At 71.7% G+C, this 221,937-nt stretch carries 222 protein-coding genes, 1 tRNA gene, 3 pseudogenes and 1 riboswitch (2 of these 227 running past the window's edge); of the genes and pseudogenes, 133 read left to right on the forward strand and 93 right to left on the reverse strand.

Annotated features, from left to right (window positions below; genetic code table 11):
• From ACZ63E_RS07545 to ACZ63E_RS07555, 3 genes are all read left to right on the forward strand, one after another.
• On the forward strand, positions 1-668 hold the 3' portion of the coding sequence (locus tag ACZ63E_RS07545; protein ID WP_465335183.1) for a class I SAM-dependent methyltransferase. It extends 562 nt beyond the left edge of the window; the window shows 668 of its 1,230 coding nt (coding positions 563-1,230); the start codon falls outside the window, past its left edge; the stop codon is at positions 666-668.
• A 505-nt stretch (positions 669-1,173) separates the two neighbouring features.
• Positions 1,174-2,586: a nucleotide sugar dehydrogenase gene (locus ACZ63E_RS07550; RefSeq protein WP_465335185.1), complete on the forward strand. Its 1,413-nt coding sequence runs from the start codon at positions 1,174-1,176 to the stop codon at positions 2,584-2,586.
• Positions 2,583-3,587, forward strand: a complete 1,005-nt coding sequence (locus ACZ63E_RS07555; protein WP_465309837.1) for an NAD-dependent epimerase/dehydratase family protein — start codon at positions 2,583-2,585, stop codon at positions 3,585-3,587. The genes ACZ63E_RS07550 and ACZ63E_RS07555 overlap by 4 nt, the downstream gene beginning before the upstream one ends.
• Positions 3,588-3,591: 4 nt before the next feature.
• Here the strand turns inward: ACZ63E_RS07555 and ACZ63E_RS07560 are convergent.
• The 4 genes and pseudogenes from ACZ63E_RS07560 to ACZ63E_RS07575 form a co-directional block, all read right to left on the reverse strand.
• A pseudogene (locus ACZ63E_RS07560) lies at positions 3,592-4,927 on the reverse strand (amino acid permease).
• Between the two features lie 95 nt (positions 4,928-5,022).
• Positions 5,023-5,970, reverse strand: a complete 948-nt coding sequence (locus tag ACZ63E_RS07565) for an EamA family transporter (protein WP_465335187.1) — start codon at positions 5,968-5,970, stop codon at positions 5,023-5,025.
• Between the two features lie 50 nt (positions 5,971-6,020).
• Positions 6,021-6,635: an NAD(P)H:quinone oxidoreductase gene (gene wrbA, locus ACZ63E_RS07570; protein WP_465335189.1), complete on the reverse strand. Its 615-nt coding sequence runs from the start codon at positions 6,633-6,635 to the stop codon at positions 6,021-6,023.
• 33 nt (positions 6,636-6,668) lie between these two features.
• On the reverse strand, positions 6,669-7,493 hold the full coding sequence (locus ACZ63E_RS07575; protein WP_465335191.1) for a lysophospholipid acyltransferase family protein: 825 nt from the start codon (positions 7,491-7,493) through the stop codon (positions 6,669-6,671).
• A gap of 627 nt (positions 7,494-8,120) precedes the next feature.
• On the opposite strand from ACZ63E_RS07575, the gene ACZ63E_RS07580 reads away from it, so the two are divergent.
• The 4 genes from ACZ63E_RS07580 (at position 8,121) to ACZ63E_RS07595 (ending at position 12,940) form a co-directional block, all read left to right on the forward strand.
• Complete coding sequence (locus ACZ63E_RS07580; RefSeq protein WP_465335193.1) at positions 8,121-10,604, forward strand: DNA translocase FtsK; 2,484 nt, start codon at positions 8,121-8,123, stop codon at positions 10,602-10,604.
• An 82-nt stretch (positions 10,605-10,686) separates the two neighbouring features.
• On the forward strand, positions 10,687-11,904 hold the full coding sequence (locus ACZ63E_RS07585; protein WP_465335195.1) for an AAA family ATPase: 1,218 nt from the start codon (positions 10,687-10,689) through the stop codon (positions 11,902-11,904).
• Positions 11,901-12,464 (forward strand): RloB family protein, encoded by a 564-nt coding sequence (locus ACZ63E_RS07590; RefSeq protein ID WP_465335197.1) that lies wholly within the window; start codon positions 11,901-11,903, stop codon positions 12,462-12,464. Before ACZ63E_RS07585 ends, ACZ63E_RS07590 begins: the two co-directional genes overlap by 4 nt.
• Positions 12,465-12,505: 41 nt before the next feature.
• Positions 12,506-12,940, forward strand: a complete 435-nt coding sequence (locus tag ACZ63E_RS07595) for a hypothetical protein (protein ID WP_465309842.1) — start codon at positions 12,506-12,508, stop codon at positions 12,938-12,940.
• Here ACZ63E_RS07595 and ACZ63E_RS07600 read toward each other — a convergent pair.
• The 3 genes from ACZ63E_RS07600 to ACZ63E_RS07610 all read right to left on the reverse strand — a co-directional run bounded on the left by ACZ63E_RS07600 (position 12,933) and on the right by ACZ63E_RS07610 (position 14,645).
• Positions 12,933-13,544 carry a nitroreductase family protein gene (locus ACZ63E_RS07600; protein WP_465335199.1) on the reverse strand — a complete coding sequence of 204 codons (612 nt, stop codon included), beginning with the start codon at positions 13,542-13,544 and terminating at the stop codon, positions 12,933-12,935. The two genes, ACZ63E_RS07595 and ACZ63E_RS07600, sit on opposite strands and share 8 nt — an antisense overlap.
• 46 nt (positions 13,545-13,590) lie before the next feature.
• Positions 13,591-14,025 carry a phospholipase gene (locus ACZ63E_RS07605; RefSeq protein ID WP_465309844.1) on the reverse strand — a complete coding sequence of 145 codons (435 nt, stop codon included), beginning with the start codon at positions 14,023-14,025 and terminating at the stop codon, positions 13,591-13,593.
• 101 nt (positions 14,026-14,126) lie between these two features.
• Positions 14,127-14,645, reverse strand: coding sequence for an amino-acid N-acetyltransferase (locus ACZ63E_RS07610; RefSeq protein WP_465309845.1), 519 nt, complete (start codon positions 14,643-14,645; stop codon positions 14,127-14,129).
• 87 nt (positions 14,646-14,732) lie between these two features.
• Between ACZ63E_RS07610 and rimO the strand changes: the two genes are divergently transcribed.
• The 7 genes from rimO (at position 14,733) to ACZ63E_RS07645 (ending at position 22,164) form a co-directional block, all read left to right on the forward strand.
• Complete coding sequence (gene rimO, locus ACZ63E_RS07615; RefSeq protein WP_465309846.1) at positions 14,733-16,169, forward strand: 30S ribosomal protein S12 methylthiotransferase RimO; 1,437 nt, start codon at positions 14,733-14,735, stop codon at positions 16,167-16,169.
• Positions 16,166-16,813: a CDP-diacylglycerol--glycerol-3-phosphate 3-phosphatidyltransferase gene (gene pgsA / locus ACZ63E_RS07620; protein WP_465309847.1), complete on the forward strand. Its 648-nt coding sequence runs from the start codon at positions 16,166-16,168 to the stop codon at positions 16,811-16,813. Before rimO ends, pgsA begins: the two co-directional genes overlap by 4 nt.
• Before the next feature lie 3 nt (positions 16,814-16,816).
• Positions 16,817-17,287 carry a CinA family protein gene (locus ACZ63E_RS07625; protein WP_465335201.1) on the forward strand — a complete coding sequence of 157 codons (471 nt, stop codon included), beginning with the start codon at positions 16,817-16,819 and terminating at the stop codon, positions 17,285-17,287.
• Between the two features lie 99 nt (positions 17,288-17,386).
• Positions 17,387-17,854, forward strand: a complete 468-nt coding sequence (locus tag ACZ63E_RS07630; RefSeq protein WP_465309849.1) for a helix-turn-helix domain-containing protein — start codon at positions 17,387-17,389, stop codon at positions 17,852-17,854.
• Positions 17,855-18,450: 596 nt separating this feature from the next.
• Positions 18,451-19,296, forward strand: coding sequence for a PspA/IM30 family protein (locus tag ACZ63E_RS07635; protein ID WP_465309850.1), 846 nt, complete (start codon positions 18,451-18,453; stop codon positions 19,294-19,296).
• 31 nt (positions 19,297-19,327) lie between these two features.
• Positions 19,328-20,314 carry a phage shock envelope stress response protein PspM gene (pspM, locus tag ACZ63E_RS07640; RefSeq protein WP_465335203.1) on the forward strand — a complete coding sequence of 329 codons (987 nt, stop codon included), beginning with the start codon at positions 19,328-19,330 and terminating at the stop codon, positions 20,312-20,314.
• Positions 20,315-20,781: 467 nt separating this feature from the next.
• Positions 20,782-22,164, forward strand: coding sequence for an allophanate hydrolase-related protein (locus tag ACZ63E_RS07645; RefSeq protein WP_465335205.1), 1,383 nt, complete (start codon positions 20,782-20,784; stop codon positions 22,162-22,164).
• Here the strand turns inward: ACZ63E_RS07645 and ACZ63E_RS07650 are convergent.
• The 5 genes from ACZ63E_RS07650 to ACZ63E_RS07670 form a co-directional block, all read right to left on the reverse strand.
• On the reverse strand, positions 22,136-23,173 hold the full coding sequence (locus ACZ63E_RS07650) for a quinone-dependent dihydroorotate dehydrogenase (RefSeq protein WP_465335207.1): 1,038 nt from the start codon (positions 23,171-23,173) through the stop codon (positions 22,136-22,138). The genes ACZ63E_RS07645 and ACZ63E_RS07650 overlap by 29 nt on opposite strands.
• Positions 23,174-23,238: 65 nt before the next feature.
• On the reverse strand, positions 23,239-23,808 hold the full coding sequence (locus ACZ63E_RS07655; protein ID WP_465335209.1) for a GNAT family N-acetyltransferase: 570 nt from the start codon (positions 23,806-23,808) through the stop codon (positions 23,239-23,241).
• A gap of 393 nt (positions 23,809-24,201) precedes the next feature.
• Positions 24,202-25,248 carry an adenosine deaminase gene (add, locus tag ACZ63E_RS07660; RefSeq protein ID WP_465335211.1) on the reverse strand — a complete coding sequence of 349 codons (1,047 nt, stop codon included), beginning with the start codon at positions 25,246-25,248 and terminating at the stop codon, positions 24,202-24,204.
• A 122-nt stretch (positions 25,249-25,370) separates the two neighbouring features.
• On the reverse strand, positions 25,371-26,180 hold the full coding sequence (locus ACZ63E_RS07665) for a DNA-formamidopyrimidine glycosylase family protein (protein WP_465335212.1): 810 nt from the start codon (positions 26,178-26,180) through the stop codon (positions 25,371-25,373).
• Positions 26,181-26,183: 3 nt separating this feature from the next.
• Entirely contained in the window at positions 26,184-27,077 is an 894-nt protein-coding gene (locus ACZ63E_RS07670; protein WP_465335214.1) for a ParA family protein, read from the reverse strand.
• A gap of 106 nt (positions 27,078-27,183) precedes the next feature.
• Between ACZ63E_RS07670 and ACZ63E_RS07675 the strand changes: the two genes are divergently transcribed.
• The 3 genes from ACZ63E_RS07675 to ACZ63E_RS07685 all read left to right on the forward strand — a co-directional run bounded on the left by ACZ63E_RS07675 (position 27,184) and on the right by ACZ63E_RS07685 (position 29,833).
• Complete coding sequence (locus ACZ63E_RS07675) at positions 27,184-27,912, forward strand: class I SAM-dependent methyltransferase (protein WP_465335216.1); 729 nt, start codon at positions 27,184-27,186, stop codon at positions 27,910-27,912.
• A gap of 106 nt (positions 27,913-28,018) precedes the next feature.
• Positions 28,019-29,233, forward strand: coding sequence for a DNA polymerase IV (gene dinB, locus ACZ63E_RS07680; protein ID WP_465335514.1), 1,215 nt, complete (start codon positions 28,019-28,021; stop codon positions 29,231-29,233).
• Positions 29,234-29,428: 195 nt separating this feature from the next.
• Positions 29,429-29,833: a DUF3040 domain-containing protein gene (locus ACZ63E_RS07685; protein ID WP_465309859.1), complete on the forward strand. Its 405-nt coding sequence runs from the start codon at positions 29,429-29,431 to the stop codon at positions 29,831-29,833.
• A gap of 405 nt (positions 29,834-30,238) precedes the next feature.
• Here the strand turns inward: ACZ63E_RS07685 and ACZ63E_RS07690 are convergent, their stop codons facing one another.
• The 3 genes from ACZ63E_RS07690 to ACZ63E_RS07700 are packed head-to-tail and all read right to left on the reverse strand — an operon-like array spanning position 30,239 to position 35,153.
• Positions 30,239-32,797: a transglutaminase TgpA family protein gene (locus ACZ63E_RS07690; protein ID WP_465335218.1), complete on the reverse strand. Its 2,559-nt coding sequence runs from the start codon at positions 32,795-32,797 to the stop codon at positions 30,239-30,241.
• Complete coding sequence (locus tag ACZ63E_RS07695) at positions 32,794-34,068, reverse strand: DUF58 domain-containing protein (protein ID WP_465309861.1); 1,275 nt, start codon at positions 34,066-34,068, stop codon at positions 32,794-32,796. Before ACZ63E_RS07695 ends, ACZ63E_RS07690 begins: the two co-directional genes overlap by 4 nt.
• Positions 34,069-34,094: 26 nt before the next feature.
• Positions 34,095-35,153, reverse strand: coding sequence for an AAA family ATPase (locus tag ACZ63E_RS07700; protein ID WP_465335220.1), 1,059 nt, complete (start codon positions 35,151-35,153; stop codon positions 34,095-34,097).
• A gap of 305 nt (positions 35,154-35,458) precedes the next feature.
• Between ACZ63E_RS07700 and ACZ63E_RS07705 the strand changes: the two genes are divergently transcribed.
• Genes ACZ63E_RS07705 through ACZ63E_RS07720 form a run of 4 tightly spaced genes read left to right on the forward strand, consistent with a single transcriptional unit; the run spans position 35,459 to position 37,665 of the window.
• Positions 35,459-35,809, forward strand: a complete 351-nt coding sequence (locus ACZ63E_RS07705) for a hypothetical protein (RefSeq protein WP_465309863.1) — start codon at positions 35,459-35,461, stop codon at positions 35,807-35,809.
• Positions 35,802-36,377 (forward strand): DUF3558 domain-containing protein, encoded by a 576-nt coding sequence (locus ACZ63E_RS07710; RefSeq protein WP_465335222.1) that lies wholly within the window; start codon positions 35,802-35,804, stop codon positions 36,375-36,377. The genes ACZ63E_RS07705 and ACZ63E_RS07710 overlap by 8 nt, the downstream gene beginning before the upstream one ends.
• 14 nt (positions 36,378-36,391) lie before the next feature.
• Positions 36,392-36,949: a PPE domain-containing protein gene (locus ACZ63E_RS07715; RefSeq protein ID WP_465335224.1), complete on the forward strand. Its 558-nt coding sequence runs from the start codon at positions 36,392-36,394 to the stop codon at positions 36,947-36,949.
• Positions 36,946-37,665, forward strand: coding sequence for an ESX secretion-associated protein EspG (locus ACZ63E_RS07720; protein WP_465335226.1), 720 nt, complete (start codon positions 36,946-36,948; stop codon positions 37,663-37,665). The genes ACZ63E_RS07715 and ACZ63E_RS07720 overlap by 4 nt, the downstream gene beginning before the upstream one ends.
• Positions 37,666-37,721: 56 nt before the next feature.
• Here ACZ63E_RS07720 and ACZ63E_RS07725 read toward each other — a convergent pair whose 3' ends face one another.
• Entirely contained in the window at positions 37,722-38,687 is a 966-nt protein-coding gene (locus ACZ63E_RS07725) for a hypothetical protein (RefSeq protein WP_465335228.1), read from the reverse strand.
• A 654-nt stretch (positions 38,688-39,341) separates the two neighbouring features.
• Here ACZ63E_RS07725 and mraZ point away from each other — a divergent pair.
• The 13 genes from mraZ to ACZ63E_RS07790 all read left to right on the forward strand — a co-directional run bounded on the left by mraZ (position 39,342) and on the right by ACZ63E_RS07790 (position 55,075).
• Entirely contained in the window at positions 39,342-39,773 is a 432-nt protein-coding gene (gene mraZ, locus ACZ63E_RS07730) for a division/cell wall cluster transcriptional repressor MraZ (protein WP_329044731.1), read from the forward strand.
• Between the two features lie 211 nt (positions 39,774-39,984).
• Positions 39,985-40,938 carry a 16S rRNA (cytosine(1402)-N(4))-methyltransferase RsmH gene (gene rsmH, locus ACZ63E_RS07735; protein WP_465335230.1) on the forward strand — a complete coding sequence of 318 codons (954 nt, stop codon included), beginning with the start codon at positions 39,985-39,987 and terminating at the stop codon, positions 40,936-40,938.
• Positions 40,935-41,657, forward strand: coding sequence for a cell division protein FtsL (gene ftsL, locus ACZ63E_RS07740; RefSeq protein ID WP_465335232.1), 723 nt, complete (start codon positions 40,935-40,937; stop codon positions 41,655-41,657). The genes rsmH and ftsL overlap by 4 nt, the downstream gene beginning before the upstream one ends.
• Complete coding sequence (locus tag ACZ63E_RS07745) at positions 41,657-43,582, forward strand: peptidoglycan D,D-transpeptidase FtsI family protein (RefSeq protein WP_465335234.1); 1,926 nt, start codon at positions 41,657-41,659, stop codon at positions 43,580-43,582. Before ftsL ends, ACZ63E_RS07745 begins: the two co-directional genes overlap by 1 nt.
• Before the next feature lie 237 nt (positions 43,583-43,819).
• Positions 43,820-45,364, forward strand: coding sequence for a UDP-N-acetylmuramoyl-L-alanyl-D-glutamate--2,6-diaminopimelate ligase (locus ACZ63E_RS07750; protein ID WP_465335515.1), 1,545 nt, complete (start codon positions 43,820-43,822; stop codon positions 45,362-45,364).
• Entirely contained in the window at positions 45,361-46,863 is a 1,503-nt protein-coding gene (locus ACZ63E_RS07755; protein WP_465335236.1) for a UDP-N-acetylmuramoyl-tripeptide--D-alanyl-D-alanine ligase, read from the forward strand. Before ACZ63E_RS07750 ends, ACZ63E_RS07755 begins: the two co-directional genes overlap by 4 nt.
• The gene (gene mraY / locus ACZ63E_RS07760) at positions 46,860-47,936 is read left to right on the forward strand and encodes a phospho-N-acetylmuramoyl-pentapeptide-transferase (protein WP_465309871.1); all 1,077 of its coding nucleotides are present in this window, start codon (positions 46,860-46,862) and stop codon (positions 47,934-47,936) included. The genes ACZ63E_RS07755 and mraY overlap by 4 nt, the downstream gene beginning before the upstream one ends.
• Position 47,937: 1 nt before the next feature.
• On the forward strand, positions 47,938-49,344 hold the full coding sequence (murD, locus tag ACZ63E_RS07765) for a UDP-N-acetylmuramoyl-L-alanine--D-glutamate ligase (protein WP_465335238.1): 1,407 nt from the start codon (positions 47,938-47,940) through the stop codon (positions 49,342-49,344).
• Entirely contained in the window at positions 49,331-50,827 is a 1,497-nt protein-coding gene (gene ftsW / locus ACZ63E_RS07770) for a putative lipid II flippase FtsW (RefSeq protein ID WP_465309873.1), read from the forward strand. Before murD ends, ftsW begins: the two co-directional genes overlap by 14 nt.
• Entirely contained in the window at positions 50,824-51,948 is a 1,125-nt protein-coding gene (gene murG, locus ACZ63E_RS07775; RefSeq protein WP_465335240.1) for an undecaprenyldiphospho-muramoylpentapeptide beta-N-acetylglucosaminyltransferase, read from the forward strand. Before ftsW ends, murG begins: the two co-directional genes overlap by 4 nt.
• Positions 51,941-53,338, forward strand: a complete 1,398-nt coding sequence (gene murC, locus ACZ63E_RS07780; RefSeq protein WP_465335242.1) for a UDP-N-acetylmuramate--L-alanine ligase — start codon at positions 51,941-51,943, stop codon at positions 53,336-53,338. The genes murG and murC overlap by 8 nt, the downstream gene beginning before the upstream one ends.
• Before the next feature lie 4 nt (positions 53,339-53,342).
• Complete coding sequence (locus tag ACZ63E_RS07785; protein ID WP_465335244.1) at positions 53,343-54,176, forward strand: cell division protein FtsQ/DivIB; 834 nt, start codon at positions 53,343-53,345, stop codon at positions 54,174-54,176.
• Between the two features lie 74 nt (positions 54,177-54,250).
• Complete coding sequence (locus ACZ63E_RS07790; protein ID WP_465335246.1) at positions 54,251-55,075, forward strand: NAD(P)H-binding protein; 825 nt, start codon at positions 54,251-54,253, stop codon at positions 55,073-55,075.
• On the opposite strand, the gene ACZ63E_RS07795 is transcribed toward ACZ63E_RS07790, so the two are convergent.
• Positions 55,072-56,241, reverse strand: coding sequence for an MFS transporter (locus tag ACZ63E_RS07795; protein ID WP_465335248.1), 1,170 nt, complete (start codon positions 56,239-56,241; stop codon positions 55,072-55,074). The two genes, ACZ63E_RS07790 and ACZ63E_RS07795, sit on opposite strands and share 4 nt — an antisense overlap.
• A gap of 78 nt (positions 56,242-56,319) precedes the next feature.
• Here ACZ63E_RS07795 and ACZ63E_RS07800 point away from each other — a divergent pair, with 78 nt between their 5' ends.
• The 6 genes and pseudogenes from ACZ63E_RS07800 to ACZ63E_RS07825 all read left to right on the forward strand — a co-directional run bounded on the left by ACZ63E_RS07800 (position 56,320) and on the right by ACZ63E_RS07825 (position 58,970).
• Entirely contained in the window at positions 56,320-56,853 is a 534-nt protein-coding gene (locus ACZ63E_RS07800; RefSeq protein WP_465335250.1) for a CGNR zinc finger domain-containing protein, read from the forward strand.
• Positions 56,854-56,928: 75 nt separating this feature from the next.
• Positions 56,929-57,123, forward strand: coding sequence for a hypothetical protein (locus ACZ63E_RS07805; protein ID WP_465335252.1), 195 nt, complete (start codon positions 56,929-56,931; stop codon positions 57,121-57,123).
• On the forward strand, positions 57,107-57,622 hold the full coding sequence (locus tag ACZ63E_RS07810; RefSeq protein WP_465335254.1) for a DUF6879 family protein: 516 nt from the start codon (positions 57,107-57,109) through the stop codon (positions 57,620-57,622). Before ACZ63E_RS07805 ends, ACZ63E_RS07810 begins: the two co-directional genes overlap by 17 nt.
• A pseudogene (locus ACZ63E_RS07815) lies at positions 57,609-57,770 on the forward strand (helix-turn-helix domain-containing protein); the annotation flags it as partial. The gene ACZ63E_RS07810 and the pseudogene ACZ63E_RS07815, both read left to right, overlap by 14 nt.
• A gap of 62 nt (positions 57,771-57,832) precedes the next feature.
• Entirely contained in the window at positions 57,833-58,462 is a 630-nt protein-coding gene (locus ACZ63E_RS07820) for a DUF5753 domain-containing protein (RefSeq protein ID WP_465335256.1), read from the forward strand.
• 136 nt (positions 58,463-58,598) lie between these two features.
• Complete coding sequence (locus ACZ63E_RS07825; RefSeq protein ID WP_465335258.1) at positions 58,599-58,970, forward strand: hypothetical protein; 372 nt, start codon at positions 58,599-58,601, stop codon at positions 58,968-58,970.
• On the opposite strand, the gene ACZ63E_RS07830 is transcribed toward ACZ63E_RS07825, so the two are convergent.
• Both ACZ63E_RS07830 and ACZ63E_RS07835 read right to left on the reverse strand, forming a co-directional pair.
• Complete coding sequence (locus ACZ63E_RS07830; RefSeq protein WP_465309883.1) at positions 58,963-59,397, reverse strand: OsmC family peroxiredoxin; 435 nt, start codon at positions 59,395-59,397, stop codon at positions 58,963-58,965. The two genes, ACZ63E_RS07825 and ACZ63E_RS07830, sit on opposite strands and share 8 nt — an antisense overlap.
• Entirely contained in the window at positions 59,384-59,842 is a 459-nt protein-coding gene (locus tag ACZ63E_RS07835) for a MarR family winged helix-turn-helix transcriptional regulator (RefSeq protein ID WP_465335260.1), read from the reverse strand. Before ACZ63E_RS07835 ends, ACZ63E_RS07830 begins: the two co-directional genes overlap by 14 nt.
• Positions 59,843-59,923: 81 nt before the next feature.
• Here ACZ63E_RS07835 and ACZ63E_RS07840 point away from each other — a divergent pair, with 81 nt between their 5' ends.
• On the forward strand, positions 59,924-60,427 hold the full coding sequence (locus ACZ63E_RS07840; protein ID WP_465335262.1) for a DinB family protein: 504 nt from the start codon (positions 59,924-59,926) through the stop codon (positions 60,425-60,427).
• Here the strand turns inward: ACZ63E_RS07840 and ACZ63E_RS07845 are convergent.
• Together ACZ63E_RS07845 and ACZ63E_RS07850 are read right to left on the reverse strand one after the other, a co-directional pair.
• Positions 60,414-61,184 (reverse strand): DUF1295 domain-containing protein, encoded by a 771-nt coding sequence (locus ACZ63E_RS07845; RefSeq protein WP_465335264.1) that lies wholly within the window; start codon positions 61,182-61,184, stop codon positions 60,414-60,416. The genes ACZ63E_RS07840 and ACZ63E_RS07845 overlap by 14 nt on opposite strands.
• On the reverse strand, positions 61,184-62,449 hold the full coding sequence (locus tag ACZ63E_RS07850) for a class I SAM-dependent methyltransferase (protein ID WP_465335266.1): 1,266 nt from the start codon (positions 62,447-62,449) through the stop codon (positions 61,184-61,186). The genes ACZ63E_RS07845 and ACZ63E_RS07850 overlap by 1 nt, the downstream gene beginning before the upstream one ends.
• 82 nt (positions 62,450-62,531) lie before the next feature.
• Between ACZ63E_RS07850 and ACZ63E_RS07855 the strand changes: the two genes are divergently transcribed.
• From ACZ63E_RS07855 to ACZ63E_RS07905, 11 genes are all read left to right on the forward strand, one after another.
• Positions 62,532-63,800 (forward strand): NAD(P)/FAD-dependent oxidoreductase, encoded by a 1,269-nt coding sequence (locus tag ACZ63E_RS07855; RefSeq protein ID WP_465335268.1) that lies wholly within the window; start codon positions 62,532-62,534, stop codon positions 63,798-63,800.
• Entirely contained in the window at positions 63,794-64,528 is a 735-nt protein-coding gene (locus ACZ63E_RS07860) for a DUF1365 domain-containing protein (protein ID WP_465335270.1), read from the forward strand. The genes ACZ63E_RS07855 and ACZ63E_RS07860 overlap by 7 nt, the downstream gene beginning before the upstream one ends.
• Complete coding sequence (gene sigK, locus ACZ63E_RS07865; protein WP_465335272.1) at positions 64,521-65,126, forward strand: ECF RNA polymerase sigma factor SigK; 606 nt, start codon at positions 64,521-64,523, stop codon at positions 65,124-65,126. The genes ACZ63E_RS07860 and sigK overlap by 8 nt, the downstream gene beginning before the upstream one ends.
• Positions 65,123-65,890 carry an anti-sigma factor gene (locus tag ACZ63E_RS07870; RefSeq protein WP_465335274.1) on the forward strand — a complete coding sequence of 256 codons (768 nt, stop codon included), beginning with the start codon at positions 65,123-65,125 and terminating at the stop codon, positions 65,888-65,890. The genes sigK and ACZ63E_RS07870 overlap by 4 nt, the downstream gene beginning before the upstream one ends.
• 242 nt (positions 65,891-66,132) lie before the next feature.
• Positions 66,133-67,431, forward strand: coding sequence for a cell division protein FtsZ (gene ftsZ, locus ACZ63E_RS07875; RefSeq protein ID WP_465335276.1), 1,299 nt, complete (start codon positions 66,133-66,135; stop codon positions 67,429-67,431).
• A 72-nt stretch (positions 67,432-67,503) separates the two neighbouring features.
• A complete protein-coding gene (pgeF, locus tag ACZ63E_RS07880) occupies positions 67,504-68,208 on the forward strand; it encodes a peptidoglycan editing factor PgeF (RefSeq protein WP_465335278.1) in 705 nt (234 codons plus the stop codon).
• Positions 68,205-68,933: a YggS family pyridoxal phosphate-dependent enzyme gene (locus tag ACZ63E_RS07885; RefSeq protein WP_465335280.1), complete on the forward strand. Its 729-nt coding sequence runs from the start codon at positions 68,205-68,207 to the stop codon at positions 68,931-68,933. Before pgeF ends, ACZ63E_RS07885 begins: the two co-directional genes overlap by 4 nt.
• A 98-nt stretch (positions 68,934-69,031) precedes the next feature.
• Positions 69,032-69,628 (forward strand): cell division protein SepF, encoded by a 597-nt coding sequence (locus ACZ63E_RS07890; RefSeq protein WP_465309895.1) that lies wholly within the window; start codon positions 69,032-69,034, stop codon positions 69,626-69,628.
• A 115-nt stretch (positions 69,629-69,743) separates the two neighbouring features.
• A complete protein-coding gene (locus ACZ63E_RS07895; protein ID WP_072477845.1) occupies positions 69,744-70,019 on the forward strand; it encodes a YggT family protein in 276 nt (91 codons plus the stop codon).
• Positions 70,020-70,072: 53 nt separating this feature from the next.
• Positions 70,073-70,918 (forward strand): DivIVA-like cell division protein Wag31, encoded by an 846-nt coding sequence (gene wag31 / locus ACZ63E_RS07900; RefSeq protein WP_465309896.1) that lies wholly within the window; start codon positions 70,073-70,075, stop codon positions 70,916-70,918.
• A 122-nt stretch (positions 70,919-71,040) separates the two neighbouring features.
• The gene (locus ACZ63E_RS07905) at positions 71,041-71,625 is read left to right on the forward strand and encodes a hypothetical protein (RefSeq protein ID WP_465335282.1); all 585 of its coding nucleotides are present in this window, start codon (positions 71,041-71,043) and stop codon (positions 71,623-71,625) included.
• Between the two features lie 182 nt (positions 71,626-71,807).
• Here the strand turns inward: ACZ63E_RS07905 and ACZ63E_RS07910 are convergent, their stop codons facing one another.
• Positions 71,808-72,233, reverse strand: a complete 426-nt coding sequence (locus tag ACZ63E_RS07910) for an ArsR/SmtB family transcription factor (RefSeq protein ID WP_465335284.1) — start codon at positions 72,231-72,233, stop codon at positions 71,808-71,810.
• Between the two features lie 90 nt (positions 72,234-72,323).
• On the opposite strand from ACZ63E_RS07910, the pseudogene ACZ63E_RS07915 reads away from it, so the two are divergent.
• The 12 genes and pseudogenes from ACZ63E_RS07915 to ACZ63E_RS07970 all read left to right on the forward strand — a co-directional run.
• Positions 72,324-72,579 (forward strand): annotated as a pseudogene (locus ACZ63E_RS07915) (MFS transporter); the annotation flags it as partial.
• Positions 72,466-73,212 carry an MFS transporter gene (locus tag ACZ63E_RS07920; protein ID WP_465335286.1) on the forward strand — a complete coding sequence of 249 codons (747 nt, stop codon included), beginning with the start codon at positions 72,466-72,468 and terminating at the stop codon, positions 73,210-73,212. The pseudogene ACZ63E_RS07915 and the gene ACZ63E_RS07920, both read left to right, overlap by 114 nt.
• Before the next feature lie 320 nt (positions 73,213-73,532).
• Complete coding sequence (gene ileS, locus ACZ63E_RS07925; RefSeq protein WP_465335288.1) at positions 73,533-76,691, forward strand: isoleucine--tRNA ligase; 3,159 nt, start codon at positions 73,533-73,535, stop codon at positions 76,689-76,691.
• 76 nt (positions 76,692-76,767) lie between these two features.
• Positions 76,768-78,393: a penicillin-binding transpeptidase domain-containing protein gene (locus ACZ63E_RS07930; RefSeq protein ID WP_465335290.1), complete on the forward strand. Its 1,626-nt coding sequence runs from the start codon at positions 76,768-76,770 to the stop codon at positions 78,391-78,393.
• A gap of 84 nt (positions 78,394-78,477) precedes the next feature.
• Positions 78,478-79,161: an ArsR/SmtB family transcription factor gene (locus ACZ63E_RS07935; RefSeq protein ID WP_465335292.1), complete on the forward strand. Its 684-nt coding sequence runs from the start codon at positions 78,478-78,480 to the stop codon at positions 79,159-79,161.
• Positions 79,162-79,256: 95 nt separating this feature from the next.
• Positions 79,257-80,735, forward strand: coding sequence for a potassium/proton antiporter (locus ACZ63E_RS07940; protein ID WP_465335294.1), 1,479 nt, complete (start codon positions 79,257-79,259; stop codon positions 80,733-80,735).
• 234 nt (positions 80,736-80,969) lie between these two features.
• Positions 80,970-81,626, forward strand: a complete 657-nt coding sequence (locus ACZ63E_RS07945) for a M23 family metallopeptidase (RefSeq protein WP_465335296.1) — start codon at positions 80,970-80,972, stop codon at positions 81,624-81,626.
• Positions 81,627-81,719: 93 nt separating this feature from the next.
• Positions 81,720-81,834, forward strand: a riboswitch (SAM riboswitch).
• A 37-nt stretch (positions 81,835-81,871) separates the two neighbouring features.
• Positions 81,872-83,227, forward strand: coding sequence for an aminotransferase class V-fold PLP-dependent enzyme (locus ACZ63E_RS07950; RefSeq protein ID WP_465335298.1), 1,356 nt, complete (start codon positions 81,872-81,874; stop codon positions 83,225-83,227).
• 16 nt (positions 83,228-83,243) lie between these two features.
• Complete coding sequence (locus tag ACZ63E_RS07955; RefSeq protein WP_465335300.1) at positions 83,244-83,867, forward strand: hypothetical protein; 624 nt, start codon at positions 83,244-83,246, stop codon at positions 83,865-83,867.
• A complete protein-coding gene (locus ACZ63E_RS07960) occupies positions 83,807-84,439 on the forward strand; it encodes a hypothetical protein (RefSeq protein ID WP_465335302.1) in 633 nt (210 codons plus the stop codon). Before ACZ63E_RS07955 ends, ACZ63E_RS07960 begins: the two co-directional genes overlap by 61 nt.
• A gap of 87 nt (positions 84,440-84,526) precedes the next feature.
• A complete protein-coding gene (gene lspA, locus ACZ63E_RS07965) occupies positions 84,527-85,108 on the forward strand; it encodes a signal peptidase II (protein WP_465335516.1) in 582 nt (193 codons plus the stop codon).
• Positions 85,105-86,034 (forward strand): RluA family pseudouridine synthase, encoded by a 930-nt coding sequence (locus ACZ63E_RS07970; protein ID WP_465309907.1) that lies wholly within the window; start codon positions 85,105-85,107, stop codon positions 86,032-86,034. Before lspA ends, ACZ63E_RS07970 begins: the two co-directional genes overlap by 4 nt.
• Here the strand turns inward: ACZ63E_RS07970 and ACZ63E_RS07975 are convergent.
• Positions 86,031-87,035 (reverse strand): AsnC family protein, encoded by a 1,005-nt coding sequence (locus tag ACZ63E_RS07975; RefSeq protein WP_465335304.1) that lies wholly within the window; start codon positions 87,033-87,035, stop codon positions 86,031-86,033. The genes ACZ63E_RS07970 and ACZ63E_RS07975 overlap by 4 nt on opposite strands.
• A 133-nt stretch (positions 87,036-87,168) precedes the next feature.
• On the opposite strand from ACZ63E_RS07975, the gene ACZ63E_RS07980 reads away from it, so the two are divergent.
• From ACZ63E_RS07980 to ACZ63E_RS07995, 4 genes are all read left to right on the forward strand, one after another.
• Positions 87,169-93,798 (forward strand): DUF885 domain-containing protein, encoded by a 6,630-nt coding sequence (locus ACZ63E_RS07980; protein ID WP_465335305.1) that lies wholly within the window; start codon positions 87,169-87,171, stop codon positions 93,796-93,798.
• Positions 93,795-95,006 (forward strand): fumarylacetoacetase, encoded by a 1,212-nt coding sequence (fahA, locus tag ACZ63E_RS07985; protein ID WP_465335306.1) that lies wholly within the window; start codon positions 93,795-93,797, stop codon positions 95,004-95,006. The genes ACZ63E_RS07980 and fahA overlap by 4 nt, the downstream gene beginning before the upstream one ends.
• 83 nt (positions 95,007-95,089) lie before the next feature.
• Positions 95,090-96,019, forward strand: coding sequence for a YihY/virulence factor BrkB family protein (locus ACZ63E_RS07990; protein ID WP_465335307.1), 930 nt, complete (start codon positions 95,090-95,092; stop codon positions 96,017-96,019).
• Positions 96,020-96,103: 84 nt separating this feature from the next.
• Positions 96,104-97,144, forward strand: a complete 1,041-nt coding sequence (locus tag ACZ63E_RS07995; protein WP_465309912.1) for an LLM class F420-dependent oxidoreductase — start codon at positions 96,104-96,106, stop codon at positions 97,142-97,144.
• Positions 97,145-97,283: 139 nt separating this feature from the next.
• Here ACZ63E_RS07995 and ACZ63E_RS08000 read toward each other — a convergent pair whose 3' ends face one another.
• Positions 97,284-97,895: a class F sortase gene (locus ACZ63E_RS08000; RefSeq protein ID WP_465335308.1), complete on the reverse strand. Its 612-nt coding sequence runs from the start codon at positions 97,893-97,895 to the stop codon at positions 97,284-97,286.
• Between the two features lie 254 nt (positions 97,896-98,149).
• Here ACZ63E_RS08000 and ACZ63E_RS08005 point away from each other — a divergent pair, with 254 nt between their 5' ends.
• Together ACZ63E_RS08005 and ACZ63E_RS08010 are read left to right on the forward strand one after the other, a co-directional pair.
• Positions 98,150-99,094, forward strand: a complete 945-nt coding sequence (locus tag ACZ63E_RS08005; RefSeq protein ID WP_465335309.1) for a Ppx/GppA phosphatase family protein — start codon at positions 98,150-98,152, stop codon at positions 99,092-99,094.
• Between the two features lie 39 nt (positions 99,095-99,133).
• A complete protein-coding gene (locus ACZ63E_RS08010; protein ID WP_465335310.1) occupies positions 99,134-99,316 on the forward strand; it encodes a hypothetical protein in 183 nt (60 codons plus the stop codon).
• On the opposite strand, the gene ACZ63E_RS08015 is transcribed toward ACZ63E_RS08010, so the two are convergent.
• From ACZ63E_RS08015 to ACZ63E_RS08025, 3 genes are read right to left on the reverse strand one after another with little or no spacing between them, the layout of a single operon-like run.
• Positions 99,297-101,702 carry a glycoside hydrolase family 65 protein gene (locus tag ACZ63E_RS08015; RefSeq protein ID WP_465335311.1) on the reverse strand — a complete coding sequence of 802 codons (2,406 nt, stop codon included), beginning with the start codon at positions 101,700-101,702 and terminating at the stop codon, positions 99,297-99,299. The two genes, ACZ63E_RS08010 and ACZ63E_RS08015, sit on opposite strands and share 20 nt — an antisense overlap.
• Positions 101,699-102,430 carry an HAD family hydrolase gene (locus ACZ63E_RS08020; RefSeq protein WP_465335312.1) on the reverse strand — a complete coding sequence of 244 codons (732 nt, stop codon included), beginning with the start codon at positions 102,428-102,430 and terminating at the stop codon, positions 101,699-101,701. The genes ACZ63E_RS08015 and ACZ63E_RS08020 overlap by 4 nt, the downstream gene beginning before the upstream one ends.
• A gap of 9 nt (positions 102,431-102,439) precedes the next feature.
• Complete coding sequence (locus ACZ63E_RS08025) at positions 102,440-102,808, reverse strand: ArsR/SmtB family transcription factor (RefSeq protein WP_465335517.1); 369 nt, start codon at positions 102,806-102,808, stop codon at positions 102,440-102,442.
• A 129-nt stretch (positions 102,809-102,937) separates the two neighbouring features.
• Here ACZ63E_RS08025 and ACZ63E_RS08030 point away from each other — a divergent pair, with 129 nt between their 5' ends.
• Complete coding sequence (locus tag ACZ63E_RS08030; protein WP_465309918.1) at positions 102,938-103,444, forward strand: PaaI family thioesterase; 507 nt, start codon at positions 102,938-102,940, stop codon at positions 103,442-103,444.
• Here the strand turns inward: ACZ63E_RS08030 and ACZ63E_RS08035 are convergent.
• A complete protein-coding gene (locus ACZ63E_RS08035; protein ID WP_465335313.1) occupies positions 103,434-103,754 on the reverse strand; it encodes a nuclear transport factor 2 family protein in 321 nt (106 codons plus the stop codon). The genes ACZ63E_RS08030 and ACZ63E_RS08035 overlap by 11 nt on opposite strands.
• A 51-nt stretch (positions 103,755-103,805) precedes the next feature.
• Positions 103,806-104,288, reverse strand: coding sequence for a MarR family winged helix-turn-helix transcriptional regulator (locus tag ACZ63E_RS08040; protein ID WP_465335314.1), 483 nt, complete (start codon positions 104,286-104,288; stop codon positions 103,806-103,808).
• On the opposite strand from ACZ63E_RS08040, the gene ACZ63E_RS08045 reads away from it, so the two are divergent.
• Positions 104,287-104,748, forward strand: coding sequence for a pyridoxamine 5'-phosphate oxidase family protein (locus ACZ63E_RS08045; RefSeq protein WP_465335315.1), 462 nt, complete (start codon positions 104,287-104,289; stop codon positions 104,746-104,748). The two genes, ACZ63E_RS08040 and ACZ63E_RS08045, sit on opposite strands and share 2 nt — an antisense overlap.
• An 87-nt stretch (positions 104,749-104,835) precedes the next feature.
• Here the strand turns inward: ACZ63E_RS08045 and ACZ63E_RS08050 are convergent, their stop codons facing one another.
• Positions 104,836-106,035, reverse strand: coding sequence for an ROK family protein (locus ACZ63E_RS08050; RefSeq protein ID WP_465309922.1), 1,200 nt, complete (start codon positions 106,033-106,035; stop codon positions 104,836-104,838).
• Positions 106,036-106,137: 102 nt separating this feature from the next.
• Here ACZ63E_RS08050 and ACZ63E_RS08055 point away from each other — a divergent pair, with 102 nt between their 5' ends.
• Entirely contained in the window at positions 106,138-106,878 is a 741-nt protein-coding gene (locus tag ACZ63E_RS08055) for a DUF427 domain-containing protein (protein WP_465335316.1), read from the forward strand.
• A 4-nt stretch (positions 106,879-106,882) separates the two neighbouring features.
• Here the strand turns inward: ACZ63E_RS08055 and ACZ63E_RS08060 are convergent, their stop codons facing one another.
• Both ACZ63E_RS08060 and ACZ63E_RS08065 read right to left on the reverse strand, forming a co-directional pair.
• Positions 106,883-108,163: a carotenoid oxygenase family protein gene (locus ACZ63E_RS08060; RefSeq protein ID WP_465335317.1), complete on the reverse strand. Its 1,281-nt coding sequence runs from the start codon at positions 108,161-108,163 to the stop codon at positions 106,883-106,885.
• Position 108,164: 1 nt separating this feature from the next.
• A complete protein-coding gene (locus ACZ63E_RS08065) occupies positions 108,165-108,725 on the reverse strand; it encodes a hypothetical protein (RefSeq protein ID WP_465335318.1) in 561 nt (186 codons plus the stop codon).
• Positions 108,726-108,816: 91 nt separating this feature from the next.
• Between ACZ63E_RS08065 and ACZ63E_RS08070 the strand changes: the two genes are divergently transcribed.
• Together ACZ63E_RS08070 and ACZ63E_RS08075 are read left to right on the forward strand one after the other, a co-directional pair.
• Positions 108,817-109,329 (forward strand): PadR family transcriptional regulator, encoded by a 513-nt coding sequence (locus ACZ63E_RS08070; RefSeq protein ID WP_465335319.1) that lies wholly within the window; start codon positions 108,817-108,819, stop codon positions 109,327-109,329.
• Between the two features lie 142 nt (positions 109,330-109,471).
• Positions 109,472-109,939 (forward strand): hypothetical protein, encoded by a 468-nt coding sequence (locus ACZ63E_RS08075; protein WP_465335320.1) that lies wholly within the window; start codon positions 109,472-109,474, stop codon positions 109,937-109,939.
• 7 nt (positions 109,940-109,946) lie between these two features.
• Here ACZ63E_RS08075 and ACZ63E_RS08080 read toward each other — a convergent pair whose 3' ends face one another.
• A complete protein-coding gene (locus ACZ63E_RS08080; protein ID WP_465335321.1) occupies positions 109,947-110,702 on the reverse strand; it encodes a zf-HC2 domain-containing protein in 756 nt (251 codons plus the stop codon).
• 16 nt (positions 110,703-110,718) lie between these two features.
• On the opposite strand from ACZ63E_RS08080, the gene ACZ63E_RS08085 reads away from it, so the two are divergent.
• The 6 genes from ACZ63E_RS08085 (at position 110,719) to ACZ63E_RS08110 (ending at position 117,431) form a co-directional block, all read left to right on the forward strand.
• Positions 110,719-111,276: a sigma-70 family RNA polymerase sigma factor gene (locus tag ACZ63E_RS08085; RefSeq protein ID WP_465335322.1), complete on the forward strand. Its 558-nt coding sequence runs from the start codon at positions 110,719-110,721 to the stop codon at positions 111,274-111,276.
• Positions 111,277-111,440: 164 nt separating this feature from the next.
• Positions 111,441-113,684, forward strand: coding sequence for a xanthine dehydrogenase family protein molybdopterin-binding subunit (locus ACZ63E_RS08090; protein WP_465335323.1), 2,244 nt, complete (start codon positions 111,441-111,443; stop codon positions 113,682-113,684).
• Positions 113,685-113,692: 8 nt separating this feature from the next.
• Positions 113,693-114,148 (forward strand): (2Fe-2S)-binding protein, encoded by a 456-nt coding sequence (locus ACZ63E_RS08095; protein ID WP_465335324.1) that lies wholly within the window; start codon positions 113,693-113,695, stop codon positions 114,146-114,148.
• A gap of 139 nt (positions 114,149-114,287) precedes the next feature.
• Positions 114,288-115,517: a PucR family transcriptional regulator gene (locus tag ACZ63E_RS08100; RefSeq protein ID WP_465335518.1), complete on the forward strand. Its 1,230-nt coding sequence runs from the start codon at positions 114,288-114,290 to the stop codon at positions 115,515-115,517.
• A 280-nt stretch (positions 115,518-115,797) separates the two neighbouring features.
• Complete coding sequence (locus ACZ63E_RS08105; RefSeq protein ID WP_465335325.1) at positions 115,798-116,649, forward strand: helix-turn-helix domain-containing protein; 852 nt, start codon at positions 115,798-115,800, stop codon at positions 116,647-116,649.
• On the forward strand, positions 116,646-117,431 hold the full coding sequence (locus ACZ63E_RS08110; protein ID WP_465335326.1) for an SDR family NAD(P)-dependent oxidoreductase: 786 nt from the start codon (positions 116,646-116,648) through the stop codon (positions 117,429-117,431). The genes ACZ63E_RS08105 and ACZ63E_RS08110 overlap by 4 nt, the downstream gene beginning before the upstream one ends.
• On the opposite strand, the gene ACZ63E_RS08115 is transcribed toward ACZ63E_RS08110, so the two are convergent.
• The 4 genes from ACZ63E_RS08115 to mgrA all read right to left on the reverse strand — a co-directional run bounded on the left by ACZ63E_RS08115 (position 117,410) and on the right by mgrA (position 120,353).
• Complete coding sequence (locus ACZ63E_RS08115) at positions 117,410-117,685, reverse strand: cyclic-phosphate processing receiver domain-containing protein (protein WP_465335327.1); 276 nt, start codon at positions 117,683-117,685, stop codon at positions 117,410-117,412. The two genes, ACZ63E_RS08110 and ACZ63E_RS08115, sit on opposite strands and share 22 nt — an antisense overlap.
• A complete protein-coding gene (locus tag ACZ63E_RS08120) occupies positions 117,682-118,551 on the reverse strand; it encodes a TIGR03564 family F420-dependent LLM class oxidoreductase (protein ID WP_465335328.1) in 870 nt (289 codons plus the stop codon). Before ACZ63E_RS08120 ends, ACZ63E_RS08115 begins: the two co-directional genes overlap by 4 nt.
• Positions 118,552-118,567: 16 nt before the next feature.
• Positions 118,568-119,233: a TetR/AcrR family transcriptional regulator gene (locus ACZ63E_RS08125; RefSeq protein ID WP_465335329.1), complete on the reverse strand. Its 666-nt coding sequence runs from the start codon at positions 119,231-119,233 to the stop codon at positions 118,568-118,570.
• A 91-nt stretch (positions 119,234-119,324) separates the two neighbouring features.
• Complete coding sequence (mgrA, locus tag ACZ63E_RS08130) at positions 119,325-120,353, reverse strand: L-glyceraldehyde 3-phosphate reductase (RefSeq protein WP_465335330.1); 1,029 nt, start codon at positions 120,351-120,353, stop codon at positions 119,325-119,327.
• 77 nt (positions 120,354-120,430) lie between these two features.
• Between mgrA and ACZ63E_RS08135 the strand changes: the two genes are divergently transcribed.
• Together ACZ63E_RS08135 and ACZ63E_RS08140 are read left to right on the forward strand one after the other, a co-directional pair.
• Positions 120,431-121,312 (forward strand): AAA family ATPase, encoded by an 882-nt coding sequence (locus ACZ63E_RS08135; protein WP_465335331.1) that lies wholly within the window; start codon positions 120,431-120,433, stop codon positions 121,310-121,312.
• Positions 121,309-122,676, forward strand: coding sequence for a vWA domain-containing protein (locus tag ACZ63E_RS08140; RefSeq protein ID WP_465335332.1), 1,368 nt, complete (start codon positions 121,309-121,311; stop codon positions 122,674-122,676). The genes ACZ63E_RS08135 and ACZ63E_RS08140 overlap by 4 nt, the downstream gene beginning before the upstream one ends.
• Here ACZ63E_RS08140 and add (ACZ63E_RS08145) read toward each other — a convergent pair.
• A complete protein-coding gene (gene add, locus ACZ63E_RS08145; RefSeq protein ID WP_465335333.1) occupies positions 122,654-123,619 on the reverse strand; it encodes an adenosine deaminase in 966 nt (321 codons plus the stop codon). The genes ACZ63E_RS08140 and add (ACZ63E_RS08145) overlap by 23 nt on opposite strands.
• Before the next feature lie 152 nt (positions 123,620-123,771).
• On the opposite strand from add (ACZ63E_RS08145), the gene ACZ63E_RS08150 reads away from it, so the two are divergent.
• The gene (locus ACZ63E_RS08150; RefSeq protein ID WP_465309940.1) at positions 123,772-124,011 is read left to right on the forward strand and encodes an antitoxin; all 240 of its coding nucleotides are present in this window, start codon (positions 123,772-123,774) and stop codon (positions 124,009-124,011) included.
• A 1-nt stretch (position 124,012) separates the two neighbouring features.
• Here ACZ63E_RS08150 and recQ read toward each other — a convergent pair whose 3' ends face one another.
• On the reverse strand, positions 124,013-125,848 hold the full coding sequence (recQ, locus tag ACZ63E_RS08155; RefSeq protein ID WP_465335334.1) for a DNA helicase RecQ: 1,836 nt from the start codon (positions 125,846-125,848) through the stop codon (positions 124,013-124,015).
• An 85-nt stretch (positions 125,849-125,933) separates the two neighbouring features.
• Here recQ and ACZ63E_RS08160 point away from each other — a divergent pair, with 85 nt between their 5' ends.
• On the forward strand, positions 125,934-126,374 hold the full coding sequence (locus ACZ63E_RS08160; RefSeq protein ID WP_465335335.1) for a DUF6314 family protein: 441 nt from the start codon (positions 125,934-125,936) through the stop codon (positions 126,372-126,374).
• On the opposite strand, the gene ACZ63E_RS08165 is transcribed toward ACZ63E_RS08160, so the two are convergent.
• Positions 126,355-127,242: an SDR family oxidoreductase gene (locus ACZ63E_RS08165; protein WP_465335336.1), complete on the reverse strand. Its 888-nt coding sequence runs from the start codon at positions 127,240-127,242 to the stop codon at positions 126,355-126,357. The two genes, ACZ63E_RS08160 and ACZ63E_RS08165, sit on opposite strands and share 20 nt — an antisense overlap.
• Before the next feature lie 30 nt (positions 127,243-127,272).
• Positions 127,273-128,013, reverse strand: a complete 741-nt coding sequence (locus ACZ63E_RS08170) for an SDR family oxidoreductase (RefSeq protein WP_465335337.1) — start codon at positions 128,011-128,013, stop codon at positions 127,273-127,275.
• Between the two features lie 246 nt (positions 128,014-128,259).
• Here ACZ63E_RS08170 and ACZ63E_RS08175 point away from each other — a divergent pair, with 246 nt between their 5' ends.
• The 3 genes from ACZ63E_RS08175 to ACZ63E_RS08185 all read left to right on the forward strand — a co-directional run bounded on the left by ACZ63E_RS08175 (position 128,260) and on the right by ACZ63E_RS08185 (position 130,132).
• Complete coding sequence (locus ACZ63E_RS08175) at positions 128,260-128,961, forward strand: hypothetical protein (RefSeq protein WP_465335338.1); 702 nt, start codon at positions 128,260-128,262, stop codon at positions 128,959-128,961.
• A gap of 2 nt (positions 128,962-128,963) precedes the next feature.
• Positions 128,964-129,548, forward strand: coding sequence for a hypothetical protein (locus ACZ63E_RS08180; RefSeq protein ID WP_465335339.1), 585 nt, complete (start codon positions 128,964-128,966; stop codon positions 129,546-129,548).
• A 74-nt stretch (positions 129,549-129,622) separates the two neighbouring features.
• The gene (locus ACZ63E_RS08185; protein WP_465335340.1) at positions 129,623-130,132 is read left to right on the forward strand and encodes a mycothiol transferase; all 510 of its coding nucleotides are present in this window, start codon (positions 129,623-129,625) and stop codon (positions 130,130-130,132) included.
• Here the strand turns inward: ACZ63E_RS08185 and soxR are convergent.
• Positions 130,129-130,608 (reverse strand): redox-sensitive transcriptional activator SoxR, encoded by a 480-nt coding sequence (gene soxR / locus ACZ63E_RS08190; RefSeq protein WP_465335341.1) that lies wholly within the window; start codon positions 130,606-130,608, stop codon positions 130,129-130,131. The genes ACZ63E_RS08185 and soxR overlap by 4 nt on opposite strands.
• Positions 130,609-130,705: 97 nt before the next feature.
• Between soxR and ACZ63E_RS08195 the strand changes: the two genes are divergently transcribed.
• Together ACZ63E_RS08195 and ACZ63E_RS08200 are read left to right on the forward strand one after the other, a co-directional pair.
• Positions 130,706-131,296, forward strand: a complete 591-nt coding sequence (locus ACZ63E_RS08195) for an NADPH-dependent FMN reductase (protein ID WP_465335342.1) — start codon at positions 130,706-130,708, stop codon at positions 131,294-131,296.
• A gap of 45 nt (positions 131,297-131,341) precedes the next feature.
• On the forward strand, positions 131,342-132,094 hold the full coding sequence (locus ACZ63E_RS08200) for a methyltransferase domain-containing protein (RefSeq protein ID WP_465335343.1): 753 nt from the start codon (positions 131,342-131,344) through the stop codon (positions 132,092-132,094).
• Here ACZ63E_RS08200 and ACZ63E_RS08205 read toward each other — a convergent pair.
• From ACZ63E_RS08205 to ACZ63E_RS08215, 3 genes are all read right to left on the reverse strand, one after another.
• Positions 132,082-132,570 (reverse strand): hypothetical protein, encoded by a 489-nt coding sequence (locus tag ACZ63E_RS08205; protein WP_465335344.1) that lies wholly within the window; start codon positions 132,568-132,570, stop codon positions 132,082-132,084. The two genes, ACZ63E_RS08200 and ACZ63E_RS08205, sit on opposite strands and share 13 nt — an antisense overlap.
• Entirely contained in the window at positions 132,567-133,904 is a 1,338-nt protein-coding gene (locus ACZ63E_RS08210; protein WP_465335519.1) for an ATP-binding protein, read from the reverse strand. Before ACZ63E_RS08210 ends, ACZ63E_RS08205 begins: the two co-directional genes overlap by 4 nt.
• Positions 133,905-133,966: 62 nt before the next feature.
• Positions 133,967-134,656 (reverse strand): response regulator, encoded by a 690-nt coding sequence (locus ACZ63E_RS08215; RefSeq protein WP_465309952.1) that lies wholly within the window; start codon positions 134,654-134,656, stop codon positions 133,967-133,969.
• Between the two features lie 110 nt (positions 134,657-134,766).
• Here ACZ63E_RS08215 and ACZ63E_RS08220 point away from each other — a divergent pair, with 110 nt between their 5' ends.
• On the forward strand, positions 134,767-135,678 hold the full coding sequence (locus ACZ63E_RS08220) for a phosphatase PAP2 family protein (protein ID WP_465335345.1): 912 nt from the start codon (positions 134,767-134,769) through the stop codon (positions 135,676-135,678).
• Between the two features lie 218 nt (positions 135,679-135,896).
• On the opposite strand, the gene ACZ63E_RS08225 is transcribed toward ACZ63E_RS08220, so the two are convergent.
• Entirely contained in the window at positions 135,897-136,778 is an 882-nt protein-coding gene (locus tag ACZ63E_RS08225) for an IS3 family transposase (RefSeq protein ID WP_465335346.1), read from the reverse strand.
• Positions 136,775-137,062, reverse strand: a complete 288-nt coding sequence (locus tag ACZ63E_RS08230) for a transposase (RefSeq protein WP_465335347.1) — start codon at positions 137,060-137,062, stop codon at positions 136,775-136,777. Before ACZ63E_RS08230 ends, ACZ63E_RS08225 begins: the two co-directional genes overlap by 4 nt.
• A 296-nt stretch (positions 137,063-137,358) precedes the next feature.
• Between ACZ63E_RS08230 and ACZ63E_RS08235 the strand changes: the two genes are divergently transcribed.
• On the forward strand, positions 137,359-138,744 hold the full coding sequence (locus ACZ63E_RS08235) for a pyridoxal phosphate-dependent decarboxylase family protein (RefSeq protein WP_465335348.1): 1,386 nt from the start codon (positions 137,359-137,361) through the stop codon (positions 138,742-138,744).
• Here ACZ63E_RS08235 and ACZ63E_RS08240 read toward each other — a convergent pair.
• The gene (locus ACZ63E_RS08240; RefSeq protein ID WP_465335349.1) at positions 138,741-140,372 is read right to left on the reverse strand and encodes a thiamine pyrophosphate-dependent enzyme; all 1,632 of its coding nucleotides are present in this window, start codon (positions 140,370-140,372) and stop codon (positions 138,741-138,743) included. The genes ACZ63E_RS08235 and ACZ63E_RS08240 overlap by 4 nt on opposite strands.
• A 41-nt stretch (positions 140,373-140,413) precedes the next feature.
• On the opposite strand from ACZ63E_RS08240, the gene ACZ63E_RS08245 reads away from it, so the two are divergent.
• The gene (locus ACZ63E_RS08245) at positions 140,414-141,091 is read left to right on the forward strand and encodes a GntR family transcriptional regulator (protein WP_465335350.1); all 678 of its coding nucleotides are present in this window, start codon (positions 140,414-140,416) and stop codon (positions 141,089-141,091) included.
• Positions 141,092-141,141: 50 nt separating this feature from the next.
• Positions 141,142-141,987: an alpha/beta fold hydrolase gene (locus ACZ63E_RS08250; RefSeq protein ID WP_465335351.1), complete on the forward strand. Its 846-nt coding sequence runs from the start codon at positions 141,142-141,144 to the stop codon at positions 141,985-141,987.
• Here ACZ63E_RS08250 and ACZ63E_RS08255 read toward each other — a convergent pair.
• From ACZ63E_RS08255 to ACZ63E_RS08265, 3 genes are all read right to left on the reverse strand, one after another.
• Positions 141,961-142,971, reverse strand: a complete 1,011-nt coding sequence (locus ACZ63E_RS08255; protein ID WP_465335352.1) for a pirin family protein — start codon at positions 142,969-142,971, stop codon at positions 141,961-141,963. The genes ACZ63E_RS08250 and ACZ63E_RS08255 overlap by 27 nt on opposite strands.
• Before the next feature lie 678 nt (positions 142,972-143,649).
• Positions 143,650-143,940, reverse strand: a complete 291-nt coding sequence (locus tag ACZ63E_RS08260; RefSeq protein ID WP_465309959.1) for a hypothetical protein — start codon at positions 143,938-143,940, stop codon at positions 143,650-143,652.
• Between the two features lie 185 nt (positions 143,941-144,125).
• Entirely contained in the window at positions 144,126-144,557 is a 432-nt protein-coding gene (locus ACZ63E_RS08265; protein ID WP_465335353.1) for a single-stranded DNA-binding protein, read from the reverse strand.
• A 125-nt stretch (positions 144,558-144,682) separates the two neighbouring features.
• Here ACZ63E_RS08265 and ACZ63E_RS08270 point away from each other — a divergent pair, with 125 nt between their 5' ends.
• Complete coding sequence (locus tag ACZ63E_RS08270) at positions 144,683-145,285, forward strand: PhoU domain-containing protein (RefSeq protein ID WP_465335354.1); 603 nt, start codon at positions 144,683-144,685, stop codon at positions 145,283-145,285.
• A 193-nt stretch (positions 145,286-145,478) separates the two neighbouring features.
• Here ACZ63E_RS08270 and ACZ63E_RS08275 read toward each other — a convergent pair whose 3' ends face one another.
• Positions 145,479-145,955, reverse strand: a complete 477-nt coding sequence (locus ACZ63E_RS08275; protein ID WP_465335355.1) for a zinc ribbon domain-containing protein — start codon at positions 145,953-145,955, stop codon at positions 145,479-145,481.
• 156 nt (positions 145,956-146,111) lie between these two features.
• Between ACZ63E_RS08275 and ACZ63E_RS08280 the strand changes: the two genes are divergently transcribed.
• Complete coding sequence (locus tag ACZ63E_RS08280) at positions 146,112-146,537, forward strand: nitroreductase/quinone reductase family protein (RefSeq protein ID WP_465335356.1); 426 nt, start codon at positions 146,112-146,114, stop codon at positions 146,535-146,537.
• Here the strand turns inward: ACZ63E_RS08280 and ACZ63E_RS08285 are convergent.
• From ACZ63E_RS08285 to ACZ63E_RS08305, 5 genes are all read right to left on the reverse strand, one after another.
• Complete coding sequence (locus ACZ63E_RS08285) at positions 146,534-148,654, reverse strand: transglycosylase domain-containing protein (protein WP_465335357.1); 2,121 nt, start codon at positions 148,652-148,654, stop codon at positions 146,534-146,536. The genes ACZ63E_RS08280 and ACZ63E_RS08285 overlap by 4 nt on opposite strands.
• A 36-nt stretch (positions 148,655-148,690) precedes the next feature.
• Positions 148,691-149,512 (reverse strand): ABC transporter permease, encoded by an 822-nt coding sequence (locus ACZ63E_RS08290; RefSeq protein WP_465335358.1) that lies wholly within the window; start codon positions 149,510-149,512, stop codon positions 148,691-148,693.
• Positions 149,472-150,275, reverse strand: coding sequence for an ABC transporter ATP-binding protein (locus ACZ63E_RS08295; protein ID WP_465335359.1), 804 nt, complete (start codon positions 150,273-150,275; stop codon positions 149,472-149,474). Before ACZ63E_RS08295 ends, ACZ63E_RS08290 begins: the two co-directional genes overlap by 41 nt.
• Positions 150,272-150,712: a MarR family winged helix-turn-helix transcriptional regulator gene (locus ACZ63E_RS08300; RefSeq protein ID WP_465335360.1), complete on the reverse strand. Its 441-nt coding sequence runs from the start codon at positions 150,710-150,712 to the stop codon at positions 150,272-150,274. Before ACZ63E_RS08300 ends, ACZ63E_RS08295 begins: the two co-directional genes overlap by 4 nt.
• A gap of 79 nt (positions 150,713-150,791) precedes the next feature.
• Positions 150,792-151,115: an ArsR/SmtB family transcription factor gene (locus ACZ63E_RS08305; RefSeq protein ID WP_465335361.1), complete on the reverse strand. Its 324-nt coding sequence runs from the start codon at positions 151,113-151,115 to the stop codon at positions 150,792-150,794.
• Positions 151,116-151,200: 85 nt separating this feature from the next.
• On the opposite strand from ACZ63E_RS08305, the gene ACZ63E_RS08310 reads away from it, so the two are divergent.
• From ACZ63E_RS08310 to ACZ63E_RS08325, 4 genes are all read left to right on the forward strand, one after another.
• A complete protein-coding gene (locus tag ACZ63E_RS08310) occupies positions 151,201-152,190 on the forward strand; it encodes a zinc-dependent alcohol dehydrogenase family protein (RefSeq protein ID WP_465335362.1) in 990 nt (329 codons plus the stop codon).
• A gap of 223 nt (positions 152,191-152,413) precedes the next feature.
• Positions 152,414-152,971, forward strand: coding sequence for a PspA-associated protein PspAB (gene pspAB / locus ACZ63E_RS08315; RefSeq protein ID WP_465335363.1), 558 nt, complete (start codon positions 152,414-152,416; stop codon positions 152,969-152,971).
• A 69-nt stretch (positions 152,972-153,040) separates the two neighbouring features.
• Complete coding sequence (locus ACZ63E_RS08320) at positions 153,041-153,451, forward strand: VOC family protein (protein ID WP_465335364.1); 411 nt, start codon at positions 153,041-153,043, stop codon at positions 153,449-153,451.
• 78 nt (positions 153,452-153,529) lie between these two features.
• Positions 153,530-154,165, forward strand: a complete 636-nt coding sequence (locus tag ACZ63E_RS08325) for a zinc finger Ran-binding domain-containing protein (protein WP_465335365.1) — start codon at positions 153,530-153,532, stop codon at positions 154,163-154,165.
• On the opposite strand, the gene ACZ63E_RS08330 is transcribed toward ACZ63E_RS08325, so the two are convergent.
• On the reverse strand, positions 154,087-154,713 hold the full coding sequence (locus tag ACZ63E_RS08330) for a hypothetical protein (protein ID WP_465335366.1): 627 nt from the start codon (positions 154,711-154,713) through the stop codon (positions 154,087-154,089). The two genes, ACZ63E_RS08325 and ACZ63E_RS08330, sit on opposite strands and share 79 nt — an antisense overlap.
• 75 nt (positions 154,714-154,788) lie before the next feature.
• Here ACZ63E_RS08330 and ACZ63E_RS08335 point away from each other — a divergent pair, with 75 nt between their 5' ends.
• Positions 154,789-155,466 carry a GNAT family N-acetyltransferase gene (locus tag ACZ63E_RS08335; RefSeq protein WP_465335367.1) on the forward strand — a complete coding sequence of 226 codons (678 nt, stop codon included), beginning with the start codon at positions 154,789-154,791 and terminating at the stop codon, positions 155,464-155,466.
• Here the strand turns inward: ACZ63E_RS08335 and ACZ63E_RS08340 are convergent.
• The gene (locus ACZ63E_RS08340; protein ID WP_465335368.1) at positions 155,463-155,888 is read right to left on the reverse strand and encodes a hypothetical protein; all 426 of its coding nucleotides are present in this window, start codon (positions 155,886-155,888) and stop codon (positions 155,463-155,465) included. The genes ACZ63E_RS08335 and ACZ63E_RS08340 overlap by 4 nt on opposite strands.
• Before the next feature lie 129 nt (positions 155,889-156,017).
• Between ACZ63E_RS08340 and ACZ63E_RS08345 the strand changes: the two genes are divergently transcribed.
• The gene (locus ACZ63E_RS08345; protein WP_465335369.1) at positions 156,018-156,377 is read left to right on the forward strand and encodes a hypothetical protein; all 360 of its coding nucleotides are present in this window, start codon (positions 156,018-156,020) and stop codon (positions 156,375-156,377) included.
• A 1-nt stretch (position 156,378) separates the two neighbouring features.
• Here the strand turns inward: ACZ63E_RS08345 and ACZ63E_RS08350 are convergent, their stop codons facing one another.
• Positions 156,379-157,815 carry an APC family permease gene (locus ACZ63E_RS08350; RefSeq protein WP_465335370.1) on the reverse strand — a complete coding sequence of 479 codons (1,437 nt, stop codon included), beginning with the start codon at positions 157,813-157,815 and terminating at the stop codon, positions 156,379-156,381.
• 193 nt (positions 157,816-158,008) lie between these two features.
• On the opposite strand from ACZ63E_RS08350, the gene ACZ63E_RS08355 reads away from it, so the two are divergent.
• Positions 158,009-158,458, forward strand: a complete 450-nt coding sequence (locus ACZ63E_RS08355) for an alpha/beta fold hydrolase (protein ID WP_465335371.1) — start codon at positions 158,009-158,011, stop codon at positions 158,456-158,458.
• Here ACZ63E_RS08355 and ACZ63E_RS08360 read toward each other — a convergent pair.
• From ACZ63E_RS08360 to ACZ63E_RS08380, 5 genes are all read right to left on the reverse strand, one after another.
• Complete coding sequence (locus ACZ63E_RS08360; protein ID WP_465335372.1) at positions 158,436-159,713, reverse strand: sensor histidine kinase; 1,278 nt, start codon at positions 159,711-159,713, stop codon at positions 158,436-158,438. The two genes, ACZ63E_RS08355 and ACZ63E_RS08360, sit on opposite strands and share 23 nt — an antisense overlap.
• A 103-nt stretch (positions 159,714-159,816) precedes the next feature.
• On the reverse strand, positions 159,817-161,247 hold the full coding sequence (locus ACZ63E_RS08365; protein WP_465335373.1) for a carboxylesterase/lipase family protein: 1,431 nt from the start codon (positions 161,245-161,247) through the stop codon (positions 159,817-159,819).
• A 161-nt stretch (positions 161,248-161,408) separates the two neighbouring features.
• Positions 161,409-163,583, reverse strand: coding sequence for a xanthine dehydrogenase family protein molybdopterin-binding subunit (locus ACZ63E_RS08370; RefSeq protein ID WP_465335374.1), 2,175 nt, complete (start codon positions 163,581-163,583; stop codon positions 161,409-161,411).
• Entirely contained in the window at positions 163,580-164,542 is a 963-nt protein-coding gene (locus tag ACZ63E_RS08375) for an FAD binding domain-containing protein (RefSeq protein ID WP_465335375.1), read from the reverse strand. The genes ACZ63E_RS08370 and ACZ63E_RS08375 overlap by 4 nt, the downstream gene beginning before the upstream one ends.
• Complete coding sequence (locus ACZ63E_RS08380) at positions 164,529-164,981, reverse strand: (2Fe-2S)-binding protein (RefSeq protein ID WP_465335376.1); 453 nt, start codon at positions 164,979-164,981, stop codon at positions 164,529-164,531. Before ACZ63E_RS08380 ends, ACZ63E_RS08375 begins: the two co-directional genes overlap by 14 nt.
• A gap of 204 nt (positions 164,982-165,185) precedes the next feature.
• Between ACZ63E_RS08380 and ACZ63E_RS08385 the strand changes: the two genes are divergently transcribed.
• Positions 165,186-165,752: a TetR/AcrR family transcriptional regulator gene (locus ACZ63E_RS08385; RefSeq protein WP_465335377.1), complete on the forward strand. Its 567-nt coding sequence runs from the start codon at positions 165,186-165,188 to the stop codon at positions 165,750-165,752.
• On the opposite strand, the gene ACZ63E_RS08390 is transcribed toward ACZ63E_RS08385, so the two are convergent.
• From ACZ63E_RS08390 to ACZ63E_RS08410, 5 genes are all read right to left on the reverse strand, one after another.
• A complete protein-coding gene (locus tag ACZ63E_RS08390) occupies positions 165,749-166,231 on the reverse strand; it encodes a hypothetical protein (protein WP_465335378.1) in 483 nt (160 codons plus the stop codon). The genes ACZ63E_RS08385 and ACZ63E_RS08390 overlap by 4 nt on opposite strands.
• Before the next feature lie 81 nt (positions 166,232-166,312).
• On the reverse strand, positions 166,313-167,473 hold the full coding sequence (locus tag ACZ63E_RS08395) for an epoxide hydrolase family protein (RefSeq protein WP_465335379.1): 1,161 nt from the start codon (positions 167,471-167,473) through the stop codon (positions 166,313-166,315).
• 79 nt (positions 167,474-167,552) lie between these two features.
• On the reverse strand, positions 167,553-167,987 hold the full coding sequence (locus ACZ63E_RS08400) for a hypothetical protein (protein WP_465335380.1): 435 nt from the start codon (positions 167,985-167,987) through the stop codon (positions 167,553-167,555).
• A gap of 40 nt (positions 167,988-168,027) precedes the next feature.
• A complete protein-coding gene (locus tag ACZ63E_RS08405) occupies positions 168,028-168,189 on the reverse strand; it encodes a hypothetical protein (protein ID WP_465335381.1) in 162 nt (53 codons plus the stop codon).
• Between the two features lie 92 nt (positions 168,190-168,281).
• Entirely contained in the window at positions 168,282-168,800 is a 519-nt protein-coding gene (locus ACZ63E_RS08410; RefSeq protein ID WP_465335382.1) for a winged helix-turn-helix transcriptional regulator, read from the reverse strand.
• A gap of 95 nt (positions 168,801-168,895) precedes the next feature.
• Between ACZ63E_RS08410 and ACZ63E_RS08415 the strand changes: the two genes are divergently transcribed.
• The 3 genes from ACZ63E_RS08415 to ACZ63E_RS08425 all read left to right on the forward strand — a co-directional run bounded on the left by ACZ63E_RS08415 (position 168,896) and on the right by ACZ63E_RS08425 (position 172,171).
• Positions 168,896-170,266: an MFS transporter gene (locus ACZ63E_RS08415; protein WP_465335383.1), complete on the forward strand. Its 1,371-nt coding sequence runs from the start codon at positions 168,896-168,898 to the stop codon at positions 170,264-170,266.
• A 73-nt stretch (positions 170,267-170,339) separates the two neighbouring features.
• The gene (locus ACZ63E_RS08420; RefSeq protein ID WP_465335384.1) at positions 170,340-171,542 is read left to right on the forward strand and encodes a cytochrome P450; all 1,203 of its coding nucleotides are present in this window, start codon (positions 170,340-170,342) and stop codon (positions 171,540-171,542) included.
• A gap of 14 nt (positions 171,543-171,556) precedes the next feature.
• Positions 171,557-172,171, forward strand: a complete 615-nt coding sequence (locus ACZ63E_RS08425) for a TetR/AcrR family transcriptional regulator (RefSeq protein WP_465335385.1) — start codon at positions 171,557-171,559, stop codon at positions 172,169-172,171.
• Here ACZ63E_RS08425 and ACZ63E_RS08430 read toward each other — a convergent pair.
• Complete coding sequence (locus ACZ63E_RS08430) at positions 172,089-172,685, reverse strand: TetR family transcriptional regulator (RefSeq protein WP_465335386.1); 597 nt, start codon at positions 172,683-172,685, stop codon at positions 172,089-172,091. The genes ACZ63E_RS08425 and ACZ63E_RS08430 overlap by 83 nt on opposite strands.
• Positions 172,686-172,745: 60 nt before the next feature.
• On the opposite strand from ACZ63E_RS08430, the gene bioB reads away from it, so the two are divergent.
• Genes bioB through ACZ63E_RS08445 form a run of 3 tightly spaced genes read left to right on the forward strand, consistent with a single transcriptional unit; the run spans position 172,746 to position 175,735 of the window.
• Positions 172,746-173,798 (forward strand): biotin synthase BioB, encoded by a 1,053-nt coding sequence (bioB, locus tag ACZ63E_RS08435; protein WP_465309990.1) that lies wholly within the window; start codon positions 172,746-172,748, stop codon positions 173,796-173,798.
• Positions 173,795-174,949, forward strand: a complete 1,155-nt coding sequence (locus tag ACZ63E_RS08440) for an 8-amino-7-oxononanoate synthase (RefSeq protein ID WP_465335387.1) — start codon at positions 173,795-173,797, stop codon at positions 174,947-174,949. Before bioB ends, ACZ63E_RS08440 begins: the two co-directional genes overlap by 4 nt.
• 12 nt (positions 174,950-174,961) lie before the next feature.
• Complete coding sequence (locus ACZ63E_RS08445) at positions 174,962-175,735, forward strand: maleylpyruvate isomerase family mycothiol-dependent enzyme (protein WP_465335388.1); 774 nt, start codon at positions 174,962-174,964, stop codon at positions 175,733-175,735.
• Between the two features lie 7 nt (positions 175,736-175,742).
• Here the strand turns inward: ACZ63E_RS08445 and ACZ63E_RS08450 are convergent, their stop codons facing one another.
• Positions 175,743-176,180 (reverse strand): SRPBCC family protein, encoded by a 438-nt coding sequence (locus ACZ63E_RS08450; protein WP_465335389.1) that lies wholly within the window; start codon positions 176,178-176,180, stop codon positions 175,743-175,745.
• A gap of 67 nt (positions 176,181-176,247) precedes the next feature.
• Here ACZ63E_RS08450 and ACZ63E_RS08455 point away from each other — a divergent pair, with 67 nt between their 5' ends.
• The gene (locus tag ACZ63E_RS08455) at positions 176,248-176,856 is read left to right on the forward strand and encodes a TetR/AcrR family transcriptional regulator (RefSeq protein WP_465335390.1); all 609 of its coding nucleotides are present in this window, start codon (positions 176,248-176,250) and stop codon (positions 176,854-176,856) included.
• Between the two features lie 566 nt (positions 176,857-177,422).
• Here ACZ63E_RS08455 and ACZ63E_RS08460 read toward each other — a convergent pair.
• Both ACZ63E_RS08460 and ACZ63E_RS08465 read right to left on the reverse strand, forming a co-directional pair.
• Positions 177,423-179,669 (reverse strand): nSTAND3 domain-containing NTPase, encoded by a 2,247-nt coding sequence (locus tag ACZ63E_RS08460; RefSeq protein ID WP_465335391.1) that lies wholly within the window; start codon positions 179,667-179,669, stop codon positions 177,423-177,425.
• Positions 179,670-179,732: 63 nt separating this feature from the next.
• Entirely contained in the window at positions 179,733-180,110 is a 378-nt protein-coding gene (locus ACZ63E_RS08465) for a hypothetical protein (RefSeq protein ID WP_465335392.1), read from the reverse strand.
• Positions 180,111-180,597: 487 nt separating this feature from the next.
• On the opposite strand from ACZ63E_RS08465, the gene ACZ63E_RS08470 reads away from it, so the two are divergent.
• A complete protein-coding gene (locus ACZ63E_RS08470) occupies positions 180,598-182,358 on the forward strand; it encodes a DUF6119 family protein (RefSeq protein ID WP_465335393.1) in 1,761 nt (586 codons plus the stop codon).
• Positions 182,359-182,370: 12 nt separating this feature from the next.
• Here the strand turns inward: ACZ63E_RS08470 and ACZ63E_RS08475 are convergent, their stop codons facing one another.
• Positions 182,371-182,607 (reverse strand): hypothetical protein, encoded by a 237-nt coding sequence (locus ACZ63E_RS08475; RefSeq protein ID WP_465335394.1) that lies wholly within the window; start codon positions 182,605-182,607, stop codon positions 182,371-182,373.
• Between the two features lie 48 nt (positions 182,608-182,655).
• Here ACZ63E_RS08475 and ACZ63E_RS08480 point away from each other — a divergent pair, with 48 nt between their 5' ends.
• Positions 182,656-182,931, forward strand: coding sequence for a hypothetical protein (locus tag ACZ63E_RS08480; RefSeq protein ID WP_465335395.1), 276 nt, complete (start codon positions 182,656-182,658; stop codon positions 182,929-182,931).
• Positions 182,932-183,227: 296 nt separating this feature from the next.
• On the opposite strand, the gene ACZ63E_RS08485 is transcribed toward ACZ63E_RS08480, so the two are convergent.
• Positions 183,228-183,301: transfer RNA gene (locus ACZ63E_RS08485), tRNA-Leu, on the reverse strand.
• 174 nt (positions 183,302-183,475) lie between these two features.
• On the opposite strand from ACZ63E_RS08485, the gene ACZ63E_RS08490 reads away from it, so the two are divergent.
• The 7 genes from ACZ63E_RS08490 to ACZ63E_RS08520 all read left to right on the forward strand — a co-directional run bounded on the left by ACZ63E_RS08490 (position 183,476) and on the right by ACZ63E_RS08520 (position 190,490).
• Entirely contained in the window at positions 183,476-184,090 is a 615-nt protein-coding gene (locus ACZ63E_RS08490) for an ANTAR domain-containing response regulator (protein ID WP_020646628.1), read from the forward strand.
• Between the two features lie 430 nt (positions 184,091-184,520).
• On the forward strand, positions 184,521-185,702 hold the full coding sequence (locus ACZ63E_RS08495; protein ID WP_465335520.1) for a branched-chain amino acid ABC transporter substrate-binding protein: 1,182 nt from the start codon (positions 184,521-184,523) through the stop codon (positions 185,700-185,702).
• A 106-nt stretch (positions 185,703-185,808) separates the two neighbouring features.
• A complete protein-coding gene (locus ACZ63E_RS08500) occupies positions 185,809-186,807 on the forward strand; it encodes a branched-chain amino acid ABC transporter permease (protein ID WP_465309999.1) in 999 nt (332 codons plus the stop codon).
• Positions 186,804-187,949 carry a branched-chain amino acid ABC transporter permease gene (locus ACZ63E_RS08505; RefSeq protein ID WP_465335396.1) on the forward strand — a complete coding sequence of 382 codons (1,146 nt, stop codon included), beginning with the start codon at positions 186,804-186,806 and terminating at the stop codon, positions 187,947-187,949. Before ACZ63E_RS08500 ends, ACZ63E_RS08505 begins: the two co-directional genes overlap by 4 nt.
• Entirely contained in the window at positions 187,946-188,872 is a 927-nt protein-coding gene (locus ACZ63E_RS08510; RefSeq protein ID WP_465335397.1) for an ABC transporter ATP-binding protein, read from the forward strand. Before ACZ63E_RS08505 ends, ACZ63E_RS08510 begins: the two co-directional genes overlap by 4 nt.
• Positions 188,859-189,572 carry an ABC transporter ATP-binding protein gene (locus ACZ63E_RS08515; protein WP_465310002.1) on the forward strand — a complete coding sequence of 238 codons (714 nt, stop codon included), beginning with the start codon at positions 188,859-188,861 and terminating at the stop codon, positions 189,570-189,572. Before ACZ63E_RS08510 ends, ACZ63E_RS08515 begins: the two co-directional genes overlap by 14 nt.
• Before the next feature lie 156 nt (positions 189,573-189,728).
• Complete coding sequence (locus ACZ63E_RS08520) at positions 189,729-190,490, forward strand: alpha/beta hydrolase family protein (protein ID WP_465335398.1); 762 nt, start codon at positions 189,729-189,731, stop codon at positions 190,488-190,490.
• On the opposite strand, the gene ACZ63E_RS08525 is transcribed toward ACZ63E_RS08520, so the two are convergent.
• Together ACZ63E_RS08525 and ACZ63E_RS08530 are read right to left on the reverse strand one after the other, a co-directional pair.
• The gene (locus tag ACZ63E_RS08525; protein WP_465335399.1) at positions 190,456-191,427 is read right to left on the reverse strand and encodes a LysR family transcriptional regulator; all 972 of its coding nucleotides are present in this window, start codon (positions 191,425-191,427) and stop codon (positions 190,456-190,458) included. The two genes, ACZ63E_RS08520 and ACZ63E_RS08525, sit on opposite strands and share 35 nt — an antisense overlap.
• A gap of 4 nt (positions 191,428-191,431) precedes the next feature.
• A complete protein-coding gene (locus tag ACZ63E_RS08530) occupies positions 191,432-191,872 on the reverse strand; it encodes a hotdog fold thioesterase (RefSeq protein WP_410672442.1) in 441 nt (146 codons plus the stop codon).
• A 62-nt stretch (positions 191,873-191,934) separates the two neighbouring features.
• Here ACZ63E_RS08530 and polA point away from each other — a divergent pair, with 62 nt between their 5' ends.
• From polA to ACZ63E_RS08545, 3 genes are all read left to right on the forward strand, one after another.
• Positions 191,935-194,685, forward strand: coding sequence for a DNA polymerase I (gene polA, locus ACZ63E_RS08535; RefSeq protein ID WP_465335400.1), 2,751 nt, complete (start codon positions 191,935-191,937; stop codon positions 194,683-194,685).
• A 152-nt stretch (positions 194,686-194,837) separates the two neighbouring features.
• Positions 194,838-195,371, forward strand: a complete 534-nt coding sequence (locus ACZ63E_RS08540; RefSeq protein ID WP_465335401.1) for an EF-hand domain-containing protein — start codon at positions 194,838-194,840, stop codon at positions 195,369-195,371.
• A 127-nt stretch (positions 195,372-195,498) separates the two neighbouring features.
• A complete protein-coding gene (locus ACZ63E_RS08545) occupies positions 195,499-197,100 on the forward strand; it encodes a S1 family peptidase (RefSeq protein WP_465335402.1) in 1,602 nt (533 codons plus the stop codon).
• A gap of 126 nt (positions 197,101-197,226) precedes the next feature.
• Here the strand turns inward: ACZ63E_RS08545 and ACZ63E_RS08550 are convergent, their stop codons facing one another.
• From ACZ63E_RS08550 to ACZ63E_RS08575, 6 genes are all read right to left on the reverse strand, one after another.
• A complete protein-coding gene (locus ACZ63E_RS08550) occupies positions 197,227-197,799 on the reverse strand; it encodes a TetR/AcrR family transcriptional regulator (protein ID WP_465335403.1) in 573 nt (190 codons plus the stop codon).
• Complete coding sequence (locus ACZ63E_RS08555; RefSeq protein ID WP_465335404.1) at positions 197,796-199,691, reverse strand: YhgE/Pip family protein; 1,896 nt, start codon at positions 199,689-199,691, stop codon at positions 197,796-197,798. Before ACZ63E_RS08555 ends, ACZ63E_RS08550 begins: the two co-directional genes overlap by 4 nt.
• On the reverse strand, positions 199,688-200,389 hold the full coding sequence (locus tag ACZ63E_RS08560) for an ABC transporter ATP-binding protein (RefSeq protein WP_465335521.1): 702 nt from the start codon (positions 200,387-200,389) through the stop codon (positions 199,688-199,690). Before ACZ63E_RS08560 ends, ACZ63E_RS08555 begins: the two co-directional genes overlap by 4 nt.
• Before the next feature lie 102 nt (positions 200,390-200,491).
• A complete protein-coding gene (locus tag ACZ63E_RS08565) occupies positions 200,492-201,418 on the reverse strand; it encodes a GNAT family N-acetyltransferase (RefSeq protein ID WP_465335405.1) in 927 nt (308 codons plus the stop codon).
• Between the two features lie 20 nt (positions 201,419-201,438).
• Entirely contained in the window at positions 201,439-202,350 is a 912-nt protein-coding gene (locus ACZ63E_RS08570) for a GNAT family N-acetyltransferase (protein ID WP_465335406.1), read from the reverse strand.
• Complete coding sequence (locus ACZ63E_RS08575) at positions 202,347-203,198, reverse strand: class I SAM-dependent methyltransferase (protein ID WP_465335522.1); 852 nt, start codon at positions 203,196-203,198, stop codon at positions 202,347-202,349. Before ACZ63E_RS08575 ends, ACZ63E_RS08570 begins: the two co-directional genes overlap by 4 nt.
• Positions 203,199-203,520: 322 nt before the next feature.
• Between ACZ63E_RS08575 and rpsA the strand changes: the two genes are divergently transcribed.
• Positions 203,521-205,020, forward strand: coding sequence for a 30S ribosomal protein S1 (gene rpsA, locus ACZ63E_RS08580; protein WP_465310013.1), 1,500 nt, complete (start codon positions 203,521-203,523; stop codon positions 205,018-205,020).
• A gap of 321 nt (positions 205,021-205,341) precedes the next feature.
• On the opposite strand, the gene ACZ63E_RS08585 is transcribed toward rpsA, so the two are convergent.
• Complete coding sequence (locus tag ACZ63E_RS08585) at positions 205,342-205,956, reverse strand: TetR/AcrR family transcriptional regulator (protein ID WP_465335523.1); 615 nt, start codon at positions 205,954-205,956, stop codon at positions 205,342-205,344.
• 181 nt (positions 205,957-206,137) lie between these two features.
• On the opposite strand from ACZ63E_RS08585, the gene ACZ63E_RS08590 reads away from it, so the two are divergent.
• Together ACZ63E_RS08590 and ACZ63E_RS08595 are read left to right on the forward strand one after the other, a co-directional pair.
• Complete coding sequence (locus ACZ63E_RS08590) at positions 206,138-206,758, forward strand: HD domain-containing protein (RefSeq protein ID WP_465335407.1); 621 nt, start codon at positions 206,138-206,140, stop codon at positions 206,756-206,758.
• A gap of 5 nt (positions 206,759-206,763) precedes the next feature.
• On the forward strand, positions 206,764-207,210 hold the full coding sequence (locus ACZ63E_RS08595; protein ID WP_465310015.1) for an OsmC family protein: 447 nt from the start codon (positions 206,764-206,766) through the stop codon (positions 207,208-207,210).
• Positions 207,211-207,219: 9 nt separating this feature from the next.
• Here the strand turns inward: ACZ63E_RS08595 and ACZ63E_RS08600 are convergent, their stop codons facing one another.
• Both ACZ63E_RS08600 and ACZ63E_RS08605 read right to left on the reverse strand, forming a co-directional pair.
• Positions 207,220-207,471, reverse strand: a complete 252-nt coding sequence (locus ACZ63E_RS08600) for a hypothetical protein (protein ID WP_465335408.1) — start codon at positions 207,469-207,471, stop codon at positions 207,220-207,222.
• A 149-nt stretch (positions 207,472-207,620) separates the two neighbouring features.
• A complete protein-coding gene (locus ACZ63E_RS08605) occupies positions 207,621-207,854 on the reverse strand; it encodes a hypothetical protein (protein WP_465335409.1) in 234 nt (77 codons plus the stop codon).
• 144 nt (positions 207,855-207,998) lie between these two features.
• Here ACZ63E_RS08605 and coaE point away from each other — a divergent pair, with 144 nt between their 5' ends.
• Positions 207,999-209,183: a dephospho-CoA kinase gene (gene coaE / locus ACZ63E_RS08610; protein WP_465335410.1), complete on the forward strand. Its 1,185-nt coding sequence runs from the start codon at positions 207,999-208,001 to the stop codon at positions 209,181-209,183.
• On the opposite strand, the gene ACZ63E_RS08615 is transcribed toward coaE, so the two are convergent.
• The 5 genes from ACZ63E_RS08615 to ACZ63E_RS08635 form a co-directional block, all read right to left on the reverse strand.
• Positions 209,180-209,803, reverse strand: coding sequence for a response regulator (locus ACZ63E_RS08615; RefSeq protein WP_465335411.1), 624 nt, complete (start codon positions 209,801-209,803; stop codon positions 209,180-209,182). The two genes, coaE and ACZ63E_RS08615, sit on opposite strands and share 4 nt — an antisense overlap.
• A complete protein-coding gene (locus ACZ63E_RS08620) occupies positions 209,800-211,068 on the reverse strand; it encodes a sensor histidine kinase (RefSeq protein ID WP_465335412.1) in 1,269 nt (422 codons plus the stop codon). The genes ACZ63E_RS08615 and ACZ63E_RS08620 overlap by 4 nt, the downstream gene beginning before the upstream one ends.
• On the reverse strand, positions 211,065-212,573 hold the full coding sequence (locus ACZ63E_RS08625; protein WP_465335413.1) for an ArnT family glycosyltransferase: 1,509 nt from the start codon (positions 212,571-212,573) through the stop codon (positions 211,065-211,067). The genes ACZ63E_RS08620 and ACZ63E_RS08625 overlap by 4 nt, the downstream gene beginning before the upstream one ends.
• Before the next feature lie 61 nt (positions 212,574-212,634).
• Entirely contained in the window at positions 212,635-214,170 is a 1,536-nt protein-coding gene (locus tag ACZ63E_RS08630) for an ArnT family glycosyltransferase (RefSeq protein WP_465335414.1), read from the reverse strand.
• Positions 214,171-214,239: 69 nt separating this feature from the next.
• Complete coding sequence (locus ACZ63E_RS08635; protein ID WP_465335415.1) at positions 214,240-215,667, reverse strand: MFS transporter; 1,428 nt, start codon at positions 215,665-215,667, stop codon at positions 214,240-214,242.
• Positions 215,668-215,783: 116 nt separating this feature from the next.
• On the opposite strand from ACZ63E_RS08635, the gene ACZ63E_RS08640 reads away from it, so the two are divergent.
• Positions 215,784-216,419 (forward strand): TetR/AcrR family transcriptional regulator, encoded by a 636-nt coding sequence (locus ACZ63E_RS08640; protein ID WP_465335416.1) that lies wholly within the window; start codon positions 215,784-215,786, stop codon positions 216,417-216,419.
• Here the strand turns inward: ACZ63E_RS08640 and ACZ63E_RS08645 are convergent.
• Entirely contained in the window at positions 216,416-216,934 is a 519-nt protein-coding gene (locus ACZ63E_RS08645; RefSeq protein ID WP_465335417.1) for a ribonuclease FAU-1 family protein, read from the reverse strand. The genes ACZ63E_RS08640 and ACZ63E_RS08645 overlap by 4 nt on opposite strands.
• Positions 216,935-217,038: 104 nt before the next feature.
• Here ACZ63E_RS08645 and ACZ63E_RS08650 point away from each other — a divergent pair, with 104 nt between their 5' ends.
• The 5 genes from ACZ63E_RS08650 to ACZ63E_RS08670 form a co-directional block, all read left to right on the forward strand.
• Complete coding sequence (locus ACZ63E_RS08650) at positions 217,039-218,466, forward strand: DUF5685 family protein (RefSeq protein WP_465335418.1); 1,428 nt, start codon at positions 217,039-217,041, stop codon at positions 218,464-218,466.
• Between the two features lie 11 nt (positions 218,467-218,477).
• Positions 218,478-219,089, forward strand: coding sequence for a carboxymuconolactone decarboxylase family protein (locus tag ACZ63E_RS08655; RefSeq protein WP_465335419.1), 612 nt, complete (start codon positions 218,478-218,480; stop codon positions 219,087-219,089).
• 46 nt (positions 219,090-219,135) lie between these two features.
• Entirely contained in the window at positions 219,136-221,292 is a 2,157-nt protein-coding gene (gene uvrB / locus ACZ63E_RS08660; RefSeq protein WP_465310029.1) for an excinuclease ABC subunit UvrB, read from the forward strand.
• 92 nt (positions 221,293-221,384) lie between these two features.
• Positions 221,385-221,660 (forward strand): type II toxin-antitoxin system VapB family antitoxin, encoded by a 276-nt coding sequence (locus ACZ63E_RS08665; RefSeq protein ID WP_465335420.1) that lies wholly within the window; start codon positions 221,385-221,387, stop codon positions 221,658-221,660.
• Positions 221,657-221,937: the 5' portion of a type II toxin-antitoxin system VapC family toxin gene (locus tag ACZ63E_RS08670; protein ID WP_465335421.1), read on the forward strand. It continues 118 nt past the right edge of the window; only the first 281 of its 399 coding nucleotides appear in the window; the start codon lies at positions 221,657-221,659; its stop codon lies beyond the right edge, outside the window. The genes ACZ63E_RS08665 and ACZ63E_RS08670 overlap by 4 nt, the downstream gene beginning before the upstream one ends.

Genomic DNA, 221,937 nt, shown 5'->3' on the forward strand with positions numbered 1-221,937 from the left:
TGCTCGCCGGCGACGGGCTGTTCGTCACCGAGTCGCACTACCTGCCGGACCTGCTCGAGGACCTGCAGTACGACTTCGCCTACCACGAGCACTCGCGGTACTACTCGCTCACGGCGTTGGACGCGGTGTTCAAGCTCCACGGTCTCGAGGTCGTCCGGGTCGAGCGCATCCCGACCCACGGCGGGTCGATCCGGGTCTACGCCGGGTTCGAGGGCGCCCACGAGATCCACGAGTCGGTCACGCAGCTGCGCGAGTTCGAGAACGGCCTGAAGCTCACGGACTCGATGATCTACACCAGGTTCGCCGACCGGGTGAAGGACCACCGCGACCGCCTGGTCGGGCTGATCCAGGAGCTGAAGAGCACCGGCGCCCGGGTCGCCGCGGTGTCCGCGCCGGCGCGGGCGATCACGATGTTCAACTACTGCGAGCTGGGGCCCGACAAGATCGACGTGGTCTCCGAAATCAGCCCGCGCAAGGTCGGCAAGCTGTTCCCCGGCACCCACACCCCGATCATCAGCCAGGAGGAGCTGTGCGGGGACGGGCAGCCGGAGTACGCGCTGCTGATGTCCTGGCACATCGCGGACGAGGTCATCGCCAACCTGCGGAAGTCCGGCTTCCGCGGCGCGCTGATCCAGCCGTTCCCCGAACTGAAGATCATCGACGGCTGAGTCCCGCGGTTGCCGCCCGGCCGCGTCCCGGCGGCGGCATCGACCCCGGTCCTCCGGACGGTTCAGGCATCACCCGGTCGAGCTTCGGCGGCGCCCCCGCCGGACTCGGCCGTGCCGTCCGGAGGCCGGCCGGGTGCTCCGCCGGCGGCGCCTGGCCGGCTGAGTGTGTTCCACCATCGGTCGATCGCCCGCCTCGTGTCGGAAACCAACATCACCACCCACTGATTGTTAGTGTCTGACTACACGCGGAAAAAGTCAACCGTCTCACCGGCGAAAAAATCACGACTTTGGGACAGGGCCTGGGGGGCTCGGACCTGGTGGTCGCTTCTCCTCCTTTGCCCGGTCGTCGTACTACCGAAAAAATGTGCCCGGCAAGTCGAAAGATGGACCGCACCACGCTCGGGCCGACAATTGTTCGACCGTTTTGCCCGGCATCCACGGTGTGACGACTTGACCGGCTGCCAAACGATTGTCAGACCGAGCTTTTTCTCTCGATGGAGACGAGATGCGAGCTGTATCCGACTACAAGGATCCCTCGGTGGCCGTCCTGGGCTTCGGCTACGTGGGGTCGTGCATCGCGGCCACGCTGGCCGACCTCGGGTTCGACGTCGTCGGCGTGGACGCCAACCCGGAGCTGGTCGAGGAGTTCGACCGGGGCCACTGCCGCTTCCAGGAGGCGGGCCTGGCCGAGGCGATCTCCCGCGCCCGTGCGGCCGGCAAGCTGCGGATCACCACCGACACCAGCGCGCTCGGCACCACCGACGTCGTGCTGATCACGGTGGGCACCCCGGTGCTCGAGGACGGGTCCCTGGCCGACGAACAGCTTCGCGGCGCCTGCGTCGAGGTCGGCAAGCACCTGCGCGAGGGCCAGCTGGTGGTGCTCAAGAGCACCGTCCCGCCGGGCACCACCCGGGGCGTGGTCCGGCCGATGCTGGAGGAGCAGAGCGGGCTGACCGCGGGCGCCGACTTCGGCCTCGCGTTCACCCCGGAGCGGCTCGCCGAGGGCACCGCCATGCGCGAGGTCCGGACGCTCCCGATCGTGGCGGGCGGCCTGGACGCGGACAGCACCCTCGCGGTCACCCGGTTCTGGCGCGAGACCCTGGGGGTCGAGGTCATCCCGCTGGACAGCATGGAGGCGGCCGAGGTCGTCAAGCTGGCCAACAACTGGTGGATCGACCTGAACATCGCGCTGGCCAACGAGCTGGCCAAGTTCTGCGCGCTCTACGGCGTGGACGTGCTCGACGTGGTCCGGGGGGCCAACACGATCACGAAGGGCAACGGGCGCGTCAACATCCTGCTGCCCAGCGTCGGCGTGGGCGGCTCGTGCCTGACCAAGGACCCGTGGATGGTCTGGGCGTCGGCCCGCCGGCACGGCGTCGACATCCGCACGGCCGCCGCGGGCCGGGACGTCAACGCCGGGATGCCCGAGTACACCGCACAGCTGGCCATCGACACGCTCGCCGAGCTCGGCAAGGACCCGACGCAGGCCACGGTGGCCGTGCTCGGCCTCGCGTTCAAGAACAACACCGGCGACCTGCGGGCCACACCCACGCAGGGGATGATCGAGGTGCTGCGCAAGACCGGCGCCACGGTGCGGATCCACGACCCGCTGGTCGACCCCCGCCTGGCCGAGGACCTGTTCGGCTTCGCGCTCACCGAGAACCTCGACGACGCCGTGCGCGACGCCGACTGCATCGCCGTGCTGGCGCTGCACCGGGACTTCGAGGACATCGACTTCGCGGCGCTGCCGGTCGCGGAGTCCTGCCTGGTGCTGGACGGCCGGGCCTACTACGGCAAGGACAAGATCGACGCGCTCAAGGACCTGGGGTACGTCTACCGGGGGATCGGCCGGGGCACCACGCCGGCCGTCGCCGGCAGTGCCCCGGGTGCGGCCGAAGAAGGGGAGTTGGCGGCATGACCAACGTCGTCGAGTTCTCGACCGGCCGCCGGGCCGTGGTCACCGGGGGCAACGGGTTCATCGGGGGCCACCTGGTGAAGCGGCTGGTCGAACGGGGTGACCGGGTCACCGTCTTCGACGGGGCGCCGCCCGCGCGGCCGGTCGCCGGCGGCCGGGTCCAGTACGTCCAGGGCGACATCCGCGACGCGGCCGCGATCTCCGCGGTCATCTCCGACGACGTCGACGTCGTCTACCACCTGGCCGCGGTGGTCGGCGTGGACCAGTACCTGGCCCGCCCGCTGGACGTCATCGACATCAACGTCATCGGCACCCGCAACGTGCTGGAGGCGGCCCACCGCGCCGGCGCGAAGCTGATCCTGGCCAGCACCAGCGAGGTGTTCGGCAAGAACCCGGCCGTGCCGTGGCGCGAGGACGACGACCGGGTGCTCGGCTCCACCTCCTCGACGCGGTGGGTCTACTCCTCCACCAAGTCGGTGACCGAGCACCTGACCTTCGCGTTCGTCCGCCAGCTCGGGCTGGACGCGACGATTGTGCGCTTCTTCAACGCGTACGGCCCCGGCCAGCGGCCCGCCTACATCGTCAGCCGGTCGGTCCACCGGGCGCTCAACGGCGAGTCGATGGTGGTCTACGACGAGGGCACGCAGACGCGGTGCTTCACCTTCGTCGAGGACGCGGTGGAGGGCACGATCCTCGCCGCGACGCACCCGGACTCCCGGGGCGAGGCGTTCAACATCGGCAGCATGGTGGAGACCACGGTCGGGGAGGTCGTCGGCCTGATCGGCGAGCTGACCGGGGCCCGGACCGAGGTCATCGACGTCGACACGACGAAGAAGCTGGCCTCCTACGAGGACCTGCCGCGCCGGATCCCGGACACCACCAAGGCCCGCGAGATCCTGGGCTGGGAGTGCCGCACGTCGCTGCGGGACGGCCTGGCCGCCACGATCGCGTGGGCCCGGGAGAACGACTGGTGGCTGCAGCAGCCCGACAGCGGGGCGGCCTGAGCGCTCATTCCCGCGTGATGCCCGCCGGACCGCGGGCATCACGCGGGGACCGCCGCCGGAGCACGGCGTAGACAGCCAGGATCACCGCCAGGCTGACCAGGCTCAGGTACAGCTGGGCGCGGGTGTCCGCGTCCACGAACAGCATCGAGGCGACCACGACGAGCGTCAGCGCCAACGTCAGCCAGCTGAGCCACGGGTAGCCCCACATCCGCAGCTTCAGCTTCTCCGGCGCCGTTTCCTCCAGGCTGCGCCGCATCCGCAGCTGCGAGCCGCAGATGATCGCGTACACGAACAGCGCCACCGCGCCCGCCGAGTTGATGATGAAGTAGAAGATCTTGTCGGGGGAGATGTAACTCATCACCACGGCGACGTAACCGACCGAAGTGGACACCAGGATCGCCTTCCAGGGCACACCGCGGCGGTTCGTGTCCGCGATCCAGGACGGCGCCCAGCCGTGGCGGTGCAACGCGAACAGCATCCGGGATGCCGTGTACAGCCCCGAGTTCAACACCGACAGCGCGGCCGTCAGGACGACCGCCGACACGATCGTCGCCGCCGCGGGGACGCCGAAGCGGCCGAACGCGGCTGCGAACGGGCTCGTCTCGCTCGGCACCTCGCGCCACGGCGTGATCATCACCAGCAGCGCCACCGAGCCGACGTAGAACACGATCACGCGCCAGACGATCGTCGACGTCGCCTTGCGCACGGCCGTCTCCGGCTGGTCCGACTCGGCCGCGGCGATCGTCACGATCTCCGCGCCGAAGTAGGAGAAGATCACGATCACCACGCCGTGGACGACGGAAAACCCGCCGTTCGGGACGAAGCCGTCGAGCCCGATGTTGCCCACCGAGAAGTGCGCGCCCGGCCAGAGCCCGAGCACGAACAGCAGGCCCAGCACCAGGAACACGACGATGGTGGCGACCTTGATCGAGGCCAGCCAGAACTCCGTCTCGCCCGAACGAGCGCGCCGACGCCAGGTTCGTCGCCGTCAGCAGCAGCATCAGCGCCAGCGAGAACACCCATTGCGGCACACCGGGAACCCAGCCCTGCAGGATCTTCGCGCCGGCGACCGCTTCGAACGCGACCACGCCGACCCAGAAGTACCAGTACAGCCAGCCGATCGTGAAGCCCGCCCAGCCGCCGAGCGAGTCGCGCGCGTACTCCATGAACGAGCCCAAGGACGGCGCCGCGGTCGCCATCTCGCCGAGCATCCGCATGACGAGCACCACGAGCAGCCCGCCGAGCGCGTAGGAGAGCACGGCGGCCGGGCCGACGGTGTGGATCACCGCGCCGCTGCCGATGAACAGGCTCGCGCCGATGATGCCGCCGAGGGCGATCATCCGGACGTGCCGCTGCCGGAGCTCGGGCTTGAGGCCCTGGGTCTTCGCCGTCACGGTGGGGAATTCTCGCACCCGAGCGCAACCCCGTGAAGAGATCAGCTCGTCAGGATCTCCGACTTGCGCTGCACCAGGTACGCGCCGCCGAGCAGGATCGCCGAGCCGAGCAGCTGGACCCAGGTCAGCTCCTCGCCGATCAACGCCCAGGCCGCGACGGTGGTGATCACCGGCTCGACCAGGCCGAGCACACTCGCCACCGACGCGGGCAGGTGCCGCAGCGACGAGATCCCGAAGACGTAGGCGAGCACCGTCGCGACCAGGATCAGCAGGACCATCAGCAGCCACACGGGCGGCTGCCAGGACCCGAACTCGACGTCCACGGCGAGCAGCTCGACCGGCCACGTCCACGGCGGCGCGACGAGGCTGATCAGCACCGCGCCGATCACCATGCCCCAGGTGACCAGGCCCAGCGGGTCGATGTCGGCGACCGCGCGTTCGCCCAGCAGGAAGTACCCGGCCGAGCACACCGCCGCGCCGAGGCCCGCGAGCAGCCCGACGCCGTTCAGCGTCACGCCCTGCCAGACCTGCGCGACCAGCGACAGGCCCACCATGGCCAGCGCGATGCCGCCCCAGACCGAGCGGGGCAGCCGGTGCCGCCGCACGAACCGCACCCACAGCGCGATGAGCACCGGCGAGATGAACTCCAGCAGGATCGCGATGCCGACCGGGATCCGGCCCGCGGCGACGAAGTAGAGCAGCTGCACCCCGGCGACGCCGAGCAGGCCGTAGCCGGCCAGGACCGGCAGCTCGGCCCGGCGCACCCGCAGCTTCCGCGGCGCGACCAGCGCCACGCCGATGAGCAGGACGACGCCGGCCAGGCCGATTCGCATCGCGGCCACCTGCTCCGGGGTGAACCCGGCGGACATCGCGGACTTGCCCAGCGTGCCCGACGTGCTGAAGAACAGCGCCGCGAGCAGGACGAGCGTGGTCCCGCGGCCGCGGTGGGCGACCCGGGGTGGCGCGAGGACGGGGAGCTCGGTGGTCACCACCGCGACTGTAGGGGCCGATCAGGTGACTGCCAAAGTGGTTTTTCCGGTTATTCCGCCTGCTTCAGCCCGGTCGCGACGTGCGTGGTGATCGTCGCGAGCCGGCGCCCCTGGACCCGCAGCGCGCCGAGGGCGAGCTCGTCCGGCGCGGCGGACTTGCGGGAGACGAACGAGCCGCCGTACGGGTTGCCGGACTCCATCAGGTGCGGGTCGGTGTAGCCGAGCGGGACGACGATCGCGCCCCAGTGGTAGAAGACGTTGTTGATCGCCAGCAGCGTCGACTCCAGGCCGCCGTGGCGGGTGGACGCCGTGGTGAACGACGTCGCGACCTTGTCGGCCAGCTTTCCCTTCGCCCACAGGCCACCCGTGCTGTCCAAAAAGGACTTCAGCTGGGCGGCCGGGCCGCCGAACCGGGTCGGGCTGCCGACGGCGAGGCCGTCGGCCCAGACGAGGTCGTCGAGCGTGGCCAGGGCGTGGTGCGGGCCCGAGTCGATCCAGGCCTGCCACCGCGGGTTCTGCGCGATCGCCTCGGCGGGCACGGTCTCTCGCACGGTCCGCACCCGGACGTCGGCCCCGGCCTCCCGCGCACCGGCGGCGAGCGCCTCGGCGAGGGCGGCGGTGTTCCCGGTCGAGCTGTAGTAGACGACGAGTATCCGTGTGCTCACGTCCGCCGACTCTAGGGGTTTGAAGCAGGTGTCTCAGGATCCGGACGGCGGCCGCTGCGGCTTCCACGGGCTGACGGTGTCGGTCGGCCGCGTGGGGTCGTGGAAGCGCGGCCGGTCGAACTCGCCGGCACGCAGCGGGACGAGGCCGTCGGCGATCGCCTGCATGATCTTCGCGTGCGCGCGCACCCCGGCGCCGGGCCGCGCCGGCTCGACGTCCGAGAGGTCGACGGGCTCGCCGAAGTGGACGCGGAACTTCGGCCGGCGCAGGGGAGCGCTGAGCCCGGAGCGGGCCAGCGGGACCAGGTCGGCCGGGCCGTTGACGGTCTCGGTGCCCCAATAGACGGCTTCGTGCGCGCCCCACTGGCTGATCGGGATTACGGGCACGTCCGCGGCGAGCGCGAGCCGGGCGGCGCCGGTCTTGCCGCGCTCCGGCCACAGGCCCGGATCGTGGCTGATCCGGCCCTCGGGGTAGACGATGAGCGGCTCCCAGGTGGTCTTGAGCGCCTCGACGGCCTCGGCGAACTGCCCGACGGCGGTGCTCGCCTGCTTCCGGTCGACCCGCAGGTGGCCGCTGACCCGCAGCGCCGGCCCGATGACGGGGGCGTCCAGGATGCCGCCGGCCAGCATGAACCGCGGGTTGATCCCGATCCGCTTGCAGGCGGCCATCAGCACGAAGGCATCAAAAACGCCGATGTGGTTCGCGGCCATCAGCAGCGGCTTGCCCCGCAGCCGGGCGGGGATCCGCCCGCTGACGGTGAGCCGCCCGACGAGGTTCACCAGCCCCCGGTCGATGTTCAGCATGGTCCGCCAGATGGCCGGGGCACGGCGGGACGAGTCGTCGGTGCGCAGCGCGAACATGCGCAGAGTTTGGCAGACGCCGATTTCACCCGGATGCGCACTGGCTGGTGGGGTGGGTGGTCGGTTCGCGCGGGACGGGTAGAGCGCGAGTGGCCCTTTTGTGCGGTGCGGCGGGTGCGAGTGGCCCTTTCGTGCGGTGCGGCGGGTGCGAGTGGCCCTTTCGCGCTCTGCTGGCGGGCGCGAGTGGCCTGTTCGTGCGGTCCGGCGGGCGCGAATGGCCCCTTCGCGCGGTTGGGCTCGGGTGCGAACGGCCCGTTCGTGCTCTGGTGGCGTCGCGAGTGGCCCGTTCGTGCTCTGAGGGGCGGTGCGAGTGGCCCTTTCGTGCGGTGTGGCTGGTGCGAGTGGTCCCTTCGCGAGGCCCCCGGCGGGCGCGAGTGGCCCTTTCGCGCGGTCCGGCAGGTGCGAGTGGCCCGTTCGCGCGGCCCAAGCGGGCGCGAGTGGCCCGTTCGTGCTCCGGCTGCGGCGCGACCGGCCCGTTCGCACCCCCCCCACCGGCGCGAACGGCCCTTTCGCGCAGCCCACCCCTTCACCCGGATGGCCGCTCAACCCCCACCGTGAGGCAGAAGTTCACCCTGCGCTGAGAGTGGCGCATGGGACGAAAGGCAACGGCCGGTTACCGTTGAAGGCATGGCTGGGTCGGCGACGAGGAAGCGAAGCACGGGAAGCGGCACGAAGGGGGCAGCGGCGCATAAGCCGCGTACACCCGCGAAGCCACGTACCTCCGCAACCCGCAAGCCGGCTCCCCGAGCGCGCCGCAAGACGCCCGGGATCTTCGGCAAAGGGGTCCGCGGAACCTGGAACCTGCTGGCCAAGGGCATCGGCACGCTGGCCAGGACGGTCGGCCGCACCCGGGAGCTCGAACCCGAACACCGCCGGGACGGTCTCGCACTCGGGCTGATGGCGCTGGCCATCGTCGCCGCCGTCGGGGTCTGGTGGCGGGCGGCCGGCCCGATCGGCGCCGGGGTCGAGATCGCGACCCGGACCGTGCTCGGCGCCGGGGCCGTGACTCTCCCGCTGGTGCTGGTCGTCGTCGCCGTTGCGCTCATGCGGTCCGAACCGCATCCCGAAACACGGCCGCGGATGGTGATCGGCACGATCATGGTCGTGCTGTCCGTGCTCGGGATGCTGCACATCTTCACCTCGCTCCCGGCCACCAACGACGGCCGGATGTACGCCGGCGGCATCATCGGCGCCTTCTCCGGCGGGCTGCTGACCATGGGCGTCACCACCTGGGTCGCGGTGCCGATCCTGATCCTCGCGCTGGCCTTCGGTGTGCTCGTCTTCACCGGCACGCCGGTGCGCGAGATCCCGCACCGCCTGCGCAACTGGGGCCTCGACGAGGACGAGATCGCCGAGGCGGACCCGAAGTCCGGCTTCGCGACCGACGAGGACGCCGTCACCGAGGCCGACCCGAAGTCCGCGCGGCTGCGCAAGCCGTCGCGCCGCCGTCAGGCCGCCGACGCCAACGCCGAGCAGCTGGACATCGACGCGATGCTGGCCGAGGCGCCGACGCCGATCAAGCCGCCGAAGGCCGCACCCAAGCCGGTCGAGGTGCCCGAGAAGAAGCCGAAGAAGGCTCCGGAACCGCCGCTGGCCGTCACGCGGACCGTCGAGGGCGACTACCAGCTCCCGCCGCCCGACCTGCTGAAGCTCGGCGACGCGCCGAAGTCCCGCAGCAAGGCCAACGACGCCATGATCGAGGCGATCACCGGCGTGCTGGAGCAGTTCAGCATCGACGCCCAGGTCACCGGCTTCACCCGTGGCCCGACGGTGACGCGCTACGAGGTCGAGCTCGGCCCGGGCGTCAAGGTCGAGAAGATCACCGCGCTGACCAAGAACATCGCCTACGCCGTCGCGACCGACAACGTCCGGCTGCTGGCGCCGATCCCCGGCAAGTCCGCGGTCGGCATCGAGGTGCCGAACTCCGACCGCGAGATGGTCCGCCTGGGTGACGTCCTGCGCGCGCCGTCCACGGTCAAGGACAACCACCCGATGGTGATCGGCCTCGGCAAGGACATCGAGGGCCACTTCGTCACCGCGAACCTGACGAAGATGCCCCACCTCCTGGTCGCCGGCTCCACCGGTTCCGGTAAGTCGAGCTTCGTCAACTCGATGCTGGTCTCGCTGCTGGCGCGGGCGACGCCGGACGAGTGCCGGATGATCCTGATCGACCCGAAGATGGTCGAGCTGACGCCCTACGAGGGCATCCCGCACCTGATCACGCCCATCATCACCCAGCCGAAGAAGGCCGCCGCCGCGCTGGCCTGGCTGGTGGAGGAGATGGAGCAGCGCTACCAGGACATGCAGGTCAACAAGGTCCGGCACATCGACGACTACAACAAGAAGGTCAAGTCCGGCGAGATCACCGCGCCGCCGGGGTCCGAGCGCGAGTACCGGCCGTACCCGTACATCATGGCGATCGTCGACGAGCTCGCCGACCTGATGATGACCGCCCCGCGCGACGTCGAGGACGCGATCGTCCGCATCACCCAGAAGGCCCGCGCGGCCGGCATCCACCTGGTCCTGGCGACGCAGCGGCCGTCGGTCGACGTCGTCACCGGCCTGATCAAGACCAACGTGCCCTCGCGGCTGGCGTTCGCGACGTCGTCGCTGACCGACTCGCGGGTCATCCTCGACCAGCCGGGCGCGGAGAAACTGATCGGCATGGGCGACGCGCTCTACCTGCCGATGGGCGCCGGCAAGCCGGTCCGCATCCAGGGCGCGTTCGTCGGCGACGAGGAGATCTCCTCGGTCGTCAACTACGCCAAGGAGCAGGCACAGCCGGACTACCAGGACGGCGTCACCGCGCAGAAGGCCGGCGAGAAGAAGGAGATCGACCCGGACATCGGGGACGACCTGGACGTGCTGCTCCAGGCGGCGGAGCTGATCGTGACGTCCCAGTTCGGCTCGACGTCGATGCTGCAGCGCAAGCTCCGGGTCGGCTTCGCCAAGGCCGGGCGGCTGATGGACCTGCTGGAAAGCCGGGGGATCGTGGGCCCGTCGGAGGGCTCGAAGGCCCGCGACGTGCTGATCAAGCCGGAGGAGCTGGAGTCGGTCCTGTTCATGATCCGCGGCGGCGACCCCGTGCCCTCGGATCCGGACGACGAGTAGCGGCCCTGGCTGATGCTTCGAGCCGTTCTGTGCGGTTTACTGGTACAGAACGGCTCGGAGTTTCGCCAGGGAGGTGATTAGAGTGCTGCGTAGCTTCCGGTTGGGCAACCATCGCTCGTTCAGGGACGAGCAGGAGCTGCTGCTCATGCCAGCCTTGCCGGGTGATGAGCGACCCGCGGTGCCGGTGGCCGCTGTGTACGGCGCCAACGCCTCCGGTAAGTCGAACCTCTTCAAGGCCATGACCCTGGTGATGGGTGCCGTGATGAACCGGCATGTCCCGAACCCTTACGGTGGTCACGACGTAGTGGCCGTCCAGGACCCGTTCCGGCCGAATCCCGATGTGGCGCCGCAGCCGTCGACGTTCGTCTTCGAGCTGATCGCCGAAGGTGTCCCGTACACCTACGGCTTCCTCCTGAGCGGAGACGAAATCCTTGAAGAGTGGCTCTACTCGTACCCGGAGAAGCGGAAGCGAGTTGTTTTCGAGCGCGACCGGGAAGGCATCAAGTTCGGCACGACGGTGGCTGATCTCAAACCGAAGCTGGATGTCCTGGAAGAACTTATCCGGCCGACGGCGCTGTTCCTGAGCGTGTGCGACCGGCTCGAACTCGGCCCACTGATGCCGGTCTACCGATGGTTCTGTTCCGGGCTCCTGGTCAACGGCCTGGGCCGTGGGTGGTTCGACTCGGGATTCGTGCAGCGGGTTGTCGGCGACTACCTGCTCGGGAATCCGGAGAAGTGGCAGCGCATGGTCACGCTCCTCAACTTAGCCGATGTCGGCATTGTGGACGTCGTCGTTGAGCAGCGACACGATTCGCCTCATCAGCGCCACGGAGCGTTCAACATGGAGCTCAAACTGCTCCATGGACCCAGGCGCGAGAGGTTCGACTTCGACGACGAGTCTTCGGGGACGCGCAACTGGATCGGCCTTCTGCCGCAGGTGCTGTCGGCGCTGGACGAAGGACTCGTCCTCCTGGTCGACGAGATCGACGCGAGCCTGCACCCGCTGCTGACGGCGAAACTGGTGGGCTTGTTCCAAGACCCCGAGCTGAACACCCGCGGTGCTCAGCTGATCTTCACCACGCATGACACCAGCCTGCTCGGGACCATGCTCGGCGAGCAGGTGCTCGACCGGGACCAGATCTGGTTCGTCGACCGGGACGCGGAAGGAGCGAGCAGTCTTTATCCGCTCTCGGACTTCAAGCCACGCAAGGACCAGAACACCGAACGGCGCTACCTCGCGGGCAGCTACGGTGCTGTGCCGGTGCTGGGTGATTTCGCGGGGGCGCTGCGCAGCCGATGAATCGTCGCGAAAACAGCGGTCGGCGCCGAGCGTCGTTCCGTGAGCCCCTCCGGTCGATACTCGTCGTCTGCGGTGCGAAGGCGACTGAGCCCGCTTATTTCGACGGGCTGAAGCGGTCACGGCGAAACCCGGCCGTCACGATCAAGATCAAGGCGAAATCGGCGGATCCCTTGGCCGTCGTGAAGTACGCGGCCGACCTCGGAAGCCGCACCGGGGCGGAGTACGACGAAATCTGGTGTGTCGTCGACGTCGACGAATTCGACCTCGACAGGGCAGTCACAGTGGCTCGGCAGCTCGACGTGAACCTGGCGATCTCGAACCCGTGCTTCGAGTACTGGCTGCTGCTCCATTTCGAGGCGTGCGCGGCTCCGCTCACCTGCTACGGCGACGTCGAGAAGCGGCTGCTGCGACATGTCCCCGGCTACCGGAAGTCGGCGCTCAAGTTCGACGACTACGTCCACGGCGTCGCCGCTGCGGTCGAGCGAGCCCGGCACCCGGAAGCGGGTCACGTCCGCAACCCCTCCACGCAGGTCGGGCTCCTGGTCGAGAAGATCGGCTGAGTCGGTGCAACCCGTCCGCGGACCCGTTCCGTCCTGAGCACATGGACCTGCAGCGCATCGCAGCCGGACTGTTCGCCTTCGCCGTCGTGGCGGCCGGCGCCGGGAGCGCCGTCGCCTCCGGGCAGGCTCCGGCCCTGCCCGGCCGGCCGCCGGCGTCGTCGACCGTGAGCACCGCCCCTGCCGGGGACGTCACTCTGCGCCTCGGCCAGGAGGCCGCCGTGCAGGGGAAGGACCTGAGCATCCGGTACACGCGCGTCGTCAGCGACTCGCGGTGCCGGCCGAACATGACCTGCGTCTGGCAGGGTGAGGCCACCCTGGCCTTCCTGCTCAGCGAGCCCGGCCGTGGCGAGAGCACCACGGCCGAGCTGCACAGCGGGCCGCGCACCGGCCCGCAGGCCACCACCTTCGCCGCCAGCCACGTCGAGCTGGTCTCGGTCAGCGAAGACGGCGGAGAGGCCACCGTCCGGATCAGCTGAGCGGCGTGCCCCAGTGGTCGAGGTAGGCCACCTCCGCCAGCGGGACCCGCGGGGCCGGCTTGAAGTCGGGCACCGTCGTGTACGCCACCGGCAGCAGCCCGGCCTGCGTGTACCCCTCGGGCACCCCGAGGATCTCCGCCGCCTCGGCCTCGCGGGAGAGGTGGTACGTCGTGAGCGTCGAACCCAGGCCGCGCGAGCGCAGTGCCAGCTGGAAGTTCCAGACCGCCGGGAAGATGCCGCCGTAGAAGGCCGCGTCCACCGCGTTCTCCCCGGCCGGCCGCCCCTGCAGGCACGGGATCACGAACACCGGCACCCGCTCGATCACGTCGACCAGGTGCCGCCCGGACGCCAGCGCCCGGGACTCGCCTTCACCCGCCCGCTCGGCCAGGTACGCCTCGCCGACCTCGCGGAAGAGCACGCCCAGCCGGTTCTTGACACCCTGGTCGCGCACCACCAGCCAGCGCCACGCCTGGACGTTGCCGGGGGTCGGGGCCTGCAAGGCCAGGTTGAGGCACGCATCGAGGACCTCGGGCTCGACGGGCCGGTCGAGGTCGAGCTTGCGGCGCACCGCGCGGGTCGTGCTGAGCAGGTGATCGATCTCCATGCCCCCATCCTGGCCCGGCCCGCGCCGGCCCGGGCCAGGGGAGGACTCAGCCGCCGAACTTGCGGACCGCCTGGTAGTACGTCCAGGCCGCGCCCTTGCACGCCACGTTGGACCCGCAGACGCTCTTCAGGTCGGAGTACAGGTTGTCGTCGATCTTCAGCCGGTTCGCCTCGCTGAACCGGCCCTGCTTCTTGTAGTTGCGGTAGCCGAAGTCGTGCCGGTGGCAGCCGGGCAGGAACTGCCAGCCGAACGGCGTGTCCGGCGACCAGGAGCAGCCGTCCGACGACCAGTCGAGCTGGCCGTTGTAGGGCGCCTGGTTCCGGATCGACTCGAAGCCGGACAGGGAGGTGGAGAAGAGGTACTGGTCGGTGACCGTCGGAATGTCGACGGCCGCGGCGGTGCCGGTGCCCAGCAGGGCGCCCGCGCCGACAGAAACGGCCACCGTCAAGGTGGCCCCCAGGTTCCGCAGTGTCGTGCGCATCGTGTGTTCCCTCGCCGATCAGGTGGACGATTGCCTGATCAGCTTCGGGCCTCGGGTGGCGCTCGTCACCGCCCGAAAGAAGGTTGTTCGGAAAATTTCCCTCAGAGTTCGAGCAGCATGCGTGAATTGCCCAGGGTGTTGGGCTTGACGTAGGGCAGGTCGAGGAACTCGGCGACGCCGGTGTCGTGCGAGCGCCGCATCTCCTCGAAGACCTCGTGCGACACCGGGGCGCCGTCGATCTCCACGAAGCCGTGGCCGGCGAAGAAGCTGGTCTCGAAGGTCAGCACGAACAGCCGCCGGAGACCGAGCTCACGCGCCTCGTCGACCAGCCGGCCCACCAGCACCCGGCCGATCCCCTGGCCGCGGGCGGCCTTGTCGACCACGACCGTGCGCAGCTCGGCGATGTCCTCCCAGAGCACGTGCAGCGCGGCCGCGCCGACGACCTCGCCCGCGGTCTCGGCCACCCAGAACTCCTGGACCGCCTCGTACAGCGTGACCAGGTCCTTCTCCAGCAGGACGCGGCCCGCGTCCGAGTCGACGAGGTCCTTGATCTTGCGGACGTCGGCGATCCGCGCGCGGCGGACGGTCGGGCGGGGCGAGTCGGACGGCACGATCGTCAACACTGCCACATTGCCCGGCGGCCGCGCCGACACGACCGGGCTACGCCGTCGTCGGCGCGCCGGGACCCGGCGGCTACCCTGAACGTCGTGCCTTCTCCCACCACGGATCCCAGTGCCACCCGACGCGTCTCCCTGCTGACCCTGGGCTGCGCCCGCAACGAGGTCGACTCGGAGGAGCTGGCGGGCCGGCTGGCGGCCGGCGGCTGGGAGCTGGCGGCCGATCCCGAGGACTCCGACGTCGTGGTGGTCAACACCTGCGGCTTCGTCGAGTCGGCCAAGAAGGACTCGGTCGACACGCTGCTGGCGGCCTCCGACACCGGCAAGAAGGTCGTCGCCGTCGGCTGCATGGCCGAGCGGTACGGCCACGAGCTGGCCGACAGCCTGCCGGAGGCGGACGCCGTCCTCGGCTTCGACCACTACGCCGCCCTCTCCGACCGCCTCGACGACGTCGTCGCCGGGCGCAAGGTCGAGTCGCACACGCCGGGCGACCGCCGCAAGCTGCTGCCGATCAGCCCGGTGCAGCGGCCCGCCGCGGCCGAGACCGTCGAGGTCCCCGGCCACGCGCAGCACGGCTGGGGCCCGCGGGTGCTGCGCACGCGTCTGGACGACTCGCCGGTGGCCGCGCTGAAGATCGCGTCCGGCTGCGACCGGCGCTGCTCGTTCTGCGCCATCCCGTCGTTCCGCGGCTCGTTCGTGTCCCGGCAGCCGGACGAGATCGTCGCCGAGGCGATGTGGCTGGCCGAGCACGGTGTCAAGGAGCTGTTCCTGGTCAGCGAGAACTCGACGTCCTACGGCAAGGACTTCGGCCGCGACGGCGCCACCGCGCTCGAGCGGCTGCTGCCGCGGCTGGCGGAGATCGACGGGATCGAGCGCGTCCGCGTCTCGTACCTGCAGCCGGCCGAGACGCGCCCGCAGCTGGTCAAGGCCATCGCGACCACGCCGGGCGTCGCCGAGTACTTCGACCTGTCGTTCCAGCACTCCAGTGAGCAGGTGCTGCGCCGGATGCGCCGGTTCGGCTCGACCGACTCCTTCCTCGCGCTGACCGAGCAGATCCGCGAGTACGCGCCCGAGGCCGGCATCCGCACCAACGTGATCGTCGGGTTCCCCGGCGAGACCGAGCACGACCTGAGCGAGCTGGAACGCTTCCTGACCGGCGCGCGCCTCGACGCGGTCGGCGTCTTCGGCTACTCCGACGAGGACGGCACCGAGGCCGAGACCTTCGACGGCAAGCTCGACCCCGAAGAGGTCGCCCGGCGCGTCACGCGGATCTCTGCGCTGGTCGAGGAGCTGACCGCGCAGCGCGCCGAGGACCGCGTCGGCACCTTCGTCGACGTGCTCGTCGAGCTGGACGACGACGGCGAGCTCACCGGCCGCGCCGCGCACCAGGCCCCCGAGGTCGACGGCGAGTGCGTCATCCTCGACGCGCCGGAGAAGACCGAGGTGGGTGACTTCCTCCGCTGCGAGGTCGTCGACTCGGCGGGTGTCGACCTGGTCGTCCGCGCGGTGCCGGACGCCGACCGGTGAGTGCGCTCCCCAGCGACGCCGCCGACGAGGGCCTGAGCCCGGACGCCCCGGCGCCCGCCCAGGTCCCCGAGCCGACCCCGGTCCCGACCCTGAACATCGCGAACCTCCTGACGCTCTCGCGCCTGGTGCTGGTGCCGCTGTTCGTCGTCGCGCTGTTCACCGGCGACGGCGTCGACACCACCTGGCGCGCGATCGCCACCGGGCTGTTCGCCGTCGCCTCCGCTACCGACCAGCTCGACGGCTGGGTGGCCCGCAAGTACGGCCTGATCACCGACTTCGGCAAGATCGCCGACCCGATCGCGGACAAGGCGCTCACCGGCGCCGCGCTGGTGGGCCTGAGCATCCTCGGCATGCTCGGCTGGTGGGTCACGATCGTCATCGCGGTCCGCGAGATCGGCGTCACGCTGCTGCGGTTCTGGGTGATCCGCCACGGCGTGATCCCGGCCAGCCGCGGCGGCAAGGCCAAGACGATGGCCCAGATCGCCGCGATCACCGCCTACCTGCTGCCGCTGCCCGCCGGGGCCGACCCGGTCCGCTGGGCGCTGATGGGTCTCGCGCTGGTGCTGACCGTCGTCACCGGCGTCGACTACCTGGTCCGGGCGCTGCGGCTGCGGGCGGCCGGCCGCCGGGTCACCGGGAGCTGAGCGGTGGCCGACGAGCAGGCCGCGGCGCTGGTCAAGGCCCTCGTCGCGCGCGGGGAGACGGTCGCCGCCGCCGAGTCGCTGACCGCGGGGCTGGTCTGCGCCACCCTGGCCCAGGTGCCGGGGGCGAGCGCGGCACTGCGCGGCGGCCTGGTGGTCTACGCCACCGAGCTGAAGACGCGGCTGGCCGGGGTGGACCCCGAGCTGCTCGCCGAACACGGCGCCGTGCACCCCGAGGTGGCGGCCCAGCTCGCCGAGGGCGCCCGCGACCGCTGCGGCGCGACGTGGGGCCTCGGGCTCACCGGCGTGGCCGGGCCGTCGCCCCAGGACGGCGTCGGGCCGGGGACCGTGCACGTCGGTCTCGCGGGGCTGGGAACACGCACAGTCCGTACGCTGGCCTTGAGCGGTGATCGCGACTTGATCAGGACCCGATCGGTCCAGGCGGCGTTTGCCCTGCTCGGGGAACATCTGGCGTGAACCGGGCGTTCGCCCTTGGCGTACGGGGTCACCAACTCCTGCGCCCGGGGGGCCGCTCTGGGTAACGTAGGGGGTACTTGTACGGAAGGGAGGCGCGTGATGACCGTGCTGTTGCGTGAGGCGATCGGTGATCGGCTCCGTCATGCCCGCACCAACCAGCGTCGTACGCTGCGCGACATCTCCCGCGCCGCCAGGGTCAGCCTCGGCTACCTCTCGGAGGTGGAACGGGGCCAGAAGGAGGCGTCGAGCGAGCTGCTCGCGTCCATCTGCCAGGCTCTGGACCTTCCGCTCGGCGAACTGCTGCACAAGGTGGCGGCGGACGTTTCGGCCCTCGACAACGTCGAGGTCGCACCGGTCGACGAGCGGATCGTGGAGGGCGCGCCCCGGGAGAAGGTGCCCGAGCGCGGCGCCAAGGCTTCCGCGGCGGGCATCGAAGGCGGCCGCCTGATGTCGGAGCTGATCGGCAACGACCTCGCCGACCTGCGGGTGTCCCCGCCGCCGCGGATGAACACCACCCTGCGCACGACGATCGGCCAGCCGAAGCTGGCCTCGACGATCGCCGCATAGTCACGAATCGGACACGACGGACGGCCTCGGGCAGTGTGCCCGGGGCCGTTTCGCGTGGGTTCGGTGAGGCGCCGAGGGTGGGTTCGGCGGGTCCGGGGGCGGGTGGGTGCTCGTGGGCCGCTGCGACGGCTTTCGGCTGCGCGGCCTGGTCCGGGGCATCGCCTCGGCCGACCGCGGCCCGTTTTCGCCGGATTTCCACGCGCCCGCCCCGCCAACCCGCCGGGCCCAGGCACGTCGCGCAGGGCGGTTTGGGCCGGTCCGGGGCCGGGCGGGCGCTCGTGGGGCCGCCCGGTGAGCCTGCCGGGAGGATTTCGGCCGCCCGACCTGGCCCGGGGCATCCTCCGGCAGCCCACGGCCCCTTTTCCGCCGGATTTCCACTCCCCACCCCGGGCAACCCGTCCGGGGCCGGGCGCGTTACCTACCGGGGTGATCAGGGGGCGAACCCTGAAATCCTCCGGGGTCGCCTGGAATGGACGTGGCCGACCTGACACGATGGAACCCGACGCCGGGGTCGGTGCGTTGCTAGTGCAGGGGAGTGACGCCCCACCCCGAGGACTACTCAAGGCCCGTGGGACGCAAGAAGGCAGGCGGAGGAGATGGCCAACCCGTTCGTGAAGTTCTGGAAGTACCTGATGGCGTCGTTCTCGTCGAAGATCGACGAGCACGCCGACCCCAAGGTGCAGATCCAGCAGGCCATCGAGGAGGCACAGCGCAACCACCAGGCGCTGACGCAGCAGGCCGCCTCCGTGATCGGCAACCAGCGCCAGCTGGAGATGAAGCTCAACCGGCAGCTCGGCGACGTCGAAAAGCTGCAGGCGTCCACCCGGCAGGCGCTCGTCCTCGCGGACGAGGCGCGCGCGAAGGGTGACGAGCAGAAGGCGACCGAGTTCGAGACCGCCGCGGAGAGCTTCGCGACGCAGCTCGTCACGGCCGAGCAGAACATCGAGGACCTCAAGACGCTGCACGACCAGTCGCTGCAGGCGGCGGCCCAGGCCAAGAAGGCCGTGGAGCGCAACTCGCAGATGCTGCAGCAGAAGCTGGCCGAGCGCACGAAGCTGCTCTCGCAGCTGGAGCAGGCGAAGATGCAGGAGCAGGTCTCCGCTTCGCTGAACCAGATGAGCCAGCTGGCCGCGCCGGGCAACACGCCGTCGCTGGAAGAGGTCCGCGACAAGATCGAGAAGCGCTACACCACGGCGCTGGGGCAGGCGGAGCTCGCCCAGAACTCGGTCCAGGGGCGCATGATGGAGGTCCAGGCCTCCACCACGCAGTTCGCCGGGCAGTCGCGGCTGGAGCAGATCCGCGCGTCCATGCGCGGTGACTCGGTCGCCCAGGTGACCGACGGCGGTGCGGCGGCGGCCGCGAAGCCGGCGAGCAGCTCGGCCGACATCCAGCGTGAGATCCAGGCGCGCGTGCAGGCGGAGCAGGGCAAGAACCCGGCCTGACCGCGGGCCACGGAGTTCGAAGGGGGCGAGCATGGGGCAGCAGGGCAGGCGACGCGACTTCAGCGAGTTCAGTGCGAAGCTGGAGAAGCACATCGAGAAGCTGCCCGACTACGCCGTGCGCGCCCAGGAGAAGCTCCAGAAGGTGCAGCGGTACTTCCCGCCGGCCGACCAGGCCGGCGGGAAGCCCGCCGCTCCGCCCCCGAACCCTCTGCGCCGGCCGCCGGTGCGGCGGCCCGACATGGCGACCTCGCTTACGTCGATGGCGAGCCAGGTGCCGGCGTTCGCCGAGGCGCGGGCCAAGTGGGACCGCTGGAACCACCCCGCCGCGAAGCTCGAGCGCCGCAAACGCCGGACATCGCGCGCGATGACGTTGTGGATCCTGCTGACGATCCTGTGCGGCGTGCTCACCGTGGCCGCCGGGCTGGGCTGGATGAGCGCCACCGGCGCCGCGATGATGCCGCAGGCGATCATGGCGTTCGCCGGGGCCGTCGTGTTCGGCACGTTCGGCGTCCGGTCCGGTTTCAAGCTGCGTGAGCTGAAGCGCACCCCGATCCCGGCCGCGCCGGCCGGGCCACCGCCGCTGCCGGCGGCCGGATCCGCCGCGCGCGAGCCGATGGAACGGCTCGCCGAGTGCGAGGCCTCGCTGACGGAGCTGCTGCGTCAGCTCTCGGTGCCGTCTTCGGTCGGCACGGTGCCGGTGTCCGAAGTGTCCGTCGCGGACGCCCGGCAGACGGCCGTCGAAGCCGCCGCGGCCCTGCGCGGCCTGGCGGCCCGCATCCAGGCGATCGAACGCGGCCGCAACTCCGCGCCCGCCCGCGAACAGGCGGCCCTGGACGCGGCGGTCGGCAAGCTCCGCGAACAGCTCGACGACGGCCTCGAGGGCTACCGCGGCCTGGTCGCCGCGGCCGGCCACACGGTCGCCGCCTCCAGCGACGGCCTGGTCACGTCCAAACAGGCCCTCACCGACGCGACGGACCACCTGGCCGGCCTGGCCATGGCCCTGCGCGAACTCTCCTGACCCGATCCCCGCGTGATCAAAGGGTCAACACGCGTGTCTGAGGGGTCGACACACGTGATTGAAGGGTCGACACGGCAAACCGGGCCGAGCCGCGGTGTGTCGACCGTCCAATCACGCGTGTCGACCTCCTGATCACGCGTGTTGACCCCGCCATCACGCGGATTCGGGCGTTCTTGCGCCGTTCGGATTTGAAACTCGGCCGTTCGGGTGCGGGTATCCGGGTGTCCTGGGCCTTGGTCACCCGGCGTGCGTGATCGTGCGTTTCACCCCGGCGTCGCCCCCTGTTCACCTCTTGGTGCCGAAACACGGGCGTAATCGGAAACTGATGGCTACGGAAACGTGGGCGATCTAACGTTTCTGTCATGCATGCAGAGGTGTCACTCGCCGGGAGGCCCGCCGTGCTTTGAGGATCGCCGGCGCCGACCGTACACAGTGGACTTTCTCGACCGCCGAGGAAAGGACGCCCCGTGAACACGCTCCCGCCGGACCCGGATCCCGTCCCCGTCACCCCGCCCACCGCCTCCGAGCGCGTCATCGCGGCCTTCGAACGCATCAGCGCCGTCGGCCGTCCCGAACTCTGGTCCACCCTCCGCGCCGTCGAAGACGTCCTGGTCGACGCCAAGGCCGTCGACGAGCGGGTCAAGTCGGGGGAGGACCTGCCGCTGGCCGGCAGCGTCTTCGCCGTGCCGGAGCTGATCGACGTCGCCGGGCAGCCGTCCGGCCGGACCGTCCCGGAGACCAGCGCCACGGTCGTTTCGCGGCTCACCGCCGCCGGCGCCGTGGTGCTCGGCAAGACCGGCGCCGCGCCCGTGGCCTCGGCCTGGGACCGGACCAAGGCCGGCGGCCGCGGGGCGGCGGTCGTCGTCGCGCTGGGCGTCGTCGACCTGGCGCTGAGCACGGCGGGCGCGGTTCCGGCCGCGCTGAACGCCGTCGTCGCGCTGAAACCGACCCGTGGCCTGCTGCCGATGACGGGCGTCCGGGCCGCCGAACCCCTGTCCGTGTACACGAAGGGCCTGGTCGCCGGCCGCCGCGCGCTCGCGCTGATGACCGGACCCGACGGCGTCTCCCCGACGCGCACCTGGCCCGAAGACGTCCGTCTCGGCGCGGGGGAGCACCCGCGCATCGCGTACCCGCACGACCTGTCCCTGAGCCCCGCCGCGGCGATGGCGTTCGAGGGGGTCGTCCAGCGGCTGACGGCGGCCGGCGCCGTCCTCGAGCCGGTCTCGCTCGATGAGCACACCTTCGGCGACGCGCTCCTCCTGCCCACTGTCACGGACAGCCCCGGCGGCACGGCGAACCTCCTGGACGTCGCGGCGGTCACCGTCCCGGTCGAGCCGGGCGACACGCGCCCCTTCGGGGTCACCTTCCTGACGCGGGCGTTCGAAGACCAGATCGGCCTCGACCTCGCGACCGTCTGCACCGACGAACCCATGACGCCCTACCCGGAGCCCGGCGAGGACGTCGTGGTGTTCGGCGCCCACCTGCGAGGCCAGCCGCTCAACCCCGATCTCACCGGCCTCGGCGCCCGCTTCACCGCGCCGGTCCGGACCACCGGGAGCTACCGGATGGTGTTGCTGGACACCGAACCGCCGCAGCCGGGCGTCCTGGACGCCGCCGAGGGCGCGACGCTCGACGGGGAGCGCTGGCGGCTGTCCCCGGCCGCGTTCGACCGCTTCGCCGCCACGCTGAAGCCGCCGTTCGTGCTGGACCGCGTCGAGCTCGAGGACGGCTCCCAGCCGCTCGCGGTGCGGTGCGACCCGGCCGTGGAAGGAAAGGGTCTGGACCGCTACGAATCCTGGCGCGGTTACGTGCGCTTCACGTCTACCGCCGGGCCGCGAGACCCCGGCTGACCCGGCGCACCAGGCCCGGCCCGTGCAGCGCGAACCCCGTGTAGAGCTGCACGAGCGACGCTCCGGCGTCCACCAGCCGGACCGCGTCGTCCGGGCCCAGGATCCCGCCGACGCCGATGATCGGCAGGCTCCCGCCGGTGTGGTCGTGCACGAACCGCACGACCTCGGCCGCGCGGGTGGTCAGCGGCCGGCCGGACAGGCCTCCCCCCTGCCCGGCCAGGCTGCTCTCCGCGGGCGCGATGCCGTCGCGGGCGAGCGTGGTGTTCGTGGCGATGATCCCGGCGACGCCGTGGTCGAGCGCGACCTCCAGCAGCTCGGCGAGGGCGTCGTCGGTCAGGTCCGGCGCGACCTTCACCAGGACCGGCGTCGGGGTGCGCCCGCCGGCCAGCTCGGCGGACGTCGAACGCAGCTCGCCGAGCAGCTCGGCCAGCGCGGTGCGGTCCTGCAGCTGCCGCAGCCCCGGTGTGTTGGGGGAGCTGACGTTGACCGCGAAGTAGTCGGCGTACGGGTACAGCGCGCGCAGCGAGAACCGGTAGTCCTCGACGGCTTCTTCGAGCGGCGTGACCTTCGACTTGCCGATGCTGACCCCGAGCGGGACACCGGGTTTGCCGTCCCGGGCGAGCTTGGCCGCGAGGGCCTGGGCGCCGTTGTTGTTGAACCCCATGCGGTTGATCACCGCGTCACTCACGGGGAGGCTGAACAGCCGGGGTTTCGGGTTGCCCGGCTGCGCCAGCCGCGTCACTGTGCCGACCTCGACAAAACCGAAGCCCAGCGCGGCCCACGCGGGCAGTGCGCGGCCGTTCTTGTCCATCCCGGCGGCGAGGCCGACACGGTTGGGGAACCGCAGGCCGAGCACGGTCACCGGGTCGTCGACGCGGTAGACGCCGCCCAGGGCGGGCGCGACCTTGCCGAGCCGGGACAGGACGCCGATCGTGCGCTCGTGCACCAGCTCGGGATCGTGGTAGGACAGCCGGTACAGCGCCGGGCGGACGATCTTGTCGAAGAACACGCCCCCATGCTGCCAAACCGCCCGGAAGCCGCGACCGGAGCGTCACCCGGGCGTGAAGGCGCCCACTATTCGGTGGCTTCGCGGGCCTTCCACTCGTCCTCGAGCATCGCGTAGACCAGCTCGTCGGTCCACTCGCCCTTGACGATCTCGTTCTCCCGCAGGTGCGCTTCCTCGCGCATCCCGAGCCGCTCCATGAGCGAGGCGGACGCGGTGTTGCGGCCGTCGCACCGGCCGATCACGCGGTGCAGCCCCAGGTCCTCGAACGCCAGCCGCAGCAGCTCGGTCGCCGCTTCGGCGGCCAGGCCCTTGCCGTGGTGGTCGGGGTGGAAGACGAACCCGATCTCGCCCTGCCGGTGTTCGCTGCTGAGCCACTCGAGGTTCAGGTCGCCGATCAGCTGCCCGGTCGAAGCCAGCTCGACCGCGACCGCCAGGAACTGCCCTTCCTTCGTCAACGTCGAGCTGTGCACCCGCTTCGCGAGGGCCGCGGCCGATTCGGCGCGGCTGCGCGGGCCCCAGTACAGGTAGCGGGCGACGTCGGCACGGGACTGGAAGGAGTTCAGCGCGTCGAGGTCGTCGGGCGTGAACGGGCGCAGGAGCAGGCGAGCCGTGGTGATCGGGTAGTCGGGCCTGAGCATGCCATCAGGCTAGCGACGCGTGACCCGTCCGGGGGATGGAACGGCAAAAAGCAATCGGCGAAACCGGAGGTTTGGTCGCCGGACGGTCGTCCGCCGCGGACGGGCGGTCTGACCTGCACAAATGAGCGGTTTGAAGGGGTGCCCCCAGGGTGCCTCTCGAGCGCCGTCAAACGCTCGAGCCCGGGCCGGACCGGTGCCCGGGAACCCTGGAGGCCCGGTGACTGCCTGGTATTCGCTCTCAGGCAAACACGTGAAGCAGGCGATGAGCCGAAGGTGGCTCGTGTTGTATCGCTGCTCAAAGTCCCATCACGTGCCATCCGCTAGCGGACAGTCACCTCACGAGTCCTGTTGGAATACAACTTAGGACCACCTCCTCTCTCGTGTACTTCCACGCTAGGCGAAGATCCCGCCGTCCGGCAACGTCATTTCGTCCATCTCACGCCGTAGCACGGCTTTGCGCGCTTCGACCAGGAACGACGCGTCGACCGCGTGCTCGGCCAGCCGGACGAGCTCGGCCGCGGTGAGCCCCAGTGTTTCGGCGACGGCGACGTACTCGCCGGTCAGCGTGGCGCCGAACATCGGCGGGTCGTCGGTGTTGAGCGTGACGACGACGCCGTGGTCGAGCATCCGCCGCACCGGGTGCGCGGCGATCGACGGCACCTGGCCCGTGCGCACGTTCGACGTCGGGCAGACTTCGAGCGGGATCCGGTGTGCCGCAAGGTGTTCCAGCAGGGCCGGGTCGCCGGCGCAGCTGGTGCCGTGGCCGATCCGCTCGGCGCCGAGGTCGTGCAGCGCGGACCAGATCGTGGCCGGGCCGGTGGTTTCGCCGGCGTGCGGGACGCTGTGCAGCCCGGCTTCCCGCGCCCGCGTGAAGAACGGCTCGAACTGCGCCCGCCCGACCCCGAGCTCCGGTCCGGCGAGCCCGAAGGACACCAGGCCTTCGGGGCGTTCGCGGAGCGCGAACACGAGGGTTTCCCGCCCGGCTTTCGTGCCCTTTTCGCCGGGAATGTCGAAACACCAGGCCAGGTCCACGCCCAGCTCGGCCGCGTGCGCCCGGCCGGTTTCCAGCCCGCTCAGCAGTTCGTCGCCGGGCACGCCGTCGAGCAGGTGGTTGTACGGCGTCACGGTGACTTCGGCGTAGCGGCAGTTCTGCGCGGCGAGATCGGCGGCGAGGCCGGTGACGAGGGTGTGGATGTCGTGGCGGTCGCGCACCAGCGACGTGACCGCGAGGTAGACGGTGAGGAAGTGGGCGAAGTCGCGGAAGGTGAAGAACTCCGCGAGCTCGCGCTCGTCGGTGGGGACGCCGGCGGCCGGGCGCCGCCGGGCCAGTTCGAGGACGGTCGGCAGGCTCGCCGAGCCGACCAGGTGGACGTGCAGCTCGACCTTGGGCAGGGCGTGCGCGAAGGCGCGCAACGCCGGCCCGGTCAGGATTTCGGGCATGACGAAGCTCCCTGGATGGGCGAAAGGGTGACGGAGAGCGCGCGGACGGCTCAGGGAGCGAGGTCGCCGCGTTCGGTGTCGGCCCCGTAGAGCGGGAGCTTGAACGTCGTCACGGGGTCAGCCTACTGCGATGGGTACGGGCCTGTCTGGTCCTTCGGGCAGAACCACGTCGGCCGCCGCTGGACGTCGTGGCCCTGCGTGCGCACGAGGAGCTTGCCGCCGCAGCGGAAGCAGCCTTGGCGGGCGCGTCCGTAGACCCAGTTCTTCCGGCTGCGGTCGGAGTGGCCGGTGGTGACGTGATCGGCGCGGCCGGCGCCGACGTTGCTCACCAGCAGCTTCCGCGCGAGCGCGACCGTGGTCCGTGGGTCCACTTCGGACACAGGTGTCCATGGGGTGACCCCCAGCAGGAAAGCGATTTCGCACTTGTAGACATTCCCGATCCCGGCCAGCACGCGCTGATCGAGCAGGGCGAGCCCCAGTTCGCGGGCGGGATCGGCGGTCAGGCCGGCGGCCGCGCGGTCCGCGTGCTCGTCAGTCCATTGTGGATCGAGTAGATCCGGGCCGAGGTGAGCGACGAGGTCGTGCTCCTTTTCCGTGGCCACGATCTTGAGGTCGTGCACGCGGAAGCCGATCACCTGAGTGCCGGCCGCGGTGAAGACCACGCGGGCGTGGTGTCCGGGGCGGCGCCACCTCGCGCCGGCCGGGTAGACGTCCCACATGCCGTCCATCATCAGGTGCGAGTGCAGGCTCAGGTCGCCGGAGAAGCGCGTGAAGAGGTGCTTGCCGACCGTGCGGACACCGAGCACGTCGCGCCCGGCGAGGTCCACAGTGGCCAGTTGCGGCACGCGGAACTCCCCGCGCAGCAAGGTCTTCCCGGCCAGGGCCTGATCGACACGCTTCCCGACCAGGTACACGGTGTCACCTTCGGGCACGGCTCACCCCGTGGTCTCGGACACCTCGGCGGGCGCCTCCGGGGTCTCCGGCGCCGGGCCTTCGGGCCAGTCCGGGCCCTCGGGCTCCGCGCCCTGGACGCGGTGCCGGCCCGCGCGGTTGGAGCGCAGGATCTTCGCCAGCACCATGTTGAACGTCAGCGCGATCTCCTGCGCGCCCGGGGAGTGCCACTCGTGGATCGGGCTGCACGCGCCCTGGGCCTGCTGCACCGCCAGCCGGTCGGTGATCGCCGTCGGCATCACCAGCGAGCCGAAGTTCTCGCGCAGCTCGGCGATCCGGAACTGGTGTTCGTAGGAGCGCACCCGCAGCTTGTTCACCAGCACGCCGATCGGGCGCAGGTCCGGGTTGAGCTCCTTGCGGATCTTCTCGATCGCTTCCAGGGCCCGGTTCGCGCCGGCGACCGCGTAGATCGTCGGCTCGGTCACGATCAGCGCGCTGTCCGCGGCGACCAGCGCCGACTTCGTCAGCCGGCCCAGCGACGGCGGGCAGTCGAGGACGACCAGCTCGTACGGCGTTTCGCGCAGCGGCTCGCGGTGCAGCTCGTCCAGCGCGCGGGAGAAGTTCGCCAGCCGTGCGGGGTCGGCGTCCGGGTCGTTGAGCAGCTCCAGCTCTTCGGCGCCGACGAGGACGTCGACGTCCTCGCTCCAGACGCTCGGTGCGATCGCGCGCTCCAGGGTCTCCCGGGTGGGGGTCTCGAGCACGTCCGCGAGGGTGGCGTCGGTGTAGGGCGGGTCGAGCGAGGTGGTGGCGTTGCCCTGCGGGTCGAGGTCGACCACCAGCGTCCGCGTGCCCCTACGCAAGGCGGCGGACGCGATACCGAGAGCGACCGTCGTCTTGCCGACGCCTCCCTTGAGGCTGAGTACGGCGACCGTGTGCACGTTCACCAGCCTACGGGTGCGGGCGAGGGGCGCCGCCGGGCAAGGGGCGTTCACTCGAAGGGAGGAGCCCGGGAGGTGGCGCGGGGTGGGCACTACCCTGTGCGGCATGAAGACGGAGACCGTGGCCGCCCGGGGTTCGGGCGCCGTCCGCCGGGTGCTCGAGGCCGAACTGAAGGCCGCCCGCGCCCGGGGCGCCGAGCACCCCCTCGTCGTCGACGTGGGTGGCGGCAGCGGCGGCTGGGCGGTGCCGTTCGCGGCGGCGGGCTGCCGGGTGACCGTCGTGGAGCCGAGCCCGAACGCGCTGGCGACGTTGCAGCGCCGGGCCGAAGAAGAAGGCGTCGCCGAGCGGATCACGGTCGTCGCGGACGACTCCGACGCGCTCGGCCGGCACGTCGAGGCCGGCTCGGCCGACCTGGTGCTGGCGCACGGCCTGCTGGAGATCGTCGACGACCCGGCCGCGGTGCTCGCCGCGCTGGCGACGGCGGTCGCCCCCGGCGGCGCGGTGTCGGTGCTGGTCGCGAACCGCCACGCTTCGGTGCTCTACCGCGCTTTGTCCGGCCGGGTCGCCGAGGCGCGCCGGCTGCTCGAGAGCGCCGACGGCGTCGTCGCCGACGACACGGTGCTGCGCCGGTACGACGCCGAAGGCCTGCGCGCGCAGCTGGAGGCCGCCGGGCTCGAGGTCACCCTGCTGCAGGGCGACCGGGTGATCGCCGACCTCGTCGGCGGCGACGTCCGCGAAGACGAGCTGGCCGAGTTCGAGCTCGCGGCGGCGGGGACACCGGCCCTGCGCGACGTCGCGAGCCGCCTGCACGCCGTGGCGCGGCCGCCGGCCTGACCCCTTCCGGCGGGTTTCGGCCGTCGTGGTCCTGTGCGCGCCGAAACTGTCGGACCCGGCCGGTAGCGTCCCCGGCGTGGGGCGAAATGCTGAGCTGCCGGGCGGGCTGCGCCGGTTCCGCGTCCGGCCGGGGGAACCGGCGCCGGACGACACCGGGTGCGGGATGCTGCACGTCGACATGGACGCGTTCTTCGTGTCGGTCGAGCTGCGCACCCGGCCCGAGCTGGCGGACAAGCCGGTCGTCGTGTCCGGCGGCGGGCCGCGCGCGGTCGTGGCCGCCGCGAACTACCCGGCGCGCAAGTTCGGCGTGCGCTCGGCGATGCCGTTCTCGACGGCGAAGCGGCTCTGCCCGCACCTGATCAACATCCCGCCGACCGCCGGGCTCTACGGCGAGGTTTCCCGCGGGGTGATGGGCATCTTCCGGGAGCTCACACCGCTGGTCGAACCGCTGAGCCTGGACGAGGCCTTCCTGGACGTCGGCGGGGCCCTGCGCCGCCTCGGCGCGACCCCGGCGGAGCTGGCCGCGCGGATCCGGGAGCGGGTCGCGGCCGAACACGGGATCACCTGCTCGGTCGGCATCGCGAAGGTCAAGTTCGTCGCGAAGCTGGCTTCGGGCATGGCGAAGCCGGACGGCATGGTCGTCGTGCCGGCGGCGGAGACTCTGGCGTTCCTGCACCCGCTGCCGGTGTCGGCGCTGTGGGGCGTCGGCGCGAAGACCGAGGAGCATCTGCGGCGGCTCGGCCTGGACACGATCGCCGACGTCGCCGCGTTCCCGCCGGAGCGGCTGAAGAAGTCGCTGGGCGCCGCCGTCGGCGAGCACCTGTACCGGCTCGCACACGGGGTCGACGAGCGGTCGGTGGTCGTCGACTCGCCGGACAAGTCGATCGGCGCCGAGCACACGTTCGACGTCGACCGGCACGACCGGGCCGAGCTGGGCCTGGAGCTGCTGCGGCTGGCCGAGCGCGTCGGCGCCACGCTGCGGGCCCGGGGCGTGCGCGGCCGGACCGTCTCGATCAAGGTGCGCTTCGCGGACTTCCGGACGATCACCCGGGCCCGCACGCTCGTCTCGGCCACCGACGTCGCCCGGCAGATCCACGCGGTGGCCGTGGCGTTGCTCACCGAGCACGCGCCGACCGGGGCCGTCCGGCTGATCGGCGTCCGGGTCGAAGGCCTCGACACCGGGGAGGCGGGGGAGCAGCTGGTGTTCGACTCGCCGGCGCCGCGCTGGCGGGATGCCGAGGTCGCGGCGGACGTCGCACGGTCGAAGTTCGGGTCCGCGGCCGTGCGACCGGCGTCGTTGCTGGCGCCGCGGGAGCCCTGAACGGGTGGTGGTGACCGTCCGCAACCCCGCGCGGGAAGGAATTAGCCCAATTCGATCCCTACTGGATGCGGGATCGGGTAGTCGTCCGGGCGCGGGCCTCGTATCCTGGACAGTGCCACCCCGCCTGGGGTTGGCTGTTGGGTCCAGGACGTTGCGCGGCCCGGCGCCCGCGACAGCTGTGCCGGAGGAGGAAAGATGCCACTCTCCGAGCATGAGCAGCGGCTGCTCGATCAGATCGAGCGCGAGCTCTATGCCGAGGACCCCAAGTTCGCATCCACGGTGCGTGGCACCCGGTTGCGTCGCCCCGCTCGCCGACGGCGTATCCAGGGCATCGCCCTGTTCGTAGTGGGCGTGGCCCTGCTGGTGCTGGGCGTGGTGGTGCCGCAGTTCCGGGTGGCCGACATCCCGCTGATCAGCGTGCTCGGGTTCCTCGTGATGTTCTTCGGGGTCATGTTGGCCGTCACATCGATCCGGCACGGCGCCGAATCGGACGGCAAGGGCGGTGGATCGGGACCGCGCGGCGGCAAGCAGCCCGGCCGCCGCAGCTCCTTCACCCAGCGGATGGAGGAGCGCTTCCGCCAGCGCTTCGAAGAGCAGTAGCGCCCGCAAGACCACGAGATCCGCGTCCCGCCGCCCCGGTGGGACGCGGATCTCTTTGTGTGCTCAAAAGCCCCGGCGAGGGTTTGAGACCCCCCGGTGACAGCGGGTGACGCCCACCCGGGTGACCCCACCCCCGGCACCCGTGCCGAACCAGGCATCACCCGTGATCAGAGAGGCATCACGCGTGACTGAAGAGGCATCACGCGTGATTGGAGGGGCATCACACGTGATCGAAGGGTCGAAACGCGTGATTGAGGGGTCGACACGACTCCGGCCAGCCCCTCCACCGCCGTGTCGACCCTCTGATCACGTGTGTTGACCCTCCAATCACGGGTGATGCCTGCTCAGACACGGGTGATGCCTGCTGGATCACGGGTGATGCCTGGTTTGGCACGCCCGGCGGGGTCAGTCGGTGCGGTTGCGGAAGATCGAGCGGGGGAAGAGGCGGCCCTTCCACGAGAGCGGCGCGTTGCGGCGCAGGCTTCGCCGCACGTCCTCGAACGCCGGGGGCAGCTCCGGCTGGGCCGTCTCGTCCTCGCCGTACCAGGAGCGCTCCAGCACGCCGATGACCGTGCGCAGGCCTTCGCGCCCTTCGTCGTCGAGGTGGTGCTTCGCCGCCAGCTTCTGGCCCGCCACCCGGACCGTGTCGCTCGTCGGGATCGGCAGGCCGCGGTCCGCGCACTCCGCGCGCAGCTCCGCCCAGGCCGCGTCCGCCGCGCCCGGCTGGTGCCGTTCGATCCGCTGGATCCGCCGGCGCCGGACGAACTCGCGGCCCGAGGCCGGGCCGGTCACCGCCACCAGCAGGACGACCACGATCACGCCGAGCCACCAGGCCACGCTCGCCGCGAGGAACCCGACGGCGACGATCCACAGACCGACCGCCAGCAGCGGCAGCCAGTTGGCGAGGGTCTGGAGCGCGGACGGCGGCGCGGCCACCGGCGCCGGGGCCCGGACCAGCAGGTCGCCTTCGCTGCGGGTCCCGGGCGGGACGTCGTCCGGCTGGGGCGGCGCGTGCGGGCGTGTCCGCCGGACCCGCCGGCGCAGAACCGCCCCGACGATCAGCGCGGCCGCGCCCAGTGCGGCGAAGACACCCACCACGGTGATCAGCCAGTCGTCGTTGCCGGTGGCTGTCTTCGGGTCCTGCTGCGCCTGGTTCTGCTCGGTGTCGCGCGGCGCGCCCGTCGCCGGGGCGCTCGTCCGGACCGTGCTCGGGGCGACCTGGGTGTCGTCCGGGGTCTGGCCGCCCTGGGTGCCGGCCTGCAGGTACGGCGGGGTGATGCCACGGCCGTCGGACAGCGGGGTCGGGTCGAACGTGACCCAGCCCTTGTCGCCGAAGTACACCTCGACCCACGCGTGCGCGTCCTGCGTGCTGATCGACTGGTAGTCGTTGACCGCGACGCCGGGGGTGAAGCCGATCGCCACCCGCGACGGGATGCCCGCCACCCGCAGCATGACCGCCATCGCCGACGCGAACTGCTCGCAGAAGCCGCGCTTGCCGTTGAGGATGAAGTCGGCGAGCGCGTCGGAGTCGTTCGCCGGCGCGGTCTTCGTGTCGTAGACGAACCCGTTCTGCGCGGTGAAGTACCGCCAGATCGCCGACGCCCGGTCGAAGTCGTTGCCCGCGCCCTCGACCAGCTGCTGCGTCTTCGCGCGGACGCGGTCGTCGACGCGGTCGATCTGCGTGTAGCGCGGCGGCAGGTCCTCGACGCGTGGGGTCACCCGCAGCTCCGCGGCCGTCGGCTCCTTCAGCGACGCGTATTCGGTGTAGGCCGGCGGCGCCTCGCTGCGCGTGGTGAACACCGTGCCGCTGACCTGGTCGTAGAGGTACCCGTTGCCGGTGCCGTCGATCATCCGCGGCGCGCCGTAGACCGGCAGCCAGTTGTCCCGCCAGCTGGTCGGCTCGACGTCGATCCGGCGGGCGGCGCCGCTGCCGTCGTCGCCGGGCGCGGGCGGCAGCTGCGGCCCGACCGGGACGCCCTGCTGCGAACGGCCTTCGTCGTGCAGGCCCCAGCCCTTGTTGGGGTAGAAGGTGTCCAGCGTCATCGCGCGCAGCAGCCGCCGGTCGGTGCCGAGGCCGCGGACCTTGAACAGCTCGCGGTTGGCCCCCTGGTCGAGCATGCCGCGCAGCTCGGTGAACGGCTGGATGCCGAACCCGCCGGAGCCCGCGCCGGGGCCGTCGCCGCTCTGCCCGAACGGGATCCGCCCGACCGTGCCGACCCAGGTGATCGCCCCGCCGAACAGGCCGAGCACGATCGCCGCGGCGACCACCGCGACCGGCGCGGACAGCACGCCCGGCTTGCCGCTGCGCCCGGGCGCCTCACGGGTCCGCCAGCGCTGGTGCCGGTGGTTGCCGTCGACGGCGAGCAGGCCGGCGAAGGCCGCTCCGCCGAACAGGAACGTCCACCACGGCAGCATTTCCTCGGAAAGCGCGGCCGGCACGGCGTAGACGCAGAGCAGCACGAGCCCGGTCGCAGCCGGGGCCGCGGCGGCCACCGTGAGCGTGTCGACCAGGACGGCGACCAGGCCGATCAGGATCGTCACCAGGCAGAGGATCGGCTGGGTGCCCTCGACCGGCGGCAGCCCGACGCGGATCTGGTCGGCGGCGGCCGAGAGCGTGTTCCCGATCTCGCCGAAGGCGTCCGGGCCGGGGATGATCTGCAGGATCCCGTGCGTGGTGAACGCGCCGGTGATCAGGAAGAGCAGCACGAGCAGCTGGCCGAGGCCGACCAGCACGGTCGGCACCTGCAGCGAGCGCAGCGCCAGGCCGGTCGCGGCGATCAGCAGGACCGCCACGAACAGGTAGCCGAACCAGGCCAGGCCGGTCACGACGCTCGAGACCGACGTCGCCGCGCAGAGCGTCGCCACGCCGGCGGCCGCCGGGGCGAGGACGCTGCTGCGCCAGGTCGCGAGCGAGCGCCGCGGGGCGGGCCGGTCGAACTTGCGCGGCGGGGCGGCGGTGCTCATCGCGGACCGCCGATCAGCGTGCCGCGCCGCGCGCCGCTGCGGCACAGCTCGGCCCACACCTGCGGCATCGGCGAGCCGGGCCCGGCGATCACCACGCCCCAGCCTGCCGCGCGCAGCAGCGCGGCGGAGTCTTCGGTGGCGGCGGCCCGCTGCTCGGGCGCGCTCACCCCCGCCGACCACGTGGGTGTGTCGAGCAGGACGGCGAGGCTGCGGATGCCGCGCGGGCGGAACTGGGTCAGCTCGTGCACGGCCTCGGTGCTCACGGTGCCGAGCACGGCGACCAGCTCCTGGCCCTCGGCCGGGTCCCGGGCCAGCGTGATGTCCCGCTGGTGCGCGGGCTGCAGCGCGGCCAGCGCGTCGAGCACGACGTTGTCGTAGTGGTCGCCGCCGTCGCCGGGGGTGTCGGCGAGCGTGACGCCGTGCTCGCTGACCAGCCGGACGCGGTGCCCGGACCGGCGCAGGTGCAGCCCGGCCGACGCGGCGAAGGACACCGCCCACTCCAGGCTGGCGGCCGGGCCGGAGCCGTGGTGCGCGGCGGCGCGGTGGTCGAGCAGCACGGTGGTGCCGCCGCGCCACGGCCGCTCCTCGACGCGCACCATGATCTCGTCGCGGCGGGCGGTCGAGCGCCAGTGCACCTTCCGCAGGTCGTCGCCCTGGCGGTACTGCCGGACGATCACGTCGGCCTCGCCCTGCCCGGCGTGCAGCCGCACGGTGCCGTCGTCGCCGACGCCGATCCCGGCGCCGCTCGGCAGCCCGAACAGCGGGACCACCCGGGGCACGACGACCAGCCGCGAGTGCCCGATCAGCTCGCGCTCGAACTCGCACAGCCCGAACGGGTCGGTGATGGTCGCGCGCAGCGGCCCGACCTGCTGGATCCCGCGCAGCACCGGCTGCAGCGGGTAGCGCAGGGCGACCCGCCGGTCGTGGGGGAGGCGCTCGACGACGAACCGCGGCCGCGAGCCCAGCGCGTACGGCACGCCGTCCTCGAGGAGGATCTCGCCGGCCGGCAGCCGGCCGCTGCGCCACAGCTCCAGCTGCACCTCGCCGTTGCCGCCCACCGCCACCCGCTGGGGCCGCAGCGCGCGCGTGGCGCCGATGCGCAGCCGGGTCGCCGAGAGGAACACGGCCACCAGCAGCGGCAGCGCCACCACGAACAACGCCACCCGCAGCAGGTCGCGTTCGTTGAGCACGAACGAGCACACCGCGGCCGCGATCCCCGCGGCCAGGAGGCAGCGGCCGCGGGTGGTCAGGCCGGACAGGGCACGCAGCATGCCGTTCTCTTCCCCTTCGCCGGCGACTAGGGCCGGGAGCCCTGCGGCACCGGCACCCGGTGCAGCACCGCGCGCACGACGTCGGTCGCCGACCGGCGCGCCGCGTGGGCCTCGGTGGTGAGCATCAGGCGGTGCGCCAGGACCGGGACCGCGACGGTGTGCAGGTCGTCCGGGACGACGTAGTCGCGGCCCGAGAGCGCCGCCTGCGCGCGCGCCGCGCGGACCAGGTGCAGCGTCGCCCGCGGGGACGCGCCGAGCCGGATCTCCGGGAGCTGTCGCGTCGCCGCGACCAGGTCGACGGCGTAGCGGCGGACCTCGGGGGCCAGGTGCACCCCGCGGACGGTCTCGATCAGGCGGTGCACGGTCCCGCCGTCGGACACCGGCTGCAGGTCCTCGATCGGGTTGTGCCCGGCGTGCTCGTCGACCATGGCCAGCTCGGCCTGCTGGTCGGGGTAGCCGATGGAGACCCGCGCGGTGAAGCGGTCGCGCTGGGCTTCGGGCAGCGCGTACGTGCCCTCCATCTCAATCGGGTTCTGCGTGGCGATCACCATGAACGGCTCTTCGAGCCGGTAGGTCGAGGTGTCGACGGTGACCTGGTGCTCTTCCATGCACTCGAGCAGCGCCGACTGCGTCTTCGGCGAGGCGCGGTTGATCTCGTCGCCCACCACGATGTTCGCGAACACCGGGCCGGGGCGGAAGTCGAAGTCGCCGGACTGGCGGTTGTAGATGGAGACGCCGGTGACGTCGCTCGGCAGCAGGTCCGGGGTGAACTGGATGCGGCTGACCGTGCAGTCGATCGACCGGGCGAGCGCCTTGGCCAGCGACGTCTTCCCGACGCCGGGCACGTCCTCGACCAGGAGGTGGCCTTCGGCGAGCAGCGTGACCAGCGCGATCCGGATGACGTCGGGCTTGCCGACCAGCACCCGCTCGACGTTCGCGGCGATCCGCCGCGCGGTCTCGTGCAGCTCGTCCAGCGACACTCTGGCCGGGCGGCGCCCGTTGACCGAGGCCTCCGCCGGGTAAGGCGGTCGCTCGGATGCCTGCTCGCCCGATCCGGGCGCCGCAGACTGGATTCTCGACGTCACTCGACCTCCTGGTGGCGCGTGGCCGCGCGCACTGTGCGCACCGCCGGGCCCGAACGGCCCCCTCGCTGCTTGTCGCGCGCAGCGACAGCCTTCCATCCAGTGTGTCAAACCCGGGCGAACCTGGGGCCGGAACCCCGCGAAGCCCAGGGCCGCACACCCGGCACGTCGGTCGATGACACTGCGCAAGCAGGGACGATACCCCGATCGGGTGTGTTGTCGCCTGATTCTGGGCGCTCCCGATCACGCCCCGCTCTGTCGTATGCTGCGGATCGAGGTCGCTCAGCTACGGAGAGGCGTAACCGCTCATGAGCGAGGTGCAGACGCAGCCCCCGTTCGACGTCCGCGGGTTCGCGGTCGCGCCGGAGCTGGCGACCGACGCGTACGCGAAGCTGGGTCAGCTGCAGGACGTCGTCGGCGAGATGGTCCGCGAAGCCAAGGTGCTCGGCCGGACCGTGCCCCTCGGCGGCGGGTACGCGGGGGAGATCGGCAAGTTCATGGCCGAGTACGGCATCGGCGGGCGGGGCTCGGCCGTGCAGCAGCTGACCGCGTTCGGCAAGGAGCTGGAAACGCTGAAGCGCCGGATCGGCCAGGCGCTGGCGAAGTACCAGCACGCCGACGAGACCGCCGCGGACGGGGTGGACTGCACGGGTGGCTGACCGGACACGCGGAACGGAAGCGGGCCGGTCGCCCGCGCGTCTCCTCTTCTTTTGCCTGCTCTTCGCGCTCGCCGCGTGCGGGCAGCAGCCCGCGCGGCCGGCCGCCGCCGGGCACACCTCGGCGCAGGCCACCGCCCCCTCGGCCGAGCCGCCCGTCGCCGGGTGGACCGGTCTCGCCGCGATCGACCCCTGCACGCTGCTCGGCCCGCAGGACCGGTCGACGGCGGGGGTGAGCGTGCTCGGCAAACCCAAGAACATCGCGGGCTACCGCGCGTGCGACTGGACCGTGCCCGGCACCTTCGGCGTCACGGTGACCCTCAGCGACACCGACGGCCTGGCCGACCTCGAGGTCGCTAAGAAGACGGCCACCAGGACGAAGGTGGGCGCGCACCCGGCGCTGCAGGTGGCCGACAAGAAGGCCGCCGACGGCACCTGCGCCGTGCTGCTCGGGGTGGGCGACACGGCCAGCGTCCAGATCGACGTCAGCAACACCGGCTTCTCGGACACCCCGCTCGCCTGCCGCCGCGCGGGCACGGTGGCCGGGCTGGTCGAACCGAAGCTGCCCTGACCAGGAGGTGCGCCGTGTCCGAACCCCCGTTGCCGACCGCGCGGTACGAGTCCTACAGCCACGAGGCGATGGCCGCCGAGGTCGAGCGGGACAACGACCCGGTCGCCGCGGGCGAGGCGGGCGCGCGCTGGGACGGGCTGGCGAAACGGCTGCACGAGTCCACCGCCGACCTCGCCGCGCTGGTCGCCTCCTCCCAGGAGAACTGGCAGGGCGCCGGGGGTGACGCGGCCCGTGCCTCGCTCGACCGCGCCGCGCGGTGGCTGTCCCACTCCGCGGCCGTCTCGGCGTCGGTGGGCGGCTCGATCGGCGCGCAGGCGGACGCGGCCGCGCGGGCCCGCGCCGACATGCCCCCGCCGGTGACCTACGACCCGGCGTCGATGATCCGCGAGGCCGCGTCCTCCGGGAACGTGCTCGTCCTGGCCGGGCTGGCCGACGAGATGGCGGCCCGCCGCGCCGAGGCCGAGGCCGCGCGCCAGAAGGCGATCGACGTCATGCGGACCCGGGACGCGGCGCTGCGCGGGCACGTCCCGGCCTCGGCGTTCGAGGACCCGCCGACGCTGGGGCCGGCTTGATCCGCGTCTCCGCGTCGGCGTTCGACATCCTCTGGACCGACCTCGGCCACGACCGCCCGCCGGAGCCGCTCGGCGTCCGCAGCGTCGGCGGCACCGAAGAGGAGCGCGCCGAGGTGCGGAAGGCCGTGTACGAGAACCTGGCCGAGCGCGGGCTGTACGACGGCTCGGTGCTGGAGCCCGCGCTGGCCGCGCGGTTGGAGCTCCTGGCGAACGGCGAGGTGTTCGTGGCGTGCGAAGCGCTGGCGGACATGACGGCGTCCACGCCGTTCCGGGCGGTGACGGCGGCCCGTGGCCGGCACGGCGTGCTGGCGACCCAGCCGGAGCAGACGATCGCCCTGGCGTCGATCACTCCGGGCGAGGTGTGCTCGGCTCTGGTCGATGTGCTGCCGGAGCTGGCGGCCGGGCCGGGGTACGGGATCAGCCTGGCGGCTTCGGCGCTGTCGGAGGGCTCGGCGTCGTCTTCGGTTCAGCTTCAGGAGGCGCTGGCGATCCAGGCGCGGCCGATCTACGCGGCGGGGCAGTTCAGCGTGAGCCGGCGGTCGGCGTCGGGGCGGGTCGAGCGGGTCGGCGGGCTGACGTGGTTCGACACCGACGTCGGCGCTTACTGCGCGACGAAGACTCCGGCCCGGGGTGGGCAGGAGTGGGTGAACGTGAGCCCGGTGGACAGCGCCCGGCTCTCGGCGCGCATCGCCGCCCTCCTGACCCCGGAGGACTGACCCCGGCTTTGGATGCCATGAGTGACTCATTCATGTCGTCAGACGACATGAATGAGTCACTCACTACGTTTGGCCAGGAGCACCGGCGGGCGTGGGCGGGTCGCTGCCGCGCGGTAGGCGCGGACAAGATCGCCCGCCACTTCGGCGGGTTCGGTGCGCAACCGGCTGGGCAGCGTCTGCACCAGTGCGACCCCAGCCGCGGCGTAGCGATTGTTGCGAGCGAGCGTGGTGGCGTAGCCGGGTTGTCCGAAGTGGAACTCGTACGAGTCGATCTCCCACGCCAAGGCCACCTTGTCGAACCAGGCGTCCGGGGTGGCGACGTAGCGGCCGCGCTGGTCATGGAGCTCGAGGTTCCAGACCGGTTCTGGTAAGCCGGTCCGGCGCCACAACGCCATCGCGTCGGCCTCCGCGGCCGACCGAGCGCCGCGGGCGATGTCCTTGAGCACGTCCCGCGGCAACGCCGTTCCCCGTTTGCTGCCGGTCTCCAGCTCCGCGCTCAGCTCGGCCGGTTCGACACCGAGCTGCTGCACGGCTTCGGCGAGCAGCGCCCGGATCGGCGGGCGTTCGCGCATGCGCCGGCACTCGTCCAGCACCGAGCGGGCCGCCGGCGCCAGCGGAATCCCGTCCGACCGGATCGGAGCGGGCAGCCGCCGGGTCCGTTCGACCAAGAGGTAGCCACAGCTCGTAGTCTTGAGATGGGCTGGGAGGAGTACGTGGATCGGTTCGCCTGGGCGAACGCCCCGTCTCAACCCGTGCCGCCTGCACGACTCCAGCCCGGTGACGACCGCTTGGTCGTCACAGCGGAGGAGGGCTCCCTCCACCAGTTGCCGTCGCGTCGGCTCGCCGGTGCGCAGCAGCACGATGCCCAGGAGGAGCCGTTGCCACGGCCCACCGGGGAGACACCGGCGGTAGCTGGTTGCTTGCGGCACGCCCAGCGACTCGAGCTGCGCCGCGGTGATCACGCCGCGCCGGCTGGCCGCGAAGAGGGTTTCGGCGTCGCGCCGCCAAGATGCTCTGGTCACCAGGCGATGATGAGGGGGTGGGCCGCCGCGGATCCAGACCTTTCCGTGATCTGTGGACTACTCCGGGTAATTCCGTTTGGCTGTGGACAACTTGGGCTGGGCGGCCGACGCCATGAATGACTCATTCATTGCGTCTGGCGTAGTGAATGACTCATTCATGGCGTCTCGGCCGGCGTCTCGAGTCTCCTGACCTGGGGCCCGTGGGGTTCCGGTCAGGTTCCCACTTGCGCCACCGGGGGCTCCGCCGGGGGATCCACCCGGGTCCCCGCTTCCCGCCACCGGTGTCCCCACTGGGCTCCACCCGGGTCCCCACTTCCCACCACCGGTGTCCCCACTCGACCCCACCCGGGTCCCCGCCGGGCCCCACTCGAGGCGTGCCGAGGGTTTTCGCGGCCGTTATGCGGACGCATGGCCTACAGCTGAGGTTGCTCCGGCCCCCGGCAAGGGGGATCTTGCGCACCGTGCCCCACCGCACCCCCCACCGGCCCCCACGCTGCTGACCTGCGCAAACAAAGCACACGACGGAGTGAGGCGCCGGTTTCACGCGTTGACTGTGGTGAAAAGTGGGGTACGGTGGTGGCCAGTGGGGCGGAAGGGAAGCCCCGTAGCCGTTCAAGGTAGTTCGCTGCCGCGGGCGGTAGGGAGGTGGAGGCCGTGTTCCTCGGCACCCACACCCCGAAGCTGGACGACAAGGGGCGGCTCGCGCTGCCCGCGAAGTTCCGCGACGCCTTGGCCGGCGGGCTGATGCTCACCAAGGGGCAGGACCACTGCCTCTTCGTCTTCCCCAGGGCCGAGTTCGAGCAGATGGCGCGCAAGGTCGCCGACGCCCCGTTCACGAACGAGGCGGTCCGGGCCTACCAGCGTTACCTGTTCGCCGGGACGGACGAACAACGTCCGGACGGGCAGGGGCGCATCAGCATCGCGCCCGAGCTCCGCCGCTACGCGGGGCTCAGCAAGGAGTGCGTGGTGATCGGGGCGATCACCAGGCTGGAGATCTGGGACGCCCAAGCGTGGCAGGGCTACCTGGAAGAGCACGAAGACAGCTACGCGAAGGCTCGAGAGGAAGTACTGCCGGGCGTCTTCTAGGCGCGTGGGCGCGGTGCACCTTCGTCGTCGGGGGACGAAGAGGTTCACCGTCCGCGCGGTGAGGGGAAGCCCACCCGGATGCCGTGAGGCCTCTGTCCGCTCAATGGCCCTGGTGCACCTTCCCCGGTACCAGGTCAGCAGCGGGCGGACAGGGACCTGACGGCATCCGCCATATTTCCCCCGGGCCAGGCGAGAAAGGGGGAGGGAACACATGACGGCACCCGAGCACGTCCCGGTACTGCTGGGCCGCATCGTCGAGCTGTTCACCCCCGTGTTCGCCGACCGGGACGGCGTCCTCGTGGACGCGACCGTCGGGCTCGGCGGGCATTCCGACGCCCTCCTCGACGCCTTCCCGCGCCTGCGGCTCGTCGCCTTGGACCGTGACCCCGCCGCGCTCGAGAAGTCCGGAGAACGCCTCGCCCGTCATGGCGACCGCGTCGACTTCGTGCACACCGTCTACGACGGACTCCCGGACGCGCTGGCCGGGCTGGGCATCCGGAAGGCCGACGGCATCCTCTTCGACCTCGGCGTCTCCTCGATGCAGCTGGACCGCGCCGAGCGCGGGTTCGCGTACTCGAAGGACGCGCCGCTGGACATGCGGATGGACCCGACCACCGGGTTCACCGCCGCCGACGTCCTCAACACCTACGCACCCGGCGAGCTGATCCGGATCCTGCGCGACTACGGCGAGGAGCGGTTCGCCCAGCGGATCGTCCGGTCGGTCGTCAACGAGCGCGAGAAGGAGCCGTTCACGATGAGCGGACGGCTCGTCGAACTGCTCTACGACGCCGTCCCGGCGGCCAGCCGGCGCACCGGCGGGCACCCGGCCAAGCGGACGTTCCAGGCGCTGCGGATCGAGGTCAACGGCGAGCTGGAGGTGCTGCGCCGGGCCATGCCCGCGGCGCTGGGCGCGCTCGCGATGGGCGGCCGGATCGTCGTGGAGTCCTACCAGTCACTGGAAGACCGGTTGGTCAAGCAGGCGCTGGCCGAGCTCGCGAAGTCCCGCACGCCGGAAGGACTTCCGGTGGAGCTGCCGGGGCACGGACCGGAGCTGAAGCTCCTGACCCGCGGGGCCGAAAAGGCCGGCGAAGAGGAGACCGAACACAACCCGCGCGCCGCTTCGGTGCGGTTGCGGGCCGCTGAGAGGATCGGAGAGCCGCGATGACCGCTCCCACGAAGCGCCGGGCCGGCGGGCCCGCGACGCGCAAGCGTGCCGAGCCCGCGCGCGGGACCACCGTCGAAACCGAGCCGCGGACCGAAGAACCGGGCAAGGCCGCGCCTCGGCGCGCGTCGCGGGGCCGCACCACCGCGGCCGAGCGCGCCTACGCGCGTCGCGCCCAGCGGGCCGACCTGCTCAAGGAGCGCGAGCCGCGGCCGGAGCCGAAGAAGGCCAAGGTCGCCGAGCCGGGCACCCCCAAGGTCCGGCTGAAGCTGCGGCTGCCGAAGTCGCGCGCGTCGTTCGTGCTGCTGATGATGGCGCTGCTGGCCGTCGGGGTCGCGACCACGCTGTGGCTGACCACGCAGGCGATCGCCGACTCCTACCGGCTCGAGCAGCTGCGCACGACCAACGCGAACCTGGCCGAGACGAAGGAACAGCTGCAGCGCGACGTCGCGAAGGCCGAGTCGCCCGCTTCGCTGGCGCCTTCGGCCCAGCAGCTGGGCATGGTGCCCGGCGGGGACCCGGCGCGGATCGTCGTCGGCCCGGACGGCAAGACCTCGCTCGTCGGCGAGCCCAAGAAGGCCAAGGCGGACGCGCCGCCGGTCCAGGCCGCGCCGCCCGCGGCGCCGGCCGAGGGCACGCAGTCCCAGCAGGGCGCGCCGATCGAGGGTGACCAGCCCGCCGTGCCCGCCGAAGAGCAGCCCACGCCGCCGGCGGGCCAGTGATGGCGTCGTCGAGCCGGGGACAGGTCCGCACGCGCTCCGCCGGGAGCGCGCGCCGGACCTACGCCGCCGGGACGCGCAGCGCGGCCGCGCGCCGGGGCAACGGCGGGAACCGCAGCCGGTTCTCCGCCGTGCGGCTCATCCTCGTCGCCGTGCTGCTCGTCGCGGGCGTGAAACTGGTGCAGGTGCAGTGGTTCGAGGCCGGCGCGCTCTCGGCCGCGGCCGAGCGGCAGCGCGCCCAGACCATCGACATCCCGGCCCAGCGCGGGTCCATTGTGGACCGCAACGGCGCCAAGCTGGCGTTCAGCGTCGAGGTGCGCTCGCTGTCGGTGAACCTCAAGGCGCTGCACAAGAACATGGACGACTTCGCCGCGAAGAACCCCGGCACCAAGAAGACGTTCGACGCCGAGACCGCCGCGGCCGCCAAGTACATCGCGGCCAAGGTGCCGAACCAGCTGACCGAGCAGCAGCTGCTGGACCTGTTCCACAAGCCGGCGTCCTTCACCTACCTCGAGCACAACGTCGAGCCGTCGGTGGCCGCCGACATCGTCAAGAACTTCGCGTGGATCGGCGTCGAGAAGCGCGCCCTGCGCGAGTACCCGGGCGGGAGCCTGGCCTCCAACATCGTCGGCGCCGCGAACTGGCGCTCCGACGACCCGGACGTGTCCAAGCACAACCTGCACGGCCTGGTCGGGCTCGAGCTGGTCCGCGACAACGACCTGGCGGGCACGCCGGGGCGGATGATGGTCAACACCAAGAACGGCAGCGACAACGTCGTCATCCCGGGCACCGAGCGCGACCTGCAGGCGGCCGTCCCCGGCTCGGACCTCGAGCTGACCGTCGACTCCGACCTGCAGTACGAGGTGCAGCGCCAGCTTTCCGACTACGTCCAGCAGTCGCACGCCAAGGGTGGGCAGGCCGTGGTCATGGACGCCAAGACCGGCGAGGTCTACGCGCTGGCCAACGACAAGACGTTCAACCCGAACGACCAGACGACCTGGACCGCCGACGACCTCAGCAACCCGGCGGTCACCACGCCGTTCGAACCCGGCTCGGTCAACAAGGTCGTCACCGCCACCGGCGCGATCGACTACGGCGTCGCGACCCCGGAGTCGACCGTCTCGGTGCCCGGCTCGCTGCAGGTCGCCGACAAGACCGTGCACGACGCCTGGACCCACGGCACGCAGAACTTCACCACCGCCGGGATCTTCGCCAAGTCGTCGAACATCGGCACCCTGCTGCTGGCGCAGAAGATCGGCGAAGAGCGCTACGCCGACCTGCTCAAGAAGTTCGGCCTCGGCCAGCGCACCGGCGTCGGCCTGCCCGGCGAGAGCGCGGGTGTGGTGCCCGCGCGCAGCCAGTGGTCGGCGACGACGTTCGGCAACCTGCCGATCGGGCAGGGCCTGTCGATGACCGTGCTGCAGATGGCCGGGATGTACCAGGCCATCGCCAACGACGGCCTGCGCGTCGAACCGCGGATCGTCAAGGCGAAGGTGAACCCGGACGGCACCACGGTGCCCGAGCCGGCGCCGAAGTCGGTGCAGGTGGTCAGCCCGCAGACGGCCAAGACGGTGCGCGACATGATGCGCGCGGTCGCCCAGAACGGCAAGGGCCTGCAGAAGGGCACCGCGCCGACGGCGGCGGTCGAGGGGTACCAGATCTCCGGCAAGACGGGTACCGGCCAGCAGGTCGACCCGCGGACGAAGGCCTACAGCGACCACCTCTACAACATCACCTTCGCCGGCATCCTGCCCGCCGACCACCCGCGGTTCGTGGTCGGGATCCGGCTGGACGCGCCGGACACGACGCTGCCGGTGGGCCACTCCGCGGCGCCGCTGTTCCACAGCATCGCGTCGTACCTGACGCAGCGGTTCCAGATCCCGCTGTCGGACGGCCCGTCGCCGGAGGTCCCGCTCATCGTGCCGTGACCCAAGGTCCGGGAGAAAGCCCCCTCACCGGTGAGGGGGCTTTTTCGCGTGCATCGTCCACTTCGGCCGGCCGCCGCCGGGAAAGCGTTGCGCCGCAAGAAGGTGCGCGCCGCCGTTTAGCACATGTGCCGTGGCCGCCCGTCATCGCCGTACCGCGTGCGGGCCCCCGAACCGGCCGCCGGTAGCCTCTTGGCCGTGTCCGTGTCCTCGTCCAGTTCCCCGGTGCCGGAAAGCCCGGTGAAAGCGGTCCCCGCGCCGCCGCGCCCGGCGCGCATCGTCCCGGTCCCGCTGGCGACGCTGCTCGCCAGGGCGGACGCCCGGCTGATCGCCGACTCGCCCGACGCCGCCGACCTCACTGTCACCGGCACCACCCTGCGGGCGCAGCACGTGCTGCCCGGCGACCTCTTCGCCGCGCTCCCGGGCGCCCGCGCCCACGGCGCCGACTTCAGCGACCAGGCGGTCGCCGCCGGCGCCGTCGCGGTGCTCACCGACGCCGAGGGCGCCGAGCGGCCCGCGCTGCGCGACGCCGGCGTCCCGATCCTCGTGCACGCCGACCCGCGCGCCGCCCTCGGCGAGATCGCCGCCTGGATCTACGGCGAGCCGTCGCTGCGGCTGTCCGTGCTCGGCGTCACCGGCACCTCCGGCAAGACCACGACCTCCTACCTGGTCGACGCCGGGCTCGAGGCCGCCGGGCTGACCACCGGCATGATCGGCACGGTCGAGACCCGGATCGCCGGCGAACGCCTGGTCAGCGGGTTCACCACGCCGGAGGCCCCGGACCTGCAGGCGCTGTTCGCGGTGATGCTCGAACGCGGCGTCACGCACGTCGCGATGGAGGTCTCCAGCCACGCGCTCGCGCTCGGCCGGGTCAACGGCACCCGGTTCGCGGTCGGCGCGTTCACCAACCTCTCCCAGGACCACCTGGACTTCCACAAGGACATGCAGGAGTACTTCGCCGCGAAGTCCCTGCTGTTCGACGGCCGCTCGACCACCGAGGTCGTCGTGGTCGACAGCGCGTGGGGCCAGGCGCTGCTCACGCCGCAGACGGTCACCGTGACGACCGACGCGGGCACCGCCGCCGCCTGGAAGGCCACCGACCTCGAAGCCACTCCGCACGGTGAGCAGACGTTCACCCTGCACGGCCCGGACGGCGTCACCACCCCGGCGCGGATCCCGCTGCCCGGCGAGTTCAACGTCGCGAACGCCGTGCTCGCGGCCGCGATCCTGAGCACCGCCGGGGTGAGCCTGGAGCACATCGTCACCGGGCTCGCCCAGGTGCAGGTGCCGGGCCGGATGGAACGCGTCCACGTCGGCCAGGAGTTCACCGCCGTCGTCGACTACGCCCACAAGCCGGCCGCGGTCGCCCAGGGCCTGGACGCGCTGCGCGCCCGCGCCGACGGCCGGATCATCACCGTGCTCGGCTGCGGCGGCGACCGCGACACCGCGAAGCGCCCGATGATGGGCGAGGCGGCGGCGCGGCGCAGCGAGGTCCTGATCGTCACCGACGACAACCCGCGCTCCGAGGACCCCGCGGCCATCCGCGCCGCGATGCTCGCCGGCGCCCGCGCCGTCGGGCCCGCCGAGGGCGGTGCGGTCGTCGAGATCGGCGACCGCCGTGCGGCCATCGAGCACGCGGTCTCGCTCGCCGAGCCGGGCGACATCGTCTTCCTCGCCGGCAAGGGGCACGAGTCCGGCCAGGAGGCCGGTGGTGTCGTGCACCCGTTCTCCGACCGCGACGAGCTGGCCGCGGCCATCCGCAACAAACTCGAGGTGAGTGTGTGATCGTGCTCAGCCTGGCCGAGATCGCCGACGTCGTCGGCGGCCGGCTGCACCGCGCCGACCCGGGCGCGCAGGTGACCGGCAGCGTGGAGTTCGACACCCGGCAGCTCACGCCCGGCAGCCTGTTCGTCGCCCTGCCGGGGGAGAAGGTCGACGGCCACGACTTCGCGGCGAAGGCCGTCGAAGCCGGCGCGGTCGTCGTGCTGGCCGCCCGTGAGGTCGACGCGCCCGCGATCGTCGTGCCGCCCCTGGCTCCCGGTGAAGCGCACGAGCGGTCGGTCGCGCTGACCGGCGACAAGGACGGCTCCGGGGCGGCCGTGCTGGCCGCGCTGGCCAAGCTCGCCCGGTTCGTCGTGCAGCGGCTGTCCGAGGGCACCCTGACCGTCGTCGGCGTCACCGGCTCCTCCGGCAAGACGTCCACGAAGGACGTCATCGCGCAGCTGCTCGAGCCGCTCGGCCCGACGGTCGCGCCGCCCGGGTCGTTCAACAACGAGCTGGGCCACCCCTGGACGGCGCTGCGAGCCGACGCCGAGACCCGCCACCTGGTGCTGGAGCTGTCCGCGCGCGGGCCCGGGCACATCGCCCACCTCGCCGAGATCGCCCCGCCGAAGATCGGCGTGGTGCTCAACGTCGGCAGCGCGCACGTCGGGGAGTTCGGCTCCCGCGAAGGCATCGCGAAGACCAAGGGTGAGCTGGTCGAGGCGCTGCCCGAGGACGGCGTCGCGGTCCTGAACCTGGACGACCCGCTGGTCGCGGCCATGGCGAGCCGCACGAAGGCCCGCGTCGTGTTCGTCGGCGAGACGGCGTCCGCGCAGGTCCGCGCGGAGAACATCACGCTCGACGACGAGGCCCGCGCGTCCTTCCGGCTGGTCACCCCGGCCGGCGAGGCGGACGTCACGCTGCCGCTGCACGGCGAGCACCACGTCGGCAACGCGCTGTCCGCCGCGGCGGTGGCCCTCGAACTGGGCGCGACGCCGGCCGAGATCGCCACGCGGCTCTCGAGCCTCGAGCGGCGGTCCGCGCGGCGCATGGAGGTCGTCACCCGCGAAGACGGCGTGACGATCTTGAACGACTCCTTCAACGCCAACCCCGAGTCGATGCGGGCCGGGCTGAAGGCCCTCGCCGCGATGACGCGGGAGAGCGGCCGCCGGTCCTGGGCCGTGCTCGGCGTCATGGGCGAGCTCGGCGCGGACTCGGTCACCGCCCATGACGAGATCGGCCGGCTCGTCGTCCGGCTCAACATCGCCAAGCTCGTCGTGATCGGCCCCGAGGCGGCGGCGATGCACCAGGGGGCGTTCCAGGAGGGCTCCTGGGGCGAGGAATCGATCCTGGTACCCGACGTCGAGGCCGCCGCCGCGCTGCTGCATGATCAGCTCCGTCCCGGGGACGTCGTGCTGGTCAAGGCCTCCAAGGCCGCCGGTCTCTGGCGGGTCGCCGAGGCCCTGCTCGAACCCCGGGAATCCGACAACTCCGAGAATCGCTCGAACGGTGGTGACGCGTGATCAGCATCCTGATCGCGGCCGCGGCGGGCCTGCTGGTCTCCATCATGCTGACGCCCTACCTGATCCGGGTCTTCTCCCGGCAGGGCTTCGGCCAGGAGATCCGCGAGGAAGGCCCCCAGGGACACAAGTCCAAGCGCGGTACCCCGACCATGGGCGGTGTCGCGATCATCATCGCGATGGTCGTCGGGTACTTCGCCGCGCACCTGATCAACTGGATGCTCAACTCCCGCAGCGGCGCGCCGACGGTCTCCGGGCTGCTCGTGCTGATGCTCGCGGTGGGGCTGGGCGTGGTCGGGTTTCTCGACGACTTCATCAAGATCCGCAAGCAGCGCAACCTCGGGCTGAACAAGACCGCGAAGCTGGTCGGCCAGCTGGTGGTCACCGTCGCCTTCGCGGTGCTGGCGCTGAACTTCCCGAACGAGCAGGGCATCACGCCGGCGTCGGAGAGCCTCTCCTACGCCCGTGACCTCGCGCTGATCACGTTCCCGTCGATCATCTTCGTGATCTTCTGCTACATCGTGATCTCGGGCTGGTCGAACGCGGTGAACTTCACCGACGGCCTCGACGGCCTGGCGGGCGGCTCGGCGGCGATGGTGCTGGCGACCTACGTGGTCATCTCGTTCTGGCAGGAGCGGCTCTCCTGCGCGAACGGCCCGGCGCAGGCCTGTTACTACGTGCGTGACCCGCTGGACCTGGCGGTGGTCGCCGCGGCGGCGACCGGCGCGTGTGTCGGGTTCCTCTGGTGGAACGCGGCCCCGGCGAAGATCTTCATGGGCGACACCGGTTCGCTGGCCCTCGGCGGCCTGGTCGCCGGGCTGTCGATGACCACCCGCACCGAGCTGCTCGCCATCGTCATCGGCGGCCTGTTCATGGTCGAGATGATCTCGGTGGTCGCGCAGATCGCGGTCTTCCGGACGACGCGGCGAAGGCTGTTCCGGATGGCGCCCTTCCACCACCACTTCGAGCTCGCCGGGTGGGCCGAAACCACGGTGATCATCCGGTTCTGGTTACTTTCGGCGATCTGCTGCATGTTCGGGCTCGGCCTGTTCTACAGCGAGCAGCTCGGAGGCTGACGTGGAGCTGGCCGGTCGTCACGTCCTCGTCGCCGGTGCGGGTGTCACCGGCAAGTCGATCGTCCCCGTGCTGACGGAGCTGGGCGCGCGCGTCACCGTCACCGACGGCAACGCCGAGCGCCTGGCCGAGCTGGAGGGCCTCGGCGCCGAGCTGGTGCCCGGGCTCACCGAACCGCCGTCCGACGTCGTCCTCGTCGTCACGAGCCCCGGCTGGCGGCCGACGTCGCCGCTGCTGGTCGCAGCGGCCGAGGCGGGCGTCGAGGTGATCGGCGACGTCGAACTGGCCTGGCGGGTCGGGCAGCTGCGCGAGCACCCGCCGTCGTGGCTGGTGATCACCGGGACCAACGGCAAGACGACCACCGCGGGCATGCTCGAGTCGATCCTCAAGGCGGCCGGCGCCAACGCCGTGGCCTGCGGGAACATCGGCTACGCGGCGCTCGACGCGGTCCGCGCGGGTTACGACGTGCTGGCGGTGGAGCTCTCGAGCTTCCAGCTGCACTGGTCGTCGACGCTGGCGCCGGACGCGGCCGTGGTGCTGAACCTGGCCGAGGACCACATCGACTGGCACGGCTCGATGGACGAGTACGGGGCGGCGAAGGGGCGGGCCTACGACCGCGCCCGGGTCGTGGTGCACAACGCCGACGACGACTGGTCGGCCCGGATCGCCCAGGAGCACGCGCGCCCGGATGCCCGCCGTGTCGCGTTCCGGCTGGACACCCCGGCCGTCGGGGAGCTCGGCCTGGTCGAAGACCTGCTGGTGGACCGCGCTTTTGTCGCCGACCCGGCGACCAGCGCCGAGGAGCTGGCCACGCTGGCCGACGTCCGCCCGGCCGGCCCGCACAACGTCTCGAACGCCCTCGCCGCGGCCGCGCTGGCCCGCTCGCACGGCGTCACACCGGAGGCCGTCCTCAAGGGCCTGCGCGAGTACCAGCCGGCGCCGCACCGCGCGGTCGAGGTCGCCGAAGTGGCGGGCGTCCGGTACGTCAACGACTCGAAGGCGACCAACCCGCACGCGGCCGCCGGGTCGCTGCGGGCCCACCAGAGCATCGTCTGGATCGCCGGTGGCCAGCTCAAGGGCGCCTCGGTGGACGAACTCGTGAGCAGCATCGCCGGCCGCCTCCGCGGAGTTGTGCTACTCGGTGTCGATTCACCCGTGATCGCCGCCGCGGTTGCGCGACACGCGCCGGATGTCCCGGTGAACAGCCTCCGTCCGGGTGACCATGAACCCATGACTGCGGCGGTGAGTGCGGCCAGCGCGATGGCCCGGCCAGGTGACGTGGTGCTGCTCGCGCCCGCCGCGGCGTCGTTGGACATGTTCACGGGCTACGGCGAGCGCGGCGACGCGTTCGCCGCGGCGGTGCACGTCCTCCGCGACGACGCAGCGGGGGCGCCGAGTGACGGTCACTGAGCCCAAGACCCCCGCCCCGAAGCGGCCGCGCCGGGAGCGCAAGGAGAGCGGGTTTGTCGCTTTCCGCACGGCGCTGACCGCGTGGCTTTCGCGCCCGCTCGCGTCGTTCCACCTCGTGCTCGCCCTCACCGGCGTGCTCACGGTCATCGGCGCGGTGATGGTGCTGTCGGCGTCGTCGGTCGCGTCGTACAATCCGAAGACCGGCAGCGGTGTGTACTCGCTGTTCACCAAGCACCTGGTGTTCGTCGCGATCGGCTCGGTCGTGTTCTGGCTCGGCCTGCGCGTGAACCTGGAGCGGATCCGGCGGATGTCGGCGACCGCGACGGTGGTCTGCCTCGGCCTGCTGGTGCTCGTGCTGACGCCGCTGGGCTCGACGGTCAACGGCTCGCAGGGCTGGTTCAAGCTCGGCGAGTTCACCTTCCAGCCGGTCGAGGCGGCGAAGGTCGCGCTGGCCTTCTGGGGCGCGCACATCCTGGTGATCAAGTACAACGTCATCCACCAGTGGCGGCACCTGCTGGTGCCCGTGGTGCCGATCGCGCTGCTGATGTTCGCCCTGGTCATGCTCCAGCCGGACCTCGGCGGCACGGTCACCCTGGCCGTGGTGCTGCTGGCGCTGCTGTGGTTCGCCGGCGCCCCGAAACGGCTCTTCGGCGTGATCCTCGCGGGCGGCCTGGCCGGCGTGCTCGTGCTCGCCGTCATCGCGCCCTACCGGCTCGACCGGGTCATGTCGTTCCTCTCGCCGGACGCCGACACGAGCGCCGAGGGCTTCCAGGCCAACCAGGCCAAGCTGGCGCTGGCCGACGGCGGCTTCTTCGGCAAGGGCCTCGGCCAGGGCACGTCCAACTGGGGTTACCTGCCGAACGTGCAGAACGACTTCATCTTCGCCCTCATCGGCGAGGAGCTCGGGCTGATCGGCTGCGTCGTCGTGCTCGCGTTGTTCGCCGGGGTCGCCGTGGTGGGCCTGCGGATCGCCACCCGCAACATCGACCCGTGGATCCGGATCGTCTCCGGCACGCTCACGGTGTTCCTCGTGGCGCAGGCCGGCATCAACATCGGCTACGTCGTCGGCCTGCTGCCGGTCACCGGCGTCACGCTGCCGCTGATCTCCTACGGCGGGACGTCGCTGGTGATCACCATGCTCATCATGGGCGTGCTCGCGAACGCCGCCCGGCACGAACCGGAGGCGGTGGCCGCACTGCGCACACAGGGGCCGGGTAAGTTCGGACGCCTGCTGCGGCTGCCCGCGCCCGACCCGTACCGCCCGCCCGCCACCCGCAAGGCGGCGGGGCGCAGTGGGGCGAAGGCGGCCAGGCCGGCGCCCCGTGCGGCGCGGCCCGCCCCGGCACAGGAACGACGCAGGTCGGTCCGCGAACCGGTGCGCCGCAGCGCGGCACGGACGAGCACGGCCACGTCTCGCGGGGCCGCGCGGACAACAGCGAGCCGTGGTACCCGGAGTACCGCGAACCGGAGAGGTCATTGGTGAGCAAGCCCGTCAAGGGAACCGAGCGGTCCGCCGCGGGCCGGGCGCCCGTGGTCGTGGTCGCCGGAGGTGGCACCGCAGGACACATCGAACCCGCCCTCGCCCTGGCCGACGCCGTCAAGCGGCTCCGCCCGGACGCGACGGTGATCGCGCTGGGCACCGAGCGTGGCCTGGAGAACAAGCTCGTCCCGGCCCGGGGTTACGAGCTGGAGCTGATCCCGCCGGTGCCGCTGCCCCGCAAGCCGACCCCGGAGCTGCTGCGGCTGCCGCTGAAGGTGCGCGACTCCGTGCGCCGGACCCGTGAGGTGCTGGACCGGGTCCACGCGGACGTCGTCGTCGGCTTCGGTGGTTACGTCGCGCTCCCGGCCTACCTCGCCGCGCGCGGGCGCGTCCCGATCGTCGTGCACGAGGCCAACCAGTCGCCGGGCCTGGCGAACCGGGTGGGCGCGCGGTTCGCGAAGCGGGTCGCCGTCGCCGTCTCGGGCACGCCGCTGCCGAACGCGGAGGTCGTCGGGATCCCGCTGCGGCGGTCGATCACGTCGCTGGACCGGGCCGCGCTGCGGGCCGAGGCGCGCGCGCACTTCGGGCTGGACCCGGACGCGCCGACGCTGCTGGTGTTCGGCGGTTCGCAGGGCGCGCAGTCGATCAACGCGGCCGTCTCCGGCGCCGCGAAGGACCTCGCGGACGCCGGGGTCGGCGTGCTGCACGCGCACGGCCCGAAGAACACGCTGGTCGTGCAGGAGTTCCCGGGCAAGCCGGCGTACGTGCCGGTGCCGTACCTGGAGCGGATGGACCTGGCGTACGCGGCCGCGGACGTCGCGGTGTGCCGGTCCGGCGCGATGACCGTCGCCGAGGTGACGGCCGTCGGGCTGCCCGCGGTGTTCGTCCCGCTGCCGATCGGCAACGGCGAGCAGGCCACCAACGCGCGGCCGGCGGTCGACGCCGGGGCCGCGCTGATGGTCACCGACGCCGAGCTCAGCCCGGCCAAGGTCGCCGACCTGGTCGTCCCGCTGGTCACCGACGCCGACCGCGTCGCCAAGATGGGCGCGGCCGCGGTCGGCATGGGCCACCGCGAAGCCGACGAAGCCCTCGCCCGCATCGTCCTGGAGGCCGCTGGTGCTTGAACTGCCTGAAGAGCTGCGCCGGGCGCACCTGATCGGCATCGGCGGCGCCGGCATGTCCGGCATCGCGCGGATCCTGCTGGCCCGCGGGGCCTTTGTGTCGGGTTCGGACGCCAAGGAGTCGCGCGCGCTGCTGTCGCTGCGGGCCCAGGGCGCCGAGCTGTTCGTCGGCCAGAACGCCTCGAACATCTCGTCGCTGGCCGAGCCGCCGTCCGCGGTGGTCGTCTCGACGGCGATCAAGGAGACCAACCCGGAGCTGGCCGCGGCCCGCGCCGCGGGGATCCCGGTGCTGCACCGCGCCGAGGCGCTGGCCGGGCTGATGGAGGGCCACCGCGTCGCCTGCATCGCGGGCACGCACGGCAAGACGTCGACGACGTCGATGCTCACCGTGGCGCTGCAGCACTGCCGGCTCGACCCGTCGTTCGCCATCGGCGGCGACCTCAACGAGTCCGGCGCCAACGCCCACCACGGCGAGGGCGGCATCTTCGTCGCCGAGGCCGACGAGAGCGACGGCTCGTTCCTGACCTACTCGCCGTCGATCGCGGTCGTCACGAACGTCGAGCCGGACCACCTCGACCACCACGGCACGGCCGAGGCCTACACGAAGGTCTTCTCCGACTTCGTCGACCGGATCGAAGAGAACGGGCTGCTGATCGTCTGCGCCGACGACGAAGGCTCCGACGCGCTGGGCGACGCCGCCGCGAAGCGCGGTGTCCGCGTGCTGCGCTACGGCTACTGGGTCAGCGGGCCCGACGACGCCAAGATCATGTCCTACGAACCGCGTCCCGACGGCGGGGTCGTGCGGATCTCGCTGAAGACCAAGCTGATCGACGTCACGGTCGCGGTGCCGGGCGACCACATGGCGAACAACGCGATCGCGGCCTTGCTGGCCGGGCTCGAGCTCGGGGCGCCGATCGAGGGCATGGTCGAGGGGCTCGCGGCGTTCGGCGGCGTCCGGCGGCGGTTCGAGTTCAAGGGCCGGGCCGCCGACGTCCGCGTCTACGACGACTACGCCCACCACCCGACCGAGGTGTCCGCGCAGCTGCGCGCGGTGCGCACGGCGGCCGGGTCCGGGCGCGTGATCGTGGTGTTCCAGCCGCACCTGTACTCGCGGACCAAGGCGTTCTCGGCGGAGTTCGCCGAGGCGTTGTCGCAGGCCGACGAGGTCGTCGTGCTGGACGTCTACGGGGCGCGTGAGGAACCCGAGCCCGGCGTGACCGGCGCGCTGATCGCGGACGCGGTGACCAAGCCGGTGCACTACGAGCCGGCGTTCGACGTCGCCGCGTCGCTGGTGGCGGGCCTGGCGAAGCCCGGTGACCTCGTGGTCACCATGGGCGCCGGGGACGTGACGCAGCTGGGCCCGGAGATCCTCGTCGAGCTGGACAAGCGCTGAAGCCATGAGTCCGACCAGGGAACGCCGCCGTCCGTCCGAAGAGGACGAACGGGATCGCGCCGCCCTGGCCAGGGAACGCCGGGGGCGGCGCTCCGAAGAGGAGCGTCGCCGCACGCGCGCCGCGCGCCCGAAGCCCACTGGCCGCGCGCGGCCCAACCGGCAGGTGGAGATCCGCCGCCGCTGGGTCGCGCTGCTGACCGTGCTGACCGTCGTCGCGCTGGTCTACCTCCTGTTCTTCAGCTCGATGCTCGGGGCGAAGGACGTCTCGGTCAGCGGCTCGCGCACGGTGACCGCCGACCAGATCCGCGCGGTGGCGGCGGTGCCGGTGGACAAGCCGATGCTGCGGCTGAGCACCGACGAGATCCGCGACCGGGTGGCGGCGATGCCGGGCATCGCGACGGTCGAGGTGTCCCGCTCCTGGCCGAACACGGTCGAGATCACGGTCAGCGAGCGCACGGCGATCGCGTTCTTCGACAGCGGCCCGGGCGGCGACGGCGTCCACCTCGTCGACGGCGGCGGTGTGGTGTTCAAGACGGTGCCCGCCCGCCCGGCCGGCCTGCCGGAGCTCAAGCTGCCGAAGGTCTCGGCGGACGACCCGGTGACCCGAGCGGTGACAGCGGTGCTCGGCGTGATTCCGGAGCAGCTGCTCAAGCAGGTCACGACGGCGACGGCCCGGACGCCGGCGAGTGTCGAGTTCACGCTGTCCAGCGGGAAGATCGTCCGCTGGGGAACGGCGGAGCAGACGGACCGCAAGGCCAAGGTCCTGGCGGCGCTGCTCACCCAGGACGGCAAGGTCTACGACGTCGCCGCGCCTGAGCTGCCGACCATCACCTCCTGAAATTTCCTGTGCGCCTTCCGAGGTTTCCGTATACCGTACGATCTCGTATGGCATACGGGAATGAGGAGGGTGTCATGACGATCCTGGTGACGGGCGCGACCGGCAGCGTGGGACGGCTGGTCATCGACGAGCTGGTCGCGCTGGGCGTGCCGGTGCGGGCGCTGACCGTGGATCCGGAGCGAGCGTCGCTGCCTGCGGAAGCGGAGGTGGTCGTCGGCTCGCTCGCGCGGCCGTCGACCCTGCCGCTGGAGGGTGTCGAAGCCGTGTACCTGGCGCCGATGGCGCGGACGGTCGGGCGGTTCTGCGAGCTGGCGCGGGAAGCGGGGATCAAGCGGGTCGTCGCGCTGTCGGGCAGCAGCGTGGGGGACGACCACGAAGGCTCGAGCGGCAACGAGTACGCCGTGGTCGAGAAAGCCGTTCGGGACACTGGCTTCGCGTGGACCTTCCTGCGGCCCGGCGTCTTCATGAACAACACGCTCGACTGGGCCGGCATGGTGCGCGCGGGTGAGGTCGCCGTGGCCTACGGCGAGGCGACGCAGACGCCGATCGACCTCGGGGACATCGCGGCGGTGGCCGCCCGGGTGCTCACCTCGGAGGGGCACGTCGGCGCCACGTATGTCCTCAGTGGACCGTCGGCGCTCAGCCTGCGTGACCAGGTCGCGACGCTGGGATCGGTGCTGGGCAAGGAGATCCGGTTCCGCGAGCTGACCCGCGCCGAGCAGCGCGCGCAGTGGGTCGGCTACGGCGTCCCGGAGGCGGCCGTCGACTGGCTGCTGGACGGCTTCGAGGAAACCCTGCGGCATCCGCAGGCGCCGACCGGGGTGGTCGAGGAGCTGCTGGGCCGTCCTGGAACGACGTACGCGGAGTGGGCCGCGGCCCGGCGGGAGGTGTTCGCCTAGACCTCGGTGCGGGTCATGCCGGCCAGCCCGAGGAGCGGGAGGACGCCGGCGAAGACGACAACCGCCGTCCAGCCGCCGAGGTGGTAGGCGATCGAGCCCGCCTGGGAGCCGATCGCGCCGCCGATGAAGAACGTGCCCAGGTAGACGCTGTTGACGCGGGCGCGGGCCGACGGGTCGAGCTGGTAGATCACGTGCTGGCCGGTCACCAGCGTCGCCTGCACGGCCATGTCCACCGCGATCGCGGCGATCGCCAGCAGGACGACGTTGTGCGCGCCGAAGCCGGCGAGCGCGAAGGCCGCCGCGCACAGCACGAACGCGCCCGCGGTGAGCCGCCGGCCGTGGCCGTGGTCCGCCCACCGGCCGGCCAGCGGCGCCACCGCGGCGCCGGCCGCGCCCGCGAGCGCGAAGAGGCCGACGCCGAGCTGGGAGTAGTTGAACGGCGGGGCGGTGAGCACGAAGGCGATCGTCGTCCAGAATGCGCTGAAGGCCCCGAACATCGCCGACTGGTACAGCGCGCGGTGGCGCAGCGCGGGGTGCTTCCTGGCCATGGCCAGGGTCGAGCGCAGCAACTGTCCATAGGGGACGTCGGTCTTCGGCGCCCGGCGCGGCAGAATGAACCGCAGCACCACCGCGAGCGCGGCCATCGCGCCCGCCGAGATCAGGAAGACCACGCGCCAGCTGGTCACCTCGGCGAGGAAGCTGGCGACCACGCGCGAGAGCAGGATGCCGAACAGCAGCCCGCTCACCACCCGCCCGACGATCCGCCCGCGGATGGCGTCGGGGGAGAGGTCGGCGGCGAACGGGATGAGGATCTGCACGACGACCGACGTCGCCCCGACGACGAGCGAGGCGATGAGCAGCACGGCGAACCCGGGCGCGACGCCGGTGACGACGAGCCCGGCGCAGGCGACCGCGAGCAGCGTCGCGACCAGGCTGCGGTTTTCGAGCCGGTCGCCGAGCGGGACGAGCAGCAGCATCCCGGCGGCGTACCCGATCTGGGTGGCGGTGACAACACCACCGGCGGCGGCCTCGCCGACCCCGAAGGTCTGCCGCAGTTCGGCGAGCAGCGGTTGCGCGTAGTAGAGGTTGGCGACGGTCAGTCCACAGGAGACGGCCAGCAGCAGCACAAGCCACCCGGGCGGCGCCTGCTGTTTGGTCTCCGTCATCGTGCCCCCGTCGTGGAACCGGTTTGATCGGTTCCACGACGGTACCAGTCAAACCGGTTCCGGCGTACTGTGACCCTTATGACGGAAGGATTCCGCGTCGGCGCGGGCCGTTTGTGCCTCGACTTCATCCGCACGCTGCGCTACCGGGGGACACCGTCGGAGACGGAGGAGCTCCCGGACGCGGCGGCGTGGGGAGCGTGGATCCGGCAGTTCGGCCGGGTTTCGGCTTCACCTGCTTCGCTTGCTTCGGCCCGGGACGCTTGGTCGGTGCGCGAGGCGATCCACGCGCTGCTCACGGGGTCACTGCGCCCGTCCGAGCGGCAGCGGCTGAACCGGTTCGCGGCGTTGCCGGTGCCTGCGCCATCGTTGACGCCGTCGGGCGAGTTGCGTTGGCAGGCAGCGGATCCGGCGTCGGCGATGTTGGCGCTGCTGACTCGTGACGCGCTGGACCTGGTGACGTCCCCGGAGTTCGCGCGGGTCCGCCGGTGCGCGGGCGAGCGGTGCGGGGCGCTGTTCCTGGACACGTCCAGACCGGGGACGCGGCGGTGGTGCTCGATGGGGATCTGCGGGAACCAGGCGAAGAAGTCGACTTATCGAGCCAAGGTGCACTGACGCGGGTTATGCAAACTCGCGACTAGACGTTCGGTAGTCTTGTCTGCACTCTCTGTTATCGCTACCGTCTCGACCATGAAACTCAGGAAAATCGCGGGTGACTGCAAGAGCGACGATTGCCCGGCTGTCCATCTGACCGACCGTGGCTCGCTCTTCATCGTCGGCACTATCGTGAGTGCCGAGGAACGGCCTGTCACCGGGCGTGAGGAGCAGGTTGTCGAGGTATCGGTCGACTTGATCAGGGAGGCGCTGCATGCTCTTGGATCTTGATCGGTGGCGCGAGATCTTCGGTGGCTTCACGAAGACGGCGTTCCGGCTGGAGACGCAACAGGTCTACACGATGCCCGACGAGCGAGCGGATTTCGAGCGGTTCCTCGCGGGCTTGCCTGCCCCACCCGACGACAACCACGACTGGCACGACCGGGTTCGTGGATATGTGGCCGCAGGAAAGCTGATCCAGCGGGCGAAAGTCGTCCGTCTGCCGATGACCGACTATACCCGGTACCTCGTCGCCGAAGGAATTCCGGAAAACGTCAAAGCGGGCGAAGACTACCGAATCATCGAAGTGGGAGACGACGACACCGGGTTGCCTGAGCAGGATTTCTGGATGTTTGACGAACTGATCGTGGTTCATCTGAACTATGAGCCCGACGGTACTCAGCGCAGTCGCGAACTCGTTGAAGAGCCGGATCTGCCGCGGTATCTGCGGTGGCGTGATCTGGCTTGGGAACGGGGGGTCTCGTTCGCAGAGTGGCATGCTGGATCCTGATCGACAGCAGGCGCAACGCGGCTCGCTCGCGAAGGCGCTTCGTGAGCTTCGCAAGGCCGCCGGGCTCTCCGGAGAGAGGCTGGCTGTTCGGTGTGCCATGAGTCAGGCGAAGATCAGCCGGATCGAAACGGGGAGGATCCTACCGTCGGTGGCCGATGTGGAGCGGATCCTCCGGGCGCTCGGGGTCGGGCAAGCCGACGCGGAGCAGTGGTGGCCTTGGCTCGGTTGGCTGCCGTCGGGTACATCTCGCGCCGGACCTCGGCCAGGATCGGGTTCTGGCAGAAGCAGTACGACCTGGGAGCCATGGAGCGCGATTCCTCGGTCATGCGTCACTTCCTCCCCGGGGTTCCGACCGGGCTGTTGCAGACCTCGGACTACGCCCGGGTCGTCCTGTCTCCGACGGTGGCGGGCGAACCCGCCGGTGACATCGAACGAGTCCTTGCCGGGCGGGCGGCTCGTCAACGGTCCGTACTGGACTCGGCCCGGCAGTTCTCCTTCGTGCTGACCGAAAGTGCGGTCAGCTGGCGTGTGGGCGGCGCGTCATTGATGGCTGCGCAAGTGGCTCATCTGGCGGAGATGTCGACCCGGGAGAATATCGAGATAGCTGTCCTGCCCAGGCGGGTAGTGGTGCCAGAGGTGCCTATGAACGTTTTTGTCGTCTACGACGAACGCTTGGTCACCGTGGAGCTGTTTTCGGGAGAGGTCGTCCTTCGCGACCCTCGCGATGTTGCCTACCATCTCGAGCTCTTCGAATTCTTCAGAAGGCAAGCCGTGCGTGGCGATGATGCAACGGAATGCCTTCGGGTGATCGCACGGGAATTCTTGCTGGAACGCGAATAGACCTGGCGTTCGCCGATGAATCGGCGCTAAATTCGAACAATGCAAAACATCACTCGCACCTGTGGCGACTGCAAGGGAAAGGGCTGTGGAAACTGCGGTGGCACCGGCACGATCACCATTGTCGAAGACTGACCCGATGCTGCGGCCCGGCCTCGTCCCCGAAGAGTTCTATTTCGGCGCCCGGGTGCAGATCTTCTACCGTGCGCCTTATCCGACCGAAGGGCCGGTGGAAGCGACCGACGCGTCAGGGTGTCGAGTGTGGATGTACATGTACGCCCATTTTGTCTTCTGCTGGGCCGAAGGCGCGTCACAGGTTCACGTCAGCCACGGAACGCTCGCCGGGGCGAAGATGGCGCTCTGGACCGATGTCGGGATCGCCGGGCGCTGGTCCGGAACCGTCCTGGCGGACTTCGGGCGTGGCTGGGTGGCGAAGCACTTGGCGAAGTTCGCCACGCGAAACGGCCCCCTCGGCCAAAAGGAGGGGGCCGCTCGCACCGGCGTCAGTTGAGCGCCGCGTCCAGCGTGATCGTCGTGCCCGACAGGGCCTTCGACACCGGGCACGTCTTCTCCGCCGTCTCCGCGTACTTCGCGAACTGCTCCGCCGACACGCCGGGCAGGGATGCCCGGAGCGTGATCGCGATGCCGCTGATCTCGAAGCCGCCGCCGGCGGCCGGGCCGAGCGTGACCTCTGCGCTCACGTCGATCGAGTCCGCCGTGAGCTTTTCGGCCTCAAGCACGCCCGACAGGTTCATCGCCAGGCACGACGAGTGGGCCGCCGCGATGAGCTCCTCGGGGCTCGTCTGGCCGTCCGGGTTGCCCGCGCGGGTCGGGAACGAGACGGAGAACGTGCCGGCGTTGGACGAGTCGAGCGTGACTTCGCCCGATCCCTTCTGCAGTCCGCCGGTCCAGTGGGTGGTCGCGTCACGGCTGGGCATCGGAGCCTCCATGGGTGTACGCGGTGGCCGACGCCGTCAGCCGCCGCAGTGTGGTGATCAGTTCCCGCCGCTCGGTGTTGTCGAGGCCCAGTGCGCAGCCGATGGCCGACGGGACGGCGGCGGCGCGCGTGCGCATCGCCGTGCCCTCCTCGGTCAGGCCGACCACCACGGTGCGTTCGTCCGCGGGCAACCTCGCCCGCGTCACCAGCCCGTTCGCCTCGAGTCGTTTGAGCAGCGGGGAAAGCGTGCCGTAGTCCAGGTGCAGCGCCTCGCCGATCTCCTTGACCGGCCGGTCGTCGGACTCCCACAGCACCAGCAGCACCAGGTACTGCGGGTAGGTGAGACCCAGCTCGCCGAGCAGGGGACGGTAGGTGTCCGTCACCGCGCGCGACGCCGCGTAGAGCGCGAAGCAGGCTTGCTCGTCCAAGAGGAACTCATCCGGCACGTCCGCAAACCTAGCCCACGATTACATCGTGCGCAAGGTAATCCGCAAAAACTGTCGGTGCTCCCTGGCAGACTCCGTCCCATGACCCGACCCGAACGCCCGGAAGTGCCGCTCACCGGCGGCGAGCGCGAGATCCTGACCAGCCTGCTCGACTACCACCGCGCCACCGTCGCCTGGAAGAGCCAGGGGCTCACCGAAGAGCAGATCCGCCGCGCCCACCTGCCCAGTGAGCTGACGACCGTCGCCGGTCTGCTCGCGCACCTCACGCTCAACGAGTGGTTCTGGTTCGCCGTGGTCGTCGACGGCGAGGAGGACACCTGGGCGGCGAAGCTCGAGCAGGACCCGGACGCCGAGTTCCGGGTCCCGCCCGAGACGACGCTCGAAACGCTGCTCGCCGACTACGAAAAGCAGTCCGCGCGCAGCCGCGAGATCGTCGATAACCACGGCTTGGACGACGAAGTGACGCACAAGGACGAAACCTTCAACGTCCGCTGGGTCCTCACGCACATGATCGAGGAGACCGCCCGGCACGTCGGCCACCTCGACGTCCTGCGCGAGCTGACCGACGGCCTCACCGGGGAGTGACCTTCTTGGGCGGCAACGGGAAGAAGCCGCTGGTCCGCTCGACGTAGTGCGCGTACGCCGGGCGCGTCCGGGCCATTCCCTTCTCCAGCATGGGCTTCCCGGTGCCGCGGGCCAGGGTGAACGTCATCGCGATCGGCGAGAGGATCGTCGCCGCGCCCGGCCACGTCGAGCACGCCAGCAGGTAGAGGCCCCACCACACGCACGCGTCGCCGAAGTAGTTCGGGTGGCGGGTGAAGCGCCAGAGCCCGGTGTCCAGGACCTTCCCGCGGTTCGCCGGGTCGGCCTTGAACCGCCGTAGCTGCTCGTCGCCGACCGTTTCGAACCCGAACCCGACCAGCCACACGGCGACGCCGAGCCAGCCCAGGACGCCGAACCCGGTGCCGTACATGGCGAACTGCACCGGCAGCGAGACGAAGTACAGCACCACGCCCTGGAACACGTACACGCGGACGAACATCCGCAGCGGCGCCTGGCCCATCCGCGCGTACCGCGGGTCCTCGGGCAGCTTGTGGTTGCGCAGGTGCAGGTGCAGCGAAAGGCGCCCGCCCCAGACGACCGTCAGGACCAGCACCACCAGCCGCAGCGTCAGCGGCCCGTCGCCGAAGGGGAACGCGGCGAGCGCGACGATCGCGAAGCCGAGCCCCCAGAACGTGTCGACCGTGTCGTAGCGCTTGCGCGCCCGCGCGATCGCGAAGGTCGCCAGCACCGCCACGAGCGTGACGCCGCCGGTGACCAGCAACGTGCTCCCGAGGGGCATCAGTTCCACTCCCGCGTCGCCGGCATCCCGCTCGTGCCGTCGGCGTGCGGCCGCACGGTCAGGATCTGGTCCACACCCATCCGGTTCTCCTCGAACGCCAGCGCCCCGCCCACCAGGTAGAGCCGCCAGACGCGCGCGCCGGTCTCCCCGATGAGCGCGACGACGTCGGCCCAGTTCTCCTCCAGGGTGTCGGCCCAGGCGCGCACCGTCCAGACGTAGTGCTCGCGCATCGCGTGCACGTCGCGGAGCTCGAGCCCGGCGTTCTCCAGGTGCTCGACGGTCCGGCCGACCGGGCGCATAGTCATGTCGGGGGCGATGTAGCGCTCGATGAACGCACCGCCGCCGGGGGCGACGTTCCCGCGCGACATCTGCTGGATCAGCACCCGCCCACCCGGCTTGACCATCTTGTGCAGCGTCGCGGTGTACGTCGGGTAGTTGACCTCGCCGACGTGCTCGCCCATCTCGATCGACGCGACCGCGTCGAACGGCGCGTCCGGCAGCTCGCGGTAGTCCTGGCGGCGCACTTCGACGCGGTCTTCGAGGTCGTGCTGGGCGAGCCGGCCGCGGATGTGCTGCAGCTGCTCGGCCGAGAGCGTGATGCCGACAGCGTGCACGCCGTGGTGCTTGGCCGCGTGGACCAGCAGCGAGCCCCAGCCGCAGCCGATGTCGAGCAGCCGCATGCCCGGCCGCAGCCCCAGCTTGCGGCAGATCATCTCCAGCTTGTCGTGCTGCGCCTCCTCGAGGCTTCGCGACTCGGAGGTGAAGTACGCGCTGGAGTACGCCATCGACTCGTCCATCAGCAGCTGGTAGAAGGCGTTGCTGAGGTCGTAGTGGTGGGCGATCGCGGACTTGTCACGCAGCAGGCTGTGCAGCTTGCCGGTCAGCCGGGCCTCCTCGGCGGGCGGCTTCGGCGGGAGGCCGACGACCCCGAGCTTCGCCGCGAGCCGGACCGCCTCGGCCCAGTCGCGCGGGCCGAGCTTCACCCGGTTGAGCTCACCCGCGCGGGTGAGGGCCCAGATCCGGCGGAAGCCGTCGGCGAGATCACCCTCGACGTCCAGGTCACCCGTGACGTAGGCGCGGGCGAGACCGAGCTCACCCGGCGCGTAGAGGAGGCGGCGCAGGGCGCGCCGGTTGCGCAGGACCACGGTGGGCGCGTCCACTGGGCCCACGCGGGTTCCGTCCCAGGTCCGGAGGCCGACGGGGAGCTGCCCGCCGAGGAGCTTTTCGGCGAACGAGGCGAGGCGGTGCGCGGTGCTGTTCGGCATGTCCGGGATTCGCTCCGCTCTGCGACGTGGATTGGTCTCCGTGACAGCCAATCCAAGCGTGGCCCGGCGGCGAAGTACCGGTGTGGAGATCACGGGAGAACGCATCGCCGTCATCGGCAGCGGGGTGGCCGGGCTGACGGCGGCATACCTGCTGCAACGCAAGCACGAGGTCCTGCTCTTCGAGTCCGACGATCGGCTCGGCGGGCACGCGCACACCCACGACGTCCCCAGCGCCCACGGCGGCACCATCGGCGTGGACTCCGGCTTCATCGTCCACAACGAGCGCACCTACCCGACGCTGCTGAAGCTGTTCGCCGAGCTCGGGGTGCGCACCCGCGACACCGAGATGTCGATGAGCATCCGCTGCGACGGCTGCGGCCTGCAGTACGCCGGCGCGAAGGGGCTGCCCGGGCTGTTCGCCCAGCGCGGCAACCTCGTCCGCCCGCGCTACGTGCGCATGCTCGCCGAGGTGAAGCGGTTCCACCGGCACGCGAAGCGGTTGCTGGAGGCGAAGGACGCGGGAGACGTCACCCTCGGCGCGTTCCTCGCCATCGGCGGCTACACCCGCTACTTCACCGACCACTTCATGCTGCCGCTGGTCTCGACGGTCTGGTCGGCCGACCGCAGCGACACGTTGCGCTACCCGGCGCGCTACCTGTTCGAGTTCCTCCGCAACCACGGCATGCTGAGCGTCAAGAACTCGCCGGCCTGGCGGACCGTCGTCGGCGGGTCCCGCGAATACGTCGAACGCGCTGCGAAGCAGCTCACCGCCGTGCACTTGTCGACGCCGGTGCGGTCGGTGCTGCGGACCGCCCGCGGCGTCGAAATCCGTGACGACGCCGACACCCCGCACCGCGTCGACCGCGTCGTCATCGCCACGCACGCCGACCAGGCGCTGTCCCTGCTGGCCAACCCGACCGAGGCCGAACGCGACGTGCTCGGCGCGTTCCGCTACTCCGAGAACGAAGCCTGGCTGCACACCGACACCAGCGTGCTGCCGTCGCTGGCCGACGCCCGCGCGGGCTGGAACTACCGGGCCCCCGAGTGCGGCGCCCCGACCGGCGCGGTCCAGGTCAGCTACGACATGAACCGCCTGATGCGGCTGGACGAGCCGACCGGCTACGTCGTCACGCTCAACCCCGGGGACGGCCCCAGCAAGGCCGCCCTGGTCGCGAAGATGCACTACGAGCACCCGGTCTACACGCCGGAAGCCGTTGCGGCGCAACGGCGGCTGGCCGAGCTCAACGACGGTGTGGTCGCCTACGCGGGCGCCTACCACGGCTGGGGCTTCCACGAAGACGGCTGCTCTTCGGGGGCCCGCGCCGCCGAAAGCCTGGGAGTCACTTGGTGACGAACGCGCTCTACGACGCCACGGTCGCGCACGTGCGGCGGATCGACCCGCCGCACTCCTTCGCGCACCGCGTGTACCTGTGGCTCGTCGACCTGGACGCGCCGCCGCGGCTGCCGTGGTGGGCGCGTCCGTTCGCGCGCTTCGACCCGCGGGACCACTTCAAGGCGAGTGACCCGCGGGGCGTCCGGGAGAAGCTGGACGCGTGGCTGGCCGAACGCGACGTCGACCTGCGCGGCGGCAAGGTCGTCATGCTGGCCGCCGCGCGGGTGCTCGGGTACGTGTTCAACCCGATCAGCGTCTACTGGTGCCACGACCCGGACGGGCGGCTCGTGTGCGTCGTCGCCGAGGTGCACAACACCTACGGTGGCCGGCACGCCTACCTGCTGAACCCCGACGAGGCCGGCCGCGCCCGCGCGGCGAAGGAGTTCTACGTCTCGCCGTTCCAGGAGATGGACGGCGAGTACCGGATGCGCCTGCCGCACCCGGAAGCGCTGCTCGACCTCACCGTGGCGTTGCGCCGTGGGGAGACCGTGCCGCTGGTCGCTACGCTACGGGGAGTTCGCCGCCCGGTGAACCCGCGGTGGCTGGCCCGGCTGGTGCTGGCCCGGCCGCTGCTCCCGCAGCGGGTGTCCGCGCTGATCCGCCGCCACGGCGTCGCCTTGTGGCTGCGGAAGGCGCCGGTCATCGCGCGCACCCCGCAGAACGCCGGAGGACAGCTGCATGGATGAGGCGGCCCGCGCACGCCACATGGCTCCGGTTCCGGCCGAGGCCCCCGCCGGCCCGACGGCCGAAGAGCTGATGGTCCGCGTCGCCAAGGGTGACGAGCGGGCCTTCGAACTGCTCTACGACCAGTTCGCCGGACCGATCCTCGGGCTGGTGCGGCGGATCCTGCGCGACGCCGCGCAGTCCGAAGAGGTCGCCCAAGAGGTGCTGGTCGAGCTCTGGCGCACCGCGACGCGGTACGAGCCGGACAAGGGCTCCGCGCTGAACTGGGCGATGACGCTGGCGCACCGCCGGGCCGTCGACCGGGTCCGCTCGGCGCGCGCCAGCACCGAGCGGGAGCAGAAGGCGACCTTCGAAGCCGCTCGCGGCCGGCCGTTCGACGAGGTTTCCGAGTCCGTCACCGCGCGGCTCGAACGCTCCCAGGTGCGCAAGTGCCTGTCCTTCCTGACCGATCTGCAGCGCGAGTCCGTGCTGCTCGCCTACTACCAGGGCTATACGTATCGCGAGGTGGCCGAAGTGCTGTCGACGCCGCAAGGAACCATCAAGACGCGGCTGCGCGACGGGCTGATCCGCCTCAGAGACTGTTTGGGGGTGACCGCGTGAGCACACCGGAGATGCACACGCTGGCGGGCGCGTTCGCGCTGGACGCGGTGTCGGACATCGAGCGGGCGGAGTTCGCCCGCCACCTCGAGCGGTGCGAGTCGTGCGCGCAGGAGGTCGCCGAGCTGCGCGCGACCGCGGCGCGGCTGGGCGCGGCGATGGCCGAGGAGCCGCCGCCGGAGTTCAAGGACCGCGTCCTGGCGGCCATGCACGCCACCCGCCAGCTGCCACCGCGGACGCGCCCGGGCGCGCACGAGCGGCGCCGCCGGTCGGCGCGGGCCCCGCGCTGGGCGGTTTTCGTGGCGGCCGCGGCCGCCGTCGTCGGGCTCGCCGCGGGCGGAGTGTTCGGCGGGATCGCGCTGACCCAGCGGGAGCAGCTCACCACCGCGCAGACCCGGCTCGACCAGGCGCAGCAGCGGTACGAGCCGGTGGCGGCGCTGCTCGCCGCGCCGGACGCGAAGACCGCGCACGGCGAGGCGCCCACCGGCGGCGGGGTCACGGTCATCGCGTCGAAGTCGCTGAACCGCGTCATGGTGATGGACGCCGGCCTGCCGGCCCAGCCGGGCGGGAAGGTCTACGAGGCCTGGCTGATCACCGGCACGGCCGCGCCGCGCTCGGCCGGGGTGCTCGCCGCCGACGGCGGTGGCCTGGTCGTGGCCGAGGGCGCCGGGGCGGTGGACCACCTCGCGGTGAGCGTCGAGCAGGCGGGCGGATCGCCCAGCGGGGCGCCGACGGACGTGCTCATGAGCATGCCCGCGCCGGCCTGATCCGGAGCCATAGCAGACCGGGCCGGGGCGGTGCTCGCGGCTCCCCGCTCTTGCGCGCTCGAACGTGTTGTGGCAAAACACCTTTGCGACACACGGCGTGCCTACTGGATTAGAGCCTGCCTGGTGCCTACCGTCCTGCCTAACGTCGGCGGTTGACATAACTCTCAATCTGGGGTTTAGGTTGAGAGTTGATCATCCGCAGGCGGGCTGTACGGGCACAACGATCAGGAAGGCGGACTTCGATGACGCCCCCGCACAACTACCTTGCGGTGATCAAGGTGGTCGGCATCGGCGGTGGCGGCGTGAACGCCGTGAACCGCATGATCGAGGTCGGCCTCAAGGGTGTCGAGTTCATCGCGGTGAACACCGACGCGCAAGCACTGCTCATGTCCGACGCCGATGTCAAGCTGGACATCGGCCGCGAGCTGACCCGTGGCCTCGGCGCGGGCGCCGCCCCCGAGGTCGGCCAGAAGGCCGCCGAGGACCACCGGGAAGAGATCGAAGAGGTCATCAAGGGCGCCGACATGGTGTTCGTGACGGCCGGTGAAGGCGGCGGCACGGGCACCGGCGGCGCGCCGGTCGTGGCGCAGATCGCCCGCAAGCTGGGCGCGCTGACCATCGGCGTGGTGACCCGCCCGTTCACCTTCGAGGGCAAGCGCCGCGGCAAGCAGGCCGAGGACGGCATCCAGTCGCTGCGCAACGAGTGCGACACGCTGATCGTGATCCCGAACGACCGCCTGCTGCAGCTCGGCGACATCGGCGTCTCGCTGATGGACGCGTTCCGCTCCGCGGACGAGGTGCTGCTGTCCGGTGTCCAGGGCATCACCGACCTGATCACCACCCCGGGCCTGATCAACCTCGACTTCGCCGACGTCAAGAGCGTCATGTCCGGCGCGGGCTCCGCGCTGATGGGCATCGGCTCGGCGCGCGGGGAGGGCCGGGCCATCCAGGCGGCGGAGAAGGCGATCAACTCGCCGCTGCTGGAGGCGTCGATGGACGGGGCGCACGGCGCGCTGCTGTCCATCGCGGGCGGGTCGGACCTGGGCCTGTTCGAGATCAACGAGGCCGCGTCGCTGGTGCAGGAGTCCGCGCACCCGGACGCCAACATCATCTTCGGCACGATCATCGACGACTCGCTCGGCGACGAGGTCCGCGTCACGGTGATCGCGGCCGGCTTCGACGCCGGCGCGCCGACGCACAAGAAGCTCGACCCGTCGACGTTCGGCTCGGGCTCGCGCTCGACCACCGCGTCGGCTTCGGCCGGCCAGGTCTCGAACCCGCCGACCCCGCCGTCGGGGGCCACCCCGGTGCCGTCGGCGTCGGGTTCGGGCTACCCGGTCGCGCCGCCGCGCTCGCACACGCCGCTGCCGTCGGCGGGCGGCCAGAACACCGGCGGGCTCCCGCAGCCCGGCGGTGGCTCGCGCGGCTACTCGCCGATGGGGTCCAACGCGACCCAGGGCAGCCTGCCCGGGCGCGCGATGCCGGTGCACGACGACCCGTCGGACGACGAAGTCGACGTGCCGCCGTTCATGCGTCGCTAGGTCGACTGCTGTTCGTGAAGGCCACCTCGAGGACCTCGGGGTGGCCTTCACCGCGTTTGGGAGGATGAAGGCATGCGAGTGCGGCGAGTGGTCACGACCAGGGCGGGCGGTGCGTCGCGGCCGCCGTACGACACCTTCAACCTGGGGGACCACGTCGGCGACGACGAGGGCAACGTGTTCGCCAACCGCAAGCGCCTGGCGAGCGAGCTGGGCCTGGCCGAGGACAAGCTGGCCTGGATGGAACAGGTCCACGGCCGTACGGCGACCACTGTGGACGGCTCCGAGACGAAGGCCGCCGAGGCGACCGACGCGCTGGTGACCGCGACGCCCGGCGTCGCGCTCGTGGTGCTCGTCGCCGACTGCGTCCCCATCCTGCTGGCCGACGCCGAGGCCGGCGTCGTCTCGGCCGTGCACGCCGGGCGGGTCGGGACGCGGGTCGGCGTCGTCCCGGCCGCGGTCGCCGCCATGCGGGAAGCGGGCGCCGAGCCGCAGCGGATCGAAGCCCTGCTGGGCCCGGCCATCTGCGGCGACTGTTACGAGGTGCCGGCCGAAATGGCCGCCGACGTCGAGAAGCACGTTCCCGGCAGCGCCTGCAAGACCCGCAAGGGAACTCCGGGCCTCGACCTGCGCGCCGGACTCTGGCGGCAGCTCGCCGACCTCGGCGTCGGCAAGATCGGCGTCGACCCGCGGTGCACGAACGAGGACAAGACGCTCTTCAGCTACCGCCGCGACGGCACGACCGGCCGGATCGCCGGGATCACCTGGATCGAGGCATGACCGACCGGAAGGCCGAGCTGGCCGCGAACCTGGCCGAGGTCGAGGCGCGGATCACCGCCGCGTGCCGCGCCGCCGGCCGGGCCCGCGACGAGGTCAGGCTCGTCGCGATCACCAAGACGTTCCCCGCCGCCGACGCCGCGCTGCTCGCCGACCTCGGCGTGACCGACGTCGGCGAGAACCGCGACCAGGAAGCCGGCCCGAAGGCGGCCGAAGTCGCCGAGCTGCGCCCCGGCGCGAACCTGCGCTGGCACATGGTCGGGCGGCTGCAGCGGAACAAGGCGCGGTCCGTGGTCGAGTGGGCGCGGGAGGTGCAGTCGCTGGATTCGGCGCGGCTCGCCGACGCGCTCGCGAAGGCGGTGCGTGCGGCCCGGGACGCCCAGATACGTGACGAACCCCTCGACGTGCTGATCCAGGCGAGCCTCGACGACGACCCGGAGCGCGGCGGCTGCCCGCTCGACGAGCTCGGCGCGCTGGCCGAGCGTGTCACTCACACGGGTGAACTGCGGCTTCGTGGCCTGATGGCCGTCGCGCCGCTCGGCGCGGATCCGGCGGCGGCCTTCGACCGGCTCGCCCGGGCGGGGGAGGCCCTCCGCAAAGATCACCCGAATGCCGCAGAAGTCTCCGCCGGGATGAGCCATGATCTCGAGCAGGCGATCACGCACGGCTCCACGTGTGTGCGTGTCGGAACCGCGTTGCTCGGTGGACGCGGTTTAGCCTCGCCGTAGGGAGCCCGCGCGGTCGTCACGTTTAGTGGTCGGCGGCACGGGGCACAGACGGCGTGAGAAACCGTTTCGTGCGGGAGCGGCTAGGGCTAGGGAGAGGCATGAGCGCGCTGCAGAAGCTGAAGGCCTACTTCGGGATGGTGCCCGCGGACGACGACGGCTACGACGTCGAGGACGACTACCGGCGCGGCTACGACGACGACTACGACTCCTACGAGGAGCCGGCCCCGCGTCCGTCGCGCTCACGGTACCGCGACGTCGACGACACGTACGACGAGCCCGTCAGCCGCAGCCGTTCACGCTCCGTGGTCGGGTCCGAGCCCGCCGTCCACGGCGCGCTCGCGGTCGACCGGCAGCCGGAGCCGGTGGCGCGCCTGCGCCCGGTCACCGAGCCGGCCCGGCCGCCGATGCGCGACCCGCTCAGCCGGATCACCACGCTGCACCCGACCAGCTACGTGGAGGCACGGGCGATCGGCGAGCACTACCGCGAAGGCATCCCGGTGATCATCAACCTCACCGAGATGGAGAACGCCGACGCCAAGCGGCTCGTCGACTTCGCCGCCGGGCTGGCGTTCGCGCTGCGCGGGTCGATGGACAAGGTCACCAACAAGGTGTTCCTTCTCTCACCGCCCGATGTGGACGTCACGGCGGAAGACCGCCGACGGATTGCCGAGGGCGGATTATTCTTGCGGGGCTGAAGTCGCGCGGACCGCTGAGCGCAAGCAGACGTGATTTTGTCGACCCGATGCCGCGTCGACCCCCTCAACTGCGTCTTCTCCGGAGGCGCCCGGTTAGAGTAGGTACGTGGAAGCTGTGTGGCTGGTCGTCTGGTACGTGCTGTTCGCCTTCTGGCTGCTGCTGACGGCGCGGATCGTGATCGAACTCGTCCGGACTTTTGCGCGTGAGTGGCATCCGGCCGGAGGGGTTGCGGTGACGCTCGAGACCATCTACACAGTGACGGACCCGCCGGTTCGCCTGTTCAGGCGAATCATTCCGATGGTTCGGATCGGCGGCGTGGGACTGGACTTGTCGATTATGGTTCTGCTGCTGGTTGTGTTCTTCGCGATGCAGCTGGCGACTCCAAGTTGATCGGGGAAGAACTTGGATGGACCTGCAGGCCATGGAGTGCGTGAGGTGATCTGATGTCGTTGACCCCCGCTGACGTGCACAACGTCGCGTTCAGCAAGCCGCCCATCGGCAAGAGGGGCTACAACGAGGACGAGGTGGACGCGTTCCTCGACCTGGTGGAGACCGAGCTGGCCCGCTTGATCGAGGACAACAACGAGCTGCGCCAGCAGATGGAGCAGCTCGACGCCGAGCTCGAGTCGACTCGTGGCGAGCTCGACAGTGCCAAGTCCGCGCCCCCGATGCGCGAAGAGCCGTCCCGGCGCCTCGCGCCGGTGCCGCCGCCGCAGTCCGCCATGGAGCAGACCCAGGCGCACTCGATGGTCGGCGACAGCACGGAGCCGAACGTGCAGGCGGCCAAGGTCCTCGGGCTCGCCCAGGAGATGGCCGACCGGCTGACCGCCGAGGCGAAGACCGAGTCCGACGGGATGCTGGCCGAGGCCCGCACCAAGTCCGAGCAGCTGCTCTCGGACGCCCGGGCGAAGTCCGACTCGATGGTCAACGAGGCCCGGACCCGCGTCGACACGATGCTGAACGACGCGCGGACCCGGGCGGAGACCTTGGAGCGCCAGGCGCGCGACAAGGCGACCACGCTGGAGCGCGAGTCCCAGCGCAAGTACACCGAGACGATGAACAGCCTCAACGCCGAGAAGGGCGGGCTGGGCAAGAAGATCGAAGAGCTGCGCACCATCGAGCGGGAGTACCGCACGAGGCTGCGCGGGTTCCTCGAGTCCCAGCTGCGCGAGCTCGACGACCGCGGCTCCGCGGCCCCGGCGTCAGCGTCCTCGAACTCCGGCCAGTCGTCCGGTTCGTCCGGCGGCGGCCAGGGTTACTCGTTCGGCCCGCGGGCCGAAGCGGGCTGATTTTCCCCCGGGCCCACCCCGCCGGCACGCGCCGGCGGGGTGAGCCACGGTTCGAAGTCGATCCGGCACCGCACGTGGGCGGGTCAGCCGACGATCTTGGCGCGTTCGTGCTGTAATTCAGCGTGCTTTACATCGTGCTGGTCCTGGTACTGGCGGCTCTGGGGTTGCTCGTCACCGCGCTCATCACCGCTTCTTCGCTGTGGGCGTGGGTTTCGATCGGCCTGTCGGTGCTGGCCGGGCTGATCCTGGTCGCCGACTGGCTCCGGCGTCGCCGCCGGTCCGCGGCGCCGGCGGCCGAACCGGCCGAATCCGTCGAGCCCGAGCCTGATCCCGAGACGGCGCCCGCCGCCGAACCGGAGAAGGCGCCCGAGGCGGAGCAGACCGTCCTCATCCCGACAGCCGGTGAGCTGGGCGATCCGGCCGACACCCCCGAAGCCGACGTCGCGGCGGAACCCGCCGCGCCGGAGAAGGCCGACAACGGCGACCCCGGCGAGGAAGAGACTTCCGCGGCGGACATCGCGGTGCTGGCCGATCTCGAGGACGAAGTCGTGGTCGTCGACGAGCACCCGCGGTACCACCTGACCACGTGCGTCTGGCTCGGCAGTCGTGAACGCATCCCGATCGGCGTCGGCGAAGCCCGTCAGCTCGGCTTCACGCCCTGTGACCGCTGCAGCCCGGACTCGACGCTCGTCGCCGCGCACCGCTAGGCGACGTCCGCCACCCCGAGCCGGGTCCGCAGCTCCCGCGCGCCTTCCGGTGTCAGCCGCAGGGCCCGGTGCGCCTGACCGCGTCGCCGCGCCCAGCGCGCCCGCCAGGTGGTGGCGCTGCTCGCTCCAGTCCAAGCAGAACTTCAGCAGCGGACGGCGGCTGGCCGCCGCCGCGGCGGGATTTACGCCGAGCGAGCCGAACACCTCGGTCGCCCGCGGACCCAGTGTGTACGGGTGTTCGCGCAGGGGAGCCGAAATCCGGTCACCCGGCCGCGGTCGCGGTCGGCCACGGCCACCGCCGAATGGCTTTCGTAGCAATCGTTACGTATCGCTCGAGGGTCGGCCTGCTTTTGACCCGATTGGTCACGTCCCGCCGCCCGCAGTTTGGCCAGGTGCGCGCTGACGCCCTGGGCGGAGAGCCGGGCCTCGGCGGCCAGCACGGACGCCGCCGGCGCGCGGCCGTCCCCGAGCGCGAGCAGCACGCGGACCCGCGCCGGGTCGGCGAACAACACGGTCTTTCGGGGGCTCCGGGTGGCGGAGCCCCCGGCCCGGGGCGAAGCCCCGGCTGTCACAGCGGCGGTGCGGGCGATGTCGGCGTCGCCTTCCATGTCCCCAGGATGCCCCGGCACACTTCCCCCGCGACGGAAGTGTCCTGGCGGTCCGCTGGGGACATGCTCCTGTTCACCCTGTGCGCCGGCATGTTCCTGGTGCAGCTGGACGTCAACGTCGCCCTGCCCGCCATCGGCGCCGGCTTCGCGCTGTTCGGCGCCGCGTCGGCCGCGTGCAGGCTGGCCGGCGACGTGCCGTGGCTCGTCGCCGCCCGCGCCGGGCAAGGCCTCGGTGCGGCGCTGCTGCTGCCCGGCACCCTGGCCGTGCTCACCCACGCCTACCCGGGGCACGCCGAGCGCGCGCGGGCCCTCGGGATCTGGGCCGGGGTGTCGGCGCTGGCGCCGGCGGTGGGCCTGGTGCTCGGCGGCGCGCTCGCCGCCGCGCTCGCGCTCGCCGCCGCGCTCGCGCTCGGCGCCGGGGTTTACGCGGTCATCGGCGGAAGCGTGGCGGCCGCGGTGGTGGCGGTCGTCGCCGTGGCGGCGTTCCTGGTCGTCGAACGCCGCTCGGCGGACCCCGATGCTGCCGCTCGACATCGCCCGGCGGACGGCGGGCGCGAACTTCGTCGGCATCGGCACGATCCTCGTGCTTACGCTGTATCTGCAAGGCGTGCGGCACGCCTCGCCGCTGACCGCGGGCCTCGAGGTGGTGCCGCTCTCGGTGCTCGCGCCGGTGGCGGGCCGGCTGACCGGCCGCTTCAGGCCGCGGCCGGTCATGGTCACCGGGCTGGCGCTGGGGGCGCTCGGGATGCTGAACCTGGTGCTGCTGAAGGAAAACAGCGGCTACCCTGCCCTGCTGCCGACGTTGCTCGGGCTCGGCGCGGGGATGGGCCTGCTCACGACGGCCGTGGTGACGGCCGCGGTCGCCGGCATCCCGCCGGAGCGGGCGGGCGTCGCGGGCGGGATCACCAACACCGCCCGCCAGGCCGGCGGCGCGCTCGGGGTGGCGGGTTCGCCGGCGGCCTCCACGTGGCGGGCCTGATCTCGGCGACGTTGTGGCCGGCGGTGATCGGCGTGACGCCGGCCTGGGTACGAGCCCTCGTGACAACCCGGTTGCGCGCGCCGGTTAACCTGGTGTCAGCAAGGCGTCGATCCGGCCATCACCGGGGAGCCTCCGGAAGAACCGAGCGTCACGCTCTCAGTAGAACCGGACGGGTGCGGCCCGTGACAGCCGTCAACGAAGCGGCCTGCGCGAGCAGGCAAGCGGGGTGGTACCGCGGTGCGCCGCCAGGCGTTTCGTCCCCGTGTGGGTGACCGGGAGCCGGTCGTCCGTACGAGAGCGACGAACCGAGGAGCACCCGGATGTACCCCCAGGCCAAGCTCGACGACAGCGCGGGCGTGCCGTCGCAGCCGTCCTTCCCCGAGCTGGAGAAGCAGGTCCTCGCCTACTGGGAGACGGACCGGACGTTCCAGGCGAGCATCGACGCGCGTCCCGCCGGCGAGAACGGCGAGAACGAGTACGTCTTCTACGACGGCCCGCCGTTCGCCAACGGCCTGCCGCACTACGGCCACCTGCTCACCGGGTACGTCAAGGACCTGGTGCCGCGCTACCAGACGATGAAGGGCCGCAAGGTCGAGCGCCGCTTCGGCTGGGACACCCACGGCCTGCCCGCCGAGCTCGAGGCGATGCGGCAGCTCGGCATCACCGAGACGTCCGAGATCGAAGAGATGGGCATCGCGAAGTTCAACGAGGCTTCGCGCGAGTCCGTGCTGCGCTACACCGACGAGTGGCGTGAGTACGTCACCCGCCAGGCGCGCTGGGTCGACTTCGACAACGACTACAAGACGCTCGACGTCACCTACATGGAGTCGGTGCTGTGGGCGTTCAAACGCCTGTGGGACAAGGGACTCGTGTACGAGGGTTACCGCGTCCTGCCGTACTGCTGGCGCGACGCGACGCCGCTGTCCAACCACGAGCTGGGCATGGACGCCGACGTCTACCGCAACCGGCAGGACCCGGCCGTCACGGTCGGGTTCCGCTTGCAGGGCAACAACAACGACCTCGACGGCACCTACCTGCTGATCTGGACGACGACCCCGTGGACGCTGCCGTCGAACCTCGCCACCGCCGTGCACCCCGAGGTGCAGTACGTCGTGGTGGAGCACGACGGCAAGCGGTTCCTGCTCGCCGAAGCGCGCGTCGCCGCGTACGCGCGTGAACTCGGCGAAGAGCCGACAGTCGTCGCGCACTACACCGGCGCGCAGCTGCTCGGGAACCGTTACGCCCCACCGTTCCCGTACTTCACCGGCACCGAGAACGCGCACCGCGTGCTGGCGGCCGACTACGTCACCACCGAAGACGGCACCGGCGTCGTGCACATCGCGCCCGCCTACGGTGAAGAGGACAAGGTCGTCACCGACGCCGCCGGGATCGTCCCGGTCACGCCGGTCGACGCGCACGGCAAGTTCGACGCGACCGTGCCCGACTACGAGGGCCAGCAGGTCTTCGACGCCAACCCGAACATCGTCCGCGACCTCAAGAACGGCACGGGTTCGGCCGGGCAGCAGGGGTCCGTGCTGCTGCGGCACGAGACCTACGACCACTCCTACCCGCACTGCTGGCGCTGCCGGAACCCGCTGATCTACCGCGCGGTGTCGTCGTGGTTCGTCGCGGTGACGCAGTTCAAGGACCGGATGGTCGAGCTGAACCAGCAGATCACCTGGTACCCGGAGAACGTCAAGGACGGCCAGTTCGGCAAATGGCTGGAGAACGCGCGCGACTGGTCGGTCTCGCGCAACCGCTATTGGGGCACGCCGATCCCGGTGTGGCAGTCCGACGACCCGGAGCACCCGCGCACCGACGTCTACGGCTCGCTCGACGAGCTGGAAGCCGACTTCGGCGTCCGGCTGGACAACCTGCACCGGCCCTACATCGACGAGCTGACCCGGCCGAACCCGGACGACCCCACCGGGAAGTCGACCATGCGCCGCGTCCCGGACGTCCTCGACGTCTGGTTCGACTCGGGCTCGATGCCCTACGCCCAGGTGCACTACCCGTTCGAGAACGCGGACTGGTTCGAGCACCACTACCCGAGCGACTTCATCGTCGAGTACATCGGGCAGACCCGCGGCTGGTTCTACCTGCTGCACGTGCTCGCGACGGCGCTGTTCGACCGGCCCGCGTTCCGCACCTGCGTCTCGCACGGCATCGTGCTGGGCTCGGACGGGCAGAAGATGTCCAAGTCGCTGCGCAACTACCCGGACGTCAACGAGGTCTTCGAGCGCGACGGCTCCGACGCCATGCGCTGGTACCTGATGGCGAGCCCGATCCTGCGCGGCGGCAACCTGGTCGTCACCGACAAGGGCATCCGCGACGCCGTCCGCCAGGCCGTGCTGCCGCTGTGGAACTCGTACTACTTCCTCGCGCTGTACGCGAACGCCGAAGGCGTGGAAGGCAAGTGGCGCACGGATTCGGCGAACGTGCTCGACCGGTACGTGCTCGCGAAGACGCACGAACTGGTCACCGACGTCGAGTACGCGATGGACCACTACGACGTCGCGGGCGCGTGCCAGACCGTCCGGGACTTCCTGGAGACGCTGACGAACTGGTACGTGCGGCGCTCGCGGGACCGCTTCTGGGCGGGTGACCAGGACGCGATCGACACGCTCCACACGGTCCTCGAGGTGACGTCGCGGGTCACGGCGCCGCTGCTGCCGCTGACCACCGAGGTCGTCTGGCGCGGCCTCACCGGCGGCCGCTCGGTGCACCTGGCCGACTGGCCGAACGCGCTCGACCTGCCCGCCGACGCGGCGCTGGTGACGGCGATGGACCGGGTGCGGCAGGTGGCGTCCTCGGCGCTGTCGCTGCGGAAGGCGAACAAGCTGCGCGTGCGGCTCCCGCTGTCTTCGCTGGTCGTGGCGGCCGAGGACGCCGAGACGCTCGGCGCCTTCGCCGACATCCTGCGCGACGAGGTGAACGTCAAGGCGGTCGAGCTGACCACCGACGTCGCCGCGCACGGCGGGTTCGAGGTCGCGGTGAACGCGCGTGCCGCCGGGCCGCGGCTCGGCAAGGACGTCCAGACCGTGATCAAGGCCGTCAAGGCGGGCGACTGGACGTTCGTCGGCGGCAAGGTCGTCGCGGCCGGGATCGAGCTGCTCGACAGCGAGTACGAGCGCCGGCTGGTCGCCAAGGGCGGCGGCGCGGCGGCCGAGCTGCCCGGCGGGTCCGGGCTGGTCCTGGTCGACACCGAGGTCACGCCGGAGCTGGCGGCCGAAGGCCTGGTCCGCGACCTGGTCCGGGTCGTGCAGCAGGCGCGTCGCGACGCCGGTCTCGACGTCGCCGACCGGATCGCGTTGACGGTCGACGCGCCCGCCGAGGTCGTCGAAGCCGCGCGGGCGCAGGAGAAGTTCCTGGCGTCGGAGACGCTGGCGACGTCGGTGTCCTACGGCCCGGTGGGCGAGGGCTTCGCCGGCACGGTCGGCGACGGGACGAAGGTGACGGTTTCGGTGGCGAAAGCCTGACGGGCCGCCGCGGGTGGCCGGTAAGATCGGCCGGTCACCCACGGCGGTGGTGTTCCTTGGGGGAGGGGTTACCGGAATGAGTCCTGCCAGAAGACGCGGCATCCTGATCGGCGGCGCGCTGCTCGTCGTGGTGGTGGTCGTGGCGGCGTTCTTCGTGCTGAACGGCGGGGGCTCGACCCCCGAGGCGGAGGCCGGGGCGACGAGCGTCGAAAGCCCGGGCGCGCTCGACCCGCGGTCGGCGATCACCGAGTACCTGCAGGACCTTTCCGAGAACAACTCCGACGCGGCGAGCCGGCTGACCGACGACAACACGGCGGCCGCGGTGGCCCTGCGGGACGCGCGGAACACGCTGAGCCCGTCGTCGGTCACCGCCAAGCTGACCGTCCTGCAGCCGACCCCGGCCGGGGCGAAGCAGACGGGCGGCACGTTCAACTTCACGTGGGCGCTGAAGCCGGGCCAGGTCTGGACCTACGACGTCCCGTTCCAGCTCGCGCTGGCCGGCGGCAAGTGGCTCGTGCACTGGGCGCCGTCGCTGCTGCACCCGAAGCTGGAGGCCGGGCAGCGGCTGGTGATCAGCACGGCCGTGCAGGACAGCACCGCGGTCGCCGACCGTGAGGGCAAACCTCTGCTGGTCAGCGGGGCCGGCGGCCTGCACCCGGTTGAAGGCGACCCGGCGCCGCTGCTGCGTTCGGCGCTCACCGGCCAGGTCACGGCCGCCGCGGGCAGCGGGTTCGCCGTCCAGCGGGTCGACGCCGCGGGCAAAAGCCTGGAGACGCTGTTCGGCAAGACGTCGGCTGACGGCGCGCCGGCGCTCGTGTCGAGCCTGAGCCTGAGCGCGCAGAACGCCGCCCAGAAGGCGGTGAACGGGTACCGGGGATCCGCGATGATGGTCGCGCTCGACACCGGGTCGGGTGACATCCTGGCCGTCGCGCAGAACGCCGCCGTGGGAGACGCGCCGAAGGCCCTGAACGGGCTGTACGAGCCGGGTTCGTCGTTCAAGATCGCGACTGCGGTGGCCGCGGTCCAGCAGAGCGGGTTCAACGCGGGTTCGCCGGTCGACTGCCCCGGCGTCGCGACGATCGGCACGCGCACGGTCAAGAACGAGGGGTTCGAGCTGGGCGCGACGAACCTGCAGACGGCGTTCGCGCGCTCGTGCAACACGACGTTCGGGCAGCTCGCGCTGGCCCTCCCCGCCGACGGCCTGCAGAAGGCGGCCAACGAGCTGGGCCTGAACGCCGACTACGAGATCCCGGGGATCAACACCGAGCTCGGCAAGGTCGAGCCGGCGGCGAGCAAGGACGAGCAGGTCGAGGACGGGTTCGGCCAGGGCCGCATCCAGGCGAGCTGCCTCGGCGGCGCGGTGATGGCGGCGACGGTGGCCTCCGGCAAGGCGATCACCCCGCGGCTGTGGCACGACGTCGAGACGCAGGTGGTCAAGGGCTACTCGCCGCCGCCGTCTTCGGTGCTCGGCGAGGTCCGGAAGATGATGCGCGCGGTGGTGACCAGCGGAACGGGCCGCGCCGCCGCGGGAGCCGGCGCGGTGTTCGGCAAGACGGGCACGGCCCAGTTCGGCGACGGCGCGTCGGCCACCGGCTGGTTCGTGGGCTACCGCGGCACCGTCGCGTTCGCGGTGGTCCTGGAGAACTCGAACGACTCGGGCCCGGCCGTCCAGCTGGCCGCCACGTTCCTCAAGTCCCTCTGACTCCCGGCCTCGACCGGAGCTTTCACGTGAAAGCTCCGGGTCGGTTCGGCCGCGGGCGAAGGGTGCGGGTCGTACCGTGGTCGTATGGAGACGATCGCGCTGGCCGAAGTGGCCGCCGTGCTCGCGGATCCGAGCCGGGCCACCATGTGCCTCGTGCTGCTGGACGGGCGGGCCTGGACCGTCGGTGAGCTGGCGAAGGCGGCCGGCATCGCGCTGTCGACGGCGAGTGAGCACGTCACGCGGCTGACCGACGCCGGGTTCGTCGCCCGGGTCAAGCAGGGCCGCGCGTCCTACGTCCGGATCGCCGACCCGCGCGTGGCCGAGCTGATCGAGCACCTGGCCCAGCACGCCGAGCACCGGCCGGTGACGAGCCTGAAGTCGTCACTGCGGGTGAAGCGGCTCGGCTTCGCGCGCACCTGTTACGACCACCTCGCCGGTGTTCTCGGCGTCGCCCTCCGCGACGGCATGCTGGCCACCGGCCTGATCGACGCCGGCGACGGGCTCGCGCTGACCGGCCGCGGCCGCGAGGTGCTCGACGACCTCGGCGTGCCGGTCGCGGCCGGGCGGCGGCCGCTGCTGCGCGACTGTCTGGATTGGACGGAGCGACGCGACCACCTCGCCGGCGCGCTGCCCGCGGCGCTGCTCGAGCGGGCCGTCGACGCCGGCTGGGTCGGCCACGACGGACATCGCGCCGTGAAGGTGCTTCCCGCGGCGGAGAAGCCGTTCGCCGCACTCGGTGTCGACCTCACCGCGCTCGGTGGGCCTTAACACACCGCGTCCGCGACGCGCCCCAGCGGTACACGAACGAGTTAACCCCACCGCCTCACTATTCTGAGGGCCCACGGCACTCGGAGGGAGGCGGCATGGACCAGCTTCCCGTGCTGCTCGGCATCGGCGGTGTCGTGCTGCTCGCCTCCGTGCTCGCCGTGCGCGTGTCGATCCGACTCGGGCTGCCCTCGCTGCTGCTCTACCTCGCGATGGGCGTGCTGCTGGGCGAAGCCGGCTTCGGCATCCGCTTCGACAACCCCGAGCTGACCCAGTCGCTGGGGCTCGCCGCGCTGGTCATGATCCTCGCCGAAGGCGGGCTGACGACCCGGTGGTCGGCGGTGAAACCCGCGCTGGGCATCGGAATCGCACTGTCCATTGTGGCCGTCGTGGTCAGCATCGCGGTCACCGGCGCGGCCCTGCACTTCCTGCTGGGCCTGGACTGGCGGTTCGCCCTGCTGTGGGGCGCGGTCCTCGCCTCGACGGACGCGGCGGCGGTGTTCTCCGTGCTGCGCACGGCCGGCGTCGGCAAACGGCTCGTCGGCGCGCTGGAGCTGGAGTCCGGCATCAACGACGCGCCGGCCTACATCGCCGTCGTCGTGCTGGCCGAAGGCACCACTGTGGATTGGACGCTGCCGCTGCTGGTGGTCTACGAGCTGGGCGCGGGCCTGGCCATCGGGCTCGCCTTCGGCTGGCTCGGCGGGATCGCGCTACGCCGGGCCGCGCTGCCGGCAACCGGTCTCTACCCGCTCGCCACCGTCGCGGTGTGCGTCGTGGCGTACTCGTCCGGGCAGCTGGCGCACGCGTCCGGGCTGCTCGCCACCTACGTCGCCGCGCTGGTGCTCGGCAACTCACGGCTGCCGCACCGCTCGGACACGCTGTCGTTCGCCGAAGGGCTGGGCTGGCTGGCGCAGATCGGGCTGTTCGTGCTGCTCGGGCTGTTCGCCTCGCCGGGCCGGCTGCTCGAGACGCTGGTGCCGGGCCTGGTCGCGGGCGCCGTCGTGCTGCTGCTGGCCCGGCCGGTGTCCGTCGTGCTGTCGATGCTGCCGTTCAAGCTGCCGTGGCGGGAACAAGCGTTCCTGTCGTGGGCCGGGCTGCGCGGGGCGGTGCCGATCGTGCTCGCGATGATCCCGCTCTCGCAGGGGCTGCCGGGCGCGCAACGGCTGGTCGACGCGGTGTTCGTGCTGGTCATCGTGCTGACGCTGCTCCAGGGGGCGACGCTCGGGCCGCTCGCGCGGTGGCTCGGGCTGTCCAAGAAGTCCGAGGCGCACGAGATCGAGGTCGACTCCGCGCCGCTGGACGAGCTGGGCGCCGAGCTGCTGCAGGTCCGCATCCAGCCCGGGTCGAAGCTGCACGGCGTGTACCTGTCCGAGCTGCGCCTGCCGGTCGGGGCGACCGTCAGCCTGGTCGTGCGCGAAGGCGCCGGCTTCACCCCGCAGAAGACGAGCCGGCTGCAGGAGCACGACCAGCTGCTGGTCGTCACGACGAGCGTCGTCCGCGACACCGTCGAACGCCGGCTCCGCGCGGTGGACCGGGCCGGGCGCCTGGCCCGCTGGAAGGGCGAGTCGGGCCGTTAGCCCGTTCGTGGTCGTGGCCGGTCCGTGATCGATCGGACGACTGGGCCTGCGCTGGCCTGCGTCTTGTCCGGTCCTTGTCCGGTTCTCGTGCTGACCTGGTGATCTTTTTCCGTGAGGGTGATCGTCGGGCATAAAAACGCCGTGTGATCTTCCCAGTGATCCAACCTTTGGCCTACTGTGCGCTCGATCCGGTTAGTTCGAATGGGTGAGTGAACAGCCAAAGGAGTACGCACGGTGACGAAGCTGCACGTTCGTGGGGCGGTTCTGGCCGCCGTGATGACCGCCGCCTGCGGGCTGCTCGCCGCGCCGGCCGCGAGCGCCGAAGTGGCCCCGTTCCCGGCCCTGGCCCTGCCGTTCAAGGCGGGCCAGCAGGTGTACTCGGCCGGCATCCACTCCGACGACGGCAGCACCGGGGTCAAGAACGCCGTCGACTTCAGCCCGGCCGACCGCACCGTGCGGGCCCCGCTGGCCGGCACCGTGCACCTCCAGCACTGCGCGGGCGGCGACTGGGTGACCATCGACCACGCCGGCGGCTGGCGCACCGGGTACTACCACATGGAGGGCATCAAGGTCACCGACGGTGAGCAGGTCGAGGCCGGGGCCGAGCTCGGCTCGACCGGCAACGCGCTCCCGTGCGGCGGCAGCAGCACCGGCGCGCACGTCCACTTCACGCTCTGGACCCTGCCGGACGCCCCGGCGGCGAACTGGGACGGCAAGTCCTTCGCCGAGGTTTCGACGGCGGTCGCCGCGGCCCACGGCGAGCCGGTCGACGGGAAGACCCTGGGCGGCTGGCTCTTCACCGCCGGATCCGAGCAGTACCAGGGCACCGCGACGCACCTCGCGGACAACGCCGTCACGCAGCTGCCGGGCCACTTCCGCGCGAAGCTCTGACCCTTCTCGCATCCTGCGCAGTCCTGTGAGCGGCGTCTCAGAATGCGAACCGGGGGTTGGCCGCCGCGTCCGGTTTCGGTTACCTTCGAGCCAGGTCATGAGTGCCAGCGTCAAGCCCCGGCTTGCTGGCCGGCAACCCTCCTACCGCGGTGGGGTGCCCCGGGTGAAGACCGGGCCGGTCGCGTCGTGCGACGGGCAAGCGCGGGCCCCTCGCCGGGGTCCCCCGGACTGCCGAGGAGGCACCGATGACTCTCGCCATCGACCGCACCAGCACCGTCGCTCCCGTCGAGCTCGTCGAAACCGTTGTCCCGCAGGAGATCCCGGCCGTCGCCGGCGCGTCGCTGCGGGTCCCGCTCGTCACCGGCGGCGATATCGGCTACGCCAACCTCGACCACGCGGCGAGCGCGCCGTGCCTGGAGGCCGTCCGCGGCGCCGTCGACGAGTTCCTGCCCTGGTACGCCAGCGTCCACCGCGGCGCCGGCTTCGCGTCGCAGGTGTCGACCAAGCTCTACGAGCGCACCCGCGACACCCTGCGCCGGTTTGTCGGCGCGCGCCGGACCGACACCGTCGTGTTCACCCGCAACACCACGGACTCCTTCAACCTGCTCGCCCGCAGCCTCCCGCCGCGCACCTCGGTGGTCGTGTTCGACACCGAGCACCACGCGGCGCTGCTTCCGTGGCGGGGCCCGCACGTCCGGCGGATCCCGACCCCGCGCACCCGCCTCGCCGCGGTGTCCGCTGTGGACGAAGCGCTCGCCGGCTGCCCCGAAGGACCGCGCCTGGTGGTCGTCACCGGAGCCTCCAATGTGACCGGTGAACTGCTCCCGGTCGCCGAAATCGCCGCGGTGGCACGGAAACACGGCGCCCGCATCGCGCTCGACGCCGCCCAGCTCGCCCCGCACCGCCGCGTCTCGATCAAGGAGCTGGACGTCGACTACGTCGCCCTCTCCGGCCACAAGCTGTACGCACCGTTCGGCGCCGGCGCGCTGATCGGCCGCGCCGACTGGCTGCGCGCCGCCCAGCCGTACCTCGCCGGCGGCGGCGCGACCAAGCTCGTCACCGACGACGCCGTGGTCTGGAACGACGGGCCCGAGCGCCACGAAGCGGGCTCGCCCAACACCGTCGGTGTGTACGCGCTCGGTGTCGCCTGCGAAACCCTGAGCCGGAACTGGGCCGCGGTCGAAGCGCACGAGCAGGCCCTGCTCACCCGGCTGCGCAAGGGTTTGGAGAGCATCCCCGGCTGCGCCGAGCTGCGGTTGTTCGACGCGCCGGTCGACCGCGTCGGCACGGTCAGCTTCGTCGTCGACGGCTTCGACCCCGGCTGGCTCGCGGCCGTGCTGTCCGCCGAGTACGGCATCGGCGTGCGCGACGGCGCGTTCTGCGCCCACATCGCGGCGAAGCGGCTCATCGGTGTCGCCGGCGGTGACGGCCGGCAGGCGGTGCGCGTCAGCCTCGGCCTCGGCAGCACCGAGGAGCACGTCGACCGCGTGGTGCTGGCGCTGCGCCAGATCGTCGCCCGCGGCGCGCGCTGGGAATACACGAAGGTGGACGGCCGCTGGGCGCCGGTCGGCGACCCGCGGGAGCTCCCGCCGTTCTGCTGAGCGCTAGCCTGGGCCGATGGGGAGGCACGGGGTTTCGTTGGCACTGCTCGGTTTTGCCGAGCTGGTCCTGGTCACGGTCGAGCTGTTCCGCCGCTCGGCCGTGACCGCCGAGCTGGCGTCGCACTTCGCGCCGGCCGCGCCGTCGTACCAGAGCATCTTCGGGCTCACTGTCGACGACCATGGTGGCCCGCAGCAGTTCCTCGGCATTTCCGACACGGTGATCGCCTACCGCGGTGGGATCGGGGTGGCCTGGCAGTGGGCGCTCATCGCCGCGTTCCTCGCGGTGGTGGCCGGGTACGCCCGGCGGCTCGGCGTGAAAGCCGCGGTGCTCTCCGCCGCCGGCGTCGTGCTCGCGGTGCCGCTGCTGGATTTGCTCGCTTACAGCTGGTTCGGCCTCGACGCCACGGCCCGGGGCCCGATCCTCGCGACGCTCGGCCTCGCCGTCGTCGCGTGGTGGGAACGCAGCCTGTTGATCCTCGCCACCGCCGTGCTTTCCGGGGCGGCCGCCGTCCTCGTCGCGGACCTGCCCGGCGTGCTGATTTCGGCCGGCGTCCTGCTGGCGGGCGCTATCCTGCCCCGATGGGGAGATCGCGCGACCACTGGTTCCCGTTGGCCGCACTGGGGTTCGCGCAGCTCGTGATGGCGGTGGTCGCCCTGGTCCCGGAAACGCCGGAGGCCGGCCAGTTCGTGCACTCGCGCGCTTACGAGCTGGCCCAGGACCTGTCCGGGGTCGGGCTCGGCACCGGCGGGGTCGGGGGCACGGGGTGGTACTCCACCGACGTCTACGCGACGAACGTCGTGCCGCCCGCGGCGCTCGGCTGGCTCGCCGGCCTCGCGTGTGTCGTGCTCGCCGTCGCCGGCTGGCACTGGCTGCACCTGCGCCGCGCCGGCACCCCGCCACGGCCCGTCCGGTTCGTGCTCGGCACCCTGGCCGCGCTCGCCGCCGTCCCGCTGCTCGACCTGCTCGGCGCCGTCGAGCTTCGGCTGCCCGGCGACGTCCGGGGCGCGCTCGTCGCGGCGCTGGGGCTGCTGGTGCTGGCCGCCTACGAGCGCAGCTGGTTCGTGCTCGCCGTGACCGTGGTGTTCGCGCTGGTCAGCGTGCTGTTGCCGACCCCGGTGACCGGGGCGCTCGCCGCGACGAGCGTGCTGTTCGCCGCGGCGTTCGCGGTCCTCCTCCGGCGTCCCCGCGACACTGCCGCCGACGCACCCTGACCAGGCGTGGACAATGGACCGGTGAGCACCGAGCCCAGCCACTCCGAACCCGAGACCGAAGCCGCCGCCGAAGCGGCGCCCGACCCCGTGGCCGACGCGCCGGAGACCCCCGAGGTCCCGGCGAAGCCGCTGCTGCCGAAGCGTCGTGTCGGCTGGGTGTTCGCGGTCGCGGTCGTGCTCTGGGCGATCGACCTGGTGACGAAGAACCTGGTCGTCGCGAACCTGGAGGGCAAGGAGCCGGTCCGGATCCTCGGCGGGCTGATCTACCTGCAGGTGATCCGCAACCCGGGCGCCGCGTTCTCGATGGCGACCGGGATGACGTGGGTGCTGGCGCTGGTCGCGCTCGCCGTCGTCATCGCGATCATCTGGCTGTCGCGGCGGCTGCGCTCGATCGGCTGGGCGATCGGCCTCGGGCTGGTGCTGGCCGGGGCGCTGGGCAACCTCACCGACCGCATCTTCCGCCCGCCGGGCGGCCTGCAGGGCCACGTCGTCGACTTCATCTCGGCGTTCGCCCCCAACGGCAAGGGCTTCGCGATCTTCAACATCGCCGACTCGGCGATCTGCGTCGGCGGCGCGCTCATCGTGCTGCTGTCGCTGCTGGGCAAGGACTACGACGGCACGTCGACCAAGGACAAGAAGAAGGCCGAAGCACAGGAGGACCAGGCGTGAGCTCGCGGATGCTCCCGGTGCCCGACGGGCTCGACGGGATGCGCGTGGACGCCGGTCTAGCGAAGATGCTCGGCCTCTCCCGCACGGTGGTCGCCGAACTGGCCGAATCGGGCGACGTCCTGCTGGACGGGCGCCCCGCGGGCAAGTCCGACCGGCTGGCCGCGGGCGGGCTCCTGGAGGTCACGCTGCCCGAGCCGGCGAACCCGGTCGAGATCGTCGCCGAGCCCGTCGAGGGCATGAAGATCCTGCACGACGACGACGACATCGTGGTGATCTCGAAGCCGGTCGGCGTCGCCGTGCACCCGAGCCCGGGCTGGACCGGCCCGACGGTCGTCGGCGGCCTCGCCGCGGCCGGCCTGCGCATCGCGACGTCGGGCGCGGCCGAACGCCAGGGCGTGGTGCACCGGCTCGACGCGGGCACGACCGGCGTGATGGTCGTGGCCAAGAGCGAGCACGCGTACACCGTGCTCAAGCGCGCGTTCAAGGAGCGCACGGTCGACAAGGGCTACCACGCGATCGTCCAGGGCCACCCGGACCCGACCCGCGGCACGATCGACGCCCCGATCGACCGGCACCCGCGCCACGACTACAAGTTCGCGGTGGTCCAGGGCGGCCGCCCGAGCGTGACGCACTACGAGGTCGTCGAGGCGTTCCGCGCGGCGTCGCTCGCGCACATCAAGCTCGAAACCGGGCGGACGCACCAGATCCGCGTCCACTTCTCGGCCCTGAAGCACCCGTGCGTCGGGGACCTCACCTACGGCGCGGACCCGGTCCTGGCCCGCCACCTCGGCCTGAGCCGCCAGTGGCTGCACGCGAAGACGCTGGCGTTCGCGCACCCGGCGGACGGCCGCTGGGTCGAGTTCGAGTCAGAGTACCCGGAAGACCTGGCGAACGCGCTGAAGATCCTGCAGGACGAGAGTTACTAGTCGTCGATCGACCAGGTCAGGGTGCGCTCGTCCGGCTCCGGCCGCGGGCTCCAGCGGACCGAGACCACGCGGGTGGTGTCCGCGAGCACGTACACCGTGTGGCCGCCCAGGGTTTCGCCCGGCTTGACGCCGATCTTGTGCGGCGGCCGCGACGTCAGCGACACCGGTGCCTTGCCGATCGCCGTGCCGTCGGCGGCGAGCAGCTCGAGGTAGTTGTCCGGCAGTGAGGCGAACGGGATCGCGCCGCGGTTGGTGATCTCGGTGTGCACGACCACCGAGCGTTCGCCGTTCTCCAGGCGGTAGCCGGCTGCGCTGAAGAGGAAGTCCGCCGGGTCCTGGACCTCCAGCAGCTGCACGGACAGCTGTTCGCCCTCCAGGCCCTGGGTCTCCATGACCTGGCCGAGCCGGCCCTGCTTGCCGCCGGGAGCACCGGTGCGCGGGGGATCGTCACCGCGGGCCCACGACGCCGTCTGCGGCAGGCCCCACGTGCTGACGGACGGGTCGAGCGGCACCGGCGGCGGCGCGAACTGCTGCTGCGGCGGACGCGGCGGCTGTTGCTGCGGGGGCCGGGGCGGCGGGCCGGGGTACCGCCCGGACGGCGTGCCCTGGACGTTGTACGGCCCGGACGGCGCACCTTGCACGTTGTACGGCCCCGACGGCGCACCCTGGACGTTGTACGGACCGGACGGCACCCCCTGCGGACCCGGGCCCGGGGGCATCGGCGGCTGCTGCGGCACCGGCTGCGACGGCGGGAACTGCGGCGCCGCGGGTGGCCGGTTCGCCCACGACGGCGGCGCGCCGGCGATGGCCGCGCGCAGGCCGTTCGGGTCGCTTTCGACGCCGACGAGCAGCGGGAGCCCGCTGCCGGACAGGGCGACCAGCCGGTAGGCGACCTCGCGGGGATCCATGCCGACCTTGGCCGCGAGCTCGTGCACCGCGGCCTTGCCGAGGTCGGCGAGCGCGGCGAGCAGGCGGATGTCCACGGGATCGGTCACGGCCACTCGGTGAACGCTACCGCGTCGCCCCGCCGGTCGCGCCGAGGCCGTCCGCCCCCGGCGAACGACCGGCCGTTCTTGTCGGTGATCTCCGTTAGGGTCGGCCGGGAGCACAACACCGATAGCTGGGGGTCCCGTCATGACCGCGGTCACCGAACTCGCCGACGAGTTCGTCGAAGCGCTGTTCGCCGCCGATCCGCTGACGCCGGCGGTGCTGGGCGTCCGCCCGGCGGCGACCGGTTTGCCGGACTTGTCGGCCGAAGCCGAGCAGGCCTCCCGGGCCCGGATCGCGGCGGTCCTGGAGCGGGCGCGCGCGCTCGGGACCGAGGGCCTGGCGGCCGAGGACCGGGTCACCCGGGACGTCCTGATCACCTCCGCCGAGGCCCGCATCGCGGTGATCGACGCGCGGACGGCCGAGTTCACCGTCACCGACCTCTCCATCGGGCCCGCGGCGACCCTGCTCCTGAACCTGCCGATGACCCCCGTGACGGCGGGCGAGACAGCGGAGGCGCAGCTCGGGCGGCTCGCCGCGGTCCCGGCGTACCTGCGCCAGGCCGCGCGCCGGCACACCGAGGGCATCACCGACGGCCTGGTCCCGGTGGCCCACCTGGTCGACGCCGCGGTCGCGCACCTCGACCGCTACCTCGCCGAGCCGGCCGCCGACCCGCTGCGCCGCCAGCCGGCGCCGGACGGGGAGTTCGAGCGTCGGCGCGACGAGCTGCTCGCCGACGTCGTCCGCCCCGCGTTCGCCGAGTACCGCGAGTTCCTCCTCGCCGAGGTGAAGCCGCACGGGCGGCCAGCCGACCGTCCCGGCCTCTCCGCGCTGCCGGGCGGCGAAGCGGCGTACGCGCGGCTCGCCCGGGTGCACACGACCACCGACCTGACTCCGGCACAGCTGCACCAGACCGGCCTCGACGTCATCGAGTCGCTGGCCGCCGAGTACCGCGAGCTGGGGCTCCGGGTGTTCGGCACCGACGACCTGGCGGAGATCTTCGCGCGGCTGCGCACCGACCCGGCCCTGCGCTGGACCAGCGCCGAGGAGCTGCTCGACACCGCCCGCTCGGCCGTCGCGCGGGCCACCGCCGAGGCGCCGAAGTGGTTCGGCCGGATCCCGGCGCAGCCGTGCACCGTCGAGGCGGTGCCGGCGGAGGTCGCGCCCGGCGCGCCCGCGGCGTACTACCTGCGGCCGGCCGACGACGGCTCCCGGCCCGGCATCTACTTCGCCAACACCCACGAGGCCACCGAGCGGCTGCGGCACCCGGCCGAGACGATCGCGTTCCACGAAGCCGTGCCGGGGCACCACTTCCAGCTCAGCACCGCGCAGGGCCTCACCGGGCTGCCGCTGCTGCGGCGGATCGGCATGTTCACCGCCTACGTCGAGGGCTGGGGGCTCTACAGCGAGCGCCTCGCCGACGAGATGGGCCTCTTCTCCGACGACGTCGCGCGCCTGGGCATGCTGACCGGCGACTCGCTGCGGGCGGGCCGGCTGGTCGTCGACACCGGCCTGCACGCGCTGGGCTGGACCCGGCAGCAGGCCGTGGACTACCTGGTCGAGCACACCCCGGAGGCGCTGCCCGAGATCGAGTCCGAGGTCGACCGCTACATCGCGTGGCCCGGTCAGGCGCTGGCGTACATGGTGGGGCGGCTGGAGATCCAGCGGATCCGCACCCGCGCCGAGCAGCGGCTCGGCTCCCGGTTCGACGTCCGCGCGTTCCACGACGTTGTGCTCTCCGGCGGCGCGCTGCCGCTGCCGGTGCTCGCCTCCGTCGTCGAGGAGTGGGTGGCCGGGCACGGTGACACGGCGAACGGCCTGGCGGACGAGCTCGTCACGCTGACGTTCGAGCAGGAGCCGCTGCACCCGTCGGTCCTCGGCCTGCCCGGTGACCACGACCGCCTCGGCGACCAGTCCCGGGCGGCGCAGGAGCGTTTCCACGCCGCCTACACGAGTCTCGCGGCCCGCGCGCGGGCCCTGCCGGCCGAAGGCATGACGGCGGAGGAGGCCGTGACGCGCGAAGTCGTGGCCGCTGCCGCGGAAACCGAGGCGGACCGGCTCGGGTCGCGGGCGACCGACATCGCCGTCAGCGACGGGTTCACCTCGCCCGCGCTGGGGCTGCTGATGTACCTGCCCTACTACAAGCTGGACGACGACCGGAAGGCGCGCGGGTACCTGGCGCGGCTCGCCGCGATCGAACCGTTCCTCGCCGCGCTGACCGAGCGGCAGCGCGCGAGCCTCGCCGAGGGGCTCGTGCCGCCGGCGTTCCTCGCCCGGGTCGGCGTCGAGTACATCGACCGCTACCTCGCGGCGGCGGACACCGACGTGCTGAAGGTCGGGACGACGGCGGCGGTCGAGGGGTTCGAAGCCGAACGCGACCGCCTGCTCACCGAGGTCGTCCACCCGGCCTACACGCGCTACCGCGACTTCCTGCGCACCGAGGTCGAACCGGCGGGGCGGCCCGACACCGAGCCCGGGATCGGGCACGTGCCGGGCGGCGCCGAGCGGTACGCCGCGCTGATCCGGGCCGAGACGACGACCGAGCGCACGGCGCAGGACCTGCACGACACCGGGCTGGCGATCATCGGGAAACTCGCGGAGGAGTACCGCGAACTGGGCGGGAAGGTGTTCGGCACCACGGATCTCGCGGAGATCTTCGAACGCCTGCGCACCGACCCGGCCCTGCGCTGGCGGGACGGCGAGGAGCTGCTCGCCGCGGCCCGTGACGCCATCGCGCGGGCGGAAGCCGTGGCGCCGCAATGGTTCTCGCACCTCCCCGCGGAGAAGTGCGAAGTCGCGCCGGTACCCGAAGCGGACGCGGCGAGCGGCACGATCGCGTACTACCTGCCGCCGTCGCTCGAGGGCACCCGCCCGGGCACGTACTACGCCAACACCCACGAAGCCGAGAAGCGGCCGCGGTTCACCAGCGAGGCGATCGCGTTCCACGAAGCCGTGCCGGGGCACCACTTCCAGCTCAGCCTGGCCCAGGAGCTGACGGACCTGCCGCTGCTGCGGCGGGTCGGCATGTTCAACGCCTACGCCGAGGGCTGGGGGCTCTACGCCGAGCGGCTGGCCGACGAGATGGGCCTCTACTCCGACGACGTCGCCCGGTTCGGCCTGCTGACCCAGGATTCGATGCGCGCGGGCCGGCTGGTCGTCGACACCGGGCTGCACGCGCTGGGCTGGAGCCGGCAGCGGGCGATCGACTTTCTCGTCGAAAACACGCCGATGGCGCGGCTGGAGATCGAAGCGGAGATCGACCGGTACATCGGCTGGCCGGGGCAGGCGCTCGGGTACATGGTGGGGCGGCTGGAGATCCAGCGGCTGCGGGCCGAAGCCGAGGAGGCGCTGGGCGAGCGGTTCGACATCCGCGGTTTCCACGACGTCGTGCTCGGGCACGGCATGCTGCCGCTGTCCGCGCTGGCGAAGGTCGTCTCGGACTGGGTGGCGGGCCAGGGGGACACGCCCGACCGGCTGGCCGACGAGCTGGTGGAGCTGAACTTCGAACGGCAGCCGATTGCCCCGTCGGTGTTCGGCCTGCCGGGGGCGCACAACCGCCTGCCGGACCCGTCGGCCGAGGCCGAAACCCGGGCCCGCGCCGGCTACGTGGCGATCGCCGCGCGCGCCGAGGCGATCGACCCGGCCGGGCTGACCGCCGCCGAGCGGGTCACGCGGGACGTCGTGGTTTCCCAGGCGCGGACCGAGATCGACACGATCGACTCCCGCCGGGCCGACTTCGCGGTCAGCGACGGGCTCGGCGCGCCCGCGCTGCAGCTGCTGCTGTACCTGCCGCAGACGGTGCTGGACGACGAACCGAAGGTGGCCGGCTACCTGGCCCGGCTCGCCGGGGTGGGGGAGTACCTCGACGCGCTTGTGGTCCGGCAGCGGGCCGCGGTGGGCGAGGGGCTCGTGCCGCCGGACTTCCTGGTGCGCGCCGGCGTCGCCTACCTCGACCGCTACCTGGGTGCGCCGGAGAGCGACCCGTTGCGGGTGACACCGTCGTACGCGCGCGAAGGCTTCGAAGCCGAACGCGACCGCTTGCTCACCGACGTCGTCCACCCGGCGTACGCGCGGTATCGGGCGTTCCTCGCCGACGAGGTCGCGCCGGTGGCCCGCCCCGAGACCGAGCCGGGCATCGGGCAGCTGCCCGGCGGGCCGGAGCGGTACGCCGCGCTGATCCGCGCCGAGACGACGACCGAGCGCACGGCGCAGGACCTGCACGACACCGGGCTAGCGTTGATCGACGGGCTCGCCGAGGAGTACCGCGAGGTCGGGGCGAAGCTGTTCGGCACCACCGATCTCGCGGAGATCTTCGACCGGATCCGGACCGACCCGGCGCTGCGCTGGCGCGACGGCGAAGAGCTGCTGGCGGGGGCCCGCGCGGCCATCACCCGCGCGGAAGCCGTGGCGCCGCAATGGTTCTCCCGGGTTCCGGAGCAGCGGTGCGAGGTCGCGCCGGTGCCCGCGGCCGAGGCTACCAGCGGCACGATCGCGTACTACCTGCGGCCGTCGCTCGACGGCACGCGCCCGGGTGTCTACTACGCCAACACCCACGAGGCCGGGAAGCGGCCGCGGTTCACCAGCGAGGCCGTGGCGTTCCACGAAGCCGTGCCGGGGCACCACTTCCAGCAGTGCCTCGCGCAGGGTCTCACCGGGCTGCCGTTGCTGCGCCTGATCGCGAGCGTGAACGCCTACGCCGAGGGCTGGGGCCTCTACGCCGAGCGGCTCGCGGACGAGATGGGCCTCTACTCCGACGACGTCTCGCGGCTGGGCATGCTCACCCAGGACTCGATGCGCGCCGGGCGCCTGGTCGTCGACACCGGGCTGCACGCGCTCGGGTGGAGCCGGCAGCGGGCGGTCGACTACCTCGTCGAGCACACGCCGATGGCGCGGCTGGAGATCGAGGCGGAGATCGACCGGTACGTGGCCAACCCGGGGCAGGCGCTCGGGTACATGGTCGGGCGGCTGGAGATCCAGCGGCTGCGGGCCGAAGCCGAGCAGGCGCTCGGCGAGCGGTTCGACATCCGCGAGTTCCACGACGTCGTGCTGGGCAGCGGCACCCTGCCGCTGCCGGTGCTGTCCGGCGTGGTCGCCGACTGGGTGGCGAGCCGCCGTGACACGCCGGACTCCCTCGCCGACGAATGCCTGAAGCTGATGTTCGAGGCCCAGCCGCTGTGGCCGTCGCTCTACGGCCTGCCGGGCGCCCACGACCGGCTCGCCGACCAGACCGACGAGGCGGCCGCGCGGCACCGCGCCGGGTTCGCCGCGATCATCACGCGTGCGGAGGCGCTCGAGCCGGCGACCGCCGCCGAGCGCGTCACCCGTGACGTCGTGATCTGGCAGGCGCGCACGCAGATCGACGTGCACGACTCCCGCCGGGCCGACATCGCGGTGAGCGACGGGATGGCCGCGCCGGCGCTCGAGCTGCTGATGATGCTGCCGCAGACGGTGCTCGACGACGACGCCAAGGCCCGCGGTTACCTGACCCGCCTGGCCGCGGTCGGCACCTACCTGGACCAGCTGATCGAGCGGCAGCGGGCGACGCTCGCCGAGGGGTTCACCCCGCCGGAGTTCCTGGCGCGCATCGGCGTCGGGTACGTCGGGCGTTACCTGGACGACCCGGAGAACGACCCGCTGAAGGTGCCCGTCCAGGGGCTCGAAGCCGAACGAGACCGCCTGCTGGCCGAGGTCGTGCGGCCCGCTTATGCGCGGTACCGGGACTTCCTGGCTTCGGAGGTGGTGCCGGTCGCGCGCCCGGAGACGTCGCCGGGGATCGGTGACCTGCCGGGCGGGCCGGAGCGGTACGCGGCGCTGATCCGCGCCGAGACGACAACCGAACGCACGGCCCAGGAGCTGCACGACACCGGGCTCGCGATCATCGAACGGCTCGCCGAGGAGTACCGCGAAGTCGGCGGGAAGGTGTTCGGCACCACCGATCTCGCGGAGATCTTCGACCGGATCCGGACCGACCCGGCGCTGCGCTGGCGCGACGGCGAGGAGCTCCTGGCCGCCGCCCGGGCGACGATCGAGCGGGCGGAAGCCGTGGCGCCGCAGTGGTTCGGCCGGCTTCCCGGGCAGCGGTGCGCGGTCGCGCCGGTGCCCGCGGCGGAGGCGGCGAGCGGCTCGATCGCGTACTACATCGAGGCGTCGCTGGACGGCTCGCGGCCGGGAACGTACTACGCCAACACCCACGAGGCCGACCAACGGCAGCGGACGCTGGGCGAGGCGATCGCGTTCCACGAAGCCGTGCCGGGGCACCACTTCCAGGTGACGCTCGCGCAGCAGCTGACCGGCGTCCCGCTGTTGCGCCGGCTCGCGATGTTCAACGCGTACGCCGAAGGCTGGGGCCTCTACGCGGAGCGCCTCGCGGACGAGATGGGCCTGTACTCCGACGACGTCGCGCGGCTCGGCCTGCTGACCCAGGATTCGATGCGCGCGGCGCGGCTGGTGGTGGACACGGGCCTGCACGCGCTGGGCTGGAGCCGGCAGCGGGCGGTCGACTACCTCGTCGAGCACACCCCGATGGCCCGGATCGAGATCGAAGCGGAGATCGACCGCTACGCGGGCCACCCCGCGCAGGCGCTCGGGTACATGGTCGGCCGGCTGGAGTTCGAACGCCTGCGCGCCGAAGCCGAGCAGGCGCTGGGCGAGCGGTTCGACATCCGCGAGTTCCACGACACGGTGCTGGGCCACGGAACCCTGCCCATCCCGGTGCTGGCGGACGTGGTGGCCGACTGGGTGGCGGCGCGAGCCGCGGCGCCCCGGGACGAGGAGTGAACGTGACCTGGCTCGACCTGCCCGACACCACGCCGTTCGGCCTGGACAACCTGCCCTACGGCGCCTTTTCCGTCGCCGGCGGGCCCGAACGCCGGATCGGGGTGGCGGTCGGGGAGCACGTGCTCGACCTGACCGCCGCCGCGGCGGAGACGGCCGCGCCGTTCGCCCCGCTGCTCACCACCGGGGTGCTCAACCCGCTGCTGGCCGCCGGGCCGGGCACCTGGCGGGAGGTCCGCGAGAGCGTCCGCGAGTGGCTGACCGAACCCCGCTACGCCGACCAACTGCGGCCGCACCTGGTGCCGCTCACCGAAGTCACCACGCACCTGGCGTTCGAGGTCGCCGATTACGTCGACTTCTACTCGAGCGAGCAACACGCCCTCAACGCGAGCAGGATCTTCCGCCCGGACGCGGCCGAGCTGTCGCCGAACTGGAAACACCTGCCGATCGGCTACCACGGCCGGGCGGGCACCGTCGTGACGTCCGGGACCCCCGTCGTCCGCCCGAACGGGCAGCGCAAGCCGCGTGACGCCGAAGTCCCGGAGTTCGGCCCGTCGCGCTCACTGGACGTCGAGGCGGAAGTGGGTTTTGTCGTCGGTGTCCCGTCCGTCCCGGGCACGCCGGTGTCCACATCGGACTTCGAGGCGCACGTTTTCGGTGTCTGCCTGGTCAACGACTGGTCGGCGCGCGACCTGCAGGCCTGGGAGTCCCAGCCGCTGGGGCCGTTCCTCGGCAAGTCGTTCGCGACGTCGGTGTCCCCGTGGATCGTCCCGCTGGCGGCGCTGGAACACGCGCGCGTCGACGGGCCGCTCCAGGAGCCGGAGCCGCTCGAATACCTGCGCACCGGCGAAAAGTGGGGCCTGGACCTGGCTATCGAGATCCGGCTCAACGGGCACCTCGTGTCGAGCCCGCCGTTCGCCACGCACTACTGGACGGCCCCGCAGCAGCTGGCGCACCTGACGGTCAACGGCGCGAGCCTGCGCACGGGGGACCTGTACGCCTCGGGCACGGTGACCGGCCCGGAGCGGACCCAGCGCGGATCGCTGCTGGAGCTGTCGTGGGGCGGGCGCGAGCCGTTCGAGCTGCCGGACGGCGGCACCCGCGCGTTCCTGGAGGACGGCGACGAGGTCGTGATCAGCGCGACCGCGCCGGGTCCGGATGGCACGCGGATCGGGTTCGGCGACGTGCGGGGGACGGTGGTTCCCGGCTGAGGCCGTGACGATCCCCCGTCGGCGGTGTCCGGACTGCGAAGGACGGACGCGGATGAGAGGGTCGGCGAGTGGGACGTGGAGCGGTGAAGGCCGTGCTGGGCAGGCCGCTCCGGCGGTGCGGGGCGACGTTGGCGTGCTACCGGGAACGCGACGGCGACCACTACGCCGCCGCCGTCACCTTCTTCAGCCTGCTGGCGCTCGTGCCGATGATCATGGTCGCCGTCTCGGTGGCCGGGTTCGTGCTGGCCGGTGACCGGCTGCTCGCCGCCGAGCTCGACCAGGTCATCCGCGCCTCGCTGCCGCCCGAGCTGGCCGGGCAGGTCACCGGCGTCGTGCACACCGTCGTCGGGGAGCGCGGCCGGATCGGGCTGCTCGCGCTGGCCGTCGCCGCGTACTCGGGCTGGAGCTGGATCAGCAACGTCCGCGACGCCGTCACCGCGATGCTCGGCCAGGAACGGACCCCGCGGCCGCTGCTGCGCGGCATCGTCGCCGACGTCTTCGTGCTCGCCGGGGTCGGGCTGGCGATGACCGTGTCCTTCGGGCTCGCGGCGCTCACCGGCGCCGCCGGCAGCTGGCTGCTGCGCCTGACCGGGCTGGACGGCGGGTTCGCGCACGTCGTGCTCGTCGCGGGGTCACTCCTGCTCGGGCTCGCCGCGAACTGGCTGGTCATCGCCTGGTGCCTGGCCCGGCTGCCCCGCGCGCCCCTGCCGCTGCGCTCGACGCTGCGCCCGGCCGGGGCCGCCGCGCTCGGGCTCGGCGCGATCCAGCAGGCCGGCGGCCTCTACCTGCACATCCTCGGCCGGTCCCCGGCCGTCGCGACGTTCGGCACGCTCGTCGGGGTCCTGCTGTTCGGCTACCTGATCGTGCGCTGGCTGCTGATGGTCACGGTGTGGCTCACGGTCCGGGACGAACCGCCGGCCGGCACGCTCGCCGCCGACGTCCGCTACGCCGGGACGACGCTGGGCGCCGGGGCGTCGGCGGAGCTGGTGGTCCGCACCCTCACCGGCCGCTGAGTGGCGGGCCGCACATCGCCCGGGTGGTGACCGGCGGCTCCCGTTAGGATCCGACTAAGCGCTTGCTCAGCAACGGAGGTGGACATGCGGATCGGGACCGCGATCAACTACGCCGGAGGCTTCGCCGACAGCGTCGCGGACATCGTCGAACTGGAGAAGGCCGGCCTCGACGTCGCCTTCGTGCCGGAGGCGTACTCGTTCGACGCCGTCAGCCAGCTCGGTTACCTCGCGGCGAAGACCGAGCGGGTGCAGCTGGCGTCCGGCATCTTCCAGATCTACACCCGCACGCCGACCCTCACCGCGATGACGGCGGCCGGGCTCGACTTCGTCTCCGACGGGCGGTTCATCCTCGGCCTCGGCGCGTCCGGCCCGCAGGTCATCGAGGGCTTCCACGGCGTGAAGTACGACGCGCCGCTGGCCCGCACCCGCGAGATCGTCGAGATCTGCCGCCAGGTGTGGCGCCGCGAACGCGTGGTCCACGACGGCAAGCACTACACGATCCCGCTGCCGCCGGAGCAGGGCACCGGCCTGGGCAAGCCGCTGAAGCTGATCAACCACCCGGTGCGCGAGCGCATCCCGGTGCTGCTGGCCTCGCTCGGGCCGAAGAACGTCGCGCTCACCGCGGAGATCGCCGAGGGCTGGCAGCCGATCTTCTTCCACCCGGAGAAGGCCGCCGACGTCTGGGGCGAGTCCCTGGCCGAGGGAAGGGCCAAGCGCGACCCGGCGCTGGGCGAGCTGGACACGTTCGTCACGGTCGCCCTCGCGATCGGCGACGACGTTGACGGGCTGCTCGACCAGGTGCGCCCGGTCGTGGCCCTGTACGTCGGCGGAATGGGCGCGCGCGGCAAGAACTTCTACAACGACCTGGCGTGCCGCTACGGCTACGAGGCCGAGGCGAAGCTGATCCAGGACCTCTACCTCGACGGCAAGAAGGAAGAGGCCGCGGCGGCGGTGCCGATCGAGCTCCTGCGCGCGATTTCCCTGGTCGGCCCGGCGGGTTACGTGCGCGAGCGCGTGGCGGCGTTCAAGGAGGCCGGCGCGTCGACGCTCATCGTCAACCCGCTGCAGCCGGGCCGCGAGGCGCGGGTGGCCGGGGTGTCCCAGCTGCGGGAGCTGATCGACTGAGGTGAGGCGGCGCCGCGAAACCCCCGCGGCGCCCGGGAGCGGCGGGTTGCGGTGGCCGAGGCGCTGGCCGCGCACTCTGCCACCGCACAAGGCAATCCCACCCGCACCCGCCGCCCGGACGTGCAGGCCGTCGATCCAATCAGACCGGCACCGCCGACACCGCAACCCGCGCCGAGCCCAAACCGGCCGTGTCGTTCACGCCGTCGCTGGTGATCAGCCGCAGCTCCGGTCCCGTCCCCTCGGGCGCGACCAACGTGCTGTCCGGCTCGTCCGCCGGATACAGCGCCGTCTTACGGACGGTGAACCGGGACTCGCGGCCGTCCTCGGCGCCGATGATGATCATCGCGCCGCGCTCGAGCTTTCCGAGCCGGGCGAAACTGCCGCTCGTGTACCCGAAGCCGGCGTGCCCGGACAGCACCGCCACCCCCGGCGCGCCCGGGGCCGGGCCGTCGGTGAACCAGCCCACACCGAGCGCCGTGCCGGGCTGCTCGCGGCGGCCGCCGCCGACGTGGCCGAGGCCGATCAGGTGGTTCAGCACCAGGCCGAGCGACGGGATCCGGAGGGCGACCGGCGGGGCGCCGGACCCGAGAACCGCGGGCCCGTTCACCGCCGGCGCGCCGGGTGTGACCGACGTTACAGGAGTCAACACGGTCGTGACGCCGAGCAGCACGCAGCCGAGCCCGGCCACGACCGCGAGCACGGCTGCGGCCGGCCGCACGAGCTCGGATCGCCGTGTCGGTCGTTCGGTCACTTTCGCCTGCTCCGCACCGGTTTTGATGTCCGATTAATCGCGCTGGGACGGGGTGGCGTTACCGAATCGTGTCCACTGCTAGGCTCGTTCACTCGATCGGGTCATCCCGCTGTGACCTTCTTGTCAAGAAGGCACGTCTGTCAGGGTGCAATCCGTCAAGGTTCGGCAAATCGGTACGAGATCGGACATCATGAGATGTTTGCTGCAGTCGGACTGGGGATATCCACTGCCGGGAAAGTGAGGTGCGCCGCGCTGTGCGAAAGATCGACGAGCCCGCGGTGGGCGTGCTGGACGTCGGGTCCTTCAGCGCCCGGCTGGTCGTGGTGCCGATCGACGGCTCACCGCGCGAGCCGCTGCTGAACCACCAGACGCGGCTGCGTCTCGACCGTGAGCTCGACGACCGCGGCCGGCTCACCGACCAGGGCGTCGCGGCCATCACGGCCGCCGTCGCCGCGGGCATGACCATGGCCTACCGCGCCGGCGTGCGCAGCGTCTACCCGCTGGCGACCTCCTCGATCCGCGACGCGGCCAACGCCGCCGAGGTCGTCCGGCACGTCGCCGGTGAAACCGGCGTCGAGCTGCGCTTTCTCTCCGGTCCGCGCGAAGCCGAGCTGACCTACCTCGCCGCCCGCCGCTGGTACGGCGCGTCGGCCGGCCCGCTGCTGGTGCTCGACATCGGCGGCGGCACAGTCGAGCTGGCCGCGGGCTGCGGCGAGACGGCGTCGTTCGCCCGTTCGCTGCCGCTGGGCGCCCGGTCGATGACCCGGGACTGGCTGCCGAGCGAGAAAGTGTCGGGCAAGCAGGTCAAGGCGCTGCGCGCGCACGCCCTCGACGTCGTGACGACCACGCTCGGCGCCGCGGGCGTCCAAGACCCGTGGGTCGTCGGCTGTTCGAAGGTGCTGCAGCAGCTCGCCCGGCTGTCCGGCGCCCGGCCGGGGCGGCGCCGCGAACTGCGGCTCGACGACCTGCGCGCCTGGATCCCGCGGCTCACCGCGCTGCCGCCGTCCAAGCGGGCCCAGCTGCCGGGCATCTCCCGCAGCCGCGCCCACCAGGCCCTGGCGGGCGCGATCGTGGCGGAGTCCCTGCTGACGGTGGCCGGCGGCAAGATGTCGATCTGCCCCTGGTCCACCCGGGACGGCCTGCTGCTGAGCCTGCAGGACAAGGCGATGGCCGCGGCCACCAGCCTGCCCGCGGCCTGACCCCTGGTCGTGGCCGGGAAAACCGGGTATGCCGGAAGCATGAGCCAGCAGCAGAGCAGTCACGCCCGCGACGACGAAGACGACGAGCTCCCGAAGCTCCCGACCCCCGGCTCGTTGACCCACGACGTGCCGACCGCGCCGGACCCGGACGTCAACCCGGGCGGGACCGAAGACGTGCCGGCCCCGCCCGGGCGCGACGTCGTCAGCGACCTTCCGGAGTGACCGGGTTGGTCGGTTCCGCGTACTGACGCACCTTTTCCGAGTCGCGGCGCATCGGGGCGCGCCCCGGCGGCTGCTTCGGCGGGTCGCCGGCGTCGATCTTCGGGATCGCCAGGCGCCGGGGCTCGGCGGTGATCCGGACGCGCTCGCCGTGGTGCAGCACTTCGATGGGGTCGCCGGCCAGCACGTGGTAGGTGGCCTGGTCGGCGTCGATCTCGACCTGGAACCGGGTCTCGCGGAACATCAGGCGGAACGTGATCCGGTCCAGCTGCGCCGGCAGCCGCGGCGCGAACGCGAGCGTCGAGCCGTGGTCGCGCAGGCCGCCGAAGCCGGCCACGGCGCCCTGCCACGCCCCGGCCAGCGACGCCATGTGCAGGCCGTTGCGGACGTTGTTGTGCACGTCGTGCAGGTCGGTCAGCGCGGCTTCGGCGAGGTAGTCGTAGGCCAGGTCGAGGTGCCCGACCTCGGCCGCGACCACCGACTGCGTCCCCGCCGAAAGCGACGAGTCGCGCACGGTGCGGGCCTCGTAGTAGGCGAAGTTGCGCGCCTTCTCCTCCGGGCTGAACGAATCTCCGCACAGGTACAGCGCCAGCACCAGGTCCGCCTGCTTCACGACCTGCTTGCGGTACAGGTCGAAGTACGGGAAGTGCAGCAGCAGCGGGTACTGCGCGAGCTCGGTGCCCTCGTAGTCCCACTCGTCGTGGTCGAGGAAGCCCTCCGACTGCGGGTGCACGCCGAGCTCCCGGTCGTAGGGCAGGAACATCGCCGCGGCGGCCGCGCGCCACGAGTCCAGTTCGACGGCGTCGACGCCGAACCGCGCCGCCACGTCCGCGTGCCGCTGGCAGGACTCCGCCGCGGCCAGCAGGTTCCGCTTCGCCATCAGGTTCGTGTAGACGTTGTTGTCCGCCACCGCGGAGTACTCGTCCGGCCCGGTGACGCCGTCGATGCGGAACGCGCCGTGCCGGTCGTGGTGGCCCAGCGACGCCCACAGCCGCGCGGTTTCCAGCAGCAGCTCGGTGCCGTAGTCCCGCTCGAACTCGTCGTCGCCGGTCGCGTTGAGGTAGCGCAGCACGGCGTCGGCGATGTCCGCGCTGACGTGGAACGCCGCCGTGCCGGCCGGCCAGTACGCCGAGCACTCGGCGCCGTTGATCGAGCGCCACGGGAACGCCGCGCCGCGCAACCCCAGCTGGTGCGCGCGTTCGCGCGCTTTGTCCATTGTGGAGTGTCGCCAGCGGAGGGCGTCGCGCGCCGCGTCCGGCATCGTGTAGGTGAGTACCGGCAGGACGAACGACTCGGTGTCCCAGAAGGCGTGCCCGTCGTAGCCCGGGCCGGTCAGCCCCTTGCCGGCGATCGCGCGGCTCTCGCCGCGGGCCCCGGCCTGCAGGAGGTGGAAGAGCGCGAAGCGAACCGCTTGCTGCAGCTCGGGATCCCCGTCGATCTCGATGTCCGACGTCGCCCAGAAGTCGTCGAGGAACTCGCGCTGCTCGGTGACCAGGCCCTTCCAGCCGGTCTGGCGCGCGCCCGCCAGCGCCGCCTCGACCTGCGAGCGGAGCGCGGGCACCGAGCGCTGCGCGGACCAGCCGTAGGCGAGGAACTTGGTGATGCGCAGCCGCCCGCCCTTCGGCACGTCGACCGCGACGGTGAGCCGCGCGAGGTCCTCCTCGGAGTGGATGCGGGCCCGGATCCCGTCGTCCACCTCGATCTTGTGGTCCATCGCCGCGGCCATCCGCAGCCCGGAGCGGCGGGTCTGGTGCACCAGCACGGCGTTGTACTCGTGGGCGCGGTGGAACTCGCCGACCAGCGGCGAGTTCAGTGCGGCGGCCACCCGCGGGTCGCTCGTGTCGGACTCGATCGGCTCGTTGGCCAGCAGGTCGGACTGGACGACCAGCTGCAGGTCCTCGTCGAGCGGCTCGACCTCGTACCGGATCGCGGCGATCGCGCGCTGGGTGAAGGAAACCAGCCGTTCGGTGCGCACGCGCACCCGCCGCCCGGTCGGCGACGACCACTCGGTGCTGCGGCACAGCGTGCCCTTGCGGAAGTCGAGCACCCGGTCGTGCTTGGTGGCCGCGCCGTAGCGCATGTCCAGCGGCTCGTCCTCGACGAGCAGCCGGATGATCTTGCCGTCGGTCACGTTGACGACGGTCTGGCCCTCTTCGGGATAGCCGTAGCCCCCTTCGGCGTAGGGGAGTTCGTGCTGCTCGTAGAACCCGTTGAGGTACGTGCCGGGCAGCCCGCGCGGCTCGGCCTCCTCGAGGGTGCCGCGCAGCCCGATGTGGCCGTTGGACACGGCGAACGCCGATTCGGTGCGCTGCAGGGCGTCGACGTCCATGCCACGCCACCGCAGCTCCCACGGCGCGCATTCGTAGCCGCGGGGTTCTTCCTCGGTCATCGGTCCTCCAGCAGTTCGGCGAGGTCGTCGACGACGACGTCGGCGCCGTGCGCCCGCAGCGCGTCGGCCTGGTCGGCCCGGTTGACGCCGACGACGTACCCGAAGTTGCCGGCCTTCCCGGCCTGGACGCCGGACTGGGCGTCCTCGAACACGGCGGCGTGCGCGGGTTCGACCCCCAGTGCCTTGGCCCCGGCCAGGAACGAGTCCGGCGCGGGCTTGCCCTTCAGGTGCTGCTCCCGGATCGTGAGGCCGTCGACGCGGGCTTCGACGTACTTGCTCAGGTCACCCGCGTCGAGCACCTTGGCGCCGTTCGCCGACGACGTCACGACGGCGATCCGCAGCCCGGCGGCCTTGACCGCGTCGAGGTAGCGGATCGAACCGGGGTAGGGGCTGACTCCGCGCTCGTCGATGATCTTCAGGACCAGCTCGTTCTTGCGGTTGCCGACGCCGTTCACGGTCGGGGCGTCCACGGTGTCGTCCGGGTCGCCCTCGGGCAGTTCGATCCCGCGCGACTTCAGGAATTCACGCACTCCGTCGGCGCGGGGGCGGCCGTCCACATAGGTCGCGTAGTCGGCGTCGGTGAACTCCTGGAACCCGGCGCCGTCCCGCGCGCGGAGAAATTCATCGAATGTCCGTTTCCACGCCTCGCGGTGGAGCACCGCCGTTCCCGTGAGCACTCCATCGAGGTCGAACAGGCAGGCGGTGATGGTTTCGGGCAGTCCCGTCATGCCCGCACGCTACCGGTCCTCGTCTTCGTTCGCGGCGTGTTCGGAGTGGGGGCGCACCCGATGGATGAGTTCGTGCACGGTCGCGTCCGCGAGCCGGTAGCGCACCACCCGGCCGGAGCGCTGCGTGGTGACCAGCCCGTGGGCGCGCAGCAGCCGCAGGGCCTGCGACACCGCCGTGTCGGTCATGCCGGTCGCCGCGGCGAGGTCGGTGACGCTGATCTCGCGGGCGTAGTGGATCGAGACGAGCAGCGCGAGCCGCGAGGGGTCGGCGACCACGGAGAACCGCTGGGCCCACTCGTCGATGACGGCGCGGTCGCCCAGCCCGTCGACCGCCGCGGCCACCCGTTCCGGGTCGATCAGCTTGCGGCCGGGGTCGATGTCCACCCCCGGATGATTCCACCCGGGCCGCGGGGCGACCACCGGTGGTCTGGGTCACGCGCGCTTGACGCCGCGGGCCCGGGCGGGCGAGGCTGCGGTTAAGACACTTGTCATAGTCGAGGAGCCGAGATGACGGACGTGGCCGCCGGGGCGCAGACCCGCTCGAAGACGATCACCTGGCAGGACCCGGCGCCGACCGCCCGGCTCGGCCTGACCATGACCGGGCTGGAGTACATGACGGCGATCGCCGAGGGCCGCGTCCCCGGCCCGCCGATCGCCGCGCACTTCGGCCTGCGCTGGGAGCGCATCGCCCCGGGCGAGGTCGTCGCCGTCGCGGAGCCGGACGAGTCGCTGTACAACCCGATCGGCATGGTCCACGGCGGCGTCGCGGCCACGATGCTCGACTCGGTGGTCGGCTGCGCCGTGCACACGACGCTGCCGGCCGGGGTCGGGTACTCGTCGGTGGAGCTGAAGGTGAGCTACCTGCGCGCCATCCACGCGGGCCGCGGCGAGATCCGCGCGACCGGCCGGGTGGTGAAGGAGGGCTCGCGGATCGCGTTCGCCGAAGGGGAGATCCGCGACGCCGAGGGCAAGCTGCTCGCGACGGCGTCGGGGACCTGCGTGATCACGCGCTAGGTTCCTTCACGTCCCAGTGCTCGACGAGCAGGCCGTCCTCGACGCGCAGGATGTCGACGATCGCCGTGCCGGCCACGTGCAGGTGCACCATCACCAGGTTGTGCTCGGCGACGACGTGCCGGATTTCGGCGGTCGCGCCGGCCAGGGGTGAGTTCTTGACGGCGTCGGCGAACGCGTCGCGGCCGGAGGGCAGTCCCCGGCTGTGGGTGACGAGGTCGGGGTGCAGCGCGGCCTTGGCGGCGTCGAAGTCCTTGTGCACGAACAGGTTCTCGAGGCAGTCGACGACGATCATGCGGTTCGTTTCGCTCATGCCCGTGATGATCGGCCGTCCGGTCCCGGACGTCGATTACGTGGCAGGTAATCACCGTGGCGGGCGGACCCGGCGCTGCCGGACGGCGTCCTCGCCGCCGTAACGGCCGATCACCGACGCCAGCAGGGTTCGCGCGTCCTCGACCCGCTCTTCGCCGTACTCAGCCACGAGTTCGTCCTGAAGCGCGCTTCGCAGGACTCGCGTCGCTTCGACGGCTTCGCGGGCGTGCTCGGTGAGGTGTAGCAGCTTCGTGCGCGCGTCGGCCGGATCGGGCCGGCGTTCGAGCAGGCCCCGGCGTTCGAGATCGGCCACGGCTTTGGACGCGGCCTGCTGCGTGACGCCCATCCGCTCGGCCAGCGCGGTGATGGACAGGGGCGCGGCGAGGACGTGCTGGATCACGACGCCGTCGTTGAACCGCAGGTCGCCGAAGCCCTGTCCGGCCAGACGCTGCTGCACCTCGTCGGTCAGCGCCCAGCCCGCGAAGAGGGTGGTGAGTGACAGGTCGAGGTTTGCTGCCGTAGGATGCACAACCATGGTTGTGGAATCTAGCAGAGTGCCGGCCGGGCTGGCCGGGGAGTTCGTGCGCGTGGCTCACCGGATCGTGTGGTGCACGCTGGTGACGGTCGACCGCCGCGGCCGGCCGCGGTCACGGGTGGTCCACCCGATCTGGGCCGACGGCCCGGACGGCTTGACGGGCTGGCTGTTCACCCGCCCGACGCCGCTGAAGCTGGCGCACCTGGCGGCGTCGCCGTACGTGTCGTGCTCGTACTGGGACCCGCAGCACGAGGTGGCGGTGGCGGAGTGCCGGGCGGAGCTCGTCGACGACGAAGAGACGCGCGAATACCTGTGGGACCTGTTCGCGTCGACCGCGGAGCCGCTGGGTTACGACCCGAAAATCCTTGGAGGGGAGGATTTCCGGGACCCGAAGATCACGGTCATGAAGCTGACGCCGTGGCGAGTTTCGACGGGCGGCGAAGCCTGGCGCGCGGCTTAGCCCGGCCCAGGCGTGCCGTGAATGACTCATTCATGGCGTCCGACGACAGCAATGAGTCATTCACTACGTCCGGGCGGCCGTCCCCGGCTAAGCGGCGCCGACGCGGCGGTCGAAAACGAGGCCCTGCGCGGCTCGCAGCCCGACGCTGATCGCGCCCGTCAGGACCGCGTCCTCGCCCAGCTCGCCCTGGACCACCTTCGGCACCAACGGCGTGAAGGCCCGCAGCGCCCGGTCGATCGGCTCCAGCAGCAGGTCCGCCGCCGTGCCCATGCCGCCGCCCAGGACGATCAGCTCCGGGTCGATCACCGCCGCCACCGAAGCCACCGTGTACGCGAGCCTGTCCGCCTCCGCCTCCAGGGCGCGGCGGGCCAGTTCGTCCCCTTCGCGGGCCAGGCGGAACACCTCGCGCGCCGACTTCGCCGTGCCCAGGCCGAGTTCCCGCGCGCCGCGGACGACCGACTGGGCCGCCGTCGCCTCTTCGAGGTGGCCGCGGGCCGGTGGGGTGCCGTCCTCGTCGCCGGCGCGGGTGCGGCCGTAGGGCAGGTAGCCGATCTCGCCCGCCGCTCCCGTCGCGCCGCGGAACACGCGGCCGTCGACCATCATGCCCATGCCGACACCCGTGCCGATCGTGATGCAGCCGAACACCGAAGCACCGCGCGCGGCTCCGCTCTCGCCTTCGCCGACGGCGGTGAGGTTCGCGTCGTTCTCCACCATCAGGTCCGGGCCCAGCGCCGCCTCGAGGTCGTCGATCAGCCCGGCCCGGCCCCAGCCCGGCAGGTTCGGCGCGTGCCGGAAGCAGCGCTTCTCCGGATCGGCGACACCGGGGGAGCCGACCACGCGGACAACGATGTCGCCGGCCGCCAGACCCGCCTCCGCGACGGCCGCGGCGGCGATCTTCCCGACCGCCGTGACCAGCGCCGCGCCGGAGCGCGCGGTGTTGCGCTCGTCGCGGCGCGCCACGAGCGTGCGGCCGAGGTCCGAGACGGCCACGCGGAGGTGCTCACGGCCGATGTCGACGCCCAGCACGTACCCCGCGGTGGGGTCGGCTTCGTACAGGACGGCCGAGCGCCCGGTGCCGGTCGAGGTGTGCCCGGTCGGCCGGGCCAGCCCGGCGGCTTCGAGCGCCAGCAGCGCCTGGCTCACCGTCGGCTTCGACAGCCCGGTGTCCTTCGCCACCTGCGGCCGGGTCGCCGGTCCGCTGCGGCGCAGCAGGTCGAGCACCGCCCGCTGGTTGATCTTGCGCATCCCGGCGGGGGTACCGACCGCGGGAGCTTCTACGCCGGCCACCCGTGCCTGCCTCCTGTCGTCTTTCGTCCGTTCTGCCACGCTAGCCGCCCGAGCCCCGGTTTTCCCGGAATACGCCGTGTTCGGGACCCGTTGACTCCGAGCATGAGCACTCCGGTACGCGGGCGGGTCCGCGTGGCAGCAGGCGCGAAGCGGGTTCGCGTGTTCCTCGCCGGGCAGGTCGTCGCGGACACGGTGCACCCCCTCCTCGTGTGGGAAGTGCCGTACTACCCCACGTACTACTTCCCGCGCGCGGACGTCGTGAGCGGGCTCCTCACCCCCTCCGGCCGGACGTCGCACTCGCCCAGCCGGGGAGAAGGTGTTCTGTCGACGATAAAGGTCGGCGGGGCCGAGGCGGTGGACGGCGCGCTGGAATACCCGGATTCGCCGATCGGCGAGCTGCGGGACCACATCCGCTTCGACTTCGCCGCGTTCGACTGGTTCGAAGAGGACGAACAGATCTTCACGCACCCGCGCGACCCCGGCGTCCGCGTCGACATCCTGCCGAGCTCGCGCCACGTCCGGATCGAGGTCGACGGCGTGACCGTCGCCGACACCGTCCGGCCGCACCTGCTCTTCGAGACCGGCCTGCCGACGCGGTACTACCTGCCCCGCGTCGACGTCCGGATGGACCTGCTCGAGAAGGTCGACGCCGTGACGCACTGCCCGTACAAGGGCGCGGCCGAGCACTTCGACGTGACCGGTCACGAGGACCTCGCCTGGAGCTACCCGACGCCGCTGCCGGAGAGCGAGCGCGTCGCCGGCCTGGTGGCTTTCCTCGACGAGAAGGTGGACGTCTTCGTCGACGACGTCCGGCAGGAGCGGCCGAAGACGAAGTTCGCCTGACGCTTCACGCGTCCGGCAGCCAGTTCCCGTGGAAGCCGGCGGGGACCCGGCCGGGCAGGTGGACGGTCGCCACGGGCGCCGCGGCGACGTTCCCGGCGTCGAGCACCACGAGGTCGCTGCGGTCCTCCGCCGCGTCGTAGACGTAGCTGAGCAGCCAGCCTTCGCCGTGCTCCGCCGGGACGAAGACCGCTTCCCCGGGGATCCGCCCGGGCCCGAAGACGTGCTCGGCCGCCGTGCCGGCGTGCAGGTCGTAGCGGCGCAGGACGTCGTGGCCGGTCACGTGCCCGAAGCGCGAGTCCGATCCCGCGAGCCGGTCGTCGATGCGGGGGAACTCGCCCGGCCGGTCGTCGAGCCGGTCCTCGGTGACCGTCCCGGCCGCGAGGTCGATCGTCCAGCGCCACAGGGACGCCGGCGGGTCCTCGTGGCCCGCCCACCACTGGTGGTCGTAGCGCATGACGTGCACGACGATCCGGCCGTCCGGTGTGTCGAACGCGTTGAGCGTGTGGAAGACGTAGCAGGGCTCGATCTCCAGCCAGCGGACGCCGGCTTCGGGCGCGTCCCGGCGCAGCACGCCGAGCCGGGCGCCGTAGCTCGCGTCCCAGCCGTAGGGCATGCCCTGGCCGACCGCCGCCAGGTCGAACACGACGGGCAGGTCGTAGAAGACGACGTGCTCCTTCGTGAGGGCGAAGTCGTGCATCATCGTCAGCCCGGGCACGTCGATCGGCTGCTTGACGACGAGCTTCCCGGCGGCGTCGGCGCGGTAGTACCCCACGTGCGGCGCGGTGATGCTGCCGTAGCCGAAGAAGTGCAGCTCCCCGGTCGACGGGCAGATCTTGGGGTGGGCGGTCATCGAATCGGCCAGCTCGCCGTCGAAATCGTACACGCCGACGGTGTCGAGCTCGGTGGTGATCTCGTATGGCAGCGAGGATTCGACGAGCGCGAGCGTGCGTCCGGCGTGGTTGACCACGTGCGTGTTGGCGACGCTGGTGCGCAGGTTCCGCGTGCCGTCTTCGTTGTAGCGCTTGCGGTCCGGGTCACCGAAGCTTTCGGTGCGCACCCAGCGGTTGCGGTACCAGGCCGCGCGGCCGTGCTCGAGGCGGACGCCGTGGACCATGCCGTCGCCGGTGAACCAGTGCTTGCTGCCGTCCTGCGGGTTCGGGCCGTTGCGCAGGTACCAGCCGGTCAGCTCGGGCGGCAGCGCGCCGGTCACCGGGAGGCCGGCCGCGGTCAGCTCGTCGTGGACGGGGGCGTAGGCGCCGGTCAGGTGGAAGTCCGTGGTGGTCATGTCAGACGGCTTTCTGGGCGCGGGCGCGCACGATGCGCGGGTAGCGGATGGTGAAGGCGACGGGGACGGCGAAGCCGAGGACCTTGAGCGTGATCAGCGCGGCCGTCGCGTGCGGCGCGAAGTTCAGCAGCGCGATGCCGGCGAGACCGGTGACGGTGAAACTCAGCGCCCAGACGAGCGTGATGATGACGTTGACCCGCTTGAAGACCGGGTTGCCCCAGAGCTCCGGCGGCGTCATCGTCCGCGCGATGCCGAGGGTGAACGGCCGGCCGATGGCGAGCGAGCCCCAGGCGGTGAGCGCCAGCCAGGCGTCGGTCAGCGCGCCGGTGTAGGTCTTGAGCGGCGACGCGGGGAAGGTGAACGCGACGGCCGTGAGCAGCGCGAAGAAGGCGAGCGCGCTCCACTCGATGATCAGCGCGTCCGCCTTGCGGCCTTCGCGGCGGGCCAGGACGAGCAGGCCGGCGGCGAGGACGAGCCCGGTGAGGCCGGACCAGCGCCAGTCCGCCTGCGTGGCGACCACGGCGAACGCGATCCACGGAAGGAAGCTCTTGAGGTAGTTCATGTCCCGCTCTCCCCTGACATTCCAACTTTGACATGTCGAAGTTAGAATCTGCTACATGGACATGTCAAGACTGGAATGTCATGATGGGGTCATGAGTCTTCGCCACGCTGTCCTCGGCTTACTGGACGAGCACCCGATGAGCGGCTACGACCTGCTGAAACGCTTCGAGCAGGCGATGTCCAACGTCTGGGCGGCGACGCAGAGCCAGCTCTACGGCGAGCTCGGCAAGCTGGAGACGGCGGGCCTGATCCGCGTCCACGCCGAGGGCCCGCGCGGCCGCAAGGAGTACGAGCTCACCGACGCCGGCCGCGCCGAGCTGATTCACTGGCTGGCCGAGACCGAGCCGAACCGTGTGACGCGCAACGAGTCGCTCCTGCGCGTCTACTTCCTCGGCGCGATCGGCCCGGAGCGCGCGCGGGAGTACCTGGCGAACCTGGGGGAGACGGGCCGCCGCCGCACCGAGCGCCTGACCGACCTCGAGAAGACGATCGACTGGGGCGACGACGCCCCTTCGGTGTACGGCCGGCTGGTCCTGGAGTGGGGCAAGCGCTTCTCGGAGATGCAGCGGGAATGGGCGGAATGGGCGGTGAAGCAGGTCGAGTGAGGCCTGTATAACGCCGTGTACGGCGGGTGTCTTCGCGGCCGAACGGGTGAACCGGCCGGGGAAGCGTCAACACGGCGCGACGGCCGCGCGTGGTGGTCGTGGCGAGCCGGCCGGGTCGCCGACACGACGCGAGGGAGCACCCGTGAGACGACGGATCGGACTCATCCTGGGAGCCGTGGCCCTGCTGCTGACGGCGCCGGCCGGCGCCGCCTCGGCGGCGCCGGCGAATTTCGGCGCGGCCGCCGTGCACGCGAATGGCGCGGGGGCCACCGCGGTCTCCGCCACGGGAAACCTCGCCTGGTCGGCTTCGCGGCGGACGGTCACCCTCACCAACGTGAAGATCTTCATCAAGGGCGGTGAGTGCGGATACCTGGACATCTCCGGGTGGCAGGGCAGTACGCGGCTGGACTCCACCGACCGCTACCCGGCTTCGGTTTACCGCTGCGCGCCGTCCGACGCCGTGTACGTGGCCGGGACCGAGATCCTGACGACGGATCGGCCGGGCGGCATCGACCACGTGATCGTCGAGGTGACGGACGACAGTCACTCGATCATCGGCTGGGCGAACTGCGAGTACGCCGACACGAAGTGCTACCACGGGCAGTACTGAGCGAACCTCAGGCCGCGTGGCGGCCGTGGGCCTGGCGCCGGAAGGGCCGGGGCCGCGGCCGTCCCGGCGCCGGGGTGTCCACTGTGGACCCGGTGGCCGTCGCGCCGGGGTCCGCGGTCGCCGCCGGGAGCGGGGCCGTGCGGTCACGATGACTCCGGTGGACCGCCCACAGCAGCACCAGCCCGAGCACCACCAGCACGTGCGTCGCCAGCCGGGCGAACGTCACCCGGCCCGCCGCCAGGTCGCCCGCCGAGAGCACCAGCAGCACCCCGACGAACCCGGTCAGCAGCGGCAGCTGGCCACCCGCGGTGCGGGGCCGGACGACCGCCGCCAGCAGGCCGATCCCGACCGCCAGGTTCCACGCGCCGCTCTCGTGGGCGAGGTGCCCGGCGAGCGCGACGGCGTCGTGCAGCGCGTGCGCGTCGGCCGTGCCCAGCAGCTGTGCGAACGCCAGCCCGAGCTGCGCGATCGCCACCACGGCAAGCGCGATCCGCAGTCCCCAGCCCTCACCGGACGGCGCCGGCGTGCGGTCGAGGATCACCGCGGTGAGGTCCGGGACCGGCGGGGCCGGGCGCAGGAGCATCGCCCGCCGCAGGTCGGACGCGCGCCCGAACCACTCCCGGCACGCCGCGCACGACGCCAGGTGCGCGTCGGGCGACACCGGCTCGTCCTCGCCGTCCAGCCGGGCCGACAGCGCTTCGCGGCAGTCCTCGCACTTCATCTCCCAGTAGTCGGACGGCGGAACCCCGAAGTTCCCCGTCACTGCTAGGTTCCGGACTATGACTCGCGGTGAGGACGACACACGCGTCACGGCTTTGGCGATGGCCGCCGGCCGCGGCGACCGGCGCGCCCTGGAGGAGTGGGTCCGCGCGACGCAGGCCGACGTCTGGCGCTTCCTCGCGCACCTCACCGACGCCGCCTCGGCCGACGACCTGACGCAGGAGACCTACCTCCGCGCCTTCGGCAGCCTCCGCCGGTTCGCCGGCCGGTCGTCGTCGCGGACCTGGCTGCTGGCCATCGCGCGGCGGGTGGTCGTCGACCAGATCCGGGCCGCCGGCGCGCGGCCGAAGCTCGCCGACACCGACTGGGAAGCCGCCGCCGAGCGCACCCGCGACCCGGCGGCCGGTTTCGAGGAGCTCGTCGAGCTCGGCCTGCTGCTCGACGGACTGGACCCGGAGCGGCGCGAGGTCCTCGTGCTGACCCAGGTGCTCGGCCTGTCCTACGCCGAGGCCGCCGACGTCTGCGGCTGCCCGGTGGGCACCGTCCGTTCCCGCGTCGCCCGCGCCCGGGAGGACCTGATCCAGGCCCGGCGCGCCCGGGGCTCGGACGCCGGCTGAACCAACCCGCTGGGCCGTCCGGCACTGTGGCGGCGCACACATTCGGGGGCTTCCGCTGTCATCTCGTCACAGAGATGGGCGAACACGACTACTCCGCGTTGACGCCCTGACAACGCCTGCTTAGCGTGGCGCGCACCCCGCCACCACGCTGCAAGGGATCCCCGATGGCCAGTCCCACCACCAGTCCCGCAGGCCCGGAACCGGGTCAGGTCGGCCGCCGCCGCTTCCTGACCTACCTCGTCGCCGCGCCCACGCTCACCGTCGCCACCAAGCTCACCGCCGACGCGGTGGCCCCGGCCACCGCCGAAGCCGTCGTCCCGACCCTGCCGCAGCCGGCGGAGATCCTCGACCTCGGCGACGTGCTGACGCTCTCGTGCGTGCCGACCGCCGGGATGCTGGTGCTCGAGATGACCACCGACGGCCGGGCGCGCCTGCAGCTGCCGCGCGCCGAGGTCGGCCAGGGCATCACGACGGCGACCGCGATGCTCGTCGCCGAAGAGCTGGACCTGCCGCTCGACAAGGTCGACGTCGTGCTCTCGGACGCCCGCACCGAGCTGCTGTTCAACCAGCTCACCGGCGGCTCCAACACGATGCGCTCGCTCTACGACCCGGTCCGCGCGACCGCGGCGACCGCCCGCGCCCGGATGCTGGCCGCGGCCGGGGCACAGTGGGGGACCGACGCGTCGCGACTGTCCACTCGCGACGGTGCGGTGCACGCGCCCGACGGCCGCCGGGCCGGTTACGGCACGCTCGCCGGGCCCGCGTCGCGCTCCGGCCTGAACGTCGGCGCGATCCAGCCGAAGGCCGAGGCCGCGCACACGCTCGTCGGCACGCCGACCTCGCGCAAGGACGCCCGCGCGATGGTCACCGGCAAGCAGGTCTACACGCTCGACCTCGACGTCCCGGGCGCGAACCCGGTGATGGTGCGGCGCCCGCCGACGATCAACGGCACCGTGAAGAAGGTCAACAACGAGGCCGCCGTCCGCGCCATGCCGGGCATCATCGACATCGCCGTCGTGAAGACCGGCGTCGCGGTGATGGCCGAGACCTTCGGCCAGGCCCTCGACGGCAAGGAGGCGCTCGACGTCACCTGGGGCGCGGGCACCGTCGACGGCGAAGACAACGAGAGCATCAAGAAGAAGCTGCGTGGCGCCGCGCTGCCGTTCGTGGTGCCGCCGCTGCTCACGCAGTACGTCGACGGCGAGTTCGACTTCGCCTTCGCGAGCCACGCGCCGATGGAGTCGAACTCCGCGGTGGCCGACGTCCGCGACGGCAGCGCCACCATCTGGGCCGGCCTGAAGTCGCCGATCGTGGCGAAGCAGACCATCGCCCAGGAGCTGGGGCTGCCGGAGAACAAGGTGACCGTGCACGTCCAGCAGGGCGGCGGCTCCTTCGGGCGCCGGCTGTTCTTCGACGCCGCACTCGAAGCCGCGCACATCTCCCAGGCGATGAAGAAGCCCGTCCGGCTCATGTGGAGCCGGATCGACGACATGCGCCACGGCCGCGGCCGCGCGGCCAGCTACCACCGGATCCGCGCGACGTTCGCGCTCGGGCAGGTGCTCACGTTCGAACACCGCGTCGCCAGTGTCGAAACCGACTGGAGCCACGGCCTCGGCGAGATCCTCACGGCGTTCGCGGCGAAGCTGCCCGTCGGCGGCAACCTGAGCTTCGCGCAGACGGTGTTCCTGCTGACGATCAAGTCGCCGTACAACTTCGGCGTCACCACGCAGCTGCTCAACGAGGTGCCGCTGAAGTTCCACACCTCGGCGTGGCGCTCGGTCTACTCGGCGAACACCCGCGGCGCCGAAGAGATCATGGTCGACGAGATCGCCGCGAAGCTCGGCAAGGATCCGCTGCAGTTCCGCCGCGAGTTCATCAAGGAGCCGCGGCAGCGCGCGGTGCTCGACAAGGTCGCCGAGCTCGGCGAGTGGGGCAAGAAGATGCCGAAGGGCTTCGCGCAGGGCATCGCGGTGCACGGCGAGTACAAGTCCTTCACCGCGTGCCTGGTCGAGCTCGACGCGCGCGACACGAAGTACCCGCGCGTCACGAAGGCGACGATCGCGGTCGACGTCGGCAAGCCGGTGAACCCGCGCGGCATCCAGGCGCAGATGCTCGGCGGCCTCACCGACGCGATCTCCACGACGCTCACCGCGGGCCTGCACATCGACAAGGGCCTGCCGCTGGAGGGCAGCTACTCGCAGTTCCACTACGCGCGGCAGAAGAACTCGCCCACCGACGTCACCGTGCACGTCATGCCGGCCACCGGAGACGACATCGGCGGCGCGGGCGAGCTCGGCCTGCCGGCGCCGGTCGGCGCGATCGCCAACGCCTACGCCCGGGCCACCGGGATCAAGCCCCGCAGCTTCCCGATCACCTTCCCGGTCGACTTCGAACCGTTCCCGCGCTGAGGAGAACCATGCCGAACTACACCTTCGTGGTGAACGGGAAGACCGTCACCGTCGACGCGCCCGCCGACCTGCCGATGCTGTGGGCGCTGCGCGACAAGCTCAAGGTCCGCGGGCCGAAGTACGGCTGCGGCATCAACGTCTGCAAGGCCTGCACCAGCCACCTCGACGGCGAGGCGTTCAACCCCTGTGTCACGCCGGTCGCCGACTGCGCGGGCAAGGAGGTCACCACGATCGAGGGACTGGCCGACGGCGAGAACCTGCACCCGGTCCAGGAGGCCTGGCTGGAGCAGGACGTCGCGCAGTGCGGCTACTGCCAGCCCGGCCAGATCATGGCGGCCGTGGCGCTGCTGAAGAAGACGAAGAACCCGACCGACGCGGAGATCGACGCGATCGAGAACGTCTGCCGGTGCGGCACGTACTTCCGGATCCGGGAAGCGATCAAGAGCGCCGCCGCGAAGATGTGACGACGCGGATGCGGAGGTTCTACAGAAGAACCTCCGTATCCGCGGTAGCTGTAGAAAGTTCACCCGGTCGTGATGACCGCTTTCGGGTTAGATGTCGGTCTCAGGCCTCGACGAGGAGGTCGGGGGACCGGAGGGCACCATGCACTACCAGGCGCTGCTGGCCGACGGGCTCGCGCCGAAGGTCGCGTCCCTGGCCGCCGAGGTCGAGCGCAAGCTGCCCGAGCTGATCGAGAGCACCGTGCGGCAGATCCGCGCCGAGATGCCGGTGTACCAGGACGCCCGGTTCGTCACCCACGCCGAGCTGCGGAGCTCCGTGCGGGCCAACCTCGAGCACGTCATGCGCACGCTGCGCGGCTCCGACGCCCCGGACCTGTCCCAGGCCCGCGCCACCGGCCGGGCCCGCGCCCTGCAGGGCGCACCGCTGCCGGAGCTGCTGCGCGCCTACCGGATCGGGCTCACCGAGGTGTGGCACCGGTTCGTGGAGCTGACCGCCCGCGGCGAGCAGCAGGACCTCGCCGGGCTCGTCGCCGCGACGTCGGCGATCTGGGCCCTCATCGACGACCTCGCCGAAGCGCTCACGACGTCCTATCGGGACACGACGGCGGAAGTCATGGTGGCGCACCAGAACCGGCGCTCGGCGCTGGTCGAGGCGCTGTTCGCCGGCGGCTCCGCGACCGAGGGCACCCTCTGGGACATCGCGCGGGTGCTCGACCTCGCCCTGGACGGCACTTTCGTCGTGGTCGCGGCGGAAACCCCGCGGCTGGGCCAGGAACCGCTGCCGCAGATCGAGGCGCGGCTGCGCGAGCTGCACCACGCGTCGGCGTGGCGCCTGACCCCGGACCTGCAGGTCGGCGTCGTGTCCCTGCGCGACCCGAGCGCGTCGAAGGCGATCGTCGACCTGGTCCGCGAGCACCCGGTCGGGCGGGTCGGCGTCAGCCCGGTGTTCACCGGCCTGGGCAACACCTCCCGCGCGCTGCACCTGGCCCGGGTGGCGCTGTCGAGCCTGATGCCGGGGACACCGGCGCTGGTCCAGTTCACCGAGTCGCCGCTGGCCGGGCTGGTGGCGAGCGCGCCCGAGGCGTCGGTGCAGCTCGCGCACCACGTCCTGCAGCCGGTCCTGGACCTCCCGGGTGACGACCGGAACGTGCTGCTGCTGACGTTGCGCGCGTGGTTCGACTGCCAGGGTTCGACCAAGCTGACGTCGGAACGGATGTTCTGCCACCCCAACACGATCCGCCACCGTCTCAAGCGGATCACCGAGGAGCTGGGCCGCTCGCTGACCGACCCGGCCGACATCGCCGAGCTGGGCGCGGCCCTGCGGGCGCTGAACCTCTTCCCCGAAGCGACCCACCTGCCGGCGCCGCGCTGAGCCCCGGCCGGGTGTCCCCGGGGTCCCGGCAAAGTCGGATTCGCCGGTCAGCTCGTAGCGCGGACGGCCAGGTAGACCACACCGGAGGTCGCGGTAGCGGCCTGGGAGGGTCATGAATGACTCATTCATGACCTCTGACGAGGTGAATGAGTCATTCACGACATCGCAGGGGCTCGCCGGTCACGTTCGCCCCGACTTTGCCGGAACCCTCGGGTGTCCCCGGGGTTCCTGGGGGTGACAGGACCAGGCGCGGGCGGGCGGCGCTGATTACCGTGGAGTCGTGACCGGCGAACCGAACCTCCTGGGTGACCACCTCCGCGCCCGCCGCGAGCTGCTCACCCCCGAGCAGGCCGGCATCCCGGCCGCCGGTCTGCGGCGGGTGCCCGGCCTGCGCCGGGAAGAGGTCGCGATGCTGGCCGGGATCAGCGCCGACTACTACCTGCGCCTGGAGCAGGGGCGGGACCGCAACCCGTCGAGGCAGGTCCTCGAGTCCCTGGCCCGGGTGCTGCAGCTCGACGACGACACGACGGCGTACCTGATCGGCCTCGCCGAGGCCCCGCAGGCACGCCGGAAACGCCGTCGCCGCAAGGAAACCGTCCCGCCGGGCACGGTGAAGTTCGTGGCGGCGCTCCCGCTGCCGGCGTTCGTCGAGGGGCGTTACCTCGACGTGCTGGCGGCCAACCCGCTCGCCGCGGCGTTGTCCCCGCGGCTCGTCGTCGGCGCCAACCGGCTGCGCGACGTGTTCCTCGACCCGGCCGAGCGGGCGCTCTTCCCGGACTGGGACCGCGCTACGCAGGGACTGGTGGCCGGCTTCCGCCAGTCCGTCGGCACCGAGACCGACGACCCCCGGTTCATCGAGCTCGTCGGCGAGCTTTCGCTGGCGAGCCCGCGTTTCCGGGCGCTGTGGGCCCGCCACGACGTCGCGAACCGGCGCGGCGCGACCGTGCGGTTCGACCATCCGCAGGTCGGCGAGCTGGTGCTGAACCGGGAAAAGCTCGTCGTCAGCGAGGCGCCGGGCCTCGTGCTCGCCGTCTACCACCCCGACCCCGGCACGGACGCCGCGGACAAGCTGGCCCTCCTCGGCTCCGCCGCCGCTCCGGCCCGATCCGACCAGAAGGAACCCCACGCATGAGCAAGCTCGCCCTCGTCACCGGCGCGACTTCCGGCATCGGCCGGGCGTTCGCCGAACGCCTGGCGGCCGACGGCCACGACCTGGTGCTCGTCGGCCGGCGGCAGGACCGCCTCGACGCGTTCGCCGCCGCCCACACCGAGGTCAAGGTCCGCACTGTGGCCGCGGACCTGTCCACCGACGAAGGAATCGACGCCGTGGCGGAGATCGCCGCCGCCGAGCCGCTCGACCTGCTGGTGAACAACGCCGGGGTCGCCCACTACAAACCGCTGGCCGACCTGCCCGCCGCCCAGGCGCGCGAGCTGGTCAAGGTGAAGGTGCTCGCGCCGACGTTGCTTTCGCGCGCCGCGGTCGGCGGCATGCAGGAGCGCGGCCGCGGCGCGATCGTCAACGTCGCGGGCATGATCGCCTTCAGCGGCCCGGCGCCGCATGCGCAGATGCCGCGCCGCGCGGTCTACGCCGGCAGCCTCGCGCACCTGGTGGCGATGTCGCAGACGCTGAGCGCCGAGCTCGAAGGCACCGGCGTCCGGGTCCAGGTCGTGTGCCCGGGCGTGGTGGCCACGGAGTTCCACGAGGTCCAGGGCCTGGACCTGAGCGCGGTGCCCCGCATGAGCGCGGCGGACGTCGTGTCGGCGTCCCTGCGCGGCTTGGAGCTCGGCGAGGTCGTCTGCGCGCCGGGTGTCGAGGACACGAGCCTGCTCGACAGCGTCTTCCGGGCCGATCTGGCGGCTTTCGGGGGCCAGAGCCCGGAACTCGCCTCCCGCTACCGGACGCCGGGACCGTAACGCCGGGCCATCCCGGTCAGCCACTCGCGGCCGACCGGGTTCGCGGTGTGCACCCGCACCTCCGGCGGCCAGCGGTCGTGCTCGCACAGCCAGAGCACGACCGGCCGGGTCGTGTCGTCCCCGCCGAGGTCGTGGTCGAAGGAGATCGCGGCGAACTCGGTGCCCTTCAGGAGTTCGATCGCCTCCGCGCTCGTCTTCGCCCACGTCCAGCCGTCCGGCGCCGGGCGGAGGTCGTCGACCCAGAGGCGGCTCATGCGGCCAGCAGTTCGCGGGTGCGGGCCTGCTCGGCCGCCGAGCCGAACGGCATCACCAGCAGCTCCGTCGCGCCCGCGTTTTCGAGGGTTTTCACCTGGCGGCGCACGGTTTCCTCGTCGCCGACGATGACGCTGTCCGAGACTTTCGCGTGGCCGTCGCGGTCGAGCATCGCCCGGTACGCCGGGACGTTCGCCGCGGCGCCGTAGTTCTCCTCGACCCACGCCCGGCGTTCGTCCATATCGGACGTCACGCAGATCAGCTGCCCGGACACGACCCGCGACTCCCCGCCGAGCGCCGGCGCCACGAACTCGCCGGTCGCCCGCGGGCCGGCCCACGTGGTGATCACGCCGTCGGCCAGCTCGCCCGCCAGCCGGGTCGACTTCGGGCTCACAGAGCCGACCAGCACGGACGGCCTTTCGGCGCCCGGCGCGTTCACCCCGCCCGCCGCGGTGAGCGACTCGCCGTGGACGGCCGCCTTTTCCCCACGCAGCACGGGGTTCAGCGCTTCCAGGTACTCGCGCAGGTGGCGCAGCGGGCGGTCGTAGGAGTACCCGAACTCGTGCTCGACGATGTGCCGGTGGCTCAGCCCGACCCCGAGGTGGACCGGCACGCCGGTCGCGGCCTGGACGGTCAGCGCCTGCGCGGCCATCGTGATCGGGTGCCGCGGGTAGGTCGGCACGACACACGTTCCGAGCCCGACGCCGGGCGCCGCGGCGCCGAGGGCGGGCAACGCCGTGAGCGCGTCCCAGCCGCCACGCTGGGCCAGCCAGAGCGTCCGGTAGCCGAGCTTCGCGGCTTCGCGCGCTTGTGCGGTCATGGCGTCGAAGCCGACGCCGAGTTCGTCGATCAGGATCCCCGTGCGCATGTGTCCTCCCAGGTGGTCAGTACGCGCGTTCGAGCTGTTTCCGGTCGAGCGCGACGGATTCGGTGAACAGCCCGGCCACGCGGGGCGCGATCGCCCGCAGCCGGGTGGTCGAGACGGCGAGCGGCTCGAAGGCGTGCGCGACGGTGTCGGCCAGCAACGCCGGCTCCGGCGGCGAAGCGCCGACGAGGAAACCGTGCAGCACCGCCTGGTAGGCGACGGCGAGTTCGCGGGCCGGCCGGTCCGCGCGCAGCAGGTCGTTGGCCGCCAGCAGTTCGAGGTACTCGACGAACGCCTCGTCGTGGCGCGGGTCGAGCTTGGTGTGCAGCTTCGGCAGCAGCTTGCCGAGCGTGTCGGTGTCGTCGGCGTACCCGGCGCGCAGCAGCGGCCGCGCGAGGACGTTCCGGTACTGGGCCTCGGTCAGCGTCGACAGCCGCGCGGCGAGCGGGTCCGCCTCGAGCGTCCGGACGAGGTCTTCGATGCTGCGCACCGACTCCCGCAGCAGGACGGCGAGGAAGAGCTCCTCACGGTTCTTCCAGTGCAGGTAGACGGTCCCCTTGCCGACGCCGGCGCGCTCGGCGACGTCCTCGATGGTCGTGCGCCGGTAGCCGGCGCGCAGCAGCAGCCCGGCGGCGGCGTCGAGGATCCGCTCGGCCCGCTCCACGCGGTCTTCGGCAGGAGGCACGCCACCATCGTATGACCAAATGCGAAATCTGGTCAAACGTCAGGTTCGAAAGAGGGCGGGACGCGCCGGGCGTCCCGCCCTCCCGGGTGGCTCAGCCGTCCGAAGACCGCTTCCACAGGTTGATGCCCGCGTCGGTCGCGTGGCCGTCGATCTCGGTCAGCTCCTCCGAGCTGAAGTCGAGGTTCCCGAGCGCGCCGACGTTGTCCTCGAGCTGCTTGACGCTGCTCGCGCCGACCAGCACGGACGTCACGCGGTGGTCGCGCAACGCCCAGGCCAGCGCCAGCTGGGCCAGCGACTGCCCGCGGCGGCCGGCGATCTCGTTGAGCGCGCGGACCCGGCCCAGCCGGTCGTCGTCGAGGGTGCCCGGGTCGAGTGACTTGCCCTGCGCCGCCCGCGAATCCGCGGGGACGCCGGTCAGGTACTTGTCCGTGAGCAGCCCCTGGGCCAGCGGCGAGAACGCGATGCAGCCCGCGCCCGCCTCGTCGAGGGTGTCGAGGAGCCCGTCCTCCTCGATCCAGCGGTTCAGCATCGAGTACGACGGCTGGTGGATCAGCAGCGGCGTCCCGAGCTCACGCAGCAGGCGTGCGGCTTCGGCGGTGCGCTCCGAGTTGTACGACGAGATCCCGACGTAAAGCGCTTTCCCGGCGCGGACCGCGGAGTCGAGCGCGCCGACGGTCTCCTCCAGCGGCGTCTCGGGGTCGAACCGGTGGGAGTAGAAGATGTCGACGTAGTCCAGGCCCAGCCGGCCGAGCGACTGGTCCAGCGAGGACAGCAGGTACTTGCGAGAGCCCCACTCGCCGTACGGGCCGGGCCACATGTCGTAGCCGGCCTTGCTGGAGATCACCAGCTCGTCGCGGTAGGGCTTGAAGTCGGTGGCCAGCAGCCGCCCGAAGTTCTCCTCGGCCGAGCCGTACGGCGGGCCGTAGTTGTTCGCCAGGTCGAAGTGCGTGATGCCGAGGTCGAAGGCGCGGCGGGTGATGTCGCGCTGGGTCTGCAGGGGCTTGTCGTGGCCGAAGTTGTGCCACAGCCCGAGCGAGATCGCGGGCAGCTTGAGCCCGGACCGCCCGGTGCGCCGGTAGGGGATCGATTCGTATCGGCCGGAAGCCGCAACGTAGGTCACGCGGCGATGCTAGCTCGCTCGGCGGCACTCGGCGGTCCGGTACAGTCCGGGGTGAGCGACCGCTTAGGAGGCCACTGGTGGGCACCGGATTCTTCACCTCCGTCGACGACGTGTCGGCGAAACTGGCCGAGGCCGGCTACCTGGCGTCCACGGCCGTGGCGACCACGGTGTTCCTCGCCGACCGCCTCGGCAAGCCGCTGCTCGTCGAAGGCCCCGCCGGCGTCGGCAAGACCGAGCTCGCCAAGGCCGTCGCCCAGGTCAGCGGCTCGCGGCTGGTGCGCCTGCAGTGTTACGAGGGCATCGACGAGGCCCGCGCGCTCTACGAGTGGAACCACGCGAAGCAGCTGCTGCGGATCACCGCCGGCCGCGACGAGACGTGGGAGCAGGCCCGCACCGACATCTTCGGCGAGGAGTTCCTGCTGCGCCGCCCGCTGCTCACCGCGATCTCCTCGGACGAGCCGACCGTGCTGCTCATCGACGAGACCGACAAGGCCGACATGGAGGTCGAGGGCCTGCTGCTGGAGGTGCTCGGCGACTTCCAGGTGACCGTGCCGGAGCTGGGCACCATCACCGCGACCCGCGCGCCGTTCGCCGTGCTGACGTCCAACGCGACGCGCGAGCTGTCCGAAGCGCTGCGCCGCCGGTGCCTGTTCCTGCACATCGACTTCCCGGACGAAGAGCTCGAACGCGACATCGTCCGGCTCAAGGTCCCGGGCATCAACGACGCGCTCGCGGATTCAGTCGTCCGGGTGATCTCCGCCCTGCGCGCGATGGACCTGCGGAAGCTGCCGTCGGTCGCCGAGACCATCGACTGGGCGCGCACGCTGCTCGCGCTCGGCGCGACCACCCTGGACGACCGGGTCGTGCGGGAGAGCCTCGGCGTGGTGCTCAAGCACCAGGACGACATCACCAAGGCCGGCGCCGGCCTGAAGCTCGAACAGGTCCTGGACGCGTCGTGACCGGCGGTGTGCCGGAGCGGCTCGCGTCGTTCGTCAAGGCACTGCGGGCCCAGGGCATCCCGGCCGGGCCCGCCGAGACGGTCGACGCCGCGGCCGCGCTGGAGGTCCTCGGCTTCGACGACCGGGCGCTGGTCCGCGAGGGCCTGGCCGCCGCCTTGGTCCGCCGGGGCGGGCAGCGCGCGGTGTTCGACGCCGCGTTCGACCTGTACTTCCCGGCAGGGGTCGGCGCGCCGGAACGCGCCCGCGAAGACCCGCCGGCCACGCTCGAAGAGCTGCGTGAAGAGCTCGCCGCCGCTCTCACCGACGGTGACCAGCAGGCGCTGGACCAGCTGGCCGGGCTCGCCGTCGAGATGCTCGGCCAGTACGGCTCGGCGTCCGGCCCCGGAGGTGGCTTCTCGGCCCACCAGACCCTCGAGCGGCTCCAGCCGCAGACGCTCATCGCCCGCGTGCTGGCCGCGGTCCGCGGCGGCGGCGCGCGCGGCGAGTTCACCGACCGGCTCGACCGCGATGAGATCCGCCGCCGGGTCGAAGGCTTCCGCGGTCGCGTCCGCACCGAAGCGCGCCGGCGGGCCGCCGAAGTCCGCGGCCGCGAGCGCGTCGCCAAGCACGCCATCGCGCCCGCGCCGGACCGCGTCGACTTCCTCATCGCCAGCCGCGCCCAGCTCGCCGAGCTGCGGCGGACGATCCAGCCGCTGTCCCGCAAGCTCGCGACGCGCCTCGCCGCCCGCCGCAAGCGCACCACCCGCGGCCAGATCGACCTGCGCCGCACGCTGCGGCGATCACTGTCGACGGGCGGGGTGCCGCTGCGCCCGGCCTACCGCCACCGGCGGCCCGGCCGGCCGGAAATCGTGCTGCTGTGCGATCTTTCCGGGTCGGTGGCCGGGTTCGCGAACTTCACCATGCTGCTGGTGCAGGCGCTGCGCGACCAGTTCAGCAAGATCCGCGTGTTCGCCTTCGTCGACAGCGCCGACGAGGTCACTCACCTGGTCACCACCGGTGTCGCGGACCCCGAACACCTGGGCGCGCGCATGCTGTCCGAAGCCGCGCTGGTGCGCTGGGACGGCCACAGCGACTACGGCGGCTCACTCCGCCAGTTCACGGCGAACTGGCTCGACGCGGTCGGCCCGCGCACGTCGGTGCTGATCCTCGGCGACGCCCGCACCAACGGCGGTGACCCCAACCTCGACGCGGTCCGCGAGATCAAGGCCCGCGCCCGGCACGTCTACTGGCTCAACCCGGAACGGCGCTCGTTGTGGTCCACTGGCGACTCGGCGGCCCTGGAGTACGCCGACGTCGTGGAGATGCACGAGTGCCGCACGGTGCAGCAGCTGTCCACCCTGGTCACCCGGCTGCTGCCGGTGTGAGCCACGCGTCGATGTCCCGCAGCATCGCCTTCTTGGTCGCTTCGGAAGCGAAGGACGCCCTGACGCTCGCCCGCGCGAAGTCCGCCATCACGGTGTCGTCGTAGCCGAAGGCGTCCCGGATGCGGGCGTATTCGGCGGCCAGCGGCGCGCCGGTGACCGACGGGACGTCGGTGTTGAGCGTGACCGCCAGCCCGGCGTCGAGCAGCCGGGGGAGCGGGTGCTCGGGCAGGGACGGCACCAGCCCCAACGTCACGTTCGAGGACGGGCAGACCTCCAGCGCCAGGCCGCGCTCGCGGACCTCGGCGACCAGTGCGGGGTCTTCGAGCACCCGGATTCCGTGGCCGAGGCGTTCGGTTCGGCCGACGTCGAGGGCTTCGCGGATGCTGTCCGGTCCCGCGTCTTCGCCGGTGTGGTGCAGGAGGTGGAGCCCGGCGGCGTGGGCCTTCTCGAAGATCGTGGCGAACGGTCGCAGCGAGTGGTTTTCTTCACCGGCCATGCCGATCGCGAAGACTTCGTCGTACTTCAGCGCGAGTTCGAGGGTGCGCTCGGCTCGTTCGACCGAACGGCGTCGCGAGTGGTCGAGCACGAGCCGGGTTTCGAGCCCGGACAGTCCTTTGAGGACGGACGCCAGCGGCATTTCCGGGTCACCGAGCCGTTCCCCGTGCGACGCCGCGGTGAAGGTGACTTCGGCGTAGCGCGTGCCCTGGGCGGCTTCGTCTTCGCAGTACTCGCGGGCGATCCGCTCGAAGTCCTCGGGCTGCCGGAGACAAGCCCGGACGAGCGTGTTGTAGTCGGCGAAGGCGCGAAAGCCGTCGAACACCGGCGGCTCGTCCGGGACGTCGACGCCGTTCGCCGCGCCGAGCTCACGGAGCGTGCCCGGCCGGATCGTGCTCTCCAGGTGGACGTGCAGGTGGGCCTTCGGCAGGGTGGCCAGGTCGCGCATGATCACGAGCCTAGGGTCCTCCGGCGGGGATCCGCGCGCGATTTTCCGCCTCCGCCGCCACCGCGGCCGGGTTTGGGCTGGGTCACACGGGGAACCTCTGGGGGGTTCGTCCGCGTTGTCAGGATGACCGTAACCGAAGAGGGAGGACCACCGTGGCTTTCTTGCGCAAGCTCACCGTGCTGGCCGGAGCCGCCGGCGCCGCCCGCGCCTACGCCAAGAAGAACCCCGAAAAGGTGAACCAGTACGTCGGCAAGGCGGCCAAGTTCGTCGACGACAAGACCAAGGGCAAGTACCACGAGCACATCGCGGGCGCGGTCCGCAAGGTCAACTCCGTGACCGGCCCGGACGGGCAGCCGGGGCCGGCCGGGCGGCCGGGACCGGCCACCCCGTAGGTCACTCGGCCGACAGGGCTTCGAGGACACCCTCGCCGTACTTGGCCAGCTTGTTCTCGCCGACCCCGCTGACCGTGCCCAGGTCGGCCAGGGAAGCCGGCCGCTGGGTCGCGATCTGACGCAGGGTCGCGTCGTGGAAGACGACGTACGCGGGCACGCCCTGCTCCTTCGCGACCCCGGCCCGCCAGGCACGCAGGCGTTCGAACAGCGGGGCCGCCTCCGCGGGCATGTCGACCGCGGGGGCGGCCTTACGCGTGCCGCGGACCTTCGCGGCGGCCGCGCGCTCGGGCTCGCGGCGCAGCATCACCTGGCGCTCGCCGCCCAGCACCTCGGCGCTCGCCTCGGTGAGCACCAGCGAGCCGTAGTCACCCTCGACCGCGAGCCAGCCTTGGGCGAGCAGCTGCCGCACCACCGCGCGCCACTCCGGCTCGCGCAGCTCGGTGCCGATGCCGAACGTCTTGAGTGTGTCGTGCTGGAACTGCGTGACCTTCGGGGTCGACTTGCCGAGCAGGATGTCGATCACCTGGCCGGCGCCGAACTTCTGCCGCCGCTCGTTGCGCAGCCGCACGATCGTGGAGAGCAGCTTCTGCGCCGGGATCGTGCCGTCCCACTTCTCCGGCGGGTTCAGGCACGTGTCGCAGTTGCCGCACGGCTCGGCCGCCTGCCCGAAGTAGTTGAGGATCTGCACCCGCCGGCACTCGACCGTCTCGCACAGCGCGAGCATCGCGTTCAGGTGCGCGCCCAGCCGGCGCCGGTGCGCGTCGTCCCCTTCGGACGTGTCGATCATCTTCCGCTGCTGCACGACGTCCTGCAGGCCGTACGCGAGCCACGCGGTCGAGGGCAGCCCGTCACGCCCCGCCCGGCCGGTCTCCTGGTAGTACCCCTCGACCGACTTCGGCAGGTCGAGGTGCGCCACGAACCGGACGTCCGGTTTGTCGATGCCCATGCCGAACGCGATCGTCGCGACCACGATCAGCCCGTCCTCGCGCAGGAACCGCGACTGGTGCTTCGCGCGGATGCGCGCGTCGAGCCCCGCGTGGTAGGGCACAGCGGGAATTCCGTTCTGCACCAGGAACTCCGCGGTCTTCTCGACCGAGTTCCGGGACAGGCAGTAGACGATCCCCGCGTCCCCCTTGTGCTCGGTCTGCAGCAGCTCCAGCAGCTGCCGCTGCGGCGAGTTCTTGCCGACGATCCGGTACTGGATGTTCGGCCGGTCGAAGCTCGCGACGAAGTGACGCGCCTCGTCCAGGTTCAGCCGGGCCGAGATCTCCTTGTGCGTGGCCTCGGTGGCCGTCGCCGTCAGCGCGATCCGCGGCACGTCCGGCCAGCGCTCGTGCAGCGCGGAGAGCTGGAGGTAGTCGGGCCGGAAGTCGTGGCCCCACTGGGCGACGCAGTGCGCCTCGTCGATCGCGAAGAGCGAAATCTTGCCGCGGTCGAGCAGCCGCACGGTGGATTCGACCGAAAGCCGTTCCGGCGCCAGGTAGAGCAGGTCGAGCTCGCCGGCGAGGAACGCCGTTTCGACCTCCTGGCGGGCCGCGTAGTCCTGCGTGGAGTTGAGGAACCCGGCGCGGACCCCGGCGTTGCGCAGGGCGTCGACCTGGTCCTGCATCAACGCGATCAGCGGGGACACCACCACCCCGACACCCGGCCGCACCAGCGCGGGAATCTGGTAGCACAACGACTTCCCGCCGCCGGTGGGCATCAGCACGAGCGCGTCACCGCCGCCGATCACGTGCTCGACGATCGCCGCCTGGTCGCCGCGGAAGGCGTCGTAGCCGAACACGCGCCGGAGGGTCTCCAGCGCGTCGGACACGGTCGCGAACTCGGTCTCTGCCACGCGGCCGAGTCTAGAGCGGGGGTCCGACAACTTCCGGCCGCCCTCTCCGGCGCGCCGCCCGTCCGCCGGTGCCACACTGGTCGTGATGGACGAGTACTTCCCGGTTCCCGACCTGGCCGCGCATTTCACCGGCGAGTGGCGGCTCGACCGCGAAATCCTCACCGCCGCGGGGGATCCGGCGGGCGAGGTGAGCGGCACCGCCGCCTTCACGGAGGAGGACGGCGTCCTCGTCTACCGCGAAACCGGCGAGATGCGCCTCGGCACGTACCGCGGCCCGGTGACGCGCACGCTGCACTACCGGCCCACCGCGGCCGGCCGGGCCGACGTGCACTTCGACCACGGCGGCTTCTTCCACGCGCTCGACCTGCGCACCGGGCACTGGCGGACCGACCACCCCTGCCGCGACGACCTCTACCGCGGCAGCTACCGCGTACTCGACGCGCGCCGCTGGCAGCAGGAGTGGGCGGTCCGCGGCCCGGCCAAGGACCACGTGATCGTCACCCGGTTCAGCCGGCCGACGGGCTGAGCAGGTCGGCCAGGTCGATCCGGCGCAGGAACTCGCTGCGGATCCGGTCGCCGACCTCCGCGACCAGCCAGCCGCCGTCGTCGGACGGGTCGATGTGCGTCCGGAACGGCCGCTTCCCCTTCGGCAGCTCGACGACGTTCGCGAGCTCCTCGGCTACCTGCGCGACGTCCGCGTCCGCCGGCGTGATCTCGGCCAGCTTCGCCGCGACGTGGTCGCTCAGGCCCGCGTAGCGCTCTTCGTAGGCGTTCGCGACGGCCTCGTCGGCCGGCCGTCCCGAGTTCGGGAAGTGGTTGGTGCCCGAGGTGAACGCGCCCGGCACGATGATGGCGGTATCGATCCCGAACCGGGCCACCTCCGCCGCGTACGACACCGCGAGGCTGTCCATCGCCGCCTTCGCCGCGAAGTACGGCGCGAGGTACGGCGGGGTGCCGCCGCGGACGCTGCTGCTCGACACCCACACCAGCAGCCCGTCGCGCCGGGCCCGCAGGTGCGGCAGGGCGGCGCGGTTGACCCGCTGGGCGCCGATCACGTTCGTGTCGTAGAGCTGGGCCAGCTGGTCGGGGGTGAAGGCCTCGGCCGGGCCGAGCACCATGTGCCCGGCGTTGTGCACCACGGTGTCCAACCGCCCGTGCTCGGCGACGATCGCGGCGATCGCGGCGTCGGCGGAGTCCTGGCTGGAGACGTCCAGCTCGACCGAGCGCAGGTCCACGCCGTGCTCACGGGCGTACGCGGCGGCGGCCTCGACCTGCGGGGCGTTGCGGCCGGTGGTGGCGCGCATCCCGGCGTAGACGGTGTGGCCGTTGCGGGCCAGCGCCCGGGCGGAGAGGGCGCCGATCCCGCTGGAGGCGCCGGTGACGACGATGATCATGACTCTGTCCTTTGCGGTAGGTGGGGTTACTCAGACGATTCCGCCGTTGGCGCGCAGCACCTGGCCGTTGACCCAGCGTGCGGGCCCGGCGAGGAACGCGACGACCTCGGCGATGTCCTCGGGCCGGCCGAGCCGCTCGAGCGGCGGCTGCTTGGCCATCCGGTCGATCGTTTCTTCGTCCTTGCCGTCGAGGAACAGCGCGGTCGCGGTCGGCCCGGGGGCGACGGTGTTCACGGTGATGTCGCGGCCGCGCAGCTCGCGCGCCAGGATCATGGTGATCGCCTCGACCGCGCCCTTGGTGGCGTTGTAGATGCCGTAACCGGGCAGGTTCAGCCCGAGCACCGACGTCGAGGTGGTGATCACCGCGCCGCCGTCGCGCACCCGCTTCGCGGCCTGCTGGGCCACGGCGAACGTGCCGCGGATGTTGGTGCGGTGCACCCGGTCGAGGACGTCGAAGTCCGTGTCCGCGATCGGGGTCGGCGCGGTCATGATCCCGGCCAGGTGGGCGACGACGTCGACGCCGCCGTAGGTGCGCTCCGCGGTGTCGAACAGCTCCGCGACCGCGGCCGGGTCGGCCACGTCGGCGCGGACGGCGATCGCCTGCCCGCCCCGCTCGGTGATGGCGTCGACGGCGGCCTGGGCCTCCTTCTTGTTGCCGGCGTAGTTGACGACGACCGCCATGCCGTCGGCGGCCAGGCGCTCGGCGACCTGGCGGCCGATGCCGCGGGAGCCGCCGGTGACGATCGCGACGCGGGTCTCGGTGGTGCTCATCGGGTCCTCTCTTCTCCTCCGGCGGCGCTGGTAGCACCGCTTCCGTCGTTCTGTTATCGACGATAGCACTCGGGCGTTAACGGCGCTAGTCCTCGATTGTTATCGTCGTTACACCGCTGGGCGGCACGGCATCCGGCCGTATCCGCGCCGCCGGTCGGCCGAATCGCGGGCAAACGGCGTTTCGGGCCCCGGGTTCCGGGCACACCGAACCCATCGGGGGCGACATCCGCAAAGGAGTTTTGTGCAATGCCCACCTGGCTGATCGTGGTGATCGTCGTCGTGGCCATCGCGGTTCTCGGCGCCGTGATTTGGCTTGTGACGCAAGAGATGCAGCGAAAACGACTACAGCAGCGCTTCGGCCCGGAGTACGACCGGGCGGTCAAGGAGAGCGACAACCCGCGTGCGGCGCAACGGGAACTTGCCGAGCGCGAACGCCGGCACAAGGAGCTCGACATCCGGCCGCTCTCGGCGTCGGCGCGTGAGCGCTACACCCAGAAGTGGGCCCAGGTGCAGGAAAAGTTCGTCGACCAGCCGGCCATGGCGGTCGCGGAGGCCGACCAGGTCCTCGTCGCGCTGATGGCCGAACGCGGTTACCCGACCGAGGGGTACGAGCAGCAGGTGCAGGACCTTTCGGTGCGCCACGCCAAGACTCTGGAGGACTACCGCGCCGCGCACAGCACGCAGCAGAAGCGCGACGGAGCGTCCACTGAGGACCTCCGCGACGCGATGGTCCGCTACCGCACGGTCTTCGAGGACCTGCTGACCGACGGCGACGACGAGCACCACGACGACCGGCACGACCACGGGCACGACCACCACGAGCGCCGGAACGGGCACGACCACAGCGCTCGCGACCGTGCCGACCGCCGTGACACCGACACCGACACCGACCAGCCCGAGCGACAGGCGTCCGCACAGCCGCGGACCGAGTGGAACGGAGGACGCTGACCATGACCGACCACCTCACCAGGCACAGCGCCGAACACGACGACGACCTCACCGGCCGCGACGACGTCCGTGAGCCGGCCGACCTCCGCGACGACGGCACCGACGTCCCCGGCCAGGAGCAGGACGGCTTCCACGACTCGGGGGCCGACTCCGCCCGCGGCGCCGGGCAGAACCTGAGCACCGCCGACCTGGCGTCGGCGTCGGCCCAGCCGGAAGCCCCGGCGGACACGGCTTCGGACACCACCACCGGCACCACCACGGACACGGTCGCCGACGCGCGACCGGGCGCCGGCCGCCACGGATCGGACGCCGGCGACGAAGTGCCGCCGTTGATCGACTCGGAGAAGGTCACCGGCTTCCGCGACCGCTGGCAGAACGTCCAGACCGGGTTCGTCGACGACCCGCAGCAGGCCGTCCGCGAGGCCGACGAGCTGGTCGCGGCCGTGATCAGCGCGCTGGCCACCACGTTCGCCGAGCACAAGAGCGAGCTGGAAGGCCAGTGGCGGCACGGTGAGCCGGCCACCGAGGACCTGCGTGTCGCGCTGCGGCGTTACCGCTCGTTCTTCGACCAGCTGCTGCCGCGCTAGCGGGGAACCGTTTGCCGGCGGGCATGATCGGGTAGCACGCCGGTGAACGGGATCAGCAACGAGAGGCAAGCGGGATGAACGTGGCCGAACTGCTCGTCGACGGCTTCGGCCGGGTCCGGGAGAACGTGCACGCGGCGGTGGAAGGACTCTCCGCCGAGCAGCTCCGGACCCGGCCGGCCGACGAGGCCAACTCGATCGCCTGGCTGGTGTGGCACCTGACCCGTGTCCAGGACGACCACGTCGCCGACGTGGCCGGGACCGAGCAGGTGTGGACCGGCCAGGACTGGCTTTCGCGGTTCGGCCTGCCGTTCCCGGCCGGGGACACCGGCTACGGCCATCGCCCGGCGGACGTCGAGGCAGTGCGGGTGAGCGACCCCGGCCTGCTCACCGGCTACTACGACGCCGTCCACGACCAGACCGTGAAGTTCCTCGAAGGGCTCGACGACGCGAAGCTCGACCGGGTCGTCGACGAGGCCTGGGACCCGCCGGTCACCTTGGGTGTGCGGCTGGTCAGCGTCCTCGACGACGACATCCAGCACGCCGGGCAGGCGATGTTCATCCGCGGCCTGCTGGAGCGCCGCTAGTCCTCGTAGCCTTCTCCGCGGTGATCCGCGAGCCGCTGCGGACCCGGGCCGTCGGCCCCGAGCCGGTCGCCCGGGTTGGCGAGCCGGCACTTCGCCAGTGACATGCAGCCGCAGCCGATGCAGTCGCCCAGCTGGTCACGCAGCTGTTCCATCTGCCGGATCCGCGCGTTGAGGTCGTCCTGCCAGCACCGCGAGATCCGCGCCCAGTCGGCGCGCGTCGGCGTGCGATCGTCCGGCAGCAGGGCGAGCACCTCCCGGATCGCCGAGAGCGGCATGCCGACCCGCTGGGACATCCGGATGAAGGTCACCCGCCGCAGCGCGTCGCGGCAGTAGCGGCGCTGGTTCCCGGCGGTGCGGCGGCTGCGGATGAGCCCTTCGTCTTCGTAGAACCGCAGGGCCGACGCGGGCACCCCGCTGCGGCGGGAGAGCTCGCCGACCGTCAAGTCCGGCAGGGTCCGGGCTGTGGCGTTCACCATGGTCCCAGCCAACCACAGCCGCGTGCTTGACTTCAAGCGAGCTTGAGGTCTCATCCTGGCCCGGACGGCAACAATGCCGCTGTGTCAAGGAGGAAGTGTGTCCGAAGCTCCCGTACGGGTCGCGGTGATTGTGGGAAGTGTCCGGGAAGGACGGTTCGGCCCGGTGGTGGCGGACTGGCTGGCCGGGGTCGCGGGCGAGCACGGCGGGTTCGAGGTCGACGTCGTCGACCTCGCCGAGCCCGACCTGCCGCTGGTGATGCCCGCGTTCGGCGCCGCGCCATCGGCCGAGGTCGTCGCCGAGGTCGCGAAGGTGACCCCGCGGCTCGAGACCGCGGACGCGTTCGTCGTCGTCACCCCGGAGTACAACCACAGCTACCCGGCCTCGCTGAAGAACGCCATCGACTGGCACCGCGCCGAATGGACGGCCAAGCCCGTCGCGTTCGTCTCCTACGGCGGGATCTCCGGCGGCCTGCGCGCCGTCGAGCACCTGCGGGCGGTGTTCGCCGAGCTCCACGCGGTCACGATCCGCGAGACGGTGAGCTTCCACGGCGCCCACGCGCGGTTCGGGTCCGACGGCGTGCCCAAGGACGACGGCGCGGCCGTCGCGGCGAAGGCGCTGCTCGACCAGCTCGGCTGGTGGGCCCGGGCCCTGGCCGAAGCCCGGCTCGTCCGCCCGTACCCGGGCTGAGGTTTTCCTTGACCTCAAGCCGCCCCGAGGTCCGACGATAGGGGCATGGCCCCCGAACACCCGCTGCCGGCCCGGCTCGACCGGGCCGACGCGCAGCCCGGCGCGACCGAGGTGCGCGAGGTGACCTACGAGCTGCTGCGCTGCCGGCCGGGTGACCGGGTGCTCGACGTCGGTTGCGGCGGGGGCCGGGCGGTCGCCGAGCTGCGTGCCCGCGGGATCCAGGCGATCGGCGCCGACCGGGACCCGCGGATGCCGGCGGCGGCCCGCACCCGCGGCTTCGCGTTCGTCGAAGCCGACGTGCTCCGGCTTCCGTTCGCCGACGGCGGGTTCCGCGGCTACCGCGCCGACAAGGTGCTGCACGAGCTCACCGACCCGGCGGCCGCGGTCGGGGAGGCCCGGCGGGTGCTGGCCCCGGGCGGCCGGGTGGTGCTCTGCGGCCAGGACTGGGACACGCTGGTCCTCGACTCGGACCGCCCGGCGCTGACCCGGGCGATCGTCCACGCCCGCGCGGACACGGTCGCGGGTCCCCGCGCGGCGCGCCAGTACCGGGCCCTGCTGGTCGACGCGGGGTTCGAGGAGATCGCGGTCGAGGTCAGGACGATGGTCGACACCGAGGGCACCCTGCTGCCCCTGCTCGACGGTCTCGCCGCCGCGGCTCGCCCGGCCGGTGTCGCGACGGAAGCCCAGGTCGAGGCGTGGCGGGCGGAGCAGGCCGCGCGGGTGGCGGCGGGCCGGTTCTTCCTCGCGATCCCGCTGTTCGTCGCCTCGGCCACGGCGCCGGCGGCTCAGAACGCCTGACAGGTCAGGCCCGGCTCCCCGCCGTCCGAACCGTCGAGGGTGATGGTGCCGTCGACCGAGTACCGGTTTTCGGCGGCCAGCGCCGCGAACGCGGTGCAGACCAGCTGGTTGGTCCCGACCGACGTGAGCTGCTTCAGCGGGAAGTCCATGGTGATCACCGCGGGCGGCCCGGGGTTCAGGGTGATCGGGCCGGTCCACTGCGGCAGCATCGTGGCGTACCCGTTGGCCTGCTCCTCGTAGGTCGGCCCGTCCAGCAGCATCGAGAGCGCCGTGGGGACACCGACCGGGACGCCGGTCCGGCGCGTCACCGGGGTGACCCGCCCGTCGATGACGAAGTAGAGGGTCACGTCCGTGCCACCGCCGCCGCCCGGGTTCCGCAGCGTCGGCGCCGGCCCGGCCGGGACGGCCCCGGTCGGCTTGACCCCGCACGCGCCGGCCAGCAGCAGCACCGTGATCAGGACGAAGAGCCGCTTCACGACGAGTCCCGCGGCAGGCGCAGCTCGAACCGGGCGCCGGAGCCGGTGTTGGCCGCGACGATGTCCCCGCCGTGCAGCCGCGCGTTTTCCCGGGCGATCGACAGGCCCAGCCCGCTGCCCTCGGACCGCGCCCGCGCCGTGTCGGCCTTGGCGAAGCGGTCGAACACCCGCGGCAGCACCGCCTCCGGGATGCCCGGCCCGTGGTCGGTGACGGTGAGCACGACGTCCCAGCGCTCCTGCCGCAGCACCACCTCGACCGGCGGCGCCCCGTGGCGCACCGCGTTGCCCACCAGGTTCGCCACGACGATGTCCAGCCGCCGCCGGTCCAGCCGCGCCGCGATCCCGGACGGCAGGTCCGCGACCAGGTCCGCGCGCGGTTCCCAGCCGCGGGCGGCGAGGCTGTCGGTGACCGCCGCGGCGACGTCCAGCTCCTCCCGGCGCAGCTCGGCGCGTCCGGCGTCGAACCGGGAGATCTCGATCAGGTCCTGCACCAGCCGGGTCAGCCGCCGCGTCTCCGCCGACACGAGCCGCGCGGCGACCGCGGTGTCCGGCGGCAGCTGCTCGGCGTCCTCGTCGAGGACGTCGGTGACCGCGTTCATCGCCGCCAGCGGCGTCCGCAGCTCGTGCGAGACATCGGCGACGAACCGCCGCGCGTCGGCTTCCATCGCGCGCAGCGTGCCGACCGTGCGCTCGAGCTCCGCCGCCGTGTTGTTGAACGTCGTGACGAGCTCCGCCAGCTCGTCCGCGCCCGTGACGCGCAACCGCACGTCGAGCCGGCCCCGGCCGAGCTGGTTCGCCGCGGTGTTCAATGCCCGCACTGGCCGCAGCACCTGCCGCGCCGCGAGCAGCGCCACCGCGACCGCGACCGGCAGGGCGAGCGCGGAGTACACCCACGCCTGACGGGCCAGCTCGTCGATCGCGGCCGCCTGCTGGGTCAGCGGCACCCCCGCGTAGACCTCGAGCCCGGTCGGCGTGCCGCTCGTCGACTGGACCGGGATCCCGACGAAGAACATCGGGAACCCCTGGGCGTCGACCCGCTGGAACTGGATGTTCGTGCTCCTCGCCACGGCCCGGCGCAGCTCGACGGGCACGATCTCCGGCGGGATGCCCGACGTCGAGTGCAGGTCGCGGTAGACGACGAGCGCGTCACTGGACTTGAGCGCCGTCGCGAAGGCGTCGAGCGTGGCCTGCGACGGCGGCAGCGACACGGTCGGCAGGTAGGCGAGGATCTGGTCGCGCAGCTTCAGCATCGTCTGGTCCTGGATGCCTTCCAGGATGGCGGTGCGCGCGGTGACGTAGCTCGCCCCGGCCGCGGTGGTGGCGCCGAGGATCATGATCACCGCGAAGGCGGCGACCAGGCGGGGTCTCAGCCCCGCGAGCCACAAGCGGAGCCGCTTCACGACCGGCCGAACCGGTAGCCGAACCCGCGGACGGTCTGCACGTGCTCCGGCTTCGCCGGCACGTCCTCGATCTTCGCCCGCAGCCGCTGCACGCACGCGTCGACCAGCCGCGAGTCGCCGAGGTAGTCGTGGTCCCAGACGGCGGAGAGGATCTGCTGGCGGCTGTACACCTGGCCGGGCGTGCGCGAGAGCTCCAGCAGCAGCTTCAGCTCGGTCGGGGTCAGCGACACCGGCGCGCCGCGCTTGGTCACCTCGAGCCCGGCCCGGTCGATCACCAGGTCGCCGTGCCGTTCCGCGGCCGGCGGCGGCCCGGCCGGCGCCTCGCTGACCGCCCGGCGCAGCACGGCCCGGATCCGCGCGTCCAGCACCCGCGGTTCGACGGGCTTGGCCACGTAGTCGTCGGCGCCCGCTTCGAGCCCGGCCACGACGTCGAAGTCGTCACTGCGCGCGGTCAGCATGATGATCGGGACCGGCCCGGACGCCCGCATCCGGCGGCAGGTCTCGAAGCCGTCCATGCCGGGCAGCATCAGGTCGAGCACGACGATGTCGGGCCGGTGGTGCACGAGCACCTCGATGCCGAGCTCACCGGATTCCGCGGTGTGCACCACATGTCCCTGCCGCCGCAGGGCCAGCTGCAGTCCTTCCCGCACCGCCGCGTCGTCTTCTACCACCAGTACCTCGGCCACGGCGCCATTATTCGGAAAAGCGCACGTCATGGCGACCCGGGCCGATCTTGTAGCAAAACCATGACATCGTGCTGACGGGATCCCGAAATGCCGTCTCCAGACTCGGGGACATGGCAGTGATCTTCTTCGAGGCGTCACCCGTCGCCCCTTCGACCGGCACCGGCCGCCACGCGCTCTTGACCCGGGCCGTGTCCCGCACGGCGGTGCTCGCCGCGAGCGCGGCCGGGTTCACGCTCGCCTTCGTCGCGGCCTACCTGCTCTTCGTCCGCACGGAAGCCGGCCGCGGCGTCGAGAACGGCGTCGTCCGCAGTGCCCAGTCCGCCGGCCACACGGTGAACTGGGCGACACCGCTGGCGGAGCTGGACCTGGTGGTCGTGCTCGGCGGCGTCGCGGTGCTGCTCGTGGTGATCTCCCTGCTGCGGCGCCGGTTCGCGCTCGGCGTGACGGCCCTGCTCCTGCTCGCCGCGCCCCTGGTGGTGGCGCAGCTGCTCAAGCTGTACGTGCTGGACCGGCCGAGCGCCGGAGACCGGCTCGGCGTCGCGAGCCACAACAGCTTTCCGAGCGGGCACGTCAGCGCGGCGATGGCCGTGCTGGTGGCGCTCGCGATCGTGGTGCCCCGCCGTTTCCGCCTGCCGACGCTGGTCGCGGGCGGAGTCGTCGTCGCCTGGGTTTCGGCCGCGGCCGTGGCCCTGGGCTGGCACCGGTTGAGCGACACCGTCGGCGGCTGCCTCCTGGTCGCCGCGGTCACCTGCGCCGGGGCGGCGGTGGTGTCCGCCCGCCGCCCCGACGGTGACCGGGTCCCGCCCATCCCGGTGCTGTGCGGCGTGCTCGCCCCACCGGCGGTGGTGCTGTTCGGTTTCGCGGTCCTCGGCACGGCGACGTCCGGCGCCGCCCAGTTCGTCGCCGCGATGGTGCTGGCCGCGTTGTCGGCGTTGTCGGTGGTGTTGTTGCTGACCGGGCCGCTGAGGCGGGTCTCGTTCGACCCGGCCGAGGGACGGGTCCGGCGGCTCCGGCGTCGTTGAGCGGTACTTCGGGTGGGGCCGATCCCGCGGGTTTCGCGTGCCCGCGGGATCGGTTCGTGTGCCGGGACGGTTGGTTCACGTGCCCGGCGGGTCGGACCGCGTGCCGGAAGGGGGGCGGTTCGTGTCCTTGGGCCGCCGGCTGGCGTGACTGCGCGGGCATCTCGCGTGATTAAGGGGGCATCTCGTGGAGTTGCCCCGGTGAGGCGGACACGGGGTTGTTAGGCAGCAGAGACTTGAGCGTAGTTGATGCGGGTGTCGGCTGGGGTGTTCTGGCCGATGGTGGAGTGCAGCCGGTGGTGGTTGTAGTAGCGCAGATAGCCGAACACGTCCTGGCGGGCCTGGGCCCGGGTCTGCCAGATGGTGGTGCCGATCTCGGTCTTCAACGTCGCGAAGAACGCTTCAGCGACGGCGTTGTCGTAGCAGGACCCGACCCGCCCCACCGACGCCCGGATCTTGTGCTCGGTGAGCGCGGTCCGGAACCGGCCCGAGGTGTACTGGACCCCGCGGTCGGAGTGAAACACCGCATCCGGCTCGATGAGGCCGCGGGCGGCGGCGACGTCGATGGCGTCGCAGACCAGGTCGGTGCGCATGTGCCCGGCCATGGCGTGCCCGACGATTTCGCGGGTGTGCAGGTCGATGACGGTGGCCAGGTAGAGCCAGCCGTCGAAGGTGGGCAGGCAGGTGATATCCCCGACCATGCGTTGCCCTGGGGCGGTGGCGGTGAAGTCACGGCGGATCAGATCACCCACCGGCGCGGCCGGGCCGGCCGCGGGGCGGGTCAGGTTTCGGCGTTTGCGGCGGGTGATCCCGGCCAGGCCGTGCTCGCGCATCAGCCGCTCGACCCGTTTGTGGTTGATCGTGTGGCCGCGGCGGTGCAGCTCGGCGGTGATCCGCGGGACTCCGTAGGCGCCACGATGCTCGGTGTGGATGCTGGTGATCAGCATGACCAGTTCGGCCTCGGCCTCCGCTCGTGCGGTCCGGGTGGCTTCGGCGGCGGCCCATTCGTGGAAGCCTTGCCGGCGCAGCCCCAGGACCTGGCACAACCGCTTCACACCGAAGGTGGCGCGGTGTTCGGAGATGAACCGGTAGCGGTAAGTCATCGATCCATCTCGCGCGCAAAATAGGCGGCTGCTTTGCGCAGGATCTCCTTCTCTTTCTGCAGCTCAGCGACCTGCTTCCGCAACCGCTGGACTTCATCGGTGACCGCGGGGTCCGGCACCGGCTCGGTGTCGGCGGCCTGTGTGGCGGTGTTCACCCACGAGCGCAGGGTCTCGTGGTTGACCCCGAGTTCGCGGGCGATCTGCCGTAGTGGACGGTCACTCGAGTTGACCAGCTCGAGCGCGTCGCGTCGGAACTGCTCCGGATATTTCGACCTGCGAGACACCAGGACATCCTCCCTCCAGACCACTGTCTGGAATCAAGGTGTCCGGCCCCAGGGGGCAACCCCACTCGCGTGATTGGAGGGGCATCACGCGAGATTGAAGGGACGACACGCGTGCTTGGGCGGACGACACGCGTGCCTGGAGGGACGACACGCGTGCTTGGGCGGACGACACGCGTGCCTGGAGGGACGACACGCGTGATTGGGGGGGCGACACGGTCGTCGGGGGCTGGTGAGGCGGGCCAGTTTTGGGGGATTGGCCCGCGACAGCGGGCGGTGCCCGGCCTAGCGTCGGGGAGATGGACCCGAGGCTCGCCGAAGACCTGAACTCCCTGCCCGATCTCCTCGACGCCACAAGGAAACTCGCCGGCGAGGCGCTCGCCGGGCTGCCGGACCGGGCGGCCGCCGTCTCGCCCGCCGCGATCGCGCCGGCGGCCCTGCCGCTCCACGGTGTCGGCGGCCGCGGGGCGCTGGAGGAGTTCTCGCGGCGTTGGGAGCCCGGCTTCGCGGGCAGCGCGGGTCCTCGTTACCTCGGGTTCGTGACCGGCGGCGCGACCCCGGCGTCCCTGGCCGGCGACTGGCTCACCGCGGCCTACGACCAGAACCCCGCCAGCGGCCTGGACTCCTCGGCCCAGGACCTCGAACGCGAGACCGTCGGCTGGCTGGCCGAGCTGTTCGGGCTGGGCCCGGAGTTCTCCGGCGCGTTTGTCACCGGCGCCACGATGTCCACGGTGACCGGCCTGGCCATCGCGCGTGAATGGCTCGGTGAGCGGAACGGCATCTCAGTCTCCGAAGAAGGCGCTGCCGCGCTCGGCCCGGTCACCGTCCTGTCCGGTTCACCGCATTCGAGCATCCTGAAGGCGTTGTCGTTCCTCGGAATGGGCCGGTCCGCGCTGCGGAGGATTCCCGTGCTGCCGGACCGCGAAGCCGTCGACGTCGCGAAGCTCGCCGAAGTCCTCGAGACGCTCGACGGGCCGGCCATCGTCGTCGCGAACGCGGGCACGGTGAACACCGTCGACTTCGACGACCTGCGCGCCATCGCGGAACTCAAGCGGCACCACGACTTCTGGCTGCACGTCGACGCCGCGTTCGGCGCGTTCGCCGCACTGGCCCCGGAGCACGCGTCGCTGGTCGCAGGCCTGGTGGCGGCCGACTCGGTGGTCGTCGATCTGCACAAGTGGCTCAACGTGCCCTACGACTCGGCCGACCAGTTCACCCGGCGCCGCGACCTGCAGCTGCGGGTGTTCAGCAACAACGCCGCCTACCTCGGCGAAATCGGCGATACCCCGGACTTCCTGCACCTCACCCCGGAGAACTCCCGGCGGCTGCGCGCCCTCCCGGCCTGGTTCTCGCTCGTGGCCTACGGCCAGGACGGGCACCGCGAGATCGTCGAGCGCTGCATCACGCTGGCTCGTGACCTCGGCAGCCGGATCGACGCTTCCCCGCACTGGCGGCTCCTCGCGCCGGTGCGGCTCAACGTGGTCTGCTTCAGCCCCGCCGCCGACGTCACCCAGGACGGGATCGACGCCCTCGTCCGCGCCATCACCGAAGACGGGACGACGTTCCTGACCCCGACCGTGTACGCCGGCCGCCCCGCGTTGCGCGCCGCCTTCAGCAACTGGCGGACGACCCCGGCCGACGTCGAGCGGGTGTTCGCCGCGCTGGAGCGCGTGGCCGCCGGTTAGCTGCGGTCCGACTTCGGCATCAGGTACTTCCACGGCGACGCGCCGACGCCCAGCTCGCACGGCACGTGCACCAACGCCGGCCGGCCCGCGGCGAACGCCTTCTCCAGCGCGCCGCGAAGGTCGTCCGGGGTGCGCGCAGTCAGGCCGAGCGCGCCGAAGGTCTCGGCCAGCCGGGCGAAGTCCGGGTTCCGCAGCCGACCGCCCAGCGCCCGGCCCTCGAACAGCCGCTCCTGGTCGAGGTGGACGTTGCCGTAGTAGCCGTTGTCGAACACGACCGCCACCACGTTCAGTCCGTATTGGACGGCCGTCGCGAGCTCCTGCGCGGCGAACATGAAGCCGCCGTCGCCGGCCACCGAAACCACCGGACGGCCGGGGTGGGCCGCCTGCACGCCGAGCGCGGTCGGGTATCCGAAGCCGAGCGTGCCCTGGTGGCCGCAGGTGACGAACGTGCGCGGGGAGTAGACCTCGAAGCCGAAGTAGGACGCGAAGCCGACCTGGCAGATCTCCTCGACGAAGAAGCCGTCACGGGGCAGCACGTCCCGGATCGCCCGCAGGTACTCCAGTTCCGGCCCGACGTCGGCGAAACGCTCGGCCACGCGGACCTTCAGCGCAGTGAGCTCCGCGGTCCGATCCGTCCTTTGTGGACCGACGGCTTCGGTGAGCGCGGCCGTCGAGTCGGCGGCGTCGGCGACGATCGCGACGTCCGCCTCGAGCCGGGTCGCCTGCCGCGGGTCGATGTCGAGCAGGATCGTCTTCAGGCCCGCGGGCTTGTCCGGCCACCGGAACCAGGACAGCTCCAGCCGCGACCCGATCCCGACGACGACGTCGGTCTCGGCCCACCGCTCGAACCCGGAGACGCAGGTGAAGCCGAGCGGGTGGTCGTCACCCACGATGCCGCGCCCGCCGCGGAACGGCACGACCGGCGCCTGCAGCCGCTCGGCGAGCGCCCGCACCTCGGCGGCCGCGTGCCGGGCGCCGCCACCCACCATGATCATCGGGTGCTTCGCGCGGTCCAGGAGCTCCGCCGCCTCGGCCACGGCGACCGGATCGACGGCCGGGCGGGGGAGCGGCAGCGGGCCGGCCATCTCGGCGGGTGCACGCAGCCCCAGCACGTCCCACGGCACGGCCAGCGAAACCGGCCGCGGCCGCCCGCCCGCGGCCTCCCGGAACGCGGTCGCCAGCGCGTTCGGGATCTCGGCGGGGTGCTCGACCAGCGCCGACCACTTGGTCATCGTCCGCAGCGTGGCCAGCTGGTCGGGCATCTCGTGCAGGTGCCCGAGCCCACGGCCGAGGTACGCGCGCGGGATCTCGCTCGTCAGGCACAGGACGGGCGCGCTCGCCCCGTGCGCCGAGAGGAGCGCGGCCGAGGCGTTGAGGACCCCGGGGCCCGGCACCACGCTGTAGACGCCGGTGCGCCCGGTCGCCTGGGCGTACCCGAAGGCCATGTACGCCACGGTCTGCTCGTGCCGGGCGCCGATCACCCGGATCTCGCCGTCGGTGCGGGCGAGGCTGTCGAACAGCTCGTAGGTCTGCACGCCCGGCAGACCGAAGACGGTGTCCACACCGTGGGCCCGCAGCCCGTCGACGATCAGGTCGGCCGCGGTGGGAGCGGGCTGGGACTTCGGCATCGGCACGGCCTCCTGGGCGTCGTCCGTCGGCGAGACAATATATGGTTTCCTACATGATCAGCGCCTCCGCCGGAAGGCCGGCCGTGACCAAGTCCCAGCTGGCCTACGACACGATCAAGGCCCGGATCCTCGACGGCCGCTACGGCCCGGGGTACCGGCTGGTGCTCGACCAGATCGGCCGCGAGCTCGACGTCAGCGCCGTTCCGGTCCGCGAGGCGCTGCGCCGGCTCGAGGCCGAAGAGCTGATCCAGTTCGAGCGGAACGTCGGCGCCCGGGTCGTCGCCATCGACCCCACCGCCTACCGGCACGCGATGCAGACGGTGGCGATCGTGGAAGGCGCCGCGACCGGGCTGGCCGCGCCGCTGCTCACCCCGGACGCGCTCGCACGGGCCCGCTCATTGAACGAGCGGATGCGCCGCAGCCTCGCCGAGTTCGACCCGCTCGCGTTCACCGCGCTGAACGCCGAGTTCCACGAGGTGCTGTTCAGCGCCTGCCCGAACCCGAACCTGGTCGACCTGGTGCAGCGGTGCTGGACCCGCCTGGCCGCCGTCCGCGACAGCACGTTCTCGTCGGTGCCGGGCCGCGCGCCGAAATCGGTCGAGGAGCACGAGCGGCTTCTCGAGCTGATCGAGAGCGGGAGCGAGCCGGCGGAGGTCGAGCAGTTCGCCCGTGGGCACCGGCTCGCGACGCTGGAGGCGTACCTCGCGCGGGAGCAGTGACGCCGCTGTCCGAGGCTTGCCCGGCGCCGCGGGGAGTGTCAGGGTCGGGAATGCCGATCTTCTCCGCGCCGGACGGGACCGGGCTGGCCGTCCACCTCGCCGGGTCCGGCGCCGAACCGCCGGTCGTGTGCCTGCCCGGCGGGCCGATGCGGGCCGGGGCGTACCTCGGTGACCTCGGCGGGCTGGGTGCTCGCCGTCGTCTCGCCGTGCTGGACCTGCGGGGCACCGGGGACTCCGAGGAGCCCGCCGACCCGGCGACCTACCGGTGCGACCGCCAGATCGAGGACGTCGAGGCGCTGCGCAAGCACCTCGGCCTCGAGCGGTTCGACCTGCTGGGACACTCGGCCGGCGCGAGCCTGGCCGTCCGCTACGCGGCCCGGTACCCCGGCCGCCTACGGCGGCTCGCGCTGATCGCCCCGAGCCCGCGGACCGTCGGGTTCGAGCTGCCGGTCGCCGAACGGCGGCGGATCATGGCGCGGCGCGCCGGCGCGCCCTGGTTCGACGCCGCGGCCGCGGCGTACGAGTCGATCGCCGCCCGGACCGCGACCGGCGCCGACTGGGCCGCCGTGGCACCGATGTACTACGGCCGCTGGGACGCCGCCGCCCGACGGCACCAGGCCACCGAACCCGGCCAGCGCAACGGTGTCGCCGCGCGGACCTACAACTCCGCCGGCGCCTTCGAACCCGAGGTCACCCGGGCCGCGCTCGGGGCCGTCACCGCGCCCGTGCTGGTGCTGTCCGGCGAACTGGACTTCATCGTCAGCCCGGCCGTGGCCGCCGACTTCGCCGCGCTGTTCCCGGACGGCCGGGCCGTCGTCCTGTCCGGGGTCGCGCACTACCCGTGGCTGGACGACGCGGCCGCGTTCGGCTCAGCCGTGGCCGGGTTCCTGGCCTGAACTCGGGTTGCGGCGCGGCTTGATGCGGACCGCGGGCAACGCGGGCGCCGGCAGCCGCTGCGGGGTGCCCGTGTAGCCGGTGACGCTGCCGAACTGGTCGGACTCGGCCTCCCAGGCTTCGCGGAAGGCCGCGATCTCCTCGTGGGTCCGGCCGACGAAGTTCCACCACATCAGGATCTCTTCGTCGAACGGTGTGCCGCCGAGCAGCAGGAACCGGGCCGGTGTCGAACCGCGGTTGCTCAGCGTCAGCGAACGCAGGCCGGTGCCGAGGTAACCCAGCTCCGCGGACCGGACCCGGGTGCCGGCGACATCGACGTCACCGGTGTCGACGAGGACGCCGTGCTCGAAGCGGGGATCGACGCCGAGGGACATGTGGGCGTCCGGCGCCAGCACGAGCTCCGCGCCCAGCAGCGGGGTGAACGTCGGGATCGGCGACGTCCGCCCGGCCAGTGACCCGAGGAAGACCCGGATCTCGGCGCCCTCGATGCGGTTCACCGACGGGACGTAGTGGTCGAAGGCGCGGGCCGCGTGCCGATGGCGCTCCGGCAGCGCCACCCAGAGCTGGACGCCGTGGAGGGTCTTCGTGGCCGCGGTCGAGACCTCCGAGTGGCAGATGCCGTGGCCGCCGGTCATCAGGTTCAGCTCGCCGGGCCGGACCATCGCGTGGGTGCCGAGGCTGTCGCGGTGCTCGATCTCGCCGGCGAAGAGCCAGCTCACGGTCTGCAGACCGGTGTGCGGGTGCGGGGCGACGTCCATCGCGCCCGGCTCGGTGACCTCGTCCGGGCCGTAGTGGTCGGCGAAGCACCAGGCGCCGATCAGCGACCGGGCCCGCTGGGGGAGAGTCCGGCGGACCCGCATGGCCCGCGGGCCGCCCAGGGGGACGTCGCGCGGGGTGAGGATCTGGACGTCCGGGAGGTCGGGGTCGGCGGCCGCGGGCCGGTCGGCACAGGCGAGCGCGGCGGGGTCGGCCTCGGTGTTGCTCATGTGCGCCACGGTAGTCGCGGTTCGGGGTGGGTTTCGGTCGGCGGGCCGGGTTGCGGCCGCCGGGTGGGTGGGGGCTCACTGGGCTCGGGTGGGGCGGCGCGAGGTGGGCCGCGCAACCTGGCCCTGGCTGGCGGCGCGTGCAGCAGGGGGAGTGCTCGGCGTGGGTGAGGGCCGAGTGCGGCGCGACTTGCTGGGCGGTGAGCCGGTGGGCCCGGCCGGGCGGTGTGGCGTGGCTCGCCTTCGCCGGGGCGAGGTCGGTGCCGCGGGCTCTGCCCGGTGGTCCCCGCCCGCGCGGGTGGTGACCAGGCGCCGCGCTACCTGCTCGTTGGTGGGCGGTGGGATGTGGCGGCGTGGGTGGGACCGGGTGCTGCGCGACCTACGTGGTGCTGGGCGGCGAGCCGGTGGGCGCGGCCGGGCGGTGTGGCGGTTCGCCTTCGCCGGGGCGAGGTCGGCTGCCGCGCACTTTGCCCGGGTGGTGTTGCCGGGGCGGGTGAAGGCCAGGCTGCCGCGCAACCTGGCCCTGGTTGGGCGGTGCGTGCGGCGGTGGGCCGGTGGGTGTGCCCGGCACCGGTGGGGACCGGGTGCCGCGCAACCTGCCCGTGGTGGGCGGTGCGTGCGGCTGGGGCCGGGCGTTGAGCGCCGTTGCTTTCTGGAGTTGTCAAACGTCGGGCCGCCGCCTCAGGCGGCCTGTTGCTGCTCCGCGTTCACGATCGCCTCGCCTGCCGCTGTCAGGCGGGCTGGGACGCGCTCGCCCGGGAGGCCCGGCTGGGCCGCGCAGACCAGGCCCTGGTGGGCCAGCGCGTGGGCGGCGAACTGATCTCCGCACGAGAGGCCGTCGATGAACAAGTCGGGTTCGCTGCTGCACGAGACGCAGCCGCGGCCCGCGCCGACCGCTCGCAGCATCGAGAGCATCCGGCGGTTCACCATCGGTCGCACGGCCGGTGATCCGGTCTGGTCGTTCCCGTTCATCTCGGTCCCTCCCGCTCGTGGCTCGGCATCGTCCTACTCATGCGTCGAACCGGCTGACGGGATTTCGACAGTCCATCCGGAGGCAGTTCGGCCACGGCGTCCTTCTGATGGTCGCCGCCGGTCGTCCAAGCCCGGTCGATTCTCCGTCGACCGTCATTCGTGCGCCGGACGTGAACGGATGGGGCCTAGAACGGCACCCCCGCGATCGCCGGCTCCGGTGTCCACGAACTGCTGCCTTCGCCGGCGCTCGCGCGGCTCAGCTTGGTGACCTTCGCCGTCGCGTACCGCAGCGACGGGCCCATCTCCTCGACGTCCAGCTCCGTCACCGTGCGCTTCTCGCCCTCCTTCGTGTCGTAAGACCGCTGTCTCAGCCGGCCGTGCACGACGACTCGCGTTCCGCGGCCGAGCGACTCCGCGACGTTCTCCGCGTACTGCCGCCACAGGCTGCAGCGCAGGAACATCGGGTCGCCGTCGCGCCAGGTGCCCGACTCCTTGTCGAACACCCTCGGCGTGGACGCGACCGTGAAGTTCGCGACCGCCGCGCCGGCCGGGGTGAACCGCAGCTCGGGGTCGGTCGTCAGGTTGCCGACCACCGTGACCGTCGTTTCGCCTGCCATCGGGCTCTCCTTCTCCTCCGGGTGCGGGGTGCACCGCTCTCGCCGATGAGGAGAGCACGGGGGTCCGACAGTTCCGGGCCGGGCGACAAGATGCCGACACCCGGCCGGGCTGGTTTCCTGCCGCCATGCCGACGGCTTTTCAGAAGGAGCTCGTCACCCTGGCCCACCGCATGGCGGACCTGTGCGCGCTCGTCGCGAGCACGCTCGACGAGGCGACGCGCTCGGTCCTCGAAAGTGACCACACGCTGGGCGGACGTGCGCGGGAAAACGCTGCCGCGGTCGCCGCGCTGGGCGCCGCGTGCGAGGACCAGGCGTGTGCGCTGCTGGCCCTGCACGCGCCGCGGGAGGGGGAGGTGAAGGCGGTTGTCGCCGCCGTGCACACCGCCGCGGATCTCACTCGGATGGGTGGTCTTGCGCGGGAGGTCGCCGAGCCGCGGGGACCCGTTCCGCACGCGGCCCGGCCGGTGCTCGCGCGGCTGGGTTCGCACGCGGTGGCCGCGGCGCGGGAGCTGCTCGACGGCGGGGAGGCCGCGGGGTTCGACGAGGCGGTTTCGCTCGTCGCGGCGGCCGAGCGGGAGCTGCGGGCGTGGGCTGGTGGGACCGATGGGCCGCGTGGGGCTGGTGTGGCGGTGGAGATCGCGCTTGTCGCCGCGGTTTACGGCCGGTTCGCCGCGACGGCGGTTCGGGTTGCCCGCCGGACTGCCGCCTTTGCGCCGATTGGTGCCTGACGGGCGGAGGTCCGGACCGGCGTTCGTGCCAGGGGAGTGCGGAAACGGAGCCGGTGACGGGTGCGGATGTCCGGTGAGCGAGGAAAAATGCGGCTCGCCGGTGAGCGAGGAAGGCGGGCTTCGCGCCGGTGAGAGCGGAAACAGCCCAGTCAGCGGCGGTCAGGCTTAGGCCCGACCGCCGTGACCGGAACGGTCAGTGGCCCTGCTGCGGGAACTGGCCCGGCTGGCCCTGCTGCGGATAGGGCTGCGGGAACCCCTGGGGCTGGGACGGGTGCTGCTGCTGCGGGAAGCCCTGCGAAGGCTGCTGAAACCCCTGCGGCTGCGAAGGGTGCTGCTGCGGAAACCCCTGCGACGGAGCCTGCTGCGCGAACCCCTGCGATGGGTGCTGCGGCTGCTCGCCCCCTTGCGGGTACCCGGAACCGGCCTGCTGGCCCTGCTCCTCCTGCGCCTGCAGGCGAACCGCGTCCTCCTTCGGGATGCGGTTCTCGATGCCGCAGAACGTGCACTGGGCCGTGTACTTGACGCCGATCGGGAAGAGCGGGATGAAGAACAGGGTGAACTTCGTGACCGCCTTGCGCACCGCGTGCGAAGCGGGGTTGCCGCACCGGCCGCACAGGAAGGTCGTCATCGCGAGCACGTAGATCCGTGTCCGCCAGCCCCAGATCAGCATCGGTCTTCTCTCTTTCGGTCCTGCGTTCGCCGCGCAGCGTCGCACACCGGCGCCGCGTTCCGTGGCGCTTTTGGGGAACCGGTCGGGACCAGTACCGGGCAAAGTGGACATACGGGCCGAAGGGTGAGCGCCGCCGGGCGGGGCTAGGTTGTGATCATGCCTAGTGATCGCGCCTTGAAGACGATGAACGCCGTCCACCGCGGCCTGATCAAGCTCAGCGGCGGCCGGGTCGGCTGGCAGGCCGCCATGCCGGTGCTGGAGCTCACCACGGTCGGCCGCAAGAGCGGGCAGCCGCGGACGGTGCTGCTGACCTCGCCGCACCAGGAGGGTGACGCGCTGGTCGTCGTGGCCTCGCGGGGCGGCGACGACACGCACCCCGCGTGGTTCCTGAACCTGCGCGACAACCCGGAGGTCGACGTGTCGCTCAAGGGCGCGCCGAAGCGTCCGATGCGCGCGCGGGTCGCCGACACCGACGAGCGGGCGCGGCTGTGGCCGAAGATCGCCGCCGAGTTCAAGAACTACGCGCAGTACCAGACCAAGACCGAGCGCGAGATCCCGCTGGTGTTCCTCGAACCGCGCTAGTTCCGGGCGGTCAGGTACGCCGGGTCGGGGCCGGGGATCGGCTGGTCCGGCACGCCGGCCAGCAGCTCGCTCATCGCGTGGAAGTACGGCGGCGCGGCGACCGTGCCGCCGAACGCGCCGTGGCCGCAGTTGCCCAGGTGCACCGGGGTGCCCGGGCAGATCTCCCGCGGGTGCGAGCCGTCGGCGAAGACCATCGACGACACCGCGTAGCCGTCCACCCCGCCGACGAACGCCACCGACTCGCTCTGCTGCGTCGTGCCGGTCTTACCGATGTCCGGGCGGGTCCAGCCGGCCGCGTGGGCGGCCTGGGCCGACGTGCCGTCCGTGGTGTCCTTGCTCAGCCCCGCCTCCAGGGTGTTCGCGACGCCGGTGGGGATCACCTGCTCGCACGGCTGCTGCGACACCGGCACGGCGTTCCCGTTCCGGTCGGTCACCGACAGGATCGGGTTCGGCGGGCACCAGACGCCGCCGCTCATCAGCGTCGCCGAGACGTTCGCCATCTCCAGCGGGCTGACCGGGCTGTTGCCGAGGGTGAACGACAGCAGGTTCTGAAAGTACTTCGACTGCGGCTCGTTGTACTGCGGGTTGCCCGAAGCGGGGTTCGGCGCGGCGCCCGCGTCGTTGGTCGCGAGGGTGTTCCGCAGCCCCAGCTTCTGCGCCATGTCGAGCACCGCGGGCATCCCGACCTGGTTCTCCAGCCCGACGAACGCGACGTTCGGCGACGTCGCCAGGCCGTCGGCCAGGCTGATCGGGTCCGCGTAGTGCCCGTCGTTGTGGACCGTGTAGCACGCCGTGTGGCTGTCGGCGTTCGGCGGCGCGAAGCACTGGCTGTCCGGGTTCGGCAACGGCGTCTCCAAGCCCGCCTTGCCGGTGACGAGCGCCGCGGCCGAGGTGAAGATCTTGAACGACGAGCCCGCGCCGAACTCGTTGCTCGCGTCCGCGACGATGTCCGTGGACGTCTCGCCGCGCGCCGGGTCGGTGCCGAAGTTGCGGTTCGCGACCATGGCGAGCACCTGGTGCCCGGCCGCGCCGGGCTGCACGACGGCGAAGGTGTTGGCCACGCCGTCCTGCGTCGTCGGCACGTTCGCGTCGACGGCGTCCTTGGTCACCTGCGAGACGCGCGGGTCGAGCGTCGTCTTGACCGTGTAGCCGCCGGTGGCCAGCTGGTCCGCCGTGATGCCGGCGTGCACGAGGTAGCTTTCCGCGTAGGCGCAGAAGAACCCCGCGTCCGGCGCCGCGCCCATGCACGTGCCGGACGGCGTCACCGGCCCGTCCGGCAGCAGGCCGAGCGGCGCCGCCTTCGCCGTCGGCGCGTAGGACGCCGGGAGGGAGCCGTTGCTCACCATGGCGTCGATGACGAGGTTCCGGCGCTGCAGCGCCTTGTCCGCGTGGGTGTACGGGTTGTACACGCTGGGGTTGTTCACCATTCCGGCGAGCAACGCCGCCTGCGGCACGGTCAGTTTGTCCGCCGTCGTCCCGAAATAGGCTTTTGCCGCGGCGCCGACCCCGTACACGGTTCCGCTGAATTCGACCACGTTGAGGTAGTTCGCCAGAATGTCGTCCTTGCTCGTGGTGTCGTTGAGCTGGACGGCCATTTTCGCTTCACGCAGCTTGCGCGCGAGCGAGTCCTCGCGGTCCTGCTGCTGCGCGATCGGGTTGGTCCGGTCGACGACGTTCACGAGGTAGTTCTTGACGTACTGCTGCGTGATCGTCGACGCGCCCTGCAGCGAGCCGCCGGCGCTGTCGTTGACCGCCGCGCGGAGCATGCCCTGCACGTCGACGCCGCCTTCGGTGTAGAACCGGCGGTCCTCGATGCCGATGATGGCGGCCTTCATCGTCGTCGCGATCCCCGCCGAGGTCACCGGGAGGCGGTACTGCGCGTACAGCGTCGCGATCGGCGTCCCGTCCCGGTCGGTCACCGTCGTCGTCAACGGCGGGTCGGCGGCCGCCAGCTGCGCGGAAATCGTGTCGACCGAATCACTGACCTGGTTCGACAGCAGGCCGGCGCCGATGGCGGCGGGCGCCACCGTTCCGGCCACCAGAATTCCGGCGAGCAGACACAATCCGACAAAGGGGACCACGCCCCGGCCACGATTCACGGAATCGAGATTAGGCATTTCCCGATAAAGCTTCCGTTCGGTGAGACATGTGCCTCATCGGGCCAACCTGCCGAGCAGTGCGGAAGCGACGGCGATCGCCGCGACGGTCGCCCCGGCGAGCACGGCGAAGTCGAGCCCGAGGTGCGACGGCGTCCCGATCAGCAGCCCGCGCAGCGCGTCGACCTGGTAGCTCAGCGGGTTGACGTGACTGAGCACCTTCAGCCATGGGGGCATCAGGTCCACCGGGTACAGCGCGTTCGAGCCGAAGAACAGCGGCATCGTGATCGCCTGCCCGATACCCATCAGCCGTTCGCGGGACAGCACGATCCCGGCGATCACGATGGACAGGCAGCAGAAGAACGCCGACCCGAGCACGAGCACCACGGCCATCGCCAGCAGCTTCAGCGGGTTCGCGGTCAGCCCGACGCCGAGGAGCGCGGAGAGGATCAGCACCATCAACGCCTGGACGAGCGCGCGGACACCGGCGGCGAACGCCTTCCCCGCGACGAGCGCCGCCCGCGGGGTCGGGGTCACCAGGAGCTTGGCGAGCACCCCCGCGTCGCGCTCCCAGATGATCTGGATGCCGTAGAAGATCGCGATGAACAGCGCCGACTGCGCGAGGATGCCCGGCGCCAGGTAGTCGAGGTACGGGGTCGAGCCGGTCGGGATCGCCCGGATCCGGGTGAACGTCTCCCCGAAGATCAGCAGCCACAGCGCGGGCTGGATCGCGCGGGTGAGCAGCTCGGTCTGGTCGCGGCGGAGCTTCTGCAGCTCCACCAGGCACATCGCGCCGACGCGGTTGACGAGCACGCGAAGCCGGCCCAGCGGGCCGGGGTCAGCCGAGACGGCGGGCGGTGCGGCGAGTGGCACGGACACTGCGGATCCCTCCTTCGTCACTCTCGAGCCGGTTCCCGGTGACCTCGCGGAACACGTCGTCCAAAGTGGACTCCGGGCCGAGCCCGGCCTCCAGCTCGGCCGGGGTGCCCAGCGCGCGGATCCGGCCGGCGTGCATCAGGGCGACGCGGTCGCAGTACTGCTCGGCCTCGTCCATGTAGTGCGTCGTGACGAGCACGGTCATGCCGGTCGCGGCGCGGATCTCGGCGATCCGCTCCCACACCGACGAGCGGGCGACCGGGTCGAGCCCGATCGTCGGCTCGTCGAGGATGAGCAGCCGCGGCGAGCTGACCAGCGCCTGGGCGAGCTCGAGGCGGCGGATCATGCCCCCGGAGTACGTCTTGGCGGTGCGGTCGGCGTCGCCGGCCAGCCCGACCAGCTCGAGGGCGTTGCGCACCTGCTCGGCGCGTCCGGCGCGCGGCACGTCGAAGAGCCGCGCGAACAGCGAGACGTTCTCGCGGCCGGTCAGCGCGCCGTCGGCCGAGAGCTGCTGCGGGACGTAGCCGATCAGCCGCCGCACGGCCATCCGGCGGCGGGCGACGTCGATGCCGAAGACGGTGATCCGGTCCGGCGTGGCAGGCAGGAGCGTCGTGATCATCCGGAGCGTGGTGGTCTTGCCGGCGCCGTTCGGGCCGAGCAGGCCGAACACCTCGCCGGGCGGGATCTCCAGGTCGACGCCGTCCACCGCGCGCGTCGTGCCGAACGTATGGCTCACGCCGGTGCAGCGCACCGCGGGTTCGGTCATGGCTGCTCCTTCAGGATGCCCATGAGCTTCTCCAGTGCCGGCAACGCCTGTTCGATCGCGGCGGTGTCCTCTTCGGACAGTCCGGTGAGGGCGTCGGCGACGAGCTCGATCCGGGCGCCGCGCCAGGCGGCCATCCGGCCGGTGGCCGCGGGGGTGAGCTCGAGCCGGGTCGCGCGCCGGTCGTCCGGGTCGGGTTCGCGGCGCAGCAGCCCGGCTTCGACGAGCTGGTTCACCAAGGTGCTGACCGAGTTGGTCGCCAGGTGCAGCTCACGGGCGGCCGCCGCGACGCCGACGCCGGGATGGTCGGCGACCACCCGCAGGACTTCCACCTGCGCGCCGGGCAGGGGAAACCCGGGCACGTCGGCGCGCACCCGGCGGCGCACCACCCGGCGGAGGCCCTGGACGGTGCCCAGCAGCCGTTCGGCGAGTTCGGTCATGTCCCCAAGGTAGCTCTGACCCAGAACTATTAGCAATGCTAAATGTCTGGTTGGCGAAGAAGGGGAAGCGAAGTCGGGATCAGTCCCGCGCGGCTTCGGCGAGGGCCAGGTCGAGCAGGCCGGGGAAGCGGGCGTCGAACTCTTCGCGGCGCAGCGCGTTCAGCCGCTGCGTGCCGCTGTCCCACTGCTTCAGCAGGCCGGCCGCGCGGAGGATCTTGAAGTGCCGCGACGCCGCGGGTTTGCTGACCGGCGGCATGATCGCGCCGCACGACTGGCCGGGTTCGCGCGCGAGCGCGGCGACCATCGCCAGCCGGTACGGGTCGCGCAGCGCCTCCAGTGCCTCGGGGAAGGAGACGTCGTCGAGGGCCGGGTGGTCCAAGGGGGTCGACGTGCGGCTGGCCATGCCCCGAGTATCCCCGGTTGCCGGGACGCGGCGAGCTGCGCCATGGTCGATGTTAGCCAATCGGTTAACATGAGGGAGTTCCGCGGTGCGCGTCTACCGTTCCGAAGCCGGCCGCCTGGTCCAGCGGCAGGAGGCCGTTCCCGAGCCGCAGCGCGGTGAGGTGCTCGTGCGGGTCCGCGCGACCTCGCTGAACTACCGCGACCTGCTCATCCTCGACGGCGATCACTTCGTCAACGCCGCCGGCAGCCTCATCCCGGTGTCCGACGCCGCCGGTGAGGTCGCCGCGGTCGGCGAAGGCGTCACGCGGTTCTCCGCCGGCGACCGCGTGATCAACAGCTTCCACTCGGCCTGGATCGCCGGCCGGCTGCCGGAAACGCTGACCGGGTACGGGAACGGCCAGGACGGCTGGCTCGCCGAATACCGCGCCGTCCCGGAGCACGCGCTGGTCGCGCTGCCGGACTCGGTGAGCTTCGAACAGGGGGCGACGCTGCCGTGCGCGGCCGTCACCGCGTGGACGTCGCTCAAGGGCTGTGCGCCCGGCGATGTCGTGCTCACCCTCGGCACCGGCGGGGTCTCGCTGTTCGCCCTGCAACTGGCGAAGGCGCAGGGTGCCCGTGTGGTCGCGACGACGTCGAGCGCGGAGAAGGCGGCCAAACTGACCGAGCTCGGCGCGGACGTCGTCATCGACTACGTCGCGACGCCGGAGTGGGGCAAGGCCGTGCTCGACGCCACCGGGGGCCGCGGCGCGGACCGGATCGTCGAGGTCGGCGGGCCCGGCACCTTCGCGCAGTCGCTCGTCGCGGCCGGGACGCACCACGCCGAGATCGCGCTGGTCGGGTTCGTCGGCTCGGGCGGTGCGCCGGTGGACTTCATGGACCTGTTCCGCAGCGGCGCGACCGTCCGCAAGATCTGGGTGGGCAGCCGCGAGGACACCGAGGACCTGCTCCGGTGGCTCGCGGTCCGGCCGCTCGAGCCGGTCGTCGACAGCGTTCACCCGTTCGAGGACGCCGAGGCGGCCTTCCGGCACTTCGAGAGCCGGAAGAACTTCGGGAAGGTCGTCATCTCGGTCGCGTAGGGACGAAGGCCTACCGCTGATCGGCGCAACCGGACCCGCGCGGACCGTTCGGCGGCGGGCCGGTGCCGTTCGCCGCGTGATCGCCCGGTTCCGGAGCGGAACGGGCCACCGCGGGCGCATGCTGTCCTTTCCGACCCCGCGTCCCCGCGCCTGACGTCCACTGTGGACATTGCCAGTGCGCCCGGTCCGGCGGTCTTCTCGACCGGAGATAGGACACCACCCCGTGACCCTGCTGGACAGCAAGCTCGTCCGCTGCTGGACGTCCCGCCCGCACCTGCAGACCCTCTACACCCTCGCCGCGGCCGCCCCGCGGCTGCGCGCCGCGCTGGGCCTCACGCCCACCGGCGGCGGCACCGTCGGCTTCCGGGTGGACGGCGACGCGCTGGCCCGCACCGATGCGGAGCTGATCGCCGCGACGTCGGCGCGGCTGCCGGTGCACCCGCTGGTGACCCAGGACCTCGACGGCCGCTCGACGGTCCGGTGCTGGCGGCGCAACCGCGACCTGCGCGTGCTGACCGGCGACCTGGTGGACGTCGCGGACCGGCTGTCCCGGGCCGGCTACGGCGGCTGCCTGCGGTCCGCGACCGTCGAGTTCGCCGAGCCGACCGGGCGCCGCGACCGGAAGCTCGCGCTGGTCTACCTGTTCGACCGCGGCACGTTCCACCCCGCCGCGGCCGCCGGGGCCCGGCCCCTCGACCGCGCGCTGGAGCTGCGCGCCCGGGCCGCGCTGCACGGCGCGCTCCCGTTGGAACCGGCCGCGAACCGGCGGTTCGTGGTCTGAAATTCGCGCGTTTGGCGAGGTCGTCGCCTTCTGCGAAGATGCGGCTCTCTTCAAGCGAAGGAGATCACGATGGCTTCCGTCCTGAATCCGTACCTGAGCTTCCGCGACGACGCGCGCCAGGCGATGGAGTTCTACAAGAGCGTTTTCGGCGGCACCCTCAAGCTGAACACGTTCGGGGAATTCGGTTCACCCGAAGGGGCGGACGCGCAGAAGATCATGCACGGCCAGCTGGAGTCCGAAAACGGCTTCACGCTGATGGCGTCCGACACCCCGGCCGGGATGGAGCACAACCCGGGCACGAACATTTCGGTGAGCCTCAGCGGTGACGACGCCGGTGACCTCCGCGGCTACTGGGAAAAGCTGAGCGAGGGCGGCACCGTGACGGTTCCGTTCGAAAAGCAGATGTGGGGCGACGAATTCGGCGCCTGCGTCGACAAGTTCGGCATCCCGTGGATGGTCAACGTCGTCCAGCCGGGGTGACCGGCCGTTGCAGTGAGCGCCCTCGTCGGTGACGATGAAGGGGCCGGCGTGGCGTGGCGCCGGGGCTGAGGAGGCCCGATGGCGGGTTCCCCCTGGACGTGTCCGCAGTGCGGCGCGGGCAACGAGGCCGCGGCGCAGCGGTGCCGCACCTGCTCGAGCCTGGCCCCCGGCCGGGCCCGGGTGCGGGCGCTGTGGGTGCTGCTCACCCTGATGCTGGTCGCCGGGGTCGCGGTGGCCGGGGTGCTGCTGTTCGCCGGGCGCCCGAAGCCGGCGCCGGCCGCGTCCGGGCCGTTCCCGGAGTACACGACACCCGCGCTGCCGACGACCAAGACCGTCGTCACGACCGCGAACGCCCTGACTCCGCCGCCGGCCCCGCCGTCGACGTCCACCTCGGCCACCCCGGCCGCGAAGCCGTGCCCCGGGGACGCCGCCCGGTACCTGCCGGGCGGCACGGGGACGGCGTTGCTGGTCGCGCAGACCGGGAAGTCGCTCATCACCATCTGCAGGACACCGGACGGGCGCGTCTTCTACGACGGCCAGGCTCGCGGGCAGGCGGCGTCGGACGAGACCCACATCCTCCTGCCCGCCGAAGCTTCGGGTGACGGCTTCGTCGCGACGAACGGCGACTACACCTATCAGGTCTCCGGCGGCCGGCTGGTCGTGACGGCCGGCTCGAAGGTGCTCTCGGACGACGAGCTGACCACGGTCGGCTGAACGCCGTAGAGCTCTTCCACCGGCTCCGCGTCGTACCCGAGGTCCTGCCGCATCCGGGCGCGCATGACGCGGTAGCCGCGCTGGCCCGCGTCCCACGCGGGCCGGGTCTTCGTGCTGTCGTCGGCCGGGTCGAGCAGCATCGTGGTGAGCCGCATCCGCGGCAGCGCGGCGTCGCTGACCAGCCGCCGGACCGCCTCCGGGGCGTGCAGGGCGGCCGGGCCGAGTGCGTGCTGGGTCTCGCTGCGGACCTCCCGCAGCTCGGCGGTCAGGTGCTCGTCGAGCGGATTACCCGTCTCGCGGACGAGGCGGGCCTGGAACAGCACGCCGTCGAACGCCTCCAGCGCGCCGAGCAGCAGGGCGTAGGCCTCGGCGCGGGTTTCGTGCGCGCGGGCCTCCCGTTCGCGCTGCCAGCGGCGCTCCTCGCGAGCCGCGTCCTCGGTCATCCGCTTGGTCTCGCGCCGGCCCGAGAGGACCTGCGTGAGGAGCACGCCGGCCAGGCCGACCAACGCGACGACGATCGGTATCCACACCGGCACCTGAGAACCCACGAACGCACCCTAGCGACGATGCTCAGGATGTGGGAGCAACGCCGCCGGGCCGGCCGGATTCCGCATCCTGGACGTATGTCTTCTCCCCTCGACAACCCGACGTGGGCTTCGCTGTCCGGCCCGCACGCCCACTTCGCGGAGCGGCAGGGGCGCGTCCTGCGGTACCCGGAGGACGTGGCGCCGTTCCTCGCCCTCCCGGACGACCCGGGCGCGCAGGACTGGCGGGACGTCGCGGCGCTGGTCGGCCCCGGCGCGGTGGTCGTGCTGGCCGCGACCGCCGCCCGGCCGCCGTCGGGCTGGGAGGTGCTCGACGAGATCCCCGGGGTGCAGCTCGTCGACGAAGGGATCGCGGCCGCGCCGGAGCCCGAGGCCGTCCGGCTTGGGCCCGCGGACGTGCCGGAGATGCTCGACCTCGTCGCGCGGACGCAGCCGGGCCCGTTCCGGAAGCGGACCGTCGAGCTCGGCACCTACCTCGGGATCCGGCGGGAGGGCGCGCTCGTCGCGATGGCGGGGGAGCGCCTGCACCCGCCCGGCCACACCGAGATCAGCGCGGTCTGCACCGATCCGGTGTACCGCGGGCAAGGCCTGGCGACACGGCTCGTGCTCGCCGTGGCCGCCGGCATCCGCGAGCGGGGTGAGACGCCGATGATGCACGCGGCCGCGGGCAACACCTCCGCGATCCGCCTCTACCTCTCACTCGGCTTCGGCCTGCGCGCCCGCCCGGACTTCGTGGCGGTCCGCGTCCCGGCCTAAGCCCCGGTCGACGAGCCGGGCCGGACGATCATCAGCACCGTCACCGCCGCCCAGAGCAGGTTGAACACGCCGGTGACCATGGCCAGCCGGCCCAGCGCGCCCGAAGGGGACTCCTCGGCCAGCAGGCGCCGCTGGCGCGGCAGCACCAGCAGCGCGAGCAACGCGGCGGCGACGGCGGTCAGCCCGACCGACACGATCACCCACGGGTCGCCCATGACGTGCATGGTGCCCGCGACCCCGAACCCGAACACCGGCACCGCGATGGCGACGTAGGCGTACACCCGGCAGATCCGGTGCAGCAGGGTCGCGGTCTTGACGTCGCCCTTGCGGACCGCGGCGGGGAACATGCTGGCGGCGACGGCGACCGGGCCGACGGCCAGCACCGCGGCGAGGACGTGGAGGGAGAGAAGGATCTTCGACACGGGCGAAAGCTATCGCTCCGCCTTCGGCGCGGGGAGTGGCTGAAATGCCAAGAAGCACCGAAATCCGGCCACGTGTCGATTCCGGCGGCAGCGGTTCGACGTCTGGGTAGAACCGGAAAGGGGACCACGATGACCGCCTCGATCACCACCACACCGGCCCGGGTCCGGAGCCTGCCGGTCCTGCTCGCCACCGAAGACGACGCCGAGGACATGGGCCTGCTGGCGCCGGACGACCGCCTGACCTGTCACGTGCACGGCCGGTGGATCCACCAGTGCGTCGCCTCGCCGCTGCACGTCAGCCAGGTCACCCGGCACCGCTGGTGCCGCGACTGCCGCGCGGAGCTGTCCGTCGCCGTCGACGAGCTGGCGCTGACTGTGCTGATGTCCTGCCCGCGCTGCGGCCACGGCGGCAGCGCCGCCACCACCCGGCTGGCCACGGCCTGCCGGGAGAGCCTGGCCGCCGAGCGCGAAGCCCGGCGCGCGGCCTGAGCTACCGGGGCACGGAGTCGGTTTCGACGCCGAGCGCGTCGAGGTCCGCGTAGACGTCCGGCCGGCGGCGCCGCAGCCAGGCCGTGAGGGCGAGTCCCGCGACCACGGCGAGGGCGAGCAGCCACGGCAGCAACGCGATCGCGGGCGCGTCGGACCCGGCGAGGGTGGGGAAGTTGACGATCGCCAGCACCGTCACCGCGACCAGGCCGAGCCCGCCGAGCCCCGGGGCGACGGCGGTGCGCCAGAGCCGCGGGTCGCGCCGCTTGCGGAAGAACGCGACCACGGCGATCCCGGCCAGCGCCTGCAGGGTGATCACCCCGAGCGTGCCGATGCCGGTCATGCTGGCCGTGAGGTCGGCGAGCGGGTCGAGCCCGGCCAGCGCGTACACCGCGGCGATCAGCGTCGCGAACCCGATCTGCGTCCCGCTGGCGAGGTAGGGCGCGCCGTTCGCGGCGTTCGTCCGGCCGAGGGCCGCGGGCAGCACCCGGGCGCGGCCGAGGGCGAACAGGTAGCGCGTCGCCGAGTTGTGCAGCGCCAGCAGCGCGGCGAACAGGCTCACGACCAGCAGCAGCATCATGACGTCGGTGAGGAACGACCCCAGGTAGGTCCGGCTGATCGAGAAGACGAGGTCACCGGCGGCGAGGTGGTCCTGGCCGGCCTGCCCGGCCTGGACGACCCCGGTCGCGCTGACCACCGCCCACGTCGTGACGGCCGCGAAGACGCCGATCAGCGTGATCGCCGTGTAGGTCGCGCGGGAGATCGTCCGGTGCGGGTCACGCGCCTCCTCGCTGAACAGCCCGGTCGCCTCGAAGCCGACGAAGGCGTTGAAGGCGAACAGGAACGCGACCCCGATCGAGCCGGAGAACACGACGCCGGGCGCGAACGCGTGGACGTCGAGCCCGGTCCGGACGGCGACCGCGACGTCGAGGACGAGCAGGATCGACACCTCGAGGACCAGCGACACCCCGAGGACCTTCGCGCTGACGTCGACCCCGCGCCGGCCGAGCGCGAACACCGCGACGGCGGACACCAGGCTCCAGAGCTGCCACGGCGTGTGCCACCCGAAGACCTGCTCGACGACGTTCGCGGTGAAGAAGCCGCTCGTCCCGACCGCCCCGGCCACGAAGCAGTTGTAGCCCAGCAGCGCGATCAGCGCCGCGACCAGGCCGAGCGGGCGGCCCAGTCCTTTCGTGACGTAGACGTAGAACCCGCCCGCGCCGGTGACGACCTTGCTCATCTGCGCGTAGCCGACCCCGAAGAGCACGAGGATCACGGCGGAGAGCAGGAACGCGCCGGGCATGCCGCCGCCGTTGCCGAGCGCGATGCCCAGCGACCCGATGACGACGATGCCGGTCAGCGGCGCGACCGCGGCCAGCACGAGGAAGACGACGCCCGGCGTGCCCAGTGCGTCGCGGCGCAGCGAACCCGGTTCGGCCATGGGGTTTCTCCTCACGTGACGGTCCGGTCATCGTGCGCCCGAAGCCGCCGCCGGTCTTGTGCCGCAGCGCAGAACCGTTGTCGCCGGACGCGGGTGACTTGGGGCCATGCGGCGGTCCACAGTGCACCACGACGGCGTCCGGATCCCCGTGTCCCGCGGCGGGGCGAGCACCACGCGGTGACCTTCGACCTGCGTGGCCTCGGCCGCCGACGAATACTCCTTCGACGCGTTCCTCGGTGATCTCGAGGCGGTGCTCGCGTCGCTCGAGCTGTCCGAACCGCCCGTGCTCGTGGGGTACTCGCTCGGCGCGGACCTGGTGCTGCACCACGCGGCCGCGCATCCGGGCGGCTTCGCCCGGCTCGTGCTCGTCGACGGCGCGAACGACGACGTCCGCTCGAAGATCCTCGGCCGCTACCGGGAGGTCGGCGCACCCGTCTCGGTCATCGCCTCGACGTGGATGGCGGGCGACGGCGGTGAAGAGCTGGTGGAGCGGTGCAACCGGAACTGGCGGGCCGGCTTCGACCGGCTCGGCCGCGAGCGCCCGGACGTCACGACGTCCTGGCTGGACGCCGACCACGGGCTGGTCTTCACCCACGCCCCGGAGGTCGCCCGGCTGGTCACTACCCCGGCACCCACATCGTGACGCGGGTGCCGCGGCCCGGCTGCGAGTCCACCGTGCCGTGCCCGCCGACCTCGGCCAGGCGCGCCACGATGGACTGGCTGATGCCGAAGCCGGGCGGGCGGTCCCGGACGTCGAAGCCGTGACCCTGGTCGCGGGCCACCACCGCGATCCCGCCGTCGCGTTTCTCCACGCGTAGCACGACCTGCTTGGTCCCGGAGTGCTTCACGGTGTTGCGCAACGCTTCCCGGACGGCTTCGCAGAGCGCGACGCGCCGGTCCTGGGAGACTTTGTCGTCGTCGGCGAAGTCCGCGGCGACGAGCTGGGTGCGCAGCCCGTCGCGCGCCATCTCGGTGGCGACGTCGGCGAGCTCGACGGCGAAGCCGCGCGACAGCCCGGTGGGCACCGGTTCGGTGATCTGACGGCGTAGTTCGGCCGCTTCGGCCTTGGCCACCGAGCGCAGTTCCGCGAGCCGGGTGACGGCCTGCGCGTCGTCCCCCGGCGCGGAGATGGCGAGCGCTTCGAGGGTCTGCAGCACGCTGTCGTGCATGATCCGGCGCGTCCGCCGGCGTTCGGCCTCCTGCCCGCGCCGGAGCCCGATGTCGACGGCGAACCGGGTGCCGACCCCGAGCAGGACGAGGATGGCCACGGCGAGCACGATCGCCACGGCCAGCGCGACCAGGCAGCCGATCGAGCGGGTCAGGGCGAGCTGGTTGCCGAGCGGGAGGCCGCCCGCGAGGGTCAGCCCGGCCCGCAGCGGGACGGCCGCCGCGAGCAGCCACAGCGCGGCGGGCAGCCCGGAGGTGCCCGCCCACATCGCGACCGCGCCGACCAGCCACGTCCAGGACACGTCGATGGCGAACGGCTGCACCGCGGCCGGGGCCGTCACCGCCACGGTGAAGTTGAGCAGCACCCCGATCGCGAGGTCGAACCCGAGGGCGCGGCCGGTGACGCGGGCCCGCAGCCCGCCGCCGCGCAGCACCCACACCATCGCGACGCTGTTGGCCACCACGGCGAACAGAGTGGCGCCCAGCGCCGGCCCGAGCCCGGCCGTGCCGTTCGCGGCGGCGAAGCCGATGAACACCTTGATGAAGGCGGCGATGCGGTAGGCCAGCGGCACGACGACCCAGTACCGCGCCGCGCGCGCGAGCGTCGCGTCCCCGACGGCGGCGAGATCACCGCTGTCGTCGAGGGACCCGGCGGGATCCCCCGGTGTCCCGCTGCGCAGGAGCGAGCGGACGTACGCGCGCGGCGGTGCGGAAAAGCCCGCCTCGGGCATCGGTGGTCCCCGTTCATCCGGCCGTCCGGGCGGCCTGAGCCTGGCAGCGGGGCGGGGGGCTCGTCAACCGCCCGGCGGCGGAGTGCAGCCCGGTGGAGCAAGATCAGTACGCGTGGTAAAGCGCGTCTTCGGTGGTGTACTCCGCCCAGCCGGGCGCGCCGGTGGCGGCGAAGCGGTGCCAGGCGCCGTTGAGGTCCCTGGCCAGCTCCCGCGGCGCCCGCTCGCCGAGCAGGCCCCGGGGTCCGGACATCGTGCCGAGCGCGTCGAACACGAACGGCAGCTCGAGGCCGTGGCACGCGCCGAGCCGGCCCTCGAGCAGGGGTGAACCCCACTCGAACTCGTACCGGAAGGTCCGGCCGGCGTGGTTTTCGGCGAGGTCGCGCACGCCGTCGCGGAAAACGAGGTCGGTCAGGGCCTCGACGAGGACCTCACCCGCCGTGCGGTCGGTGCCGAGGCCGTAGGCGTGCAGGATCCCGGCCGGGTCGGGGTGCGAAACCGCCAGTGACGCGATCGCCTGGTCGTCGGTGACGGCTTCGAGCGCGCCGCTGGGCACCAGGAACAGCCGCATCTCTTCACTGCAGCTGCCGGCGACCAGGTCGACGTCGGCGCCCGCGCCCGCCCGGATCGCCTTGGCCGGGTGCTCCGGCAGGACGTCGTCGCCGACCACCGGCAGGAACGGGCTGAGGCCGTACCCGCGGTCGTACCCCAGCGAGTCCCGGAGGTCCGGCGCGCCACCCGGCCGCAGGACGGCGTCCTGCGCGTCGAGCAGCTGCTCGGTCGAGACCTTCCGGAACGCTTCGGCCGTCGGCTCCGCCTTCAGCTCGTCGGCGACGACCTTGGCCAGCCGCCGGGCCTGGATGCCGTCGCGCACCATGTCCGGGTGTCCGCTTTGGACGATCGCGCGGTGGAAGAGCCCGGTCGAGAGCGGCGAACCGAGCAGGCAGGCCACGCTGACCGCGCCGGACGCCGCGCCGAAGAGCGTGACGTTTCCGGGGTCGCCGCCGAACGCGGTGATGTTCTCCCGGATCCAGCGCAGCGCCGCCAGCTGGTCGCGCAGCCCGAGGTTCGTCGCGCCGCCGTCGACGGGCAGGAACCCGTCGATGCCGAGCCGGTACTGCACCGTCACCAGCACCGCGCCGGCGCGGGCGAAGGCGGTGCCGTCGTAGACCGCGGCCGACCCGGTGCCGCCGAGGAACGCGCCACCGTGCACGAACACCAGCACCGGCAGCCCGGCCCCGCCCAGCTGCGGGGTCCAGACGTCGACCGTCAGGTATTCCGGCCCCGGCCGCCAGCCGACGCCGGCGATCGGCGACAGGTCGATCCCGGGCACGTCGTGGCGGCGCTGCGGCGCGGTCGGCCCGGGTCTCTGCGTGTCGCGGACACCTTCCCACGGCGGGGCCGGGACGGGTTCGGCGAAGCGGAGCTCACCCTCGGGCGCGGCGGCGTACGGGATGCCGCGGAACCGCGCGACCCCGGCGGAGGTGACCTGACCGCGGACCGCGCCGGAGGAGGTGGGGACGACGGGGTCGGTCATGCGGGGAGTCCCTTCGAGGAGCAACAGCGGGGGCGGCTCGGCGCCGCGCCCGACAGCCTAGGACCGCCGACACCCCGGCGTCATGGCCGAACCGTCCCCGTTGTTGTCGCGGAAGGGTAACGGCGGCCGGGCCCCGGATCCGGGCCCGGCCGCCGCCACGGTCAGTCTTCGAGCAGATCTTCGATGGTGATCGGGATGTGCCGGACCCGGGTGCCGGTGGCGTTGTACACGGCGTTGGCGACGGCCGCGGCCATGCCGACCGTGCCGATCTCGCCGAGACCCCGCGCGCCGACCGCGTTGTGGAGCGTGTCCGGGTACTCGACGAAGTGGACGTCGACCGCCGGGATGTCCGCGTTCACCGGGAGCAGGTAGCTCGCGAAGTCACCGTTGGCGAGCCGGCCGTTCGCCTCGATCTCCAGGCCCTCGTGCAGCGCGGCCGAGACACCCCAGATCATGCCGCCCATGATCTGGCTGCGGGCCGCCTTGTCGTTGATGATCCGGCCCGCGTCGAACACGCCGAGCATCCGCGACACCCGCGCCTCACGGGTCAGCCGGTGCACCCGCACCTCGCAGAACTGGGCGCCCCACGAGCTGAACGAGTGCTTGGTCAGCTCTTCGCCGGGCGCCGACGAGCCGGTCACCTCGAGCGTTTCCCGGCCCAGCGTCCGCAGCAGCTCGCCGAAGGTCATCGTGCGTCCGTCGGCGAAGACGCGCCCGTCGGCGTAGGTGACATCGGCGCCTTCGAACGGCCCGCCGGGGTCCGAGGCCAGGGCCACCAGCTCGTCGATCGCCTTGGTGGCCGCGATCATGATGGCCGTGCCCGCGCTCGCCGTCGCCGTCGAGCCGCCGGAGAGGCCACCCGGCGGGAGCGACGAGTCGCCGAGCCGGGGCGTGATCCGGTCGGCCGGGATGTCCAGCGACTCGGCGCCCACCAGGGACAGCACGGTGAGCAGGCCGGTGCCGGGGTCCGCGCCGCTCGTCGCGACCTCGGCGGTGTCGTCCGCCTTCAGGGTGATGCCGACCGTGGCCGGGAACCGCAGGGCGGGGAACATCGCCGTGGCCACGCCCATGCCGACGAGCCAGTCGCCGTCGGTGCGCGAGCCGGCCGGGCGGTGCGCCCAGCCGAACCGGCCCGCGCCGACGCGGAAGCACTCGTCGAGGTGCTTGCTCGACCACTGCAGGTCCTTGCCGGGCGGGGCGGTCGAGCTGTTCTTGATCCGCAGCTCGATCGGGTCCATGCCCAGCGCGACGGCCAGCTCGTCGATCGCGCTCTCCAGCGCGAACGAGCCGGGCGCCTCGCCCGGGGCCCGCATGAACGTCGTCGGCGGGATGTTGAGCGGCACCACCTTCTGGCTGATCGCCAGGTTCTGCGTGGCGTACCACTCGCGCGACGTGCCGTGCGACGTCGGTTCGACGAACGAGCGGGCGGTGTCGGTGCTGCACCACGAGTCGTGGCTCAGCGCGACCAGCGTGCCGTCCCGTTCGGCGCCGAGCCGCATCGTCTGGACGGTCGCCGCCCGGCCCGCGGTCGCGGTGAAGACCTGCTCCCGGGTCAGCGCGGCCTTCACCGGCCGGCCCAGGTCGCGGGCCGCCGCGGCGGCCAGGAACGCCGGCGCGGACGTCCGGCCCTTGCCGCCGAACGCGCCGCCGACGAACGGGTTCACGCAGTGCACGGCTTCCAGGTCCAGCCCCAGCGCGCTGGCCAGCTCCATCGCCTGCAGGTTCGAGGCCTGGTTGCCGCTGTAGACGGTCAGCTCGCCGTCGTCCCACACCGCGACCGCGGAGTGCGGCTCCATCGCCGCGTGGTTCTGGGTCGCGGTGGTGTAGGTGGCCTCGACGACCACCGGGCTCACGGCGAACGCGTCCTCGATGGACTCGACGCCGTCCGCCAGGATCTCCAGGGTCGGTGGCGCGCCGTCACGCGCGGGCGGCGCGTCCTCGGCCGTGGCGAGGCCTTCGGTCAGCGACGTCCGGGCCGGCAGCGCGCGGTAGCCGACGTTCACCAGCATCGCCGCGTCGCGGGCCTGCTCGAACGTCGCCGCGACGACAAAGCCGATCGGCTGGCCGTAGTAGGTGACTTCCTTGTCCTGCAAGGGAACCCACGTCTCGCCGAACAGCGGCGAGGTCGCCGTGCGCATCTCCAGCGGGTCGAACGGCGAGTAGACGCCGAGCACGCCGGGTGCTTCCCGCGCCGCGGAGAAGTCCATGGCTTCGATCTCGGCGTGGGCGATCGTGCTGAGCACGACGTAGCCGTAGACCATGCCGGGGAAGGAGTGGTCGGCGCCGTACTTGGCCTCGCCGGTGACCTTGAGCGGCGCGTCCAGCCGGGTGATCATCGGGAGCTCCCCTCGGTGAGTTCGAGCAGGGCGCGGACGAGGGTGCGCTTGAGCAGCGGCACCTTGAACGCGTTGTCCGGCAACGGGGTGGCGCCGTCGGCGGCCACCGAAGCGGCTTCTTCGAAGGCGGCCTCGGTCGCCGGGCGGCCCTTCAGGGCCTCTTCGACGGCGGGCAGGTGCCACGGCACCGTGCCGACCCCGCCGGCGGCAACCCGAGCGTCGGCGACGACGCCGTCCCGCACGTCCAGCGCGACGGCGGCCGAGCAGAGCGCGAACTCGTAGGACTGCCGGTCGCGGACCTTGACGTAGGTGGAGTTCACCGCCCAGTCCAGCCGCGGGACGATCACCTCGGTGATCAGCTCGCCGGGCCGCAGGTCGTTCTCCAGCGCCGGGGTGTCGCCGGGCAGCTGGTAGAAGTCGCGAAGCGCGACTTCGCGGGTTCCCTCGGCGTCGGCCAGCTTCACGCGGGCATCGAGTGCGACCAGGGCGACGGCGACGTCGCTGGCGTGCGTGGCCGCGCAGGAGTCACTGGTGCCGAGGATGGCGTGCATCCGGTTGGCGCCCTCGAGCGCGGGGCAGCCGCTGCCGGGCACCCGCTTGTTGCACGGCGTGGCGACGTCGCGGAAGTACGAGCAGCGGGTGCGCTGCAGGAGGTTCCCGCCGATGCTGGCCATGTTCCGGATCTGCTGCGACGCGCTCAGCAGCAGCGCGCGCGAGATCGCCGGGTAGACGTCCGGGTGGGCGGCGATGGCGCTCATCCGCTCCAGCGCGCCGATCCGCAGCCCGTCGGTGGTGTCGATGCCGCGCAGCGGGACCTCGTTGATGTCGAGGACGCGCTGCGGCGTGAGGACGTCGAGCTTCATGAGGTCGACGAGCGTCGTCCCGCCGGCGAGGAACGTGCCGGGCGTTTCGAGCGCCGCTTCGACGGTGGTGGGGGCGGTCAGCTCAAAGGGACGCATCGGCCCGCCTCGCCTGCTCGACGGCCTTGACGATGTTCGGGTAGGCGGCGCACCGGCACAGGTTGCCGGACATGAACTCCCGCACGTCGGCGACGTCCTGCTCGACGGCGGCGACCGCCGACATGATCTGGCCGGCGGTGCAGAACCCGCACTGCAGGGCGTCCTGGTCGACGAAGGCCCGCTGCACCGGGTGCAGGCTGTCCTCTGTGGACAGTCCTTCGACGGTGGTCACCGGCTGCTTCACGGTGGCGGCCAGGGTGAGGCACGAGAGCACGGGCCGGCCGCCGACGTGCACGGTGCAGGCGCCGCACTGCCCGCGGTCGCAGCCCTTCTTCGGGCCGGTGACCTCCAGGCGCTCGCGCAACGCGTCCAGGAGGGTGACCCCCGGATCGACGTCCAGGTGCTCGGTGGTTCCGTTGACTTCGAGTGATATGTCCACTGGTCTCTTTCCGCAGCTCGTCCGGTGCTGGACCCGACGGTGGTGGTGGCGGCGATCAGGTACCGGATAGTCATCCGCTTGACCTGTTCGCGAGGCTAGCGGATTACAATCCGGTTCGCAAAGACGTGCCCGGCTGGAGTTGGTCCAGCTCCGGCGGTTCCTGCACTACATTCAGCCGAGACGGCCACGGCACCGGGAGGGACGATGACGACGGGTTCGGTCAGCCCCCGCCGCGCGGACACCCGGCGCAACCACGAACGCATCCTGGTCGCCGCCGCGGCGTCGCTGGCGAAGACGGGCGAGGTCTCGTTCAACACGATCGCGAAGCAGGCCGAAGTCGGCGTCGGCACGGTGTACCGGCACTTCCCGACGCCGGAGTCGCTGATCCTCGCGGTGTACCAGCGCGAGGTCCGGCACATCGTCGACATCGTGCCGGTGCTGCTGGACAAGCACACCGCGGACGAGGCGTTCCGGGTGTGGGTGACCGAGCACCTGGCGCACTACATGATGACGAAGAAGGGGCTGGCCGACGCCCTGCGCACCGCGACGGCGTCCCGCGGAGAGCTCCCGGCGAGCGCTTACGACGCGATGGTCGGCGCGGTGGCGACGTTGCTGGACGCCAACACCGAGGCCGGCACGGTGCGCCCGGGCCTCGAGCCGGTCCAGGTGCTGCGCGGCCTGGCGGGGCTGCTGCTCCTGGACCCGAACGGGAAGTGGGAGCGCGACGCGGAGAGCCTCGCCGACCTGCTCTGGCACGGGATGGCCCGTTAGGTGCCACGGCGGCGCAGGTAGTAGGCCCAGGTGACGGCGGCGAGCAGCGGCGCCCACAGCAGCAGCGGCAGGTAACACGCGACGACCAGGACGTGCCGGGCCGGTTCGGCGAACCGCAGCCCCTCGATGTCGGGGAAGGCGCGGAAGGCGTACGCCCAGATCAGCGCGAGGGCGAGGGACCCGAGCGCGGCGGGCACGATGGCGGCGAACGGCGCGACCCGCCGCCCGCCGAGCAGCGGGAACCACCGCGGGACGCGCTCGCCCCACGGCCGCACCAGGCCGAGCGTCAGCAAGGCGAGGCCCTCGCAGAGCACGCTGAGGGCGGCAAACGCGACCGCGTCGGTGGCCGTGACCTCGGGGACGGGCCGGATGCCGACGTCGACCCCGGCGGCGAGGGCCAGCCGCCAGAGCCCGGACGGCAGGGTGAGCAGCGGGACGGCGTGCGCGGCGACGACGGCCCAGCGTGCGACGGGAACCATGCCCCCGAGGCTGCCCGCGCCGCGGGGCCGGGAACTCCCTCCCAGGTATCGGAGATCCTGCCCCGGGAGGGAGAACCGGACCTACTGGCCGAGCGAAGCGACGAACGCGCGGATGTCGTCGACGTAGACCTTCGGCTGCTCCAGCGCGGCGAAGTGCCCGCCCTGCTCGTACTCGCTCCAGCGGCTGATGCTGGGGTAGTCCCGCTCGGCGAACGGCCGGACCGGCAGCGCCGGGTCCTGCCCGAACACGGCGACCCCGACCGGGACGGTGACCGGGTCGGGGGCGACCCCGGGGGTGAAGATCTTGCCCAGGTGCGCGCCGGACTCGTAGTAGAACTGCGCCGACGACGTCGCCGTGCCGGTCAGCCAGTAGAGGCTGGCGTTGGTGAGCAGCCGGTCGCGGCCGACCTGCTCCTCGGGCGTCTTGACGGCGTTGTTCCAGTCGTGGAACTTCTCCACGATCCAGGCCAGCTGCCCGACCGGCGAGTCGCTGAGGCTGTAGCCGATGGTCAGCGGCCGGGTGCTCTGGACCTTCATGTAGCCCGACAGCTCGGCCTCGAACCGGCCGAGCCCGGCCAGCCGCACGCCGTCGGCTTCGGTGAGGTTCGCGAACTCGGCCGGGTCACCGGAGGGCACGGTGAGCAGCATCGACACGTGCGCGGCCTTGACCTGCCCGGGCGCGTGGTGGGCCAGCGCGAGGGAGATCAGCGAGCCCCAGTCGCCACCGGCGGTGACGTAGTCGCGGTAGCCGAGCTCCTGCATCAGCGTGGCCCAGGCGGCGGCGACGCGGTTGACGTCCCAGCCGGGCTCGGTGACCGGCCCGGAGAAGCCGTGCCCCGGAATCGACGGGATCACCAGGTGGAAGGCCTGCGCGGGGTCGAGCCCGTGGGCGGCCGGGTCGGACAGCGGGCCGATGACGTCGAGGAACTCGACGATCGAGCCGGGCCAGCCGTGGGTCAGCAGCAGCGGGGTCGCGCCGGGCTCGGGCGAGGTGACGTGCAGGAAGTGCACGTCGACACCGTCGAGCTCGGTGACGAACTGCGGGTACTGGTTGAGCTCCGCCTCGGCGGCGCGCCAGTCGTAGGTGGTCCCCCAGTAGGTCGCGAGCTCCCGGAGGTAGTCGGCGGGGACACCACGTTCCCAGCCGGGCACCGAAACGGCGGCCGGCCAGCGGGTCGAGGCGATCCGCGTCCGCAGGTCTTCGAGCTCGGAATCGGGGACGTCGATCCGATAGGGACGCATCAAGCTCACCTTTCCACGCCGGATATGGGTCCGACTACAGAGTGGTGAAGGCGGGCGGTTTGTGCGTCTTCAGCGTTGCTCAAAGAGTGCGACGGCGGTTGAGCGTCTCGAGCATCTTCTTCCATCCCTCCCGGGTGGCCGGGTGCCGGCTCGAGTTCTCGGCGAACTTCCCGCGCCACTGCGCGTTCAGGGTCAACGTCAGCTCGGCCGCACGCCGGTCGCTGACCGTCAGGGTCATTTCGCAGTAGCCCCATTTGCGGTTCTGGAACTTCCACAGGTACCCCGGCGTCAGGACTTCCTCGCTCAGGGTGCCGCTCATCCCGTGGTCCACCGGGTCCAGGTCTTCGACCACCAGGTAGGACCCACCGGGCGTCGTGCGCACCATCCCGCTCTCCTGCCTGAAACCCCGGGGCGGGAGCTTGCGACGGAGCTGCTTCAGGTCGCGCGCCAACGATTCCATGGCCTCGTCGAGGATGGCTCGCGCCTCTTTGCGCAGCTCCGGGACGTCGCTCATGACATTGCAGCGTCGCACGGCTCCCCGGGGAGGGGTCCCCTCAGCGCTTGCGGCCCAAGGCCTCCCGCTTCACATAACCGATCACACCGGTCGCCACGAACAGCACCGCGCCGATGATGATCAGCCAGAACAGTCCCTTGATCACCACGCCCAGCACGACGAGCACGGCCCAGATCACCAGCAGGCCCACCAGAATTCCCACGACAGCTCCCTTGTTCGACGGTCCGCCCGTGATACCCGCGGTGCCGCGGTTCATGCCTGGGAGCAGGAGAATTCGCTTACGGTTGGGCATCGTCACCGGACGGGCCGGAGCAAAAGCCGCGGTTGGGACAGCGCCGCCGTGACCGGGTCGGCGTCCGGCGACCGCGGGGGCAGGCCCGGCCCCGGGGTGAGCACCGTGTCCGCGACCGGCACCTCCCCGCCGCAGCGCAGGCAGACGCCCGACGGCGAGACCTCGCCGGCGCAGGCCTCGTGCACGAACACCCGGCGGGGGCCGGCCGGTGCGTAGTGCTCGTCGCCCCAGGCGGCCAGGGCTCGGACGACCGGCCAGAGACCCAGGCCCTTCGGCGTCAGCTCGTATTCACTGCGCTTGCCCGGGCCCGGCACGCGGGCGAGCACCCCTTCGCCGACCAGGAACTCGAGGCGTTCGGTCAGCACCGCGCGCGGGATGCCCAGGTGGTCGAGGAAGTCGCTGAACCGGCGGACGCCGAACACCGCGTCCCGGACGATCAGCAGGGTCCAGCGTTCGCCGACGATCTCCAGCGCGCGGACCATCGAGCAGGCCTGGTTGGTGTACTCACGCGGCAGTGCCATGGGCGCCAGTGTGCCACAGAAGAGTTCGCTCACCGAACCAACCGTGCTAGCCTCGCCGCGAAAGAGTTCGGTCACCGAATCAACGAGGAGCTCGCATGGAGCGCCGTCCCGGAGCCGTCCTCGTCGCCTCCGGCGGCGGGACCCTGCTGGCCCTGTTCGTCTTCACCGCGCCGCTGTCGATCGTCCCGGCGGTGACCGGCGGGCTCGGCGCCGGCGCGGTCGCGACGTCGTGGATCCTCAGCTCGATGAGCCTCGGGCTGGCGGTCGCGCTGCTGCCGGCCGGCGCGGTCGGCGACGACTTCGGCCGCCGACGCGTCTTCGTCGCCGGCGCCGTCGTGCTGGCCATCGGGTCGCTGGTGTGCGCTGTCGCTCCCGAACCGGTCACGTTCATCGCCGGCCGTGTCGTGGAAGGACTCGGCGCGGCCGCGGTCGTCGCCTGCGGGCTTGCCGTGCTCGGGCCGGCCTTCCCCGACGCCGCCGGGCGCGGCCGCGCGACCGGGGTGTGGGGCGCGTGCCTCGGCGCCGGGATCGCCCTCGGCCCGCTGGCCGGCGCCGGGCTCGACAGCTTTCGCACGCTCTACTTCGTCGCCACGGCACTGGCCCTCGGGGTGGCCGTGCTGGGCCGGGTCCTGCTCGAAGAGTCGGTTTCGGGCCGGAAGCGGGCGGTCGACGTCACGGGTTCGCTCCTGCTGGGCGGTGGGCTCGCGGCACTGCTGGCCGCGCTGACCGAAGGACGGCAGAGCTGGACGAGCCCGCTGGAGGTGGCTCTGATCGTCGCCGCGGTGGTGCTGCTCGGCGCGTTCGCCGCCCACCAGGCGCGGACCGAGGACGGGATGCTCGACCTCACCCTGTTCCGCCGGCCGGCCCTGCTCTCGGCGACGATCGGCGCGTTCGTCGCGGGCGCCGGGGTCACGGCGCTGATGTCGTTCGTCTGCACCCTGCTCGAAAACGGCCTGGCGTTGACGCCGATGGCGGCGGCCCTGTCGGTCCTGGTCTGGTCGGCGACGAGCGTCGGCTCGGCCCTGCTGACCCGGCACTTTCCGGCGGCGGTGCCCGGCGGCGCGCGGCTGAGCGCCGGCTTGCTGGTCGTCAGCTTGGGGCTGGTGCCGATGGCCTTCCTCGGCCCGGACTCGGGCCAGGGCTGGTTGTACGCGGGCCTGGCGGTGGCCGGGCTCGGCACGGGTGTCGTGAACGCTTCCCTGGGGCGCGAAGCGGTGGCGAGCGTCCCGCCGCACCGGACGGGCATGGGCAGCGGGATCAACAACACGAGCCGGTACGTCGGCGCGGCGCTCGGGGTCACGGTCGTGACGCTGGTGGCGGTCCGCCCGCCGGTCACCCCGGCGAGCCTGCTCGCGGGCTGGGACGCCGCCGTGGTCGTGTGCATCGTGGTCTCGCTGGCCGGCGCGGCCGCCGTCGCCGCGTTGACGGTCGTGGGCCGGCGGGCGGCCGTCGCGGTCGCGGCATGAAACGATAGGCAACTACCATTTTGGTGGTAGCGTGGCGACCATCCGACAGGTTTCCGACGGGGACGGGTGGGAAATGACCAAGGCGCCCGAGATGCCACTGCACATGCGGCGGGTCCGGTTCGATCCGATCGGCCGGCTCGCCGAGGTGCGGGACGGCGAGGGCGTCACCCGCGTCACGACCCCGTTCGGCACGTCCGCCTACCTCGTGACGCGGTACGACGACGTCCGCGAAGTGCTGGCCGACTCGGCCCGGTTCAGCAACGCGGCCACCCGGCGGGCCCGGCCGCCCGGCATGGAAGACGTCAGCGACGACGAGCTGGAGGAGCTGCGGGCCGGGCAGATGCTCGCCTTCGACCCGCCGGACCACACCCGCCTGCGCAAGATGCTGACCTCGGAGTTCACCGTCAAGCGGATGCGGCGGCTGGAACCGCGGATCGTCGAGATCGTCGACGCGGCGCTCGACGACCTCGAGCGCGCGGGCAAGCCGGGCGACCTCGTGGCGGGCTTCGCGCTTCCGGTGCCGTCCCTGGTCATCTGCGAGCTGCTCGGCGTGCCCTACGGCGACCGCGCGGACTTCCAGCACCGCTCCGGCCGGCTGCTCGACACCTCCCGCCCGGTCCCGGAACGGATGAAGCTGCAGCGTGAGAGCCGGGAGTACATGGCCGGGCTCGTCGCGCGGGCCCAGGCCGAGCCGGGTGACGACATGCTGGGCATGCTCGTGCGGCTGCACGGGGACGACCTGAGCACCGCCGAGCTGATCGGCATCGCGTCGCTGCTGCTGGTGGCCGGCCACGAGACGACGTCGAACATGCTCGGCCTCGGCACTTTGGCGCTGCTGCGGCATCCGGACCAGCTGGCGCTGGTGCGCGACGACCCGGCCGCGGTCGAGCCCGCGGTGGAGGAACTGCTGCGCTGGCTCTCGATCGTGCACTCCGGCGTGCCGCGCACGACGACCACCGAGGTGGAGATCGCCGGGCACACCATCCCGGCCGGCGAGCAGCTCGTGCTGGCGCTGCCCGCGGCCAACCGGGACCCGGCGCTGACCGAACACCCGGAGCGGCTCGACGTCACCCGCGAGGCGGCGCGGCACGTCGCGTTCGGGCACGGGGTGCACCACTGCCTCGGCGCGCCGCTCGCGCGGATGGAGATGAAGGTCGCGTTTCCCGCGCTGCTGCGGCGTTTCCCGGACCTCGCGCTCGCGGCGCCCTACGAGGACATCGAGTTCCGCGCCTTCCACGTCGTCTACGGTCTGCACGCGCTACCCGTCACCTGGTGAGTTAGCGTGCGGGCATGACATCGGCGCGCGGGCAGGGCTTGCGGGGCGACGCGGCGCGCAACTACGAGCGCATCGTCGTCGCGGCCGGCCAAGCCTTCGAGGAGGACGGCCCGGGCGCGACGCTCGAAGACGTCGCGAAGCGCGCGGGTGTCGGTGTCGCGACGGTGTACCGGCGCTTCCGCAACCGCGACCAGCTGGTGCGCGCCGTCTTCGAGCACGTCCTGACCACCGTGATCGAACCCCTCACGACGCTGGAGACCGGCGACCCGTGGCACGACCTGACGAGCTCGCTGGAGGCCACCGTCGAGCTGGTCGCCCGGAACCAGGTGGCACTGGCGCTGGCCCGGGAGATCGGCGCCATCGACGTCGCCGGCGTGCAGCGCTACATCACCGCCGCCGACCGGCTGGTGAGCCGGGCGGTCGACGCCGGTGTGGTGCGCCCTGGCCTGCTGGGCCGCGACCTGGCGGCGGTGGTCGTGATGACGCTGGCGACCGTGCACCCCGACGACCCCGCGGGCGCGGATCGCAAGCGGTACCTGGCTTTGCTCATCGACGGGCTGCGTCCGGGCCCGGGTGCTCTTCCGCCGCCGTCGGCGACGCCGGAGCCGATCGCGGGCCGAGTCCACTGAGGATCGCGTCGACGCCGAACAGGAAGGCTTCGCCCGCTTCCGCGGCCCGGCCGGGGACGTCGTCGACGATCCCGGCGCGGACCAGCTCCTCCCGGTTCTGTTCTTCGGCCACAAAACCCAGCACGTAGTGGACGACGGTCCGCGCCGCCCAGCCGGCCCGGCGCGGCCCGAGCTGCTCGGCGAAGAGGCGGTGCAGCACCTGCGCCGGCACGAGGACGTCCGGGCGGTACGCCTGCACGAAGGACACCACTTCGGCGCCGTCGCGGACTTCGAGCAGCGCGCGGCGGAGGTCCTGGGCGACGGCGCGGGGATCGGAGGCCGAGGCGGGGAGCTCCTCGAGGACGCGCTCCGCGACAACCGCGAGCAGCTCCTGCTTGCTCGCGACGTGGTAGTAGAGCGCACCAGGCTGCACGCCCAGCTCCTGGGCGACGCGGCGCATGGACAGGCTGCTCAGCCCGCGTTCGCGAAGCAGGTCGTACGCCCGGTCGACGATCTGGGCGCGCGTCACCTTCATGGCCCCATTGTGCCGGTCCCGGCTTGCCCGGCGAGGTCTGCCTCGCCTAGGATTTGACGGGTGTTCAAAACAGTCGATGACCTGGCCTCCCGGCAGCTGGCCGGCGGCGTCCTCGAGCGCGAGGACGCCCGGATGGTGCTCGAGACGCCGGACGAGGAGGTGCTCGGGCTGGTCGCCGCGGCCGGGCGGCTCCGGCGGGCCCACTTCGGCAACCGCGTCAAGGTCAACTACCTCGTCAACCTCAAGTCGGGCCTGTGCCCGGAGGACTGCGGTTACTGCTCGCAGCGGCTCGGGTCGTCCGCGCAGATCCTCAAGTACTCGTGGCTTTCGGCCGAGGAGACCGTCCGGCAGGCCACCGCGGGCATCCACGGCGGCGCGTCCCGGGTGTGCCTCGTCGCGAGCGGCCGCGGGCCGAGCGACCGTGACGTCGACCGCGTCGCCGGGGTGGTCGAGGCGGTCAAGTCCGCGCACGCCGGGGTCGAGGTGTGCGCGTGCCTCGGGATCCTGCGGGAGGGCCAGGCCGAGCGGCTGCGCGACGCCGGTGTCGACGCCTACAACCACAACCTGAACACGAGCGAGTCGCGGTACGCGGAGATCTGCACGACCCACGGGTACGACGACCGGGTGGCGACGGTCGAAAAGGCCAAAGCCGCGGGACTTTCCCCGTGCTCCGGCCTGATCGTCGGCATGGGCGAGACCGACGACGAGCTGATCGACGCGCTCTTCGCCCTGCGCGCCTTGGACAGCGACTCGATCCCGGTGAACTTCCTGATGCCCTTCGAGGGCACCCCGCTCGCCGGCACCTGGGAGCTGACGCCGTTGCGCGCGCTGCGGATCCTCGCGCTGGCGCGGTTCACCTGTCCCGACCGGGAAGTCCGGATGGCGGGCGGGCGGGAGATGCACCTGCGTTCGCTGCAGCCGCTCGCGCTGCACGTCGTGAACTCCTTGTTCCTGGGGGACTACCTCACCAGCGAGGGGCAGGCCGCGCGGGACGACCTGGCGATGATCGCCGACGCCGGGTTCGAGGTCCTCGGCGCCGGAGAACACGAACACCGCACGACGCCGTCGATCCGGACGCGCGGCGCCGGGACCACCGACCCGGCCAACGCATGACCGCGATGCACGACTGGCTCGCCGCCGCGGACACCGACCGGTGGCGGGCCGGCCTGGTCCGCCGCACCGACGTCCGGCGGCATCCACGGTCGCGGCCCGGGCGGCTGGACCTGGCGTCGAACGACTACCTCGGTCTCGGCGCGGATCCCCGGGTGCGCGCGGCCGCGACGCGGGCCATCGAGGAGTACGGCGCCGGAGCGGGCGCTTCGCGCGTCGTGACCGGGACGGCCGCCTGCCACGCGGAGCTCGAAACGGAACTGGCGCGGCTCACCGGGCAACCGGCGTGCCTGGCCTTCTCCAGCGGCTACGCGGCCAACGTCGGCCTGCTGACGGCGCTGGGTTCCCCGGACACGCTGCTGGTGTCCGACGCGCACGTGCACGCGTCGCTGATCGACGGGGCCCGGCTTTCCCGTTCCCAGGTGGAAATCTGCCCGCACGGCGACCTGGACGCGCTCGAGCGGCTGCTCCGCGAGCGCACACAACCCCGCGCCGTGGTGGTCGTCGAGTCGATCTATTCGGTGCTCGGCGACGCGGCGGATCTCGGGCGGACCGCGGCGCTGTGCGCGGAGTACGACGCGTTCCTCGTGGTGGACGAAGCCCACGGCGTCGGCGTCGCCGGGCAGGGGAGCGGCGCGGTCCACGCGGCCGGGCTGGCCGGGGCCTCGCACGTCGTCGTAACGGCGACACTGTCGAAGGCGCTCGCGACCCAGGGCGGCGCGGTGCTGGGTTCACCGTTGCTGCGGGAGCACCTGGTCAACACCGCGCGCACGTTCATCTTCGACACAGGCCTCGCGCCCGCCGCGGCGGCGGGTGCGGCCGAGGCCTGCCGGATCGTCACCGCCGAACCGGGGCGGGTCGCGCAGCTGCACGACGTCGCCGCGGTGATCGCCGAGGCCGCGGGAGTGCCGCGGGCGCCCGGCGCGGTGCAGTCGATCCCCGCGGACTCCGCGGAGCAGGCCGTGGCGGCGGCGGACCGCCTCGACGCGGAAGGGATCATCGTCGGCTGCTTTCGCCCGCCGAGCGTCCCCGACGGCGTCTCCCGGCTGCGGCTGGTCGCCCGGGCCGGGGTCGATCCCGATCAGGCGGGGCACGCGGCCGGGCTGGCGGCGCGGTGGTCGCGAGCGGAGCGGAACATCTCCGTCCACTCGTGAGTTGAGCGTGGCATGAGTGAACTCGTGGACCGCACGATCGCCGCCCTCCGTTCCGAGCACGACACGCTCGCCGCCCTCGCCAGCGTCCTCACCGACGCCCAGCTGGCCACCACCAGCGGCGCTTCCGAATGGACCGTCGCCCAGGCGCTTTCCCACCTCGGCAGCGGCGCGGAGATCGGCCGCGCGCCGATCGCCCGGGCCGCCGGCGAGACCGTGCCGGCCGAAGAGAACCGGACGATCTGGGCTCGCTGGGACGGTTCCACGCCGCGAGAGCAGGCCGAGGGCTTCCTGGAGCACAACGCCCGCTGGCTCGAGACGGTCGAGGCGCTCACGCCCGAGCAGCGCACGTCGCTGACCGTCGACCTCGGGTTCCTGCCTGAGCCGGTCCCGCTGCTGACCGCCGTCGGCATGCGGCTCAGTGAGGTGGCCAACCACTCCTGGGACGTGCGTGTGGCCTTCGATCCCGACGCCGGGGTGAACGCCGGTTCGGCCGCGGTGCTGCTCGACCTCCTCACCGGGCCGGTCGGGTTCATGCTGAGTTTCCTGGCGAAGCCGGCCGAGCTCGCGGACCCGGTGTCGATCGCGGTGCCCGGGGGCGGCCTGGTGATCGACGACGCCGTCACGGTGGTCGACCACCTCGAGGCGCCGTCCGCGACGTTCAACGGCCCGGCGGAGGCGTTCGTCCGGCTGGTCAGCGGCCGGCTCAAGGCGCCGTACGACCGCGGCGTCACCGTCGAAGGCAACGTCACGCTCGACGACCTGCGTCGCGTGTTCCCGGGTTTCTGACCCGCGGCTACCAGTCCCGCTCGGCCAGGACTTCCGGCAGCCCTTCGGTGAGCATGCGGCGCCGGACCCGGTGCAACAGGCGGGCCATCAGGAAGCCGCCGGCACCGCGAAACCCGGTGTGGTGATACGTGAGCCGGGTTCCGGCGGTGGTCTCGGCCAACCGGCACACCACCGTGCTCGGGGTGTCGGCTTCCTGGTTGCGCCAGCTGAAGCTCAGCAGTTCCGGCGCGTCCGCTGCGAGGACCTCGCAGCGGACGATGCCGTCCCAGCCCAGGACCGGGCGGCCGACGAACCGGAATCTCGTGCCCACCTCCGCGGTGAAGCCTTCGGGACGGCCGCCGCGGCCGGTCGACGTCCAGCGGGGGACCAGGGCCGGGTCGGTGAGGGCCTGCCAGACCCGCGCCCGGGGGTGGGCGTACTCGCGGACGACTTCGAACTCACTCATGTGGTGCCTCCAGTGGCTGTAAAAGTTACAGTCACTGTAAACAGTACTCGCGCTGTACGATGGCGTGGTGGAGTCGTTGCGAGACCGGCGGAAGCGCGAGCTGCGGGAGCTGCTGTCCGCGACGGCGACCCGGATGTTCGTGGAACAGGGGTTCGAGGCCGTCCGCGTCGCCGACGTCGCGCGCGCCTGCGGGGTCACCGAGAAAACCGTCTTCAACCACTTCGGCAGCAAGGAAGCCCTGCTGGCCGACCGGTGGGACGTCCAGATCGACGCGCTGGCCGAGGGGCTCGCGGATCCCACGACCGCGCCGCTCGACACGGCGCTGGCGGTGCTCGGCGCGGAACTCGACTTCCTGGTCGCGTCGGCCCGGCAGCACGGACTGCCGGCGGTGCGCCGGTTCGGCCGGCTGATCCGTTCGACCCCGGCTTTGGTAGCGCACGGCCGTGAGGCCCACGAACGGCTGACCGACGCGGCGGCGACCGCGCTGGCCGGCCGAACCGGCGCCTCAGTGGCCGACCCCGCCGTCCGCATCACCGCGGCGGCGGTCGCCGGGTTGTGGAATGTCCACGCCCACAGCCTCCAGCGTCACCTCGACGAGGGCAGCGCGGCTCGCATCGCGCGGGCCGTCCGCGCCGATCTCGAGTCCGCGGCCGGCACGCTGCGCCGCGGCCTCTGACCCCGTCAGCTCGGAGTGCAGGCGGGGCAGCGATTCCGGATGTGTCAGCTCAAGCCTGGCGGCGATTTCCGCCGCGGCCTGTCGGCGTTTCCGCGCTTTTCGAGGATCGCTGGTCGAGAGATTCGCGAGTTCGTGGTGCGCTTGGGCCTGTCGTCGAGCATGGGCGCGGCGTGTGATGTACAGGGTGCCACGCTGGAGGTTCATCAGGCCGAGCAGCGCGACGGTGTGCGCGCGTTTCGGTGTTCTTCGGCCGTTTCGCGGCCGCGGTCAGGCCCCCGTTCGAGCAGGTCGATGGGGTCGTCGGAGAGGCTGCGCCTCAGGAAGTGCCGGAAGGAGGGATCGCTGGCCGCCAGGGTGGGCGCGTCCCGACCGTCGTGGACATCGCGGCGCACTTCCTCGCTGACCGCACTGCCTGGACCCTAGAGAACGAGCCAAGTGCCCACGATGAAACGGCTTACTCTCGATTGGGTGATGACTATGGTTCTGGTTGTGCTCTCTGCGGTCCCCAGACTCTGACAGGTGCCTTCGGGTCCCGGAACGGTCCTGTGTTTTCGAGGGAAGGTTCGCTAGTGCTCACGGAGTGTCGAAAACATTGGCTCGATCAGATCGAGGCGTGATGTCGAGGAGGGCAGTGCCGAGGGAAAATGTTCTTCATCTTCCTCGAGTTTTCGGTCAAGGTAATCATGTGCTCTCCAGTACGCTTGCACGAGTCCGTGTTCTTCGCCGTCGAGAAAATCAAGCATCTCCAAAAGGGTGCTTTCGTCGATATCTGCCTCGTGCTCGTCATCCGACCACTTTTCCAGTTCTCGAATGGCTAGTGCGAGTTTTTGGGTTCGGACTTCTCCCTCGCCGAACATCTCTATCTTCGAGCTCAGGTCCGCGAGACCGTAGGTGACCAGCTCGAGCTGCCGGACGTCGATCCACAGTTCGATCTCTTCGATCGCCGTCGAATACGCCTCATCGGCAAGCTCGTGTGCGTAAGCCTGCCAGTCCGCGACCGGCGAGCCGGCTACGCTGATGGCCAACCGGTGGAGTGTGCTCACCTGCGGATGGCAGTCGTAAAGGACCGAATGGAGGAGCTCGGAACCTGCCGCGGTGAGCTGGGGGGATTCGCAGTGATCGGCCAACGCGACGATGAAGGCGGCTTCGTCGGCCGTGTGTTCCACAAGGGGTTCCCCCAGCTTTAGAGCGCGGTCGACGACGCGCATGACAGCGTCGTGGAGCCGCTGCGGCTGGCTCGTGAGTGCTGCACGAAATGCGGTGGTCGGCCATCTTCCGGACAGGTTCCAGAGCGTGACCAGCTGGTCGAGAAAGGCGGCAGTATCGAACAGCGTCACCACGAGATCGGAGTTCTCCGTCAGGTGCCTGTGGAGGAAGTCCACGATCGACGGATTGGTGAATCTCACGCGGACTCCCCACCGGTCCTCGGAAGTCTTCGCGATGACCGGCTCGAGACGGCGAAGCGAACGACGGAAACGCCGGTCGGTGTCGGAGTTCGCGGTCAGTCCCAAGTGAGCTCGCCACGCTTCGCGCAGCCGGTCGTGGTCCGCTGACCGGTGGGCGGTGTAGAGGACCATGACCAAGGCGAGTTCGTCCGCCTCGAGAACTTCTTCGATCAGGCGTTCCCAAAGGTGGGCGGGGTTGTCGAGATTGCGCCGCACAACGCTCGCGACGTCGCCGGAGGGAGCGAGCAATACCGCTTCGGCGAGCGCGTGCTCAAGCAGACGAGGGCTGTAATTGTGATGGCCGATGATCGACCGGTACACGTCCGGCTGGGCGAGCCGGGCGCGCTTCTCCGGTGAAAGTCCGGAGAAGAAGACGTGGTTGTAGAAGATCTCCGCTCGGATCCCGCTGTCGAACTCGGCCGAGTCCACAACGCACTCGTAAGGATCCAGACCGCGGGCGTCGAGGCGTTCGTAATGCTCGCGTGCCTGGATGACCAGGTAGTTGCGGCAGGTGAGCACGAGCCGCTTCGCCGCCGATTTCCGGATCATGCGCAAGAGCCGGGGCAGCTCGTGGTTCGCCACCCGGGCCGCGCCTTCGTCCAGCGTCGTCTGGCCGACGAAGTCGTCGACGAAGAAGACCTGCTTTTCGTCGTCGTCCCACATGCGGTGGACGTCGTCGAGGCGATTGGTGGCTTCGACCACCGTGAAGCCGCCGGCTTGCAGGTCGGCGAGGAGGACGTGGGCGAGGGTCGTCTTGCCGACGCCTGGCGGCCCGACGATCAGGCAGCTGTGCTGCTCGTCCAGCAGCCGCCGGGCCTCGTCCCGGCCAGGGTGCGGCACGAACCGGCGCAGGCTTTCCTCGATATCGGCCGCGAGCGCTCGTGAGCGGCTCAGCACGTCGCGGTTGAGCAGCGAGCCGAGCACCGAGCTGCTGGCCAGCCACAGCCGGATGTGGCGTTGCACGATCTCCGGATGCCTCCGGAGCAGCGCGGCGATCTCGTGCGCGCCGTACACGTCACCGGGCGACCGCACGTAGCCCGGGAAGATGCCCGCGATCTCGTTCTTGGCCGCGACGGTCAGTTCGACCGTCGTGGCGACGAGATAGCGTTGTGGCGCAAGGCGTTCGACTTTGGGGAATTCGACTTTCCCCAGGTGCCTGATCAGCGCGTCGCGGCCCGACCTGAGCCAGTGTTTGCACTGGATCACCGTCGTGTCACCCGAGGCCGGCGCGATGTGGCGCAGGTCGATCCCGCCGTCGCGGCCGCGGGCGAAGACCTCGAGAGAGCAGCCCAGAACGATCTCGAAGAGATCTTTGCAGAGCAATTCGAAATCGAAGTCGGTCAGCCGACCGAGGTCGAACTCGTCCACCTCGAAATCCCCTTCGCTAGCTCAGGCCGCATCGGCCAGCATAGCTTTACCGGCCTCGCCGGATCAGCTGTCGCCCGCGTTGACGATCTGAGACCGGCCGGAGCCCGCGCTCTCCGGGTGCGCTCGCCGGTACTCGTCGACGATCCGGGCGAGTTCCTCTGCGGCGTCCGGGTGATCTTCGAGGAACACTTCCAGCCGCCGTTTCCAGCTGGTCAGCTGCGCGTGCTCTTCGGCGGCACGGTCCTCAGCTTGGTCGAGGCGACGATCCGTTTCATCGAGCCGGCGTGCCTCGGGTGACTCGTCGGCCTTCTCCGGTGGGTCCCTCGTGAACAGCCTCACGAGCCTCGCTCGCAAGGCTTGAGCCGCGCCGCCGGCGACGCTCTTTACCACGACCTGAGCCGCGGATCCTGCGAGTTCCGTCCAGTCGACAGACTGATCCACCGAGTACTCCCTTTCGCGAATTGCACCGGGCTGTCGGCTCGCGTAGGCGCGCGAGCCCACGGGGATAGGTTCGTAACCCGGCCGCCCAGGTACATAACTCACCTGATCGGATCAACTACCGTGCGTTCTACTGCGCGGCAGCGCCGCGGTCCGACACGGTCGAGTGAATTCGGCTCGAAAGTGTTAACGGAGTCCCGTAAATCCGTCGCCGCATGTCGGCGACCGTTCGCGGCCTACCGCCTGGTAACGACAATGTTGAGGGAGATGCTGGACATGTTCTCGATCGATTCGATGATCAACGCACCGGATATCGGCAAGCCGGTTCGAGTGGATCCCATCGGGCGAAGTCTCGGCGTCTGACGGCCGACTGGATCCTGACGTCGTGCGGTTGTGACGGCCGTCACGGTGTGATAACAAGCGGGGTGTGCTCGTAACAGGCAGTAGCAAGCGGGCGACCCGGGGGACGTCGCCATAGGAGGTGCCCCGGATGAACGCCAAGCGGTCGAACAACGCGATCTGGAAGTTGACGCTTCCTGTGGACATGGCGCCCGCAACACGGCTGGAAGGCGTGCTCGAAGCCTATGCGAGGCGCGTGGCCGAGGAGGGCCTGGAGGTGCTTTCGCCCGTTCCGCTGAACCAGCTTCTCGACGGCTACCAGCTCGACCTCTTCGTCCGGCCCAGTTTCAGTGACGGCCTGTTGCCGTTCGTGGAGGGCTACCTCCAGAACGCCGAAGACGGCCGGAACTTCTACATCCGGGGCGCCGACGCCTGCCTGTTCATTGCCTCCGAGACGTCGCTCTACGCCATCACGACCGGCGGTGGTTTCCGGGTTATCGCCGAGGCCGTCGACTACAGCTTCCCGTTCGACACCGCGAAGAAGCTGATCTCCAACAGCTTCACTGCCGCGGACGTGCGCGACCTGATCGGTTCCCGGAGCAGCCGGTCCGAGACGTACCGTCGGGCGTACTCGATTGACAAGAGCGAAGCGATGGACACGGTGTGGAAGAAGCTGGTCGGGCGGCTGGACCGCGAACAGCTTTCCGAGGGCAGCCCGCTGGCGGACCTGGTCGATCCGGATAAGCCGCCCGCGGTAGAGGTCAAATCGTCCTTCGTGCTTCGGCAGCGGCTCGACCTCGCTGGCGTCACCGAGCTGATCGCGGCGCTCGAGGCATTGCCCGAGCCGAGTGAAGAGCGGCTGCGTCAGCTGTCGTTCCTCGACAACCTCTATCCCGTCCGGAACGACAAGGCCTTGGAAGGCGATCTGGTCCGGGCCTTCGTCGAGAACATCCGGACCGCACTGCTCGGCGGCAACGCGCCTGACATCGACGTACTCGACCCCCACGAGATCATCAAGTTCAACGCCGGCTCGGACTTCCGGCTGAGCCGGACCTACCTGGGCCAGAGCCCGCCGGATTTCGACGACCTCTTGCCGCACATCAAGCGCAAGCTCGCCGACAGCCTGCGTACCAAGGAAGAGTTCGCGGAGAAGTTCCTGGCGCTGTCGCTGACCTATCGGGTCGACCCCGACGACAAGTCGAAGAAGATTACCCGGAAGGTTCTCGACTTCCTACACGGACAGGTCGATCTCGACGGACAGACCTACTTCCGGATCGACAAGGTGTGGTACCGGAGCCTGGGTGCCTTCCTGGACAACCTGAAGAACGACTTCATCGAAGAAGTGTTCAAGGCTGAGGATCCGGTGCTCCTTGGCGCGGAGGTGTCCTTCCTTCCCTGGGTGGGCGGACGTGAGAGTGAGTTCAACGACTCGCAGGCGAACGAGCCCGACTTCTATTTCGGGGATGAAGTATTCGCCAAATCGGACAGAGGTGAAGTCGAACTGTTCGACCTGATCAAGGTCGACCGCGGCGAGCGCAGACTCTATGTCATTCACGCCAAGAAGGGCTTCGACACGAAGATGCGAGACGCGTGTAGCCAGATTCTCGTGGCGTCGGAAGTAATCGAGAGTGATCTGCTCGACGGCTGCAAGCTCCTGAAGACGTACTACGCCGAGGCGTGGTCGAAGGATCCCCACAACAGCGGAGTAAGTCTCAAGACCTTCCTGTCGTGGTTCAAGTACCGCCGCACGTATGTCGTGCTGTGCTCTACGAGGCAGGAGTTTGTCGCGGATGACTTTATGGAGCGCCGGCTGTGGTCGCACATCGCGCGTCGCGAGGTCCTGGCCACGAAGAATGAGATGAAGCGGAACCAGCGGGTGTTCCGCCTGGCGCACACCAAATACGGAAGTTGACCTGGTGCCGCCCTACGGACGAGCCATGTGCTGTCGAAGTCGTGCATGCCGGAACTGGTAGACGCCGCCGGCCTGCCGAAGGAAACCGCGCAAGTGCGCGTCTTCCAGGAAGGCCGTCGTTGCCCACGGAAGTTCTCCCCGGATCGCGAACCAGCTGCGGGCCAGGCCCCAGGGCTCCAGGCGGTAAAGAAGATACACCGCGGCCGCGATGTCGACCGCGTTGATCAGGAAGAGAAACACCGCGTTCACGGGGGTCGATGGTCACCAGGCCGTACAGGACGTCGTTCGAGCCCAGCGGTGCTGGCGACAACCGCAGTTGCCTGTTCGGCCGTCGTGCACCAGCTGGAAACCGACGGTCCACCTCGACTACTACGGCTGGTGGTTGACCGGCGTAAGGCCGGAGCTACCCACGCCAGCGTCACAGACGGCCGGATCCCGTTGGTCAACTGGGATCCGGCCGGCGTCTCCTATGACGACGTCGCGGACGAAACGCTGGACGACACCATCGAAGCGCGTGCCGACGACGTCAAACGCTCGGCGCCGAGGTCTTTCTGGACTTCGCGGCCGAAATGATGAACGAGGAAGAGGACTGGGCGGGGATCCACCAGTGAGGTATAAGGATTGCCGTGTGTCAGCACATCCGCGACGTCAGCTATGGGGCCAGCATCGTCAGCCCCGCGACCAGGCCACGGTGCTCCCCGTACGCTCCTGCAAAGAGTGACGAGGAGGTTGAAGGCGATGGGCTGGACCGGGGAGTCAAGGGCTCGTTGCGCCGGACCGATTCGAACTCACACGGCTCGACCTGGGCAAACACGTCCGCCCAGTCGCTGCTTCGACTAGGAACATGGCGCTGAACTGGGAAATCTTCGTGCCCCCGGTGAGATTCGAACTCACACTGGACGGGTTTTGAATCCGTTGCCTCTGCCAGTTGGGCTACGGGGGCGTGACGTGGTGACTCTACGGGATCATCGACCTCCGGCAGTGACCGGGGCAGGGGGTGTCGTGCAGGCCACTACGTGGTGAACGCCATCTCGGCAACTGGATCGTTCCCGGTAGGCTTCAGGTTCGCGGGAAGCCGCGAAGACCAACGTCCCGCCGAGTCTTCAGGAGGACCCCGGTGACCGATCAGGCTACCGAGGCCAACGGTGCCGCCACCGTGCCGCAGCGTCGGGTGCTCGTCGCGGAAGACGAGGCGCTCATCCGGCTGGACCTCGTCGAAATGCTGCGTGAAGAGGGGTACGAAGTCGTCGGGGAGGCCGGGGATGGTGAGCAGGCCATTGCGCTGGCCACCGATCTCAAGCCCGATCTCGTGATCCTCGACGTCAAGATGCCCAAACTGGACGGTATCGAGGCCGCGTCCAAGATCACCGGGGACCGGATCGCCCCCGTTGTCATCCTCACCGCCTTCAGTCAGCGGGACCTCGTCGAACGGGCGCGGGACGCCGGCACCATGGCCTACCTCGTCAAGCCCTTCGCCAAGCGGGACCTCGTGCCGGCCATCGAGCTCGCCGTCAGCCGGTTCTCCGAGCTGCAGGCCCTCGAGGCCGAGGTTGCCGGGCTCACCGACCGGCTCGAGACGCGCAAGGTCATCGACCGCGCCAAGGGCCTGCTGATGAGCCGGCAGGGCCTCACCGAACCGGACGCCTTCCGCTGGATCCAGCGCACCGCCATGGACCGCCGGACCACGATGAAGGCCGTCGCCGAAGCCGTTGTGGAGAGCATCGGCAGCTGACCCGCCCGGACCAAGGGGTGTGACCGCGATGCGTGGTCACACCCCTTTTTCGTGACGCTCCGGGTGCCCGAAAGGGCGCACTTGGTACCTTTGCGAGCCTTCCTGGCGTGGTCCGGCGTGATGATCCACTCCGGGTCCGTAGACTCTGCACGCCTGACGCACACCCCGACCCGTGCGTCAAGTCCCAGTCTGTGCACCGAGAGTCACCACCCGCTGGTCGTGGTTACGACGAGCGGGTGTAAATCATACGTTAATACTCGTGACGACCGTCACGATGTGGCTACAAGAGCACGCGTGACTCTGTGCAACGGCTTCCGGGGCGGCTACTTTCAGCGGCCAGTCAGGTCCCACGTGGGGACAGCCGTCCGACCGGACGGCCAGGTGGCATTTGGAGGAACGAGTGCAGAAAGCACGACTTGCGAAGGTCATCGTGCTGGCCGCAGCCGGGGCCGTTGCCCTGAGCGCGTGTTCGGCGCGCACGGACAGCGGTTCGGGTGACAGCAGCGCGAGCTCGCAGTCCCAGGCCGCGGCCCCGTCCGCCGCCGCCGACGCGGCCGACCCGGCCGGCGACGGCAAGGCGCAGTGCGCCCCGACCTCCATCGCGTACGCGGGCACCATCAACGGCGCCAACGCCGCGCTGGGCCAGAACATCCTGAACGGCGCGAAGCTCGCCGTCGACCAGCACAACAAGGCCAACGCGGGCTGCCAGGTCAAGCTGGAGCAGTTCGACACCGAAGGCACGCCGGACAAGGCGCCGGGCATCGTGACGCAGATCGTCAACACCCCGGGCATCATCGGTGTCGTCGGCCTGCCGTTCTCCGGTGAGTCGAAGGCCGCGGGCAACATCTTCAACGGTGCGGGCCTGGTCACGGTGACCCCGTCGGCCACCAACCCGACGCTGAGCCAGAACGGCTGGAAGACCTTCTTCCGCGGTCTGGGCAACGACAACACCCAGGGCCCGGCCGCCGCGAAGTTCATCACCGGCGAGCTCAAGGCCAACAAGGTGTGCGTCATCAAGGACGACTCCGACTACGGCACCGGCCTGGCGGCTTCGACCATCCAGGCGCTCGGCGACAAGGGCACCTGCCAGGACAGCGTCAAGACGAAGCAGACCGACTTCTCGGCCGTGGTCAACAAGATCAAGAGCGAGAAGCCGGACGCGGTGTTCTACTCCGGGTACTACCAGGAAGCCGCTCCCTTCGCGCAGCAGCTGAACGACGCGGGTGTCGAGGCCAAGTTCATCGGCCCGGACGGCGTGAAGGACGACGAGTTCGTCAAGGGCGCCGGCGAGGCGGCCGCGAAGGCGTACTTCACCTGCCCCTGCGTCCCGGCGGACCAGTTCACGAAGTTCACCGACGCCTACAAGTCGGCCTTCAGCAAGGACCCGGGCACCTACTCGCCCGAGGCCTACGACCTGGCGACGATCCTGCTCAAGGGCATCGACTCGGGCAAGAAGGACCGCGCGGGGCTGCTCGACTTCGTGAAGACCTATGACGGCCAGGGCATCACGAAGCACTTCAAGTGGGACGACAAGGGCGAGCTCTCCAGCACGACCGTGTGGACCTACAAGGTCGAGGGCGGGAAGATCGTCCGCAACACCGAGATCAAGTAGCGCAACGCTTCCGTTCTGATTACCGGGGTGCACGTCCGGCGGCTCGATCCCGCCGGGCCTGCACCCCGGTCCCACATGGAGAACTAGTGTGTCATTGACTCATCACGTGAGCTCGCTCGTGCTGGCCCAGAGCGACAGCTGGATCACGTTCGACGTGAACGCGTTCCTCGACCAGTTCTGGAACAACACGTTCGACGGGCTGGCCTACGGCAGCATCTACGCGCTGGTGGCGCTGGGCTACACCCTCGTCTACGGCGTCCTGAAGCTCATCAACTTCGCGCACTCCGAAGTCTTCATCTACGGCGTCTACGCGACCTGGTTCACCTTCTACGGCCTCGGGTTCCGGCCCGGCAACACCCCGACGCTCACCGCGATCGAGCTGATCGGCTTCCTGGTGCTCGCGTTGATCGCGTCGATGGCGGTCTCCGGCGGCACGGCGGTGGTCCTGGAACGGGTCGCCTACCGGCCGCTGAGAAAACGCGGGGCGCCGAAGCTGGTCTTCCTGATCACCGCGATCGGCGCTTCCTTCGTGTTGCAGCAGCTCATCTTCATCTGGCGGGGCGGCAACCCCGAGCTGGGCATCCGGCTCATGCGCAACCAGGAAGTCTTCACGCTCTTCGGCGGCAGCATCACCAACGTCACGATCATCACGGTGATCGCGTCGATCGTGCTGATGCTGGGCGTCAACTACTTCGTCAACAAGACCAAGTTCGGCCGCGGCATCCGCGCGGTGGCGCAGGACCCGGACACCGCGACGCTGATGGGCGTCAACAAGGAACGCGTCATCATGCTGACGTTCCTCATCGGCGGCCTGCTCGCCGGCGCGGCGGCCCTGTTCTACATGATGAAGATCCCGCAGGGCGCGTGGTACCAGGGCGGGTTCCTCCTCGGAATCAAGGCGTTCACCGCGGCGGTGCTCGGCGGGATCGGCAACCTGCGCGGCGCGCTGCTCGGCGGCCTGCTGCTCGGCGTCGCCGAGAACTACGGCCAGTCGCTGTTCGGTGGTGGCTGGCGTGACATCGTCGCGTTCGTCCTGCTGGTGCTCGTCCTGATGATCCGGCCCACCGGCATCCTCGGCGAGTCACTCGGAAAGGCGCGGGTATGACGACGACCACGACTCCGCCGGCCGCCGCGACCGGCACGAAGCGCACGTTCGGCGAGCGGTGGAACAACCTCAGCCGCGTCCAGCAGTGGGGTGTCCTGATCCCGCTGGTGGTGCTGATCTACCTGCTGCCGGTGCTGAACCCGCCGATCCTCACCACCCAGCCCGGGTACGACTTCCCGATCGCGATGTTCGAGGTGGCCCGCTACGCGCTGGTCGCCATCGGCCTCAACGTCGTGGTCGGCCAGGCCGGCCTGCTCGACCTCGGGTACGTCGGGTTCTTCGCCATCGGCGCGTACGTGATGGCGCTGTTCACCAGCCCCGACTCGTCGCTGTCGCACCTGCCGTTCCTCGTCGTGCTGCCGATCGCGATGGCCGTCACGATGATCTTCGGCGTGATCCTCGGGACACCCACGCTGCGGTTGCGCGGGGACTACCTGGCGATCGTGACGCTCGGGTTCGGCGAGATCGTCCGCCTGCTGGCGGACAACGTCGGCCCGCTGCGCGGCAACTCCGGCTTCAAGGAGGTCGGGCACCCGCCGGGCACGAACGCCGACGGCTCGGCGCTGTTCAACAACTCGAACGGCACGCCGTGGTACTGGCTGTGCGTCACGCTGATCATCGCCGTCCTGTTCCTGGTCGGGAACCTGGAGCGCAGCCGCGTCGGCCGCGCCTGGGTCGCCATCCGGGACGACGAGGACGCGGCGGAGATCATGGGCGTGCCGACGTTCAAGTTCAAGATCTGGGCGTTCATCAGCGGCGCGGCGATCGGCGGCCTCTCCGGCGCCCTCTACGCCGGTCAGCTCGGCTTCGTGAACAACCAGAAGTTCGACGTCGTCACGTCGATGCTGTTCCTGGCCGCGGTGATCCTCGGCGGCTCGGGCAACAAGGTCGGCGTCCTGCTCGGCGCGGCCGTGGTGGCCTACATCCCGCTGCGGTTCCAGGCGATCGCCGAGTACAAGTACCTGATCTTCGGCCTGGCGCTGATCATCCTGATGATCTTCCGCCCGCAGGGCCTGCTCGGCGCGCGCCAGCGGCTGCTCGCCTACGGCAGGCAGGCGTACCAGCGGCTGCTGGGCCGAGGTGAGCAGATCAGCAGTGACGGTGCGCTGCAGACCGAACCGACCCCGGGGAGCAAGTCATGACCGAGCCCCAGAACGGCGGTCCCGAGGTCGTCGCGGAGGGCGGCCTCGTCGCCGAGCTGCAGCAGATGACGGCCGAGGAGCGGGCCGAGCACGACGCCGAAGTCGCCGAAGTCGTCGCGCCGGACCGCGAGATCGAGGTCGAGGTCGGGCAGACGCTGCTCGAGGTCGACAACGTGACCATGCGCTTCGGCGGCCTGGTCGCGCTGGACGAGATCAACTTCGACATCCGGCGCGGCGAGATCCTCGGCCTGATCGGGCCGAACGGCGCGGGCAAGACGACGTGCTTCAACGCCATGACCGGCGTCTACCGGCCGACCTCCGGTGAGGTCCGGCTGGAAGGCAAGGCGCTGGGCAAGACGTCGCGGCACGGCATCACCCAGCTCGGCATCGCGCGGACGTTCCAGAACATCCGGCTCTTCAGCGAGATGACCGCTCTGGAGAACGTCGTCGTCGGCACCGACGCGCGGCACAAGACCAGCCTGCTCGGGGCGCTGCTGCGGCTGCCGCGGCACCACCACGAGGAGAAGGCCGCCGTCGAGAAGGCGATGGCCCTGCTGGAGTTCGTCGGCATCGCCGACCGCGCGGCCGACCGGGCGAAGAACCTGCCCTACGGCTACCAGCGGCGCCTGGAGATCGCGCGGGCGCTGGCCACCGAGCCGAAGCTGCTCTGCCTGGACGAGCCCGCGGCGGGCTTCAACCCGGCGGAGAAGGAGCAGCTCATGGAGCTGATCCGGACGATCCGCGACGACGGGTACACCGTGCTGCTGATCGAACACGACATGAAGCTCGTCATGGGCGTGACGGACCGGATCGTGGTGCTGGAGTTCGGCAAGAAGATCGCCGAAGGAGTGCCGGCGGAGATCCGCGAGAACCCCGCGGTGATCGCGGCCTACCTGGGGGTGCCTGACGATGACGTTGCTTGAGCTGTCGGACGTGTCCGTCCACTACGGACGGATCCAGGCGGTGTCCGGGCTGTCCATCTCGGTGAACGAGGGCGAGATCGTCACGCTGATCGGGGCCAACGGCGCCGGCAAGTCCACGACGATGCGGGCCATCTCGGGGATCCGCCCGATCTCGAGCGGGAAGATCTCCTTCGCCGGTGAGGACATCTCCAAGCTGCGCGGTGACCTCCGCGTGGTCCGCGGGATCTCGCAGGCGCCGGAAGGCCGGGGCATCTTCCCCGGCATGACGGTGATGGAGAACCTCGACATGGGCGCGTACGCCCGCAAGGACCGCAAGGACCTCAGCGGCGACCTGGAGCGGGTGTTCGAGCTGTTCCCGCGCCTGGCGGAGCGCAAGACCCAGCTGGGCGGCACGATGTCCGGCGGCGAACAGCAGATGCTCGCCATCGGGCGCGCCCTGATGGCGAAGCCGAAGCTGCTGCTGCTGGACGAGCCGTCGATGGGGCTGGCCCCGCAGTTCATCCAGCAGATCTTCCGGATCATCACGGAGATCAACAAGCAGGGCACCACCGTGCTGCTGGTGGAGCAGAACGCGCAGCAGGCGCTCTCGCGGGCCCACCGGGCCTACGTGCTGGAGACCGGGCAGATCACGAAGTCCGGCACCGGCAAGGAGCTGCTGGCGGACAACAGCATCAAGGAGGCGTACCTGGGCGTCGGCTGACGTCCGGAGCTTCCCCTCACCGGCCCCGTGCGCACTCGCGCACGGGGCCGGTTCTGTTCACAACCATCGGTTGTCACCGGCGCCGGAAAGGCTGTTGGACCCGCCGCTCCTTCCCACGGTTTGCTTGGGGCATACCAAGAACCGAGGGAGCACACGATGATCGAGGGAATCGCGGCCGGCGTGCCGTTCGTGGCGATGCCGCCGGCGAACCCGGACGCGCCGGCGGTGCTGGTCGCGGGCTGGCACCTGATGGACGCGCCGGCCAGCGAGCAGGCGATGGCCGCCGCCGTCCCGATGGCGAGGCTGCAGGCGTGGCGGGTGTACTTCGGCCTGCCGCTGACCGGCGCCCGGCTGCCCGAAGGCGGTCCCGAAGAAGTCTTCCGGCGGGCCGGCGAGGACGCCGTGCTGAACATGTTCGAGCCGGTCACCGAGCAGGCGGCGGGGGAGTTCCCGGCGGCGCTGGCCGAGCTGCGCGACCGGCTGCCGGGCGCGACCGGGCCGCTGGGCGTGTTCGGCGGCTCGGCCGGGGCGATCGTCGCCCTGGAGGTGCTGGCGCGCGGAGACGTCGAAATCGCGGCCGGCGCGGTCGCCAGCCCCGTGGTCCGGCTCGCGCCGATGATCGCCGCCAACGAACGGCGCTACGGCGTGACCTACGCGTGGACCGAGCGGTCCCTCGCGGTGGCGGCGCGCTACGACTACGTGAACCGGGCCGGCGAGCTGAGCGCGCCGCTGCTGCTCATCGCCGGCGCGGACGACGACGTCGCCGTGCGCGAGCCCGCCGCGACCCTGAGCGAGAAGCTGGGGACCGAGCTGGTGACGGTCGACGGGATGGCGCACGAGTTCCCGCCGGGGACGGCGGCCGCGGCCGCCGTCGACACGGCGTTCAGCGAGTGGTTCGCGCGGCGGCTGCGAGGCTGAGGTCCTCGTCCGGCAGCCAGGCGTGGCCGGGGTCGTAGGCGCACCAGTCCTCTTCGCGGCTGGTGCGCCCGGCCAGGGCCAGCAGCCGCCGCAGCGCCGGGTTCGTGTTCCCGCGCCGCCACACCAGCGACCACGGGAACAGCGGTGACGGCGCGAACGGCAGCACCTTCAGGTTGAGGTCGGGCGCGAGCTCCATGTCCGCCCCGGCCAGGGTGACGCGGCGCTTGCCGTACCGCGTCTGCTCCAGGGTGTGCCGCAGGTCGTAGCTGACGCCGGAGTCGTCGATCGGGACGTCGAACCGGGCGCACATCGCCGCGAGGTAGGACAGCCATTCGGCGGCGCCGCCGGACCCGGGCAGCCAGATCCCGTCGGCGCGCAGCTCTTCGAGCGGCAGCACGTCCAGCTGGGCCAGCGGGTGTTCCGGGGCGAGCAGCGCGACCAGCGGTTCGAGCCGGACGACCCGGTGCTCCAGCTCGTCCGGCAGCGGCCGCCCGAAGCCGGTCACCCGGCCGAAGGCGGCGTCGAGCTCGCCGGACAGCAGCGGCTCGACCGCGTGGGCGAACCCGGCGCCGGCGACCCGGTCGATCCGCAGCGCGGGCTCCCGCGCGGCGAGCCGGCGGAGCAGGAACATCGGGGAGAGCCGGACGTCGACCAGGTCGAGGCGCAGCGGCCGGTCGCCGGCACCGAGCGCGGCCACCGCGGCGTCGGCCACCCGCAGCAGCTCACGCGCGTGCGCGAGGAAGCGCTCACCCTCGGCGGTGAGCTCGACCGAGCGGCGGGTGCGCCGGAACAACGGCGTGGCCAGCGCTTCCTCGAGCTTCCGGATGCGCTTCGACAACGCCTGCTGGGTCAGGAACAGCGCCTGGGCGGCCCGCCCGAAGTGGAGCTGCTCCGCGGTGACGACGAACGCCCGCACCTGGGCGAGGTCGAGGTCCACCGGCTCACGCGCCCGGCGGGCGGTCCCGGACGACGCAGGTCAGCCGGGCGGTGCAGGTGCGGCGGCCCTCGTCGTCGGTCAGGACGATCTCGGCGGTGATCGTGCCGCGGCCGACGTGCAGCGGGGTCGCGACGCCGGTGACCGTGCCCGAGCGGACGGCCCGGTGGTGGGTGCAGGACAGCTCCAGCCCCATCGCCGCGCGGCCCGGGCCCGCGTTCAACGCGGCCACCGTGGACCCCAGCGCCTCGGCGAGGACGGCGTTGGCGCCGCCGTGCAGCAGGCCGTACGGCTGGAGGTTGCCCTCGACCGGGATGGTGCCGACGACCCGCTCGGCCGTCGCTTCCAGCAGTTTCATCCCGACCTTGTCGTTCAGCTGCTGGTCCGCCGCCGCCGGGTCGATGCCCGACAGCCGCTCCACGTCGATGGGGGCGGCACTGTCCGTCACACAAAGCTCCTGTTCCTATGCGACACGTAAGAGTGTCAGACCCTCAGCCTAGACTCGGCCCCGTGAGCCCGAGTGAGAAGACGACCGTTGCCAACGCCACAGGAACCACCGCGACCGGAACCAGCGCGGAGCAGCCGAAGCTGCTGCTGATCGACGGTCATTCGATGGCCTACCGCGCGTTCTTCGCGCTGCCCGCCGAGAACTTCAAGACCAAGACCGGGCAGGTCACGAACGCGGTCTTCGGGTTCACGTCGATGCTCATCAACCTGCTGCGCGACGAGGCGCCCACGCACCTGGCGGTGGCGTTCGACCTCTCGCGCAAGACGTTCCGCTCGGAGACCTTCGCCGACTACAAGGCGAACCGCAGCACGACGCCGGACGAGTTCCGCGGCCAGGTCGACCTGGTGCGCGAGGTCCTCGACGTGCTCGGCATCCCGTCGCTGACGAAGGAGAACTTCGAGGCCGACGACATCATCGCCACGCTCACGACGCAGGCGACGGCCGACGGCTTCGACGTCCTCATCTGTACGGGTGACCGAGACGCGCTGCAGCTGGTCACCGAGCAGGTCACCGTGCTGTACCCGAAGCGCGGCGTCTCGGAGATGACCCGGTTCACCCCGGCCGCCGTCGAGGAGAAGTACGGCCTCACCCCGCAGCAGTACCCGGACTTCGCGGCGCTGCGCGGCGATCCGTCGGACAACCTGCCGAACATCCCCGGCGTCGGCGAGAAGACCGCGGCCAAGTGGATCAAGCAGTTCGGCTCGCTCGACGACCTGATCGACCGCGTCGACGAGGTCAAGGGCAAGGCCGGCGACGCGTTGCGCGCGCACCTGTCCTCGGTCCAGCTGAACCGCCAGCTCACCGAGCTGATCCGGAATGTCGAGCTGGAGGTCGGCCCGTCGGGGCTGGAGCTGCGCCCGTGGGATCGCGAAGCGGTGCACGCGCTGTTCGACGAGCTGGAGTTCCGCGTCCTGCGCGACCGGCTGTTCGCGACGCTGCAGAGCGCCGAACCCGAGGCCGACGAGGGCTTCGAGGTCTCGGGGGACGCGCTGGCCCCCGGCGCGCTCGGGGCGTGGCTCGCCACGCACGCGGCCGGTGGCGAGCCGGTCGCGCTGGCCTTCCGCGCCGCCGGCGCCTCGGTCCGGTCCGACCTGCGCGCGGTGGCCTTCGCATCGGCGGACGGCGAAGGCGCGTACGTCGACGTCACGGCGATGGACCAGGCGGACGACACGGCGCTGGCGGCGTGGCTCGCCGACCCGAAGATCCGCAAGACCGGCCACGACCTCAAGGTCCCGCTGCATGCGATCCGCGCCCGCGGCTGGGTGCTCGCCGGGCTCGCCATGGACACCGCGCTGGCCGCCTATCTCGTGCGGCCGGGCCAGCGCACGTTCGAGCTGGACGACCTCGCGCTGCGCTACCTGCACCGCGAGCTGCGCTCGGAGACCGACGGCGGCGACGGGCAGCTGTCGCTGCTCGACGGCGGCGCGGAAGGCCTGGAACAGAAGGAGATCCAGGAAGAGCTGGTCAAGGCGCGGGCCATCTTCGAGCTGGGCGGCGCGCTCGAGAAGGAGCTGGAGCAGATCGGCGGCGCGCGGCTGCTCGCCGAGCTGGAGCTGCCGCTGCTCGAAGTGATCACCGAGCTGGAGATCGCCGGCGTGGCCGTCGACCTCGAGCAGCTGACCACGCTCGAAGCGCACTACCTGTCGCGCGTGACGCAGGCGGCCGAAGCCGCGTACGAGGTGATCGGCAAGCAGATCAACCTCGGATCGCCGAAGCAGCTGCAGGTCGTGCTGTTCGACGAGCTCGGCATGCCGAAGACCAAGCGCACCAAGACCGGCTACACGACCGACGCCGAGGCGCTGCAGGGCCTGTTCGAGAAGACCGAGCACCCGTTCCTGCAGCACATGCTGGAGCACCGGGACGCGACGAAGCTGCGCACCACGGTCGAAGGGCTGATCAAGTCCGTCGCCGACGACGGCCGCATCCACACCACCCTGCTGCAGACGATCGCGGCCACCGGGCGGCTGTCCTCGACCGAGCCGAACCTGCAGAACATCCCGGTCCGCACCGAAGAGGGCCGCCGCATCCGCGACGCGTTCGTCGTCGGCCAGGGCTTCACCGAGCTGATGACCGCGGACTACAGCCAGATCGAAATGCGGATCATGGCGCACCTCTCGAAGGACGAGGGCCTCATCGAGGCGTTCCACTCCGGCGAGGACCTGCACACGTTCGTCGCGTCGCGGGCGTTCTCGCTGCCGCCGGAGGAGATCACGCCGGAGCTGCGCTACCGCGTCAAGGCGATGTCGTACGGCCTCGCGTACGGGCTGTCAGCGTATGGGCTGTCGGCGCAGCTGCGGATCTCGACCGAAGACGCCAAGGAGCAGATGGAGGCGTACTTCGCCCGCTTCGGCGGCGTGCGCGACTACCTCCACTCGGTGGTCGGCGAGGCGGCCAAGTGCGGCTACACCGAGACGATCTTCGGTCGCCGCCGGTACCTGCCGGACCTCAACAGCGACAACCGCCAGCGCCGCGAGATGGCCGAGCGGATGGCGCTGAACGCCCCGATCCAGGGCAGCGCGGCGGACATCATCAAGGTCGCGATGCTCACCGTCCACCAGGAGCTGGTCAAGGCGAAGCTGAAGAGCCGGATCCTGCTGCAGGTCCACGACGAGCTCGTGCTCGAGGTCGCCGACGGCGAGCGGGAGCAGCTGGAGGCGCTCGTGCGCCAGGGCATGGGCTCGGCCTACGACCTGGCCGTGCCGCTGGAGGTCTCGGTCGGCTACGGCCGGTCCTGGAACGAAGCCGCGCACTAGAAGCTCGGCGCCGAGGCGGACGAGGCGCCGTGACTTCACCCCGGGCCGCAAGCCCCTTCACTCTGCGCCACGACCCGAATCACCGGGTCGTGGCGCGGGTGTACTCGGGCGGACGTCGTCGGGCGGCGCCGGCGGCGGCGAAGCTGTCCGGCATGGCCAGTGACTTTCAGCGACGCAAGATCTCCGGCATCTTCGGCGCGATGGACGCCGACGACGACGGCTACCTCACGGAGTCCGACTTCCGGGCCCTCACCACGAGATGGCTCGAGGTGCGCGGCACCGACGGCGGCTCCCCGGACGGGGAGAAGCTCGCCTCGATCATGATGGGCTGGTGGGCGACGCTGCTGGAGGCGTCCGACCGCGACCGCGACGGCAAGGTCTCGCTCGACGAGGTCCTCGACGTCGTCGACGGGCTGCCGCAGATGCCGGCCGCGGTCACCGGCACCGCGGCGGCGATGTTCGAGGCGGTGGACGAAAACGGCGACGGCACCATTTCGGCCGCCGAGTACCACCGCATGATCACCGCCTGGAACGGCCTCGAAGCGCCGACCGACGAGATCTTCGCCCTCCTCGACGCCGACGGTGACGGCCGCATCTCGCGGGCCGAGTTCTCGGGCCACTGGTACGAGTTCTGGGCCGGCGACGATCCGGCGGCGCCCGGCAGCTGGGTGTTCGGCCGGGTCTGAACCACTCACCGGGACACCAAACCCCTTGGCGTTACGACGAACGGAGGACTCCGTTCGGGTGAGCCATTACCGCTGGGTAGGGAGGTCGGCGCTCACCGGCGGGCGATCACGGCGTAGGGTCCGCCGAATGGGGTTCGAGCGTGAACGGCGACGCTGGCGGGTTCGGCTGCACGACGAACTCGGCCGGGTGTGCGGGGCGGGCACGGTGCTCGACGAGTACCACGTGCTTACGAGCGCGCACGTCGTCGAAGCCGCCGGGGGACCGCGGTCCGCGCTGAGCGTCGACTTCGTCGGACTGGCCGAAGCCCTGCCCGGCACCGCCACCGTCGTGGAGGGGTGCTGGGTGCCCTCCGACGGCGGCGGCCACGGTGATCTCGCCCTGCTGCGCCTGGAACGTCCCGAATCCCGCGTGTTCCGCGCCCCGCTGCACCGCATGCCCCTCGGCGAGCACCAGCTCGTCCGCGCGTTCGGGTTCCCGCCCGGGTCGGTCGGCCGCTGGACCCACGCGCGCCTCGGCGGCCCGGAACAGACCGGCGGCGAATGGGTCCGCCTCTTCCGCACCGCCGAAGCCGAGCCGATCGGCCCCGGGTTCGGCGGCACGGCCGTGCTCGACGAGGCGACCGGGCACGTCGTCGGCATGGTCGTCGGCAAGGACACCGGCACCTGGATGGTGCCGGTCGAGACGATGCTGGGGCACCTGCCGCAGCTGAGCATCTGGACCTCGGGCAGCCCGGCCGTCGACGCCAGCTTTTCCCGCCCGGTCGGCGAAGCCGTCGACGTCTCGTTCGTGCAGAGCGTCGCGGACTGGTTCGCCAAGGCCGAGCCCGGCACGGTCTGGGTCGTCGACACCGGGGAGGCCGGCTCGCCCGTCGCGGCGGCACTGCGGTTCGGCATCGTGCTGGCCGACCGCGAGCGCTCCCTCGGTGTCCCCGGCCTGCCGCCGACGCTCGGCTCGATGCCGCCGGCGGGCAGCGTCGACCTCGCCGTCGACGCCACCGGCCGCACCGCCGACGCCGTCCGGCACCGCATCGAAGACCGGCTCACCACCGGGGTCGCCGGCCGCACGCTCGTCGTCGACGCGATCGACGACTCCGCCGAGCCCGACCGGCTCGTCGGCGAGGTGCTCGCCCCGCTCGCGGGCCGCGCGGTCGAGCTCGGACTGCGGCTGCTGCTGGGATTCCGCGAGGAGTCGTCGCCGGGGGTCGCGGCCGTGCAGGCGGGGACGTTCCAGGCCCGCCCGGCCGCGGACGACCTGTCCGGCCGGCTCGACGTGCTCACCCAGTCCGTCGAGGAGCTCGGCGAGATCGAGGCGTACCAGCTGCGCGTGGCGACGCGCTTCACCGGCGTCGCGATGCTGCCGGCCCGCGCCCAGCGGCTGCGCGCCGCGCTCAAGCAGCTGCGCTCGGCCGAGGTCGACGGCGACGCGGAGTGGGTGGAGCGCCACATCGACAGCCACGAGCACGCGGTGGCCCCGGCGGTCGAGGACGGCCGCCGCCAGCGAGCGGTGCTCGACGGCCTGGTCGCCCGCCGCGAGGAGCTGCGCGCCCGCCTCGCGGGCGACCACGAGCTGGCCCGCGAGCAGGGCCTGGACGGCGACCCGGAGCTGGAGCAGGCGTACGTCCCGGCGAAGCGCCTGCTGATCGACGGCCCCTGCGAGCTGACCGCGGCGGCGACGGCGGTGGACAGCTACGCGGCGGCGGTGCGGGCCCGCATCGAGGACCGCGCCTGAGCCGATGCAGTGAATGACTCATTCATGTCGCCAGACGCCATGAATGAGTCATTCATGGCATCGCCGGGCCGGAACTGTCGGTGCCGGACGGTAGCGTGGAGATCGGGGGGCGGCGCCCAGCCGTCGCTAACGCCGTCCCAGACCGCGGATCAGCACCATCACCGCGTCGCGGACCTCCGCCCGCGTCCGCTGCGGCCCGAACACCTGCCAGTCCAGCGCCACCACCAGCATGGTGCCGAACAACCCGGCCGCCGCGGTCGGGATCTGCACCCCTTCCGGCAGCCGCCCGGCCGACTCCAACCGGGACAGCTGGTCCTTGACGATCGAGATGATCTCCTCGCGCAGCAGCGAAAGCGTGTCGTGCCACTGCCCCGGTGTCCGCCACAGCTCGCTCACCAGGATCTGCGAGAACCCCGGGTAGCGGGCGATGAACTCCAGCGTCGTGTCGACCTGCGCCTCGATCACCTCGAGCGGGTCCGCCTCGGTGACGGCGGCGCGCAGCTGCCCGGCGAGCATGTCGACGCCGTAGCGCAGCAAAGCGTCGACGAGCCCGTCCTTCGACCCGAAGTTGTAGTAGACCGTGCCCTTGGCGACGCCCGCCGCGGCGGCGATGTCGTCGACCGTCAGACCCACCAGGCCCCGGCTCTTCGAGAGCTCCAGCGTGGCCTCGAAGAGCTTCTGCTTGGTCGCGCCGCTCACAGGCTGAGCTCGGGCTTGAGGGCCGACACCGTCCAAACGCGACGCTTGCGCGCGGCCAGCGTGGACACGAGGACCCCGCCTGCCAGGTAGGCCAGCAACACGCCGATGTCTCCCAGGATCTGCACGGTGGCGCCACTGTAGAACAGGTGGCGGAAGCCGTCGATGGCGTACCCCATCGGCAGCACCACGTGCAGCGGGTAGAGCGCGTCCGGGATCGTCTGCCACGGGAACGTGCCGCCCGCGCTGACCAGCTGCAGCACCAGCAGCACCAGCCCGAGGAACTTGCCGACCGCGCCGAAGAACGCGTTGAGCGCGTGCACCACCGACGTGAACGTCAGCGACACCAGCACCGCGAACCCGATCGCGCCCAGCGGGTGGGCGATGTGGATGCCGACGAGCCACGTCACCGCGCCGAACAGGACGACCACCTGGGCGACGCCGAGGAGCGCCGAGGACAGCCAGCCGCCGACCGCGACGCGGAACGGGGACGCGCCCGCCGTCAGCGCCCGGGTCGAGAGCGGGCGCAGGATCAGGAACAGCACGAACGCGCCGATCCAGGTGGCTAGCGAGATGAAGAACGGCGCCAGGCCCGCGCCGTAGGTCCCCGCCGACGCCTCGCCGTTGGCGTTGACCGCCACCGGGTCCGCGATCGTGTTCGCCGTGGCCGAGCGGGTGGGGTCGTCCGGGTTCGGGATCTCCTTGAGCCCGGCCGAAAGCCCGTCGCGCAGCTTCACCGCGCCGTCCGCGAGCTGGTTCGTGCCGGTGACGGCGGTCTTCTCGCCGTCGTCGAGCTTCGCGGCGCCGTCACGCAGCTGGTTCGCGCCGTCGGACGCCTGGGCGATGCCGTTCGCCAGCTGCGGGGACGCCGCGGCGAGCTTCGCCGCGCCGTCGGACACCTGCCGCGCGCCGTCGGCCAGCTTCGCGAGGTCGCCGTTGGCCTGCTGGATCTTGCCGTTGGCCTGGTCGACGGGGGAGCGCAGCTGGTCGGCCTTCGCGACGATCGCCTGGATCTGCGCCTCCGGCACCCCGGCGTCGCGCAGGTCGGTGACGAGCTGGGTGCGGTAACCGTCGAGCTTGCCCTGGATGTCGGACGACGCCGTCGCGGCCAGCGACGCCGCGTCGGCCACCTTCTGGTCCCCGGTGGCCACCTGTGAAGCGCCGTCGGCGAGCTTCTGCGTCTGGGACGGCAGGTCCGCGGTGCTGCTCTTCAACGTGCCGAGCCCGGTGGCGAGCGTCGCCGAGCCGTCCGCGAGCTGCGAAGCGCCGCCGGCGAGCTGCTGCTGCCCGGACTTGAGCTGCGTGGCGCCGTCCGCGAGCTGCGCGGCGCCCGTCGAGGCCTCCTGGATCTTGCCGTAGATGGTGGAGAAGCCGACCAGGAACCGGTCCGCGGCCTCGCTGCCGACCTTCTCCGCGATCGTCTTGCGCACCTGCTCGGCGACCTGCTTCGCGATCGTGCCGGACAGGTAGTTGTTCGCGTCGTTGGTGGTCAGCGTGATCGTCGCCTGCTGCGGCTGGAAGTTGCCGACCGACAGCAGTGCCGCGGAGAAGCCGCTCGGAATGCCGATGGCGAACGAGTACTTGTCGTCGCGGACGCCGTCGCGGGCCTCCTGCTCGGACACCTCGTGCCACTGGAACGTGCCGGACTTGACCAGCTCGTCGGTGACTTCGCGGCCGACGTTGCGCTGCTGGCCGCTCGCGTCCTGCGCGCCGGTGTCACTGGTGAAGACGGCGGCGGGCAGCTTGTCCAGCCGGCCGTACGGGTCGTAGTTCGCGTACAGGTAGAAGGACGCGTAGAGCAGCGGCACCAGCACGAGCGCGACCAGCGCCAGCTTCGGCATCGTGCCGGTGGACAGGCGGCGCAGCTCGTTGCGGGCGATCCGGAAGGCGTTCATTCTTCGACTCCGTCAGTGCTCGCGGGGAGCTCTTCGGTGGGTTCGGGTCGGGGTTCGGGTTCAGGGGAGTGGTGCTGCGGCTCCGGCTGTTCGGCCGAGCCGATGCGGGCGGGCTCGAACGGCAGGGCGGACAGCGGTGTCGTCGCGGTCAGCACGACCACGGCGAGACCGCGCTCGGCCAGCTCCCGCGCGAGCCCGGCCCAGCTGCCGACGTCACTGGTGTGCCGGTCCGGCGTGTCCAGCACGAGCACGCGGACGCCCTTGCGCTCCGCGGCCAGCTCGGTGAGCAGCCGGGTGCGCAGGGTGGGCGCGAGGTTCTCGAACCGCGTGCCCGCGTACGGCGCGGCGTCGTGCCCGGCCAGCCAGCGGGCCACGTCCTCCTTGCCCGCCGGGCGGTGGGCGAGCGCCAGCTCCTCGCCGACGACCACACGCAGGCTCAGCGCCTCGTCGGGCTCGCTGACGCCGGGCGCGTCGACGATCGCGACGAGCCCGGGCAGGGGAGCGTCGACGCCTTCGGCGTGCACAGTGCCGGTGGAGGGCCTGAGCCGGCCGGCCAGCGCGAGGCCGAACGCGGTGACGCCGACGCCGGGTTCGCCGTGCACGATCGCCAGGTCACCCTCGCCGACGGTCAGCGAGGTGGGCGGTAACAAGGTGCCGTGGTGCCCTTCGAGGGACACGCGATCGGCTCGGACCTGCACGGGAGGCTCCAGCATCTTTTGAACTGACTGGTCAGTTCAAAAGCTAGTCCCCGCCGGGTCCCGCGGCAAGATCACCGGACGCAAGTCACACCACCGGGTGACTCACCGCAGCGCGGACGCCGGGCGCACCTCCCACGTCGTCCACAGTGGACGATAGCCCTGCCGGTGCCAGAACACCGAGGACAGCGGGTTGGTCGGGTTGTAGTAGAGGTAGGTGCCGGTGGCGCCGGCCTCGTGGAACTCCCGGTGCACGCGGGCCATCAGCGCCCGGCCGAAGCCGCCGCCGCGCTCGCCAGGCGCGGTCACGACGTTGTTTACGTAACCCCAGCGGCCCAGCGGCAGCAGCTCGGCCGCCTCGCCGCCCAGGGACACGTCGATCCACGCGCAGTGCGCCAGCGCGCGGACCTCGCCGGCCTCCTCGGCCAGCCAGACCTCGGGCTCGTCGGCGTCGAGGGCCTCCCGCAGGGCCGGGGCCAGCAGGTCCGCGGTGTTGGCCCGCCGGGGCACGGCGACCAGGCCGGTGTAGTCGAACGTCGCCGTGGCCAGCTCCAGCGCGGCGGCGAAGTCGCCCGGCCCGGCCCGGCGGACGGCGACGGTGGTGCCGGTCGTGTCTTCGACCGGCGGCGCGGTCCGCACCCCGAGGGCGCCGAGCGGGACCAGGCCGTGGTCGAGGTAGGCGCGGATCGCCTCGGCGTCCCGGCTCGGCCAGACGACGACGCACGCCGAGTCGTCGCCGGTCTCCTCGGTCTCCAGCCGGCCCTTCAATGCCCGCAGCAGCAGGTCGGCGCCCTCGGTGCCGGTGGCGCCGAAGTAGGGGAAGAGCTGCCAGGTGTCGGCCGCCGCCCACAGCATCGGGACGTCGCCGGGCGCCAGCCGCTCCCGCTGGAGCACCGCGGTGACCCGGGTGCCGTCCGCGGTCGCCGCGTCCAGCCGCTCGCCCTCGGCCGGGGGCGCGGCGGGCGGCAGCAGCGCGTCGACCGCGGCGAGGCGCGCCCGGTGGGCGGCGAACAGCGGGCCGGCGATGTCCATGGGTCCCCCTGGGGTCGCGGTCAGGACCAGGCGGGGCGCCGGATCCACATGGTCCACAGTGGACGATAACCCTGCCGGTGCCAGAACACCGGGGAGAGCGGGTTCGCCGGGTGGTAGAAGAGGAACGTACCTTCCAGGTCGCGCCGGGCCAGCTCACGATGGGCGGCGGTCATCAGCGTCCGGCCCACCCCGCCGCCGCGGGACTCGGGCGCCACCGACAGCGTGTCGACGTACCCCCAGCGTCCCGGCCGCAGCCGGCCGTGGATGCTGTCGCCCCACGCCGGGAAGGTCAGCGCGCAGGCGGCCATCCCGGCCGGCGCGCCGTCGTCTTCCCCGAGCCAGACCAGCCCGCTGAAGCGCAGTGAGCGGGCGACCTCCGCGCGCAGCAGCGCCCGCGCGCCCGGCCGGTGCACCGCGGTGCCGACCAGCGACGTGTACTGCCATTCCGCGAGCCGCAGCCGGGTCAGGGCCTCGACGTCGGCATCGCCGGCGAGCCGGACCGACACCCGCGACGGCCGGTCGTCGGCGGGCGGTCCTGGGAGGCGCACCGCCAGGCACGTCATCGGCGCGAAGCCGTGCGCCAGCAGGACCGCCGAACCCTCCGCGTCGCGGCTCGGCCAGGTGACCGAGCACCCCGAGTCCGGGTTGAACGGCGTCCCGCGCATCCGCTCGCGCCACGCGTCCAGCAGCGCCGCGAGGCCCGCCGCGCCGCTTTCGCCCGGCACCGGCGTCAGGTCCCAGAGCTCCAGCGGCCCCCAGAGCGCGGGCCACGACCCCGGCGCGTGCACGACGTGCGTGAGCAGGCCGCCGGCCCGGCGCCCGCCGGCGGTGACCACGAGCGGCTCGTTCGCCGCCGGGGGCGGCGCGATCGGCGGGAGCAGCGGGTCGAGCGCGGCGAACCGGGCGTTCTGCTGTTCCTCCAGGGGGTTCACGAGCGGCGCGTGCGGAAGATCGCGGTGCCCGGGAAGAGCCGGCCGCGCAAGGGGCTCCACTGGCCCCAGACCCGCGTGTGCCCCTCGGGCCACTCCGGCTCGACGAGGTCGGTCACGGTGAACCCGGCCGCGGCCAGCGCGCGCACGTAGTCGCCGAGCGTGTGGTGGTACTCGACGTAGGTGGCTGTGCCCTCGTCGTCGACCTCCACGTACGGCGTGCGGTCGAAGTACGGCTGGGTGACCGTGAGGCCCTGCGGGCCCGGGTCGTCCGGGAAGATCCACCGCATCGGGTGCGTCACCGAGAACACCCACGGCGCGCCCGGCCGCAGCACCCGGTGGACCTCGGCGAAGACGGCGTCCACCGAAGCCACGAACGGGATCGCGCCGAACGCCGAGCAGGCCGCGTCGAAGCTGCCGGACGCGAGCGCCAGGTGCTCGGCGTTCGCCTGCACGAGCGGCACGGCGACGCCGGTGCGCGTGTTGCCCTCCTGAGCGTGGCGCAGCATGCCGGCGGACAGGTCGGTCGCGACGGCGTCGGCGCCCTCGGCCGCCAGCCAGCGCGAGCACGCGGCCTGCCCGCAGCCGATCTCCAGCACGCGCCGGCCGCGGACGTCGCCGAGCAGTCGCGCGTCCGCCTCGCGCACCCCTTCCGGGCACCAGACGAAGTCGGCGTCGCCGAGGAAGCCGCCGTGCTCGGCCTGGTAGTCGTCGGCGTCGGCGTCCCACCAGGCGAGGTTCGCGGCCGCGGCCTCCGCCCCGCCGACCTCGCGGTAGGCGACGGCGGTGGTGCCCAGCCGCTGCTCGGCGGTGTCGTGGCGGCCCGGCGCGGCCGGGTCGTTCGGTGGCATGATGGTGTCTCCGGTCCCGGCCGCCGGTGCCCGCTCCACCTGCGTCCTCCTGGGTGCGTTTGCCTTCGCGAGGACCTTAGCGATCGCCGGGGGACCCTGATTGTGCCGCCTGGTGACCGCCGCGTAGGATAAGTGTTAGCGCAGTGGGTTCGCGCTGCCTTCCGCTCAGCTTCTGGTCGGGCTCGGGTCGCGCACCGTTTGCGGGTCATGCCGCGGTCGTTCACTGGTGGACGTTTGCTCGCAGGGTCGTCGCATGCTCCTCACACCCCATCGCGCCGACAACTGCCAACCCTCGATCCCATCCACCGGAGCAACCCGCCTAATGACCACCGACACCGCCACCGCCCCGACCGCCCCCATCGGGGCCCCGCAGGTCGCCATCAACGACATCGGGTCGGAGGAAGACTTCCTCGCGGCTATCGACAAGACCATCAAGTACTTCAACGATGGCGACATCGTCGAAGGCACGATCGTCAAGGTCGACCGCGACGAGGTCCTGCTCGACATCGGCTACAAGACCGAGGGTGTCATCCCCTCGCGTGAGCTCTCCATCAAGCACGATGTCGACCCGGCTGAGGTTGTCACCGTCGGCGATGAGGTCGAAGCCCTCGTTCTCCAGAAGGAGGACAAGGAAGGCCGTCTGATCCTGTCCAAGAAGCGCGCGCAGTACGAGCGCGCCTGGGGCACGATCGAGGAGCTCAAGGAGAAGGACGAGCCCGTCAAGGGCACCGTCATCGAGGTCGTCAAGGGCGGCCTCATCCTGGACATCGGCCTGCGCGGCTTCCTCCCCGCGTCCCTGGTCGAAATGCGCCGTGTGCGCGACCTGCAGCCGTACGTCGGCCGCGAGCTCGAGGCGAAGATCATCGAGCTGGACAAGAACCGCAACAACGTGGTCCTGTCTCGCCGCGCCTACCTCGAGCAGACCCAGTCCGAGGTGCGCAGCGAGTTCCTCAACGCGCTCGCCAAGGGCCAGGTCCGCAAGGGCGTCGTGTCGTCCATCGTCAACTTCGGTGCCTTCGTGGACCTGGGTGGCGTCGACGGCCTGGTGCACGTTTCCGAGCTGTCCTGGAAGCACATCGACCACCCGTCCGAGGTCGTCGAGGTCGGCCAGGAGGTCACGGTCGAGGTCCTGGACGTCGACATGGACCGCGAGCGCGTCTCGCTGTCGCTGAAGGCGACCCAGGAAGACCCGTGGCGCCAGTTCGCCCGCACCCACGCGATCGGCCAGATCGTGCCGGGCAAGGTCACCAAGCTGGTTCCGTTCGGCGCGTTCGTGCGTGTCGAAGAGGGCATCGAGGGTCTGGTCCACATCTCCGAGCTGGCCGAGCGCCACGTGGAGATCCCGGAGCAGGTCGTCCAGGTCAACGGCGACGTCATGGTCAAGGTCATCGACATCGACCTCGAGCGCCGTCGCATCTCGCTGTCGCTGAAGCAGGCGAACGAGGGTGTCACGCCGGACACCGAGTTCGACCCGGCCCAGTACGGCATGGCCGCCGAGTACGACACCGAGGGGAACTACATCTACCCCGAGGGCTTCGACCCGGACACCCAGGAGTGGCAGGAAGGCTTCGACAAGCAGCGTGAGGAGTGGGAGCGCCAGTACGCGGAGGCGCACACCCGTTACGAGGCCCACATGAAGCAGGTCCAGAAGGCCGTCGAGGCCGACGCGGAAGCCGCGGCGGACGCGGCGACCGGCATCGAAGGTGGCGCGGAAAGCTACACCTCGGGCTCGGCCCCGGCCGACACGAAGAGCAGCGGCGGCACCCTCGCCTCCGACGAGCAGCTCGCGGCTCTCCGCGAGAAGCTCTCCGGCGGTGCGTGAGCAGTAGCGCTCTGAGCTGAACCACGGCGAACCCCGGTCCAGGCGGACCGGGGTTCGCTGCGTTCAGGGCCTGTCTTGCGGCTGTCTGGGCGCCGGCTCGGAGTGCCGCGAATGGGTCATTGGGGACGCGAGACGTCCCGAATGGGTCATTCGCGACACTTGGGTGCGCGGGGTTCGGGTTCCGCGGCAGGCGCTTGAAGTGTCCCGGGGCTCGCCCCTGGTCCGGTCCGGTCGTTCTGCGGCTCGCTTCGGTGCGGTCCCTGCTCCGGCTCGGCTGCGGCTCACAGGCGGCCCCAGCGGCGGGTGCGTGCCGGGCCCGTCTCAGCGGTTGCGCAGGCCCAGGCCGGTCATCATCGCCGTGACCCCGCGGCGGTACATCTCCTCGTTCGCCTCGTCGGTCGGCGGGATGAACCAGCCCGGCAGCGGTGTCCGAGACGCGAGCATCAGCTCCGAGCCGACCAGGCCGTGCATCGCCGTCCACAGCTGGTACGCCGCCGCCTTCGGGTCCGCTTCCGGTGGGCACACGCGGTGCACGCGGGTGATGAACAGGCCGAACGTCGTCCGCACCACCGCCGACCGCAGGGCCGGGTCCGGGTCGAAGCCGGGCACCGGTCTCTCGAACATCAGCGCGTAGCGGGCCGGGCTCTCCAGCGCGAAGAGCCGGTACTCGAGCGCCAGGTGCAGCAGGTCCCCGACGCCGTCCGCGCCCGACGGCGGCAGGCCCTCCAGCATCTCCCGCAGCGAGTCGAAAGTGCGCTCGTACAAGGCGTCGAGCAGGCCGGAGCGACCGCCGAAGCGGGCGTACACGGAGATCGTGGACGCGCCCGCCGCTTCGGCCACCCCGCGCACGGACAGCCCCGGGACGCCGCGGTCGAACAGGACCGACAACGCCGCGTCGAGGTACCGCTCGCGGTTGCCCTGTTCGGCGGGGCGCATCGACAGGTGCCTGGTGGCCACGGCGCACCCCCTTCGCGCACAACTCCGATCGGGTGACCCACCCGCAGCAGAAGATACGATATCCGCGTCCTCTTGGGAATGCGCCGGATGTCCGGATGTGCGGTATTCCCGTCCGCTGGGCACAGGTCCGAGCACCGCGGCCCCGGGCAAGGTCGACGTCATGACCACGGACATCCCCGACACCGCGCTCGCCCGGGAAGCCGCCGAGCTCGTCAAGGACACCCTCGGCCCGCTCCTGTACGACCACTCTTCCCGCGTCTACCTCTTCGGCGCGCTGCAGGGCCGACGGCGCGGCCTCGACTTCGACGCCGAACTGCTCTACGTCGCGGCGCTCTTCCACGACGTCGGGCTCGTCGCCGGCCACCGCACCGAGCGGCGCTTCGAGCTCGACGGCGCCGACGAGGCCCGGCGCTTCCTGCTCGGCCACGGCGTCGACGCCGAGCAGGCCCGCGTCGCCTGGACCGCGATCGCGCTGCACACCACGCCGGGCATCCCCGAGCACATGGAACCCGAGGTCGCGCTGGTGACGGCCGGGGTCGAGTACGACGTCCTGGGCATCGGCTACCACGACCTGCCCGCCGAGGCGCGGGCCGCGGTGGTCGCCGCGCACCCGCGGCCGGACTTCAAGCGGCGCATCCTCGCCGCGTTCACCGACGGCATCCGTGACCGGCCCGACACGACTTTCGGGAACGTCAAAGCCGATGTCCTGGCGCGGTTCGTGCCAGGCTTCGCACGACAGGACTTCGTCACCACGATCTTGGACTCACCCTGGGAGGACTGACTCCGATGGCACACCCCGAGCCCGGCACGGTCGTCGTCACCGCGAGCGGCGACGGCACCTACACGCAGCAGGTCACGACGTCGAGCCACACACTGCTGGTCGACGAGCCGGTCGCGGTCGGGGGCGCCGACGCCGGCCCGAACCCGTACGAGCTGCTGCTCGCGTCGCTGGGTTCGTGCACGGCCATCACGCTGCGGATGTACGCCGACCGGAAGGGGTTCCCGCTGGCCAGGGCGACGATCCGGCTCCGCCACGACCGCATCCACGCCGAGGACTGCGCGAAGTGCGAAACCGAACGCGGCATGATCAGCCGGATCACGCGGGAGATCGAGCTGGAGGGCGAGCTCGACGACGACCAGCGCGCCAAGCTCATGCTGATCGCGGACAAGTGCCCGGTGCACCGCACACTCTCGTCGGAAATCGCGATCGAGACGCGCGAAACCGGCCGGTGAGCCGGGTGGTCAGGCGGCGCGGGCGGCGGCCACCGGCCGCACCGTCGTGACGCCGACCGCCGGGACCCAGATGCGCTCGAGCGCGGCGGCACGAGCCTTGCGGCGGAGCCCGGCGAAGCTGTGCTTGGCCGGGATCAGCAGGGCGTTCAGCCAGGTCCGCCGGTAGTCGTCGAGGGCCTCGGCCACCGGGCGATGAAGAACGCAGTGCACCAGCCCCGGCGTGCCGAGCCGGTGCCTCCCGACGTGCTTGCTGTTCGCCATCGTTCCTCCGTGTGGGCGACCCTGTCGCGCGCACGGTACGCAGTTCGGGCGGGGAACGTGGGTAAGCAACGCGGCGTGTCCGGATATCGGTTGAGTCACGCGTCACGATCGTCTTGCGGATCACCCGTCCGTGTGGGTCGACGACGCCGTCACGCGGGCGGGGTCGTGACCTGGCCGTTCGCGCACGTCGTGGTGAAGGGGATCCACGTGCGCTTCACCGCGTACAGCGTGCGGGACGGCTGCGCCTGGATCCGGTAGACGCCGGACAAGCAGCCGCCGGCCGGCTCGGCGGGACTCACCGCCGGCAGGTCGGGCGCCACCACGGCGAGCCCGCCGGCCCCCAGTAGCGCGACGGCGGCCTGGCCGATCTTCGCCAGCTTCATGGTCCCTCCCCTGACCCGGCGAGCGAGGCAGCCCGCTGCCCATCGCATCGGAAAACGATTACCCGCGTTACGGGAGCCAGCCGGCGCGTCACACGAATGGGCGCACCCAGCGGCCTCCCCGGGGGCCTGACTAGGGTGATCGGCATGTTGCGCGTGGGGTTGACGGGTGGGATCGGGGCCGGCAAGTCGACCGTGGCGAACCGGCTCGAAGAACACGGCGCCGTACTGGTGGACTCCGACCGGATCGCCCGTGCGGTGGTGGAGCCCGGCACCGAGGGGCTCGCCCGGCTCGTCGAGGAGTTCGGCGACGGCATCCTGGCCGCCGACGGCTCGCTCGACCGGCCCGTGCTCGCCGCGCGGGCGTTCGCCGACGACGAGTCGCGGCACCGGCTGAACGCGATCGTGCACCCCCTGGTCGGCGCCCGCACCGGGGAGCTGATGGCCGCCGCCAAGCCGGACGCGGTGGTCGTCCACGACATCCCGCTGCTGGTCGAAAACGGTCTCGCGACCGCGTACCACCTGGTCGTGGTCGTCGACGCGCCGGTCGAGGTGCGGGTCCGGCGGCTCGTGTCGGCGCGGGGGATGGCCGAGGAAGACGCGCGGGCGCGGATCCGCGCGCAGGCCAGCGCCGAGCAGCGCCGCGCCGTCGCCGACGTCTGGCTGGACAACGGCGGCGCCGAAGACGCCGTGCTCGCCGAGGTCGACGCGTTGTGGGCCGACCGGCTGGTGCCGTTCGAGGCGAACGTCCGGCTGCGCCGCCCCCGCCCGCCGATGTCGCCGAAGATCGCCGAGTACGACCTGACCTGGCCGGCGCAGGCCGAGCGGGTGCTCGCCCGGGTCCGCGCCGCGGCGGGGGAGCTGGCGCTGCGCGCCGACCACATCGGGTCGACCGCCGTGCCCGGCCTGCCCGCCAAGGACGTCCTCGACCTGCAGGTGACGGTGTCCACCTTGGCCGACGCCGAGGCTTTGAAGGAACTGCTGTCCGACGCGGGCTTCCCGCGGCTGGAGGGCGACTGGTACGACGAGGCCCAGGACGGCGGCGAGCCGTGGCCGAAGCGGCTGCACGTCGGCGCCGACCCGCGGCGCCCGGTGAACCTGCACGTCCGGGCCACCGAGACGCCGGCCTGGCGGCTCGCGCTGCTGTTCCGCGACTTCCTGCGCGCGAACCCCGACGAGCGTGACGACTACCGCGACGTGAAGCTGCGGCTGGCCGACGCGCACGCCGAAGACGGCACGGTCGAGGCGTACGCCGACGAGAAGCAGGACTGGGTCAACGCCGCGTTCGGCCGCGGGGAGAAGTGGGCCGCGGCCACCGGCTGGACACCCTAGGAGCCCAGCAGCCCGCGTTCGAACGCCACGGCCACCGCGGCGGCGCGGTCCTTCACGCCGAGCTTCGCGTAGACGTGGACCAGGTGCGTCTTGACCGTCGCTTCGCTGATGAAGAGCTTCTTCGCGGTTTCCTTGTTCGTCGATCCGCGGGCGACCAGGGTGAGCACCTCGAGCTCACGCTGGGAAAGCGGTTCCCGGACCGGCTCGCGCATCCGGCCCATCAGGCGGCTGGCGACCGCGGGGGAGAGCACCGCCTCCCCGCGGGCGGCCGCCTCGACGGCGCGGAACAGGTCCTCGCGCGGCGCGTCCTTGAGCAGGTACCCGGTCGCGCCGGCCTCGATGGCCGGCAGCACGTCCGAGTCCGTGTCGTAGGTCGTGAGCACCAGGACCCGCGCCGGGTTGCCGAGCCGGGCCAGCTCGGTGATCGCCGCGACGCCGTCGGTGCCCGGCATCCGCAGGTCCATCAGCACGACGTCGGGGTGCAGCCGCTCGGCCAGCACCACGGCTTCCGCGCCGTTCGCCGCCTCGCCGACGACCTCGAAGCCGCGGCCGGTGAAGATGCCGCGCAGCCCGTCGCGGACGATCGGGTGGTCGTCGGCGATGAGCACGGTGATCGTCACGCGAAGGCCTCCGGCAGGGGCGGGACGGCGGGGAGGGCGGCCGAGATCGCGGTGCCGCCGCTTTCGGACTCGATGTGGAGCGTACCGGCGAGGCGCTGGACCCGGCGGCGCATCCCGGCCAGGCCGAACCCGGGGCCGGCGCCGGGGGTGAAGCCGACCCCGTCGTCGCGGACGTCGAGGGTCACCTCGCCGTCCATGTAGGACAGCGTGAGCCCGACCCGGCCGGCCGCCGCGTGTTTGTCCACATTGGACAACGCTTCCTGGGTGATCCGCAGGATCGCCGCCTCGACCTCCGGGTGCAGCCGCCGCGGAACGCCGGTGGTGGTGAACTCGGCGGGCACGCCGGTCCGCTCGCTCCACTTCGCCGCGACGTCCGCGAGTGCGTCGGGCAGCGGGTCGGTGTCCAGCGGCGCGGGGTGCAGCGCGCGCACCGACCGCCGGGCGGCGGTCAGGTTCTCGCGCGCCAGCGCGGCGGCGGAATCGAGGTGCCGCCGCCATTCCGCCGGCTCGTTCTCGGCGAGCGCGGCGGCTTCGAGCTGGGTGATGATGCCGGTGAAACCCTGCGCGAGCGTGTCGTGGATCTCCTGGGCCAGCCGCTGCCGTTCGTCGAGGATCCCGGCTTCGCGGGCCTGGCCGAGCAGCTGTCGTTGCAGGCCTTCGTTTTCCGCCTGTGCCGCGGCCAGCTCGTCCAGCGTGCGACGGCGGTCTTCGTTCTGCCGCGCGACCGCGGCCGAGAGTGTCGCGCCGCCGCCGATGGTCACCGTCTGCACCACGACCAGCATGACCACGATGCCGGGCTGCTCGCTCAGCGCGTGCGCCGGCCCGCCGTTGCCCATGGTGTTGATCAGCAGCGACGTCGCCGCGAGGGCGAGGAAGGCTAGCCAGGTCGGCCGCAGCCGCGTCGCGGCCAGGAAAGCGAAGATCACGAAGATCAGGAACGTGACGTCCCGGGCTTCGAGCGCGCTGCCGAGCCCGAGCACGCCGAGGAACGCGGGCAGGGCGAACGCCGGGTGCGCGCGCAGCCGCGGCGGCGCGAGGGTTTCCACCAGGACCAGCCAGCACGTCGTGGCCGCGACCAGCACACCGGTCGTCGCCCACCAGCGGCCGTCGTGCCCGCCGATCGCCGCGCTGATCCCCGTCGAGACGGCCAGCAGGGCGTAGGGCAGGTACCGCTCGATGCGGTGCAGCCACGGTCCCCAGACCCCGGCCGGCTTCGGCGTGAACGGCGGCCAGAGCGACCGGCTCCAGTCGATCTTCACGCTCACGCCCGCATGTCCTTGAGCGAGGGCCAGATCTCGGCCCAGCTCGCCGTCCGGCCGGTGAGCTCCCAGACCGGCAGGTGCTCACTCGCGTTGCGGATGCCGAGGCGGTTGCCGACCTGGCCGACGATCCGGGCGGTCCCGAAGTGCTTCGCGAGCTTCGAAGGGTCGTAGCCGACGAAGAGCACGGTGTCGGCGTTGTCGGCGGGTCGGCCGAAGTACCAGAAACCCCGGCTGGGGCTGTACGCCTCGGGCAGGCCGCGCTCCGGCCCGTACCGGCCGAGCGCGCCCGCCTGCCAGTACCCGCCGGTCACGATCGCGGTGCCCGGCGGCGCCGTCCGGCACAGCGCGGCGACGTCGTCGGTGAGGTCCGGCCAGCCGATCTCCTCGGCGGCGTAGGCGGGTCGTGGCGCCGCCGGGTGGTCGGCGAGCCAGTGCGCGGGCCAGACCGGCAGCGTGAACGGCAGGCTGAACAGCGCCGAGAGCACGAAGACCGGCCACGTCGGCACCCACCGCCACCACCTCGCCGGCTCGCAGGCTTCCAGGTGGACGGCGGCCGCGGCCCACAGGACACCGAACATCCCGGCCGCGTAGTAGAACCGCCCGTTCGCGACGAGGAACATCGCGACGACGCCCAGCGCCGTCCAGCCCAGGAACCGGTACGGCCGCAGCTGCTTGCTCCCCACCAGCACGGTGACGCCGTAGAGCACCCCGAGCGCGCCGATCACCCAGCCCGCGCCGGCGAGCAGGTTCGGGACGAAGCTCTCGCGGCCGCCCGCGGCGTCGACCTCGGCGCCGACGGCGTCACCCATCGCGAGCTGCGGCCAGCCGTTCGTGTGCTGCCAGAGCACCGTGGGCACCAGGGACGCGGCGGCGATGAGCGCGCCCAGCCAGAGTTGGGGACGGCGTAAGAGATCCCGCGGCCCGAACACCAGGATCGCGAGCCCGGCCACCGCCCAGAACGCGGCGATGAGGAGCTTGTCGTTGAGCGCCACCGCCGTCACCACACCGAGCCAGACGAGCAGGCCGTCGTCCCGCGTGCGGACCCAGCGGACCACCAGCCACAGCACCAGCGTCCACAGCAGCGGGTCGATCGTCGACGTCGCCAGGTAGTGGCCGCTGCCGACGAACTGCCCGCAGATCGCGTACGCCGCCGCGGCGCGGGCCTGCGCCTTGCGCCGCCCGCCGAGCTCCCGCGCGATCAGCGCGGTGACCACGACCCCGGCGGCGGTGGCGGCGATCGCCGGCAGCCGGAACACCACGAGCGAGCCGGGCGCGAGGGTGTTCATCAGCCAGGCGAGCGCGGGCACCAGCGGCGGCTGGTCGGCGTACCCCCACGCCAGGTGCCGGCCGGCGGCGAGGAAGTAGAGCTCGTCACCGAAGTAGCCGTAGCGGCCGGCGGTGAGCAGCAGGATGGTGGCCGTGCCCAGCGCGAGCAGCGCGACCGGGAGCCGGGCGAAGGGCGCGAGCCCGGGTTTCACCTGGTCGGGGGCCGTGGTCACGGCGTCCATCGTGCTCCTGTTCCTCGTCCGGCCCGGTCCTTCCCGCACCCTACGTGGCCGGGCACGCGGCTCACGTGTGGGTGTTCACGACCTGCGGCCAGAGCACCGGCCACGGCTCGGTCCGGCCGGTCGCCAGCCACAGCGGCACGCCGTCGAAGTAGCTCGGCTTCGCGCCGCCGGTGTCCACCTTCCCGAGCGGCCGGATGTCGGCGAAGTGCCCGGCCAGCGGCCGCGGGTCCGTCCCGACGTACAGGACGTCCGTCGCGCTTTCGGACGGGACCGTCAGCGTCGCGTATCCGCGGTTGCCGCTCGCCGGTTCGGGCAGGCCGAGCTCACGGCCGTAGCGGTCGAGCGCGCTGGCTCCCCAGTACGACTCGGTCAGCACCGCGGTGTGCGCCTTCCCGGGCAGCGCGGCGAACGTCGCCGCCACCGACCGGGCGCCTTCGGGCCAGCCGATCTCCGCGAACGCGAAGACGGGCTTCGGCAGCCCCGGGTGCTCGCTCAGCCAGGCCTGCGGCCACACCGGCACCGCGCCCGGCAGGGCGAGCAGCGCGGTCAGCACGTAACACGGCCAGGTCGCGAGCCACCGCCACCAGCGCGACGGCTCCCGGCGTTCGACCGCCACCGCGGCCATCGCCCAGCACACCGGGAACATCCCGGCGACGTAGTAGCTCCGGCCGTTCACGGCCAGGATCACGACGGTCAGCACCACCGCGGTCCAGCCGAGGAACCGGAACTCCTGGTCGCGCAGGAGCCGCCAGAGGCCGTAACACAGCAGCGCCACCCCGACCGGGAGGCCGGCCACGACCAGCGCCGACGGCAGGAACAGCAGGCGCCCGCCCCACGTGTCGCCGACCTCCTGCGAGATCGCCGCGCCCATGCCGAGCTGCGGCCAGCCGTGCGCCGCCTGCCAGACCAGCGTCGGCGCCAGCACGACCACCGCGATCGCGGCGCCCACCCACAACGCGGGCCGCCGCAGCAGCTCCCGCGGGCCGCAGACGAGGATCGCGACCCCGGCGGCGAGCCAGAACCCCCCGATGAGGAACTTCGTGTAGAGCGCGACCGCCGTCACCACCCCGGCCCAGCCGAGCAGGCCGTCGGCGCGGGTGCGCACCCAGCGGACCAGCAGCCACAGCAGCAGGGTCCAGAGGAACGGGTCCACTGTGGACGTCGCGAGCAGGTGCCCGCTCGCCAGGAACTGCGTCGACACGGCGAAAGCGCCCGCGGCGAGGGTCTGCGCCTTCCGCCCGCCGCCCAGCTCGCGGGCGATCAGCGCGGTCAGCACGGCGCCACCGACCATGGCGAGCATTGCCGGGATCCGCAGCACGAACGGGGAATGCCCGAGCGCGTCCATCGTCCGGGCCAGCAACGGCAGCAGCGGCGGCTGGTCGACGTACCCCCAGGCGAGGTGCCGCCCGGCGGCGAGGAAGTAGAGCTCGTCGCCGAAGTAGCCGTAGCGGTTCGCGGTGAGCAGCAGCGGGACCGCCATCAGCGCGGCCACGACCGCCACCGGCGTCCGGGCGAAGGGCGCCACCGGCCGGACCCGGGCCGGGGCGGGCGCGGTCGTCACGCTCATCGGACCGCCCGTGGTGTTTTCGCTCGACATGTCGCCGTCCCCCTTCGCTCCGTTTCCCGACGCATCGAGAATCCCGCCGCGCCGGGGCCGGGCACATCGTCAGGACGGTCCGGACCCGGGTCCGCCGCCGGTGGACCCGGCATCCACCGATCGGCGGATGTGCCGGGTGAGCACGAGCGCGAGCACGAAGGTGAGCGCGATGCCGCCGGCGACGGCGAACACCGCCGCCCGGATCCCGCCGCCGCCGTTCGCGACCAGGACCAGCACCGCGAGCCCGGCCGCGGCGCCGATGCCGGACCCGGTGGTGACGATCCCCGAGGCGATCCCCTGCTGCGGGTCGGGCACCCGGGTCGCCGCGGCGATGTACATGACGGTGAAGACCATCCCGTCGCCGACGCTGACCACCGTCAGGCCCGGCACCAGCCAGGCGTAGGAGCCGTCGGGCGTGAGCGCGAACCCGAGCAGGCACGCGCCGAGCGCGCCGACGGCGAGCGCGCCGAGCAGGGTGCGCCGGACGCCGAGCCGGGTCACCACCGGGCCGGCCACCACCGAGCCCGCGACCACGACCGCGGTCGGCAGCAGGAACCCGAGGCCGGTCTCCAGCGCGTCGTACCCCCGGACGTCCTGGAAGTAGAGGGACAGGAAGTACAGCAGCGAGCCGAAGGTGGCCGTGAACATGAAGGCGACCACCGTGGCCAGCACGAGGCTAGGACTCGTCATCAGGTGGCGGGGCAGCAGCGGGTCCGCGCTGCGCCGTTCGATCACCGCGAAGACGCCGAGCAGCAGCACTCCCGCGATCGTGGCGGCGACGATCTCCGGGGAGGCCCACCCCGCGTCCGGCCCCCGGACCAGCGCAAACGCCAGCAGGGTCACCGCGCCGGTGACGCTCACCGTGCTGGCCAGGTCGAACCGCCGGGTCGTCACCCGCGGCCCGTCGGCGGCGATGAGCGCGAACGCCGCCACGATCGCGGCGCCGGCCGGCGGGACGTTGACGAAGAACACCGCCCGCCACCCGAACCCCTGCGTCAGCAGGCCGCCGAGCAGCACACCGACGACCAGGCCGGCCGCGCCGGCGCCACCCCACACGCTCAGCGCGCGGTTGCGGTCGCGACCCTCGGCGAAGCTCGTGGTGATGATCGCCAGGGTGCTGGGGAAGACCAGCGCCCCGCCCAGGCCCTGGAGCGCGCGGGCGGCGAGCTGGAGCAGCGGCGCCGTGGCCAGCCCGCCGGCGACCGACGCGAGGGCATAGAGCGTCAGTCCGGTGACCAGCATCCGGCGGCGGCCGAGCAGGTCCGCGGCCCGGCCGCCGAACAGCAGGAACCCGCTGGAGGCGATCGCGTAGGTGCTGACCACCGCCTGGAGCGTCTGCGCGGAGTAGCCCAGGTCGCGGCCGATCTCGGGCAGCGCGACCACGACGATGTACTGGTCGAGGGAAACGATCAGCATCGCGAACGCCAGCAGAGTCAAGCGCGCGTTGCGGCGCCCCGCGAGGGGGTTCACCGATCTCAGTTCCGGTTCGGACAGCATGCGTACCTCCTGGTCGGGCGCCTGTGGTGAAGCTGAACTGTACGCTTCAGTTCATATGAACTCAACGGTTCAGTTCAGCTGAACTGGACGGCACAGTTCAGGGGTAGGCTGCGGGGATGACGGACACACGACGGCGCACCCCCACCGGCGAGCGCGCCGACCTCAAGCGGCGGGCGATCGTCGACGCCGCCCGCGAGGTGTTCCTCGCCAGCGGCTTCGAAGCCGGCATCGACGTCATCGCCCAGCGGGCCGACGTGTCGAAGGTGACGATCTACAACCACTTCGGCAGCAAGAGCGAGCTGTTCCACGCGGTCATCCACGACGCGCTCAAGGAAGCGCTCCAGCAGTCGACCCTGGCCCTGGAGAAGAGCCTCGCCGAGTCCGACGACATCCGCGAGATCCTCGTGCGGACGGCGCGGGGCTGGGTGGCGGGGATGGCGCAGCCGCAGGTCCTCGCGCTTCGCGCGCTCGTCGCCGGGGAGGCGCAGCGGTTTCCCGAGCTGGGCCGGGCGTGGAAGGCCAACGGCCCCGACCTGACGTCCGCGATCCTCGCCGGGGAGTTCCGCAAGCGCGTCGAGGCCGGCGAGCTGGTGATCCCGGACGTCGACCTGGCCCTCGTCCAGCTCTACGCCCTCGTCCTCTACCCGCACTTCGCCCACGCCGCGTACGGCGAACGGATCGACGCTCAGCGCACCGACGACCTCATCAACCGGGGCGTCGACATGTTCCTCGGGTACTACTCGGCCGGTTAGGGGTGCCGCCGCCAGGTGAGCGCGATGTCCTTCGTGGCGAGCCAGGCGGTGAGGTCGTAGCCGTGGGCGGCCAGCCCGTCCACGGTGGCGTAGGCCGTCTTCAGCGCGAACTCGGCGTCTTCGGCGCCGAGCAGGCCCGCGGCGTGGGCTTCGAGGAGCTCGTCGGTGTCGATCACCCGCAGCGACAGCTTGTCCCGGAGCACGAGGTCGACGTAGAGGTCGGTGGCGACCCAGCGCGGGCCGTCCCGGCGGACGCGGACGACGTCGAGGTAGAAGTCCTGGTCGCGCTCGTGGCCGGGGGAGAACCAGAAGTCGGTGATCCGCAGGCCGAACCCGGGCAGCAGCCACGACTCGAGGTAGTGGAACTGCGCGCGGCCCGGGGTCGGGCGGGCGAGGTAGAGGCCGAACGGCTCCTCGTGGTACTCGTCGACCTTCCGCAGGATGCCCTTCGGGTCGATGTTCGCGCGCTCGGCGGGGTCGAAGATCTCGACCTTCGGCGCGTGCAGTCCGGCCATGGCGCTCATCCTGCCGGGCCGGTCACGAATCGCGTACTTCCGCCACGCGCGCCACACGTTCGGGCTAAGGTTCGCCGACCGTCCGGGAGGCGAGGGGGCCGGGGATGTTCGGGATCATCAGGCCGTGCCGGCACCGGCTGGCGGGCGACCTGCACGCGGACTGGCTCGCGCACCTGTGCGGGCTCTGTCTCACACTGCGTGACGAACACGGTCAGCTCGCCCGCGTCGTCACCAACTACGACGGCCTGATCATCTCGGCGCTGGTCGAGGCCCAGACACCGGCGGCGGACCGGCGCCGCGACGCGGGCCCGTGCCCGCTGCGCGGCATGCGTTCGACATCGGTGGCGCGGGGCGAAGGCGCCCAGCTCGCCGCGGCGGTGTCCCTGGTGCTGGCGGCGGCGAAGGTCGGCGACCACGTCGAGGACCACGACGGCGCGTTCGCTCGCCGCCCGGTGGCGGCGGCCGCCCGCCGCGTCGCGGCCCGCTGGGCGGAGCAGGGCAGCCGCACCGGCAGCCGGGTCGGCTTCGACACGGCGGTGCTCACGGAGGCGGTGTCACGGCAGGCTTCGCTGGAGAGCACGGTCGGGTTCGGGGATTCACCGCTGGTCGCGACGGAACCGGCGGAACTGGCGACGTCGGCGGCCTTCGCGCGGACGGCCGAGCTGGCGGGACGGCCGGACAATGTGGCGCCGCTGGCGGAGGCGGGCCGTTTGTTCGGCCGGGTCGCGCATCTGCTGGACGCGGTCGAGGACCAGGCCGCCGACGCGGCGGCGGGAGCGTGGAACCCGTTGCCGGCCACGGGAACGGGGTTGGCGGAGGCCCGGCGGTTGTGTGATGACGCGGTGCTGGGGGTGGAGCTGGCATTGCAGGAGGCGGAGTTCGCCCGGCCGGCGCTGGTGCATGCGTTGCTGGTGCACGAGCTGCGCCAAGCGGTGCGGCGAGCCTTCGGCCACGGCGGGGCGCACGGCTCGGGCCCGACACACGGCGGGCTTCGGCAGCCGATGCACGGCGAGGAACCGCGCGCGGCGGGTGCCTCCGGGCAGCAGCCGCCGCCGGGGTGGATCGGGCCGGGGCCTCGGCCGCAGCAACATCCCCACCAGACTCCGTCGCCGGGATTTCCGCCGCCGGGCGCGCCCGGGTACTCGGGCGGTCCCGCCGGGCACGGCCCATGGGCGCCGGGCAGCACCTCCCGGCCCGAGGGGCCCGGCGGGCCGACTGGGCCTGGCGGGCCCAATGGACCCGGCGGCCCGGGTGGACCCGGCGGCCCAGGAGGCCCCAACGGTCCCGGCGACTCCGGCGAACCCGAGCCCCTCCACGGCAAGGGCGGCGGCCTCTGGTACCCGAAGTTCGCCGTCCCACCGAAGCCACGCAACTTCCTCCTCGGCTGCACGATCGCGCCGTACATGTGCTGCACCTGCCAGTTCTGCTGCCGTGATCCCTATCCTGGGCCGTGGAGCGGGAAACCCCACTCGAGCTGCGACTGCGACTGCGATTGTTGCGACTGCTGCTCCTGCTGCGACTGCAACTGCTGAAGGGGGCATCCATGACCGAGCCGATGGACCGCCTGCACGCCCGCGGCCGGGCCACCTTCGGCGGGCTGGTCGAAAGCGGCGAAGCGCGTCTCGACGCCCTCTTCGCGACGATCCCGGCGCTCGGCGAGCTGGCCGTCGGCACGGTCTACGGCCACCTCCACGAACGTCCCGCCCTCGACCCCCGCACGCGCGAAGCCGCGACGCTCGCGGCGATCGTCGCGGCCGGGATGGTCGGGCCGCCGCTGAGCGTCCACCTCCGCACCGGCCTGGCGTCGGGCCTCGCCCCGGCTGAAGTCTGCGAAGTCGTCGTCCAGACCGCTGCCTTCGCCGGTTTCCCCCGCGCGGTTTCCGCGGCCGACCAGCTGAACCGGCTCTTCGAGAGCCACGACCTGCCCGTCCCGCCACCGCCGTCGCCGCGTGAGGTCGTGCTGGCGCACCTCTCGTCACCGACGGGCGAAGTCGCCGACGTGCTCGCGGAGTTCCCGCGCTTCGAAACCCAAGCGACCGGACCCGACCGGGTGCTCGTCTCGTGCTTCGGCGACGGCCCCGCGCCCGGCGCCGTCCTGCACTGCGTCGTGACCGGCGGCGAGGTGACGTCCGTGACGGTGTTCCGACCCCGCTGACCAGGGCCGACGGAAATTGTCGGTGCCGCGTCGTACTCTGGTCGACGTGGCTTTCGCAACCGAACACCCCGTGCTCGCCCAGTCCGACTTCCGGCCCGTCTCGGAGATCCCGCGGACCGGCGGCCGGTTCGAGGTGATCAGTGACTACCAGCCCGCCGGCGACCAGCCGGCGGCCATCGACGAGCTCGAACGCCGGGTCAAGGCGGGTGAGAAGGACGTCGTGCTCCTGGGCGCCACCGGCACCGGCAAGTCGGCGACCACGGCGTGGCTGATCGAGCGCGTCCAGCGGCCGACACTGGTGATGGCGCCGAACAAGACCCTGGCCGCGCAGCTGGCGAACGAGCTGCGCGAGCTGTTCCCGAACAACGCGGTCGAGTACTTCGTCAGCTACTACGACTACTACCAGCCCGAGGCGTACATCGCGCAGACGGACACCTACATCGAGAAGGACTCGTCGATCAACGACGACGTCGAGCGGCTGCGGCACTCGGCGACGATGAACCTGTTGTCGCGCCGGGACGTCATCGTGGTCGCGAGTGTCTCGTGCATCTACGGCCTGGGCACCCCGCAGTCCTACCTCGACCGGTCCTCGAAGCTGAAGGTCGGCATGCAGCTCGACCGGGACGTCTTCCTGCGGGCCCTGGTCGACGTGCAGTACACGCGCAACGACATCGCCTTCGCCCGCGGCACGTTCCGGGCGCGCGGCGACACGGTGGAGATCATCCCGGCGTACGAGGAGCTGGCGATCCGCGTCGAGTTCTTCGGTGACGAGGTGGAGAAGCTCTACTACCTGCACCCGCTGACCGGCGACATCGTCAAGGAGGTCGACGAGGTCCGGATCTTCCCGGCGACGCACTACGTCGCGGGCCCGGAGCGGATGGAAAAGGCGATCCAGGGCATCGAGCAGGAGCTGGAAGAACGCCTGGCGGAGCTGGAAAAGCAGGGCAAGCTCCTGGAGGCGCAGCGGCTGCGGATGCGCACGGCTTACGACATCGAGATGATGCGGCAGGTCGGGTTCTGCTCCGGCATCGAGAACTACTCGCGCCACATCGACGGCCGCGGCGCGGGCACGGCGCCGGCGACCCTGATCGACTACTTCCCGGAGGACTTCCTCCTGGTCATCGACGAGTCGCACCAGACGGTGCCGCAGATCGGCGGCATGTACGAAGGCGACATGTCGCGGAAGCGGAACCTGGTCGAGTACGGCTTCCGGCTGCCGAGCGCGGTCGACAACCGGCCGCTGACCTGGGAGGAGTTCTCCGACCGGATCGGGCAGACGGTCTACCTGTCGGCGACACCGGGGCCGTACGAGATGGGCCAGGCGGCCGGCGAGTTCGTCGAGCAGGTGATCCGGCCGACCGGTCTGGTCGACCCGAAGGTGGTCGTGAAGCCGACCGAAGGCCAGATCGACGACCTGGTCCACGAGATCCGGGAGCGGGCGGAGAAGGACGAGCGCGTCCTGGTCACCACGCTGACCAAGAAGATGGCCGAGGACCTCACGGACTACCTGCTGGAGCTGGGCATCCGGGTGCGGTACCTGCACTCGGAGGTCGACACGCTGCGCCGGGTCGAGCTGCTGCGGCAGCTGCGGGCGGGCGACTTCGACGTGCTGGTCGGCATCAACCTCCTGCGCGAGGGGCTCGACCTGCCGGAGGTGTCGCTGGTCGCGATCCTCGACGCGGACAAGGAAGGCTTCCTCCGGAGCGGGACGTCGCTGATCCAGACGATCGGCCGCGCGGCGCGCAACGTGTCCGGCGAGGTCCACATGTACGCGGACAAGATCACCGACTCCATGCAGCACGCGATCGAGGAGACCGATCGCCGCCGCGAGAAGCAGGTCGCCTACAACGTGGAGCGCGGGGTCGACCCGCAGCCGCTGCGGAAGAAGATCGCCGACATCCTCGACCGGGTCTACAGCGAGGCCGAGGACACCGAACAGGTCTCGGTGGGCGGCTCGGGCCGCAACTCGTCCCGGGGCAAGAAGCCCGAGCAGGGCGACCGGGTCCGCAGCTCGGGAATGCTGGTGGACAAGGACGTCTCGGCGATGCCGCGCGCCCAGCTGGCCGACCTGATCCAGCAGATGACGGACCAGATGATGCAGGCGGCGCGCGACCTCCAGTTCGAGCTGGCGGCCCGGCTGCGCGACGAGATCTCGGACCTGAAGAAGGAGCTGCGAGGCATGGACGCGGCCGGGATCAAATAGGGAGACGGGCGGAGCTGGGCGCGCGACCCGGGGTGCGGGTCGGCCGAGAAGGAGGGATGGAAGCATTACACCATCGCGGGTACCATTACACCATGGCGATGAACATCAAGGACCCGGAAACGGAGCGCCTCGCTGCCGAAGTGGCCGAGCTGACCGGCGACACCAAGACCGGCGCGGTGCGAGAGGCACTGCGTCTGCGGCGTGACCAGTTGCTCGCGGGCAAGGAAACGCCCGAAGAGCGCCTTGCGCGGCTGCGTCGCTTCTTGGAACAGGAGGTCTGGTCCCAGTTGCCCCCCGATCAGCTGGGTGTGCCCATCACCAAGGCGGAGCAGGAAGACATCCTCGGCTTCGGGCCGGAGGGCGTGTGATCATCGATTCGTCGGCCATCATCGCGATGATCAACCGCGAGCCGGAGAGCGCGGCCCTCGAGCGGGCGCTGGTCACGGCCGAGGAGCCGAAGATCGGTGCGCCGACCAGGGCGGAGGCGGGAATCGTGCTGCAGGCCAAGTTCGGGATGCGGGGCCGGAGCCTGTTCGAACGGTTCCTGCAGGAGTGGGGTGTGGTCACGATCCCGTTCGACACCCGGCATGCCGAAGTCGCGGTCGAGGCGTTCCAGCGGTTCGGAAAAGGCAGGCACTCGGCGAA

The sequence above is a fragment of the Amycolatopsis sp. NPDC104819 genome (assembly GCF_055583145.1).

Bases quoted from the DNA above. Each gene is read 5' to 3' on its own strand.
- ACZ63E_RS07550 (WP_465335185.1), top strand. From the start codon at position 1,174: ATGCGAGCTGTATCCGACTACAAGGATCCCTCGGTGGCCGTCCTGGGC.
- ACZ63E_RS07555 (WP_465309837.1), top strand. From the start codon at position 2,583: ATGACCAACGTCGTCGAGTTCTCGACCGGCCGCCGGGCCGTGGTCACC.
- ACZ63E_RS07575 (WP_465335191.1), bottom strand. From the start codon at position 7,493: ATGTTCGCGCTGCGCACCGACGACTCGTCCCGCCGTGCCCCGGCCATC.
- ACZ63E_RS07580 (WP_465335193.1), top strand. From the start codon at position 8,121: ATGGCTGGGTCGGCGACGAGGAAGCGAAGCACGGGAAGCGGCACGAAG.
- ACZ63E_RS07590 (WP_465335197.1), top strand. From the start codon at position 11,901: ATGAATCGTCGCGAAAACAGCGGTCGGCGCCGAGCGTCGTTCCGTGAG.
- ACZ63E_RS07595 (WP_465309842.1), top strand. From the start codon at position 12,506: ATGGACCTGCAGCGCATCGCAGCCGGACTGTTCGCCTTCGCCGTCGTG.
- ACZ63E_RS07600 (WP_465335199.1), bottom strand. From the start codon at position 13,544: ATGGAGATCGATCACCTGCTCAGCACGACCCGCGCGGTGCGCCGCAAG.
- ACZ63E_RS07605 (WP_465309844.1), bottom strand. From the start codon at position 14,025: ATGCGCACGACACTGCGGAACCTGGGGGCCACCTTGACGGTGGCCGTT.
- ACZ63E_RS07630 (WP_465309849.1), top strand. From the start codon at position 17,387: ATGACCGTGCTGTTGCGTGAGGCGATCGGTGATCGGCTCCGTCATGCC.
- ACZ63E_RS07635 (WP_465309850.1), top strand. From the start codon at position 18,451: ATGGCCAACCCGTTCGTGAAGTTCTGGAAGTACCTGATGGCGTCGTTC.
- pspM (WP_465335203.1), top strand. From the start codon at position 19,328: ATGGGGCAGCAGGGCAGGCGACGCGACTTCAGCGAGTTCAGTGCGAAG.
- ACZ63E_RS07655 (WP_465335209.1), bottom strand. From the start codon at position 23,808: ATGCTCAGGCCCGACTACCCGATCACCACGGCTCGCCTGCTCCTGCGC.
- add (WP_465335211.1), bottom strand. From the start codon at position 25,248: ATGCCCGAAATCCTGACCGGGCCGGCGTTGCGCGCCTTCGCGCACGCC.
- ACZ63E_RS07675 (WP_465335216.1), top strand. From the start codon at position 27,184: ATGAAGACGGAGACCGTGGCCGCCCGGGGTTCGGGCGCCGTCCGCCGG.
- ACZ63E_RS07685 (WP_465309859.1), top strand. From the start codon at position 29,429: ATGCCACTCTCCGAGCATGAGCAGCGGCTGCTCGATCAGATCGAGCGC.
- ACZ63E_RS07690 (WP_465335218.1), bottom strand. From the start codon at position 32,797: ATGAGCACCGCCGCCCCGCCGCGCAAGTTCGACCGGCCCGCCCCGCGG.
- ACZ63E_RS07695 (WP_465309861.1), bottom strand. From the start codon at position 34,068: ATGCTGCGTGCCCTGTCCGGCCTGACCACCCGCGGCCGCTGCCTCCTG.
- ACZ63E_RS07705 (WP_465309863.1), top strand. From the start codon at position 35,459: ATGAGCGAGGTGCAGACGCAGCCCCCGTTCGACGTCCGCGGGTTCGCG.
- rsmH (WP_465335230.1), top strand. From the start codon at position 39,985: ATGACGGCACCCGAGCACGTCCCGGTACTGCTGGGCCGCATCGTCGAG.
- ftsL (WP_465335232.1), top strand. From the start codon at position 40,935: ATGACCGCTCCCACGAAGCGCCGGGCCGGCGGGCCCGCGACGCGCAAG.
- ACZ63E_RS07745 (WP_465335234.1), top strand. From the start codon at position 41,657: ATGGCGTCGTCGAGCCGGGGACAGGTCCGCACGCGCTCCGCCGGGAGC.
- ACZ63E_RS07785 (WP_465335244.1), top strand. From the start codon at position 53,343: ATGAGTCCGACCAGGGAACGCCGCCGTCCGTCCGAAGAGGACGAACGG.
- ACZ63E_RS07790 (WP_465335246.1), top strand. From the start codon at position 54,251: ATGACGATCCTGGTGACGGGCGCGACCGGCAGCGTGGGACGGCTGGTC.
- ACZ63E_RS07795 (WP_465335248.1), bottom strand. From the start codon at position 56,241: ATGACGGAGACCAAACAGCAGGCGCCGCCCGGGTGGCTTGTGCTGCTG.
- ACZ63E_RS07800 (WP_465335250.1), top strand. From the start codon at position 56,320: ATGACGGAAGGATTCCGCGTCGGCGCGGGCCGTTTGTGCCTCGACTTC.
- ACZ63E_RS07805 (WP_465335252.1), top strand. From the start codon at position 56,929: ATGAAACTCAGGAAAATCGCGGGTGACTGCAAGAGCGACGATTGCCCG.
- ACZ63E_RS07810 (WP_465335254.1), top strand. From the start codon at position 57,107: ATGCTCTTGGATCTTGATCGGTGGCGCGAGATCTTCGGTGGCTTCACG.
- ACZ63E_RS07825 (WP_465335258.1), top strand. From the start codon at position 58,599: ATGCTGCGGCCCGGCCTCGTCCCCGAAGAGTTCTATTTCGGCGCCCGG.
- ACZ63E_RS07830 (WP_465309883.1), bottom strand. From the start codon at position 59,397: ATGCCCAGCCGTGACGCGACCACCCACTGGACCGGCGGACTGCAGAAG.
- ACZ63E_RS07840 (WP_465335262.1), top strand. From the start codon at position 59,924: ATGACCCGACCCGAACGCCCGGAAGTGCCGCTCACCGGCGGCGAGCGC.
- ACZ63E_RS07845 (WP_465335264.1), bottom strand. From the start codon at position 61,184: ATGCCCCTCGGGAGCACGTTGCTGGTCACCGGCGGCGTCACGCTCGTG.
- ACZ63E_RS07850 (WP_465335266.1), bottom strand. From the start codon at position 62,449: ATGCCGAACAGCACCGCGCACCGCCTCGCCTCGTTCGCCGAAAAGCTC.
- sigK (WP_465335272.1), top strand. From the start codon at position 64,521: ATGGATGAGGCGGCCCGCGCACGCCACATGGCTCCGGTTCCGGCCGAG.
- ftsZ (WP_465335276.1), top strand. From the start codon at position 66,133: ATGACGCCCCCGCACAACTACCTTGCGGTGATCAAGGTGGTCGGCATC.
- pgeF (WP_465335278.1), top strand. From the start codon at position 67,504: ATGCGAGTGCGGCGAGTGGTCACGACCAGGGCGGGCGGTGCGTCGCGG.
- ACZ63E_RS07885 (WP_465335280.1), top strand. From the start codon at position 68,205: ATGACCGACCGGAAGGCCGAGCTGGCCGCGAACCTGGCCGAGGTCGAG.
- ACZ63E_RS07890 (WP_465309895.1), top strand. From the start codon at position 69,032: ATGAGCGCGCTGCAGAAGCTGAAGGCCTACTTCGGGATGGTGCCCGCG.
- wag31 (WP_465309896.1), top strand. From the start codon at position 70,073: ATGTCGTTGACCCCCGCTGACGTGCACAACGTCGCGTTCAGCAAGCCG.
- ACZ63E_RS07910 (WP_465335284.1), bottom strand. From the start codon at position 72,233: ATGGAAGGCGACGCCGACATCGCCCGCACCGCCGCTGTGACAGCCGGG.
- ileS (WP_465335288.1), top strand. From the start codon at position 73,533: ATGTACCCCCAGGCCAAGCTCGACGACAGCGCGGGCGTGCCGTCGCAG.
- ACZ63E_RS07930 (WP_465335290.1), top strand. From the start codon at position 76,768: ATGAGTCCTGCCAGAAGACGCGGCATCCTGATCGGCGGCGCGCTGCTC.
- ACZ63E_RS07935 (WP_465335292.1), top strand. From the start codon at position 78,478: ATGGAGACGATCGCGCTGGCCGAAGTGGCCGCCGTGCTCGCGGATCCG.
- ACZ63E_RS07940 (WP_465335294.1), top strand. From the start codon at position 79,257: ATGGACCAGCTTCCCGTGCTGCTCGGCATCGGCGGTGTCGTGCTGCTC.
- ACZ63E_RS07950 (WP_465335298.1), top strand. From the start codon at position 81,872: ATGACTCTCGCCATCGACCGCACCAGCACCGTCGCTCCCGTCGAGCTC.
- ACZ63E_RS07955 (WP_465335300.1), top strand. From the start codon at position 83,244: ATGGGGAGGCACGGGGTTTCGTTGGCACTGCTCGGTTTTGCCGAGCTG.
- ACZ63E_RS07960 (WP_465335302.1), top strand. From the start codon at position 83,807: ATGGGGAGATCGCGCGACCACTGGTTCCCGTTGGCCGCACTGGGGTTC.
- ACZ63E_RS07980 (WP_465335305.1), top strand. From the start codon at position 87,169: ATGACCGCGGTCACCGAACTCGCCGACGAGTTCGTCGAAGCGCTGTTC.
- ACZ63E_RS07995 (WP_465309912.1), top strand. From the start codon at position 96,104: ATGCGGATCGGGACCGCGATCAACTACGCCGGAGGCTTCGCCGACAGC.
- ACZ63E_RS08010 (WP_465335310.1), top strand. From the start codon at position 99,134: ATGAGCCAGCAGCAGAGCAGTCACGCCCGCGACGACGAAGACGACGAG.
- ACZ63E_RS08015 (WP_465335311.1), bottom strand. From the start codon at position 101,702: ATGACCGAGGAAGAACCCCGCGGCTACGAATGCGCGCCGTGGGAGCTG.
- ACZ63E_RS08020 (WP_465335312.1), bottom strand. From the start codon at position 102,430: ATGACGGGACTGCCCGAAACCATCACCGCCTGCCTGTTCGACCTCGAT.
- ACZ63E_RS08030 (WP_465309918.1), top strand. From the start codon at position 102,938: ATGACGGACGTGGCCGCCGGGGCGCAGACCCGCTCGAAGACGATCACC.
- ACZ63E_RS08035 (WP_465335313.1), bottom strand. From the start codon at position 103,754: ATGAGCGAAACGAACCGCATGATCGTCGTCGACTGCCTCGAGAACCTG.
- ACZ63E_RS08045 (WP_465335315.1), top strand. From the start codon at position 104,287: ATGGTTGTGGAATCTAGCAGAGTGCCGGCCGGGCTGGCCGGGGAGTTC.
- ACZ63E_RS08040 (WP_465335314.1), bottom strand. From the start codon at position 104,288: ATGGTTGTGCATCCTACGGCAGCAAACCTCGACCTGTCACTCACCACC.
- ACZ63E_RS08055 (WP_465335316.1), top strand. From the start codon at position 106,138: ATGAGCACTCCGGTACGCGGGCGGGTCCGCGTGGCAGCAGGCGCGAAG.
- ACZ63E_RS08060 (WP_465335317.1), bottom strand. From the start codon at position 108,163: ATGACCACCACGGACTTCCACCTGACCGGCGCCTACGCCCCCGTCCAC.
- ACZ63E_RS08065 (WP_465335318.1), bottom strand. From the start codon at position 108,725: ATGAACTACCTCAAGAGCTTCCTTCCGTGGATCGCGTTCGCCGTGGTC.
- ACZ63E_RS08070 (WP_465335319.1), top strand. From the start codon at position 108,817: ATGAGTCTTCGCCACGCTGTCCTCGGCTTACTGGACGAGCACCCGATG.
- ACZ63E_RS08085 (WP_465335322.1), top strand. From the start codon at position 110,719: ATGACTCGCGGTGAGGACGACACACGCGTCACGGCTTTGGCGATGGCC.
- ACZ63E_RS08090 (WP_465335323.1), top strand. From the start codon at position 111,441: ATGGCCAGTCCCACCACCAGTCCCGCAGGCCCGGAACCGGGTCAGGTC.
- ACZ63E_RS08095 (WP_465335324.1), top strand. From the start codon at position 113,693: ATGCCGAACTACACCTTCGTGGTGAACGGGAAGACCGTCACCGTCGAC.
- ACZ63E_RS08100 (WP_465335518.1), top strand. From the start codon at position 114,288: ATGCACTACCAGGCGCTGCTGGCCGACGGGCTCGCGCCGAAGGTCGCG.
- ACZ63E_RS08110 (WP_465335326.1), top strand. From the start codon at position 116,646: ATGAGCAAGCTCGCCCTCGTCACCGGCGCGACTTCCGGCATCGGCCGG.
- ACZ63E_RS08115 (WP_465335327.1), bottom strand. From the start codon at position 117,685: ATGAGCCGCCTCTGGGTCGACGACCTCCGCCCGGCGCCGGACGGCTGG.
- ACZ63E_RS08120 (WP_465335328.1), bottom strand. From the start codon at position 118,551: ATGCGCACGGGGATCCTGATCGACGAACTCGGCGTCGGCTTCGACGCC.
- add (WP_465335333.1), bottom strand. From the start codon at position 123,619: ATGCGCGACCTGGCCACCCTGCCGAAGGCCCACCTGCACGTCCACCTG.
- ACZ63E_RS08160 (WP_465335335.1), top strand. From the start codon at position 125,934: ATGGACGAGTACTTCCCGGTTCCCGACCTGGCCGCGCATTTCACCGGC.
- ACZ63E_RS08165 (WP_465335336.1), bottom strand. From the start codon at position 127,242: ATGATCATCGTCGTCACCGGCGCCTCCAGCGGGATCGGCGCCCTCTCC.
- ACZ63E_RS08170 (WP_465335337.1), bottom strand. From the start codon at position 128,013: ATGAGCACCACCGAGACCCGCGTCGCGATCGTCACCGGCGGCTCCCGC.
- ACZ63E_RS08175 (WP_465335338.1), top strand. From the start codon at position 128,260: ATGCCCACCTGGCTGATCGTGGTGATCGTCGTCGTGGCCATCGCGGTT.
- ACZ63E_RS08180 (WP_465335339.1), top strand. From the start codon at position 128,964: ATGACCGACCACCTCACCAGGCACAGCGCCGAACACGACGACGACCTC.
- ACZ63E_RS08185 (WP_465335340.1), top strand. From the start codon at position 129,623: ATGAACGTGGCCGAACTGCTCGTCGACGGCTTCGGCCGGGTCCGGGAG.
- soxR (WP_465335341.1), bottom strand. From the start codon at position 130,608: ATGGTGAACGCCACAGCCCGGACCCTGCCGGACTTGACGGTCGGCGAG.
- ACZ63E_RS08200 (WP_465335343.1), top strand. From the start codon at position 131,342: ATGGCCCCCGAACACCCGCTGCCGGCCCGGCTCGACCGGGCCGACGCG.
- ACZ63E_RS08210 (WP_465335519.1), bottom strand. From the start codon at position 133,904: ATGATCCTCGGCGCCACCACCGCGGCCGGGGCGAGCTACGTCACCGCG.
- ACZ63E_RS08220 (WP_465335345.1), top strand. From the start codon at position 134,767: ATGGCAGTGATCTTCTTCGAGGCGTCACCCGTCGCCCCTTCGACCGGC.
- ACZ63E_RS08225 (WP_465335346.1), bottom strand. From the start codon at position 136,778: ATGACTTACCGCTACCGGTTCATCTCCGAACACCGCGCCACCTTCGGT.
- ACZ63E_RS08235 (WP_465335348.1), top strand. From the start codon at position 137,359: ATGGACCCGAGGCTCGCCGAAGACCTGAACTCCCTGCCCGATCTCCTC.
- ACZ63E_RS08240 (WP_465335349.1), bottom strand. From the start codon at position 140,372: ATGCCGAAGTCCCAGCCCGCTCCCACCGCGGCCGACCTGATCGTCGAC.
- ACZ63E_RS08245 (WP_465335350.1), top strand. From the start codon at position 140,414: ATGGTTTCCTACATGATCAGCGCCTCCGCCGGAAGGCCGGCCGTGACC.
- ACZ63E_RS08250 (WP_465335351.1), top strand. From the start codon at position 141,142: ATGCCGATCTTCTCCGCGCCGGACGGGACCGGGCTGGCCGTCCACCTC.
- ACZ63E_RS08255 (WP_465335352.1), bottom strand. From the start codon at position 142,971: ATGAGCAACACCGAGGCCGACCCCGCCGCGCTCGCCTGTGCCGACCGG.
- ACZ63E_RS08260 (WP_465309959.1), bottom strand. From the start codon at position 143,940: ATGAACGGGAACGACCAGACCGGATCACCGGCCGTGCGACCGATGGTG.
- ACZ63E_RS08265 (WP_465335353.1), bottom strand. From the start codon at position 144,557: ATGGCAGGCGAAACGACGGTCACGGTGGTCGGCAACCTGACGACCGAC.
- ACZ63E_RS08270 (WP_465335354.1), top strand. From the start codon at position 144,683: ATGCCGACGGCTTTTCAGAAGGAGCTCGTCACCCTGGCCCACCGCATG.
- ACZ63E_RS08275 (WP_465335355.1), bottom strand. From the start codon at position 145,955: ATGCTGATCTGGGGCTGGCGGACACGGATCTACGTGCTCGCGATGACG.
- ACZ63E_RS08280 (WP_465335356.1), top strand. From the start codon at position 146,112: ATGCCTAGTGATCGCGCCTTGAAGACGATGAACGCCGTCCACCGCGGC.
- ACZ63E_RS08285 (WP_465335357.1), bottom strand. From the start codon at position 148,654: ATGCCTAATCTCGATTCCGTGAATCGTGGCCGGGGCGTGGTCCCCTTT.
- ACZ63E_RS08295 (WP_465335359.1), bottom strand. From the start codon at position 150,275: ATGACCGAACCCGCGGTGCGCTGCACCGGCGTGAGCCATACGTTCGGC.
- ACZ63E_RS08300 (WP_465335360.1), bottom strand. From the start codon at position 150,712: ATGACCGAACTCGCCGAACGGCTGCTGGGCACCGTCCAGGGCCTCCGC.
- ACZ63E_RS08305 (WP_465335361.1), bottom strand. From the start codon at position 151,115: ATGGCCAGCCGCACGTCGACCCCCTTGGACCACCCGGCCCTCGACGAC.
- ACZ63E_RS08320 (WP_465335364.1), top strand. From the start codon at position 153,041: ATGGCTTCCGTCCTGAATCCGTACCTGAGCTTCCGCGACGACGCGCGC.
- ACZ63E_RS08325 (WP_465335365.1), top strand. From the start codon at position 153,530: ATGGCGGGTTCCCCCTGGACGTGTCCGCAGTGCGGCGCGGGCAACGAG.
- ACZ63E_RS08335 (WP_465335367.1), top strand. From the start codon at position 154,789: ATGTCTTCTCCCCTCGACAACCCGACGTGGGCTTCGCTGTCCGGCCCG.
- ACZ63E_RS08345 (WP_465335369.1), top strand. From the start codon at position 156,018: ATGACCGCCTCGATCACCACCACACCGGCCCGGGTCCGGAGCCTGCCG.
- ACZ63E_RS08350 (WP_465335370.1), bottom strand. From the start codon at position 157,815: ATGGCCGAACCGGGTTCGCTGCGCCGCGACGCACTGGGCACGCCGGGC.
- ACZ63E_RS08360 (WP_465335372.1), bottom strand. From the start codon at position 159,713: ATGCCCGAGGCGGGCTTTTCCGCACCGCCGCGCGCGTACGTCCGCTCG.
- ACZ63E_RS08365 (WP_465335373.1), bottom strand. From the start codon at position 161,247: ATGACCGACCCCGTCGTCCCCACCTCCTCCGGCGCGGTCCGCGGTCAG.
- ACZ63E_RS08370 (WP_465335374.1), bottom strand. From the start codon at position 163,583: ATGATCACCCGGCTGGACGCGCCGCTCAAGGTCACCGGCGAGGCCAAG.
- ACZ63E_RS08375 (WP_465335375.1), bottom strand. From the start codon at position 164,542: ATGCGTCCCTTTGAGCTGACCGCCCCCACCACCGTCGAAGCGGCGCTC.
- ACZ63E_RS08385 (WP_465335377.1), top strand. From the start codon at position 165,186: ATGACGACGGGTTCGGTCAGCCCCCGCCGCGCGGACACCCGGCGCAAC.
- ACZ63E_RS08390 (WP_465335378.1), bottom strand. From the start codon at position 166,231: ATGGTTCCCGTCGCACGCTGGGCCGTCGTCGCCGCGCACGCCGTCCCG.
- ACZ63E_RS08395 (WP_465335379.1), bottom strand. From the start codon at position 167,473: ATGCGTCCCTATCGGATCGACGTCCCCGATTCCGAGCTCGAAGACCTG.
- ACZ63E_RS08400 (WP_465335380.1), bottom strand. From the start codon at position 167,987: ATGAGCGACGTCCCGGAGCTGCGCAAAGAGGCGCGAGCCATCCTCGAC.
- ACZ63E_RS08410 (WP_465335382.1), bottom strand. From the start codon at position 168,800: ATGGCACTGCCGCGTGAGTACACCAACCAGGCCTGCTCGATGGTCCGC.
- ACZ63E_RS08415 (WP_465335383.1), top strand. From the start codon at position 168,896: ATGGAGCGCCGTCCCGGAGCCGTCCTCGTCGCCTCCGGCGGCGGGACC.
- ACZ63E_RS08420 (WP_465335384.1), top strand. From the start codon at position 170,340: ATGACCAAGGCGCCCGAGATGCCACTGCACATGCGGCGGGTCCGGTTC.
- ACZ63E_RS08425 (WP_465335385.1), top strand. From the start codon at position 171,557: ATGACATCGGCGCGCGGGCAGGGCTTGCGGGGCGACGCGGCGCGCAAC.
- ACZ63E_RS08430 (WP_465335386.1), bottom strand. From the start codon at position 172,685: ATGAAGGTGACGCGCGCCCAGATCGTCGACCGGGCGTACGACCTGCTT.
- ACZ63E_RS08440 (WP_465335387.1), top strand. From the start codon at position 173,795: ATGACCGCGATGCACGACTGGCTCGCCGCCGCGGACACCGACCGGTGG.
- ACZ63E_RS08445 (WP_465335388.1), top strand. From the start codon at position 174,962: ATGAGTGAACTCGTGGACCGCACGATCGCCGCCCTCCGTTCCGAGCAC.
- ACZ63E_RS08450 (WP_465335389.1), bottom strand. From the start codon at position 176,180: ATGAGTGAGTTCGAAGTCGTCCGCGAGTACGCCCACCCCCGGGCGCGG.
- ACZ63E_RS08470 (WP_465335393.1), top strand. From the start codon at position 180,598: ATGAACGCCAAGCGGTCGAACAACGCGATCTGGAAGTTGACGCTTCCT.
- ACZ63E_RS08505 (WP_465335396.1), top strand. From the start codon at position 186,804: ATGACGACGACCACGACTCCGCCGGCCGCCGCGACCGGCACGAAGCGC.
- ACZ63E_RS08510 (WP_465335397.1), top strand. From the start codon at position 187,946: ATGACCGAGCCCCAGAACGGCGGTCCCGAGGTCGTCGCGGAGGGCGGC.
- ACZ63E_RS08515 (WP_465310002.1), top strand. From the start codon at position 188,859: ATGACGTTGCTTGAGCTGTCGGACGTGTCCGTCCACTACGGACGGATC.
- ACZ63E_RS08520 (WP_465335398.1), top strand. From the start codon at position 189,729: ATGATCGAGGGAATCGCGGCCGGCGTGCCGTTCGTGGCGATGCCGCCG.
- ACZ63E_RS08540 (WP_465335401.1), top strand. From the start codon at position 194,838: ATGGCCAGTGACTTTCAGCGACGCAAGATCTCCGGCATCTTCGGCGCG.
- ACZ63E_RS08545 (WP_465335402.1), top strand. From the start codon at position 195,499: ATGGGGTTCGAGCGTGAACGGCGACGCTGGCGGGTTCGGCTGCACGAC.
- ACZ63E_RS08555 (WP_465335404.1), bottom strand. From the start codon at position 199,691: ATGAACGCCTTCCGGATCGCCCGCAACGAGCTGCGCCGCCTGTCCACC.
- ACZ63E_RS08565 (WP_465335405.1), bottom strand. From the start codon at position 201,418: ATGGACATCGCCGGCCCGCTGTTCGCCGCCCACCGGGCGCGCCTCGCC.
- ACZ63E_RS08575 (WP_465335522.1), bottom strand. From the start codon at position 203,198: ATGCCACCGAACGACCCGGCCGCGCCGGGCCGCCACGACACCGCCGAG.
- rpsA (WP_465310013.1), top strand. From the start codon at position 203,521: ATGACCACCGACACCGCCACCGCCCCGACCGCCCCCATCGGGGCCCCG.
- ACZ63E_RS08585 (WP_465335523.1), bottom strand. From the start codon at position 205,956: ATGCGCCCCGCCGAACAGGGCAACCGCGAGCGGTACCTCGACGCGGCG.
- ACZ63E_RS08590 (WP_465335407.1), top strand. From the start codon at position 206,138: ATGACCACGGACATCCCCGACACCGCGCTCGCCCGGGAAGCCGCCGAG.
- ACZ63E_RS08595 (WP_465310015.1), top strand. From the start codon at position 206,764: ATGGCACACCCCGAGCCCGGCACGGTCGTCGTCACCGCGAGCGGCGAC.
- ACZ63E_RS08600 (WP_465335408.1), bottom strand. From the start codon at position 207,471: ATGGCGAACAGCAAGCACGTCGGGAGGCACCGGCTCGGCACGCCGGGG.
- ACZ63E_RS08605 (WP_465335409.1), bottom strand. From the start codon at position 207,854: ATGAAGCTGGCGAAGATCGGCCAGGCCGCCGTCGCGCTACTGGGGGCC.
- coaE (WP_465335410.1), top strand. From the start codon at position 207,999: ATGTTGCGCGTGGGGTTGACGGGTGGGATCGGGGCCGGCAAGTCGACC.
- ACZ63E_RS08625 (WP_465335413.1), bottom strand. From the start codon at position 212,573: ATGGACGCCGTGACCACGGCCCCCGACCAGGTGAAACCCGGGCTCGCG.
- ACZ63E_RS08630 (WP_465335414.1), bottom strand. From the start codon at position 214,170: ATGTCGAGCGAAAACACCACGGGCGGTCCGATGAGCGTGACGACCGCG.
- ACZ63E_RS08635 (WP_465335415.1), bottom strand. From the start codon at position 215,667: ATGCTGTCCGAACCGGAACTGAGATCGGTGAACCCCCTCGCGGGGCGC.
- ACZ63E_RS08640 (WP_465335416.1), top strand. From the start codon at position 215,784: ATGACGGACACACGACGGCGCACCCCCACCGGCGAGCGCGCCGACCTC.
- ACZ63E_RS08645 (WP_465335417.1), bottom strand. From the start codon at position 216,934: ATGGCCGGACTGCACGCGCCGAAGGTCGAGATCTTCGACCCCGCCGAG.
- ACZ63E_RS08650 (WP_465335418.1), top strand. From the start codon at position 217,039: ATGTTCGGGATCATCAGGCCGTGCCGGCACCGGCTGGCGGGCGACCTG.
- ACZ63E_RS08655 (WP_465335419.1), top strand. From the start codon at position 218,478: ATGACCGAGCCGATGGACCGCCTGCACGCCCGCGGCCGGGCCACCTTC.
- ACZ63E_RS08665 (WP_465335420.1), top strand. From the start codon at position 221,385: ATGGCGATGAACATCAAGGACCCGGAAACGGAGCGCCTCGCTGCCGAA.